Origin of the sequence: Mitsuaria sp. CC2, from assembly GCF_048957715.1 — a bacterium.
GTDB lineage: Bacteria > Pseudomonadota > Gammaproteobacteria > Burkholderiales > Burkholderiaceae_C > Roseateles.
On sequence record NZ_JARVXN010000033.1, the window covers coordinates 56,708 to 282,115 of the forward strand.

Genomic DNA, 225,408 nt, shown 5'->3' on the forward strand with positions numbered 1-225,408 from the left:
GAAATCCGCGACCGCGAGACCATGACCGCCGCGATCTCGTATGCGCTGTCGGGCCACCTGGTCGTCGCCACGCTGCACGGCAACAACAGCTACCACGCGCTCAACCGGATCATGTCCTTCTACACGCCGGAATCGCGTCCGGCGATGCTGAACGACCTGGGCGCCGGCCTGAAGGCGGTGGTCTCGCAGCGCCTGGTGCGCGCCGCCGCGGGCGGCCGCGTGCCGGTCACCGAGATCCTGCTCAACACCAAGCTGGTCGCCGAACTGATCGAGCAAGGCGACTTCGCCGGCGTGAAGGAGGCGATGGAGAAGTCGATGGCCGAGGGCTCGCAGAGCTTCGAGGAACACTTCGCCCGCCTCATCACCGACGGCACGATCACCCGCGAGGAAGGCCTGGCCTTCGCCGACTCGCCGACCAACCTGCTCTGGCGTCTGCAGAACGACGGTCCCGGCGTCAAGCCCGGCGGCCCCGGCGCGCCCAAGAAGGAAGAGCCGGCCGAGGACACCGCCAACTTCACCTCCATCACGCTGGACGTGCAGCCCGGCTGAGGCCCGATGCCGACGAGCAACCACCGATGGACGACCTGACCCTCGCGCTGCTGGAGCAGCTGATCGCGCGCCCCTCGGTGACGCCGGCCGATGCCGGCTGCCTCGACCTCATCGGCTCGCGGCTGGCCGGCGCCGGGTTCACGCTCGAACGCATGGACAGCGGGCCGGACGACTTCCGCGTCAGCAACCTGTGGGCGGTGCGTCGCGGCCAGTCGGCGGACGGACCGCTGCTGGTCTTCGCCGGGCACACCGACGTGGTGCCCACCGGCGACCTCGCGAAGTGGACCAGCGATCCCTTCGTCCCCACCGTGCGCGGCGACCGCCTGTACGGACGCGGCGCGGCGGACATGAAAACCTCGCTGGCCGCCATGGTCGTCGCCGCCGAGGACTTCGCAGCCATGCACCCGGACCATCGCGGCAGCGTCGCCTTCCTGCTGACCAGCGACGAGGAGGGACCGGCGCGTGACGGCACCGTCGTCTGCGTCGAGCGATTGCGCGCCCGCGGCGAGCGGCTCGACTACTGCATCGTCGGCGAGCCGACCTCGGTCGAGCGCCTGGGTGACATCGTCAAGAACGGCCGTCGCGGCTCGCTCTCCGGCAAGCTGCGGGTGATCGGCGTGCAGGGCCACGTCGCCTATCCGCAGCTCGCCCGCAACCCGGTCCATCAGGCCGCGCCGGCCTTGGCCGAGCTGACCGTGGGCGAATGGGATAATGGCAATGCGTACTTCCGGCCGACGACCTTCCAGATCTCCAACATCGCCGCCGGCACCGGCGCCGGCAATGTGATCCCTGGTGAGATGGTGGTGGATTTCAACTTCCGTTTCTCGACCGAGTCGACGCCGGAGGGGCTGCGTCAACGGGTGCACGCGCTGCTGGACCGGCATGGCCTGGAATACACACTGGACTGGACGTTGTCCGGCGAACCCTTCCTGACACCGGTGGGCGAGCTGTCCGCCGCGATCGGCGCCGCTATCGAGGCCGAGACTGGCGTATCCGCCGAGTTGTCGACGACCGGCGGCACCTCGGACGGGCGCTTCATCGCCAGGCTCTGTCCGCAGGTGGTGGAATTCGGACCGCTCAACGCGAGCATCCACAAGATCGACGAATACGTGCCGCTGGACCAGATCGCGCCGCTGACGCGCATCTACCGGCGCACCCTGGAGAATCTGCTGCTGTGACGCTGTTGGAATTGATCGAGGCCCAGGCCGCCCGCCTCCGTGAGGCGGGCGTTTCGTTTGGGCACGGCACGACGAATGCCTTCGACGAGGCCGCCTGGCTGAGCCTGTGGGCGCTGGACCTGCCGTTGGACGCACTGGAAGCGCACGAGGCCGAGGCCGTCGACGAGGCGGGGCGCGCGAAGGTCGAGGCGCTGGTCGCCGAGCGCATCGCGACGCGCAAGCCCGCCGCCTACCTGACGCGCGAAGCGTGGCTGCAGGGCGTCCCCTTCTACGTCGACGAGCGCGCCATCGTGCCGCGCAGCTTCATCGCCGAACTGCTGGCCGACGCGACCATCGACGCCTGGCTGTCGGACCAGACCACCCGCGTGCTGGACCTGTGCACCGGCAACGGCAGCCTGGCCGTGCTGGCCGCGATGGCCTGGCCGGACGTGGCGGTCGACGCGATCGACCTCAGCGCCGAGGCGCTCGCGGTCGCGGCGATCAACGTCGCGCGTCACCAGCTCGGCGACCGCATCCGCCTGCTGCAGGGCGACGGCCTGGCGCCCGCGCAAGGGCCGTACGACCTGATCCTGTGCAACCCGCCGTACGTGAACAGCAGGTCGATGGCGGCACTGCCGCACGAGTACCGCGCCGAGCCCGAGCTGGCGCTGGCGGGCGGCGCCGACGGCATGGACTTCATCCGCCGGCTGCTGGCCGATGCCCCGGCGCAGATGAAGCCGCAAGCGGTGCTGGTCCTCGAGATCGGCAACGAGCGCGAGTTTTTCGAAGCCGCCTTCCCACGACTTGAATCCGCCTGGCTGGACACTTCCGCCGGCGAGGACCAGGTCTTGCTGCTGACCCGTGAGGCGCTGGTCGCCGCGGGCTTCGGCGAAGACGACCCACCGGGCGGCGAACCAGTCGCCCAACAAGGAGTTTCCCCATGATCACGCTGCGCAACATCGTGCTGCGCCGCGGCACCAAGGTCGTTCTCGATGACGCGAGCGTCGTGCTGCAACCCGGCGAGAAGGTCGGCCTGGTGGGCCGCAACGGCGCCGGCAAGTCCAGCCTGTTCTCGCTGCTGACCGACCGCCTGCACAGCGACAAGGGCGACGTGGAGATCCCGCGTCACTGGGCGCTGGCCGAGGTGGCGCAGCACATGCCCGAAACCGACATGCCGGCCACCGAGTTCGTGCTGGAAGGCGACGTCCGCCTGATGGCCGCGCGCAAGGCGCTGGCCGAGGCGGAAGCCGCCGACGACGGCCACGCCATCGCCGATGCCTACGCGCAGCTGATGGATGCCGGCAGCCTGGATGCCCCCGCCCGCGCGCAGGCGCTGATGATGGGTCTGGGTTTCAAGGGCGCGCAGGTCGACGCGCCGGTCAACAGCTTCTCCGGCGGCTGGCGCATGCGGCTGCAACTGGCGCGCGCGCTGATGTGTCCGTCCGACCTGATGCTGCTGGACGAACCCACCAACCACTTGGACCTGGACGCCCTGGTCTGGCTGGAAGCGTGGCTGCAGCGTTATGAAGGCACGATGATCATCATCAGCCACGACCGCGAGTTCCTGGATGCGATCACCAAGGTCACGCTGCACCTGGACGAGGCCAAGCTGCACCGCTACGGCGGCAATTACACCGCCTTCGAGTCCATGCGCGCGGAGCGCATGCTCCAGCAGCAGCAGGCCTTCAGCAAGCAGCAGGAGCGCATGGCGCATCTGCAGAAGTTCATCGACCGCTTCAAGGCCAAGGCCAGCAAGGCCAAGCAGGCGCAGAGCCGCGTGAAGGCGCTCGAACGCATGGAACGCCTGGCGCCGGTACTGACCGCCTCGGACTTCAGCTTCGAGTTCCGCGAGCCGCAGAACCTGCCCAATCCGATGCTGATGTTCGACACGGTGTCGGTCGGCTACGACACCGACGAAGGCGAGAAGGTCATCGTGCGCGGCATCGACCGCTCGGTGCTGGCCGGCCAGCGCTTCGGCATCCTGGGCGCGAACGGCCAGGGCAAGTCGACCTTCGTGAAGACGGTGGCCCGCATGCAGCGCGCGATGGGCGGCACGATCACCGAGGGCAAGGGACTGTCGATCGGCTACTTCGCGCAGCAGGAGATGGACGTGCTACGGCCGGACGAGGGCCCGCTGATGCACATGATCCGGCTGGCCAAGGAAGTCAGCCCGAACGCCCGCGAGCAGGAGCTGCGCGACTTCCTCGGCCAGTTCCGCTTCGTCGGCGACATGGTGAACCAGGAAGTGGGCAGCCTGTCCGGCGGCGAGAAGGCGCGGCTGGTGCTGGCGATGCTGGTCTGGCAGCGCCCCAACCTGCTGCTGCTGGACGAGCCGACCAACCACCTGGACCTGCAGACCCGCGAGGCGCTGTCGATGGCGCTCAACGAGTTCGAAGGCACCGTCATGCTGGTCAGCCATGACCGCGCGCTGCTGCGCGAGGTCTGCGACGAGTTCTGGCTGGTGGCCGACGGCAAGCTGGCGCCGTTCGACGGCGACCTGGACGATTACCAGCGCTGGCTGCTGGATCGCTCCAAGGAAGCGGCCAAGCTCGCGAAGGAAGAAGCCAAGCAGGCGCTGCGCAGCGCTCGCGCCAGCAGCGCGACATCCGCTCCCGCACCGGCTCCGGTGGCCGCGGCTCCCGTGGTCGCTGCTCCGGTGGCGGCACCGGCTGCTCCCGCCATCAAGCGCGAGGACCGCAAGCTCAGCGGCCAGGCCCGTCAGAAGCTGTCCGAGCAGACCCGCCCGCTGCGCAAGGAGATGGAGCAGATCGACGCCCGCATGAAGGCATGGACGGAAGAACGCGCCGCGCTCGAAGCGCAACTGTCGGCGGCCGGGCAGACGCCCGCGCAGATCGCGGACGCCGGAAAGCGCCTGAAGGCCATCGGCGACGAGGTCGAAGCGGCGGAACTGCGCTGGCTGGAACTCAGCGAGCAGGTCGACGCCATCCAGGCGACGGGCTGAGCCCGCCTTCACACCCCGCTCCACGAACGCCTCGGCGACCACGGTCCCCGAGGCGTTTTTCTTTCTGGAACTTCCGACGGTGGCCGCCGATAGTTCCCGTCAACCGCGCCCAAAGACCATTTCAATTGTGCGCAATTGAGTTGCTCGCTATAGTTGCTTCCATGCCGCACGTGACACCCTTCAACCCGCAGGACACCGCCTCCGCCGTGGCCGATGTCCGCGACCAGCCGATGCCTGCGGGCACGGACTGGTTGAAGCTGGACGTGCAGCTGTGCTTCGCGCTCTATTCGACCTCACTGGCGATGACGAAGCTGTACAAGCCGCTACTGACTCCGTTGGGCCTGACCTATCCGCAGTACCTGGTGATGCTGGTGCTGTGGGAGACCGACGGCCCGAGCGTGTCCGATCTGGGGCAACGTCTGAACCTGGACTCGGGCACGCTCACACCGCTGTTGAAGCGCCTGGAAGCGAGCGGCCTCATCCAACGCCGCCGCGCCCTCTCCGACGAGCGACGCGTCGAGATCCACCTGACGGCGTCTGGCCGCGTGCTGCGCGATCGGGCCATCGCCATCCCTGAACAACTGGCCTGCGCCAGTGCCTGCGGCCCCGCCGAACTGGAGTCGCTGACAAGACGCCTGCATGAACTGCGAGCCAACGTACTGACCCATCTGGCACGCGGTCCCGCCCCTCCCGTCACCGCGGACGAGGATGGCGAGACCTGACCCCGAGTTGTCCGCCCCTTCACTTACCCCTCACCACCAAGGAGCCTCATATGGCCATCGAAAAAGCCCTCTACACCGCCACCGCCACCGCCACCGGCGGCCGTCAAGGCACCGCGCAATCGTCGGATGACCGCCTGAAGGTCCAGCTGTCCACGCCCAAGGCGCTGGGCGGCGACGACGGCGCCGGCACCAACCCCGAGCAGCTGTTCGCCGCGGGTTACTCGGCCTGCTTCATCGGCGCGATGAAGGCCGTTTCCGGCCGCAACAAGGTCGCCCTGCCCGCGGAAGTCTCGATCACCAGCGAAGTCGGCATCGGCCCTCACGCCAACAAGCCCGGCGCTTTCGGCATCGCCGTCGCGATGAAGATCTCGGTGCCCGGCATGGACCGCGCCGCACTGGAGAAGCTGGTCGCCGAGGCGCACGAGGTCTGCCCGTACTCGAACGCCACCCGCGGCAACATCGACGTCACGCTGACGATCGTCTGATCCTCCGGGTCCGGTTCGTTCCGGATCCGCGATGAAAAAAGCGCCGGCATTGCCGGCGCTTTGTCGTTGATGAGAAGCGCGGCGCGCGACGTACTCAGCGGGATTGCAGCAGCGTGAGCATCAATTCGATGCGCGCCGCCCAGGGCGACAGCGCCGCCGTCGGCTCGTCGCTCGCGCCGACGATACGCCCCTGCGCGCAGCGCGTCGTCCGCCAGACGGGAACGCCCGCGTCCTTCAGCGCCTGCACCGGCGCCTCCAGCGCGCGGTTCAGCGTGCCGTTCCCCGTGCAGGCCAGCACCAGGCCTTGGAGTCCGGCCGCACGCCATGCTTCGAGCGAACGCGCCTCGGCGCCCGCATGGCTGGCGAGCACCGCGACCCACGGCCATTGCGACGCGTCTGCGGGCAACACCTTCGTGCCCAGGGCATCACCCTGCGGCCAATCGCGGAAGCGGCGCACGATCCCCTCCTCCACCACCGCCAGCGGACCGGCGTCGGGTCCGGCCTCGAAGGCATCGAGGCGGTAGGTGTGCGTCTTGCGCAGCTCCCCCCCCGACCATACCTTCCCTGCGACCACCGCGACGACACCGCGTACGCCGTCGGCCTCGGCCACAGCCACGGCGTCCAGCAGGTTCTGCGGTCCATCCGCCTGGATAGCCGTCGCCGGGCGCATCGCCGCCGTCAGGACCACCGGCTTCCCGGGCGCGAGCACGCGCTGCAGCAGGTAGGCGGTTTCCTCCAGCGTATCGGTGCCGTGCGTGATCACGATGCCGCGCACCTCGGGGCGATCCAGGTGCTCCTGCACGCGACGCGCGAGCCGCGCCCAGGTCGCGTGATCCATGTCCTTGCTGTCGAGCTGCGCCAGTTGCTCAGCCTCCAGCGCGCGGGCCGCCAGCGCCGGCACCGCGCCCACCAGCGACGCCACCGACAGCGAGCCGGCCTTGTAGCCGACGTTGTCCGTCGCACTGCCGGAGGCCCCGGCGATGGTCCCCCCGGTGCCGATGATCACAAGGGTCTGGGCCGCACTTTGCAATTTCTCGTCTCCTGTATAAAAATCCAGATGCTGGATGAATTCTCAGGCGGCTTTCGAACCTTCCAAGGCCTGCGCCGTCTTCGACATCCGCCCCTCAATCGAACAAAGGCCAACTCGTGGACACTCCGCCCAAACTCACTGCCCGGCAACAGCAGATCTTCGATCTGGTCCGCGACAGCATCGAGAGCACCGGATCCCCACCCACCCGCGCGGAGATCGCGCAGCAGCTGGGCTTCAAGTCCGCGAACGCGGCCGAGGAACACCTGCAGGCCTTGGCGCGCAAGGGCGTCATCGAGCTGGTCGGCGGTACGGCGCGCGGGATCCGGCTGCCGTCGACCGCGCTGCGGCAAGTCAACCGCGCCCGGGAGCACAGCCAGTTCGCACTGCCGCTGGCGAGCCTCGCACAGCTGACCTTGCCGCTGGTGGGCCGTGTCGCCGCCGGTGCGCCCATCCTGGCCGAAGAACACGTCGAGCAGCACTATAGCGTCGACGCTTCGATGTTCTCGAAGGCGCCGGACTACCTCCTGCGCGTGAAAGGCATGAGCATGAAGGACATCGGCATCATGGACGGCGACCTGCTCGCGGTGCAGAAGATCAGCGAGGCTCGCAACGGCCAGGTGGTCGTCGCGCGCATCGGCGACGAGGTCACGGTGAAGCGCTTCCAGCGCCACGCCGACGGCATCCGCCTGCTGCCCGAAAACCCCGATTTCCAGCCGATCGAGGTGCCCCCCGACGAGCAGTTCGCGATCGAAGGTTTGGCCGTCGGCCTGATCCGCTCCGGCGGCTTCCACTGAGCGCCGGGATCCGCCCATGAGCGCGCGAAAGACGCACACCAAAGCAGCCTCGGCCGCCGACTGTGCATCACTTCGGCAGATTCCCAACATCGGGCCGGCGATGGTGCGGGATTTCGAGGCGATGGGGATTCATCAACCAGCGGATCTCGTCGGCGCGGACGCCTTTGCGCTATATCAGCGGATCTGCAAACTGACCGGTCAGCGTCATGATCCCTGCGTGCTGGATACCTATATGGCCGCTGTCGATTTCATGAACGGCGGCCCTCCCCGGGATTGGTGGAGTTATACGGCGCAGCGAAAGCGCGAGTATCCAGACCTCTGATCCTTGGCCAAAACAATCGGCCAAAGAAAAAACCCTGACGATTTGCATCGACAGGGTTTCAATGTTGGCGGAGTGGACGGGGCTCGAACCCGCGACCCCCGGCGTGACAGGCCGGTATTCTAACCAACTGAACTACCACTCCAGATAAGACGCTATTGAGTGCATCTATATCATTTGCGAACAAGTTTCGCTGCAAACCATCGATTCCTCTCGGAACCTCGCTGCAGCCAAGCCTTGTCGTACTTGGCGTCCCCTAGGGGATTCGAACCCCTGTAGCCACCGTGAAAGGGTGGTGTCCTAGGCCTCTAGACGAAGGGGACTGGACTTGCTGTCTTGACTCGAACCGTGCGTACTGAGCAACCATCACACCCGAAGGTATTCTGGTGGAGGTAAGCGGGATCGAACCGCTGACCTCTTGCATGCCATGCAAGCGCTCTCCCAGCTGAGCTATACCCCCGAATGCTTTCGCATCGAATCGGTACGCTGCCCGAGTCTCAACTGTGTTGGCGGAGTGGACGGGGCTCGAACCCGCGACCCCCGGCGTGACAGGCCGGTATTCTAACCAACTGAACTACCACTCCAGATACTCAAGACCTTTCGATCTATCGCATCAAACTCTTCCCGCGTTGATTTCATCAATTGCTTGATGTCATCACTGCGTCGATTTCGTTACTGTACCTGATTTTGACAACGATCAAATCGATTTCCGAAGAATTTTTCGATTTTCTCATTCAATCTCTGGTCAGCAACCAAGTTCGAAACTTGGCGTCCCCTAGGGGATTCGAACCCCTGTAGCCACCGTGAAAGGGTGGTGTCCTAGGCCTCTAGACGAAGGGGACAAAACCTTCTTCCTTGAACCGCGCGCCACGCAAACTGAAGTTTGGTGGAGGTAAGCGGGATCGAACCGCTGACCTCTTGCATGCCATGCAAGCGCTCTCCCAGCTGAGCTATACCCCCTTCGGGGAATTCGATCCAGCTTCTTTTCGGCTTTCTGAATTTCATCGGGGAGCTCGCGCTCCCCGTTTAAATTCATCGTCTGCCGCTTCGAAGTTCGTTTCGAACAACGCGCTGTTCAAGCGAGAACGAGAGTATAGATCGAGTTTTAAACGGAACGCAAGCGGTTCAACAAAATTTCTTTGTCGAAAAGTTCCAGCACCGCATCCACCGAGGGGGTCTGTGAACGGCCGCAGCTCAACACCCGAACGGGAATCGCCAGTTGCGGCATCTTCAGGCCGTGTGCCGTGATCGTTTCCTTGATCGTGGCGCTGATCGAGGCCTTGTCCCAGACCGCAAGGGCCTCAAGTTTGTCCGCCAACGCCAGCACGGCCGGCTTCACCGCATCAGTCAGGTGCTGAGCACGGTCGGCGTCGCTGATCGTCACCGGCGACACGTACATCGCCAGCCAGTCCGCCAGCGCGACCGTCGTGCTGCAGCGGTCCTTGAACAACCCGCACATCGCTTCGAGACGCTCCGGCGCGGCTAGGCTGCGCTTGGCCAGTTGCGCCGCGACCAACGCCGCCAGCCGCGCGTCGTCCGCCTGCTTGATGTAGTGCGAATTGACCCATTCCAGCTTGGCCGGATCCCATTGCGCGGGGCTCTTCGAGATGTGGCTGCCGTCGAACCACGAGACCATTTGCGTCACGCTGTAGAGCTCGTCGTCACCGTGGCTCCAGCCCAGGCGCGACAGGTAGTTCAGCATCGCCTCGGGCAGGTAGCCGTCCTCCTCGTACGCGGTGACGCTGACCGCGCCGCGACGCTTGGACAGCTTCTGGCCGTCATCGCCCAGGATCACGGGAATGTGGCCGAACGCGGGCAGTGCCGCGCCCAGCGCGTTGAAGAGATTGATCTGCCAGGGTGTGTTGTTGATGTGCTCGTCGCCGCGGAAGACGTGGGTGATCTTCATGTCCCAGTCGTCGATCACCACCGCGAAGTTGTAGGTCGGCACGCCGTCCGGACGCAGCAGGATGAGGTCGTCGATCTCGCGGTTGTTGATCGTGATCGGCCCCTTGACAAGGTCGTCCCAGGTCACATCGCCGTCGACGGGATTCTTGAAACGCACCACCGGCTCGATGCCAGCAGGAATCGCCGGCAGCGTCTTGCCCGGCTCCGGACGCCAGGTGCCGTCGTAGCGGCGCTTCTCGCCGCGCGCCTCCTGGCCCGCCTTCATCGCGGCGAGTTCCTCGGGCGAGCAGTAGCAGCGGTAGGCGGTGCCGGCCGCGATCATCTGCTCGATGACCGCGTGATAGCGCTCCAGGCGCTGCATCTGATAGATCGGGCCCTCGTCGTAGTCGAGGCCCAGCCACTTCATCGACGCGAGGATCTGCTCGACCGAATCCTGCGTCGATCGCGCGACGTCGGTGTCCTCGATGCGCAGCACGAATTCGCCGCCGTGGTGGCGCGCGTAGGCCCACGAGAACAAGGCCGTACGCGCCGTGCCGAGGTGCAGGAAACCCGTCGGCGACGGAGCAATGCGGGTGCGGACCGGCGTGGCCGGCGTGGAGGGAGTCGTCATAGGGAATTCAAACCGCGGGCCAGATCGGCCTTGATGTCTTCGATGTCTTCCAGGCCGACCGCGACGCGGATCAGGCCCTGCGTGATGCCGGCGGCCTGGCGCTGCGGCTCGGTGAGCCGGCCGTGCGAGGTGCTGGCCGGATGCGTGATGGTGGTCTTGGTGTCGCCGAGGTTGGCGGTGATCGAGCAGATCTTCGTCCGGTCGATGACGTGGAAGGCGGCGGCGCGACCGTTGTCGTCGCCAGCGTTCTTCACGATGAACGACACGACCGCCCCGCCCTGGCCGCCTTGCTGGCGCATCGCAAGCTCATGCTGCGGATGCGACTTCAGGCCCGGGTAATAGACGCGTTCGACGCCGGGATGCACTTCCAGCCATTCGGCCAGCACGGCGGCGCTGGCGGTCTGCGCCTTCATGCGCACCGACAGCGTCTCCATGCCCTTGAGCACGACCCAGGCGTTGAAAGGCGACAGCGACATGCCCACCGAGCGCATCACCGGCGTGAACACCTCGTCGACATGTTTCGCGGAGGCGCAGATCGCGCCCGCGATCACGCGGCCCTGGCCGTCCAAATACTTGGTGCCGGAATGGATGATGAAGTCCGCGCCCATCTTCGCCGGCTGCTGAAGCGCGGGCGAGGCGAAGCAGTTGTCCACCGCTAGCAGCGCGCCGTGCGCATGCGCGATCTCGGCCAGCGCGGCGACGTCGCAGACCTCGGTCAGTGGATTGGTCGGCGTCTCCGCGAACAGCAGTTTCGTGTTGGGTTGCAGCGCATGCCTCCACTCGGCCAGATCGGTCTGGGACACGAAGGTCGTCTGGACACCGAACTTGCCGAACTCGCCCTGCAGCAGCTTGATGGTCGAGCCGAACACCGAGCGCGAGCAGACCACGTGATCGCCCGACTTCAGCAGGCCCATGACCAGCAGCATGATCGCGGACATGCCGGACGAGGTGGCGATGCACGCCTCGGTGCCTTCGAGCGCGGCAAGCCGGCGCTCCATCATCATGACCGTCGGATTCGAGAAGCGGCTGTAGACGAAGGCCTCCTCCTCGTTGGCGAAGCGGCGCGCGGCGGTGGCCGCGTCCGGATGCACGAAGGAGCTGGTCAGGTAGAGCGCTTCCGAGTTCTCGCCCCAGAGCGACGGCGGCAGGCCTTCCCGGACGGCGAGCGTGTCCAGCCGGACGTCGGCCGGCAGGTCCACGCGCGGGATGCCGCCCTTCTTCTCATGGCTCATCATTGGTCTCCGCCGCTCTGCAGCGCCAGGCGGCTGCGTGCCGGCAGGTCCTCTTCCTCGGGCTGCGACTTGCGCTGCGCCTGCATGGTCGCGAAGTCCTCGACCGAGACGTCGCCGGTGATGTAGGTGCCGTCGAAGCAGGAGGCCTCGAAGCCGTTCAGCCCCGGGCGCAGTTGGCCCACCACGCGCTTCATCGCGTCGACGTCCTGGTAGATCAGCGCGTCGGCGCCGATGAACTGGCGGATCTCCTCGATCGAGCGGCCATGGGCGATCAGCTCTTCCTTGGTCGGCATGTCGATGCCGTACACATTGGGGAAGCGCACCGGCGGCGCCGCCGAGGCCAGGTAGACCTTGTTCGCGCCGGCCTCGCGGGCCATCTGCACGATCTCCTTGGAGGTGGTGCCGCGCACGATGGAGTCGTCGACCAGCAGCACGTTGCGGCCCTTGAATTCCAGGCCGATCGCGTTGAGCTTCTGGCGCACCGACTTCTTGCGCGTGGACTGGCCCGGCATGATGAAGGTCCGACCCACGTAGCGGTTCTTGACGAAGCCTTCGCGGTACGGCTTGCCGATGCGGTGCGCGAGCTGCATCGCCGACGGCCGGCTCGATTCCGGAATCGGGATGACCACGTCGATCTCGCTCGGGGGGATCGTCGAGATCAGGCGCTGGGCCAGCGTCTCGCCCATGTTCAGGCGCGCCTGGTAGACCGAGATGCCGTCCATCACCGAATCCGGGCGCGCCAGGTAGACGAACTCGAACATGCAGGGGTTCAGCGTCGGGTGCTCGGCGCACTGCTGCGTGTGGATCGTGCCCTGGGTGTCGATGAACAGCGCCTCGCCAGGTGCGAGGTCGCGCGTCAGCGTGTGCGCGGTGCCTTCAAGCGCCACGCTTTCGCTGGCGACCATGACCTCGCCGTCGGCCGCCTGGCCGAAGCACAGCGGCCGGATGCCGTAGGGGTCGCGGAAGGCCAGCAGCCCGTGGCCGGCGATCAGCGCGATCACGGCGTACGAGCCCTTGATCCGCTTGTGCACGGTGCCCACGGCCTTGAAGATCTGCGCCGGCGTCAGCGGCAGGTCGCGGCCGGCCATCTCCAGCTCGTGCGCGAGCACGTTGATCAGGACTTCGGTGTCACTCTCGGTGTTGATGTGACGGCGGTCGACGTCGAACAGCTCCGCCTTCAGCGCATGCGCGTTGGTCAGGTTGCCGTTGTGGACCAGCACGATGCCGTAAGGCGCATTGACGTAGAACGGCTGCGCCTCTTCCTCGGAATAGGCGTTGCCGGCCGTCGGATAACGGACCTGGCCGAGGCCGACGTTGCCGGGCAGCCCGCGCATGTTGCGGGTGCGGAAGACGTCGCGCACCATGCCGCGCGCCTTGTGCATGAAGCACTTCTGACCTTGCATCGTGACGATGCCGGCCGCGTCCTGGCCGCGATGCTGCAGCAGCAGCAGCGCGTCATAGATCAGCTGGTTGACCGGCGCCTTGGAAATCACACCGACGATGCCGCACATGGGGAGGTCCTTAATGCTTCTGGAAAAGGAAGGGAACGACGGCCGGGGCGCTCATGACGCTCAGGCCGGAATGTAGTCCTGCAGGGCCGCGGGCAACAGCGGCTTCACCTGCGTGAGGGTCGCCTGCAGCCACGGCGCGAGCTGCGATTCGATCCACGGCCGCGACCGGACGGCCGGCGTCATGTCGACGATGACGGTGGCCAGCAGCGCCAGCAGCACCGCGCGCAGCACGCCGAAGGCCGCGCCGCCGAGCCGGTCCAGCACGCCCAGCGGCGTCGCGTGGATCAGCGCCCGGATCAGCTTGGCGCCCAGGCCCCAGATCAGCAGCACCAGGATGAAGGCCAGCACCAGCCCGAGGGCGCGGATCAGCGACGGGCCGATCTTCTCCGCCGGCAGCAGGCCCTCGATGAATGGCGCCACGAAGGGCGCAGCCGCATACGCGACCAGCCAGCCGGCGATGGTCATCAACTCGAAGACCAGGCCGCGCCAGGCCCCCAGCAGCACCGAGACGACCAGCAGGCCCAGCAGCGCGAGGTCGACCCAGTTCATCGCGGCGATCGTGCGTGCGCGGGGAGACGGTCATGGTCGTGCATCGTGGCGAGCTCCGTGCCGACCCGTCAGAGCGTCAGCACGGCCGACGAGAGGCCGCCGCCGCGGACCTTGGCCGCGACCTTGTCCGCCTCGTCCCGCGAGTTGAAGGGACCGACCCGGACGCGGATGCGCTTGCCGTCCGCGGTGTCGACCGCCTGTGTGTAGGTCTTGAGGCCCATGCGCTCGACCTTCGCGCGCACATCCTGCGCGGCCTTGCCGTCGGCGTAGGCGCCGACCTGCACGATAAACCGCGTGCCGGAAGCGGCCGCGTCGGCCTTCTTCTCGGACGATGAACGCCCCTCCAGCAGCGCCTGCGCGCGAGCAGCATCGGCCGTGCGAGTGTCCGGCTTCGGATCGGGCTTGCGCTCCGGCCTTGTCTCGACCTTGGGCTCGGGCTTGCGCTCCGGCTTGGCCTCGGCTCTGGTCTCGGGCTTGTGTTCGGGCTTGGGCTCGACACGGGCCGGACGGGCCGGTTCTGCGATCGTCGCACGCTCGTCGGGCCTGGTGTCCATGCGAGTCGGCGGCATGGCCTGGGCCACCTGGTCGGCGACCGGATCACGTGGCACCTCACGTGGCACGTCCGGAGGCGGGACCGCGCGGTCGGCCGCGGCCTGCTCGGCGGACTCGGTGATGATGCCGCGCCCCGCATCGCCGCCGGTGGCCTGGGCGCGCGAGGTCTGAGCGGTCGGCGCGGGGATGGTCAGCGGCGTCGCGCCGTCCTTGCGCGGAATGTCGATCGGCAGGTCGACCGCGATCGGTCGGGGCTGGGTCTCGAACAGCAGCGGGAACACGATCACCGCGATCCCCACCAGCACCGCCGCGCCGACCAGGCGCCGGCGCGCGCGCAGGCGCAGTTGCTGCACGTCGTCGACCGTCTCGGCGCCGCCGCGGGAACGCCCTCGCCCGGCGTCGCCGCCGGAACGGCCCCGCTCACTGCGATCGCCGCGATCACCGCTCCGGTCGCCGGAGTCTTTCGCTTCGCCGCGCTTCAGGAAGGACAGAAAACCCATGTACTCGGAGAACCTGGTTGATGCCGCGCCGTCGCCGCGGGAGTGCCTTCGGGACCCAGGGCCCCGGAGCGGAAAGCGGCCCCTCCGCAGATACGGACGAGGCCGCCGACTTTCAACTGCGAGCGATTCGAATGCAGCGTTGCGAAGCGCTCAATGCCGCCCGCTTCAAGACGTGGCTTCCGGCTGGACGCCGCCGCCCAGTCTCGGGATGCCATTCTTGAGCACGCCGCCCACGGTGAAGAACGAACCGAAGACCAAAATTCTATCAGCGGGGTCCGCCTCGGCCGCCGCTGCGGCCAGGGCCGCCGCAGGGTCCGGATGCAGGGAGGAGCCCACCTCCTTCGGCGTCTGCAGCGTGCCGGCCGCCCTCGCCTCGTCGAAACGCGTCCGCAGCGCCTGGGCGGTCGCCGCACGCGCGATCGGCAGGTCGCAGAAATGCCAGTGGTCGATCAGCGGCGAGATGCGCGCGAGGATGTTGGCGAGGTCCTTGTCCGCCATTGCACCGAAGACGGCGCGCGTGCGCGGGTAGAAGCCCATCTGGTCGAGGTTCTGCGCCAGCGCGGCCACCGCGTGCGGGTTGTGCGCGACGTCCATCACCAGCATCGGCGAACCCGGGATCACCTGGAAGCGCCCCGGCAGTTCGACCAGCGCCAGCCCCGCGCGCACGGCCTGCGCGGAGATCGGGAGCCGCTCGTAGAGCGCCTCGAACACCGCCAGCACGCCGGACGCGTTCAGCAGCTGGTTGACGCCGCGCAGCGCGGGGTAGGACATGCCGCTGTAGCGCTTGGCACGCCCGACCCACTGCCACTGCTGGCGGTCGCCCGAGTAGCTGAAATCGCGCCCGAGCTGGCGCAGGTCGGCGCCGATGGACTCGGCATACGCCGCGATCGAGGCCGGCGGCATCGGATCGGACACGATCGCCGGCTTGCCCGGCCGCATGATGTGCGCCTTCTCCCGGCCCACGGACTCGCGGTCCGGGCCGAGGTACTCGGTGTGATCGAGGTCGATGCTGGTGATGACGCTGCAATCGGCGTCGATGACGTTCACCGCGTCCAGGCGCCCGCCGAGGCCGACTTCCAGGATCACCAGGTCGAGCGGCTCCGAGGCCAGCCTGTGCAGGATCGCGAGCGTCGTGAACTCGAAATAGGTCAGCGCCAGGTCGCCGCGGGCCTGCTCGACCGCCTCGAAGTGCGGCAGCAGCGCCGCGGCGTCGACCGGGCGGCCACCGACGCGGCAGCGCTCCTGGAAGTGCACCAGGTGCGGCTTGATGTAGAGGCCGACGCGGTAGCCCGCCTGCAGTGCGACGCTTTCCAGCATGGCGCAGGTCGAGCCCTTGCCGTTCGTGCCGGCCACCATCACGACCGGCGTGTCCGGACCGAAGTCGAGCTTCAGGCGCTGGCGCATCTCGGCGACGCGCGCCAGCGTCATGTCGATCTCCTTCGGATGCAGGCGCTCGCAGCGCGCCAGCCAGGCATCGAGCACCTGTTGCGCGTCGCCGCCGGGGGTCAGCACGGGAATGGACAGATCGTTCGGAGTGGCAGACATCGAGGATTCCAAGGCTCAAAAGAAGACGGCCAGACCGGGCGTGGTCTGGCCGTGCTGAGTACCGTCACCGCCCCAGGGGCGGTTCGCTGTCGCGGGGTCAGGCGACCGCGTCGGAACTCTGCCGCTGCAGGATGGCCAGGTTGCGGGCGATGACCTCGCGCAGCTTGCGGCGGTCGACGATCATGTCGATCGCGCCCTTCTCCATCAGGAACTCGGCGCGCTGGAAGCCGGGGGGCAGCTTCTCGCGCACGGTGTTCTCGATCACGCGCGGTCCGGCGAAGCCGATCAGCGCCTTCGGTTCGGCGATGACGATGTCACCCACGAACGCGAAACTCGCCGAGACGCCGCCCATCGTCGGGTCGGTCAGCACGCTGATGTAAGGCAGCTTCGCCTTGGCCAGACGCGTGAGCGCGGCGTTGGACTTGGCCATCTGCATCAGCGAGAGCAGGCCTTCCTGCATCCGCGCGCCGCCGGTGGCGGTGAAGCAGATGAACGGGGTCTTCTGCTCCAGCGCGGTCTCGACGCCGCGCGCGAAGCGCTCGCCGACCACGGAGCCCATCGAACCGCCCATGAAGTCGAACTCGAAGCAGGCCGCCACCACCGGAATGCTCATCACCGCGCCGCCCATGACGACCAGCGCATCGGTCTCGCCGGTCGATTCCAGCGCTTCCTTGAGCCGGTCCGGATACTTCTTGCTGTCCTTGAACTTCAGCGCGTCCACGGGCAGCACCTCCTGGCCGACCTCATAACGGCCTTCGCCGTCCAGGAAGGCGTCCAGGCGGGCGCGGGCCCCGATGCGATGATGGTGACCGCACTTCGGGCAGACGTTGACGTTCTGCTCGAGGTCGGTCTTGTACAGCACCGTTTCGCAGGACGGGCACTTGATCCACAGGCCTTCCGGCACCGTGCGGCGCTGGTCGGGGTCGGTCTGCTGGATCTTCGGGGGAAGCAGTTTCTCAAGCCAACTCATGGCGGGCTCCTATAGCTAAGGCCGGACGATCGAACGGAAAGTCGCCGCAGGTGGCCCCGTTCAGGCGTCCAACGCGGCGCGGATGTCTCGGATGAAGGCCGCCGCCTGGATCGCGACATTATCCCTTGTCTGGGACTCCATCAGCTGGACGAGGGCCGAACCGATCACCACCGCGTCCGCATGGCGCGCCACGGCGGCCGCCGTGGCCCCGTCCCGGATGCCGAAACCCACCCCCAGCGGGATGTTCACGTGCCGGCGCAGCCGGGGCATCGCCTCCGCGACGGCACCGGTGTCCAGGTGACCGGCGCCGGTCACGCCCTTGAGGGAAACGTAGTAGACGTAGCCGCTGGCGAGCTGCCCGATGCGGGCGACCCGCTCGTCGGTCGAGGTCGGCGCCAGCAGGAAGATCGGATCCAGCCCCTGCGCCTTCAGCGCGGCGGCGAAGGCCTCGGACTCCTCCGGCGGGTAGTCGACGATCAGCACGCCATCGACGCCCGCGGCCTTGGCCTCGGTGACGAAGCGCTCCAGGCCGAAACGCTCGACCGGGTTCGCGTAGCCCATCAGCACGACCGGCGTCGCGTCGTCCTGGCGGCGGAACTCGCGGACGATCGCCAGCACGTGCGTCAGCGTGATGCCCTTGGCCAGGGCGCGTTCGCTGGCCTTCTGGATGACCGGGCCGTCGGCCATCGGATCGGAAAACGGCACGCCGAGCTCGATCACGTCGGCGCCGGCCTTGGCCATCGCCAGCATCAGCTCGACGGTCACGTCCGCGTACGGATCGCCGGCGGTGACGTAGGGGATCAGCGCCTTGCGGCCGTCGGCGCCCAGGCGGGCGAAGGTGGCCTGGATGCGGGTCATTGCGCACCTCCCTTCACGGCGTGGCCGGCCATCGACGGCCGGTCGAAGTACGCGGCGCCCGAGAGGTCGGCGACAGTGCCGATGTCCTTGTCGCCGCGGCCGGACAGGTTGACCAGCAGATGCTGGTCGGGACGCATCGTCGGCGCGAGCTTGAGCGCATGCGCCAGCGCGTGGCTCGATTCAAGCGCAGGGATGATGCCCTCGCTGCGGCACAGGCGATGGAAGGCGGCAAGCGCCTCCGCGTCGGTGGCGCCCACGTATTCGGCGCGGCCGATGTCCTTCAGGTAGGCGTGCTCCGGGCCGACGCCGGGGTAGTCCAGGCCGGCGGAGATCGAATGCGTCTCGATGATCTGACCTCCGTCGTCCTGCAGCAGGTAGGTGCGGTTGCCGTGCAGCACCCCGGGGGAACCCGCGGTCAGCGTGGCCGCATGCTTGGGTGTGTCGACGCCCTGCCCTGCGGCCTCGACGCCGATCAAGCGCACATCGGCGTGCGGAATGTACGGATAGAAGATCCCGATCGCATTGCTGCCGCCGCCCACGCAGGCGATGACGGCGTCAGGCTGTCTGCCGGTCATCTCGGGCATCTGCACGAGGCACTCGTCGCCGATGACGCGCTGGAAGTCGCGGACCATCATCGGATACGGGTGCGGACCGGCCACGGTGCCGATGATGTAGAAGGTCGACTCGATGTGGGTGACCCAGTCGCGCATCGCCTCGTTGAGCGCGTCCTTCAGCGTCTTCGAACCGGACTCCACCGGCACGACGCGCGCGCCGAGCAGGTTCATCCGGTAAACGTTGGGCGACTGCCGCTTCACGTCCTCGGAGCCCATGTACACGACGCACTCCATGCCGTAGCGGGCGCAGATCGTGGCGGTGGCGACGCCGTGCTGGCCGGCGCCGGTCTCCGCGATGACGCGCTTCTTGCCCATGCGGCGGGCCAGCAGCGCCTGGCCGATGGTGTTGTTCACCTTGTGCGCGCCGGTGTGGTTCAGGTCCTCGCGCTTGAGAAAGATCTGCGCGCCGCCGAGCTCGCTGCTCAGTCTCTTCGCGTGATAGATCGGGCTGGGACGGCCGACGAAGTGCGCCAGCTCGTACTGGAACTCGCGGATGAACTCCGGGTCCTGGCTGTAGCGGGCGTAGGCCGCGTCGAGCTCATCCAGCGCGTGGATCAGCGTCTCGGCGACGAAGCGGCCGCCGTAGTAGCCGTGGGCGTTCTCCGTGGAGACGGGGCCGAAGCGGCCTCGCGCATCGGGCTGCGCATAACCCGCGAGCGGGCCGGTCACGAACGGGGTCGCGGAGGGATTCAGGGTCTTGGACATGTGGGGTCCTCGATGAGGATGCCCGTGCGCGAACCGCTGGGGTTCAAGCCGACTTCAAGCGGTCGGCCTCGCGCACGGCATCGCAGAACTGGCGGATCTTGCCGGCGTCCTTGAGGCCCTTCGAGGCCTCCACGCCGGAGCTGACGTCAACGGCCCAGGGCCGCACCTTCAGCACGCCATCGATCACGTTGGCTGCACTCAACCCACCAGACAAAACGACCGGAGAGGGAACGCTTGGAGGCAGCAGTGACCAATCGAAGACCTTTCCGCCACCACCATAGCCGTCGACGAACGCGTCGAGCAGCACGGCCTGGGCGTGGGAGAACCGAGACGCGAAGTCTAGCAAATCGAAGCCCGGCGCCATCCGCGCCGCGCGCAGATAGGGGCGTGACCAGCGATCGCAGTCCTCTGGGGGCTCATCGCCGTGGAACTGCAGCGTCAGGTTCGGCATCGCGGCCAGTGCGGCCTGGATCGCCTCGGGCGTCGCGTTGACGAACAGCCCCACCGGCGTCACGAACGGCGGCAGGCGTCGCGCCAGATCCGCGGCGCGTTCGACGGTCACGGCGCGCGGGCTCTTCTCGTAGAACACCAGGCCGATCGCGTCGGCCCCGGCCTCGACAGCGACGTCGACGTCGGCTTCGCGGGTCAGGCCGCAGATCTTGATGCGGGTTCGGCTCATGTCGGATCCAGTCGATGCCGCCTCAAGGCAGCCAGTCCATGGCCGCCGTGTGGCGCGGCAGGTTGAGATGATCGTCGTAGCTCGGGCCGACGAAGTACAGCCCGTCCGGCGGGAAGGTCGGCGCCGCCGCGTCGCGCGAGCGCGCCGCCAGCACCTCGTCCATCCAGGACGGCGGCTTCTGCCCGGCGCCCACGGCGACCAGGCAGCCCATGATGTTACGGATCATGTGGTGCAGGAAAGCGATGCCGTCGAACTCGAAGCGCCAGTATGGGCCGCGCTTGTGAATCTCGATGCCGCGCAGGATCTTCACCGGCGATGCCGCCTGGCACTCCGCGGAACGGAAGGAGCTGAAGTCGTGCTCGCCGACCAGCCGCGAGGCCGCGTCGCGCATCGCGTCGCCGTCCAGGGGCTTGAAGGTCCAGCCCACGCCGTCCGCCTGGATCGAGGGTCGCACGGCGGACTCCAGCAGCAGGTACCAGTAGCGCCGGCCACGCGCCAGGTTGCGCGCATGGAAGTCCTCGCCGGGGAAGGCGGCCCATTGGATCGCGATGTCCCGCGGCAGGTAGCGGTTGACGCCGCGGACCCAGGAGAACGCCTCGCGCGTCACCGGCGAATCGAAGTGGACGACCTGGTTCAGGCCGTGGACACCGGTATCGGTGCGTCCCGCACAGATCGTGCGGACCGGCTGAGCGATGAACTGGGCGAGCGCCGCCTCCAGCGCGTCCTGCACGGTGCCGCCGCCGGGCTGGCTCTGCCAGCCCTTGTAGGCCTCGCCGCGATAACTCACGCCCAGCGCCACGCGCATGCGGATCTCCGGATCTCAGGGAAAAGTGAAGGCCCACAAGTGGAGGCCAAAAAGAAAAGGCGCCCGGCCAGGCCGAGCGCCTTGTCGTGAACGGCCCGCAGTTTAACGAAGCCGGTCCACGCTGCAGGTCAGCGAAGCTGATCCAGCATCTGCTGCGCGCGGGCGCGCATCGGGCCGTCGGCCTTGCCGACCAGCTCCTGCAGCACGTCGCGCGCACCTTCGGTGTCGCCGATCTGTCGGAACTCCTCGGCCAGCTCCAGCTGACGCTGCAGCGCCTCGTCGTCGTTCGGGTCGATGCTGTCGAGGTCGACGCCCAGGTCGTCCAGGCTCATCGTGTCCCGTGCCGTCGGCTTGGCGTCGGCAGGCGCGCCCAGATCCGGCAGGTCGATCGAGGTGACGTCGTCATGCCCCTTGCCGCCGCGGCCGGCCGGCGCATCGCTGGGCAGGTCCAGATCGATGCTCGACAGGTCGAAGTCCAGCGAGGAAGAATCCTGCGCGGGCGCCGAGGCCGGCGTGCTGCCGCCCAGGTCGTCCAGGTCGCCGAGGTCGAACTCGAGTTCACGGGCGCTGGCGGCGGTCGGCGCGCTGAGGTCCAGGTCCATGTTCATCGGTGCCTGGCTGGCGGACGACGGCAGCGCCTGTGTGGCGGCCATCGCCGGCGCCGGTGCCGGCGTCGAGTCCAGGTCCAGATCGAGGTCCAGGTCCATCAGGCTGGAGGGACCGCTGTCGCGCGGCGAGGCGGCGACAGCGGCGCCAGCCGCGGCCGTCGCGGCGGCACGGGCCAGCGCGCCGCTGCCCGGATGGGCCAGGCCGGTGGCGGGCAGCGTGCTCGCATTCATCGGCTCGGGACGCTCATCGTCGCTCTCGAACATCGTCGGCGCGCCGCCGGGCTGGTACAGCGGATTCTCCGGATCGGCCTGGCGGCCGAGTTCCTGCACCTTGGCCCAATCCTCGCCCTGACCCTTGGTCTCGGCGTACAGCTGCACGGCCAGTTGCTCGAAGCCCTTGATGTCGCGGCGCTTGCCGTAGACCTCGAGCAGCTTCAGGCGGATGGCCAGGCGCTCCGGATTGGCGCGCAGCGCTTCCTTCAGGATTTCTTCGGCCTGCAGGTCGCGGCCGTAGGCCAGGTAGACGTCGGCTTCGGCGACCGGATCGACGTCACCGATCGCGTCCAGCTGGCTCAGCGAATAGCTCATCGACGACTGGCCGGTCGTCGACGCGTCACGCGTGTCGACGCGCTGGCCGCCGCTGTGACCGAAGAACGAGTCCGGTGCGAGGCGGCTTTCCGCGAAGGCGGTTTCGGAACGCGACGCCGCATCGCGGCGGGCGCGCCAGCGGTTGTAGCCGATGCCGCCGGCGATCACCGCCAGGGCGGCGACCAGCGCGGGCAGGTAGTCGCTCAGCGAGTCGAGGAAACCGGGTTCCTCGGGCTGGGGGTGCGGCGCCGGGACGGCGCGGGGAGCCGAGGCGACGACCGGCGCCGAGGCCGGCACTTCGGCCACGGCGGCCGAAGCCGGCTCGGAGGCGGCGGGCGCTTCAGACGCCGACGGCACGTTCGCGGCGACGGTCACCGGCGGCACGACCGCCGGAGCGGGTGCGGGAGCGGGTGTCGGCGCCGGAGCGGGTGCCGGAGTCGGTGCGGCGGCGGTCGTCGGCGCGGCCGGCTTCGAGGCGGCGCTCGACAGCTTCTTCAGCTCTTCGACGTTGCGCGTCAGCTCGGCGACTCTGGCGGCCGAATCCTTCTTCTCGGTGTCCTTGGACACCTTGGACTCGGCGCCGGCGATGCCGCTGGGCTTGCTCAGCGTCAGCTTGTCCGGCGCGGCCGAGACCGCAGGCTTGCGGTCCTCGACGGCCGCCTGCACGGAGCCCTTGGCCTGGCGGCTGTTCTCGTCGGCCTTCAGGGTCGGGGCGCTTTCGGCCAGGCGCTGGCGGTAGCTGCCGAAATCGCTGCTCTGCGCCTGGATGACGCGGCGCGCTTCCTGCGGCGTGATCGACTGGACCGACTCGCTGCCCGGCACCGACAGGACGGCGCCCGACTTCAACCGGTTCATGTTCTGGTTGATGAACGCGTCCGGATTGCTGCGGTACAGGCCGACCAGCATCTGGTCCAGCGACACGCCGGTCGGCTGGGTGCGATTCGCGATGCGGGACAGCGTGTCCCCGGGCTGGACGGTGTATTCCGAGCCGGGCGTGGCCGGTGCCGCCGGAGCGGCGGACGGCGCGGGACGCGGCGCGCGGGCCGTGGCCGGCGCGGGCGGCTGGCTCACCGGGGCGGCGGGGGCGGACGACGGGGCCTGCGTGCGGGCCACCGGCGGCGGCGCGACCACGGACGGCGTCGACGCGGGCGCCGAGATCACCGGCGAGGTGGTCGGCTCGCTCGAACGGGCGACGCCGGTATTGCTCGGAGGATCGAACAGCAGCGTGAACTCGCGGGTCAGGCGGCCGCTCGACCAGTTCACCTCGAGGATGACGTCGACGAAGGGTTCCTGGACCGAGCGGTCGCTTGTCAGGCGCAGATACGGCCGGCCGTCGGCGCGACGGGCCAGTTGCACCTGCGTGCTGGCCAGCACCGCGTTGTAGTCCAGACCGGAAGCCCGGTAGGACTCAGGCGGCGCGACGCGCAGCTTGAGCGAGCTGGCTTCCTCCGGGCTGAGGCTGCTGACGTCGATTTCCGCGCGCAGCGTTTCGCCGAGCGCGGATTGCACCGTCAGTTTTCCAAGCCCGAGACCGTAGGCGGAACCCGCCGCGAGTCCCAACACGGTGACCGCGGCCACCTGGCTCAGCGCAAATCGCGCATATGCGCTCGCATGTTTTTTCAAGGCGTCCCCCAAAGCAACAAGGCGGCCCTCCAACGGGACCGCCTGTCATGACGTATTGTTGTTGTGCGACTGATGCGCCCGGGCAGGCTCCCAGCCATTCCCGCGTAGAAAATCACAACGGTGGCAAGCATATACGCATCGTTGCTGAGGTAGCTCATGAATAACATCGATGAGCTAGTCCTGATTCACAGGTCGTTACGGGCGTGTCGCCAGAAGGCAACGCACCCCTCCCTTGGCATTCCCTAATCGCCATGAAAAAAGCGGTGACAAGCGCCACCGCTTTCATTGCGCCGCTCGCCAGCCGGCATCTTGCCGACGACGGCCGGCGGCGATCGGATCAGCGATCCAGCAGGATGCGCAGCATCCGGCGCAGCGGTTCCGCCGCGCCCCACAGCAACTGGTCACCGACGGTGAACGCGCCGACGTATTCCGGCCCCATGGCCAGCTTGCGGATGCGACCCACCGGGATGGTCATCGTGCCGGTGACGGCGACGGGGGTCAGGTCCTTGATCGTGGCTTCACGGGTGTTGGGCACGACCTTCACCCATTCGTTGTCCGCGGCGATCATGGCTTCGATCTCGTCCAGCGGCACGTCCTTGCGCAGCTTGAGGGTCAGCGCCTGCGAGTGGCAACGCATCGCGCCCACGCGCACGCAGAAGCCGTCGACCGGGATGGCGGCGGTGCCGAAGCCTTCGCCCTGGCCGAGGATCTTGTTGGTCTCGGCCATGCCCTTCCACTCTTCCTTGGAGGTGCCGTTGCCCAGGTCCTTGTCGATCCAGGGGATCAGCGAGCCGCCCAGCGGCACGCCGAAGTTGGCGATCTCGTCGGCGGACAGCGCGCGCTGCTTGGAGATGACCTTGCGATCGATCTCGAGGATGGCGCTCTTGGGGTCGTCCAGCAGCGCCTTCACTTCCGCGTTGAGCGTGCCGTACTGGGTCAGCAGTTCGCGCATGTGCTGCGCGCCGCCGCCGGACGCGGCCTGGTAGGTCTGCGTGGACATCCACTCGACCAGACCGGCCTTGTAGAGCGCGCCCACGCCCATCAGCATGCAGCTGACGGTGCAGTTCCCGCCGACCCAGTCGCGGCCGCCCTTGGACAGCGCGTTCTTGATCACCGGCATGTTGACGGGATCCAGCACGATCACGGCGTTGTCGGCCATGCGCAGCGTGGAAGCGGCGTCGATCCAGTGGCCGTTCCAGCCCGCGGCGCGCAGCTTGGGATAGACCTCGGCGGTGTAGTCGCCACCCTGGCAGGTGATGATGATCTCGCAGCGCTTGAGCTGCTCGAGGTCGAAGGCGTTCTGCAGCGCCGTCTCGTTCTTCGCGAACGACGGGGCGGTGCCGCCGGCGTTCGAGGTGCTGAAGAACAGCGGCTCGATCAGATCGAAATCGCGCTCCTGCGCCATGCGGTCCATCAGCACCGAGCCGACCATGCCGCGCCATCCCACCAAACCAACCAATGTCGTCATTTGCGTACCTTCGTTCATTGAAAGGCCCGGCGCTGCTGGCCGGGCATCGCCCAAACACCGTCACACACCCTGGGAGCCTGCCCGGCTCGCTTCGCCGGGTGTGTGAGGTGGGGCGAGACGAACCGGAGCGGACTAGCTCTTGATGGTTTTGGTCGTGGTCATGGTGGTCGCGCCCATGCCTTTGCCCGAAGCAACGGCAGAAATGGCGGCGACGACGGCATCACCCATCTCGCGGGTGCTCACCTTCTGGGTGCCCTCGCTCCAGATGTCCGCGGTACGCAGACCCTGGGCCAGCACGGCTTGCACCGCCGACTCGATGCGAGCGGCGGCTTCGGGCTGGTTGAGGGAGAACTTGAGCATCATGGCAGCGGAAAGGATTGTAGCCAGCGGATTGGCGATTCCCTTGCCGGCGATGTCCGGCGCGCTGCCGTGGCTGGGTTCGTAGAGGCCCTTGTTGTTCTTGTCCAACGAGGCGCTGGGCAGCATGCCGATGGAGCCGGTCAGCATCGCGGCCTCGTCCGACAGGATGTCGCCGAACATGTTGCCGGTGACGACGACGTCGAACTTCTTGGGCGCCTTGACCAGCTGCATCGCGGCGTTGTCGACGTACATGTGGTCGAGCTCGACGTCCGGATAGTCCTTGTGGACCTCGGTCACGACGTCCTTCCAGAACTGGAAGGTCTCCAGCACGTTGGCCTTGTCGACCGAGGTCACCTTCTTGTTGCGCTTGCGCGCGGCCTGGAAGGCGACGTGGGCGATGCGCTCGATCTCGGGGCGCGAGTAGCGCATCGTGTCGAAGGCTTCCTCGCTGCCGGGAAAGTGGCCGTCGACGGCGGTGCGGCGGCCGCGCGGCTGGCCGAAGTAGATGTCGCCGGTGAGCTCGCGGATGATCAGGATGTCCAGGCCGGCGACGAGCTCGGGCTTGAGGCTCGACGCATGGGTGAGCTGCTCGTAGCAGATCGCCGGGCGGAAGTTGGCGAACAGGCCGAGCGCCTTGCGCAGGCCGAGGATGGCCTGCTCCGGGCGCAGCGCGCGCTCGAGCTTGTCGTACTTCCAGTCGCCGACGGCGCCGAACAGCACCGCGTCCGCGTCCTGCGCGAGCTTGAGCGTGGCCTCGGGCAGCGGATGGCCGGAGGCCTCGTAGGCGGCGCCGCCGACGGGCGCGCTCTCGAGCTCGAACGGCAGGTCAAGCACCTTCAGGACCTTGACGGCTTCCGCGACGATTTCGGTGCCGATGCCGTCACCCGGCAGGACTGCGATCTTCATGGACTTCCTTCAGCGCGGGATCAGCGCGTAATTCGATTGTTGAGCCACGGCTTGGTGGCGATGCGTTCGGCTTCGAAGGCCTTGATCTTGTCGGCGTGACGCAGCGTCAGCGCGATGTCGTCGAAGCCGTTGAGCAGGCAGTATTTGCGGAAGGGCTGGACGTCGAAAGGCAGCTCTTCGCCGTCGGCCTTGACGACGACCTGGCGCTCCAGGTCCACGGTCAGCTGATAACCGGGGAAGGCGAAGACCTCGTCGAACAGGCGGGCGACCTGATGCTCCGGGAGCACGATCGGCAGCACGCCGTTCTTGAAGGTGTTGTTGAAGAAGATGTCGGCGAAGCTGGGCGCGATCAGCGCGCGGAAGCCGTACTGCTGCAGCGCCCAGGGCGCGTGCTCGCGACTGGAGCCGCAGCCGAAGTTGCCGCGCGCGATCAGCACCGACGCGCCTTGATAACGCGGCTGGTTCAGCACGAAGTCCGGGTTGGGCTTGCGGCTGGCAGGGTCCTGGCCCGGCTCGCCGTGGTCGAGGTAGCGCCACTCGTCGAAGAGATTCGGGCCGAAGCCGCTGCGCTTGATCGACTTCAGGAACTGCTTGGGAATGATCGCGTCGGTGTCGACGTTCTCGCGATCCATCGGGGCCACGAGGCCCTTGTGCACGGTGAACTTGTCCATGTCGTTTCCTCGATCCTCAGGCGATGCGGCGCACGTCGACGAAGTGGCCTTCCATCGCGGCCGCCGCGGCCATCGCGGGGCTCACCAGGTGAGTGCGGCCGCCGGCGCCCTGCCGGCCTTCGAAGTTGCGGTTGCTGGTGGAGGCGCAACGCTCGCCCGGCTCCAGCCGGTCGGCGTTCATCGCCAGGCACATGGAGCAGCCCGGCTCGCGCCATTCGAAGCCGGCGGCCTTGAAGATCTGGTCCAGGCCTTCGGCCTCGGCCTGCGCCTTCACCAGGCCGGAGCCCGGCACCACCATCGCCAGCTTGACGTTGCCGGCGACGCGTCCGCCCAGGCGCTTCACCACGGCCGCGGCCTCGCGCATGTCCTCGATGCGGCTGTTGGTGCAGCTGCCGATGAAGACCTTGTCGATGCGGATGTCGTTGATCGCCTTGTTGGGCTCCAGCGCCATGTACTGCAGCGCGCGCTCGATGGCGCCGCGCTTGACGGTGTCCTTCTCCTTGTCGGGATCGGGCACGCGATCGTCGATGGACAGGACCATCTCCGGCGAGGTGCCCCAGGTGACCTGCGGGCGGATCTGCGCCGCGTCGAGCTCGACGACGGCGTCGAACGTCGCGCCGGCGTCGGTGTGCAGCGTGCGCCAGTACTGGACGGCCTGGTCCCACTCGACGCCGGTCGGCGTGAACGGACGGCCCTTGACGTATTGGATGGTCGTGTCGTCGACGGCGATCAGGCCGGCGCGCGCGCCCGCCTCGATCGCCATGTTGCAGACCGTCATGCGGCCTTCCATCGACAGCGCGCGGATGGCGCTGCCGGCGAATTCGATCGTGTAGCCGGTACCGCCGGCGGTGCCGATGCGGCCGATGATCGCCAGCACGATATCCTTGGCGCCGACGCCCGGCATGACCTGACCCTCGACCTTGATCAGCAGGTTCTTCGCCTTCTTCGCCAGCAGCGTCTGCGTGGCGAGCACGTGCTCCACCTCGGAGGTGCCGATGCCGTGCGCCAGCGCGCCGAAGGCACCGTGCGTGGAGGTGTGGCTGTCGCCGCAGACCACGGTCATGCCGGGCAGCGTGGCGCCCTGCTCCGGTCCGATCACGTGGACGATGCCCTGACGCTTGTCGTTCATCTTGAACTGCGTGATGCCGAAGCGGTCGCAGTTCTTGTCCAGGGTATCGACCTGCAGGCGAGACACCGGATCGGCGATGCCCTGGCTGCGGTCGGTGGTGGGCACGTTGTGGTCGCTGACGGCGAGGTTGGCCGACAGGCGCCAGACCTTGCGGCCGGCCAGGTCCAGGCCTTCGAAGGCCTGCGGGCTGGTGACCTCGTGGACGAGGTGGCGGTCGATGTAGAGGACGGACGTGCCGTCTTCCTCGGTGTGCACCACGTGCTCGTCCCAGAGCTTGTCGTAGAGGGTGCGCGCGGCACCGGCGTTGGCGATGTTGGCGGTCATGGGATGGCTCTCCATCACTTCAGGGAAAGATGGCTATCGGTGCGGCTCACTTCGAGCCGGCCTTGGAAACGGGAGTCGCAGGATTCGCAGAATTGGCGGGCGTGGCGGCGGCCTCCTTCGCGGCCGGGCACAGCGCGTCGACGAAACGCTGGACGACGGTCGGCAGGCGCTCCTGGCGGGCCACACCCAGAACATAGTCGCGTTGGGCCCAGGCTTCATCCAGGGTCAGCCGCTTGACGTCGAAGACCTGCGCGAAGCGGCGCGACGGCGCGTCGGGCAGCACCGCGACGCCCAGGCCGGCCTCGACCAGCTGGGCGATCGCGTCGAAGCCGCGCACCTGCAGCCGCGCCTTGAGCGTGCGGCCACGGGTCATGGCTTCCTGCATCATGAGTTCCTGCGCCGCGGCGCCGCCGTGCAGGCCGACGAGGTCGTGATCGAGCAGGTCGTCGAAGCTGACCGACTCGCGCCCGGCAAGCTCATGCGCCGCCGGCACCAGCACGGCAAGTCGGCCGGTTCGGTAGGACCAGGTCTGCAGCCGGTTGTCCAGCAGCGGGGTGGTGAAGACGCCGACATCGGCGCGGCCTTCGGCGACGGCGGCCTGCACCTCGGCGCTGGTCTGGTCTTCGAGGCTGATGCGGATCTGCGGATGGGCCTGCGAGAACGCGGCCAGATCGGGCGGCAGCGCTTCGGCGATCGCGCCGGCGTTGGCGGCGATGCGCAGATGGCCCTTGATGCCGCGGGCGAACTCGACGACCTCGCTCTCCAGCGCGTGCAGCGAGGCGTGCAGCGAACGGATATGGCGGACCAGGGCGCGACAGGCCTCGGTGGGCTCGACCCCGCGGGCGCGGCGTTCGAACAGTTGCACCCCGAGGCGCGTCTCCAGGTCGGAGATCCGTTTGCTGGCTGCGGCCAGGGCCAGATGCTCGCGCTCGGCTCCGCGGGTGATGGATCGAGTCTGTTCGATCGCCAGCACGAGATTCAAGGTGGTGAGGTCGAGGCGCATGGGGTGGCGGCAGCTGGGTTGAACTGTAGCCTTCGCTCAGAGAGCAAGACTGCGGTCGTTCATGATAATCCCTTCGTCTGAAACGAAAGCTGGAAAATTTTCAGCGACGGTGGTTACCGTTGTTTGGCTTGTTTTGGTATTTCGCAGGTCCTATGGTGGTACTGCTTTGGTGTGATGTCGGGCCCATCCCATTGAAAGCACCTACACCACCACTTCGAGGAGACCTGCATGAATGACCGAGCCCGATCCTCTGCTGCCGCCGCGCTGGCGACGCTGTCGACCGCCGTCATTGCCACCCTCGGCGCCGCACTCACGCCCGGCGCCGCATTCGCCCACGGCGCACCGGAGTTCCCGATCTCGCGCCAGTACAACTGCTACAAGAACCCGTCGCTGCCGGCCTGCCAGGGCGCGATCGCCTTCGGCGGAGAGCAGGCGATCTACGACTGGAACGGCGTCAACCAGGCGGCCGCCAACGGCAACCACAAGGCGGTGGTGCCCGACCTCAGGATCTGCGCCGGCGGGCAGGAGAAGTTCAAGGGCTTCGACCTGGCGCGTGGGGACTGGCCGAGCACGGCCTACTCGCCGGGTGCCGACGGCAAGTACGAGTACCGCTACAACGCGACCGCGCCGCACCGCTCGCTGAACTGGACCTTCTTCCTGACGCGCGACGGCTGGAATCCGACGACCTCGCCGCTGCGCTGGGCGGACCTGGAGCAGGTGCAGCAGCTCGGCCCGGACCAGATCGTCACAGTGGGCAAGACCTACACGATGAAGCTGAGCCTGCCGCGTCGCACCGGCAAGCATGTGCTGTTCTCGGCCTGGCAGCGGGCGGACAGCACCGAGGCCTTCTACGCCTGCTCGGACGTGGACTTCGGCGGCGGCACGACGCCTCCGGGCACGCCTTCGGGGCTGAAGCAGATCGGTCAGGTCTCGGCGGCGCAGGACCTGCCGTCGGGCAGCCAGGTGAAGCTGCGGGTGTTCAACAGCGCGGGGAATGACCTGGAGACGATCCCGGTGGCCCTGACCGCCGCGACGACCAGGGCGGCGTGGCTGGGCCAACTCGCGACCAAGGTCAACCAGACCTCGGGCTACGTGAAGGTCGGCACCCTGCAAGGCGGCAGCGTCGTCGTGCCGGGCGGCGCGACGGTGATGGACGTCTACCTGCAGAACGCCAACTCCGGCGCGAGCTACGCGCTGGATGTGATCCTGCCGACGCCGCCGACGACACCTCCGACCACGCCGCCGGGGGCGACCACGTGGAGCGAAGGCTCAAGCTACACCGCAGGACAGGTCGTCAGCTACCAGGGCAAGCAGTACCGCTGCCTGCAGGCGCACACAGCCTGGGCCGGCGCCGGCTGGAATCCGGCGGTGTCCCCAACGCTCTGGCAGGCGATCTGAGCGGGTCGCGCTCGTGCATGTCAGGAGCCCGCGGGAGCGGGCTCCTGATTCGTCGGACAGACGATGTCCAGCCATCCACCCGCCAGACGCTTGATGTGCGGGTGGACACTGGAACCCGCAGCCCGGACGTCGAACAGCACCTCCTCGCCGCGCTGCACGCGTGCCAGGGAGAACCCGAGTCGGCCGTCCAGGCTGTTGTCGAACATCAAGGTCGCATCGGCCAGCGGGGCCGCGTGACCGATCGCCGCACGCGTGCGTGGGAATCGCGTCTGCAGCTTGCGAAGCGGCACGTTGTGCCCACCCTGTTCGACACGTTGAGCCACCCGCGTCACGGACAGATTCACGTGTGCGAGCCCGACGAAGACCAGCACCACGAAGTAGCCCTCGTTCTGCATCTCCGCGATGTCGTCGGCCTTCGACTCGATCCGACCATCAGGATGCTCGACGTAATGCGAGAACACGGTCTCGAACGCAAAGGGCAAGCCTTCGCGCATGACGAGCGTCTTGAAGGCGCGAACGCCTTCCTGCGACATGCGGGCCCAGCGGTCGTCGTCGTTGCGCAGCTTCTGCGCCCACGCCGGCAGCGGAGACTCGCTGGGAAGAATGGAAGAGGTCAGGTTGTCCGCGTTCAGCAGCGGCATCTGCAAGGTCGGACCCAGCTTGTCGCGCCACAGCGTGGACTTGCCCGACCCGTTGTGTCCGGCCAGCACGATCGCCATGGGCTTTGTCTGCCCTTTTCCCAGGCCTTTGAGCAGTCCGGACAAGGACGGCGGGACTTGCCCGGTCACTTGTTCGTCAGCGCCTGGAAACGGCCATGGACAAGGCGGCCTCGCTCGCGCTTGCCATCGGCGGACTTGCGCACCAGGATCGACGGATCGCTGGGATCGGCGGAGTAGACGAAGCTGATGTTGGCGCCCGGCGGGAACACCGTCTTGCGCGACACCCCCGGCTTTTCCAGCGCCTCGCCGACCTTCTTCATCAAGCTGCTCGTCTGCTCATCGCGTTTGGTGCGCTTGACGGGGATGAACCGTCCGCTGGAGGTATCGACAAGCGCCATGCCGCCCGAGAACACAGCTACGGCCGTGCCCTTGACCGTCAATGGCTTGACGGGCTTCTGCGGATCGGACTTCTTGAGGGAGGTGGTAGCCATGACGTGCGGCGTGAGTGCCAGGAATTGTGCCACTGCGGCCTGTGTGTCGGACCCGGAAGTACCGATCGCCCCGCTCCGCGGTCGACTCAGAGACCCAGCAGCGACTTCCCCAACGCTTCGGCCACCTCGATGCCGTCGACGCCGGCGGACATGATGCCGCCAGCGTAGCCGGCGCCCTCGCCGGCCGGATACAGGCCGCGGACGTTCAGGCTCTGGTAGTCCTTGCCGCGCGTGATGCGAAGCGGCGAGGAGGTCCGCGTCTCGACACCGGTCAGCACCGCGTCGCTCATCGCGAAGCCGCGGATCTGGCGCTCGAAGGCCGGAAGCGCTTCGCGGATCGCGTCGAGCGCGTACTTCGGCAGGCTGCCATTGCCCTTCTGCTGCAGGTCGGTCATGGTGACGCCGGGCTTGTAGCTCGGCTCGACGCTGCCCAGCGCCGTGCTGCGCTGACGCTTGACGAAGTCGCCCACCAGCGCGGCCGGCGCCCGGTAGTTGCCTTCGCCGAGTTCGTAGGCGCGCGACTCCCAGAAGCGCTGGAACGCGAAGCCGTCCAGCGGATTGACGGTGCTGCCGTCCTGCTTGCCGTCCTGGCGGTAGTCCTCGGGCGTGATGCCGACGACGATGCCCGCATTCGCGTTGCGCTCGTTGCGGGAGTACTGGCTCATGCCGTTGGTGACGACGCGGTTCGGCTCCGACGTCGCAGCGACCACGGTGCCGCCCGGGCACATGCAGAAGCTGTAGACCGAGCGGCCGTTGCCCGCATGGTGGACCAGCTTGTAATCCGCCGCGCCGAGGATGGGATGACCCGCGTTCGGGCCGAAGCGGGCCTTGTCGATGATCGACTGCGGATGTTCGATGCGGTAGCCGATGGAGAACGGCTTGGCCTCCATGTGAACGCCGCGCTCGTGGAGCATCGTGAAGGTGTCGCGCGCGCTGTGGCCGAGTGCGATGACCACATGATCCGCGCGCAGTTGCTCGCCCGACGCGAGCGTCACGCCGCGCACATGCTGCTGGCCGTCGGCGCCGGGCTCGATGAGCAGGTCGGTGACCTTCTGCTGGAAGCGGATCTCGCCGCCGAGGCCCTCGATCTCGGCGCGCATCTTGATGATCATGCTCACCAGGCGGAAGGTGCCGATGTGGGGCTTGCTGACGAAGAGGATCTCCTCGGGCGCGCCGGCCTTGACGAACTCGGTCAGCACCTTGCGCGTGAGGAAGCGCGGATCGGAGATCTGGCTGTAGAGCTTGCCGTCGGAGAAGGTGCCCGCGCCGCCTTCGCCGAACTGGACGTTCGATTCGGGGTCGAGCACGCTTTCACGCCACAGGCCCCAGGTGTCCTTGGTGCGCTCGCGGACCTGCTTGCCGCGTTCGAGCACGATGGGCCGAAGGCCCATCTGCGCCAGGATCAGCGCGGCGAAGAGGCCGCAGGGGCCGAAGCCGATGACGACGGGACGCGGGCGTTCGCCGGCGTCGGTGCCACTGGCAGCATAGAAGTCCGCCGGCGCATGACCGGCGAACCTGTAGTCGGTATCGGGCGAGGGCTTGATGTGCGTGTCGCCGGCATGGCGCTGCAGCAGCGCGGCTTCGGCGGCGGTGTCGCCCCCACCGTTGATTTCGCAATCGATGGAATAGATCAGCACCATCGCGGACTTCTTGCGCGCGTCGTAGCTGCGCTTGAAGACGGTGAAGGCGGTGAGTTGCGCGTCGGGGATGCCGAGCCGTTGGACGACGGCGAGGCGCAGCGCCTCCTCGGGGTGGTTGAGGGGCAGGCGGAGTTCGTTGATGCGGATCATGGCGATTGATCGGGCAGCGGCGCGAGGGTCAGGTCATGAGCCTCGCTGAAAACAAAACAGGCCCCGCCGGAGGGCATGGGCCTGTTGTCGGATCGATGGGGAGGAACTCCCCGCGACCTCAACCCGAGTGCGGACGCTTGCCCGGGTTCTTCTTCGAGCGGGTGTGCGAACCGCGCTCGAGGCTGCTCTTCTGACCGCGATGCGAGGTCACGGTCACGCCCTTCGGCGCGACGGGACGGGGGGCGGCCTTGCGGTCGGCTTCCGTGATGATCTTGTTGCCCATGTTGGCTCCGGTAAATGAACTGAAAAACACCTGCCCGAAGTCACAGACTCGCCGGCCTCGGACCCAATCGGGCGACCGGTTGCCTGGAGCAGCGTCGGAAATACGGTGAAGGGCGGGAGTTTACACGCGCCGGAGGGGTTCCCGCTCTCCCCCTCCACGGGGACGGTGACCTGTCAACCATCCCCCCTCGCGCCCGTTGACCGTCGAGCGGGTCGTCGCGAGGATGATCCGCATTCGGCCAGGACGACGTCCGAGGCGCCGGCCGGCCGCACCACAGAGGGAGAAACCATGTCATTGCCGTCCCGATCCACGATCGCCCAGGCCGTCCTGCTGACGGCCGCGGTCGCCACGCTCCTCGGTTGCTCCACCCTGCAGCGGCAGGGCGACACGAGGCCGCCGGAGCCGGCCCCTGTCGCCACCCTGCCGCCGGCGCCAGCCCCGGCTCCCGTTATGGCCGACAGGGCGCCGCCGGCGCCAGGGGCCCCCGCCATGGCGAGGGAGCAGCGCGCGGCGATCACCGCTTCGTCCTACGCGCCCCGACCGATGCCGATGCCGCCGCCGGCATCGACAGCCAAGTACACGGCTTTCTCCGACAACCCCTGGCAGCGCGCCGCCGAACAGCCTGTCTCCACCTTCAGCGCCAGTGTCGACACCGGCAGCTACGCCAACGTCCGCCGCTTCATCAACCGCGGCCAACTACCGCCGCAGGACGCGGTGCGGGTGGAGGAACTGGTCAACTACTTCGGCTTCGAGGCCCCCGGCCCCGAGGTCGGCGAGCGCGATCCGTTCAAGGTTCGCGCGCAGGTGCTGGCCTCGCCCTGGAACGCCGACCGCGGCCTGATCCGCATCGCCATCAAGGGCAAGGACATCGCCAAGGCGAGCCTGCCGCCGGCGAACCTGGTGTTTCTCGTCGACGTGTCGGGGTCGATGGGGCCTGAAGACCGGCTGCCGCTGGTGAAGTCGGCGCTGAAGCTGCTGACCGCGCAACTGCGCCCGGTGGACCGGGTGAGCGTGGTCACCTACGCCAGCGGCACGCGCGTCGCGCTGCCGCCGACGTCCGGCGACCGGAAGACGGCCATCAACGACGCCATCGACCAGTTGGGCGCCGGCGGCGGCACCTACGGGGAAGGCGGTCTGAAGCTCGCCTACGCGCAGGCCCGCGAGTCCTTCATCCCGGAAGGCATCAACCGCGTGCTGCTGGCCACCGACGGCGACCTGAACATCGGCGAGACCAACCAGGAGACGCTCAAGAAGATGATCGAGGGCGAACGCAAGAGCGGCATCACCTTGACGACGCTGGGCGTGGGCCAGTCCAACTTCAACGAAGCGCTGATGAAGAAGCTGGCCGACACCGGCAACGGCAGCTACCACTACCTGGACTCGCTGCAGGAAGCGCACAAGGTGCTGGTCAACGAGATGACCTCGACGCTGGCGACGATCGCGCAGGACCTGAAGCTGCAGGTCGAGTTCAACCCGGCGACGGTGCAGGAGTACCGCCTGATCGGCTACGAACTGCACGCGCTCAAGCGCGAGGACTTCAACAACGACAAGGTGGACGCGGGCGACATCGGCGCCGGCCACCAGGTCACGGCGCTGTACGAGTTCGTGCCGGCCGGCGCGAAGGGCAGCGTCGATCCGCTGCGCTACGGCAACGAGGACAAGACGGTGAAGGACGCGCCGCGCGTCGGCAGGAACGGTGAACTAGCCTGGCTCAAGCTGCGCTACAAGCCGCCGGGCCAGGAGACGAGTCAGCTGGTGGAACTGCCGGTGATGAAGCCGCGGACGATGCCCGCGCTGGCCGCGCAGGACGCCGACACGCGATTCGCGGTGGCGGTGGCCGCCTGGGGTCAGTGGTTGCGGGGCAGCCCGCTGATCGGTGACTACGGTCCCGAGCAGTTCGTGCCGCTCGCCCGCGAGGCGCGCGGCGAGGACCGGTACGGCCACCGCGCGGAGTTCGCCAGACTGGCCGAGCTGTCGGCCAGCCTGAAGCGATGAGGCTTATTCGACCACGTGACCGCCGGCGTCCAGCGCCGGCGGGCGCATCAGGTCGACATCGACACCCATCGCTTCGCTGGCGCGCTCGACGGCCTGCCAGAGGTCGGCCGGCATCTGCAGGATTTCCTCCGGCGAGCTGGCTCTCGCGATCCACGCATCAATCTCCTGGTGCTGCGCCACCGTGATCAGGTCCAAGTTCAACATCTCGTCGATCGTCTTCACTGCGCACTTCCTTCTTGTGGGAGCCGGCGACAGGCCTCGACACCTGCACCCCTTTCGGGGACTGCTGTAGCAGTGCGTCTACCGTTCCGCCACGCCGACCGGTGACTAGTATGCGGGAGGATTCGCCTTCGAATCCTCCTTGCCTCGCCACTCATCCCCACTCGTCGCTCCTCCGATCCCCCATGCCGTCGCCGCTCGTCCGTCAGCGGCACGGCGGCCCTTCCTACAGACTTCGCCGCGCGCATCGACTACTGTGAGGGGATGAAGCCAGCCGCCCCTTCCACCGACCGCGAGCCCACACCCGCCGACGAGGACACCGTCCCCGTGCTGCTGCGGGGCTTCTCCGTGGTGCATGCCGCGTTGGCGCTGCTCTTCACGGCCATGGCGCTGCTGCTGCTCGCGATCGCGGCGAAGGAAGCCTGGATGGCGCTCCACCTCGACTGGGACGACAAGGCCGCGCAACTGGTCATCGAGGCGATGGGCGTGCTGGCCGCCGCGGTCGTGGCGCTGCAGATCGCCCAGACGATCACCGAAGAGGAAGTCATCCGCACCGCCCACATCAGCGCCCCGACGCGCGTGCGGCGTTTCCTGTCGCGATTCATGGTCGTCATCGTGGTCGCGCTCGCGATCGAGGCGCTGGTCGCGACCTTCCGTGCCGCGCATTCCGATTCGACCCTGCTGCTGCACGCGGCGGCCATGGTCTTCGCGGTCGGCGCGCTGCTCACCGGCTGGGGGCTGTTCATCCATCTGAACCGCTCCGCCGAGGAACTGGAGCCCGAAGCCATGCAGGAGGCCAAGCGGGAGGATCACAAGCTGAAGTGAGCGGTCTTGCCAATTACGGCGGGGCGGACTTCGCCGGTGATCGCCGTTCTGGCCCGAGACTCCTGATCCAAGTCTCCCTCCCCACTGATCCCAGGCATCGGACCTTCGACTTGCACTGAAGTCGGTCATGGCGCGAATGGACGTCATTCGCGACGATAGGTCCCAGGTGTTCGAAGCACCTTCATACATCGGCAGGCCGCCCCGATAGAGCGGCCACTTTCGCCCTCCCACTCCGCGTGTTCATCGGGCGAGATGGGCCTCTCCGCAAGGACGGCCACACGGATCTGTATGACGTGTTTCGACATCTCGCCCACCCGATCGCGCGGATCAACCCGTCCTTCCCGTGGGCCATTGCGCCAACTCTTGGGAAAGACACCATGACCCGCCTGATCGATGCCGAACTTCCGCCCGCCTCAGACCCCGTCGTTGATGCTCACGTCGATGTCGATGTCGACGCCGCCATCAACGACCATCCGCTGCGCTACATCGCGGCCCTCGCCCGCCGGATCCGCGACGACGCCACCCTCATCGCGGATCCTGCGTCGCCCTGCCCGTCAAACCGCGAATCGAGGTGCTTCGTGCTGAACCGCAAGATCACGACCCGCGCCGCCTTCGACGGCATCTGCGACCGTGTCCAACTGCTGCAGCATCACATGGAGGTGATGCGGGTCGACGACTCCGCCGAAAGGCTGGCGCACGACCACGCGGTGATGGGCCAGGTGCTCGAGGAACTCGACGTGTTGCTGCGCGTCGTCGCGCTCGCGGCATTCGAGGAGCAGCTCTATCGCTGGGCCGTCCCGCGTCCGGACTTCAAGTCCTGACCCTCAGCCAACGCTGTCAATCGTTATCGAACGGCAGCGTGTCCAGGAAGTCCTGGGCCTCGACCTTGCGCGCGACGAGGCGCGCGCAGCCCTTCAGGCGCGAGAGGTCCTCGGACCGGAGACCCGGGTTCGGTTGGACGCTGAAGCAGCACACCGTGCCGAAGACGCGGCCGTCCGACAGCACCACCGGCGCGCTCAGATGGGCGCCGATGGGGACCGGTGTCGGCGGGAGTTTCAACTCGGCAGCCATGGCGGCGGCGTTCGTCATCAACTCCGGCGCACGACCTTCGACGATGCGCTGGCAGTAGCTCTGTTCCAGCGGCGCGGAATCGCCAACCTGCACCGCGATCTCCGACTGGCCGTCGACGAAACGGAACACACGTTCCCCGTCCTGGAATTCCGAGACAAACACGACGTCCATGTGAAGCTGCTCGCGCAGGCCTTTCAGGACACCGGTGATCCGCGCGTCGAGATCGGGGTCGAAACCATCCGCCGTGGCGGCGAGCAATTCAGAGATGGCGACGTCGAGGGAATGGGCGGTGAACGGGCGTTCGTACATCGGCGCGGTCTACTGCTGGCATGGATTCAGAAGGACATGCTACCGCGACGGATGCGACGAATGCGTGAGCCTGTAGAGACCGACATCCACCCGGCCGGAGCGGAAACCGGCTTCGCAATAGCTGAGGTAGTACTCCCACAGCCGCTTGAACGGCAGGTCGAATCCCTGGGCCTCGATGGCCGGCCATTCGGCCAGGAAACGCCGGCGCCATTCGACCAGCGTGGCCGCGTAGCCGAGCCCGAAACGCGCCTGCGTCGAGAAGCTCAAACGCGCTTGCCGGGCCTCTTCGGCCATGCGCGTCGGCGTCGGAAGCATGCCGCCGGGGAAGATGCAGCGCTGGATGAAATCCGGGTTCGCGCGATAACGCTCGAAGTGCGGTTCGTCGATGGTGATGGCTTGCAGGACCGCCACGCCGTCAGGCTTGAGCCGGTCGCGCAAGGTCGAGAAATAGACCGGCCAGTACGCCTCGCCCACGGCCTCGATCATCTCGATCGAGACGATGCGGTCGAAGCGGCCTTCGACGTCCCGGTAGTCCTGCAGGCGCAGGTCGACCTGACCGGACACGCCCCACTGCTCGGCGCGCGCCTGTGCGAAGCGCAGCTGCTCGGTCGACAGCGTCAGACCGACCACTTCCACGCCGCAGCGCTTGGCCAGCGTCGCCGCGAGCGTGCCCCAGCCGCAGCCGATCTCCAGCACCCGCTGGCCCGCGCGCAGATCCATCAGCTCGACGATGCGATCCAGCCGTCTCGCCTGCGCTTCCTCCAGTGAACCGGCATCGACATCGATGTCCGTTCCGGGAGCGCCAGCGCCCATGCCCTCCTGCGGCTCGCCGTATATCGCGCTCGAATACAGCATGCTGTCGTCCAGCCACCGCTCGTAGAAGCGGTTGCCGAGGTCGTAGTGCGCGGCGATGTTGTGCCGGCTGCCGCTGCGCGTGTTGGCGTTCGCGCGGTGCAGCAGCCGCGAGATCCAGCGCGCCGGGCCGCGCGTCTCGGCGACGGTGCCCAGCGCCGTCTCGTTCGCGATCCCGAACGACAGCAGTGCCGTCAGGTCGGGCGTGCTCCAGTCGCCGTCCCGATACGAGAACGCGAGGCCCAGGTCGCCCTGCAACAGCAACCGCAATGCCGGTCTCCAACGATGCAGGTGCAGCGCGGCGGATGGGCCGGGGTACGGGCCAATGGCCTCGACGCGGCGCCCATCGGGCAGCGTGAGCGCCAGCCGCCCTTGCTGGATGCGAGCGAGCACGCGTCGCAACGGCTCATGGCGAGCGCCGAGGCGGTCGCCGCCCAGGGTCGCGGGGGTGATCTCGAGGACCGCGGGTGCGGTCATGAACGAGCTCTCTTCATGCATGTCGCGTCGTTTCAATGGGGGTGGAGGCATCGGCGCGGACGATCGTCATGGGCCGGTCCGGCGCGGCGGGCCGCTCGTGCAGCCGAGCGCCTTTCAGCCATAAGCGCAGCGCTTCCCAGTGGATGCCGACGACGACCTTCAGCGTGAGCAACGGATGCGTCACGAGCAGGCGCAGCAGCGCACCATCGGTCAGCGGCGCGCGGGCAGCGTCCAGCCGTGCGTTCAGGACCGCCGCACCATCGCCGCCGTCATGCACGCTCACGCCGATCGACAGCCGCTCGCGCGGCGGTTCGATCCGGAAACGGTACTCCAGCGCCATGCCGAGGAAGGGCGACACATACAGCTGCTTGCCGCTGCGCTGCTCGACCACGGGCGCCGCGCGCTGCGCCTCGTCGACTTCGATCAGATAGCTGTGGCGCTCGCCGAAGGTGTTGTTGACTTCGTAGACGATGGCGCGCAGCGGGCCTTCCGGCGCGTGACAGAACCAGACGCTCAGCGGATTGAAGGCGTAGCCCAGGAGGCGCGGCATCGCCAGCAACCGGATCGCGCCACCGGTCGGCAGCCCCGCCAGGGCGAGTCGGGTGTCGACATGGGCGCGCAGGGCCGGCACATCCCCGGCCGTCCCGTCGCCATGGTCGGACGGCCGGAAGCTGAAGAGATTGAAGCGCCCCACCGAGAACCACCGCAGCCGGGCATCCAGCGCGGGAAGCTCGTCGAGGTCCAGCAGCAGCGTGAACATCCGGTACTGCAGCCGGTGCCGCAGCGGCCGCAGCCGCTGGTGCATGACCTGCCCGCGATAGATCGCCGAGTGCAGGTCCGCATCCGGCCGCGTGCTCATGCGGTCACCGCCCGCGGCAGGTGGATGCGATCGGATTCGCCGGCGACGGTCCACGGCCGTCGCACGCCGCCAAGGGCCTCGGCGACGGCCAGCCCGGCCTGAAGCCCGTCCTCATGGAATCCGGAGCCGAAGTACGCGCCGCAGAACCAGGTGCGCTGCCGCCCCTGCAGCGACCAGAGCTCGCGCTGGGCCGCGATCGCGCCGGCATCGAAGCGTGGATGCTCGTAGACGTCGGTGCGGATCAGGTGCTCGGGACGCGGCGCCACCGACGGATTCAGCGACACGAACAAGGGCGACGCGTAGCGACCTTGCGGCAGATGCGGCTGCAGACGGTTCATCCAGTAGGTCACCGTCGGCGGCAGCTGCAAGGCTTCCCGCGCAACGTCCGGCGCGACGTCCGGCATGGCGCCGGCGAACGCGGCGTCACCCTGCCCCGCCAGGTAGTTCCAGCTCGACCACACGGCCCGGCGGCGCGGCATCAGCGCGGGATCGCGATGCAGCACCGCGAGGTTGCGCGTGTAGGGGAAAGCGCCCAGCAGGCGCTGCTCCTCGGCTGTCGGTACCGTCAGCATGCGCAGCGACTGGTCCGCGTGCGTGGCCAGCACCACGTGGTCGAAGCTCGGCGTCCACGCGCCGCGCCGGGTGCGCAGCCGCACGCCGTCGGGCTCGCGGGCGACGGCGATGACCGCCTCGTCGCGGTGCAGGCGATCCTCGATCCCCCGCGTCAGGCGCTTCACGTACTCGCGGCTGCCGCCGTCCACGGTGCGCCAGACCGGGCGGTCGGTCAGTTTCAGCAGCCCGTGGTTCTCGCAGAAGCGCACGAAGGCGGCCACGGGATAACGTCCGATGTCCGCCGCCGCCGAGGACCAGATCGCCGCGCCCATCGGGTACAGGTGATCGTCGCGGAAGGCGCGGCCGTAGCCGCGTGCATCCAGGTAGTCGTCCAGCGACAGGTCCCCGCAGGCGGCGGCGTCGCGGGGCGCCTCGCGGTAGAAACGCATCAGGTCGCGCAGCATCCCCCAGAAGCGCGGGCGGATCAGGTTGCCGCGCTGGGCGAACAGTCCGTTGAGGTCGGTGCCCGCGTACTCCAGCCCGCCGTCGTTCAGGCTCACGGCGAAGGACATGTCCGAGGCGTTCGTCGGCACGTCCAGATGGCGGAACAGCGCGCTCAGGTTGGGATAGGCGGGTTCGTTGTAGACGATGAAGCCGGTGTCGACGGGCACCTGCCGCAGCCCGCAAAGGGCGTCGACCGTGTGGCTGTGACCACCGATGCGGCCCTCGGTCTCGAAGACCTGGACATCGTGCCGCTTCGACAGCAGCCACGCGCAGGACAGGCCGGAAATGCCGGCGCCGACGACGGCCACCCGCAAGCGGCGACCCTCTTCGAGGAGCGGCATCGGCAGGCTGTGTCGGTCGGTGGGGCGGTCCATGGGCGCGTCCTGGTTCTTTGCTGTTTGCGCTTCTACGCGGTCGGCCGCGTTTTGGATTCCTCGCCCGTGAAGGATCCCCCATTTGAACGGGCGAACGTCGCCCGCATGGTGGCAAATCCTCGATCGAGCGATGATCCGGGACGTCGTCCGCCGCGTAAGAGTGTCCATGGGCCCCTTGCGACACGACGAACCGACCTCGGCACCGGCCACCCCGCCGGGCGCCAGACCCTTGTCTCCGGGCGCCAGGCCGGTGGCTGTTTCCGTCGTATCCTCGAACGCCGCGTCGACGCCAGCGCATCGACGCCCGTCCTCGCCGAAAGCCCGCCACTTGAAGATCGTCCCGATCGATCCCGACCGCAGCGCGCCGCCCTCCCCGCCCGGGGAGGACTGGCCGGCGCTGATGCTGCGCGTGGCCGAGCTGAAGGACCGCGAGGCCTTCGGCCGGCTGTTTTCGTACTTCGCGCCGCGGGTGAAGAGCTATCTGATCCGCACCGGCAGCACCGACGGCGCCGCCGAGGACCTGGCGCAGGATGCGCTGGTGATGGTGTGGCGCAAGGCGGCGCTGTTCGATGCCAAGCAGGCAGCGGTGTCGACCTGGATCTTCACGATCGCGCGCCGGCTGCGCATCGACGCCGCGCGGCGCCATCTGCTGGACGGCGCCGGCGATGAATGTTTCGAATTCGACCGGCTGGAGGCTGACCAGCCCGGCGTCGGCGAACAGGCCGACGCGACGCGACTGTCGCGCCGGGTGTGCGAGGCGCTGAACCAGCTCCCGCCCGAGCAGGCCCAGGTGCTGCGCCTGTCCTTCTACGACGACGAACCGCATGCCCGCATTGCGGCGGAGCTCGGCCTGCCGCTGGGCACCGTCAAGTCGCGGATCCGGCTGGCCGTGGCGCACCTGCGCCGGCTGATCGATCTGTGATGTCCCGACTCCTGATGCCCTCTCCGACCATGTTGCCGCCCCTCGAGATCCGCCATCACCCCGCCGACGAGCTGCTGCTGTCGCTCGCCAGCGGCGCGCTGCCGATCGGCATGCGGCTGGTGACGGAGACCCATCTGGAGCTCTGCCCGGCCTGCCGGGAGCGCGTGGCGATGCTGCGCGCGCTGGGCGGCGTGGTGCTCGAGGAGCAGCCCGAGGCGACGATGCGCGAGGACGCGCTCACACGCGCTTTCGACCGCATCGATCAACTCGACCGGACCAGACGGACAGTTGTCGCCCACGGCGCTGAGGACGTCCACAGCGGCCTCAGCTTCCACAGCGGCCACAGCGCCGACGGCACGGCGACACCGCGCAAGGTGTCCGCCCCGCCACCGTTGCCAGCCGGCGCGGTTTGGCCGAAGGCGCTGGCGGGTTGCAACGCGACACGCTGGCGCTGGCTGGGCCCTGGCATGCGCTGGAGTCGCGTGAGCGTGCCGGACGCGCCGGAGGCCAACGTCTTCCTGCTGCGCATCGGCGCTGGCAAGTACCTGCCCCAGCACACGCACCGCGGGACGGAACTGACGCAGATCCTCTACGGCCGTTTCCACGACGGCCGGTCATTGTTCGGACCGGGGGACTTTGACCTCGCCGACGACGAGGTCCACCATCAACCGGTGGTGCAGGACGGCAGCGAATGCATCTGCGTGGCGGCCGTCGAAGGCCGCCTGCACTTCGACGGGGTCATCGCCCGCTGGTTCGGATCGCTCGTCGGCATGTGAGCGCGGTGAGCGCCGAGCCGACCGCGGCGGAGACGCCGCTGACGGTCGCGCCCCAGACGAGGTCGATGACCGTCACGTGCCAGGGCCAGTCGCGCAGCGTGGCCTGATTGGTGAAATCGTAGGTCGCGTAGGCAAGGAAACCGAACAGCGCGCCGCGGCCGAGCGCACCTGCGAAGGGTCGACCCGACAGGGCCGGCGCGATTGCGAAGAACACCAGTCCGCCGACGTACAGCGGATAGAACACCGCCACGGCGCGCCAGTCGACGGTGGCGGCCATCAGATGCCCGATGGCCGGTTGGTAAAGCGCAGCTGAACTGAGGCTCAGCCAGACCGCATCCAGCCCCAGGAAGACGACGAGCGTCAGCACATAGGCGAGCGGCCAGCGCCAGGTCGGCGCTCGGGTGGGGATAGGTTCGTCGTGGTGTCTCATCGTGGTCTCCGGATTGAGGGTTCCGAGTTCAGGTGTCCGCATTCAGGGGCCGCATTCAGGGGTGACGCGTCGGTCGCCTGACTCGCGCGGTATCGGATGCTTCTGCTTCAGGGCAAACGGTAGGTCAGCACGCGATCGCCCTTCACCTGCGCGTCGAGGCCGATCCATCGACCGTCCGCGCGGTCGCGCCACAGCGTGAGCACCTGGCGGGCCGGCGCCGACTTGCCGGTCGATGGCGCCGTCGATGTGATCCGCCACCGAGAGGCGTCGACGTCGCGGCCACCCGCGGGAAGGGACGCATCGGGCAGGCGCTCGATGCGGACCTCGTCCACTTCGCCGGTCTGCGGATTCAGCAGGCGCTGCTGACGAACCAGCGCCGGGTTCCAGTAGGCGTAGCTCATGAGGCAGTCGGACTCGCCGGGATTACCAGGCTCGCCGGGCGCGGCGGATTCCAGGCGTCGGTCCACCTTGACCGGCTTCCCATCGTCGTCGGTGCTGCTGCGGATTTGCTGCAGGCAGTCCCCGCGCCATCGCTCGCGCGCCTCGTGGCGGTAACGGAAGACGGTGATGCCGAGCAGCTTCACGTCGAAGGCGGCGATGCTCGTGACGTCGCGCGCATCGACCGGGCCATCGACGGTGAACCGATGCGTGCCGATCGGCTTGCCGTCCAGGCGAACATCGAAGTTCCAGGTTTCGGCACAGGCCGCCGCTGCAAACCCGAAGGCGCCGACCGTCACAACGGCGACGCTTGCCGCGACGCGTTTGAATGCGGCGAAGCGCGCCACGCGGGTGGCGATCACGACGGCTCGTGGCAACGGGGCCGCAATCATCTCGCGCCCTCGCGCTTCGGCGGCCACGGGATGAAGGCGCTCGTGCGAGCGATGTAGTCGCGATAGGCGGGGCGACGCTCGCCGATGTCCTGTTCCAGCAGCGTCACACCGGAGACCTTCAGCAGCAGGAGGGTCATCAGCATCGGCGAGACCAGTGCCCAGGCGCCGGTCCATCCACCGGCGGCCAGGCTCATCACGCCGAGCCCCCACCAGAGGCAGGTTTCGCCGAAGTAGTTGGGATGACGCGAATAGCGCCAGAGGCCGCCGTCCATCACCTGGCCACGGTTGGCCGGATCGCGGCGGAAGCGCGCGAGCTGCGCATCGGAGATCGTCTCGACCAGCAGTCCGCCGATCGCCAGCACGGCGCCGACGGTGTCCCACGCGCCCCAAGGCGCGGCGCCCGGCGCGCTGGCCACGAGCATCGGCCAGCCGACGATCCAGGCCAACACCGCCTGCAGCAGGAACACGAGCCACAGGCTCTTGAGCGCGAAGTTCGGTTGGTTGCGCGCGCGGATGGCTTGATAGCGGCGGTCCTCGCCGTGCCCCCAGTTGCGGACGGTGACGTAGACGCCGAGGCGCAGCGCCCAGGCGACCGTGATCGCCGCCATCACGGTCGAGCGCGCGTCGCCGCCACTCTGCCAGACATAGAACACGACGGGCACCGCGATGAACGCCGACCAGACGCGATCCGCCAGGCTGGCATCACGCAGCGGGATGCTCGCCAGCCAGGTCGGCACGGCGATGACGAGGGTGATCAGCAGGCCGGCGAGGCCCAGCGCGGGCATGAGCGGCAGCGATTCGAGGAATGCCATGTCGATGGCCTCAGCGCCTGGGCGCGAAGAGGTAGTGGCTGACCCACCACTGCTGGCCCTTGTCGTACCCGAACAGTTCTTCGACAGAGAGCAGGAAGAGCCGCCAGCGCTGCCACCACATCGGCGCGTCCTTGGCGCCGTAGACCGATTCGAAGACCGGCCACAGCGCGGCTCGGTGGGCGTCGAAACGCTCCAGCCAGGCCGCGGCGGTGCGCGCGTAATGGCGCCCGTCCCAGCGCCAGCGCTCCTGCAGGGCGAGGTCGTCCTGGCACATCAGCGCGAGGTCGTCGCTGGGCATCATCCCGCCGGAGAAGAAATACTGGCTCATCCAGTCGGTGGCGTCGCGGACCTCGAAGGCGTAAGGCGCCTCGCGGTGGGCAAAGACATGCATGAAGAAGCGGCCGTCGTCGCGCAGCCAGCCGGCGACCTTGCGGAAGGCGCGAGGCCAGTTGCGCAGGTGTTCGAACATCTCGACGGACACGACGCGGTCGAAGCGGCCGTCGAGGCTCCCGTCCTCGCCGAAGGCGTTGAAGTCGCAGGTCACCACGCGCAGGTTGCGCAGTCCGCGGGCTTGGGCCTGTCCCTCGATGAAGGTGCGCTGCGAGGCCGAGTTCGACACGGCGAGGATCTCCGCCGCCGGAAACCGGGCGGCCATCCACAGGCTCAACGAGCCCCAGCCGCAACCGAGCTCGAGGATCCTCTGCCCGTCGACGAGCCCGGCGCGCGCGACGGTGGCTTCGAGCGCCGCCTCCTCGGCGGCGTCGAGCGTGTCGACGCCTTCGGGCCACCAGCAGCAGCTGTACTTGCGGTGGGGACCGAGCATCGCCTCGAACAGCGCGGCGGGCAGTTCGTAGTGCTGCTCGTTGGCTTTCTCGGTCTGCACGGCCAGCGGCGCGGCGCGCAGCGAGGCGAGGAAAGACTGCGTCAGCGCGGCGGCCGTCTCATAGTCGTGGTGATGCGACTCGTCGAGACGCTGGCGCAGCAGGCGCCGGATGCCGAGCCGCACGGCGGCCTCCGGCAACAGGCCGCGCTCGGCGAGGCGGACGGCGATCGAGGAGATGTCGAGATCCATGGGAGCGGCCGGAAGCGGTGGACGCGCTCTATACGCAGGGGGGAGTGATCTGGATCTCAAGACAGCAACACGAGCCCTACCGCCACTGTTTGGCATCCCCAAACAATGATTGTGCGAACTGCCTGTTTATCCGTGGCCGGCGAATTCCTACAGTGACTGCATCCGCAATCACCTGCAAGGAAAGCCCTTCATGACCACCCGCGACGTCGTTTCCCCGCCCGACCGCCACGCCCTGTACGAGCTGCACCGCTATTCCCCCGCCATCCGTTCCAACGGCCTGCTGTTCGTGTCGGGCCAGGTCGGCAGCCGGTCCGATGGTTCTCCCGAACCGGAACTCGATGCCCAGGTGCGCCTCGCGTTCAAGAACCTCAACGCGATCCTGGCCGAGGCCGGCTGCAGCTTCGCCGACGTCATCGACGTCACCGTCTTCATGGTGGATCCGCACACCCACTTCGAGCGCGCCTGGGAAGTCGCCGCCGAGTTCTGGGGCGATGCGCCCTACCCGACCGCCACCGCGATCGGCGTCACCTGGCTGTCCGGCTTCCAGTTCGAGATCAAGGTCATCGCGAAGCTGCCGGAAGCTGCTTGACACTCCGTGAACCTGACTGAGCCTCCCTGGCGCGGCTTGAGCGATTTGAAGCTGAGGGACACTGGGGGCAACGACTGCCCCCGGTGACTCCCCCGATGACCAGCCCCGCACGACGCCTCGCCCGCGCTGAAGACCTGGAACCGGTCTTCGCGATCTATTCGCATCCCAAGGTCGTTCCCTACCTGACCTACGAGCCGATGGACCTCACGTCCTTCGTGCCGATCTTCGAGGAGTTGGTGCGCAGCAGCGCCTTCTGGATCTGGGAAATCGACGGCGAGATCGCCGGCTTCTACCGGGCGACGCGTTATCCGGGCCGCGTGAGCCATGTGCTCCTGCTGGGCACGCTGGCCGTCGATCCCCGGCGCCACGGCCGAGGCGTCGGCCGCGCCATGATCGACGACGCCCTGCGCCACTTCCGCGACGCCGGCATCCGCCGCGTGGAGCTTTCCGCCGAGACCGACAACGACCAGGCGCTGGCCTTCTACCAGCGGCTCGGGTTCGTCGTGGAAGGCACGCTCAGGGACTTCTACAAGCGCGCCGATCAGGCGCACTACGTCGACGAACACGTGCTGGGGCTGCTGCTGGTCTGAGGCCTCAGACGACGTAGCCGCCGGACACCTCGATGTCCTGCGCGTTGATCCAGACACCCTCTTCGCGCAGCAACGAGACGATCACGCGCGCGACCTCTTCCGGCTCCCCCACCCGGCCCAGCGCCGTCTGGGACGAGAGCAGCGCCTCGAACGCGTCGTTCAGGCCGCCGCCCAGCTCGGTCCGGATCGCGCCGGGCGACACCGAGTTGGCGCGGATGCCCGACTCGCCGAACTCCTTGGCCATGTAGCGGGTGAGCACCTGCAAGCCGCCCTTGAACGCCGCGTAGGGCGCGACACCCGCCGTCGCCACGCGCGTCGTGGCGCTGGTCAGGTTGACGATGCCGGCCCCCTGGCGCAGCAGCGGCAGCAGCGCCTGCGTCAGGAAGAACGGACCTTTGAGGTGCACGTTGAAGAGACCGTCGAACTGCGCCTCGGTGACGTCGGCGATCGGCTGGAAAAGGCCGTAGCCGGCGTTGTTCACCAGGCCCGCGAGCCGCGTCGTCCGCCAGACGTCCGCGAGCGCCCGTTCCACCTCGGCGCGGAAGGCGGCGAAGGTGTCCACGGCGGCGACGTCCAGGCGAAGCGCGGCGGCCTTCCCTCCTAGGCTTTCGATGTCGCGCACCACGGCATGCGCGGCATCTGGACTCGCGTTGTAGGTGAGGATCACGCCGAGTCCGCGGCGCGCCGCCGCCATGGCCGTGCTCGCGCCGATGCCACGACTGCCGCCGGTGATGACGACGACGTCGGCGCTGGTTGGGGTGCTCGTGTTGTGGCTGGCGTTGTTGCTGTTCATTTCAGGCTCCGAAGCGAAGGGTTGGGATGGCTGAACGATAGAAAAGCGGTGGGCAGCTGTCGCAACCGTTCCTGCCTCATTCCTGCCCAATCCTGCTTTCCGACTTGCACCGTCGGGAGGACACGGGTTCCAATGCCGCCATGCGACAGCAACTCGACGAACTCCGGTCCTTGGCCGCCCGCGCGCAGAACCGTCCGACGGAGACGGGCATCCCGCGTGTCTTCATGGTCCAGGGCAGCATTCCCGAGCATGAGCTGGCGGCCGTCTACGATCCGATGGTCAACCTCATCCTCCGTGGAGGAAAGACCCTCGCGGTGGGCGACCAGACGCTGGACTACGACCCGGCCACCTATTTCGTCATGTCGGTCGATCTGCCCGCGGCCGGCACCGTGAGGCCGGCCGCCGACGGCTCGCCCTACCTGGCCGTCGCCCTGACGCTGGACGCGGGCGTGCTGGCGGACCTGCTGTCCAGCCTGCCCAATCCTGCCGACGCGCCGAACGGTCCTCGAGCGTTCTCGGTGGCCGCGGTGACGTCCGAGCTGCTCGATGCCTGGGTGCGCATGCTCCGGCTGATGGACCATCCCGGCGACATTCCCGCGCTCGCGCCCGCCTTCGAACGCGAGATCCTGTACCGCGTGCTGCAAGGGCCCATGGGCTGGATGCTGCGCGACGTCGCCACGCCGGAGACGGCGCTGGCCCGAATCCACAAGGTCATCCAGCGCATCCGCCGCGATGTCTCCCTGTCGCTTGCGGTGGAGGACCTGGCCGACGAGGCCGCGATGAGCGTGTCCGCGTTCCACCGTCACTTCAAGGCCGTCACCGCGCTGAGTCCCCTGCAGTATCAGAAGCAGCTGCGGCTGCTCCAGGCCCGCAAGCTGCTGGTGGCCTCGGGCGGGAACGTCACCTCCGTCGCGCACGAGGTCGGCTATGAAAGCCCCACGCAGTTCAGCCGCGAGTACGGGCGCGCGTTCGGCCTGCCGCCGGCCAAGGATGCGATGCGGATCATGGCCGGGTTCCAGCAGCGCGGGTCTTGAAATCGACTTTCCGTATCCCTAGATGGCGATTCGAGCCCCACATGCTGATGGACGCGGGAGCCCATCCGCCCGACCACCTGCTCGACGAGTTCGAGTGCGCCATCGGAGACGCTCATGCGTCGTCGAGCGGTTATCCGGCCCGCCTCCGGGAGGTCGTGCGACACGTCGACTAGCGCTACTGCGGGAGAAGTCGGCTGGGGCGGCCTCGCAGGCACGCTGTGGTGGATCAATCCGAGACCGAACGTCGCCGCGGTGCTGCTGACCCAGCGCTACTTCGGATACGCGCATCCGTATGGATTGCGGTTCAAGCGGCAGGCATATCAGGCGTTGATGGCTCGCTAGGACGGCTGCATCGACTCACCCCGCGATGACCGCCTTCGCGTAGGTCTCGCGCTGGAGCTCCACGACATCGACAGACACCTGGATGTGAAGGCCCGGCGTGGCGGGGACGCAGGACACCAGCGCGCGCAGTGCGATCTCGCCCATTTCCCGCTTCGTGTCGTTGCTTCGCCCGGTCAGCACGGCCAGCGTGCCGGCCACGAACGCGCGGCCGCCCGCTTCCACGCCGACGAGGAACTGCTCCGCCCGGAACGCCCGGCTCTTGATGTCGATCTCTTCGAAGTGGCCCGATGCGGCGAGCGCAGCGTTCACCGCGGTGAGGCAGCGATTCGCGTCGAGGTCAGAGAGATTGGCGCTGTGATGCAGGGTGAAGTGAGGCAAGGCGGGCTCCAGGTTTTTCCCATGATAGGAGTCAGGCGCCGGAAGGCGTGCGGGTAGCGCCGCACGCCGACGCATGCCCCGTCAGGGTCCCCCGACCGAATAACTCGCCCCGTCATACCCGCTCTGGAACAGCGAGATGGGCCGTCCGGCCCAGCGCGCGACCTCGCGCTGCAGCGCGGAGAACTCCGGCCCTTCCTGCTTGTAGGCGTAGACCCGCCCGATCTTGAGCACGCGCGCGTCGCCGGCACCCTTCACGGTGGAATCGTAGTACCCGCCGACCAGCACCGCCCCGAGCCGGGCGCCGGATTCGAGCTTGAGGTTCCACTGCACCGCCTCGTAGGAGCACAGCACCAGCACCACCGGACGCGCAGAGCGTCGCACCACCACGTCGACGCGACCGATGCTGCGCGACTGCCCGGGCTGGGCGATCTTCTCGCGTGCCTCGTAGATGCCGATGCCTTCGACCTGCGCCTCCCGCACCGCGGGCAGCAGGGGCGAACCGGCCTGCAGCGCGGGACTCTGGTCGATGCGCTGCTCTTCCGCCGCGGCCAGGGCCAGCTTGCGCTGGTTGACCTCGTCGAGCATGGCCGCCACGACCTCCCGGGCGGGGACCGGCGGCGAGGTCTCCAATTGCTCGGACAGCCACATCGTCGGATGCATGATGTGCGACAGCCGCTGGATGGCGGGGAAGTACCGGACGTGGCGCTGCGCCGCCGCCCCTTCCACGCGGGCCAGCGTCCCGTTGGCCGCATCGAAGAGGTAGTTGCCGTTGCGCGAGATCACGCCGCCCACGCCGCCCGGCATGGTCAGGTTGAGCACGAACTGGTCGCGGTTGGCCGTCGGGGCGGCGTTCTGCACCAGCACGGGCTCGAAGCTGGTCTCGCTGACGGCCAGGGTGTTCAGGTCCAGCCGGACCAGCTTGTGACTGCCCGCCAGCACCCACTCGTTACCGTCCGCCGAGAACTGTCCGGCGCCCGACGTCATCGACATCAGGCGCGCGTCGACACCGGGCTTTTCGGTCGCCAGGGTCAGCGTGAGACTGCCGTCCCGCTCGGACACGCCGTACTGGTACAGCCCCAAGAACGTCAGGACGTTGAAGCGGTCGGGATGTGCCGGCACCGGCAGCAGCATCTCGGACGAGGACTGACCGCTGTTCACGATGGGCGCCTGCTCCGCGCTGCGCAGGCTGATGAGGGAGGCCGGCTTGTTACTGGCGCTGCGCACGCCGAGGTAGTCCGCGCTCAGCCAATGGACGGATCGCGCATCGGCGATCTCCAGCAACGTGTCGCCGCCGTCGGTCGCGCGGATGCGCATCATGCCGCCCACGGCTTGCGCAAACAGCTGGCCGTTCGGCGACACGCTCACCTCGCTGCGCGCGCCGGCCTCCTTGAACGGGCTGCGGCTTCCGTCCAGGGCGACCAGCTCGATGCCTTCGGACGACGTCACCGCAACGACCGGCGCCCGGCCGGCGTCGCGGGACAGCGACGAGAGATCGCCCCGCAGCGTGATCGAGGGCGGAATGCCGCCGACCGCCACAGGCGCCTGCTGGAGCTTGAACCGCACGCGCTGCACACCGACCCAGCGCGACAGCGTCCGGTCGAATTCCGCAAAGCAGTTCCTGTTGCCGACGCCGGCTTTCACCTGCTCGTTGGAATGGCGCCAGCTCGGCATGAAGTCCGGACTGCAGGACAGCGCGCGGGCGCGCAAACGGGCGGTCCAGGCCTGGTTGAACGCAGCCAGGTCCGCGGACTTCGGTCCGAGCTGTTCGGCAAAGCGCTCACGGGCCTGACGGATGTCGATGCCGACGGGGATTGCCGCATTGATGCGGTCCTCCGCGCTGTCCAGGCGCTGCCTGACATCACAGCCGGAGAGCAGCAGGACCGGAAGGATCAGGGCCAGGGCCAGGGCCCCGCGGCGAAGGACAGTCATGGGGCGGCCTTGTAGGTCAGCTGCGCGCGGGCGGTCGCCGTCTCGTAGGTCCAGATGTGCGTCACGCTGGCCTTGCGGACATTGACGATCGCGATCACGCCGCCGCGTGCCGCCAGGGTGATCCCCGACGCATGGGGCACGCGGTCGAAGGTGCCCCGCAGGCCCGGCAGCACATCCACGAGCGGTCGCACCTGCCGGATGTCACCCTGGTCGTTGAAGGTGACGAGCTGTGCATCCTTGGAGAAGCCGACGTAGGTCCCGGTCATTTCGTCGAAGGCCAGGCCGATCAAGTCCAGGTTCTTCAGCGAGCGGGCATCCAACCACGTGTGATTGCGTGTGTCGTAGCGATGGAAGTAGCCCTCGCCGCCGTGAGAGGCAATGCCCAGCACGCCTTTGCGCGTGTCCCAGGCCAGACCGGAGGCCCAGGACAGTGCGGGCAGCCGGCTGGGCGGCGTGAGTTCCTGCACCGGACCGCCGAAGCCCTTGGGCATCCAGGCCAGCGTTCCGCCGTTGCCCTTCAGGGTGTAGGCCTCCGAACCGTTCTCGCTGACCACGGCGGGCAGCGCCGCGTCCTCGACGATGGAGCCGCCGCGCACGGTGCCGTCGAATCGCCGACCACCTTCGGGGCCGCTGTTCGTCCATCGCTGGCGACTGCCGGTGACGCTCAGCAGCTCGAACTTGAGGCTGACGCGGGGCACTTCGGCAAACACCGGCCGTGCGGGTGCCCGGTTTGAAGCCGCGCCGGGCGCCGGCTTTCTGCCGTCGCCAAGGACGAAGGCCGGATCGTCCGCGTCCCAATCGTCGACTTGGCCGTCCTCCTGCCTGCTGCCCCGCTGCTGGCTCGCGGAGCCCGCCCTTCCCTTGGACGCGCCCGCTTCGGGCAAGGTTCGGGCAGCGCTGGCATCGGGACACGGACTCTCCTGGTACGAGACCTTGCCCGATGGATCGGTGCATCGATGGACGGCCGCCTCGGCCGGAATGCAGGCGAGCGCGAGCATCAGCGGCAAAGCGGCCGCCGTAAAGATGTGTTGTTTCATTCCTCCCCTTCCGTGCGCTCTTCAAGGCTCTGCCTGACTGCAGAGGGACACCGGGTGTCCATCGGAACGCCGCTACTTGATCGGTTCTTGTGATTTCATTCTATGTGCGAGAAGCGCTCAGCAAATCGCTGGCATGCTCCGGCTGTCAGACCCTACGACCTGCTCCATGACGCACCGTCCCCTCCTCGTCGACCGCCCGCAGACCCTGGGCGAAGAGATCGCCAACGCCATCAGCCACGGGCTGGGCGCGCTGCTGGCCATCGCCGCCCTGCCCATCCTCGTGATCCGCGCGATGAACCACGGCGAGCCCGCGGACGTCGCGGCGGCGGCCGTTTTCGCCTGCTCCGGCATCCTGCTCTACGGCATCTCCACGCTGTACCACGCCCTGCCCGCCAGGCTGGCCAACGGCCGCCTGAAGGCCTGGCTGATGCGGCTGGACCACGCCGCCATCTACGTCTTCATCGCCGGCAGCTACACGCCCTTCACCCTGGGCGTGCTGCACTCGGGTCCGGGCGTGACGCTGCTGATCGCGGTCTGGGCCGCGGCCGCCTTCGGCGTGACCATCAAGCTCCTCAACCGGCTGCGGCATCCGCTGGTGTCGACGGGGCTCTACCTTGCCATGGGCTGGGTGGTGGTCTTCGCCATCGGGCCGCTGATCGAGCGCACCCCGGCGCCGGGCCTTGCGCTGCTGGTCGCCGGCGGCCTCAGCTACACGCTGGGCGCGGTCGTCTTCCTGCTCGACAACAAGCTGCGCTACGCCCACTTCGTCTGGCACCTGTTCGTGCTGGGCGGCAGCGTCTGCCATTTCTTTGCGGCGCTGCTCTACGCGTATGCGTGAGGACGAGGCCCGGTGATCAGCACCGCGGGTCGCTCACGCGGCCGCTGTTGCAGCCCCCAGCTCGAATCGCAGTGAAGTTCCCAGCGCCACGCTCGCACGCGCCAGGGTGGCAAGCGTCACGCCGGTGTCTCTTTCATCCAGCAGGCGGTTCACGACCATACGGCTCGTGTGCATGCGCGCCGCCATCTCGGTGGTTGGTCGCGTCCTCGGAGCCACAGCGGCTTGCGTGCCTGATCACGGCAGCGTCACCCGGATCAACTGCCGCCCCGACATCATCACCAGCTGCTTCACGCCGACGGCGTTGAAGGCCCAGCTCGCATCCAGGCCGATGCGCGGATCGCTGCCCATGTCCACCTGGTCGGCCGCCGGGATCAGCGTCGAGAGTGCGCCGGTGGCCGGATCGACGATCGCCAGGTCGCCGCCCGCCGTCAGGACATAGACGTTGCCCGCGGGGTCCACGGTCAGCCGCCGGCCCTTCGCGGGCAAGGTGCTGACCGTGCCGTCCGGCGCGATGCGGCGTACCGACGGCGTGTCGCCGCGTCCGCTGTCGAGCAGCCAGATCGTGCCATCCGGGCCCATGCCCAGATCCATCGGCATCGTGAAGCGCGCCGTCGCGCGGTCCCCATCCGCCGTGCCGCGCTCGCCCATGACGCCGGCGAAGGTGCTCACGGTGCCGGACACATCGATGCGACGGATCGCGTTGTTCAGCGAATCGGAGGCATAGAGATCACCGCTCGCCGCGCGCGCCAGGCCCGTGATGCTCCTGAACTTCGCCGTCGCGCCGGGACCGTCCGCCGCGCCCTGCCCCACGCCGGACGTGTCGCCGTAGAACGTTGGCGAGCCCGCGATCGTGCGCGCCGTGTTCGTCGCATCAATGCTCCGGATCGTCGAGACGTCGGAGAAGAAGATGCGCCCCGTCGGATCCACGACCATCGTCTTGGTCACGTCTACCCCGTCGGCCTCGCTGCCGGTGCCGTCGATGGTCGCCTCGCCGCTCAGGCCGATCACGGGCGTCACGGCGCCGCTGGGTGAAATGCGCCGCACGCCGACACGGGTGCCGACGACGAGACTGCCGTCCGGTGCCTGCGCCACGGACACGTCGCTGGTGAAGTGGCCCTGCTCGCCCTCGGTGGAGCCGTCGGGGAACCAGCCGAACGGCAGCTGGCTGAGCACGCCGGTGCCTTGCGTGTGGTTGCTGAAACCGTAGATGTAGCTCTTGGCCAAGGTGGTGACCCAGCCGTCCGGGGCCACCCGTCGCACCGCGCCGAGCATGAAGTTGGTCTCGGTGATCAGCAGGCCGCCGTCGGGCATCGCCACCAGCCCGCCACCGTTGAAGCCCGTCTCGATGCCGGCCTTCCCGCGCGGACCGTCCCGCGGCTGGATCGTGCCGAGCGAGCCGAAGGTGCCCGCCGTGCCCGCCATCGTCGTGACGGCGCCCGTGGCGGTATCGATGCGGCGCACCAGCCCGGCGCCGTCGCGCAGGTAGAGCGTGCCGTCGGACAGCGCCAGGTGCTCGGGCGTGATGATGGTGGCGGCCATGCCCGTGCCGTCCATCGCCGACGACTGGGTCGAGCTCCCGTTCCCCGCCAGCGTGCTCACCATGCCCGCCGCGTTGCCGTTGCGCGCGATGCGGCGGATGTGGCCGTCGAAGTCGGCCACATAGACCGTGCCGTCGGTGTCGACCGCGATTCCGGACGGATGGTTGAATTTCGCCAGATTGGGGGCGTCGTCCTTGTAGCCCGGCGACCCGGGAATGCCGGCATAGGTGGTGACGACCCCGGCGGTCGTGACGCGGCGGATCACCTGGTTGCTACGGTCCGCCACGTAGAGATCGCCGTCGGGACCCATCGCGATGCCGCTCGGCAGGTAGAACCGCGCCGCGCTGCCCGTGCCCTCGGCACTGCCGTACTGGCCGGGAGATCCCGCGAGCGTCGTCACCGTGCCGTCCGGCGCGATGCGGCGGATGACATAGCTGTAGCGCTCGGTGACATAGAGCGTGCCGTCGGGAGCGGCCGTGATGCCGTACGGGTTGTTGAATCGCGCGGCGTCGCCCTTGCCGTCGACCGTGGTGCCGGACTGGTCGCGGACCTGGCCGGCGACCGGTGTGATCGACTGGAGATCCGCCGACATCCGCAGGATGGCGTTGCCCGAGGCGAAGGCGTAGCTGCCCGAGGCCTCCCGCACGATGCCGCGCGAGAACGACAGCGGCGCCGGTTGCCGCAGCCCCATGACGGCGACAGGCGACAGCACGCTGATCGCCGGGTTGGGCGGTGTCACCGCCGGCGGCGTCACAACGGGTGGCGTCACGACCGGTGGTGTCACAACCGGCGGTGTCGCGACGGGCGGTGTCACGACCGGCGGGTTCCCGACGGGCGGCACCGTCGGCGCGGGGTCTGCGGGAAACGCCGGCTCGCCGCCTCCGCCGCAGCCGGAGAGGAAGGCGGCGACCAGGGCGCCGACACCGGCGATCACGACGGCGCGGACGCGTCGTTCCATCGGGAACCAGGAAGCACGGGACATGGCGACTCCATGAAGAGGAGAAAGGAGCGCTGCGCGGTCGCAGCGCCTGCTACCCCACTGAACGAAGTCCCGGACATGCGCCGGACAGGGGAAGGACCTCAGCGGGCGTTTTCCGTGTCCCCTGCTTGAGGTTCCCGGCCGCTGTCCAGGCCGGACCGCCCATCTCGTTCAACTGGGCAGGACGACGTGATTCCTCCCGTCGTCCCCAAGGGGAGCGCGATGGACGAGTTGTTCAAGGGCCTGCTGACCGCGGGCACCGTGTTGCTGGTGATGACGGCGGCGCGTCACGGCGGCCGGCGGGTGGCAGGTCTTGTCGCCGCGCTGCCGACCATCACGGCGCCGACGCTGGCCTGGCTGGCGCACGACGAGGGCATGCCCTTCGCGATCAGCGCCGCGATCGGCAGCGTGGCCGCCTGCGCGATGCTGGCGGTCTTCGCGCTGGGGTACGCGCGCGCCGCGCGTCATGGCGGCGCCGCCGTCGCACTGCTCTGCGGACTGGGCGGCGCGCTGGTCATGGCCGTCCCCGCCAAGGCGGCCAGCAGCCACCTGCCCGGGGCCCTGGTGCTGGCGCTCGTCAGTTGCGCCCTCACCTTCGTCGCGATGCCCAGACTCGGTGCGGCGGGCCCGGGGAGGATTCGCCACCGTCCGGTCTTCTGTTCGATGTGGCTGATCGCGGCCATGGCCGGACTGCTCACCGCCGTCGCGACGCTCATCGGCCCGACCCTGGGCGGCTTCGCCGCCGGGCTGCTCTCCTCGCTGCCGCTGATCACCGGCCCGGTCGCCATGGCCGAACACGCCCAGGGCGGCCACCGCGCCGCCGCGCACTTCCTGCGCGGCTACGTCGGCGGGCTTTTCGGCAAGGCCGCTTTCGGCACCGTGTTCGTGCTGCTGGCGCCCCGCGCGGGGGCCGTGGCAGCCTTGTCCCTCGCCTGCGCCTGCGCGTGCCTGCTGTCGACCGTACGGCTACGCCTGCCGCCGCTGCCGGGCGTCGGCCTGCCGCCCCTGCGCACCTCACGGTCGACGGAGTGACACCAGATGACACAAGCCTGTCGGGACTTGGGGACGCGCGGGAGTCCGGACCGCCTTGAACGCGCGCTACCATCGCCGCCACCAACCTCGTTTTGGACGGAAGCACGGCATGGGGGAAGTGACGCAGTTGATCGGACGGGCGCGCGACGGCGACCGCGAGGCCTTCGACAGGATCTTCGAGCTGCTCTATCCCGAGCTGCGGCAGGTGGCCCACCGGCGACTCTCGCGCGGCACCGGCGACGACCTGATGGCGACGACGGCCCTCGTCAACGAGTGCTACCTCAAGTTCCTGCAGCGCGAGACGCTGACGCCCTCGGACCGGGCCCACTTCCTGGCCTACGCGGCCACGGTGATGCGATCGATCATCGTCGACGCCGCACGCCACGCGAAGACCGACCGCCGCGGCGGCGATGCCGAGCAGGTGACGCTGAACTCCGAACTGATCGGCGCCCTGCCCGCGGCCTCCGACGAGATCCTGGCCGTGCACGCCGCGCTGGAGGATCTCGGCCGCGTCGACGAGCGGCTGGGCCGCGTGGTCGAGATGCGCTACTTCGGCGGCCTGGAAGACGAGGAGATCGCCGAGGCGCTGGGCCTGTCCGCGCGCACCGTGCGCCGGGACTGGGACAAGGCCCGGCTGCTGCTCGCGCACGCGCTGCGCGACTGACGATGACGGACGGGACGTCGGCATGACCGCCCTCTCCCGATTCGAAGGCGACTGGCCCGCGATCAGCGCGCTGCTGGACGAGGCGCTCAACCTCTCGCCCACCGCGCGCAAGGCCTGGCTCGAAGGCCTGATCGGCGAACACGCCGTGCATCGCGAAACACTGCGCACCCTGCTCGCGCATCAGGCCGAGGTCGAGACCGACGCCTTCCTCGACACGCTGCCGCGGCTCTTCGCGCCGGGCGGTCCTGGAGGGTCCGATGGGCTCGGTGGGCGGGGTGGGCCGGGCGACCTGGCCTTGCCGTTCGACGGCATCCTGCCGGGCAGCAAGGTCGGCGCCTACCGGCTGATCGAGGAGATCGGCCGCGGCGGCATGGGCACCGTGTGGCTGGCGGAACGGGCGGACGGACTGATGACGCGCCGCGTCGCGCTGAAGCTGCCGCGCATCGTCTGGGGCGACAGCCTCGCGGAGCGGATGGACAGGGAACGGGAGATCCTGGAGACCCTGGCGCACGAACACATCGCGCGCCTGTACGACGCCGGCATCGACGCGCTCGGCCGGCCGTTTCTCGCGATGGAATTCGTCGACGGCGTGCCGATCGACGCGTACTGCCGCAGCCACGGGCTGTCGCTGCGCGAGCGCGTCGCGCTGCTGCTGCAGGTGATGGCGGCGGTGGGGCATGCGCACGGACGGCTCGTCGTCCATCGCGACCTGAAGCCGAGCAACATCCTCGTGACGCGGGATGCGCAGGTGAAGCTGCTGGACTTCGGCATCGCCAAGCTGCTCGAAGGCGACAGCACGATGCGCACCGCGTTGACCGAGTTCTCGGGCCGCGCGCTGACGCTGGACTATGCGAGCCCCGAGCAGATCCGCGGCGATCCGCTGGGCACGGCCAGCGACGTCTACAGCATGAGCGTGGTGGCCTATGAGGTGCTCGCGGGCGTGGGCCCGTACCGCCTCAAGCGGGGCAGCGCGGCCGAGCTCGAAGAAGTGATCGCCGCGGCGGAGATTCCCTTGGCGAGCAGCATCGGCAGCGCCGCGGGCAGCGTGGCCACGGACACCGCTGACATCGCGAGTGCCAGCGCAGATCGCGCGCTGCGCCGGCAACTGCGTGGCGACCTCGACGCGATCCTGAATCACGCGCTGAAGAAATCCCCCGGCGATCGCTATCCGACGATGGAGGCCTTCGCGCAGGACCTGCGCCGCTGGCTGGACGGCGAGCCGGTGCAGGCAAGGCCCGACGGCTGGGCGTATCGCATGGCCAAGCTCGTGCGGCGACACCGCCTGCCGGTGGCAGCGGGCGCCGTCGCCACGCTGGCGCTGATAGGCGGCGCTTCGGTCGCGTTGTGGCAGGCACACCAGGCGGGGCTGCAGACGCAACGCGCGCAGGCCGAAGCCGCCACCGCGCGCGCCGTGCAGGGCTTCCTGGAAGGGGTGTTCCGCGCGAACTCGGCGGACCAGGCCGACCCGGCCAAGGCGCGCGACACGACCGCGCGCGAACTGCTGGACCGCGGCGCCGAGCGCATCGATGCGGAACTCAAGGACGCGCCTGCGGCGCGGCTGCGACTGCTCACCGTGCTGGCCTCGATGTACCAGGACCTGGGCTTGAACGCGCGAGAGGTCGACCTTCAGCGCGAGCGCCTCACCGTGGCGCGCGGGTTGCACGGTCCGACCAGCGACGAGGCGGTACTCGCGATGGCGGCGCTGGCCAACGCGCTGGCGCTCGACACCAAGCGCGAGGAAGCCGCCGCGCAGTTGAAGGAGGCCACGGCCATCCTGGACGCGCGGCAGGACGCGAACTCGCCGACGCGGCTGCAGGTGGAGATCGGACAGGCCTCGCTGAACCGGCGCGCCAAGCCGGAAGTGGCGATGGCATTCGCCGAACGCGCTTTGACGATCGCGCGGAGCGGCAACAACAACGCCGACCTGTTGCTCGTGCTGCGCATCCTCGGCGACGCCGCCCTGTTCAACAAGTCCTTCGAGCGCGCGGAGCGCGCGTATGCGGAGGCCGTCCAACTCTGCGAGGCGAACCCGCCGCTGGGCGCGGGCGATCTGTCGCTGATCTACGGATTCCTCGGTCATGCGCAGCGCGCGCTGGGTCGATACGCCCAGGCCGAAACCAGCCTGCGCAAAGGCATGGAAGCGGAAGTCGCGCGCAACGCCAACGCCGTCCGCGTGGCGGAGACGCAGACGCATTACGCGATCTTCCTCAACCAGGCCGGGCGTTTCCGGGACAGCCTGACGACGCTCGCGCCGGCATGGCGCTGGAGCGAGACCGCCGCAGTCGATCTTCCGCAAAGGCGCTGGGTGCGGGCGTGGCAGGCACGTGCGCTCGCAAGCTACGGTCACACGCAGGCCGCACTGGCCGTCAGCGCCGACGACGTCTCGGTGCTCGGGACGCCCCACCCGCCCGACGGCATGGACGAGCAGGCCCTGACGGACCGCGCGCTGGCGCTGACGAGCTTGGGGCGGCTGTCTGAAGCGCACACCTTGCTCGAACGCCAGCGACAGGCGATCCCCGCCGGCAAGCCACCAGGCCGGCTCTACAGCCTCGCGCTGCGCCGCTGGCAGGTGCGGAGCGGTCAGGCGCGGGAAGCGCTCGCGGGTCTCCAGGCTCAGCGCGCGACGAGGAAACTGCCGCCCGCTCCTGCGGCGGGCGAGCCCGTGGTGGAGCAGGCCGAATCCGCCTGGCTCGAACTCAACGCCGGCCATGCGGAAGTCGCGGAGGCGCAGGCGCGACAAACGCTCGGCGCGATCCGGAACGGCGGCAACGCCGACTACCAGCGCGACCATGAGGCCACCGCCATGCTGGTGCTGGGTCAGGCCTTGCTTCAACAGCAGAAGGCGTCCGAGGCGGAACCGGTGCTGCAGGAGGCCGTGCGACTGCACCAGCGGATCTACGACCCGGCGATGAGCCCCGCGGTGGCGGAAGCGCTCAGCGCATTGGCGCAGGTGCAGCGTCAACAGGTGCAGCGCCAGCAGGCGCAGGGCCAGCAGGTGCAGGGCCAGCAGGAACAAACGCCGCGATGAAGCGCGGCGATGTCCGCTTCCGCATCGGGATCTCGTAATCAGGGATAGGCGGGCGACGGCGCTCGCGGCGGAGATCCCGATGCGCGTTGCGATCCCTTGGCCCGAAGCCTGGCGGCCGTTGCCCTGCGCCGTGGCCACCTCGGCGGCGTATGCCGCGTTGTACACCTTGTCCAACCACGTCACCAGTTGGCGGAGCGATATCGGCGCGGGCGTGTTCGCGTGGGAACGCGGCATTCCCTTCGTCGGCTGGACGGTGGTGCCTTATCTCTCGATCTGCGTCTTCTTCGCGCTGTCGTTCTTCATCGACGCGGACGCCGGGCGCCTTCGACGTCACGTGCTGCGGCTGCTCCTCGTGCTGTTCGTGTCGGTGCTCTGCTACGCCGCGTTCCCGCTGCGCTTCACTTTCGAGCGGCCGCCGACCGAGGGCGCGATCGGTCTGATGTTCGATCTGCTCGGCCATTGCGACATGCCCTACAACCGCGCCCCGTCGCTGCACATCGGCGTGCTGGTGCTGCTGTGGGCGCGCTTCGCGCCGCTGCTGCGCGGCGCGTGGGCAGTGGGGCTTCACGGGTGGTTCGCGCTGATCGGGGTCTCGGTGCTGACGACGTATCAGCACCATGTGCTGGATGTGCCGGCGGGCGCGGCGCTCGGCATCGCGGCAATCGTGCTCACGATGCGGCCGCGGCGTGCGACGCATTCGACGCGAGCATCCTCCACTGCACAGCGTGCAGCAGGCCGGGCTGCCGGCGAGACCGCCCGCGCCTAACTCTTGAGAGGTAGCGCGTCTCGTCGCGCTTACCGTTGTTTGCAGCTCTTGCCTCTACTCGTCGGAGGCGCGGTCATCGAGCGGAAAAAAATGAAATCAATCCAGACAAACTTCCGCGAGAGACGAACATGCAGGATCCCTTCAGTCCGAGCTTGGGCAAGCGCCAGGCTGCGTCGACGACGATCGCGCTGGCCTTCACCGTGCTGCTGAGCGCCTGCGGCGGTGGGGACACCCCAAGCCCGTCCAAGGATCCGACCGATACGCACGGGGCCGCGCCAGCGCCCTCGCCTGCGCCATCCCCAGTACCTGCGCCGGGACCAGCGCCCGCCCCCAGCCCCGCACCGGAACCCTCGCCGGCTCCGTCGCCAGCGCCGAGCCCCGCGCCAGCACCTGGACCTGCGCCAGCACCTGGACCTGCGCCCGCTCCGGGCCCTGCGCCGGCACCCTCTCCTGCTCCGGCCCCGACACTCACCTTCCCCATCGAAGTCCTTGGCGCCGGCGCACCCGATGCACCGACCGTCGTCGGCGCCGAGCTGTCGCTCGATGCCGCTTCACTCGCGACCGCGACGCAGCTGGTGGTGCGCTGCCACCGCTGCGGCTTCTACAACTCGCCGGAGTTCGAGGCGCTCATCAAGCCGCTGACCGGCATCGCCGGCAGCCTGCGCGTGGTCGGCGCCGCCAACGCCGACAACACCAGCGCGGCGGCCTGGATCCCCATCAGCGACACCGGCGTGCAGCTCGACGACATCGAGCGCGCGCACGGCGGCGTCAACGGCGGGCTGCTGACGATCCGCTTCCGCATGCCGCTCGACAGCACCGCGCGGGCGCGTCTGGTCGCGAGTCCCGCCACCAACCGCATCGAGTTCCGCTTCAACGGCACCGACGGCAACTCCAACGGCTTCCGCATCCTCGACCTGCAGCTCCAGGACGCGAGCGGCCGCAACCTCGCGACCAACCCGCGCCGCTGGGCCGACATCGCGGCCGAGAAGACCGCGGGCCGCACCTGGACCGCCGATGCCGACGCGGGCAAGACGCTCTGGAACGCCTCCGGCGTGCTGCTGAAGTCGCCGGTGGTCAACACCAGGATGCGCGCGGCCTGCGCGTCGTGCCATGCGGCCACGGGGCGCGATCTGCAGTACTTCAATTATTCCGACCACTCGATCGTCCAACGCTCGCGCTTCCACGGCCTGAGCGAGACGCAAGGCAAGCAGATCGCCGCCTACCTGCGCGCCGCGCTGACGCAGGTCCCGCATGTGCCGCAGGCGGCGCCGTGGAATCCGCCGTACCAGCCGGGACCGGGACTCGACAGCAAGCCGATCGTCGAATGGGCAGCCGGCGCCGGCATCGACGCGGTACTACCGGACGCGAAGTCCTTCGTCAACGTCTTCGCCGGCAAGGCGGCCAACACGACCACCGCGGTGACGCAGGCCGAACTCGACGCCGCGATGGACCCGAGCCCGGGCAAGGTGCTGAACACGCGCGAGATGCCGATCCCGCTGCAGTTGCCCGACTGGAACGCCTGGTTGCCGATCACGCATCCGCTGGACATCTGGACGCCGGACGCGGGCCAGAGCCAGGGCCTGTTCGAAACCCAGGGCGACACCGGCTCCAACCCGATCAAGGTGGTCAAGCGCATCGCCGACTGGCTCGCGGCCAACAGGAATCCGAACGGCGTGTACGGCGACTGGAGCCACCTCACGGCCGACCAGCGCGAACGTGCGCAGTACTGGCTGACCGACCCGGGCATGCGCATCCTCGACTTCGTCGGCGGCGGTCGCGGCAGCCGCGTGTCGTCCAACCCGTCGCAGCCCTTCGGCGCGGAGATCGGCGGACGCAAGCTGCAGGCCTTGCTGTCGTCGTCGACGCAGTCCTCGGCGACGGCGCTGTATCCGAACGCGAAGGCCGGCTACAGCAAGGAGGCCTTCATCGAGCGCGCCATGTTCGGGATGATCCATTGGATGGGCGTCAAGCAGTGGGAGCTGGCGCACGAATTCGGACTGGAGAATTCGACAGCCTCGTTCCGCGGCAAGAAGGACGCGAGCGGCAAGTGGGTCGGCGAAGGCGAGAAACGCGGCTGGCCCTTCAGCTGGCCGAGCGTCTTCTACATGGCGCCGCACATGCTCTACGTCGACGAGCAGACGGCGCAGGGCAAGCGCGAGTTCTACTTCTCCTGGGAGCCGCGGCTGACTTCGTACTACCGGACCAATCAGTGGTACCAGTTGCAGATGACGATGAACCCGGGCTGGACCGGCGCGTCGGAGGGTCCGATGGACTGGCCGTACCACATGGGTTTCACGACGGCGGTGGTGGACGACCTGATGACCGCGAAGGCGCCTTCGCAGGTCTCGGCGTCGCATCTGGCGCGCTACTTCCAGGTACGGACCAAGCTGGCGCAGCTCGCCAACACCAGCCTGTCCTTCAACAAGCCTGATCCGGCCGCACCGACGGATCTGTTCCGCAACGAGGGGCATCGCAGCCGCGCCTCGCTGGCGATCCACAAGCTGGGCGTCGGCGAGGTGGTCGACCGCGGCCCTGAGAGCTGGGAGAAGTCGCGCTTCAGGCTGCTGGACGACGTGACACCGGGGCTGCATCTGATGTTCATCAACAGCTCGATGTCGCTCTACAACACGATGTACGCGACCACGACCTACGAGCAATGGCGTCGATGCGATCCGAACGCGCTCTTCGGCAGCGAGCCCGAGATCAAGTCAGGCTTCCGGTTCTGCCTCGACGCGAAGCGCACGCCGCTGCCGTTGAACGGCAAAGGCCAGCCGCATCTCGTCGGCGGATGGGTGGACTGGACCAGTGAGCAGTACATCACCTGGAGCGTGATCTCGGCGCGCAATCACGGCGCCGAAGCCCAACGCCTGAAGACCTTCTCCGACTGGTCCGGACGGATGTGGAAGGAGTGAGCAAGGCCCGCGTTTCTCCACGCGGATCACTCCAGCCTGGCGTCGATGCGGACGATCTTCCCGTCCGCGTTGATGTCCAGTTCAAGGATCCCGATCTCGTGGCCGAAGTCCCCTGTGAAATCGACGCGGGCTCGGCCTCTCCGAGGACCCAGGGGATCGCGCTAGGCGAGGCACCCACAGTGACGGTCGTCCCGCTGTCTTCGGGAGGCCTACGGCAAGTGTCGACCCCTCGATGGACGGCGGCCTGCGGATTGAAGCGCCCGCGCTCTCGGCGACAAATTCGGCGTGGCATTGCGTCGTGGGATGATCGAGCAACGCTGCCTCAAAGCCTCGCTGATGGCACTCCCCGAGTCAATCCCTTCCGCCCATGCCGACCTCTCCCGACCTCCTCGCCCGACTCAGCAACAACGACGACCCCGATGCCAAGGTGCTGTCGAAAATGGTGGCCTTGGGCGCTGATCTGTCGCAGCCGCACTTCCCCCATTTCGCATTCGATGCGAAGGAAGAAGCGTCCGCGATGGCGGTCGCCGAGTCGCTGGCCCAACTCGATTTCGACGTCCAGATCTTCGGCCCGCAGGACGACGCGCCCACCTGGCAGGTGGTCGCGACGCGTCGGATGGTCCCCGACCTCGATGAGCTGATGGCACTGACCGTGCAATTCGAGATGCTCGCGAAGACGCACGGCGTGGTCTACGACGGTTGGGGGGCGGAGATCGTCGAGTGATGCGAGGGGTGAGCCAGACCGGCATCGTCCATAAAAAAGGGAGGAGCCGAAGCTCCTCTTTGTCCAGGGCGGCCTGTTGGAGGCCGGACCAGCAGAAGTGGTCTGCCTGCCGTGGCAACGCGACGCCTCACTGGGCGTCGTCGAGAAGCAGTTCCAAGCCGATCCGCTCGCCGCTGCGCACGCGGCTGATCGCGTGCTTCAGGCTCACCCGGTAGTAGCCCTTGGCGCCCTTGTGCGGGCGATGCGCCACAGCGATGACGCCCAGGTCGCCGCGCCGGAGCGGCAGCACGATGGGCCGCGATTGCATGCGCGGTCGCTGCTCGGTCAGGACGAATTCGCCGCCGTTGAAGTCCGTTCCCGGCTCGTTGAGCACGGCCACAAGCTGCAGGGGAAATGCGTGCGCGCGCTCGCCGTACTGGTGGAGCGCTTCATGCTCATCGACACGCAGTCGCGTGAAGATCGGAGGGATGCGATCGTCGGACACGCCGCGGACATGCGCCGTCCACTGGTCGAGCGTGGCCGGGTACCTGTCCGCGACATCGCGCACCGCGTGCCAATGGTTGGCAGTCGGAACGAGGCGCTCGTAGAGGTGCTTCCGCAGATCCTCGATCACGCCGAGACGCGTCGTCTCCCACGCGCTGCTCAACGACAGCAGCTCAGCGATCAGGCCGTCGTCCAACACGCCGGGAAGGACGGCGCAGCCCTCCTCGTTCAGTTGCGCTTCAATGCTCGGCCAGTCCAAACGATCGATGGCGCGTTCCACGCTCGTCACTGCACGCCCTGCCCGGCTTCACGCAACAGCAGTTCGCGCTTGCGATCGACGCCCCAGCGGTAGCCGGACAACTCCCCATTGCGACGCACCACGCGATGGCAGGGAATGGCGACCGCCAGCGGATTCGCACCGCAGGCTTGGGCGACGGCACGCACCGCCTTCGGCTGGCCGATGCGCGCCGCGACCTGCGCGTAGCTGACGGTCGCGCCGGGAGGGATCTCCCGCAGCGCCTGCCAGACCCGTTCCTGGAAGGCCGTGCCCTGCACGTCCAGCGGCAGGTTCAGACCGAGCGACGGCGCCTCGATGAAACTGATCCTGGAGATCCTCAACCAGTGGCTCGGGATCGTCGTCCATCAGGATGGCGCAGATGCCGACCTGGCTCTGCGCCACCAGGATCGCGCCCAGCGAGCACTGCGCCACCGCGAACCGGATCTGCATGTTGGGCCCGCCGGCGCGGTACGCCCGCGCCTGCATGCCGAGCATGTTGTCCGCCTCGGCGTAGAAGCGGCTATTGGAGTTGAAACCGGCGTCGTAGATGGCAGTCGTCACCTTCGCGCCCTTCTGGCCCAGTTCCTGCCGCAGCTTGTTGGCTCGGAACGCGGACGCATAGCCCTTCGGGGTCAGCCCCGTCTCTGCCTTGAAGATGCGATGGAAGTGGAACGGGCTCATGCCCGCTTCATCGGCCAGTTCATCGAGGCTGGGTGGTGTTTCCGCGCGCTCGATCATCCGGCAGGCCTTCGCGATCGCCGCCGCGTGCTGTCTGGCCATCGCGGTCCGATCGCCGGACGGGCGCTGACTGGCGCGGTAGCCGGCGGCCTCCGCAGCCTGCTCGTTGGCGAAGAACTCGACGTTCTCGCGCTTGGGCAACCGGGCAGACGCACTCGGTCTGCAATAGATGCCGGTCGTGCGGACACCGTAGACGAAGTGCCCATCGGCGCGGGCATCGCGCGCCTGGACGGCCGCCCAACGCTGAGCGTCGTCCGCATAGTTCCCGTCGACCGAGGCACTTTCGCTGTCTTCCGGGAGACGGTTCTGGGTGGTGTTCATGGTGTTCACGGTGTTCAATGCTGTGGACGCAGTGTCGGAAAGCGCCTGATCGCAGGCACCTCGTTTCTTGCGATCGAATTCGTTGGCAGGCGGTCGGCTGCTCACCCCGCCTTGCGGAACGTCAGGTTGATCCGCTGGCTGCCGAGCTCGGCATGTGGGCTGTCCTTCAACGCCATGACGCCGTGATAGCGCAGCCGATCCTCGGCTCCCCACACGACCACGTCGCCGTGGAACAGGGGCACCTTTGCGGTCGCGTCGTCGCGTCGCAGGCCGCCGAACAGGAACACCGCCGGCATGCCCAGCGACACGGACACGATGGGTGCGCCGAGGTCCCGCTCGTCCTTGTCCTGATGCAGACTCAGCTTCGCGCCGGGCGCATAGCGGTTGATCAGGCAGGCATCGGGCTCGAAGGCGTCGAAGTCCGCCGCCGCTGCGGCATCGTGCGCGAGGCGCCTGAATATCTCCGGCATGGCCGGCCACGGCAAACCCGTCTCGGGATCGATCGCCGCGTATCGATAACCGCGCCGGTCCGAGGTCCAGCCCAGCGCGCCGCAGTTGGTCATCGCGACAGACATGGTGTAGCCGCCAGGGGTCACGAGATGCCGGAACGCTGCGTTCCGCGCCACCTCGTCGACCGCCCTCAGCAGCTCGCCGGCGACAGGTCTTGCGAATCCCCGCAGCAGGCACGCACGTGGCCCCAGCTGATGGACGCCGTCCATCTCCGTGTCGTCGAACAGTGCCCGTGTGCTCACGCTGTCACCTCTTCACCTTGCATCGTGGAAGATCAAACCCACCGTATGACGTCGGCCGCTTCGAAGCCGACTGACGCCGTGACGCAGGGCCACGGTGCGAGTGTCTCCGCGCCGGCCCGGGACGGGGCGCTGGTTCACGGCGAACACGAGCGCGTCGCCCTGCGTGAGCGGAACAACCTCCGCGGTCTGATGCGCCGAACGTGTCTCGGTCATCACGAATTCTCCGCCGTCGAAATCTTCGCCCGGTCGCGACAGCAGGATCGCGACCTGCAGCGGGAACACGTGCTCGCCGTAGAGATCCTGATGAAGACAGTTGTAGTCGCCTTCACCGTACTGGAGGATCAGCGGCGTCGGACGCGTCTGCCCGGCGCGATGGCATCGCTCCAGGAATTCCGGCAGCGCTTCCGGATAACGCACGTCGATCCCGAGCCGCTGGTTCCAGCGATTGGCGATGGGCACCAGCTTCGGATACAGCGCGTGGCGCAGATCGTTCAACAGCGGCGGCAGCGGATAGGCGAAGTACTTGTACTCGCCGCGACCGAATCCGTGGCGGGCCATCACGACCTTGGACCGGAAGCCAGCGTCCTGCGAATACAGCGCGGCCAGTTGCCGGCATTGCGTGGCCGACAGCAGGCCCGGAAGAACGGCATTGCCCCTCGCGTCGAGCGATCGCTCGACGTCGGCCCACGCTCGCGGATCGGAGCAGAAGTCCGGATTGGGATTCGGATCGGGGCTCTCGCGAGCGCTGGCGACAGCGACATCGGTCATCTCAGTTCCTTCAGATCGAATGGGATGAACCCAGTCTAGGAACGCCAGGGAATCCAGAAACTCTGATCCTTGCGATCGAATTCGGATCGCATCGGCATGGCGAAGTCGGACGTGGGTCGCCGAGGCGCCGTTCTGCACCGCGTGGGAACACAGCGACATGCAGGTCCGCGCCTCCGCGGACCTCGCCGTCATCCGCTACCGCGCGCGACTGAGCTTCCCGTCGGGGAAGGTCGTCGACTGCTGGCACATGGACGTCTACGAGCGCCGTGCGACCGGCTGGATGGCCGTGTGGTCGAAGGCAACGGCCGTGCCGTCGCCGTCGGCCTGACGCCGCCTCACGGCAGGCTGCTCACCACGATCTCATCCGACTTCGACTCGTCGAACGCCATGCGTTCCTTCAGGCCTTCGTGCTCGTCGTAGGGCGTCTCGTAGGACCACACGGCGTCGTTGGCGCTGTGGTCGCCGACCTCGACATCGAAGTAACTCGCCTTGCCCTTGAACGGGCATTCGGTCGAGGTCTCCGTCCGTTTCAGCCGATCCTGTCGCACATCCCCGCGCGGGAAGTAGAAGCGCGGCGGGTGGCCGTCCTCGTCGACGCGCACCACGTCGCGCGAGTCCGCGATCGTCTGACCGGCGAACACGGCGATCATGCGTTCGCCGACCTGGCTCTCCCTCACGTGGTGCTCGGGATGTAAACGATGGCCGGGGGACTTGCTCATGACGAACCTCGATGAAAGTGGCGGAGGAAACCGTCACCGAGCAATCGGCATGCCGCATCCCGTCACACCGTCATCAGACCGGGCGGACGACATTGATGACTGCGACGGCGGCTCCGTCTGCTGCACGACCTGCGGCGGCTGCACCGGCTCGGTCCCGAACGAACCGACTTTCGCTCCCGAGGCGCACGCCGACGCGGAAAGCGAAGCGCGATTCGCCGCCGGAGGGCGTTTTCCCAGGGCGATCGACTCGCTACGTCGTGGCACGGTGCTTGCGAAAGAGGAGGCAAGGAGCACCGCCCCATGTCGCATCCCCTGGTCGACTACAGCCCCGAGACCGAGGCTCAGGAAAGCATCCCGCCGGGACCGCTGGCTGCCGTCGCGCAGCGCACGCCCGCCTCGGCCGGCGTGTTCAACGAAGGCCAGGTGCTGGAGCTCGCCGCGCAGCTGCTGGAGGCGCGCACCGCGCCCGCGCTGACCGCAGGCATCCATCGCCTGATCGAGCGCAGCGCCCGCCAGCTCGGCACGTCCGTCGATCCGGCCGCGGCGCAGGCGCTGCTGGGCGCGCTCGGCCGGGCCGCCCTCCGCGTCCTGCCCTGCGCCGCCTGCCCCCGCGGCAACCAGCCCGTCGCCGCCGCGACGCGCGCCGCCGGCCTCGAGCTCGAAGGCCTCAGCCCCGAGGACAAGGAGTTCGAGCTCGCCCGCAATTTCGTACGCCTGTCCGCCGATGCCGTTCGCCGTCTCGCCGCCTCCGCGGCCCGTCCGTCATCGACCGCCCCGCGCCCGGCCGCGCAAGCCGCATTCGTCCTGGCCGCGCGCCATCACGCGCCCGGCCTGCTGTCCTCACCCCCTCTCAATCAGGAGCCCACCATGCACGACCTCGATCGCACCCAGATGGAATACGAGAACGAGCAGTTCGAATACGGAGAGAACGAATGGTCGACGGAATCCGGCGCCTTCAGCGAAGCTGAAGAAATGGAGCTCGCCAACGAGCTGCTGTCCGTGACCAACGAAGGCGAGCTCGACCGCTTCCTGGGCAATCTGCTCAGCCGTGCGACCCAGGCGATCGGCAACTTCGCGCGATCCCCCGCCGGTCAGGCCGTCGGCGGCGTGCTCAAGGGCGTCGCGAAGAAGGCGCTGCCCATGGCCGGCACCGCCCTCGGCTCCTACTTCGGCGGACCGCTGGGCGCCAGGATCGGCAGCGGCCTGGCCAACGCAGCCAGCAATGCGCTCGGGCTCGAAGCCGAGATGGCCGGCGAGGACCGCGAGTTTGAAGGCGCCAAGCAGTTCGTGCGCCTGGCCGCACAGACCGCCGCGCAGGCAGCCTCCGCGCCACCGAATGCGGACCCGCGCGCGGTCGCCCAGCAGGCCGCCGTGGCCGCCGCCAGGCAACTGGCGCCGGGTCTGCTCACCGGCGGTGCTTCGGCCGGTGGCGTCGGCGCGAACACCCCGTCGACCGCCTCACGTCCGGGCGCCGCCGCCAGCGGCCGCTGGGTGCGCCGCGGCCATCGCATCGTCATCTACGGCGCGTGAACCACCATGGCCATCGGCACCTACCCCGCGTGGTTCCTGATGCAGGAATCGCGTGCGCTGCTGACGCGGCTGGCGCGGGTCAAGCCCTTCGCGCTGGTCGAGCCGATGCTGCCCGCGGCCAACCTGCTGCCGGCCGCGCAGAGCGCCATCGAAGGCCATCTGACCGCCGGCCGGCGCGAACTGCGTCGACTCGTCCACGGCTTCATGGCCTGGCTCGCCAGCAGCGCCGCCCAACGCGCCAGCGCCGCCGAGGCGCAACGCCGCTTCGCCTACCTGCGGCTCAAGTTCAACGCGGTGTTGACGCAGTTCGACCTCTTCAGCGACGTCGTCACGCAACGCAGCGAGAACGAGAGCGGCGTCTGGCTCTCCGGCCTCGACGTGCTGTCGGCCGACGCGCTCGCGCTGCGCGGCCGCTACTACGACTCGCCGCCGGTGATCTGCTACCTCGACCGCGGCCCCGGCGCGGCCATCCGCCGCGCGCGCACGCGCCTGCCCGGCGGCGGCACCAGCCCGGTCGCCGTGATCCGCGTGCCCCGCGAACGCATGATCGGCAGCGGCATCGCCTCGTCGCTGGTGCACGAGGTCGGCCACCAGGCGGCCGCATTGCTCGGTCTCGTCGACTCGCTTCGCCCGGTGCTGCGCGGGCTTCAGCAAGGCGCCGGCGACGGTGCCGTCGCCTGGGGCCTCTACGAGCGATGGATCAGCGAGATCGTCGCCGACTTCTGGTCCGTGGCCCGCATCGGCGTCGCCGCGCCGACCGGCCTGATGGCCGTGGTCAGCCTGCCGCGCGCCTTCGTCTTCCGCATCAACGTCGACGACCCGCATCCGGTGCCGTGGCTGCGCGTGAAGCTCAGCTGCGCGATGGGCGACGCGCTCTACCCGCATCCGCAGTGGGCGCGGCTCGCCGCGATGTGGGAGTCCTTCTATCCCACCCACGGGCTGGACGCCGCGTCGCTGCATCTGCTGCGACGGCTGCAGGCGCTGATGCCGGCCTTCGTCAGCGTGCTCGTGCAGCACCGTCCCGCGGCGCTGCGCGGCCGCACGCTGGCTCAAGTCCTCGATCTCGCCGAACGCCGACCGGCGCGGCTCGCGGCGCTGTTCCGGCTCTGGTCCCGGCTGCCGGCGCTGATGTACCGCGCGCCGCCGTCGCTCGTCTTCGCGGTCATCGGCCAGGCGCGCTGCGACGGCCGGCTCAGCCCCGAAGACGAATCGCTGCTGCTGGGCAAGCTGCTCACGCACTGGGCGCTGACCAGCACGCTGGACACCTCGTTGACCTGCGCCTCGGCGCGGGGCCGCCGCTTCACTTCCACCGAAGGAGAACCCTGATGAGCAAGCACCATCACGACCACGACACCGATCGCCGGTCCTCGATCGAGGTCCGGGTGCGCGACAACAGCGGCGCGCAACGTCCGATCGCTCGGGCCCAGGTCGGCCTGTTCCCCGCCGTCGCCCTGGCCGCCGGCAAGGCGGCCGCGGGCCGGAGCGCCGCCGGCAAGCCGCCCGCCGACGACAACGTGCTCTTCGTCAAGTGCAGCGACGACGACGGCTGCCTGCGCTTCGACGACGTCGAGCCCGGCGACTACGTGCTCGGCTTCCTGCACCACCCGCGGACGTATTCGGAGAGCTTCACCGTCGGGGAGGACCACGCCTGCGCGCAACTCCTGACCCCGGACTTCGGCGCCGATCTCGTCGCGCGCTGGATGACCCGCGACTGCGAGGAGCTGGACTGCCGTCCGCCCCAGGCCGGCGACTACGTGAAGGCCACGGTCGTCCACGTCCGCAACGAGCAGTTCCGCGTCGTGCCGCCGCAGGGCTCGACCGAGCTGTCGCACGACAACACCTCCACCGTGTTCTCCACGGCCCTGCCGCGGGCCGGCCGCTTCGAGCTCGGCTACGAGGTCCGCTCCCCGGCGCTGGGCGCCGCGGCGGGACAGGCGCCGGCCGTGCTGATGCTGGCCCACTCGGGCCATGTCACGCCGCTGCCGGCCCAACCCGTCACCGGACAGCTCGGTATCGCGCTCAGCCGCACCGAGACCGAGCCGACCGAGGACGTCACGCTGTGGCTGGCCATCCGCAACGGCACCGACGCGCTGGGCTTCAACCACTACCTGCGCTTCATGGACGTGCTGTTCGGCGGGAAGCGGCATGGGCCGCGCCACGGCGGCCGCCACGGCGATCGTGACGATGGCGGCGGCGAGCTGGGTCGCATCAACCGCGCGGGCCGCGGCGGACGCGGCGGCGACTTCGACGCGGAGACCGAAGCCTTCGAGCAGCTCAAGCTCAAGCGCTTCCTGCCCTTCAACGACAGCGACTCCTACCGCGTGCTCAAGGCCGCGACCGAGGCCTTCGTGATGGTCAACTGCGGCGTGCTGCAGGGCGGCGACCACGACCTCGCCTTCCGCCCGCGCCACGACAACGCCTACCTGGACCGCCGCGACCTGCCCGCCTTCGACGACTCGCGCGGCAGCTTCAACGACTACCTCGAACGGCCGGGCGGCCTGCTGCCCTACCTGGCGCTGGTCGCGCGCAAGCTGCCCGACATCCCCATCATCGAAGGCAACCCCGACGGCGCCCACCTGGCGGTCGGCTTCGTGCACGACAAGCTGGCCAATCCCTGCCTGGTCGAGCTGATCTGGTGTTACTGGCACGAGGAGGCGATGCTGGTCCAGACCATGAACGCGGTGACGCGCCGCTTCCAGAACCGCGCCGCGCCGGGCACGCCCGATCCGCTGGCCAACCTGGAGATCGATCCGCTGCGGCCGCTCAACAGCCTGCTGTGGGGCTACACGCAGGACGAGCAGCACCGGCTCACCGTCAACCGCCGCAACGCCGAGTACGCCCATCAATACGGGCTGACGCTGCGCGGCAAGGCGGTGCGGGAGTACCGGCTCGCGGACTCGCGCTCGCAGTTCCTGGAAGGCTTCCACCACCTGCTGCGTCTGCTGACGACCTTCTACAGGCAGGACGACGACACCACCGTCAAGGCCGACGCCTTCCCCGTGCTGAACGCGTTGAAGGAAGTCCACCTGGTGATGTCGCAGGGCGCGCACAACAACTTCGGCGAGCTGGCGACCACCGCGCGCATCGAGATGCTGATGCAGCAATGGCTGCTCGGCCGGCCCGAGTTCCGCGAATTCCTGCCCAGCCGCATCATGGTGGCCTACCCCGAGCCGTGGATGGACCGCGTCGACGCGATGAAGAAGCTGCAGGGCTGGACCGACACGAGCGTCGTGCACTTCCGCAACCTGGCGATCTTCGGCGAGCAGATGATGCTGTCGATCCGCTTCGGCGCCTGGAGCGAGGTCTACGAGCCCACGCAGGCCTTCAACTGGGCGCGCTTCTGGCGGCCGCAGGTGCAGGGCTACATCCACGCCTACCGCGCCGCGACCGGCATCGACCTCGCCAGCGAGACCTTCGATCCCGCCGCCGACGCCACCCTGCCCTCGCTGCTGATGCAGCGCCGGCTGGCCCAGCAGCAGCGCAACGCCTGATCTCCTCAAGCCCAGCGGAGGTTCCATGAATCCCCCCACATCCTTCGAGTTGCTGGCCACCGGCAACGAATTCGAGACCGCGTCCGAGGAGTTCGAACGCGGTCATCGAGGCGGCTATGGCGGCGGCCGCTCCGGCGGGTCCCGCCACGGGTCGCAGCGCCGATATCCGCCGTCCCAAAGACGATCGCCGCAACGGTCACCGCAGCGGTCGTCCCAGCGTTCGCCGCAGCGACCGCCGCCGCGTTCGTCTTGGCCTTCGCGCGGCTCGCCGTGGGGCCGCTACGGCGCGGCCTGGGAGCCCGCGACGTGGCCCGCCTGGGGCGGTCCCGGCTCGCGCTACACGCAGTGCATGCAGCAATGCCTGGCGGCGCCGTATGCAGCGCCGTACGCGCCGCCTGAGTCCGCCCCTGCCCCCGCCGCCGACGCGGGTCCCGCGCCGGCCCCCGATGCCCCCAGCGAGGAGATGACCATGCACCCGATCCGTTGCAACTGCCCCCGATGCGGTAACGCCCAGGAGACCTTCGAATTCGCCGACGAAGGTGAAGGCGAATACGAGGGGGAATTCGAGGGCGAGTACGAAGGCGAAGGCGAGTACGAAGGGGCGTACGAGGGCGAGTACGAGGGCGAGTACGAGGGCGAGTACGCAGGCGAAGGCGAATCCGGCTCGCCCTTCAGCGAAGCCGAGGAAATCGCGCTCGCCGCGGAGCTGCTCTCGGTGTCCAACGAAGCCGAGCTCGAGCAGTTCCTCGGCAAGTTGTGGAAGGGGGTGAACAAGGTCGCCGGCACGGTCGGCAAGATCGCCAAGCCCTTCTCGGGTGTGCTGAAGGCGGTGGCCAAGAAGGCGCTGCCCTTCGTCGGCGGCGCGCTCGGCTCGATGATCCCGATCCCCGGCGTCGGCACGGCGCTGGGCACGGCCTTGGGCAGCGCGGTGAGCTCCGCGCTGGAGATGGAGTTCGAAGGCCTGGAGCTGGAGGACCGCGAGTTCGAGATGGCACGCCGCTTCGTGCGCATCGCCGGCACCGCCGCGCAGCAGACCGACGACGGCACCGCGCCCGCTGAATTCGAGGCCACCGTCGCCGCCGCCGCGCAGCAGCATCTGCCGCACTTCAGCGGCCGTGCGTTGCCCGGCGGTCCGACTGGCGCGCGTCGCGCGGGTCCGCGCAACGGCGGTCGCTGGACGCGCCGCGGCTCCACGCTGGTGCTGCACGGCGTCTGATCAGCCACCTACCGGGAGACGCACATGGACACGCGCGAATTCGAGATCGTCGGCGAGTGGGGCCTGGGCGACGTGATCGGCGGCATCGGGAGCCGGATAGGCCAGGTCGCGGGCCAGGTCGCCGGACAGATCGCCGGCACGCTGGCCGGCGCCGGCATCATCGACCTGACCGACAAGGCCGACAAGCGCAACCGCCACGGCATGCGCCCGGCCGCGCAGGTGAAGGCGCTGGTGCTCCACCAGATGGCCTGCTGCCGCAACCGCAAGAACGCGATGACGGACTACCTGAAGATCGGCTCGCACTTCGCGATCCTGCCCGACGGCCGCATCCTGCAGCTGCATCCGGAGCTCGCGATGGTCTGGGCCAGCAACGGCTTCAACCACGGCAGCGTGGCGGTGGAGTTCGCCGGCAACTTCCCCAACACCAAGGGCAAGTGGTGGCAGGGCGACAAGTTCGGCCGCGACCAGGTCACGCCGGCGCAGCTGGAAGCCGGGCGGCGGCTGGTGCGCCACCTCGTCGCCAAGATCGGGCTGAAGACCATCCTCGCGCACCGCCAGAGCAGCGCCTCGCGCGAGAACGACCCCGGTCCCGACATCTGGTACCACGTCGGGCAATGGGCCGTCGACACGCTGAAGCTCAGCGACGGCGGCGCGGGCTTCAAGGTCGGCGACGGCAACGCGATCCCGGACTTGTGGCGCACCTGGGGCCGCAGCCCGCCGGTGAAGGAGGCCGAGTTCGGCGAGACCGGAGCCCATGAGATCGGGGAGCTTGGCGAGTCCAGCGGATACGGGGAGCCCGAAGGCGAACAGGAGAGCGCCCTCGGTCCGCTGACCGCGACGCTGAACTGGATGAAGAAGACCTACACGCGCGCCGAGATCCGTCGGGCCGGCGGGATGTTCAGCGACTTCGGCGGCGTGTACATCGCGGTGGTGCCCGCGGCAGCGGCCGGCGCGAAGCCGAAGGTCCTGAAGGTGGGCATGAGCGACACCTTCGCGCGGCGCATGGGCGACGCGGAGCACGTCGCCCTGGAGCGATCCAACCCCCGCCTGCGCTACTACCTGGCCAAGGTGCACGGCCATCGCGGCCCGCACGGCGTGGCCGGCGTCGTGCGCATGGTCGAGCTGGCGCTGGCGCGGCTGCTGCGACGATCCGGCGACCTGACCGGCGCGCAGCTGCCTTTCACGCCGTCGCTCACGCGGGGGCCGGTGAAGATCGTCAACGCCCTGCCCTCCGATCTGAAGGATCAGTTGGCGGCCGCGCTGAAGGCCGCGCCGCTTCCGCCCACCGGATTCGGCGCCATGCCGCCGGGTCAGCTCGTGCTGCCGCGCGGCGTGCGCTGGGAGTTCGAGCAGATCGCGCCGGCTTGAGCACGAGCACGAGCACGAGCATGATCATCGACTGCCACTGCCATGCCGGTCCCGGCGACGGCTTCACCGGCCCGTGGGACAGCGGCGCGCCACTGCGCGACTACGCGCGGCGCGCCGCGCGGGCCGGCATTGCGCGCACGGTGATCTTCGCGGCCTTCCACTCCGACTACGGGCGGGCGAACGCGGCGGTCGCGCGCATCGTCGCGGCTCAGCCGCGGCGGTGGATCGGGTTCGTCTTCGTGCACGCGGCCCGTGACCGCGGGCGCATCCGCGAACTGGTCCGGACCGGCGTCGAGGACTACGGCTTCGTCGGCATCAAGCTGCATCGCCATGACGCCAACATCTCGCGCGAGGTCTGCGAAGCGGCGCGCGAACACGCGCTGCCGGTGCTCTACGACGTGGTCGGCGAAGTGGCGCAGGCGGAACTGCTCGCGCAGGAATTCCCCGATGTGAACTTCATCGTGCCGCACCTGGGCAGCTTCGCGGACGACTGGCGAGCTCAGCATGCGCTGATCAACACGCTGGTCCGTCGCGACAACATCCACGCCGACACGTCGGGCGTGCGGCGCTTCGATGTGCTGCTCGAAGCGGTCCGGCGCGCCGGCGCGCACAAGGTGCTGTTCGGCAGCGACGGGCCTTGGCTGCATCCGGGTGTAGAGCTGCAGAAGGTGCGGGCGCTCGGACTCTCCGCGTCGGACGAAGCGCTCGTCACCGGCGGCAACCTGCTGCGCCTGACGGCGCGCGTTCGACTCCCTCTCCCGCGGTGCGCGGGAGGGGAACAACGCAGCGGCGAAGATTGTCACGCCGGGGCTCGTTGACTGGCGCGCCGGATCTGCAGCGCGCGGTCGGTGACGCCCAGCCGCGCGGCGGCGCGCTGCAGGTTGCCGCCTTCGCATTCCAGCGCCATCTCCACCGCCAGCTCGGTGGCGCGCTGGCTGATGTCCTTCATGCCGATGCCCAGCTGCACCGCCGCGCGTATCGCCGCGCGGAAGCTGTTGTCCGGCCACAGCGGCGACGCGCCGGGGACCGCGCGGTCTTCCGGCGCGATGTCGCCGACCGTGATGACGCCCCGGCCGCAATGGCGATGGCAGATGCGCGTGACCAGCTGGCGCAGGTCGCGCACGTTACCGGGGTAGTCGCGCGCCACCAGGAACTCGCACACCGCCGGATCGATCGTCGGCTCAACGGCCGGCCCTCCGGTCGGCGACAGCAACTCGCGCATGAAGTGCCGCGCCAGCGGCAGCACGTCATCCTTGCGCTCGCGCAGCGGCAGCGTGCGGCATTGCCAGCCGGCGATGCGGTAGTAGAAGTCCGCGCGGAAGCTGCCATCCGCGATGCCCCGCTCCAGATCGCGGTGCGTGGCCGAGACCAGGCGCAGGTCGCTGCGCTGCCAGGTGTTGCTGCCCACGCGCTTGTACTGGCGTTCCTGCACCGCGCGCAGCAGCCGCGCCTGCAGTTCGGGCGGCAACTCGCCGACTTCGTCGAGGAACAACGTGCCCTTGTGCGCGAGCGCGAAGGCCCCTTCGCGCGCGCCCACCGCGCCGGTGAAGGCGCCCCGCTCATGCCCGAAGAACTCGCTGCCGCTCAGTTCGGGCGACAGCGTCGTGCAGTCGACGACGACGAACTCGCCCTTGTCGGGCCGCGGGTCGAGGTCGTGGATCAGGCGCGCGATCAGTTCCTTTCCGGTGCCGCTTTCGCCGGTGATCAGCACGGACGACGAGGTGGAGACCGTCGCCTCGATCACGCTGCGCATCGAGCGCCGCCACGCGGGGCTGGTGCCGACCAGGCAGGACGCCACCGCGGGCGAATCGACCAGCGCGTCGACCCTGAACCAGTGCTGCAGGCGCGCGCTGATCTCATCGGCCGTCGCGGGCAGCGCCGGCCACTGCAGCACGTCGCGCGCACCGGACTCGATCAGCGTCCATTGGGCCGCGCTCGACAGGGTGTCGGCGCCGACGCAGATCGCCAGCAGCATCGCGCTGTCGCCATGACGTCGCAGCAGCGCGAGCAGCTCCTCGTCGCAGGCGCCGAACACGACCAGTCCCAGCGTTCCCGGCTCGTCGGACGGCGCGGCGCTCACGGAGACGCCGGCGCATTTCAGCAGCGCGAGGCAGCGCTCAGGCAGACCGGCGTCGCACGACCCGGTGAAGACGATCCAGGCCGATGGCACCGATGGCTCCCCCGTAAGCATCCCAGCAGCGATGGCTGCTCCATGGCGCGACTGGCTCCCGGCTTTCTGTCGTTCTTCAAGGGCAACCCTGCATCACTGCCCGCGGCCTGAACTGCGATCACGTCCGAGTCAGTCTAGGTGGCGCGCTCCCACGCAACATCCCTAATCCCGCCATGCAACCAGATGCTTCCTGCCCGGACGCGCAAGCGCTGGTGTCCCTCGTCCCCACATTCGGGGATGACCATCGTCGCGAGACGGCCTAGCCTTGGCGTTTCGACAAGAAGAAGCACTGAGGGAGGATGGCCATGGCAACAGGCACGGACGCGAGCGACGTCGGGAGCACGCACACGCACAAGGACACGGGCACGCACGAGAGCACGGACCTCGTGCTGAGACGTCGCAACCTGGTGCTGTTCTGTGACGGCACCAACAACACGCTGACCGGCGGCATCGAGGACACCAACGTCCTGAAGCTGTTCGGCTACCTGCGCAGCCAGAAGCCGACGATCCCGTCGCTGCTGTACTACGACCCCGGCGTCGGCTCGCCGGACTCGGCGCCGCCCACCGGCCTGTTCGACCTGATCAAGCGCCGCTGGGCGCGCATCGCCGGGCTGGCCTCGGGCCAGGGCGTCTACGACAACATCGGCGAGGGCTACCGCTTCCTGATGCGCCACTACGACGAGGCCGCCGACGACCGCATCTTCTGCTTCGGCTTCTCGCGCGGCGCGTTCACGGCGCGGGCGATCGTCGGCATGGTCAACCTCTTCGGCATCCTGCGGCCCGAACACGAGGAACTGATCCCGACGCTGGTCCGCATCTATTTCTCCCAGCCGCCGGTCGAGGACCAGGCGGAGGGCCGCAAGAGCTGGCGGCGCGCGATGGCGCGGGCGATGCACCGGGGACTCGCCCGACCGGGCCAGGAAGGCGCGCGCGGCGCCCAGGGCGGCGAGGAGGCGACCGCCGCCGACCGCAACCAGCTCGCGCAGCAGGTGCGGCGCAACTTCGCGCGCGACGCGGACGTGTTCTGGGTCGGCGTCTGGGACACGGTGGAATCGGTCGGCCTGCCGCCCTTCGGCTCGCGGGACAACCCCGCCACCGCCACCTTCAAGGACAAGAAGCACATGCTCAACGTCCGCCACGCGCTGGCCTTCGACGAGCACCGCTGGCCCTTCCTGCCGCGGGTCTACGACTCGCCGCACCGGGTCGACGTGAAGGGCAAGGACCGTCGCGGCCGGGACGTCATGCGCACCCTGCGCCAGTTCTGGTTCCCGGGCGTGCATTGCGACGTCGGCGGCAGCTATCCGTCCGAATCGCCGCAGAGCGAGGCCTATCCGCATGAACGCACCGGCCTGCCGGACGCCTCCATGGTCTGGATGGTCAACGAGGTGGCTGCGGAACTCGGCGTGCCGCCGCTGACCGCCCGCCCCGCGGGACCCCTGCCCCTGCCCACCGGCAGTCTGGCCTTCGGCGCGCCCCTGCGCGGGCCCTTCGTCGGCAAGCTGCCGCTGCGCCATGACGCGCTGCACGACACGCCGTTCTGGGCGCTCGCCGGCATGACGGTGCGGCGCATGACGACCGAGGCGGTGCACATCCCCAGCCTCGGCGAAGAGATCGAGGTCGACGTGGTGGCCCACACGCCGCCCGCGCCGTTCCAGGGCCCCAGCGTCTGGGATGAACGGCGCTCGCCGGGCTGGCTGTTCATCGCGGCCGCCGTCGCGGTCGTGGCGCTGTGGCTGTCGGCATGGAACCTGGCGCGCGTACCCGCCGTCGCGTTCGCGCTGCCGCTCGAGGGCTGGCTGGCGCGGATGCCGACCGCCCTCCAGCCGGCGGTGGAATTCGCGCGCCAGCAGCTGCAGCTGTTGACCTGCTGCGGCGGCTGGCCCGCGCCGGACTGGCTCCGCCATGACCGTGCCGCAGTCATCGTGGGCATGGCCTTCGACTTCGTGTTCCTGCTCGCGGCGGCCTATCTGCTCTCGCGCCTGGCCTCGCGGGTGTTCACGTGGATGGCGGGCTGGCGCAGGCCCGGCGAGTCCCGGTCGCGGTGGCTGCTGGCCGTCGGCTGGCTGCCGGCGGTCGCCGTCGGCGCCGATGCGCTCGAGAACCTCACGACGCTCGCCGCCATCGCGATCCAGCTGATCGGCCTGCCCGGCGTCGCCGGACTCACGCTCTACCTGATGAGCCTGTTCTCGCTCGTGAAGGTGATCGCCTGGCCGCTGGCCATCGTCCTCTTCGGCGGCGGACGCCTGCTGCTCGCGGTGCTGCCGATCAGGACGGTCGGCAAGGTCGGGCGCCAGGCCTGACTCTCAGGGACCCTCAGAGCCCATCGATGATCTTGTCCTGGGCCTGCTGCTGCAGCGAGGGTCCCTTGGGCCCGAGCAGCTCGCGCGCATTGGGAATGCCGGAGCTGGCCGCCGCCGCGGGGGCCGCCGGCGCCTTGTAGACGGTGATCGTGCCGCCCTTGACCTGGTGCTCGGTGCTGCCTTCCGGGCAGGCCTCGTTGGTGTAGAGCACGCTGCCGTTGACCACGCAGCGGCGCGGCGCGCCCGTCGGCACCTTGGACTTCGGACCGCCCGAGGTCACGGGCGGCGGCGGCTCCGTGTCGAACGGGTTCTTCGGCACCTCGACCTTGTCGGCGTGGCGCTGCACCTCGCGGGCGGCATCGCGCAGGAACGGGATCTCGTCGCGCTTCTTCCAGCCGACGACGCCCAGGACGGCGATGACGATGAGCAGCAATACAACTCGCATGACTTCTTCTCCCTGATCCGCCGGCCCGATGTGTTTCGAAATGATGCGGCGCGGCGGGTGGGCATGATAGCGACGGCCTGTCACCTGGGCGCAACCTTGCGCTACGAACATGACACGCATCACGACCTCGATCGCTGTCATGTCCCTTCTTTCCACGCCCTGCTTCCGTTATTCCACGGCCTTCTTCCGCCTGACGCCCGTGCTGCTCGCGACCGTTGCCCTGACCGCCTGCGGCGGCGGCAGCGACGATGACGCCGGCGACCCGCTCAACGGCAATGTCACCGTCTCCAGCCTGCGCCTGATCGGGCAGCAGGTGCTGCCGCGCCGGATGGACTACGCGGGCACCGTCGTCGGCGGACTGTCGGGCGTCGACTACGACCCCAAGACCGACACCTACGTGTTCATCAGCGACGACCGCACGGCGACCGACTCCGCCGGCGCGCCGCGCCTCTACACGGCCAGGCTGAGCTTCGACGCCGCCGCGTTCAGCGCCGTGACCTTCACCGGCACGGTGACGATGAAGCAGCCCGACGGCAGCGTCTATCCGAAGGTGCCGGACGCGAAGGTCGCGGACCCGGAGTCGGTCCGCATCGATCCGGTGACCGGCCACTGGGTCTGGCTCAGCGAGGGCGACCGCACGCTGACCAGCGCCCCGCCGCGCGTGATCAATCCCTTCCTCCGCGAGATCACGCCGCAGGGCAACCACGTGCGCGAGTACACCCTGCCCGCGATGTTCCAGATGAGCGCACAGGAGACCGGCCCGCGCGGCAACCTGGTCTTCGAAGGCCTGACCTTCTCGCCGAGCGGCGAGTCGGCCTGGGTGCTGATGGAAGGCGCGCTGATCCAGGACGGCGCCGCGCCGACGCCGACGACGGGCAGCGCCTCGCGACTGACGCGCTTCGACCGGGTCAGCGGCGTGGCCAACGCGCAGTACGTCTATCCGATCGAGAGGGTGCAGGCGACGCCGCAGCCGGTGGACCAATTCACCGTCAACGGCCCGACCGAGATCCTGGCCCTGTCCGCGACGCGTTTCCTGGTGCTGGAGCGCAGCTTCTCGGTCGGCGTGGTGGGCAATCAGGTCCGGCTCTACGAGATCGACACCGCCGCCGCGACCAACGTGCTGACGGCCTCCTCACTGACCGGCGCGACGCCCGTGACGAAGAAGCTGGTGCTGGACTTCGAGACGCTGAAGACGCCGCTCGGGGGCATCGCCAACCTCGAAGGCATGACCTTCGGGCCGAAGCTGGCCAACGGCAAGCGCAGCCTGGTCGTCGTGGCGGACGACAATTTCCCGGCGGCGGACTCGGCGACGGACCGCAACCAGATGATCGTTTTCGAGATCCAGCCTTGAGAGGCGCTGCGCGTTACGGCGGACGCCCGTAACGCGCCTTTCGCCGTCGTTGTCGGGCATCTGCCTCTATGGTCCGGGATGAACGCCGCGCAGCTCGCGCGGACCGATTCCAACGACTTCAACGAGGCTACATCGATGCAGGGCATTCCACGCGCCGCGGCGCAACGGGCAACGCGAACGGCCATCCGACTGGCGGCGCTCGCCGCCTCCGGACTCACTGTCATCTGCGCACACGCCGCCCCCGAGGCGGCGCCTGACGTCGCCGCCATCCGCGCCGCTGTCGACGCCGCGGTGCGCCCGATGATGGCGAAGAACGACATCCCCGGCATGGCCGTGGGCGTGACAGTCGGCGGGAAGTCCTACGTCTTCAACTACGGCGTCGCATCGAAGCAGTCCGGCAAGCCGGTCGACGACAGGACGCTGTTCGAGGTCGGCTCCGTCAGCAAGACCTTCAACGCGACCTTCGGCGCGAAAGCGCTGGTGGAAGGCAAGCTGAAGCTGTCGGACCACCCCAGCCGCCATCTCCCCGCATTGAAGGGCCATCCGATCGATCATGCGACGCTGTTGAACCTCGTCACGTACACGGCCGGCGGACTGACGCTGCAGGTGCCGGACGCGGTGACCGACGAGGCCTCGCTGATGCGCTACCTGCAGCAGTGGAAGCCCGAATTCGCGCCGGGTGAGAAGCGTCGGTATTCGAATCCGAGCATCGGCCTCTTCGGCCGCGCCGCCGCCGCGGCGATGGGGCGTGATTACGCGGACGCGGTCGAATCGGACCTGCTGCCCCAGCTCGGCCTGCGCGAGGCCTACCTGCGCGTGCCGGCCTCGGCCATGGCCGACTACGCCACGGGCTACGACAAGGACGACCGTCAGGCCGGCGCGCCGGACGTGGCCGTACGAGTCACGCCGGGCGCATTCGATGCGGAGTCCTACGGCATCAAGACGACGGCGGCGGATCTGGTGCGCTTCATGCAGGTCAACATCGACCCCGGCGCCCTGGAGGCGACGACCCGCCAGGCCGTGGAGGCGACGCACATCGGCCACTTCCAGGTCGACGGCATGACGCAGGGACTGGGCTGGGAGCAGTACCCGTGGCCGGTGCCGCTGGCGCAGCTCCAGGCGGGGAACACCTTGGGGAACGCCACGTCGAAGGTGGTGCCGCTGGATCGCACGCCGGCGGGGCCGCGACTGTTCAACAAGACCGGCTCCACGCGCGGCTTCGGCGCGTACGTGGTCTTCGTGCCGACGCAGCGCATCGGCGTCGTGCTGCTGGGCAACCGGCGCTGGCCGATCCCGGAACGCGTGGACGCGGCCTACGCGATCCTCGGCCGGCTGCAGGCGGCCAACGCCCGCTGAAGCGGGGCCGACGCGCGGTCGACGTCTACTTCAATGCCTACTTCGACGGCGATGTCGTCGGGGATGTCGATGCCGACAGGGAAGGCGCCGAGGCGCCCTTCCCCGCGGCGCGCACGATCGCGAGTTCACGCGTGAGCCAGGTCTTGCTCTCGACCGGCGCCGCGCCGCCGCAGCGCACCAGATAGGGCTTGCCGCTCATGCTGCTCTTGGAGGCGCCGAGGTCGATGAACTGCTCGGCGGTCTTCACGAGGTTCCTGTCCTCGAGGTAGCTCAGCTTGCGCGCCAGATGCGTCTTCGCCTCGGCGGCGGAATGCCAGTCGCCGTTGCGGTTGAATTCGCACGACGAGTCCGTCAGCTTGCCGAGCAGCGCGGTGACCTCGGCCTTCGCGGCCGGAGGCAGCGGACCGGCCCAGGCGCGCATCGGCACGGACAGGCTCGCGGAGACAGCGACGGCGAGGAAGATCGGGGACAGTGATGGGCGCATGAGCAGGGGCTGTCGGGAAGTCGATGCGGGATCCGCCATGTTGCCATGGGGTCGCGCGCGCCGCAGGACGCGACAATGCCCGCTTTGCTTCCGGGCGGCACCGTGCCGCGTCGCATGCCAGCCTCGTCCATGTCCTCGCTCCACGGCTCGTTGCCGGCACTGCCGCCGATGCTCGACGACGTGCTTGGGCGGACGGTCCGCCGGTTCCGGGCGCCCGCGATGCCGGCTTCCCTGGAGGACGCGCGCGCCACCGGCGCGGCGACCGCGCTCGCCGTGGCCATCGAACGTGCGCGGGAAGCGCTCGCCGCAGGCGATACGCCGCAGGAGGAAGTCCAGTCGGTCTTCCTGGCCGCCCTCGCCCAGCTCCTGCGTGAGGCGATGCGCGGCGATCCCGCCTTCCAGGCCATGGCGCTCCGCCATCGCTCCGCCGTCGTGCGCGAGCACGCTTCGCTGAGCGCGCATGCCGAGCGCGACCGACGCGCGGTCCGCGCCGCCGTCAACGCACTCGCCCATCCCGCAAAGACGCAGCGACGCCGGCCGGGACCGATGCGCGACGCGCTTCTGGCGCTCCACGCCGCGGCGACAGCCGGCGACTGGGTGCGCGTATCCGGGCTCCTCGGCGCCCTGCGCGATGACGCCGACGGGCGTCATGGCGTCGACATGCGTGATGGCGTCGACGGGAGCGACGACCCGGCATGCCATCGCGGCATCGAGCGCCTGATCGATGAGCCCGCGCTGACGCGCCTGCGTCGACTGGACGACCTGGCCTCGGACGCGCAGGTGGCCCGATATCGCGAGCTGTCGGAGCGGCGAGGTCCGCTCGCGGGCAGCGAGCAGGCCGCCGCGCGCGGCGCCGGCGCGCAGCAGCGGGGCGATGCCGTGGAGGCTCTGGCCGTCGACGCGCTGGACGTGCTGGTCGAGCGCATGAACGCGCAAGCCGGCGAGGCGCGCTACCGGATCGCGGCATCGCTGCGCGTACCGCCGTCCTTCCCGGGCGATGCGGCACGCGCCAAGAGCGAATGGGACGTGGCGCTGCTGCGACGCCACAGCGTCGGCGAGGACTGGGATCTCTGCCTGCTCGTGGAGGCCAAGGCCTCGCCTGACGCCGCGACGACCGACCTTCCGCGTCTGCTGCGCGGGCTGCGCCTGCTGGCGCAGGCCGACGTCGACACGACTTATGTCTTCAATTCGGCCGACGGCGAGGTCCGCCTGCGCGGCATGTCGCTGAACGCGTTGCCCACCGAGGAAGGTGATCTCGCGCGCGCCGTACTCTATTGCTGCGACGGTGCCGACGATCGCGTGCCGCGCCTGCTGAACGCCGCGAGCCGCATGCAGCTGTTGTCCGCCGAGGCCAGCCTCGATGTCGCCGCGCTGCTGGAAGACGGCGCGCCGGTCGATCCGTCGCTGCTGCGCCCGGTCTGGCGACAGCTGCTGGAAGCACCGCCCTTCACCTCGGTGCTGCGCCAGTACGTGACGCTGCGCGCCGTGCGGGAGCTGATGGTTCATCCCGAGGACCTGGCCGCCGCAGTTCAAGGCGACGGAGACCACTGAACGACGCTGAATGACGTCGACTACGCGGGCGCGCCTGACCCCGAAGACATCGCCCGCACCTCCGACGCCTCGCTGCCCCGCACCCCGCCGGCGACGCTCATGCCGAGTTCTTCGGACTCCCCGGGCATGCGGATGCCGTCGAGCAGACGGGCGAAGGTCTCCATCTCCTCGAGACTGGGAGGCCAGTCCGTGGAGAACAAGGCCATGTGCTCCTCGATCAGCTGGTTGGCGAACACCTGATCGGCCGCCGGAGGCAGATAGCGCCCCCTGTCGGACTTGGATGAGGCGAGCTGATGGACCAGCCACTCCGATCCGAACGCCTCGTACAGCGCGCCCAGCGCAACAAGCTGCGGCGCCGCGATGCGTCGATTCGGCTCCGCGCGCCGTACGGACCCACGCGACGCAGCGTCGTCGCCCCTTGTCGCGAAACGACGCAGCCGCGCCTTGAGGTCGTCGAGCAGCGAGCGATCGCGCTCCTCGCCTTGCCGCAGCATCTCGAAATAGCGCAGCTTGTTGCCGAAGCGCTTGACCGCGCGCGGGGTGTGGGCGGACTCGCGCACCAGCTCGGTCCAGACCTTGAGCGCGTCGCGGAAGTCCTTCGAATCCGTCGCTTCACGGTGCCGCCGGCTCGCCGCGCGCAGGAGCAGCAGCCCCGCCGTCGCCGCGCCGGCGACCAGCACGCCGGCCACGATCCAGGCGTCGGCGTGGCTGCTCGCGCCGGGCTGCACGAGGACCCTCGCCTCCGATTGCGCGGGCGATCGCCCCCACGCGCGCGTGGGATCGGAGGCCGTCAGGCCGGGCGGCGCCACCCAGCCGGAAGCACTCGACGCGCTCGACGCGCTCGACGTGTTCGATACGCTCGAAGCGCCGGATGCGGATGCGCGTGCCAGGCCCTGCGTGTCGACGTCTAGCGGCGTTTCCGGTCTCAGCAGCACGCCCACACTTGCGCCGCCCGTGATCGCGCCGGCGAGCGCCAGCCACATCGCGTAGCGATGAAGTCCCTGCATCGCACCTCGCCGCCAAGACGACGGGGCGGTCGCCGCCGGATCGTCGGCCAGCAGCCGCCACGCTTCGTACGACTGCGCGCTGGGCACCTTGATCTCCAGGTTGATCAGCTTCTGCAGGTAGTTGGCCGCGTAGGCGCGGCGCTGCTCGCGCGCGGCCTGCTCCGGATGGACATCCGCGGCCGAGGCGCTCGCCAGCTCCTTGGCGATGCGCTCGAACGCGATCGCCAGCGCCGCCTGCACCTTGTCGGTCGCCATGCCGAAGAGCACGAAGCACTGCCCCGACGAGGTCAGGAAGTTCACCGCCTCCATGATCTCCAGCACGGCCTCGGGCCGGCAGCGGTCGAGATCGTCGATCACGACGACCACGCGCTCGGCCAGGGCGCGCGAGACCTCGCCGAACTGCTCGGCGAAGCGCGTGCGGAAGCTGTTCTGCTCGGCGGCGAGCCTGGGCTTCATGCCCTGGATCCCGCCCGCCAGCAGCGCCGCGGGGTCCGCGCCGAAGGCCGTCAGCGCCTTGCGCAAGGCGGCCAGCGTGGTGCCCGCGACCGTCAGCAGCGCCAGCCATTCCGCCCAGGGCCATGGCGCAGCGTCCTGCGCGGTGAGCGACACGGCACTCGAGGGGGCACCCGACGCAGCGCTCTTCGCCGGTTCCTGTCCCGCGAGCGAGGCCAGTGTCTGACCGACCCGCCGCAGCCTCTGCGCCTCCGCCGAGGGATCGTTGATCCCCGCATGGAGGGTCGCAAGCAGCGCGACCGCCGCGGACAGCAACACCGTCAGCACCCAATGCTTGCGCGAGCGCAGCCACAGGAGGCGCAGCCGGAAGCCGATGCCGTCGAGGCTGAGCCACGGCGGCAGCGCTTGCTTGCTCAGCGCGCCCAGCAACGCGGCGAAGAGGTGATCTTCCTTCTGGTGGTGCCAGGCGTTGAACCAGATCGGGCGCGACCCATGCTTGCGCAGGTCTGCGCAGACGAGGCCCATCAGCGAGCTCTTTCCCGAGCCCCAGTCGCCAGTGATGGCGAGCGTCAACGGCGGCTCGGTCGCGGGGTTGCGCAGGAAACGGGAGATGCCCGCGGCAAGTGGCCCGAAGTTGAGTCGGTCCTGCTTCGGATCGGTCAAGGCCGCATCGGTGGCGGGCGTGTCGGCCATGCCGGTCACCACCCGCCGCGCCCGGGTGAAGAGCCGCCACGCCCGCAGGAACATCGGCACCGACAGCAGCAGGGCGAGCCAGTACCAGGGCGCCGGATAGCGGGCGTAGACGCGCGGATCGTTCCAGGTCTTGCCGCCGTCGGTCGTGCTCAGCAAGAGCGCGGCGTCGCCGACGGCCCAGCCGCGTCGGCGGTCGGCGCCGATGTAACCCGCACGCAGGCCCCAGGGCAACGGCATCGGCGGCTGCAGCGATTGGCGCGCACGCGCCATCGCCGTTTGCGCATCTGGCGAGGTGAGCGTTCCGGGTCCCCATGACAGGCCGCCATCGGCGGTCTGGATCACACGCCCGCCATCACGTTCCTCCGCCCAGGCCTTCATGCCGTCGGCGCTGGCGTGCAGCAGCGCCAGAGGCACGGCGTAGCCCGTCGACTGCTGCCTCCAGGTACGGCCGCGGTCTTCGCTCCTCAGTACCGCACCGCTGGCGCCGACGATCCAGCCGAGTCGGCCGTCTTCGGAGAAATCGATGCTCGTCAGCGCCTCCAGCGCGCGCCTCGTCTCGATCGGCTGAGGATGCGGTTGCTGCTGCTGCTGCTGCTGCTGCGATGGTCCCTCCGCTGCGGAGATCGGATCGTCGGTGACATCGGGCAGACGAAGGAACGCGTGGCGCTCTACAGGCCAACGCCACCAGTCCCAGAGACCTCGATCGGCCCGGGTGACCGCCAGCGGCGAATCGACTGGCCCCGGCGGCTGCCACAGCGCCGCGGCGGAACTGAGCGCACACCAGGCCAGTCCGCTCCATAGCCATCCCCACCGCCGGACGCGCTCGCCGTGGCGATCCGTGTCAGTCGAGCCGGCGGGAGGAGCTTGCATGGTGGGGAGCGAGTGGGCGACATCGCCCGTATATCCCGCGCGACGGGCCTGCGCATCATCCGTTCGGATGACGCCGGGCGCTCGGCCATGCACGCCTGCCACCCCTTGACGATTTCATTTACAGCTGTAATCATTCATCCGATTACACGCGTAAACGACATCGCATGCCCGACGACCTCCCCGCCATCACCGCCGCCGAAGCCGAGGTCATGGAAGTGCTCTGGCGCTCCTCGCCGCTGTCGGCCGAGGACATCGCCGCCGCGCTCGCCGACCGGCAGGACTGGCAGCTCGCCACGGTGAAGACCTTGTTGAACCGGCTGCTGAAGAAAGAGGCCCTCGTCGCCGAGCGCGACGGCCGGCGCTTCCTCTACGCGCCGCGTTTCCCGCGCACCGACTGGGCGCACAGCGAGAGCCTTTCGCTGCTCGACCGCCTCTTCGGCGGCAGCCTCGCGCCGCTGGTGTCGCATTTCTCCACCCGCCGCCAGCTCAAGGCCAGCGACGTCAAGGCGCTCAGGCAGCTGATCGACGACCACGAGCAGCGGGCCGCGAAGCCGCGCAAGTCCCGCAAGGGGGACGCCGCCGATGAGTGACGCCCTGCTCCATGCGCTGCTCCGGCAGAGCGTGCTCATTGCCGTGGTCGCGATCGCCTTGCTGACCCTGCGCCGTCCGCTGGCGCGCTACTTCAGCCCTGGGCTGGCCTATGCGGCCTGGACTGTGCTGCCGGCACTGCTGCTGGTCGACCTTCTGCCCGCGAGCCGCGCGGTGCCGACCTTCGCGCCGGGCCAGATCCGCATGATCGACGGACCGCCGGCGGAACCGGTGACCGCGACGACCGGTTCGCCGCTCGCCTCCTCGACGCTCTGGCTATCGCTCTGGGCGGTGGGCGCCTTGGTCATCGTCGCGCGCATGGTCTGGCTGCAGCGCCGATTCGGCGCGACGCTGACGCACGCTCCACACGCCCGTCACTGGATCGGCGAACAAGGCCCGGCGCTGGTCGGACTCTGGCCGGCCCGGCTGGTCCTGCCACCGGATTTCGAGCAACGTTTCGACGCCCGCCAACGCCCGCTGGTGCTGGCCCACGAGGACGTCCATCGCCGCCGCTTCGACAACCACTGGAACGCCCTCGCCGCCGCGCTCTGCGCGCTGCACTGGTTCAACCCGCTGGCGTGGCTGGCGCTGCGCGCGATGCGCGCGGACCAGGAGGTGTCCTGCGACCAGGCCGTGATGCGTCGCTTCCCGGGCCGCGAGGCCGATTACGGCCGCGCGCTGCTGCGGGCCCAGCAATCCCCCTCGCCGCTCCAGCCGTGGTCCGCCTGGCGTTCGTCCCACCCACTGATCGACAGGGTCGCCATGTTGCGTCACCCGCCGCGATCCCTCTTCCGCCGCATGCTGGGCGCCGCTCTTCTGGCCACCCTGGCGCTGGGCGCGGCGAGCGCCGTGCATGCGACCAAGCCCAGGCCCGCGGACATCCCGCCGGGTGAAGCCCGCATCAGCCTGGACATCGCCGTGGAAGTCACTACAGGCACGAAGGCCGCGAGCGACAAGCGCAAGTCGAGCATGCGGCTCATCGTCCGTGAAGGCGAGCAGGCGATGGTGTTGATGGGCGGCACGCCCGACAAGCCCGCACCGGATCAGGTCAAGCTCGTCCTCACCGCGCGCCGGCAGCCGCCGGGCAGCCTGCTGGGCGATCTCTTCGTGACCGTCGTGGCCAGCCAGGGCGGACGCCCGCTGTATGAGAACGAGGCGGTGATGGCCAACGCACAGCCTTCCCATCTGAATGTCGCGCCTGCGGACGGGTCCATGCCGATCATCGACCTGCGGATCACGCCGACGTTGCAGGACTGAACGGCGGCCTCCGGCCGCGCGCCTCAATATCCCACCAACCCCTTGAAGCCCTACGACATGCACCTCGTTGCGACCCGCCCTCACCTCGCGCAGCCCGTGCCTGCCGTGCTCGTTGCCCTGCTCATGGCAGTGACCGCCATCAGCGCCAAGGCGTCGACAGAAGCGGCCTCATCAGCCTCATCAGCTTCATCAGCCTCATCAGCCTCATCAGCCTCATCAGCCTCATCAGCCTCATCAGCCTCATCAGCCTCATCAGCCTCATCAGCTTCGGCTGCATCGACCGCCTCCTCGTCAGGCGCCGACGCTCTGCCGATCGTCGGTCGAGAAGGCGTGACGGCGACGTTGTGGTTCCAGTCTGCGGTCGAGCGTCGGGCTGCCACGCTCGCGGTATACCGCGCCGCGACCGAACGCCTTCCCGCCGCTCGCCGGGCCACGCGCGAGACCGCATCGCTCGAGCAGGACTCGCAAGGCGGCTTCATGCGCAAGCCGCCGGCGATCGTGCTGGACGTCGACGAGACGGTAGTCGACAACTCACCCTACGAGGCATGGCGGATCCGTGCCGGCAAGCCCTACGACAGCGCGTCCTGGGCCGCCTGGGTGGCATCCGCGCAGGCCACCGCCATTCCAGGTGCGCCTGAGTTCATCGCCCGGGCCAGGACGCTGGGATTCCGCATCGTCTTCATCACCAACCGGACCTGCCCCGCCGACGGCCCCTTCGGCCCCGACGGCCTTCACACCGCCTGCCCGCAGAAGGCGCAGACGCTCGCGAATCTGGAGCGGGTGCTGGGCCGCGTCGTCGCGCCCGGCGACCTCATGCTGCGCGGCGACCGCGCCGACTGGGCCGAGTCCGACAAGAGCGCCAGGCGCCTCGCGGTCGCGCGCACGCACCGCATCGCAATGCTCGTCGGCGACGACCTCAACGACTTCGTGCCGCGCGCGAAGTACGACGAGGAGTCTCAAGCGAAGCGCTGGGGTCTGTCGTGGGTGCCGATTCCCAATCCGACCTATGGGTCATGGGGAGACTCGCTCACGCTGCCGCAGCGCTACGACGCGCTGAAGCCGTGGAGCGGCCCGACGGCCGCCGAGCCCGCCACCCGTTGATCGAAAGAGTCGTCATGCGCCACGCCCTCCCCCATTCCCGCACGCGCCGCCTGTTCGGCGCCTCCGGCCTCGCCCTGCTGGCGCTTGGCGCCGCAGGCGCGGTGCAGGCGATGAACGCGGTCATGCCCGATCTCGCCATCGATCCGGTCGCGCTGGAGTTGACGATCCAGCTCAACCGCCGCAGCAACGGCGTGGTCCAGGAGCAGAAGCTGTCGACGATGCGCCTCGTCACCGACAGCGGCAAGAAGTCCCTCGTCGTCATCGGCGGCAAGCCCGATCTGCTCACGCCGGACCAGGTCCGCGTCGAGATCGGCGCCAGGCGTCGCGACGGGACGCGCGTCTACCTCGACTTCGATGTGCGCGAGGGCGGGCAGCCGGTGCTGAAGAGCACGCTGCTGCTCGAAGACGGCGTCGAAGGCGGCGCGCAGTCGACGCCGGAGGACCCGGACAAGACCGGCGTCGTGGTCCGGGTGCGGACGCTCCCGCTCGGGGACGTGCCGGGCTACAAGCCCAGGCAGTGAAGCGCGCCGCGACGAGCGCCGTCCCCCGGGGAACGACGCCCGTCACGAGCGCTGAAGCGAGGATTGAGGCGACTCAATACCCCGCCGCCAAGCCCGAGTTCCGCCGCGGATCGTTGGCGCCGTAAAACCGGTTGTTCCCCACCGGCTTCCCGTTCAACGACGGCGCGCCGATGATGATCGCCGCCAGGTGGTTCGCAGGATGCGGCGCACCCAGCTTGTGGCCCATGCCCTCCAGCAGCTTGCGCGTGTCGGGCGAGAAGGCATACGGCTCGACGTTGGTCACGTCCGGCAACCACTGCTGGTGGAAGCGCGGCGCGTCCACCGCCTCCTGCACGTTCATGTCGAAGTCGATCGCGTTGAGCATGGTCTGCAGCACCGCCGTGATGATGCGGCTGCCACCCGGCGTGCCCACCACCATCACCGGCTTGCCGTCCTTGGTCACGATGGTCGGGCTCATCGACGACAGCGGCCGCTTCCCGGGCGCGATGGCATTCGCCTCGCCCTGCACCAGGCCGTACATGTTGGGTACGCCGACCTTGGAGGTGAAGTCGTCCATCTCGTTGTTGAGCAGCACGCCGGTCTTCGCCGCCGTGACCTTGGCGCCGAACCAGTCGTTCAGCGTGTAGGTCACCGACACCGCGTTGCCCCACTTGTCCGCGATCGAGTAGTGCGTCGTGTTGCTGCCCTCATGCGGCGCGACGCCGGGCTTGATGTCCATGGACACGCCCGCCTTCGCCGGATCGATCGCCGCGCGGACCTTCGCCGCGTAGTTCTTGTCGAGCAGCCGCTGCAGCGGGTTCTTCACGAAGTCCGGATCCCCCAGCGTGCTGTTGCGATCGACGTAGGCATGGCGCATCGCCTCGATCTGGTAATGCGCGCCCTGCGCCGATCCCCAGCCGAGCTGGCGCAGCGGATAGCCCTCGAGGATGTTCAGCATCTCGCAGATGATCACGCCACCCGAGCTCGGCGGCGGCGCGGAGACGACGTGATAGCCGCGGTAGTCGCATTCCACCGGCGGCAGCTCGCGCGTCCGGTACTGGTCCAGGTCGGCCTGCGTCAGGATGCCCTTGCCCGCCTGGCTGGACTCGACCAGCGCCTTCGCCACCCAGCCCTTGTAGAAGCCGTCCGTGCCCTTGGCGCCGATCTCGCGCAAGGTCTTCGCGAGGTCCTTCTGCACCAGCTTGTCGCCGGCCTGGAAGGGCTTGCCCTTGTTCAGGAAGATCGCGCCCGAAGCCGCGTCGGCCTCGAAGTCCTTGGTGGCCGTCTGGAACATGTCCACATCGCCCTGGTCCAGCGCGAAGCCGCGGTCCGCCAGCGCGATCGCCGGCGCGATCAGCGCGGGACGCTTCATCGTGCCGTACTTCTCCCGCGCGTACTCCATGCCCGAGACCGTGCCCGGCACGCCCACCGCGAGGTGTCCGTGCGTGCTCAGGCCCTTGACGACGTTGCCGTCCTTGTCGAGGTACATGTTGGCCGTCGCGGCCAGCGGCGCCTTCTCGCGGAAGTCGAGGAAGGTCTTGCGGCCATCGGCCAGCTGGATGGTCATGAACCCGCCGCCGCCGAGGTTGCCCGCGGCCGGGTACACGACCGCGAGCGCGTAGCCCACTGCCACCGCGGCGTCGACGGCATTGCCGCCGTCCTTCAGCACATCGACGCCGACCCGCGTCGCGAGGTGCTGCGCGGTCACCACCATGCCGTTCTGCGCGGCCACCGGCGCGGCCGAGGCGGCCAGCGACGGCGCCATCGGCGCAAAGGACAGGAACGCGGTCACCGCCGCGGCACCGTAGAGCAAACGGAAAGTCTTCATGAACCTGATTCCTCAAGAGATGCGACGGGGCATTCGACACCCGGGAGGTGTCGCCCGCAATCCCAAGCGGCGTCAGGTCGTCAATGGAGAGGGTCTTTCAGGGCGTCGGGCACCGGCAGTGCGACGATGTCGATGCCCTCGTCCGCCAGCTCGCGCGCCTCGTCCGGCGTGGCGCGGCCGCGGATGCCGCGCTCCTCGGCTTCGCCGTAATGGATGCGGCGCGCCTCGGTGGCGAAACGGTCGCCGACGTCCTCGGTCTTGGCCATCAGCGTGCGCACCGCCTGCAGCACCTGCTTCTGCAATTCGATCGCGATCGGAGGGACGCCGTCCGATGGGGTCAGGCCTGAGGGCAACTTCGCCGCGACATCCATCGCGCGCGCCTTTGCAGTTTCAGCCGCTTCGGCCGCCTCCGCCGCTTTCGCGGCCTTTGCCGCCCTCGGCTCCAAGAGATTCAGACGTGGCGCGCTCGGCATCCGTCGCACCGCCGTGTTGTCGCACAGCGGGCAGCTCAGCAGTCCCCGCTCCTGTTGCGATTCGAAATCGGTGGCGGAGGCGAACCAGCCCTCGAAGGCATGGCCGGCCTCGCACGCCAGGTTCAGTACCAGCATGATGGACCGATGCTAGCGGCTGGAGGCCTCTTCCGCCGCCATCCATGCCAATGGCCATGCGCCGGCCCGCCAGCGCTGCAGCCACTGCAGCCCGATCAAGGTCTTGGCGTCGGTGATGCGGCCGTCGAAGGCCATGCGGTCGAGTTCGTCCTCGGCCACGGGCAGCAGGTCGAGGAACTCCTCGTCGTCCAGCTGCCGCTCGCCGGCGATCAGGCCGCGGGCGAAGAAGATCTCGATGCGCTCGTCCGAGTAGGCGATCGCGTTGTGCAGCACGCCGGCATAGGCCCATTCGCGCGCCTGGTAGCCGGTCTCCTCGACCAGCTCGCGCATCGCGCAGCGCAGCGGGGTCTCGTCCGGATCCAGCTTGCCGGCGGGAAACTCCAGCACCACGCGACCGATCGGATAGCGGTACTGCCGTTCCAGCAGCACGCGGCCGTCGTCGAACAGCGGCACGATCACCGCGGCGCCGGGGTGGCGGATGTATTCGCGCGTGGCCTCCCGGCCGTTGGGCAGCGCGATCCGATCGCGCTTCACCTGAAGGAAATTGCCCCGCAGGATCCAGTCGGATGACAGCGGGACTTCGCGCAGGTGCTCGTCAGCATCGGACGCCGGCGGGATGCCGATCACGCCGTCGCCGTCGGGCTGGTTGGCCTCAGGCAGCTTCTTCGTCATCGAACTCTCTCACCTTGGCCCGGGAGCGACGCAGGTAGCGCCACACGAAACCCGGGAAACCCAAGGTGACGAACATCGCCAGCGCGGCGGCGTAGAACTCCCAGCCCTGCGGGAAACGCTGGCCCTGCGTGGACTCCAGGCCGAAGCCCACGGCCAGCGTGGCCAGCCCGAGCAGGAAAAGCTCCAGCAGGCGCCAGCCGCCGGCCTTGGGATCGCGGCGCGGCCCCACCAGCAGGATGCGTGAACTCACATACGGCAGGTTGGCCGCGATGAGCGCGACCACCAGCACCATCCAGACCGAAGCGCCTTGATCCATGGTCGAGTACTCTGTTGGTGTCCGTGGTCGCCGGCGATCAGTGCGCCAGCGCGCGCGTGACCGCCTGGCTGCACAGCGCCAGCAGGCCGCTCGGGAACACGCCGAGCACCAGCACCGCGGCGCCGTTCAGCGACATCACCACGCGGGCGTCGACAGGCGCGCTCACGGGGCTGTGGTCGGCCGGCTCGTCGAAGAACATGACCTTCACGACCCGCAGGTAGTAGAAGGCGCCGACCAGCGACAGCAGCACCGCGATCACGGCCATCCAGAGGTAGAGCGACTGGCCCGTCGTGACCATCGCCTGCAGCACGGCCAGCTTGCCGTAGAAGCCCACCATCGGCGGGATGCCGGCCAGCGAGAACATGTAGATCGCCATCACCAGCGCGTACCACGGGCTGCGCTTGAACAGGCCGGCCAGGTCGCTGATCTGCTCGGACTCGAAGCCCTGGCGCGCCAGCAGCATGATCAGGCCGAAGCTGCCCAGCGTCGTCAGCACGTAGGTGATCGCGTAGAAGATCGACGAGCTGTAGGCGTTGAGCGCGTGCACGTCGGGCGTCTTGTTCACCACGCCGGAGGCCAGGCCCAGCACCACGAAGCCCATCTGCGAGATCGTCGAGTACGCCAGCATCCGCTTGAGGTTGCTCTGCGCGATCGCGGCCAGGTTGCCCACGACCAGGGAGGCCACGGCCATCACCAGCATCATCTGCTGCCAGTCGTTGGCCAGCGTGAGCATGCCTTCCACCAGCAGACGCAGCGTCATGCCCAGCGCGGCCAGCTTGGGCGCGCCGCCGATCAGCAGGGTCGCGGCCGTCGGCGCGCCTTGATAGACGTCCGGCACCCACATGTGGAACGGCGCGGCGCCCAGCTTGAATCCCAGGCCGGCGACGACGAAGACCACGCCCAGCACCAGCACGCCCTGGTTGACCGTGCCGCTCGAGATGACCTCGTACACGCGCGGGATCGACAGCGAGCCGGTCGCGCCGTACATCATCGACAGGCCGTACAGCAGGAAGCCCGAGGCCAGCGCACCCAGCACGAAGTACTTCATGGCGGCTTCGGTCGAGATCGTGTGATCGCGACGCAGCGCCGTCAGCGCGTACAGCGACAGGCTCATCAGCTCCAGACCCAGATAGGTCGTCAGGAAGTTGTTGGCCGCCACCATCACGTTGACGCCCAGCAGCACCAGCAGGCTCAGCGTGAACAGCTCGCCCTTGAGGATGTCGCGCGACTCCGCGTACGGACGCGCGTAGACCAGCGTGATGATCAGCGCGAAGGCACTGACGCCGCTCAGCAGGTGGCTCAACGGGTCGATGACCAGCATGCCTTGCATCGCTTCGATGCGGGCGTCGCCCATCGCGGCGAAGTGCATCACGCCGACGACCGCCAGGCTGAGCTGCGTCAGCCAGTAGGTCGTCGCGCGGCGCGGATCGGTGACGAACAGGTCCACCAGCGCGACCACGCAGGCCAGCACCAGCAACAGGATTTCGGGATAGACCGCGACCCAGTTCATGTCGTTCATTGTGTTGGGCCCTTATTGGATCTTGGACACCGCGACGTGCTTGAGCAGCGCGTCGACGGATTGATGCATCACGTCGGTGAACGGCTTCGGGTACACGCCCATGTAGAGCGTCGCGATCGCCAGCACGCCCAGCATCAGGAACTCACGGCCGTTGATGTCGGTCAGGTTGCGCACGTTGTCGTTGGTCACCGCGCCGAAGTAGACGCGCTTGATCATCCACAGCGTGTAGGCCGCGCCGAAGATCAGCGCCGTGGCCGCCAGCAGGCCGATCCAGAAGTTGTGGCCGACGGCGCCCAGGATCACCATCCATTCGCCCACGAAACCGGCCGTCGCCGGCAGGCCGCAGTTGGCCATGCCGAAGAACACCGCCAGCGCCGCGAACTTGGGCATGGTATTGACGACGCCGCCGTAGTCGGCGATCTCACGCGAATGCACGCGGTCGTACAGGACGCCGATGCACAGGAACATCGCGCCCGACACGAAGCCGTGCGAGATCATCTGCACCAGACCGCCGGCGATGCCCAGCTCATTGAAAATGAAGAAGCCCAGGGTCACGAAGCCCATGTGGGCGACCGACGAGTAGGCCACCAGCTTCTTCATGTCGCGCTGGACCATGGCCACCAGGCCGATGTAGATCACGCCGATCAGCGACAGTCCGATGATGAACCAGTCGTAGTGATGCGCGGCGTCAGGTGCGATCGGCAGCGAGAAGCGCAGGAAACCGTAGGCGCCCAGCTTCAGCATGATGGCCGCCAGGACCACCGAGCCGCCCGTCGGGGCTTCCACGTGGGCATCCGGCAGCCACGTGTGCACCGGCCACATCGGCACCTTGACCGCGAAGGCCGCGAAGAAGGCGAAGAACAGCAGTGTCTGCGCCGACATCGGCAGCGGCAGCTTGTGCCACTGCAGGATCTCGAAGCTGCCCGACTGGCTGTACAGGTACAGCAGCGCGATCAGCATCAGCAGCGAGCCGGCCAGCGTGTACAGGAAGAACTTGAAGGCCGCGTACACGCGACGAGGTCCGCCCCAGACGCCGATGATGATGTACATCGGGATCAGCGTGGCCTCGAAGAACACGTAGAACAGCATGCCGTCGAGCGCGCAGAACACGCCGATCATCAGGCCCGACAGGATCAGGAAGGCGCCCATGTACTGGTGCACCCGCGTGTCGATGACCTCCCAGGCTGCGATCACCACGATGATCGAGATGAAGGCCGTCAGCGGCACGAACCACATCGAGATGCCGTCCACACCGAGGTGGTAGTGGATGTTGAAGCGCGGGATCCAGGACGCCACTTCGACGAACTGCATCTGCGCCGTCGAGGTGTCGAAACCGCTGATCAGCGGCAGCGTCACCAGGAAGGACAGCACCGCGCCGACCAGCGCCATCCAGCGCACCGCGCCGGCGTTGTTGTCGCGACCGAGCGCGAGCAGCAGGCCACCGCAGACGATGGGCAGCCAAATGGAGAGACTTAGCAACATTCTTATTCTCCGCCCGCGTCAGAGGCCGAACAGGGCCTTGAATTGGGGCCCCATGTAAGGCCACAGCTGCCAGGTCATCAGACCGACGACACCCAGGATCATCACCAGCGCGTACCAGTAGAGGTGGCCGGTCTGGACCAGCCGCACCAGCCCGGCGAAACCGCCCACCGTGCGCGCCGAGCCGTTGATGAGCACGCCGTCGATGACGGTCTGGTCCCCGGCCTTCCACAGCCCGGATCCGAGCGCGCGCGCGCCGCGGGCCAGGACGTTCTCGTTGAACCAGTCCATGTAGTACTTGTTCTCGAGGATGGTCACGATCGGGCGGAAGATCCGGGCGATCGTGGCCGGGATCTGCGGCGCCAGCATGTAGAACACGTAGGCCGTCACGACACCGGCGAACGCCAGCCACAGCGGCAGCGTCTTCAGGCTGTGCACCGCCATCTCGGCCGCGCCGTGGAACTCCTCGCCCAGCTCGGCCATCGCGTGATGGACCTCGTGGTTCACGAAGATCGAGTCCTTGAAGAAGTCGCCGTGCAGCATCGGCGTGATCGTGAAGTAGCCGATCAGCACCGACGGGATCGCCAGCAGCGCCAGCGGCACCTTCACGACCCAGGGCTGGTCGATCGGCAGCGCGTGGTGGTCGTCGTGGTGGTCGTCGCCATGCGCGTCATGGTGATCGTCCGGTCCCGGGAACGGCTTGTGATGGAAGTTCTCCTTGCCGTGGAAGACCAGGAAGTACATCCGGAAGCTGTAGAACGCGGTCACGAAGACGCCGGCCACCACCGCGAAGTAGGCGAAGCTCGCGCCTGGCAGGTGCGAGGCGTGCACGGCCTCGATGATGGAATCCTTCGAGTAGAAGCCCGAGAAGAACGGCGTGCCGATCAGCGCCAGCGACCCCAGCAGCGACGTGATCCAGGTAATGCGCATGTTCTTGTGACGCGCCAGACCGCCCATGTTGCGGATGTCCTGGTCATGGTGCATCGCGATGATGACCGCGCCCGCGCCCAGGAACAGCAGCGCCTTGAAGAACGCGTGCGTCATCAGGTGGAACACCGCGACCGAATAGGCCGAGGCGCCCAGCGCCACCGTCATGTAGCCCAGCTGCGAGAGCGTGGAGTACGCGACGACGCGCTTGATGTCGTTCTGGATGATGCCCAGGAAGCCCATGAACAGCGCCGTGATCGCGCCGATCACCAGCACGAAGTTCAGCGCGGTGTCGGACAGCTCGAACAGCGGGCTGAAGCGCGACACCATGAAGATGCCGGCCGTCACCATGGTCGCCGCGTGGATCAGCGCCGAGATCGGGGTCGGGCCTTCCATCGAGTCCGGCAGCCACACGTGCAGCGGGAACTGCGCCGACTTGCCCATCGCGCCGATGAACAGGCAGATGCAGGCCACGCTCAGCATCATCCAGGGTTCAGCGCCGAAGGGATTGGCGAAGCCGATCTTCGCGAGTTCCGCCGACTTGGCGAAGGTCTCGGTGTAGTTCAGCGAGCCGCCGTAGGCGACCAGCAGGCCGATGCCCAGGATGAAGCCGAAGTCACCCACCCGGTTGACCAGGAAGGCCTTCATGTTGGCGAAGATCGCCGTCGGCTTGGTGTACCAGAAGCCGATCAGCAGGTAGGAGACCAGGCCCACCGCTTCCCAGCCGAAGAACAGCTGCAGCATGTTGTTGGACATCACCAGCATCAGCATGCTGAAGGTGAACAACGAGATGAAGCTGAAGAAGCGCTGGTAGCCGGGGTCTTCCTCCATGTAGCCGATGGTGTAGATGTGCACCATCAGCGAGACGAAGGTCACCACGCACATCATCATCGCGGACAGGCCGTCGATCATGAAGCCGACTTCCATCTTCAGGCCGCCCAGCACCATCCATTCGTAGACGGTCTGGTTGAAGCGCGCGCCGTCGAGCACGGCGTTGAGCGTCATCACGGAGATGACCAGCGCCACCAGCACGCCGAGGATGGTCACCGTGTGGGCGCCGCGGCGGCCCACCTGCTTGCCGAACAGGCCCGCCACGATGGCGCCGGCGAGCGGGGCCAGGGGCACCGCCAGCAGCATGTTCTGAGAGAGTGTTGCAGACATTGTTTTTCTCGCTTCCCTCGTCAGCCCTTGAGGGCGTCCAGCTCTTCCACGTCGATGCTGCTGCGGTTGCGGAACAGCACGACCAGGATCGCCAGGCCGATCGCCGATTCAGCGGCCGCCACGGTGAGGATGAAGAACACGAACACCTGGCCGGCCATGTCGCCCAGGTAGTGCGAGAAGGCCACGAAGTTCATGTTGACCGCCAGCAGCATCAGCTCGATGGCCATCAGCAGCACGATCAGGTTCTTGCGGTTCAGGAAGATGCCGATCACCGACAGCGCGAACAGGAACGCGCCCAGGATCAGGAAGTGGTTCAGGCTCAGCGCACCCATCACGCGGCTCCTTCGTTCTTGTCAGCCGCCGGCAGCGACGGCGCTTCGACGGTCGCGGCGACCTTGACGATCTTCAGGCGGTCAGCCTTCTTCACGCGCACCTGCTGGGACGGGTCCTGATGGCGCGAGTCCTTGCGGCCGCGCAGCGTCAGCGCGATCGCCGCGATGATCCCCACCAGCAGCAGCACCGCGGCGATCTGCACCGGGAACAGGTAGTTGGTGTAGATCTCGATGCCCAGCAGCTTGGTGTTGCCCAGCTGCGCCATGTTGGGGATCTCCGGGGCGTTCTCGACGCCGCGGAAGCCGCCCATCAGCACGGCCGCGATCTCCAGCGCGATGACCGCGCCGACGAGGCTGGCCACCGGCAGGTGCTTCCAGATGCTCTCGCGCACGGCGGTGGACTCGAAGTCCAGCATCATGACGACGAACAGGAACAGCACCATCACGGCGCCGATGTAGACCAGCACCAGGGTGATGGCCAGGAACTCGGCCTTCAGCAGCATCCACAGACAGGAGGCGCTGAAGAAGGACAGGATCAGGAACAGGGCCGAGTGCACGGTGCTCTTGGCCGTGATGACACGGATCGCGGAGCCCAGCAGCACGGCCGAGAAAACGTAGAAGAGCGCGGTAGTGATATCCATGCGATGTCCTGCAAGCAGGCCGCCGGTCGCAGTCCTCTCCCCTCCCCTGGCGGCGAGGTGGAGACGACCGCGCGACCGGTCAGCGGTACTTGGCGTCGGCCTCCTTGCTGGCTGCGATCTGCGGCTCGTACCGGTCCCCCACCGCCAGGAGCATCTCCTTGGTGAAGTACAGGTCGCCGCGCTTCTCGCCGTGGTATTCGAAGATGTCGGTCTCGACGATCGAGTCGACCGGGCAGCTCTCTTCGCAGAAGCCGCAGAAGATGCACTTGGTCAGGTCGATGTCGTAGCGCGTCGTGCGGCGCGAGCCGTCCGCGCGCACGTCGGATTCGATCGTGATCGCCATGGCGGGGCACACGGCCTCGCACAGCTTGCAGGCGATGCAGCGCTCTTCACCGTTCTCGTAGCGGCGCAGCGCGTGCAGACCGCGGAAGCGAGGAGACAGCGGGGTCTTCTCTTCCGGGAACTGCACCGTGATGTTCTTCGAGAGGAAATGCCGGCCGGTCAGGGCCATGCCCTTCAGCAGCTCGGTGAGCATGAAGCTCTTGACTAGGTCCTTGATCACAGCGGATACCTCGGATTACTTCCAGATGTTGAACGGCGACTGGATCCACAGACCCACCACGACGAGCCACACCAGGGTGACCGGGATGAAGATCTTCCAGCCCAGACGCATGATCTGGTCATAGCGATAGCGCGGGAACGTCGCGCGCACCCACAGGAAGCAGGTCACGACGAAGAAGGTCTTCAGGAACAGCCAGACCCAGTTCCACAGACCCATGGTCTGCTGGATGAAGGCCGGCGTCTCCATGCCGAACAGGCTCCAGGACACCGGGGCCGACCAGCCGCCCAGGAACATCAGCACCGCCAGCGCCGACACCAGGATCATGTTGGCGTACTCGGCCAGGAAGAACATCGCGAACGACATGCCCGAGTACTCGATCATGTGACCGGCCACGATTTCCGATTCGCCTTCGACGACGTCGAAGGGGTGGCGGTTCGTCTCGGCCAGGCCGGAGATGAAGTACACCAGGAAGATCGGCAGCAGCGGCAGCCAGTTCCACGACAGGATGTTCACGCCGTGCGACGCGAACCAGCCCTGCTCCTGGCTCATCACGATGGCGCTGACGTTCATCGAGCCCGTCACCATCAGCACGACGACCAGGCAGAAGCCCATCGCGATCTCGTACGAGACCATCTGCGCGGAAGCGCGCAGCGCGCCCAGGAAGGCGTACTTCGAGTTCGAGGCCCAGCCCGCGATGATCACGCCGTAGACCTCGAGCGAGGTGATGGCCATCAGGAACAGCAGGCCGGCGTTGACGTCGGCGATCGCCACGCCCGGGCCGAAGGGCACCACCGCCCAGGCCGCCAGCGCCGGCATGATCGTCATGATCGGGCCGAGGAAGAACAGGTTCTTGTTGGCCGCGCTCGGGATGATGATCTCCTTGAAGATCAGCTTCACCGCATCGGCGATCGGGGTCAGCAGGCCCATCGGACCCACGCGGTTCGGACCCGGACGGATCTGCGACCAGCCGATGGCCTTGCGTTCCCACAGCGTCAGGTAGGCGACGCAGCCCAGCAGCGGCAGCAGCACGGCGACGATCTTGAGCACGCTCCAGACCACCGGCCAGACCACACCTCCCAGCAGCGAGGCGCCGGCGTTATAGAAGTTTTCCATGGTCGTCTCGTCCTCAGGCCTGGGTCACGGCGATGGCGCCGGTGAACGCGCCCAGCGCGGCGGTCTCGGGGATGCCGGCGGGGATGCGCACCACGGTCGCGGGCAGCGATGCGTCCAGCTGCGCGGCCAGCACGGCCTCGCCACCGTTCTGCGTCACGCGCACGTGAGCGCCTTTCTCGGACAGGCCGAGTTCGGTCCACAGCGCCTGCGGCAGCGACGCGACCGCCGCGTCACGGCCGTCGCGCGTCAATTGCAACGAGGTCGCGCGGCGCACCAGGGCGTCGGTCGCATAGATCGGCACCGTCGTCAGGCGTTCCAGGCCTTGCACCGGAGCGACCGCGGCGGACTGCGCCGACACGGTATTGCCCAGGCGGTTCGCCAGGTCCAGCGACGAGCCCAGCGCCGCGGTGCGGACCTGCTCGGAGCTGTCGAAGTCGAAGCCCTGCAGGCTCAGCAGGTTGCCCAGCACGCGCAGGATCTTCCAGCCCGGACGGGTCTCGCCGCGGGCCTTGGCCACGCCGACGAAGCTTTGCAGGCGGCCTTCCGCGTTGACGAAGCTGCCCGAGGTCTCGGTGAACGGCGCCGTCGGCAGCAGCACGTCGGCGAACTCGACCACCGGGCCAGTCTTGAACGGGGTCAGCACGACGACCATCTCGGCCGCGTTGATCGCCTTCCTGGCGGCGGCGGCGTTGGCGCCGTCCAGCACCGGGTCGGTGTTGAGCAGCAGCAGCGCCTTGGCCGGCTGGTCGTTCAGCAGCTGGGCCGCCGTGCGACCGCCCTGCCCCGGACGCGCGTTGACGAGCTGAGCACCGACGCTGTTCGCGGCGGCCGACAGCACGCCGACGGTGGCGCCGGTCTGCTCGCCGATCCAGTTCGCCAGCGACAGCAGCGTCGCGGCCTGCGGGTGCTGGATCGCGGCGTTGCCGATCAGCACGGCCTTGCGCTCGCCCGACAGCAGCGTGTCGGCGATCGCCTTGGCGGCGTCGGTGGCGTTGCCTTGCACCGGGGCGCTGACGCCCTTGGCGGCGCCGATGGCGGCGGCGACGTTGGCCAGTTCAGCGACCCAGGCCGACGGGGCGGCGGTGATCGCGGCGGCGACCGGCATCTTCCAGTCTTCGACCGAGCCGGCCAGCGACACGACCTGCGCGCCGCGGCGGGCGGCCTGGCGCAGGCGTTGCGCGAACAGCGGGTGGTCCTTGCGCAGCGACGAGCCGACGACGAAGGCGCGGTCCAGCTGCGACAGCGATGCGATCGAGGTGCCCAGCCACAGCGCCTTGCCGTCCGCGGCACGCAGCGCCGGGTCGACGACGCGCAGCTGCGTGTCGATGTTCTCGCTGCCCAGGCCGCGCACCAGTTGCGCCAGCAGATGCAGTTCCTCGACGGTGCTGTGCTCGGAGCCCAGCGCGGCGATGGAGGCGCCGCCCTTTTCCGTCTTGACCTGCTTCAGGCCGTTGGCGACGTATTCGAGCGCGGTGGTCCAGTCGACGGACTTCCATTCGCCGCCCTGCTTGAGCATCGGCGTGGTCAGGCGTTCGTCGCCGTTCAGCGCTTCGTAGGAGAAGCGGTCGCGGTCGGCGATCCAGCACTCGTTGACGGCTTCGTTCTCCAGCGGGACGACGCGCATCACTTCGTTGTTCTTGACCTGGACGATCAGGTTGGCGCCGGTCGAATCATGCGGGCTGACGCTCTTGCGACGCGACAGTTCCCAGGTGCGGGCGCTGTAGCGGAAGGGCTTGCTGGTGAGCGCGCCGACCGGGCAGATGTCGATCATGTTGCCCGACAGCTCCGAGTCCACGGTGCGGCCGACGAAGGTCTGGATCTCGCTGTGCTCGCCGCGGTGCGCCATGCCCAGCTCCATCACGCCGGAGATCTCCTGGCCGAAGCGGACGCAGCGGGTGCAGTGGATGCAGCGGCTCATCTCTTCCATCGAGATCAGCGGGCCGACGTTCTTGTGGAACACCACGCGCTTCTCTTCCGAGTAGCGCGAGGCGCTGGCGCCGTAACCGACGGCCAGGTCCTGCAGCTGGCATTCGCCGCCCTGGTCGCAGATGGGGCAGTCGAGCGGGTGATTGATCAGCAGGAACTCCATCACGCCCTGCTGGGCCTTGATGGCTTTCTCGCTCTTGGTGCGCACGATCATGCCCTGCGTCACCGGCGTGGCGCAGGCGGGCAGCGGCTTGGGCGCCTTCTCCACGTCCACCAGGCACATGCGGCAGTTGGCCGCGATGCTCAGCTTCTTGTGATAGCAGAAGTGCGGGATGTAGGTGCCGGCCTTCTCGGCAGCATGCATCACCATGCTGCCTTCGGGCACTTCGACCTTCTGGCCGTCGAGTTCGATTTCAACCATAGTTCTTCTCAGCGGCTCCGATCAGGCGTGCGCCGGCGACTTCGCCGTGGCGGACGGGGACGACGCGGCGGGCGCCTTGTTCTGCTGGGCCTGTTCGATCATCGCGATGAACTCGCCCTTGAAGTGCTTGAGCATCGCGCGCACCGGCATCGCCGCGGCGTCGCCCAGCGCGCAGATGGTGCGGCCCTGGATGTTGTCGGCCACGGAGTTCAGCAGGTCGATGTCCTCGACGCGGCCCTTGCCGTGGGCGATGCGCTCGATCACGCGGTGCATCCAGCCCGTGCCTTCGCGGCAGGGCGTGCACTGGCCGCACGACTCGTGCGCGTAGAAGTAGGACAGGCGCAGCAGGCTGGTGACCATGCAGCGGGTCTCGTCCATCACGATGACCGCGCCCGAACCCAGCATGGAGCCGGCCTTGGCGATGGAGTCATAGTCCATCGTGCACTGCATCATCACGTCGGCCGGCAGCACCGGGGCGGACGAACCGCCGGGGATGACCGCCTTGAGCTTGCGGCCGCCGCGCACGCCGCCGGCGAGCTCCAGCAGCTTCTCGAACGAGGTGCCCAGGGGGATCTCGTAGTTGCCCGGACGCTCGACGTCGCCGGAGATCGAGAAGATCTTGGTGCCGCCGTTGTTGGGCTTGCCGACTTCGAGGTAGGCCTGGCCGCCGTTGCGGATGATCCAGGGCACCGCCGCGAAGGTCTCGGTGTTGTTGATGGTGGTCGGCTTGCCGTACAGGCCGAACGAGGCCGGGAACGGCGGCTTGAAGCGCGGCTGGCCCTTCTTGCCTTCGAGCGATTCCAGCAGCGCGGTTTCCTCGCCGCAGATGTACGCGCCGAAGCCGTGGTGACCGTGCAGCTGGAAGCTGAAGTTGCTGCCCAGGATGTTGTCGCCGAGGTAGCCGGCCGAGCGGGCCTCTTCCAGCGCGGCTTCGAAGCGTTCGTACACCTCGAAGATCTCGCCGTGGATGTAGTTGTAGCCGACCTTGATGCCCATCGCGAACGCCGCGATCGCCATGCCTTCGATGACGATGTGCGGGTTGAACATCAGGATGTCGCGGTCCTTGCAGGTCCCGGGCTCGCCCTCGTCGCTGTTGCAGACCAGGTACTTCGCACCCGGGAACTGGCGCGGCATGAAGCTCCACTTCAGGCCGGTCGGGAAGCCGGCGCCGCCGCGGCCGCGCAGGCCGGAGGCCTTCACTTCGGCGATGACCTGGTCGGAGGTCATGCCCTGACCCTCGCCCTGGGCGAGGATCTTGCGCAGGGCCTGGTAGCCGCCGCGCGCTTCGTAGTCCTTCAGCGACCAGTTCTTGCCATCGAGGCCCGCGTAGATCTGCGGGGTGACGTTGCGGTCGTGGAAGCAGGTTTCCTTGCCGGTGGCCTGCCACTTCGAGAGGTCGATGTTCGCGATGTTGGTCATCGTCCAGGTCCCTCAGTTCTTGTTGGCGGCGTGGTGGGCTCTCAGAGCCTCCACCAGCTCGTCCAGACGTTCGGTGCTCATGAAGCTGAGCATCTGGCGGTCGTTGACCAGCATCACCGGCGAGTCGGCGCAAGCCCCCAGGCACTCGCTCTGCTGCACGGTGAAGACGCCGTCGGCGGTCGTGCCGCCGGCCTCGACGCCCAGCTTTGAGCACAGGTGGTCCAGCGCCTTCTGGCCGTCGCGCAGCTGGCACGGCAGGTTGGTGCAGACGTTCAGCTTGAACAGGCCCAGCTTGCGCTGGTTGTACATGTTGTAGAAGGTCGTGACCTCGTAGACGGCGATCGCCGGCATGCCGAGGTACTGCGCGATCGCGTCCTCGGCCTCGCGGGACACGAAGCCCTGCTCCTGCTGGACGATGGACAGGCAGGCCATCACGGCCGACTGCGCCTGCTCGGCCGGGTACTTCGCGACTTCGCGCGCGAAGCGGGCCGCGGTGGCCTCGCTCAACACGAACCCGGTGCTTGCAATTTCAGTGCTGCTCATGCGGTCACCACTCAACGGTCAATTTCACCGAACACGATGTCCATCGTGCCGATCACGGCCACCGCGTCGGCGATCATGTGTCCGCGGGCCATCTCGTCCAGTGCGGCCAGGTGCGAATAGCCCGGCGCACGAATCTTCAGCCGGTACGGCTTGTTGGCGCCGTCGCTGATCATGTAGATGCCGAACTCGCCCTTCGGATGCTCGACCGACGCGTAGGCCTCGCCCTCGGGGACGCGGAAACCTTCGGTGAACAGCTTGAAGTGGTGGATCAGCTCTTCCATGCTGGTCTTCATCGCCACGCGGCTCGGGGGAGCGACCTTGTGGTTGTCGGTGATGACCGGGCCCGGGTTGGCCTTGAGCCACTTCACGCACTGCTGCACGATGCGGTTGGACTGGCGCATCTCCTCGACGCGCACGCAGTACCGGTCGTAGGTATCGCCGTTGGTGCCGACCGGAATGTCGAAGTCCATCTTGCCGTACACGTCGTAGGGCTGGGTCTTGCGCGTGTCCCACGCGATGCCGGAGCCGCGCAGCATCGGGCCGGTCAGGCCCAGGTTCAGCGCGCGCTCGGGCGTGACGACGCCGATGCCGACCGTGCGCTGCTTCCAGATGCGGTTGTCGGTCAGCAGCGTCTCGTAGTCGTCGACGTTGGCCGGGAAACGGTTGCAGAAGTCCTCGATGAAGTCCAGCAGCGAGCCCTGGCGGTTCTCGTTGAGCTTGTCGATGGCCTTCTGGTTCTTGATCTTGCTGACCTTGTACTGCGGCATCGAATCCGGCAGGTCGCGGTAGACGCCGCCCGGACGGAAGTAGGCCGCGTGCATGCGCGCGCCCGACACCGCCTCGTACATGTCGAAGATGTCCTCACGCTCGCGGAAGCAGTAGATGAGGATGTTCATCGCGCCGCAGTCGATGCCGTGCGCGCCCAGCCAGAGCAGGTGGTTCAGGATGCGGGTCAGCTCGCCGAACATCACGCGGATGTACTGCGCGCGCTCCGGCACTTCCAGGCCGAGCATCTTCTCGATGGCCAGGCAGTACGCGTGCTCGTTGGACATCATCGACACGTAGTCGAGACGGTCCATGTAGGGCAGCGACTGGATGAAGGTCTTGGTCTCGGCCAGCTTCTCGGTGGCGCGGTGCAGCAGGCCGATGTGCGGATCGGCGCGCTGGATGACTTCCCCGTCCAGCTCCAGCACCAGGCGCAGCACGCCGTGCGCGGCCGGATGCTGCGGGCCGAAGTTCAGGGTGTAGTTCTTGATTTCGGCTGGCATGCTCACAGGCCCCCGTAGTTGTCTTCGCGGATCACGCGCGGCGTGATCTCGCGCGGCTCGATGGTCACCGGCTGGTAGATCACGCGCTTCTGCTCGGGGTCGTAGCGCATCTCGACATGGCCCGTCACCGGGAAGTCCTTGCGCATCGGGTGGCCGATGAAACCGTAGTCGGTCAGGATGCGACGAAGGTCTTCATGGCCTTCGAAGATGATCCCGTACAGGTCGAACGCTTCGCGCTCGAACCAGTTGGCGGCGTTCCAGATCGGCGTCACGGCGGCGACCGACGGGAAGTCGTCTTCCGGCGCGAAGACCTTCAGGCGCAGGCGCCAGTTCTTGTTGATCGACAGCAGGTGGGTGACGACGGCGAAGCGCGCGCCTTCGTAGGCGCCGTCCTTGTAGGCGGAGTAGTCCACGCCGCACAGGTCGATCAGCTGCTCGAAGCGCAGCTCCGAGTGGTCGCGCAGCAGCTTGGCGACGTTGAAGTAGTCCTTGGCCGCGACGGTGATCGTGATTTCACCCAGCTCGCGCTTGAACGCGACGATCTGGTCGCCCAGCACGCTGTGCAGCGCCGCCTGCAGGGTATCGAGTTTGAGGGTCATGGGAGTCAGCCTGCTTCTGCTCAGCGAGCGATGGTGTTCTCGCGACGGATCTTGGCCTGCAGCTGCAGGATGCCGTAGAGCAGCGCCTCGGCGGTCGGCGGACAGCCCGGGACATAGACGTCGACCGGGACGATGCGGTCGCAGCCGCGGACCACCGAATAGCTGTAGTGGTAGTAGCCGCCGCCGTTGGCGCAGCTGCCCATGGACAGCACCCAGCGCGGCTCGGCCATCTGGTCGTAGACCTTGCGCAGCGCCGGCGCCATCTTGTTGCACAGCGTGCCGGCCACGATCATCAGGTCGGACTGGCGCGGGCTGGGACGGAACAGCATGCCGAAACGGTCGATGTCGTAGCGGGCGGCGCCCGCGTGCATCATCTCGACCGCGCAGCAGGCGAGACCGAAGGTCATCGGCCACAACGAACCGGTCTTGGACCAGTTCACCAGCTTGTCCAGCTGGGTGGTCATGAAGCCTTCCTTCAATACGCCTTCGTTACCCATATCGAATTCCCATCTTTCGAGATCAGCGGAGAAGGCACGTCGGACTGCGGTCGCTTCATTAACGCCGCGCTGACGCGTTGCCCTTCCCTAACGGACACGCGCCCTGAACGGGCGCCGTGTCCTGATGCGTTCACGGATCCGGCGCGTCATCGCGGATCCGCCGTCGGTCGTCACTCCCAGTCGAGCGCGCCCTTCTTCCATTCGTAGGCGAAGCCCACGACCAGGATGCCCAGGAAGATCATCATCGCCCAGAAGCCCGTCGGACCGATCTCGCGCAGCGAGACCGCCCACGGGAACAGGAAGGCGATTTCCAGATCGAAGAGGATGAAGAGGATGGCGACGAGGTAGTAGCGCACGTCGAACTTCATGCGCGCGTCCTCGAAGGCCTCGAAGCCGCATTCGTAGGGGCTGTTCTTTGCCGCGTCAGGGCGACGCGGGCCCGCCAGGAAGCCCAGCACTTGCGGAGCGATACCCACTCCGCAACCGACCAGGATGAAAAGGATGACGGGCAGGTATTGTTCCAGGCTCACGACTTGCTCTCGTTGTATGGCCGGGATTAGATACTGCCGACCTTGAACGGCAACACCATTTCCCGGCGTGTCACCGAAGATTGGCGGGCCAGGGCCGACCAACGATTCGGCAAAAGCAACGGGCGCGCCGCCAGCGATTATCCAATCGCTCACGGACCGCGCCCGCCTTGTCCTCCAGAAATTCGCACACCTGTTGTGCGCTGGAATTTCCCGAGTCCTCAACCTGCTTGATCGCTTTCGATCCGGCTTTCCGGCTAGATCGCGAAGACCATGGCAGGCCGATTTATTCTGGTGCCGACGGCGAGACTCGAACTCGCACAGCTTTCGCCACTACCCCCTCAAGATAGCGTGTCTACCAATTTCACCACGTCGGCTTGTCGTCACCTTTCAGTGACCTTGTCTTGACGGTTTGCGCTTCAGACAGCCTCGAATTCTATAGTGCTTTTCAAGCTCCAAAAGGAAACCAAAGCAATTTTGTCGAGGTGCTTGCGCTTGCCGCCCAGCCCTGTCAGTTCGACGCGCCGGAAGCAGCGGCCGAAGGCGCGGCTTGAGGAGCGATCGAGGCGCCCGGCAGCACCGCGGCCGAGGCCGGTGCCGACGGCACGGCGGCGCGTTCGAGCAGTTGCTCGCCCGCCGACGGACCCGAACCGATGCCGCCTTCGCGGTGGCTGCCCATGTAGGCCAGCGCCAGCGTCGACACGAAGAAGATCGTCGCCGCGACGGCCGTCGAGCGCGACAGGAAGTTCGCGCTGCCGGTCGCGCCGAACAGCGAGCCCGAGGCACCGCTGCCGAACGACGCACCCATGTCGGCGCCCTTGCCGTGCTGCACCAGCACCAGGCCGATCATCGCCAGGGCTGCAATCAGTTGCAGCACCAGCACCAGATTCATCATCACTTGCATTGCTATTTCTCCAGGAACCTTGAACGCCGGGCTTCAGCCGGCGGCGCGGCAGATCGCCGCGAAATCAACCGCCTTCAGCGCGGCGCCTCCGATGAGGCCGCCGTCGATGTCCGGCTGCGCAAACAGTTGGGAAGCGTTGTCGGGCTTGACGCTGCCGCCGTACAGGATCTGCATCTGATCGGCCTTCTGCGTGGCCGCGCGCAGCTGCTGACGCAGCAGCGCATGGACCTGCTGGGCCTGCTCCGGCGTGGCCGTCAGGCCCGTGCCGATCGCCCACACCGGCTCGTAGGCCACCACGATCTCGCCGATGCAGTGCGTCAGCGTGTGGATGACCGCCGCGAGCTGGCGCTTGACGACTTCCTCGGTGCGACCCGCTTCGCGCTCGGCCAGCGTCTCGCCGACGCAGACGATCGGCGTGACGCCGTGCGCCAGCGCGGCCTTGGCCTTGTCGGCGACCAACTGATCGCTTTCGGCGTGGTACGCGCGGCGCTCCGAATGGCCGACGATGGCGTAGCGGCAACCCAGATCCGCCAGCATGGCCGACGACACCTCGCCGGTGTAGGCGCCCTGCTCGTGCGTGGACACGTCCTGCGAGCCGTACACGACCTGCGTGCCGGTCAGCGCGAGCGCCGTGTCCGTGATGTACGGGAACGGCACGCACACGGCGACCTGGGCGTTCCACGGGCCCGCTTCCTTGAGGCCCGCCAGCAGCACGGCGTTCGACGCACGGGTGCCGTGCATCTTCCAGTTGCCGACCACCAGTTTCTTGCGCATCAGATCAACTCCCTTGAATCCGAAAAATCCTGCGGATGAGCGGAACCGCTCACCAGCTCAGCACGATCTTGCCGACGTGCTCGCCCGATTCCATCAGTGCATGCGCCGCGGCGGCTTCCGACGCGGGCATCTGCCTGAAGATCACCGGCGAGATCGCCCGCGATTCGAGCAACGGCCACACGCGCTCACGCAGCGCGCGCGCAATGCCGGCCTTGAACACGATCGGGCGCGGACGCAGCGTGGAGCCGGTGATCGTCAGCCGGCGGCGCAAGACCTGACCCGCATCGAACTCCGCCTTCACGCCACCCTGCACCGCGATGATCACGGCGCGGCCGTCGTCGGCCAGGCACTGCACGTTGCGCGCGACATAACTGCCGGCGACCATGTCCAGGATCACGTCGACGCCACGACCGTCCGTGGCTGTCTTCACTTCCTCGACGAAGTCCTGGTCGCGATAGTTGATCGCGACGTCGGCGCCGAGCGCCAGGCAGGCCGTCGCCTTGTCCGCGTTGCCGACCGTGACCAGCACCGTCGAGCCCAGCGCCTTCGCCAGCTGGATCGCCGTCACGCCGATGCCGCTGCTGCCACCATGGACCAGGAGGCTTTCGCCAGGCTGCAGGCGCGCGCGTTCGAAGACGTTGCTCCAGACGGTGAAGAAGGTCTCCGGCAGGCTCGCCGCCTCGACCATGCTCCAGCCCGCGGGCACCGGCAGGCACTGGGCCACCGGCGCGACGCACAGCTCGGCGTAACCGCCGCCAGCGACCAGCGCGCAGACCGCGTCGCCAACCCGGAGGCCGGCGGCGGCCAACGCCTGGGCGTCACCCGACTCGACCGTGCCCGCGACTTCCAGGCCTGGAAGATCGCTGGCACCGGCCGGCGCCGGGTACGCGCCCTTGCGCTGCAGCACGTCCGGGCGGTTGATGCCGTAGGCCGACACGCGGATCAAGCACTCCCCGACCCCGGCGACAGGGTCGGCGCGTTCGATCAGCTGCAGGACCTCCGGTCCGCCGGGCTGGGTGATGGCAATCGCCTTCATGACGTGCAGCGAGGTGCGTGCCGGACGACGGGGCCGATTACTCGGCCGAGCCTTCGCCGTGGTGCGGCGCCGGAGCGTCGCGGTCCAGCAGCGCCTTCATCGACAGCTTGATGCGGCCCTTCTCGTCGGTCTCGAGCACCTTGACCTTGACGATCTGACCTTCGCTCAGGAAGTCGGTGACCTTCTCGACGCGCTGGTGCGCGATCTGGCTGATGTGCAGCAGGCCGTCCTTGCCGGGAAGGATGTTGACCAGGGCACCGAAGTCCAGGATCTTGGTGATCGCGCCTTCGTAGACCTTGCCGATCTCGGCTTCGGCGGTGATCTCGGCGATGCGCTTCTTGGCGATCTCGGCCTTGGCGCCGTCGGTCGACGCGATCGTGATCGTGCCGTCTTCACCGATATCGATCTGCGTGCCGGTCTCTTCGGTCAGCGCGCGGATGGTCGCGCCGCCCTTGCCGATCACGTCACGGATCTTCTCCGGATTGATCTTCATCGTGTACAGACGCGGCGCGAACTGCGAGATCTCGGTGTTGGCCGCGCCTTGCGCGCCGACCATGGCTTCCAGGATGTGCAGGCGGGCTTCCTTGGCCTGCGCCAGGGCCACCTGCATGATTTCCTTGGTGATGCCCTGGATCTTGATGTCCATCTGCAGCGCGGTGATACCCGAGGTCGTGCCGGCCACCTTGAAGTCCATGTCGCCCAGGTGATCTTCATCGCCCAGGATGTCGGTCAGCACGGCGAAGCGGTTGGCGTCCTTGATCAGGCCCATGGCGATGCCGGCGACGTGCGCCTTCAGCGGCACGCCGGCATCCAGCAGCGACAGGCAGCCGCCGCAGACCGACGCCATCGACGAGGAGCCGTTGGACTCGGTGATTTCCGAGACCACGCGGATCGAGTACGGGAAGTCTTCCTTGGTCGGCAGCACGGCGACGAGCGCGCGCTTGGCCAGACGGCCGTGGCCGATTTCGCGGCGCTTGGGGCTGCCCACGCGACCGGTTTCGCCGGTGGCAAACGGAGGCATGTTGTAGTGCAGCATGAAGCGTTCGGAGTACTCGCCGGCCAGCGCATCGATGGTCTGCGCGTCGCGGTCGGTGCCCAGCGTCGCGGCGACCAGCGCCTGCGTTTCACCGCGGGTGAACAGCGACGAGCCGTGCGCGCGCGGCAGCACGCCGTTGCGGATCTCGATGGCGCGGACGGTGCGCGTGTCGCGACCGTCGATGCGCGGCTCGCCGGCCAGGATCTGGCTGCGGACGATGCGGGCTTCGATCTCGAACAGCAGGCCGTCGACTTCGACGCCGTCGAACTCGGTGCCTTCCGCCGTCAGGGCGGCCTTGACCTTCGAGTAGGCCGAGCGGCAGGCTTCGGTGCGGGCCTGCTTCGAGCGGATCTGGTAGGCGGCGCGCAGCTCTTCTTCGGCCAGGGCGTTGATCTTGGCGATGAAGGCCTCGTCCTTGGCCGGGGCGACCCAGTTCCAGGACGGCTTGCCGGCGTCGCGGACCAGGTCGTTGATCGCGGCGATCGCGACCTTGCCCTGATCATGACCGTAGGTCACGGCGCCCAGCATGATGTCTTCGCTCAGCTGGTCGGCTTCGGACTCGACCATCAGCACGGCGGCTTCGGTGCCGGCGACGACCAGGTCCAGCTTGGAGTCGATCAGCTGGGTCTTGCCCGGGTTCAGCACGTACTCGCCGTTGACGTAGCCCACGCGGGCGGCGCCGATGGGACCGTTGAACGGGATGCCGGAGATGGCCAGCGCGGCGCTGGTGGCGATCAGGGCGGCGATGTCGGCCTGGACCTCAGGGTTCAGCGACACCGTGTGGACCACGACCTGGACTTCGTTGAAGAAGCCTTCCGGGAACAGCGGGCGGATCGGGCGGTCGATCAGGCGCGAAGTCAGGGTCTCGAGCTCGCTCGGACGGCCTTCACGCTTGAAGAAGCTGCCGGGGATCTTGCCGGCGGCGTAGGTCTTCTCGATGTAGTCGACGGTCAGCGGGAAGAAGTCCTGGCCGGCCTTGGGCGAGGACTTGGCGACAACGGTCGCCAGCACCACGGTGTCCTCGATGTTCACCAGCACGGCGCCGGAGGACTGGCGGGCGATCTCGCCCGTCTCCATCACGACTTGATGCTGACCCCATTGGAAGGTCTTCACGACCTTGTTGAACATGCTCATTCGAGTTCTCCTCAGTTCAGGGATGCGCCGCTCGCGGTGCGGCGCAGGACCGGGAGTGGGACTGGGTTTGGCGGGATGCCATTCCAGAGCGCCTGCGGGGACTTCCCTCCGGCAAGCGCTCTGGAATGACACATCGGCGCCACGTCAGTTCAACTCCGTTGTCTGACCGGTCCCGGGACCGGTCGGGCCGCCTGCCGGAACACTCCGGCCAACGGCAAAAGCATGCATGCAGAAGCACGCAGAAACGACAAAGAGCCTGTTGGAGTCAGACCAATCAGGCTCTTTGCTTTCATGCGCCGATTACTTGCGCAGGCCCAGCTTCTGGATCAGGGCGGTGTAACGGTCGGCGTCCTTCTTCTTCAGGTAGGACAGCAGGCTCTTGCGCGCATTGACCATCTTCAGCAGACCGCGACGGCCGTGGTGGTCCTTGGCGTGCAGCTTGAAGTGGGGGGTCAGTTCGTTGATGCGGGCGGTCAACAGGGCCACCTGGACTTCCGGCGAGCCGGTGTCGTTGGCGCTGCGCGCGTTGGCCTTGACGATTTCGGCCTTGTTTTGGTCGAAGCTGGACATGATGCGTTCCTTGTTCCGGAATGATTCGGAAGGTCCGCCGGCATGCCAGTGAAGGCGTCAAATGCGCAGACGGTTTCCGAGGTTTGACTTGCGATCACAGGTGAAACCGACCCGTGTCGTGCTGATTGCATCCCGCCGCGCTTGGAGATCGACTGGGTGTTCGATCCATTGAGCTGGCGAAAAACCCACGGAGTATAGCTGATTCACCATCAACCGGCGAACCGTGCCCCGGAACCGACCCACGCGGCCCGGCGTCAGCCAGGACGCACCATCCGGCAGACGGACGGCCGCTCCGCCTGCGCGGCCGCCAGGAAACGCTGGGTGCGGAAGCCGTACCCGGATCCTTCGTTGTCGTGCGGGGTCCCGGCATCGCCGGCGCGACGCATGACACTGACGTACAGCGGTTGCTGGAGTTGATGGTCGGACGGCCTCATCCAGCCCTGGTGCGCCACGCCGAGCGGTCGACCATCGAGCCGCAACCCCTCCAGCGCGAGCGCGACCATCTTCGGATCCGTACTGCCGGCCTTTTCCATCGCGGTGACCAGCATCTCGATCATCAGCTGCATCCGCGCATGAAGGTAGTCGTGCTCCGGTTTGGCAAAACGCTGCCGGAAGGCCGCATAGAAGCGCTCCGAGTCCGCGGTTCCGACGTTCGGATGCCATTCGGCCACCGCCAGCACGCGGTCGACGCCCGCCTCGCCCAGGACGCCGGGAACGCCCAGCGCATTGCCGTAGAAGGTGTAGAAGCGCGCGTCGAGTCCGATGTCCTTGGCTGCCTTGATGAGCAGCGTCAGGTCGTTGCCCCAGTTCCCGGTGAGCACCGCCTGGGCGCCGCTGGTGCGGATCTTGGTCGCGTAAGGCAGAAAGTCCTTCACGCGGCCGAGCGGGTGGAGCTCGTCGCCGACGATCTGCAGGTCGGGGCGTCGCCGGGCGAGCATCGCCCTCGCCTGCTCGCGCAGATGCTGCCCGAAGCTGTAGTCCTGGCCGATCAGGTAGAGACGTTTGAGACTCTTGTCCTGGGCGATCACCTCGACCAGCGCCGCCAGGCGCATGTCGGTGTGGGCATCGAAACGGAAGTGCCAGAAGCTGCACTGCGCGCCGGTCAGCGCTGGATCGACGGCCGCGTAATTGAGGAACAGCGCGCGACGGTCGGGCTCGCGGGCGTTGTGGCGCTCGAGCGCGCCGATCAACGCGCCCGCGACGGCGGAACTATTGCCCTGGAGGATCACCGGGATGCGCTGGTCCGTCGCCGAGCGCAGCATGGACAGCGACTCTTCGACGGAGCCCTTGCTGTCGAAGCGGACGATCTCCAGCCGGCGAGCACCGCCCGGCAGCTTCACACCGCCACGCGCGTTGACGCGTTCGGTCGCCCAGATGAGGTTGCGGAACACGGCCTCGCCGCCATTGCCGAGCGGGCCGGAGAGGCCCTCGATCAAGCCGAGTCGAATCGGATCGGCAGGAGCGGCTGCCATCGCGCCAGCCAGACCGACTAGCGCAAGCGCCGCGGCGGCCAATGCGACCACCGCCCGCCTCGTCCAACGCGTCACAGCTGGGCCGGGCTGGCGAGTTGCGACAGATCCCAGCGCGGCTTGACCTCGAAGCCGCCGCCGCGCGTCAGGTTCGCCATGTCGCGCTGAAGGCGCAGGCCGGCCGCGAGCGCGATCATGGCGCCGTTGTCGGTACACAGGTGCAGCTCGGGATAGTGGACGCGCACGCGGCGCTTCTCGCAGGCCGCATCCAGCTGCTCGCGCAGGCGCTTGTTGGCGCCGACGCCGCCCGCCACGACCAGGCGCTTCAGTCCGGTCTCCTTCAGCGCCAGCAGCGACTTCTTGACCAGCACCTCGACGATCGCCGCCTGCGTCGATGCGGCGAGATGGGCGCGTTGCACTTCGGTGATGCCGCCGGGCTGCGCTTCGAGCTTGCGGACCTGCGTCAGCACCGCTGTCTTCAGACCGGCAAAGCTGAAATCCGGCTTGCCGCTGTGCATGAGCGGGCGAGGCAGCGCGAAAGCCTCCGGATTCCCCGACTCCGCCAGCTTCGACAGATGCGGACCGCCGGGATACGGGAGGCCGAGCAGCTTGGCCGATTTGTCGAAGGCTTCGCCGGCGGCGTCGTCGATGGTCTCGCCGAGCAGCTCGTAGCTGCCGACGTCGTCGACACGCATCAGCTGCGTATGACCGCCGGACACGAGCAGCGCGACGAACGGAAACTCCGGCGGGTCCGCCGAGAGGAACGGCGACAGCAGGTGGCCTTCGAGGTGATGGATGCCCATCACCGGCCGATCGAGCGCCGCGCCCAGGGACGCGGCAACGCCCGCGCCCACGAGCAACGCCCCCGCCAGACCGGGCCCCTGCGTGTAGGCGACGACGTCCACGTCCGCCAGCGACAGTCCGGCGCCCGCGAGCACCTCGCGGGTCAGCGGCAGCACGCGGCGGATGTGGTCGCGCGAGGCCAGTTCGGGCACGACGCCACCGTAAGCCTGGTGCATCGTGATCTGGCTGTGCAGCGCATGGGCGAGCAGCGTCGGCACGCCTTCGCCGGACGCGTCGACCAGCGCCACGCCAGTTTCGTCGCAGGAGGATTCGATGCCGAGGACGCGCATGGGATCAGCCGTTCCGGTTCGCCGAGCGGAGACTCAATGATTCTCTTTGGCGTGGTTGATCGAGTACTTGGGAATCTCGACCGTCACGTCCTTGTTGGACAGGATGGCCTGGCAGGACAGGCGCGAGTTGGGTTCCAACCCCCAGGCGCGGTCCAGCATGTCTTCCTCGTTCTCTTCCATCTCGGACAGCGACGCGAAGCCCTCGCGCACGATCACGTGGCAGGTCGTGCAGGCGCAGACCTGGTCGCAGGCATGCTCGATGTCGATGTGGTTGTCGAGCATCGCCTCGCAGATCGTCGTGCCGGAGGGGGCCTCGATCGACTTGCCTTCGGGCGCGTATTCGGGATGGGGAAGGATCTTGATGACGGGCATGGGGAGGTGTCCTTGAGGCTGGCGAGCGGAGCTTTTCCTGCTGGGCGTCGGCTTGCGGTCAGACCTGATCGATGCTGAGGCCGGTGAGGGCCTGCTGGATGCCGCGGTTCATGCGCGCGGCGGCGAAGGCCTCGGTGCCCTTGGCCAGCGTCTCGACCGCGGCGGTGATTGCGTCGGCATCCGCGACCGCGTCGTCGGCCTGCGCCTTGGCGAGCAGGTCCGTCTGCAGCGCGGCGATCTCGGCGCGTTCGGCGTCGCTGAGCAGGTCGCCGTCGGCGCGCAGCGCGGACTGGGTCGCGAGGATCATCCGCTCGGCGTCGACGCGCGCTTCGCGCAGCTTGCGGGCGACCATGTCGCCCTCGGCGCTGGCGAAGCCTTCGCGCAGCATCGTCGCGATCTGATCGTCGGAGAGGCCGTAGCTCGGCTTGACCTGCACCGCCGCTTCGACACCCGAGCCCAGCTCGCGCGCGGAAACGCTCAGCAGGCCGTCGGCGTCGACCTGGAAGGTCACGCGGATGCGCGCTGCGCCGGCCACCATCGGCGGAATGCCGCGCAGCTCGAAGCGCGCCAGCGAGCGACATTCGCTCACCAGCTCGCGCTCGCCCTGCAGCACGTGCACCGCCAGCGCGGTCTGACCATCCTTGAAGGTGGTGAAGTCCTGCGCCTTCGCCACGGGGATGGTGGCGTTGCGCTCGATGATGCGCTCGACCAAGCCACCCATGGTCTCCAGACCCAGCGACAGCGGGATCACGTCCAGCAGCAGGATCTCGCCGTCCGAGCTGTTGCCGGCCAGCTGATTGGCCTGCACGGAGGCGCCCAGCGCGACGACTTCATCGGGGTTCAGATCGGTCAGGACTTCGCGGCCGAACAGTTCGCCGACGACGCGGCGCACGATCGGCATGCGCGTGGAACCGCCGACCATCACCGTGCCCTGCACCTCGTCCGCGCCGACCTTCGCATCGCGCAGCACGCGGCGCACGGCCAGCAGCGTCTTGTTGACCAGCGGCTGGGCCAACTCGTCGAACTGGCCTCGCGAGACCTCGACGTTCAGCGCGCCGGCGTCCAGCGCGGCGCTCAGCGTCACGCGCTCGTGGTCGGTCAGCGATTCCTTGGCTTCGCGCGCAGCGACCAGCACACGGCGCTTGTCCGCTGCGCTGCTCACGCTCAGACCCGCGTGCGCCAGCGCCCAGTCGGCCAGCAGGCGATCGAAATCGTCGCCGCCAAGCTGCGCATCGCCGCCGGTCGCGACGACTTCAAACACGCCCTTCGTCAGGCGCAGCAGCGAGATGTCGAAGGTGCCGCCGCCCAGGTCGTAGACGGCATAGAGGCCCTCGTTGCCGGTGTCGAGCCCGTAGGCGATCGCGGCGGCGGTGGGCTCGTTGATCAGGCGCAGCACGTTCAGGCCCGCGAGCTGCGCCGCGTCCTTGGTCGCCTGGCGCTGCGCGTCGTCGAAGTACGCGGGCACCGTGATGACGGCGCCGAACAGGTCGTCGTTGAACGTGTCTTCAGCGCGCTGGCGCAGCGTGGCCAGGATCTCCGCGCTGATCTCGACCGGCGACTTCAGGCCCTCGCGGGTGGCCACGCTCAGCATGCCGGGCGTGTCCTCGAAGCGGTACGGGAGCTTGTCGCGGTTGGCGATGTCGTCGAGGCGGCGGCCCATGAAGCGCTTCACCGAGACGATGGTGTTCTCCGGGTCATCTGCCTGCGCGGCGAGCGCGTCGTAGCCGAACTGGCGGCGGCCTTCCGGCATCACGCGCACGGCCGACGGCAGGATCACGCGGCCCTGGTCGTCCGGCAGGCACTCGGCCACGCCGTGGCGCACCGACGCCACCAGCGAATGCGTCGTGCCGAGGTCGATGCCCACCGCGATGCGGCGCTGATGGGGATCGGGCGACGCGCCGGGTTCGGAGATTTGCAGCAGGGCCATGGTGTGTTGTCTTGTTCTTCGAATGTCGGTGAGGCGATCCGGGGAGGTGTTGGCCGATCCGGCCTCAGGAGTGCGCCAGCGTGTCGAGCCGATGATCGATGTCCGAGCGGAAACGCGTCAGGAACATGAGCGCGCGCACCGACTCGGCGGCGCCGGCCGCGTTGCCCTCGTCGTCGAGCTGACGGCCAGCCTGCGCCAGCAGCGCGCGTTCACGGTCGGCGACCTGCTTGTCGATGGCCAGGATCGCGTCGGGCGTCTTCGCTTCGTCGAGCGACTCACGCCATTCCATCTGCTCCATCAGGAACGCCGCGGGCATCCGGGTGTTCTCGTTGGCCTGGATGGGCGCGCCGCGCAGCTCGCAGAGGTAGGACGCGCGCTTGAGCGGATCGCGCAGGCGCTGGTGCGCCTCGTTGACGCGCAGCGCCCACTGCATCGCCAGGCGCTGCGAGGCCGCGCCGTCGGCGGCGAAGCGGTCGGGATGCACCTTGGCCGCGAGCGCTTTCCAGCGCTCGGCGATCTCGGTGCCGTCCTGCGCGAAACGCTGCGGCAGGCCGAACAGGGTGAAGTCGTCGTCGTCGAGTTTCATGAACAAAAAAGCGCGGCACCGCGGCCGCGCCCTTTTTCGCGTGCGGAACTCAGATCCGGAAAGACTCGCCGCAGCCGCAGCGGTCCTTCTCACGCGGATTGCGGAACTTGAAGCCCTCGTTCAGGCCCTCGCGGACGAAGTCCAACTCGGTGCCGTCCAGATACGGCAGGCTCTTCGGGTCGATCAGCACCTTCACGCCATGGCCTTCGAAGATCACATCCTCGGGGGCCACCTCGTCGGCGTACTCCAGCTTGTAGGCCAGACCCGAGCAGCCGGTGGTCTTCACGCCCAGGCGCACGCCCACGCCACGACCGCGCTTGGCGATGTAGCGCGTGACGTGCCGCGCGGCGGCTTCGGTCAGGGTGACGGACATCGCGGACCTCAGGCGGCGGCGGTCGCGTCGGCGTTCTGACCGTGCTTGGCGCGGTAGTCGTCCACCGCGGCCTTGATCGCGTCTTCCGCCAGGATCGAGCAGTGGATCTTCACCGGCGGCAGGGCCAGTTCTTCCGCGATCTGGTTGTTCTTGATGGACAGCGCCTGGTCCAGCGTCTTGCCCTTGACCCACTCGGTGACCAGCGAACTCGACGCGATCGCCGAGCCGCAGCCGTAGGTCTTGAACTTGGCGTCCTCGATCAGGCCGGTCGCGGGATTGACCTTGATCTGGAGCTTCATCACGTCGCCGCAGGCCGGCGCGCCGACCATGCCGGTGCCGACGGACTCGTCGCCCTTGTCGAAGCCGCCCACGTTGCGGGGATTCTCGTAGTGGTCGATGACCTTGTCGCTGTATGCCATGTCGTGTTCTCCAACAACTCTGTCTTGATGAACTGCGTCGTTCGCTCTGCCGTCAGCGGACGCTCAATGCGCCGCCCACTGGATGGTGCTGATGTCGACGCCTTCCTTGTACATGTCCCACAGCGGGGACAGTTCGCGCAGCTTGGCGACGCGGTCCTTCAGCAGCGAGACGGCGTAGTCGATTTCCTCTTCGGTCGTGAAACGGCCGATCGTCATGCGCAGCGAGGAATGCGCCAGCTCGTCGCTGCGCCCCAGGGCGCGCAGCACGTAGCTCGGTTCCAGGCTCGCGGACGTGCAGGCCGAGCCCGACGACACGGCGATGCCCTTGATGCCCATGATCAGCGACTCGCCCTCGACGTAGTTGAACGAGGCGTTGACGTTGTGGGGCACGCGGCGGGTCAGGTCGCCGTTGATGAACACCTGCTCGATGTCCTTCAGGCCGTCCAGGAGGCGCTGCTGCAGCGCCTTGATGCGGGGCAGCTCGGTGGCCATCTCCTCGCGGGCGATGCGGAAAGCCTCGCCCATGCCGACGATCTGATGCGTGGGGAGCGTGCCCGAACGCAGGCCGCGCTCGTGACCGCCACCGTGCATCTGCGCTTCCAGGCGCACGCGCGGCTTGCGACGCACGTACAGCGCGCCGATGCCCTTCGGGCCGTAGGACTTGTGCGAGGCCAGGCTCATCAGGTCAACCGGCAGCGTGGTCAGGTCGATCTCGACCTTGCCGGTGGCCTGCGCGGCGTCGACATGGAAGACGATGCCCTTCTCGCGGCACAGGGCGCCGATGGTCGGGATGTCCTGGATCACGCCGATCTCGTTGTTCACGAACATCACCGAGATCAGGATCGTGTCGGGGCGGATGGCCGCCTTCAACACGTCCAGGTCGATCAGGCCGTCTTCCTGGACGTCGAGGTAGGTGACCTCGAAGCCCTGGCGCTCCAGCTCACGCGTCGTGTCGAGCACGGCCTTGTGCTCGGTCTTGATCGTGATCAGGTGCTTGCCGCGCGACTGGTAGAAGTTGGCCGCGCCCTTGATGGCGAGGTTGTTCGACTCGGTCGCGCCGGAGGTCCAGACGATCTCGCGCGGATCCGCGCCGATCAGCTTGGCGACTTCGACGCGTGCCTTCTCCACGGCCTCTTCCGCCTCCCAACCCCACGCGTGACTGCGCGACGCCGGATTGCCGAAGTGCTCGCGCAGCCACGGAATCATCGCGTCGACGACGCGCGGGTCCACCGGCGTGGTGGCGCCGTAGTCCATGTAGATGGGGAAGTGCGGGGTCATGTCCATGGGAACGTTCTTCTTGTCGACTACTGAATGGTTGACGTGGACCGGAGGGCCGGAATCACTTGCTCATCGCATTGCCGAGCGCGAACACGGAATTCGGCGCGGTGATGCGGATGGGCTTGACGACGGGGGTGCTCGAGATGGCGCGCTTGATCGGCGCTTCCTCGACGGTGACGCCCTTGGCGAGCTGGTCGTCGACGAGCTTGCGCAGCGTGACCGAATCGAGGTACTCGATCATCTTGTTGTTGAGCGCCGTCCACAGGTCGTGCGTGATGCAGCGGCCGGTGTCGTCGCCCATGCAGTTTTCCTTGCCGCCGCAGCCGGTGGCGTCGATGGGTTCGTCGACGGCGACGATGATGTCGGCCACGGTGATCTCATCGGAGCGGCGGCCCAGGGAATAACCGCCGCCGGGACCGCGGGTGGACTCCACCAGTTGATGGCGGCGCAGCTTGCCGAACAGCTGCTCCAGATAGGACAGCGAGATCTGCTGGCGCTGGCTGATCGCCGCCAGCGCGACGGGCCCGCCGTTTTCGCGCAGGGCCAGATCGATCATCGCGGTGACGGCAAAACGACCTTTGGTGGTGAGACGCATCGAACTTCTCCTTGGCGCCCGTGTCGGGCTACAGGACATGGAGGCGGCGGCTCGGCTGACGCCGGGTCGACTCACGGAGCAGGGTTAACCCCGCTAAGTCCGACCATTTTACTCAATTAAGAAGAAGCGTGCTCGGGTTACCCCGGACAGGGGTCGAGGGGGCCTTTTCAGGCCAGGCGGCTGGCCGCCATCTGGGCCAGGCGACCGCATCCGGACTCCAACAGATCGAGCACCTGCTCGAACCCGTCCGCACCGCCGTAATACGGATCTGGTACTTCGATCTCCCCCGGAAGCAGGGAAATCCGGTGCTGCAGCGCAGCAGGACAGCGTCGACGGAGTTCGCGCAGGTGGCCGCCGTCCATGGCGATCAAGAGATCGAAGCGCTCGAAATCATCGGTGCGAAGCGCGCGCGCCCGTTGGTCGCCGAGCTCATAACCCCTCATCAGGGCGTGGTCTTGGGAGCGTTCGTCGGGGGGCTCGCCAGCATGCCAGCCCTGGACGCCGGCAGAGTCGACGTGGACGCGATCCGCCAGTCCCATGGCCGTCAGTTGATGGCGGAGCACCCCTTCCGCCGTCGGCGAGCGACAGATGTTGCCTGTGCACACAAAGAGGATGGAGAGTTCTGCAGCCATGACGCTGTATTGTGGCTTGGCCCGGGATTTGCCCTTCCACCGTTCCCAACCCTTGGAAAGCTGCCATGAGCCTCACGCAAATCGAAACCATCCGTCTCGCCCGCCTGCAACTGATCGACCTCGGCGACGAGAAGACCGCGGCGTTGCTGGAATGGGCCCTGGAGGACAAGGCCGCCTCCTCGCCGACTTCCGGAACTCCGCCCCAGCGCGACACGCCGCGGGCCGGCTGAAGTCGTCAGCACGACGGTCAAGACCTGGATAAAGGCGCAGGCGGCGCCTGCCTGACGCCGACGACGTTTATCGATCCTCGCTTTGCTTCGTTCCAGGTCGTGACGAGGATCCCTAGGCTGCAGTGACCTCCCGTTTCCTCGTGATTGCGAGTTCACCGCGCCATGCCCTCCTCTGCCCTTCCGACTTCCCGCCGCCAATGGCTGGCCCAGGCAGCTGCCCTCGCGGCCGCCGCCGCCCTGCCAGCGCCTCCGGTGCTCGCCGCCGACGCCAGGACCCTGCGCATCGGCTACCAGAAGTCCAGCACGCTGACGCTGTTCCTGAAGTCGCGCGGCGTCCTGGAGAAGGCGCTCGCGCCGCAGCAGGTCAGCGTCAGTTGGCATGAGTTCACCTCCGGACTGCCGCTGCTGGAAGCGCTCAACATCGGCGCGCTCGACCTCAGCGCGGACGTGGCCGACGCGGTCCCGCCGTTCGCGCTCGCCGCCGGCGCCAAGCTCACCTACTACGCGATCGAGACACCCTCGCCCACCGCGCAGGCCATCGTGGTCCGCAAGGATTCGCCGATCACCAGCGTCGCCCAGTTGAAGGGAAAGAAGGTCGGCTTCGCCAAGGGCGCCGGTGCGCATTACCTGCTCCTGGAAGCGCTGAACCAGGCCGGCCTGTCCATCAAGGACATCGAGCCCGCCTACCTCAATCCCGCCGACGGACGTTCGGCCTTCGAGAACGGCGCCATCGCCGCCTGGGTCGTCTGGGATCCGTTCCTGGCCGCCGTGCAGCGCCAGTCCGGCGCCCGCATCCTGGTCGACGGCACCCGCATCGCCGCCTACCGGCGCTTCTATCTCGCGGCCACCTCGTTCGCGCAACAGCATCCCGAGGTGCTCCAGCGCGTCTACGACGAACTCCAGCGCGCCGGCGAGTGGGTGAAGAAGAACCCCGCCGCCGCGGCCGAGTGGCATGCCCCGGTGCTGGGTCTGGACGCCTCCATCGTCGCCGCCGCGAACGAGCGGCGCACGTACGCGGTCCGCCCCGTCGATGCGGAATCGCTCGCCGAGCAGCAGCGCATCGCCGACGCCTTCAGCGGCGCGCAGATCCTGCCGCGCCGCATCGCCATCCAGGAATCGCCCGTCTGGCGCCCTGCTTGAACAGCGCCTCATCCCCGAACCCACGCCCGAACCGATGCCCGACCCACACCGTCCCGGTCCGATCGCCAGGAGTCACCCCATGTCCGTCCTGAACTCCGACACCGGAGCCGCCCCAGGGCTGTCCCGCCCGCCGACCCCGAAGCATCCCGCGCCGCTGCCAACCCGCACGCCCGCCGACGTCCGCGCCGCGCTGCTGGCGCGCGTGGAGATCGCGCTGCTCGATGTCCGCGAGGAAGCCGCCTATGCCGAAGCCCATCCGCTGTGGGCCGCCAATCTAGCGGCCTCCCGGCTGGAACTCGACGCCTGGGGGCGACTGCCCCGGCGCAACGTGCCCATCGTGGTCTATGACGACGGTGAAGGCGTCGCGGTGCCGTCGGCGCGGAAGCTGCAGTCGCTCGGCTACACCGATGTCGCCCTGCTCGCCGGCGGTCTGGGTGCCTGGCGCGACGACGGCCTGGAGCTCTTCCGCGATGTCAATGTCCCGAGCAAGGCCTTCGGCGAGCTCGTCGAGGCGCGCCGCCACACGCCCTCATTGCCGGCGGAAGAAGTCCAGGAGCGTCTCGCGCGCCGGGACGATCTCGTCCTGCTCGACGCCCGGCGCTTCGACGAGTACCGCACGATGAGCCTGCCCGGCTCGATCAGCACGCCGGGCGGCGAGCTCGTCCGCCGCGCGCGCGACCTCGCGCCGGATCCGTCGACGACCATCGTCGTCCACTGCGCCGGCCGCACCCGCAGCCTGATCGGCGCTCAATCGCTGATCGACGCCGGCCTCCCGAATCCCGTCGCGGCACTGCGCAACGGGACGATCGGATGGACGCTCGCCGGACTCACGCTGGCCCAGGGTCAGGGCCGCTCCCATGAGGACGTCGCGGTAGGCGACCTGACCGCTGCGCGGGAGGGCGCGGCCGCCCTCGCCCGCCGTGCGCACGTCCAGGCCATCGATGCTTCGGTCCTCGCGGAATGGCTGGCCGATACGCGGCGGTCGACCTATCGTTTCGACGTCCGCAGCGCCGCTGAATACGGTCGCGGCCATCGACCCGGATTCCGCAATGCGCCGGGCGGACAGCTCGTCCAGGAAACCGACCACCACGTCCCGGTGCGCGGCGCGCGCGTCGTGCTGGCCGACGACGACGGCATTCGCGCGCCGATGGCGGCGGCCTGGCTCGCGCAGATGGGCTGGGAAGTCGCCGTGCTGCCCCCCGACGACGCCACCCACACCGAAACGGGTCCCGATCTGCCGCCACAACCGCTCTCGCCGGCAGTCGCGACCATCACGCCCGCCGAGCTTGCCGGCTGGCGTACCGAAGAGGCGGACCGCGAGCATCCCGACACTGTCGTCGTCGACGTGGCGCCGAGCATCACCTACATCGTCCGGCACATCCCCGGTGCCTGGTGGAGCCCGCGGGCCCGACTCACCGACGCGTTGAGGAACGTGATCCCCCACGCGCGTCGCGTCGTGCTCACCGGCAACCTGGGCGTGCTGCCTCGTTTCGTCGCGGCGGACCTGGCGGCCGAACTGGCTTCAGAAGGACGTGAGCTGCTGGTACTCGAAGGCGGCACGACCGCCTGGTACGACGCGGGCCTGCCGATCGAATCCGCCAATCCGCGTCTGGCTTTCCCGCGCGACGACCGTTATCGCCGCCCTTACGAGGGCACGAACCACGCGCGCGACGCCATGCAGGCCTACCTCGACTGGGAGTTCGGACTGGTGGCCCAGCTCGACCGAGACGGGACGCACTTCTTCCGCGTGGTCGAGGACTAGCCTTACTTCCCCTTGCCGGCCGTGATCGGCACGACGTTGTCGTGCACGGACGCGCCGAAGGCCTGCTCCTTGAGCTGGGACAGCTGGTCGCGCAGCCGCGCGGCCTTCTCGAACTCGAGGTTGCGCGCGTGTTCCAGCATCTGCTTCTCCAGCTGGGTGATGCGCTTGCTCAGGTCCTTCTCGCTGAGCGCCTCCACCTCGGCCGCGTCGTGGATCACCTTGGCGTCGTCGCGCCCCGGCTTGTCGCTGTAGACGCCGTCGATCAGGTCGCGGATGCGCTTGACCACGCCGCGCGGCGTGATGCCGTTGGCCTCGTTGAACTCGATCTGCTTGGCACGCCTCCGCTCGGTTTCGCCGATGGCCTTCTTCATGGACTCGGTCATGCGGTCCGCATACAGGATCGCCTTGCCGTTCACGTTCCGCGCGGCCCGTCCGATGGTCTGGATCAGGCTGCGTTCCGCGCGGAGGAACCCTTCCTTGTCCGCATCCAGGATCGCCACCAGCGACACCTCGGGAATGTCCAGGCCCTCGCGCAGCAGGTTGATGCCCACCAGCACGTCGAAGGTCCCCAGCCGCAGGTCGCGCAGGATTTCCACACGCTCGACGGTGTCGATGTCCGAGTGCAGGTAACGCACCTTCACGCCGTTGTCGCTGAGGTACTCGGTCAGCTGTTCGGCCATGCGCTTCGTCAGCGTGGTGATCAGCACGCGCTCGTGGATCTCGACGCGGTCGCGGATCTCCTGCAGCACGTCGTCGACCTGATGCACCGCCGGTCTCACCTCGACAATCGGATCCACCAGTCCCGTCGGTCTCACCAGCTGCTCGACCACGTTGCCGGCCTGGCGCTTCTCATAGTCGCCCGGCGTCGCGCTGACGAAGATGGCCTGGCGCATCTTGCGCTCGTACTCCTCGAACTTCAGCGGCCGGTTGTCCATCGCCGACGGCAATCTGAAGCCGTACTCGACCAGCGTGCTCTTGCGCGCCCGGTCGCCGTTGTACATGCCGCCGAACTGGCCGATCAGCACGTGGCTCTCGTCCAGGAACATCAGCGCGTCGGGTGGCAGGTAGTCCACCAGCGTCGGCGGCGGATCGCCCGGCGCGGCCTGCGACAGGTGGCGCGTGTAGTTCTCGATGCCTTTGCAGTGGCCGACCTCCTGGAGCATCTCCAGGTCGAAGCGCGTGCGCTGCTCCAGCCGCTGGGCCTCGACGAGCTTGCCCTCCTTGATGAAGAAGGCGACGCGCTCGCGCAGCTCCTCCTTGATCGTCTCGATCGCCGCGACCACGCGGTCGCGCGGGGTCACGTAATGGCTCGACGGATAGACGGTGAAGCGCGGGATCTTCTGCCGGATCTGGCCGGTCAGCGGATCGAAGAGCACCAGGCCGTCGACCTCGTCGTCGAAGAGCTCGATCCGCAGCGCCAGCTCCGAGTGCTCGGCCGGGAACACGTCGATCGTGTCGCCGCGCACGCGGAAGTGGCCGCGGGTGAATTCCATCTCGTTGCGCGTGTACTGCATGCGCGCCAGCTGCTGGATCACGTCGCGCTGGCCGACCTTGTCGCCCACCCGCAGCGTCATCACCATCTGGTGGTAGTCGCTGGGGTTGCCGATGCCGTAGATCGCCGACACCGATGCCACGATCACCACGTCGCGCCGCTCCAGCAGGCTCTTCGTGCAGGACAGTCTCAGCTGCTCGATCTGCTCGTTGATCGCGCTGTCCTTCTCGATGAACAGGTCGCGCTGCGGCACGTAGGCCTCGGGCTGGTAGTAGTCGTAGTAGCTGACGAAGTACTCGACGGCGTTCTTCGGGAAGAACTCGCGGAACTCGCTGTACAGCTGCGCCGCCAGCGTCTTGTTGGGCGCGAAGACGATCGCCGGGCGTCCCAGGCGGGCGATCGTGTTGGCCATCGTGAAGGTCTTGCCCGAGCCCGTCACGCCCAGCAGCGTCTGGAAGCTCTCGCCGTCGTTGACACCGTCCACCAGCCCCTGGATCGCGGTCGGCTGGTCGCCTGCGGGCGGGTACGGCTGGAAGAGCTGGAAAGGAGAGCCTTCGAAAGAGACGAATTCGCCCTTCGGCGGTTCGCGCGCGCCGGCGTTGTCCACCTGTGGCGGGGCAGGTTTCTCCCCCTTGGCGACGGAGGTTTCAGGCTTGGCGGCGGTGGATCGGCTCATCAGGGTTTCCCAGGGGCAACGCATGTTCCCTGCCTACAATCGGCGGGCTTCGCTGGACGCTCAGGAGGCGCCTCGGGCGTCAGGACGCGACAGCGTAGCGCAGTCCTCACCACCGTTTGTCAGGAAAGCCTCCATGTCCTTGTTCGCCGCCGTCGCCATGGCCCCTCGCGACCCCATCCTGGGTCTGAACGAGCAATTCAACGCCGACCCGAATCCCGATAAGGTCAACCTGGGCGTCGGCGTCTATTACGACGACAACGGCAAGCTGCCGCTGCTGGCCTGCGTGGCCGCCGCGGAAGCGCAGATGCAGGCGGCCCCCAAGCCGCGCGGTTATCTGCCCATCGACGGCATCGCCGCCTACGACCTCGCGGTCCAGGGCCTGGTCTTCGGCGCCGACAGCGACGTGCTCAAGAGCAAGCGCGTGGCGACCGTGCAGGCCATCGGCGGCACCGGCGGCCTGAAGATCGGCGCGGACTTCCTCAAGCGCCTGAACCCGGGCGCCACGGTGCTGATCTCCGACCCGTCCTGGGAAAACCACCGCGCGCTGTTCACCAACGCCGGCTTCCCGGTCGAGACCTACCCCTACTACGACGCCGCCAACCGGGGCATCAACTTCGACGGCATGCTGTCGGCGCTCGACGCCGCGCCGGCCGGCACGGTCGTCGTGCTGCACGCCTGCTGCCACAACCCGACCGGCTACGACCTGACGCCCGCGCAATGGGCGCAGGTGGTCGAGACGGTCAAGGCCAAGCACCTCGTCGCCTTCCTCGACATGGCCTACCAGGGCTTCGGCGAAGGCATCGCCGAGGACGGCGCCGTGATCCAGCAGTTCCTGAACGCCGGCCTGGACTTCTTCGTGTCGACCAGCTTCTCCAAGAGCTTCTCGCTCTACGGCGAGCGCGTCGGCGCGCTGAGCGTGGTCTGCGCCTCCGCGGAAGAAACGGTCAAGGTCCTGAGCCAGCTCAAGATCGTCATCCGGACCAACTACTCCAACCCGCCGACGCACGGCGCCCAGGTCGTGGCCACGGTGCTGTCGACCCCGGCGCTGCGCGCCCAGTGGGAAGAGGAACTGGCCGGCATGCGCGTGCGCATCAAGCAGATGCGTGAAGCGCTGGTCACCGAACTCAAGGCCGCCGGCATCACCGACGACCTGAGCTACGTGACCCGCCAGAAGGGCATGTTCAGCTACAGCGGCCTGTCCGCGGAACAGATGCAGCGCCTGCGCTCGGAGTTCGGCGTCTATGGCGTCGACTCGGGCCGGATCTGTGTCGCCGCCCTGAACAGCAAGAACCTGAAACCCGTCGCCGCCGCGATCGCCGCCGTGAAGAAGGGCTGAGAGGGCTGAGAGGGCTGAGCGCCGATCCCCCTCAGATCCGCGCTTCCAGCACCACACTTCGATGCGCTGATCGCACGATCGGCCATCGAACACAGGGCCGGACCCGCCGAAAGCGGGCCGGCCCTGCGCATTTATGGCGAAATGCCTTCGTTCCAAGCCCCTCTTTCTGCCTTGCAAGGAACGCTGGCGACACACACTGCAAATGGCCGGGCACTAGAATTGCTGCATTGCACAACGGGTGCCAGCCTTCGCCTCACTCCCCCTCGAGAGGTTCGCCAGATGCTCTACCAGCTTTATGAAACCCAACGCGCGCTGCTGAGCCCGTTCTCCGAATTCGCCAGCGCCACGGCCAAGCTGTACAGCCACCCGCTGTCGCCCTTCGCCCATACGCCGCTGTCGCACCGGCTGTCCGCCGGCATGGACCTGATGCACCGGCTGGCGAAGGAATACGAGAAGCCGCAGTTCGAGATCAACAGCGTCGAGGTCGACGGCGTCGACGTCGCAGTGCAGGAACTGGTCGCGCTGGAGCAGCCGTTCTGCCGCCTGCTGCGCTTCAAGCGCTACACCGACGACCCCGCGGTGCTCGCCAAGATGAAGGCGCAGCCGACCGTGCTGGTCGTGGCGCCGCTGTCGGGCCACCACAGCACGCTGCTGCGCGACACCGTCAAGCAGCTGCTGAAGGACCACAAGGTCTTCATCACCGACTGGACCGACGCCCGCATGGTGCCGATGGAAGCCGGCGCCTTCCACCTCGACGACTACATCTACTCCGTCCAGGACTTCATCCGGCACGTCGGCGAGGACTGCCATGTGATCTCGGTCTGCCAGCCCACGGTGCCGGTGCTGGCCGCGATCTCGCTGATGGCCACCAAGGGCGAGACCACGCCGCGCTCGATGACGATGATGGGCGGGCCCATCGACGCGCGTCGCAGTCCCACGGCGGTCAACAACCTGGCGATGAACAAGAGCTACGCCTGGTTCGAGAACAACGTGATCCACCGCGTGCCCACCCACTTCCCGGGCGCGGGCCGGGCGGTCTATCCGGGGTTCCTGCAGCACACCGGCTTCGTGGCGATGAACCCGGACCGCCACCTGAGCTCGCACTACGACTACTTCCTCGATCTGGTCCGCGGCGACGACGACAGCGCCGAATCGCACCGCCGCTTCTATGACGAGTACAACGCCGTGCTGGACATGCCGGCGGAGTACTACCTGGACACCATCAAGACGGTGTTCCAGGACTTCGCGCTGGTGAACGGGACCTGGGAAGTCGGCGGCGACCTGGTGCGCCCGCAGGACATCAGCCAGACGGCGCTGCTGACGGTCGAGGGCGAGCTGGACGACATCTCCGGCGCCGGCCAGACCAAGGCCGCGCACGAGCTGTGCAGCGGCATCGCCTCGAAGGATCAGGCTCACTACGACGCGGTCGGCGCCGGTCACTACGGCATCTTCTCGGGCCGCCGCTGGCGCGAGAAAGTCTATCCGGTGATCCGCGACTTCATTGCGAAGTACGATGCGGCCCCGTTGCACAAGCCCGCCGCGGCCAAACGTGCCGCCGCCCGACCGGCTGCGGCCCGCCGGTCGCGCAAGCCGACCGAGTGAACCCCGCCGCTTCCGCCGCCGCTGAACCGACCTCCGCTCCGTTCGACGATCTCGTCGAACGCCTGAACCTGGCCCTGCCGCAGACGCAATGCACGCGCTGCGGCTATCCGGACTGCCACTCGTACGCCCATGCGATCGCGCGCGGAGAAGCGGCGATCAACCAGTGCCCGCCCGGCGGTTCGGAGGGCATCGCCCGCCTGGCCGCGCTGACCGCCCGCGAAGCCCTGCCGCTCAATCCGGAGCACGGCATCGAGGGCCCCCGCCGGCTTGCCGTCATCGACGAAGGCTGGTGCATCGGTTGCACGCTGTGCATCAAGGCCTGCCCCGTCGACGCGATAGTCGGCACCAACAAGCAGATGCACGTCGTCATCGACGCCGACTGCACCGGTTGCGAACTCTGCATCCCGGCGTGCCCGGTCGACTGCATTTCGCTGGCCGACGTCACGCCTGGGAAGAGCGGCTGGGCCGCGTGGAGCGCACCGCAGGCCGAACGCGCCCGTGAGCGCTACCGCTGGCATGAGATCCGCGTCGCGCGCGACCTGCGCGAACATGACACGCGCCTGGAGGCCAAGGCGCAGCACAAGCTCGACCACCTCGAAGAGGAAACACGGCTCACCGACGCCGCGCAGATCGACCGCAAGCGCGCCGTCATCGAGGCCGCACTCGCGCGGGCCCGCGCCAAGCGGGGCGCCTGAGCACCGGTCGCCTGTCACCTTCGATCGCCTCCCGATCGCCTCCCGATCGCCAGCCATTGCCAGCCCCTGCCGCTCGCCATGAATCAGACCCAAGTCCGCGAATTCTTCGAGATCCTCCGCCGCGCCAATCCATCGCCGCAGACCGAGCTGGAATACGCCAGCGTCTTCGAACTGCTCGCCGCGGTGCTGCTGTCCGCGCAGGCCACCGACGTCGGCGTCAACAAGGCGACGAGGCGGCTGTTCGTCGTGGCCAACACGCCGCAGAAGATCCTCGACCTCGGCGAGGAGCGGCTCGCCGACTACATCAAGACGATCGGGCTCTACAAGACCAAGGCGAAGAACCTGTACGCGACCTGCCGGATCCTGGTCGAGCAGTACGGCGGCGCCGTGCCGCAGAGCCGCGAGGCGCTCGAATCCCTGCCCGGCGTCGGCCGCAAGACGGCGAACGTGGTACTCAACGTCGCCTTCGGCGAAGCGACGATGGCCGTTGACACGCACATCTTCCGCGTCGGCAACCGCACGGGCCTGGCGCCAGGAAAGAACGTCCTGGAGGTCGAACAGCAACTGCTTGAACGCGTGCCGGAGGAATTCCTGGTGGACGCGCACCATTGGCTGATCCTCCACGGGCGCTACGTCTGCCAGGCGCGCCGACCGCTGTGCGAGCGTTGCGCCGTCGTCGCGCAATGTGACAGCGCGCCCCTGGCCGCGGCGCGTTGAGCGAACCCCCGCCCCTACAATCTGCGCGTTCATCCGTCAGGGAAGCCATGTCCAGCATCAACGACCTAGTCGACCGCGTCGAGCGCCTGCTGGTGCGTCACGAGGAACTCAAACGCACGAACGACCTGCTCGAGCAACAGGTCCAGGCGCTTTCGCTGGAACGCGACAGCCTGCGCTCCAGACTGGCCGCAGCACGCGCGCGTGTCGACGCCCTGCTGGACCGCCTGCCGCTGGAAGCGGTCGATCTCCTGGAGAGCGGCGACGGCACTGACACCTCTGATTCTCGAAAGACGGGCGCATGAAGCAAATGGAAGTCACGATCATGGGCCAGAGCTACCTGCTCGGCTGCCCCGAAGGCGGCGAAGCCGCGCTGCAGAAGGCGGTGGGCCGCGTCGACAAGGAAATGTGCGCCATCCGCGACGCCGGCCGCGTCAAGGCGCGTGAGCGCATCGCCGTGCTGGCGGCCTTGAACCTCGCTTATTCGCTCACCGAATCGACGGCGAACGCCGCGACCGCAAGCGATGCAACCGATGCAACGACCGGTGACGTTCGCGGCGTCAGCGCCGATGGCGCCATACCCGATCTTGAAACGCTGATGAAGCGGCTCGATGAAGCCCTTGTCCAAGACGGGCAACTGCTGTGAACGCGGGATCGCGGCGCGTAGAATCCACCCTGTCCACTGCGTTCGCGTGAGTTTTATATTTCCTTGAACCGATGCTTTCGCGAGCAAGGGCTTGGAACATTGCAGAGCTGGTGTGAGCGTCTCGCGTCAGATGAACCCGAAGCCCTGCTGACCTCGCCCACCTGTACCCCTAGGGTTCAGGAATGCGGCTCACGGTTCGCCGTGGACACCTCTTCCCGAAACCGCGCCTGATCCACGTCACGCGCGGTTTTTTCATGGCCGATCATGGTCCGCCGTCTTCCGCCATCGTCCTGAGGATCCCGCCTTGAACACCGCAGCGAACGTGTCCCCGCAGTACTGGCTGATGAAGTCCGAACCGGACGAGGCCTCGATCGATCATCTGCAGGCCGCCGGCGAACTGCCGTGGACGGGCGTGCGCAACTACCAGGCCCGCAATTTCATGCGCGACCAGATGCGCGTCGGCGACGGCGTGCTGTTCTATCACTCGTCCTGCCCGGAGCCGGGCATTGCCGGTTTCGCCGAAGTCAGCAGCACGGCATATCCGGACGAGACCCAGTTCGATCCGGCCAGCCACTACTTCGATCCGAAGTCCAAGCGCGAAGAGCCGCGTTGGCAGCACGTCGATGTGCGCTTCGTGCGCAAGACGCGCCTGCTGAGCCTGGCAGAAATGAAGCGAGATCCGGCGCTCGCGGACATGCGAACGCTGCAGCCGGGCAACCGGCTGTCGATCACGCCCGTGACGCCGGCGGAGTGGCGTCATCTTCAGAAGGTGCTCGCCTGACCGGCGAGCGCGACGCGGCGTTCCGCAGCGGCCTCAGCCGCCCATCCCGAACGGGATCGACGCCAGCACGACCTGGTTGCCGCCGCGGCGCTGCGCTTCCTTGACCGCCATCTCGGCGGCGCCCAGCAGTTCTTCCTGGCGGGAAGCGGTGTGCGGGAAGCTCGCCACGCCCATCGACAGCGACAGGCCGATGTCCTGCCCGTGCAGCACGACGATCTGCGAGTGGCATTGGCGGCGCAGTTGCTCCATCCGCGCATGCGCGGTCGCCAGTCCGACGCCCGACAGCAGCACGGCGAAGAGGTCGTCGCCGATGCGGCAGGCCGCGTCCATCGCGCGGGTGTTGGCGCGCAGCATGCGCCCCAGGCCTTCCAGCAGCCGCTGACGGGCCTCCTCGCCCAGGCCGGCCTCCGGCGACACCGGATCCAGCGCGATCAGCACCAGCGTGAACTCGCGGTGCTCGCGGGTCGAGAGATCGATCTCCCGCAGCAGCTGATCGTCGAACTGCGCCCGCATGTAGAGGCCGGAGACCTCGTCGCGGCCGCTGCCCTGCTGCAGCTCGCGGCGCATCTGCTCCAGCGACTTCTGCTGCTGCTCGAGCTGCTGCAGCGCGCGCTGCAGGTGCGTCTCGCGATGGCGCGCCTCGGTCTTGTCGCTCCACAGCGCCATCACGTGTTCCGCGCCGAGCGGCACACGCATGACCATGAACTCGCGACGGCGGCCGCCGATCTCCAGGCGGTGTTCGGAACTCACCACGCCGCGCTGCGCCAGCGTGGCCTGTTCGGAACGGCGCATCGCCTGCACTTCGTCGCCGCGCATCAGCTCGGCGTCGGCGGCGCCGACGATGCCGGCCTCCACGCGACCGAAGAGTTCGCTCATGCCGGGGCTGGCGAAGACATAACGTCCGGTGGCCATCGACTTCACGGTCAGGCAGGCGCCGGTCGGCTCCAGCAGGCTGAGCAAGCCGGCCGCAACGGGCGTCTGGGGCGTTCCCGACGATTCCAGCCAGGCATCGAAACTGGCAGGCGCGGGTGTCGCGGCGGCTTGTAATTCCATGGGTCGGGCCGGGCCAGGGGGGCGGCCCCTCGCGGTCGAATGGTGGTGGATCGAATGTAGATGGGCGTCCGGCGCCGGGGCAAGTGCCGTCGGCAGCACAGAGGTGCCACTCCCCCTAAACTTGGGGTGCGGCATCCTAGCTTGCCCCGGCTCGGACGCAGAGCGATGCGCTTCGCGCAGAGAGGCGGGCTTGCGCTCCCACAGGGACAAGGCGTGAAAATGTCACATCCCCTTTCAAGGTGGGCGTGGGGCCTTCACAGGGGACAAGGGGATCGACATCAGGCGTCGTGTCACGCGCGACGCGCTTGCATCGCGGTGGATGGCGAACGGTCAAAAATAAGGCTAGAATCCGCGTTTTGCTGGCAAACCCTGCGCGTCGATTCGGAAGTGGAATCCGGATACTCCGCTTCGAAGGCAAGTCCTTCCTCGCGAACACCGAGCGCTATTTGAAGGAATTTCATGACCACCATTCGCGTCAAAGAAAACGAGCCGTTCGACGTGGCCCTGCGCCGCTTCAAGCGCACGATTGAAAAGCTGGGCCTGCTCACCGAGCTGCGCGCCCGCGAGTTCTACGAGAAGCCGACTGCCGAGCGCAAGCGCAAGAAGGCTGCGGCCGTCAAGCGTCACTACAAGCGCGTGCGCAGCATGCAGCTGCCCAAGAAGCTGTACTGATCGTCTGATCGGACCGCTTCGGCACCGGGGACCCGTCCACTGACGATCCCCACCGCCGGAACAGCACAGAAAGCCCGCGCAGGACGCTGCCGCGGGCTTTTCTGTTTCTGCGCGACATTACGACATCTCTCACCTCTCCCCCCTCTCCCTCGAGACCACGAATCAAGGAGCCCTCATGAGCCTGAAGGAACAGATCACCGAAGACATGAAGACGGCGATGCGCGCCAAGGACAGCGAACGTCTGGGCACGATCCGCCTGTTGCTGGCCGCGGTGAAGCAGAAGGAAGTGGACGAGCGCGTCGAGGTGGACGACGTGATGCTGGTGGGCATCGTCGACAAGCTGATCAAGCAGCGCAAGGACTCGATCAGCCAGTTCACGGCGGCCGGCCGCATGGATCTGGCCGACAAGGAAAGCGCCGAGCTGAAGGTGCTGGAGGTCTATCTGCCGCAGCGCCTGAGCGAGGCTGAGATCAAGGCCGAAGTCGCCGCCATCGTGGCCGAGCTGGGCGCCAAGGGTCCGGCCGACATGGGCAAGGTGATGGGCGCCGTGAAGGGCAAGCTGGCGGGCAAGGCGGACATGGGTCTGGTCTCGGCGGCGGTCAAGGCCGCGCTGGCGGGCTGAGGGCCCGCCTCGCCCCGTTCAACGACAGGAGTTAGCGATGGAACTGACCGTCCAACAATTGACGCCCGATTTCTGCGTCGCGCCACAACTCATGCCGGAAGCGATGGCCGCACTGGCGGAAGCCGGCTTCAAGTCGGTGATCAACAACCGGCCCGATTTCGAGCACGGCCCTGACCAGCCAACCAGCGAGCAAATCCGCGCCGCGGCCGAAGTTGCGGGACTGGTGTATCACCACTTGCCGGTGCAGGGCGGCTACCAGTCGCCGGAAGAGATCGCCGCGATGCGTGCGTTGCTCGACGAAGTGCCCAAGCCGGTGCTGGCGTTCTGCCGTTCGGGCGCGCGCTCCACGCGCCTCTTCGCTGCCGCCACCCAACTCTGATCTGACGACGAGCCGCTCGGTGCCTCAGATCGAGGCGACCGGGGGCCCTTTTCGGAGGTCAAGGAGGGAATTCGACTGCCGGGAGGCAGTCGAAGGAGGGACATGGAGAAAAGGGCCCCCGGTCGCCTCGATCAACGCGCCATTCCTCGCATGTCGGGGCTTTCCCGCAGCCCCTCCCGAATTCAGGTTCCCGACAGCCCCCGCTGGCTACAGTCCACGTCTACACACAAGAACCGAGCCCTCCCGTCGGGGTTCGAGATGGAGACCTGGACTCGTCGATGAAAGCCCTGCTTGCATTTGCCAAGGGCATCGACTGGCTGACGGACCGGTTCGGCACGCTTGCCGCCTGGGCTGTCCTGCTGTCGTGCTTTATCAGCGCCGCGAACGCGGTGATCCGCTACGGGCTGGACATCAGCTCCAACGCCTTCCTTGAGATCCAGTGGTACCTGTTTGCCGCCTGCGTGATGGGTGGCGCGGCGCAGGTCTTGCGGCTCAACGAGCACGTGCGCGTCGACATCCTCTACACGCGGTTGCGCGGCCACGGCAAGGTCTACGTCGATCTGTTCGGGCTCATCGTCTTCCTGATCCCCGTGATGGCGTATGCAGGCTGGCTGTCGTGGGACTTCTTCCTGGTGAAGCTCACCACCGGCATGCGCGCCGATGACACCGTCGCCGCGCTCGGTTACGGCGGTTATGCGTGGAAGCTGTTCACCAGCGGCGAGGTGTCGGGCAACGCTGGCGGCCTGATCCGCTGGCCGGCTGCGTTGACGCTGCCGGTGGGCTTCGCGCTGGTGTTCCTGCAGGGGATCTCGGAGGTGATCAAGCGCATCGGCTACCTCGCCCATCTTGTCGAGATGGACACCCACTACGAGAGGCCGCTGCAATGATCACGATGGAGCAGTTTCCCCCGCTGATGTTCGCGGGGCTGATCATCATCATGCTGATCGGCTTCCCTGTGGCGTTCTCGCTGGCCGCGCTGGGCCTGGCCTGCGGCTTCTTCGCGGTGAGCCAGGGCTGGTTCCCGCCCTCGTTCATGGCGGCGCTGCCGCAGAACGTCTTCGGCATCCTGTCGAACGACCTGCTGCTGGCGATCCCCTTCTTCACGCTGATGGGCGCGTTGCTGGAGAAATGCGGCCTTGCCGAGGACATGCTCGATTCGATGGGCCAGCTCTTCGGGCCGGTGCGCGGGGGGTTGGGCTACTCGGTGATCATCGTGGGCTTCATCCTCGGCGCGATCACCGGCACGGTGGCGGGTCAGGTGATCGCGATGGCGATGATCTCGCTGCCGGTCATGATGCGCTACGGCTACAACATGCGCTACGCCACCGGGGTGCTGGCGGCCTCGGGCACGATCACGCAACTGGTGCCGCCGTCGCTGGTGCTGGTGGTGCTGGCGGACCAGCTCGGCAAGCCTGTCGGCGACATGTACAAGGGGGCGTGGGGACCGTCGATCCTGCAGGTGCTGATCTTCGCCCTGTACACCTTCATGGTGTCGCGCATCCGGCCGGAGCACGTCCCCGGCGTGCCCAAGGAGGCACGTACCCTCGACGGCTGGGCGTTGTGGGCGAAGTGCCTGCGCGGGATCATCCCGTCGGCGATCCTGATCTTCGCGGTGCTGGGCTCGATGGGCGGCCTGCCCGGCATCGACACGGCGATCTGCACCCCGACCGAGGCCGGCGCGATGGGCGCCGTCGGCGCGTTCATCCTGGCGGCGTCGCATCGACGGCTGAACTGGCCGGTGGTCAAGGACGCCATGATCGGCACCATGCGCATCACCGCGATGGTGGTGTTCATCCTGATCGGGTCGCGGACCTTCTCGCTGGTGTTCCAGGGCGTCGAAGGCGGCAAGTGGATCGAGCACCTGCTCTCGAACCTGCCCGGCGGTCAGATCGGCTTCCTGATCGTCGTCAACCTGTTCATCTTCTTCCTGGCGTTCTTCCTCGACTTCTTCGAGATCGCCTTCATCATCCTGCCGCTCCTCGGCCCGGTCGCCGACAAGATGGGCATCGACCTGGTGTGGTTCGGCGTGATGCTCTGCGTGAACATGCAGACCAGCTTCATGCATCCGCCGTTCGGGTTCGCGCTGTTCTACCTGCGAGGGATCTCGGACACGCTCTTCAAGAACGGCGCGCTGCCTCGGAAAGTGCTGTCGAGCGACATCTACCTCGGCTCCATCCCCTGGGTGGTGATGCAGCTGATCCTCGTGGCCATCGTCATCTTCTTCCCGGTCACGGTGACCGCGTTCCTCGACAAGGCGGAAGCGGTCGACATGGACAAGGCGACGGAGATGCTCCAAGGCATCGACGCCGGTCAGGCGGAGCGGACCGATCCGAACGCAGATACGAACGCGCTGTTCGGGCTGCCGGCGGAGGCGGCGTCGGAGGCCGCCTCTTCGCCGGCCTCCGCGGCCTCTGAAGGAGTTCCTTAGCGCGTCGAAGGCGGCATGTTCGACGCCTCCTTGATGCGATCCCAGGCGTCCTTCACGGCGGGTTTCGCCCTCGCCCATTCCAACGAAGAACCCTGACGCTGGTTGCCCCAGTCGCGGTGCAGTTCGGCCTCGAAGTCCTCGAACTCGCGGTCGGGGTAACGGGCGAACGCATCGACGCCGTACGCATACGCGGGACCGAAGTCGTCGTGCGTGTCGCCTTGCTGGATGTAAGGCCGCTTGGCGTAGTTGTCGCGCCAGTAGGTGGCCTCCTGCTCGTGGTCGTAAGACTTGTCGCGGGGCTTGTCGAAGTCAGGCATGGCAATCTCCAGAATGTCTCGATGACCTTCGTCGGCAAGCGCCATGCCCTGCGCTCGCTACAGTCGTCGACATGCGCGCATGTCCTTCTCCCCTCCTCCGCCACCTCCCAGCCATCCGCCTTCACGCGTTGATCACGTTGACGTTGGCGGCGATGCTCAGCCCGCTGGCAGCGCACGCCGCCGCGTCCTGCGACAAGGGCACGTGGCGCGGCACGCTGGGCACCACGCCGGTATCGATGGAACTCAATTCCGCCGAGGGCGAGCGCCCCGCGGTCGGCCGCTACTACTACCGCAGTGCGCTCGGCGATCTCACGCTGGTCCGCGATGCCAAGAGCGGCGAGTGGCAGGAACTCGACGCCAAGGAGAAGCCGACCGGCCGGCTGACGCTCAGTTGCGACACCGACACGCTGAGCGGTGAATGGCGCTCCGTCGACGGCTCGAAGACGCTGCCGATCACCGCCGCGGCGATCAAGGAGCGCGACTACAACGCGAGCCGCAAGGCCGCGCTCAAGCCCACCTCTGCAAAGGTCGCCCAGATCGGAGGTCGCCGCTACGAGGCGCTGACTTTCCCCGTGCCTGGAGGCGGCACCGGAGGCGCAACACCTGACACCACGCAGGTCGGCGTCCGCCTGATAGGCACGACGCCAGCCATCTCGACACTGAACGCCACGTTGTGGGACAAGTCCACGGACGCGGTCCTCGATCATGTCGACTGCATGGCGCAAGGCCGGCGCGAGCGAGGCCCCGAAGCCGGCTACGAGTCCTCGCAGACGCAGAAGGTCGTCGCCTGGAACGCCGCCTTCGTCGTCATCGACACCTGGAACGAGGGCTACTGTGGCGGCGCGCACCCGTGGCACGGCAACAGCGTCACCACCTATCGCCTGGACACCGGGGCGGAGGCCGACGTCGCCTCATGGCTGAAGTCCGAGTGGCGCAAAAAGATTCCGAAGGACTCCCGGCTCGGCAAGCTGCTCGTGAAGGCCTATGCCGACAGCGGCGGCAACGGCGAGGAAGCCGAATGCCGCGATGAGGTCTCCTGGATGGGCAGCTCGATCCATCCGGAATCGAAGCAGCTCGTCTTCCATACGCAGGCCTCGTACGCGATGACGCCGTGCGCCGAAGACGTCGCGCTGCCGATCGACGCCGTCTGGCCCTATCTGACGCCGGCGGGCCAGCAGGCGCTCAAGACCTTCCGCTGAGTACTGGTCGCGCGGCCGCGCAAGCGCAGAGTCTCCATGGGCGGCTTGTTCACTGCGAGGAGAACATCTTCAAGCCGACAATGCCTGCGGCGATCAGGCCGATGCAGGCCAGTCGCGCCAGTGACGCCGACTCGCCCAGCAGCACGATGCCCGCGATCGCGGTGCCGACCGCGCCGATACCCGTCCAGACCGCATAGGCCGTACCCACCGGCAGCTGCTTCAGCGCCCAGCCCAGCAGCACGACGCTCGTGACCATCGCCGCCACGGTGCCCACCGTCGGCCACAGTCGGGTGAAGCCGTCCGTGTACTTCAGCCCGACGGCCCAGCCGATCTCGAACAACCCGGCCAGAAACAACACGCCCCACACCATCACCATCTCCTTGGAAATGTCCACGAAGAGCGGACAGGTGAGACTCTATGTTCGACAGACTGACAATTAAAGTAAAAATCCATCAGCGTCACTGACAGATCTAGGACCGCGCCATGGCGTTCGACCTCGACAACCTCCGCGTCTTCCTGGCCGCGATCGATCACGGCTCGTTCTCTGCCGCCGCTCGCGCGCTAGGGCGCGTGCCCTCGGCCGTCAGCATGACGGTCGCGAACCTCGAGGCCCAGCTCGACCTCGTCCTCTTCGATCGAGCGGGCCGGGAGCCCGTGCCTACCGTGCAGGCGCTCGCCCTGGTGCCACAGGCGCGGCGGCTGGCCGAGCAGCTCGGCCAGCTCAACCGCCACGCGCTGTCGATGACGCAGGGACTGGAGCCCTCGCTGACGATCACCGTGGTGCCTGAACTCGTCGCCGCGACGCCCTGGAGCGACGCGCTGACGGCGCTGTCCGCCGAGTTCCCGCTGCTGAACGTCGAAGTGCTGAGCGCACCGCAGGCGGATGCCCTCGCGATGCTGAAGTCGGGCCGCGCTCAGCTGGCCCTGGTCTTCGAACGCCACGGGCTCGACCCGTCGGAGCAGTTCCAGGAAGTGGCCCGGGAAACGCTGATCGCCGTCGCCGCCCCCTCGCACCCGATGCTCGCGCGCGAGCCGTCGGCGCTTCGTGACGAGCACCTCATCGCCGAGCGCCAGATCCTCGTCGCCGGCCGGGACGCCTGCGATGTCGACAAGCGCATCGCCGTCTCCCGCGTGCAGTGGCGCACCGACAGTCCGGTGGCAGCGCTGCGGATGGTGTCCGCGGGGCTCGGTTGGGCGTGGCTGCCCTCGGGCTTCGTGCGCGCCGCGCTGGCCTCGGGCGAACTGGTGCAGATCCCCGCGGGCAACTTCACGACGGCGCTGCAGCTCTACGTCGACGTGGTGTGGACGCAGACGCGTCCGCTGGGGCTGGCCGCACGACGTTTCGTGGACCTGCTGCTCAGCGGTAGCGCTCCGGATCCGGCGAGTCCGTCGGCTGCTCGACGACGCGCCGGAAAGCGGCGTTCATCGGCAGCTTCAGATTGATGCCCGACGGCGGCAGCGGCGACTCGAACCAACGCTTGTAGATCGCGTGGATCTCGCCGCTGCGGTACAGACCGATCAGCACGTCGTCGACCATCGTCTTGAACATGGGATCGTCGCGGTTGAGCCCGATCGCATAGGGCTCCACGGTCAGCGCGCGCTCCGAAATCACGTAGTCGTCCGCCGAGACCGCGGCGCCCTGCTGCGCCAGCAGCGCGCGGATGATGACGTCGTCCATCATGAACGCGTCGGCGCGGCCGCTGCGCAGCAGCTGGAAGGCATCCGGATCATCCAGCCCGGCGACGATGCGGATGTTCAGTCCCTGCTGCTCGTTGACCTTGGCCAGGTGCTGGATGCTGGTCGTGCCGATGGTGCTCACCACCGGCCGGCCGCGCAGGTCGAGCAGGCTCTGCACCCGCTCGCCGTGACGCGTCATCAGCTTGGTCTCGGCCACGAAGATGGTCACCGAAAACGTCTGGCTGCGCGCTCGCTCTGCGGTGTTCGTCGTGATGCCGCACTCCATGTCCAGCGTGCCGTTGCTGACCATCGGCATGCGGGTCGCGGAACCGACCGCGACGCGGCGCACTTCCAGGTCGGGCAGCTTGAGCTTCACGCGCAGCGAGGCGATCACGCGCTCGCAGAGGTCGACCGAATAACCCGTCGGCCGCAGCTGCGCATCGAGGTAGCTGAACGGCGCCGACGCCGGCCGGTAGCCGATGACGACGACGCCGGTCTCGCGGATGCGCGTGAGCGTCGGACCTTCGGGCGGCTGCGCAGGTCTCGATGCCGGGACCGATGGCGCGGCAAGCCTGGGCTTGGCGCTTGCGGCGTGCGCCAACGACGCGCCGGCCGTCGATGCCAGCGCCAGGAGCCACGCGGTCACGATGCCGACGATCCGCGTCTTCATCGATCAGGCCTCGCCGTCGTCGCCGATGCCCGCACCGCCGCCGGCGTCATCCTGTCCGAGCGCGCCGGCATCCAGCCGCCGCAATTCCTCGAGGCGTGCGCCGATCTTGATCTCCAGGCCGCGCGGCACGGGCTCGTAGAAACGCTGGTCCTCGAGGCCGTCCGGCAGGTACTGTTCGCCGGCCACGTAAGCGCCCGGGAAGTCATGCGCGTAGCGGTAGGCCTTGCCGTAGCCGAGCTCCTTCATGAGCCGCGTGGGCGCATTGCGCAGGTGCACCGGCACCGGTCGCGAGCTGTCCTGCTTGATCAGCGCGCGCACCTGGTTGTACGCGTTGTAGACCGCGTTCGACTTGGGCGCGATCGCCAGGTAGACCACCGCCTGCGCCAGCGTGAGCTCGCCCTCCGGCGAACCGAGTCGTTCGTAGGTCTCGGCCGCGTCCAGGCAGATGCGCAGCGCGCGAGGATCGGCGTTGCCGATGTCCTCGCTCGCCATGCGGATCAGCCGTCGCGTGATGTAGCGCGCGTCGACGCCGCCGTCGAGCATCCGCACCAGCCAGTACAGCGCGCCGTCCGGGTTGGAGCCGCGCACCGACTTGTGCAGCGCGGAGATGACGTCGTAGAACTGGTCGCCGCCCTTGTCGTAGCGCCGCAACTGCTCGCCGAGCGTGCGCTCCAGGAGCGCCTCGTCGATCTCCGTCGTGCCCGGCGGCGTCAGTTGCGCCACGGTCTCCAGCGTGTTCAGCAGACGCCGCGCGTCGCCGTCGGCATAACCGATCAACCGCAGCGTGGCGGCCTCGTTCACCGGCGGCGCGGCGAGCACCTCGCGCCCGCGGGCCAGCAGCTCGCGCATGTCCTGCTCGTCGAGCGACTTCAGCACATGCACGGTGGCCCGCGACAGCAGCGCCGAGTTCACCTCGAACGACGGATTCTCCGTCGTCGCCCCGATGAAACTGAACAGGCCCGACTCGACATGCGGGAGGAAGGCGTCCTGCTGCGCCTTGTTGAAGCGGTGCACCTCGTCCACGAACACGATGGTGCGCCGGCCCTGTGCCGCCGCGACCTGCGCGCGATCGACCGCCTCGCGAATGTCCTTGACGCCGCCCAGCACCGCGGAGATCGCGATGAACTGCGCGTCGAAATGCTGCGTCATCAAGCGCGCCAGCGTCGTCTTGCCGACGCCCGGCGGGCCCCACAGGATCATCGAGTGCGGCCGACCGCTTTCGAGCGCCACGCGCAGCGGCATGCCCTCGCCCAGCAGATGCCGCTGACCGACGACCTCATCGAGCTTGCGCGGCCGCAGCCGCTCGGGCAGCGGTGCGTGCGCACTCGGCGTGGCCGCCTGAGACCGGATGGCGGGAACGGGTTGGAATTCGTCCGGGAAGAGCGACGCGTTGCTCATCGATGCAGGCTCACCAGCGTTCAGCGTTCAAGCGTCAAGGCTGGCGGGCGATGTCGGTGCCCGGCGGCGGCGTGAAGCGGAAGCGGTCCGCCGACAGCTTGGCATTGGGCTCGATCGCGCTGAACTGCATCATCGATTGCTGGCCGAAGCCGTCCACGATCTCCAGCGCGCCCAGCTCTCGCCCCTTGAAGCCGAGCTTCATGCTCTGCAGACCGCTGTCGTTGCGCTTGGGCGTGGCCTGCACCCAGTCCAGGCCGTTGGCCGCCGGTAGCGCCTTCAGCGTGAAGTCCTTCGCCAGGTCGCCGCCCGCCAGCAGCGACACCGGTGTCGCGCCCAGCGCCTGGTCCATGTTGCGGACGCTGGCCTGCTGCAGGTCGGGATCGTAGATCCACACCTCCTTGCCGTCGGCCACGATCAGTTGCTCCGCCGGCTTGGCATAACTGAAGCGGAACTGGTTGGGACGCTGGAACTCGAAGGTGCCGGTCGTCGTCTTCTTGCGCTTGCCGTCGGGCGCGGTCACGGTCTGCGTGAAGGTCGCGCGGCCGCTCTTCACTTCGCTGACGAACTGCTGCAGCGCGCTCACGCCGTCGGCGTGGGCCAGGGTCGTGAAGCAGACGGCGATCGCCGCGATGCCTCGGGTCAAGGGTCGGAACATGGAAGGAGCCTTCATCTGCATCGTCATCAATCGTCCCGCTTGGGCACGATGATGTCGCGGTTGCCGTTGGTGGCCATCGACGAGACCACACCGGATTTCTCCATCTGCTCCAGCAAACGGGCGGCCCGGTTGTAGCCGATGCGCAGATGTCTCTGCACCAGCGAGATCGACGCCCGCTTGTGCTGAAGCACGATGGCCACGGCCTGGTCGTACATGGGGTCGGACTCGCCGTCCCCGCCCGCCGTCAGGCCGGGCAGTCCGTCGCCGCCGCCATCGCCGTCGAGCACGCCCCCCTCCAGGATGCCCTCGATGTAGTTGGGCTCGCCCTGCTCCTTCAGGTATTCGACGACGCGGTGCACCTCGTCGTCGCTGACGAACGCGCCGTGCACGCGCACCGGCAGGCCGGTGCCCGAGGCCATGTAGAGCATGTCGCCCATCCCCAGCAGCGCCTCGGCGCCCATCTGGTCGAGGATGGTCCGCGAGTCGATCTTGCTCGACACCTGGAAGGACAGCCGCGTCGGGATGTTGGCCTTGATCAGGCCGGTGATCACGTCGACCGACGGGCGCTGCGTGGCCAGGATGAGGTGGATGCCGGCCGCGCGCGCCTTCTGCGCCAGGCGGGCGATCAGCTCTTCGATCTTCTTGCCGACGACCATCATCAGGTCGGCCAGTTCGTCGATGACGACGACGATGTGCGGCAGACGCTCCAGCGGTTCCGGCTCTTCCGGCGTCAGGCTGAACGGATTGGGGATCTTCTCTTCGCGCTCGGCCGCGTCGGCGATCTTCTTGTTGAAGCCCGCGAGGTTGCGCACGCCCATCTTCGACATGAGCTTGTAGCGGCGCTCCATCTCGTTGACGCACCAGTTCAACGCGTTGCTGGCCTGCTTCATGTCGGTCACGACCGGCGCCAGCAGATGCGGGATGCCCTCGTAGACGCTCATTTCCAGCATCTTCGGGTCGATCAGGATCAGGCGGACGTCGCGGGCCTCAGCCTTGTAGAGCACCGACAGGATCATCGCGTTGATGCCCACCGACTTGCCCGAACCGGTCGTGCCGGCCACCAGGCAGTGCGGCATCTTGGCCAGGTCGGCTACCACCGGCAGGCCCACGATGTCCTTGCCCAGGCCCATGGTCAGCGGCGACGCGGCGTCGGCGTAGACCTGCGAGCCGAGGATCTCGGACAGCCGGATGGTCTGGCGGCGCGCGTTCGGCAGCTCCAGCGCCATGTAGTTCTTGCCCGGGATCGTCTCGACCACGCGGATGGAAGTCAGGCTCAGCGAGCGTGCCAGATCCTTGGCCAGGCCCAGGATCTGCGACCCCTTCACGCCGGTCGCCGGCTCGATCTCGTAACGCGTGATCACCGGTCCCGGCGACGCCGCCACCACCCGCACGTCGACACCGAAGTCCTTCAACTTCTTCTCGATCATGCGGCTGGTCATCTCCAGCGATTCCGGCGTCACCGTCTCGACGCGCGGCGGCGGCGCGTCCAGCAGGTCGACCTGCGGCAGCTTGGCGTCGGTCGGATCGGTGAACAGTGTCTGCTGACGCTCCTTGATGACGCGCGTGGACTTCGGCACCTCCGCCACCGGCGGCTCGATGACGATGGGGATGTGGTGCTCTTCCTCGACCAGGCGCTCGACCTCGACGACGGCTTCGCGCTCCCGCTTGGCCTCCTTGCCGACGCGCTTGTCCTCGGCGATCTCGCGGCGCGCGGTGCGTTTCTCGATCAGGGCTTCGATCCGGGTGCCGATCTGTTCGGCCAGGCGCAGCCAGGAGAACTTCAGCGCGAGCGACACGCCGGCCACCAGCGCCGCGATCCACACGACGCCGGAACCGGCGAAGCCCAGCAGCTTCATGCTCAAGGGCCCCAGCCAGTAGCCAAGCACGCCGCCGGCATGCCCGCCGGGCAGGTACTCGTCCCATCGCCACAGTCGCGTCCACTCGAGCGAGCAACTGGCGGCGATCAGGAGCACGGCGCCGGCCAAGGCAGGCAGGCGATCCTTGATCGTGGGCACGGGCGAACCGTCGGCGCGCAGCATGCCCGCCAGGCCGCTCAGCCACGCCCGCAACGAGAGCAGCATCAGCCACCAGCACGAGTAGCCGAAGCCGAACAGCATCAGGTCGGAGATCCAGGCGCCGAGCGCGCCGACGCGATTGTGCGCCGGGGCCGCGGTGCCGGCGGTGCTGAAGGCCGCGTCCGCGCGGTCATGGCTGATCATCGCGAGCAAGACCAGGCACCACACCAGCGCGCCGAGCAGCAGCCACAGCGGCGTGCGCAGCGGACTGGGGGACGTCGGCGGGGCGACGGGCGGCGCCGCCTTCTTGGACTTGCGTGCCGGCGCGGGGCGCTCGGGGGCGCTGGCGGGGGTGGCGGCGTCGTCACCGCCGCCCAGCAGGGAACCGGGAAAACTCATTCCTCGATTGTGACGCACAAGCCCCGCGTCCCGGACGCGGGGCTCCCCACGAAGGTGAAGAAACGTTGAAGCGCCGATCGAGGCGCGTCAGTCGTGCTGCAGACGCTCCTTGATGACCACGGAGCCGTTCTCGAGCGTCTCGATGACGCCCTTGTCCTCCAGGTCCTTCATGACGCGGCTGACCATCTCGCGCGACGCACCGACGACCTTGGCCATGTCCTGCCGCGATACCTTGCCGCGGATGATCTTCACACCCTTCTCTTCCTCGGCCATGTCCAGCAGCGTGCGTGCGACACGGCCGTAGACGTCGAGGAGCGCGAGCGATTCGATCTGGCGGTCCGCGTTTCTGAGGCGCGCGACGAGCCCTCGCAGGATGCCGTAAGCCAGGCTCGACGACTCCGGCAGTCCGCGACCGAAATCGGCGCGGCCCAGCACCAGCATGTCGGTCTGCACCTCGGCGCGCACCGTGGCCGAGTGCGGCTCGTTGTCGATGAGGCTCATCTCGCCGACGTAGTCGCCGGGTTGCAGCACCGCGAGGATCACTTCGCGGCCGCGGCTGTCCGCGGTCAGGACACGGGCGCGGCCGTTGAGCAGGATGAAGAGCGCGTTGGACTTGGTGCCCTGCTCGACGATCAACTCGCCGCGTTTGAAGCGCCGTTTGACGACGCTGTCCGCGATGGACTGGGCCTGGTCGGCGGTCAGCAGGGAGAACAAGGGAACCCTGCGGATCAGATCCAAGTTGGACAACATGGCCATGAAGGGATGCCTCCTGTCGGTGGTTAGGGTCAATCGTGGATCTCAGGATGGCAGACGGACCCGCCACCTAGAATGGATGCATTGTGCCAATTTGTTCACGCCTGTTCATAGGGTCAACGCCATAGGCCGCCCGCGCGTCCCCTTAGGCTCTCCTCCCTGCCCGGTCCCTTGCGACCGATGAACGCACCCCCATCTCCCCCGTCATGAGCCAAAACACCCGCCACGCCCAACTGCTGATCCTCGGTTCCGGCCCCGCCGGCTACACCGCCGCCATCTACGCGGCGCGTGCCAACTTGAAGCCGCTTCTGGTGACGGGCATGGCGCAAGGGGGTCAGTTGATGACCACGACCGAAGTGGACAACTGGCCCGCGGACGTGATGGGCGTGCAGGGTCCCGAACTCATGCAGCGCTTCCAGGAACATGCCGAGCGCTTCCAGACCGAGATCGTCTTCGACCACATCAACAGCGTCGATTTCTCCAAGCGTCCGTTCACGCTCACCGGCGACAGCGCGGTCTACACGGCCGATGCGGTCGTGCTGGCCACCGGCGCCTCGGCGCAATACCTGGGACTGCCGTCGGAAGAATCGTTCATGGGCCGCGGCGTCAGCGCCTGCGCCACCTGCGACGGCTTCTTCTATCGCGAGCAGGAAGTCTGCGTGGTCGGCGGCGGCAACACCGCCGTCGAAGAGGCGCTGTACCTGTCCAACATCGCCAGCAAGGTGCACCTGATCCATCGCCGCGACAAGTTCCGCGCCGAGCCCATCCTGGTCGACAAGCTGATGGACAAGGTCAAGGCCGGCAAGATCGAGCTGCACGTGTTCCACACGCTGGACGAGGTGCTGGGCGACGCCAGCGGCGTGACCGGCGTGCGCATCAAGAGCACGCAGGACGGCACGACGACGGACGTCAAGCTGCAAGGCTGCTTCATCGCGATCGGCCACAAGCCCAACACCGACATCTTCGAAGGCCAGATCGAGATGAAGGACGGCTACATCCGCACGAAGAGCGGCCTGGAAGGTTTCGCCACGATGACGAGCGTGCCGGGCGTGTTCGCCGCCGGCGACGTGCAGGACCATGTCTATCGCCAGGCCATCACCAGCGCCGGCACGGGCTGCATGGCCGCACTGGACGCGCAACGTTTCCTGGAACAGGAATCGGCCTGATCCTCGCGTTTTCCGCGACCGCGGCGCCCAGGGAGGGGCAGCCGCCCGAAGCCACCGACCGGCCCGCCTTTGCGCGGGCCGGCCTGTTTCTGCTACACTCTTCGTTTCCCCGCGCCATCAACCTGTGAAGGATCTTGACGCGAGGAAGATGGGATACCGCCACCCTATGGCGAGGTGAGGCCGCCGCCCGCGACTCGACAGCAAGGTCGGGACGATTGGGACGGTCGCCGGATGACCAGTATCGGAGTGTCCACATGGCACGCGTCTGCGAAGTCACGGGCAAGAAGCCCATGGTCGGGAACAACGTTTCCCACGCCAACAACAAAACCAAGCGCCGGTTCCTCCCGAACCTGCAATACCGCCGTTTCTGGGTCGAAAGCGAAAACCGCTGGGTCCGTCTTCGCATCAGCAACGCAGGTCTGCGTCTGATCGACAAGAAGGGCATCGACGCCGTGCTGGCCGACCTGCGCTCGCGCGGTCAAGCCTAATCACTGAACCAGGAGCGACACCATGGCATCCAAAGGCGGACGCGAGAAGATCAAGCTGGAATCCACTGCCGGCACCGGTCATTTCTACACCACCAACAAGAACAAGAAGACCACGCCCCAAAAGCTGGAATTCATGAAGTTCGACCCGAAGGCACGCAAGCACGTGCTGTACAAGGAAACCAAGCTGAAGTGATTCAGCCCGGTCCTTGAAGAAGAAAACCCGCCTCTTGGCGGGTTTTTTCATGGGCAATCGACACGGTCTGCGGCAGCGCAGCCATGGCCACAATGCCACCCCCTCCCGGTCAGCGAACCGGCGCCAGGCGCGTCTTCCCCAGCAACTCACGCGCCATCCAGTCGTCGATCATCTTCTTCTCGTAGCGCATCGGCTCGGTGTCGAAGTAGCGGTTGCCGCCGCTGTTCTGGTAGTCCATGTCCTTCAGGTCGGCCTTGCCGGATTTCAGCACCTGGCCGTTCTCGCTGAGCGTGTAGGAGAAGCTCATGCGCGGGATCGTCACCGACCGGAGGATACGGAGGCGGTCCGTGCGCACGCGCGGCTCGACCTCGCCCGCCAGGTCGACATCGGTGACATCGATCTTGAGCTGCTTGCCGGGGAGCTCGCGCGTCGCCAGCGCCTTGAAGTGCTCCTCCAGTTGCTTCATGGCGTTGTCGCGATCCACGCCGGCCCAGCCGATGTCGGAGAAGTTCTCCGGCTTGATGAAGTTGACTTCCGCCTGCGCCTGCGCGGCTGCGGCGATCGCGCCCAGGCTCACGCTCGTCAGGCCGAGCAGCAGGGTGCGCTTGAAGAGGGTCGAAGCCATCATGTCAATCTCCTTGTCTGAGAGTCCGAACAAATTATGGGCGCCGCCAAGAAAAAAGGCGCCCTGTAGGGGCGCCCTTTGCATTGCTTCATCTGCGGCTCGGTGATGGCCATCACCCTGGATGGCCAACCCGGCGAGACGACGAGGGAAATTGTCAGGCGCGCACAGCGCGCAGACCGGTCGCGAAGGCCTTGAGTTCAGCGATGCCGCTTTCCTCGGCCTTGCGGCACCAGGTTTGCAGGTCATGCACCAACTGCTCGGCCGACACGTTCGTGCGAGTCCACAGCTGACGCAGCTCTTCGCGCATCGTCACCAATTTGTCGAGCACCGGGCTCGCCGCACGGGCGCCGTCGAGCTGCGCCTGATACGCCGCTGGAATCTTCTCGGCGTCGCGATGCAGCCAACGGGTCGCCAGCTTGAACTGATGGAACTTGACGCTGTGCTGCTCGCCCGCCGCCTTGAGCTGGATCAGCTCGGCCTTGCAGGCGCCGCGCAGGCCGCGCGCATATCGCGCCATCACTTCATAGCGGTTGGCGATGATGGCTTCCAGCGTGTCCTTGTCGGCCACGGCCTTCAGCTCGCCGGTCTTGATCTGCGGCGCCGTCTTGCGGACCTTCGCCCAGCCGATCATCTCCATCGCGCGGATGTAACCCCAGCCGATGTCGAACTCGAACGGCTTGACCGAGAACTTGGCCGACGTCGGGTAGGTGTGGTGATTGTTGTGCAGCTCTTCGCCGCCGATGATCACACCCCACGGTGAAACGTTCGTCGACGCGTCCTGCGCCTCGAAGTTGCGATAGCCCCAATAGTGGCCGACGCCATTGATCACGCCCGCCGCCCAGATGGGAATCCAGGCCATCTGCACCGCCCAGACCGCCATGCCGGCCACACCGAACAGCGCCAGGTCGATGATCATCATCAGGGACACGCCCCACACCGAGCGGCCGCTGTAGAGCTTGCGCTCGATCCAGTCGTCCGGCACGCCGTGGCTGAACTTCTTGATCGTTTCCTCGTTCTTGGCCTCTGCGCGATACAGCTCGGCACCACGCGTCAGCACCGTCTTGATGCCGCGGGTGACGGGGCTGTGGGGATCGTCATGCGTCTCGCACTTGGCGTGGTGCTTGCGGTGGATGGCGACCCACTCGCGGGTGACCATGCCGGTCGTCAACCACATCCAGAAGCGGAAGAAATGCGACGGGATCGGACCCAGGTCGAGGGCCCGGTGCGCCTGCGCGCGGTGCAGGAAGATCGTCACGCCAGCAATGGTGATATGCGTCACCACCAAGGTGAAGACGACGATCTGCCACCAGTTGGCGCCGGTGAGGCCATCGATCATCCACGCCAGGACGGCGTCATGCACAGACATCAATACGTTCATTCGGTCCTAACCCTGCTCGCAAGGAGCCAGTTGTCCACAGGAAGCCCCCATTGTAGGCGACGCTCTCTAGAAATCGCCCGGATGTAAGCCGCTTTACCGCCGGTCTTTTGACGCTTCACGACCGGAAGGGCCTGAAGACGTGATCGAACGAACGGCGCCACCCGTTCGCATCAAAAACAACTCATCGTTCGGGCACTGAAATCCAGCGGCGGCGGCCAGCAGGCTTACTTCTTCCGTTCCCAGACGGCCGCGAAGAAGCCGTCGCTCTGGTGCCGATGCGGCCACAGGCGCAGATAACCGTTGTCGGTCAATTGCGCGGCCTGGTCGGCATCCACCTGCGCATGCGTGAGCACATCCTGCGCGGGCATCAGCGTGAAGTCCGCCTGAGCCTCCGTGAAGGCTTGCGCCACCCACTCGTTCTCCGCATCCAGCAAGGAGCACGTCGCGTACACGAGGCGGCCGCCCGGCTTCAGCAGGCGGGCCGCGCTGGTCAGAATCGCGAATTGCTTGTCCTGGAGTTCCCGGATGCTCTGCGGCGACTGGCGCCATTTCAGATCGGGGTTCCGGCGTAGCGTGCCCAGCCCCGAGCACGGCGCGTCGACCAGCACGCGGTCGATCTTGCCGGCCAGGCGCTTGACGCGCTCATCGCGCTCGCTGCTGATCTGCACCGGATAGACATTGGACAGTCCGCTGCGCGCCAGACGCGGCTTGAGCCGGTCCAGGCGGTGCCCGGAGACGTCGAAAGCGTACAGTCGGCCCGTATTGCGCATCGCGGCCCCCAGCGCCAGGGTCTTGCCGCCGGCGCCAGCGCAGAAATCGACCACCATCTCGCCGCGCTTGGCTTCGGTGAGGAGGGCCAGCAGTTGGCTACCCTCGTCCTGGACCTCCACCTGGCCGCTGGTGAAGACGTCGAGCTTCTGCAGCGCCGGCTTGCCTTCGAGCCGCAATCCCCACGGAGAGAAAGGTGTCGGCGCGGACGCGAAACCCTTGTCCTTCAGCGCGGCCTGGACGTCCTCGCGCTTGGCCTTCAGCAGATTGACGCGCAGGTCCAGCGGCGCGGACGAGTTGACCGCGTCGGCCAGCCGCCAGAATTCCTCATCGCCCAGACGCTGCTTGAGCGGCTCCACCATCCAGTCGGGCAGGTTGTGCCGCAGCTTCTCCGGCAACCTGTTGCGGTCGACCTTCGCCACCTGCTTGAGCCATTGCTGCTCCTCGTCGACGATGGCGGCGCGCAGGAAGGCTTCACTGCCCTCCCAGGCGAGGATCGCCAGGCGCCGCGACATCGGACCGCGTCCCGACTGGGCCAGATGCTGCAGCACCGCGCGCTTGCGCAGTACCGCATAGGCCGTCTCGGCGACGGTGTGGCGCTCGCGCTGGCCGAGGGCCTTGTGCGCGCGGAAGAAGTCGGAAACGAGGGCGTCGGCGGGCTTGTCGAACAGCAGCAGGCTGTCCACCAGTTCGGCGCAGAGTTCAAGAAGGGCATTAGGATGCATCGCCCGATTATCCCAGGCTCCGGGGCGGGACCGCGCCCTGCCCTGCTTCCGCCGCCACGCAATCTCCGCCATGAGCGATTCCCACACGACCCAGGCCCCCTCGACACACGGCGCCGGCGACCCGCTGCCGCCCTTGCCGCAGGCCCCCGCCGGCCGCTACCGCCACTACAAGGGCGGCGAGTACGAGGTCCGTGGCGTCGTCCGCCACAGCGAGACGCTGGAGGCGCTGGTGCTGTATGCGCCGCTCTACAACGACAGCGGCCTGTGGGTGCGCCCTTACGACATGTTCTTCGGCAGCGTCGAGATCGACGGCGTCACCCGGCCGCGCTTCGCCCTCATTCAGGCATGAGTCCGGACTGACCCGTGGCCGGAGGTCCCATGCCCTTGCTGCACCAGATCAAGCGCCGCCCCCGCCTGTTGATCGGCGCGGCCACCGGCGCCCTGCTGGCCGCCGCCTGGCCGGTCGATCTGGCCTGGCACACGCGCGCGCTGCTGGGATGGAGCGCGGGGGTCTGGACCTATCTCGTGCTGATCGGCTGGATGATGTTCCGCACCGACGCGGAGGACGTCGAGGAGCAGGCCAGCGCCGTCGCGGACGGCGCACCGACCGTGCTGGTCCTGGCCATCCTCGGCGGCGCCGCGAGCATGGCGGCGATCGCGCTCGAACTGGCGCAGGTGAAGGAGTCCGGCCTGCTGCAGGCCTGGCCGCACCTGCTGGTGGCGTCGGCGACGCTGACGGGCTCCTGGCTGCTGCTGCCGGTGGAGTTCGGGCTGGCCTACGCGTCGCTGTTCCACAGCGGACCGAAGGCGCCGCACGGGCTGGAGTTCCCCGGCGACGAAGACGCGCCCGACTACCTGGACTTCTTCTACTTCGCGGCGACGGTCGCGGCGACGTCGCAGACCTCGGATGTCGTCGTCAGCGCGCGTCCGATCCGGCGGCTGGTGCTGGTGCAGGCCATCCAGGCCTTCGTGTTCAACACCGTCGTGCTGGCGCTGACGATCAACTTCCTTGCCGGCATGCTCGGTTGAGCGTCAGCTGAACATCTGCGACTCACCACCGCGATGGAGGACACGGGCGCCGGCGATCTCCAGCTGCCCCTCGACGAACCAGCGCACGGCGCTCGGATACATGCGGTGCTCGAGCTTGAGCACCCGTGCGGCCAACGCCGCCTCGTCGTCGCCGTCGAGCACCGGCACCACCGCCTGCGCGACGATCGGCCCATGGTCGAGTTCCGCCGTCACGAAGTGCACTGTCGCGCCGGCCACGCGACAACCGGTCTCGATGGCGCGCTGATGTGTGTGCAGCCCCGTGAAGGCCGGCAGCAGCGACGGATGGATGTTAAGCATCCGGCCCGCGTAGTGGCCGGTGAACCCGGGCGTCAGGATGCGCATGAAGCCGGCCAGGACCACCAGATCCGGCGCGAAGCCGTCGATGACGCGCCGCAGTTCCGCGTCGAAGGCCGCACGGGCCGCGTCGCCCTTGCCGAAGGCCTTGTGGTCGACGACCGCGGTGGCGACGCCCTGCGCCCGCGCGAATTCGAGGCCGCCGGCATCCGGCCGGTTGCTGATCACCGCGGCGATGCGGGCCGGCCATCCCCCGGCTGCGCAGGCCTGGACGATGGCCTCCATGTTGGAGCCTCGCCCGGAGATCAGGATCACGATGTTCTTCATGGGCCGGCAGTGTAGCCAAGGGCATCGGCATGACCGGTGTCGACCGGTCCGCCGCTCCCTACAATCGCCCTCCCGCCGTTGCCGTTCCGTCGTCGACCGACCGGCCTCCTTCCGAGACCGCCCGCCCCGGCACGGCCACCGCCCCAGCCCTCCGCCAATGACCGACCACCCCACCCTCACCCCGCGCCAGCGCGTGTTGTCCGGCATGCGCCCGACCGGCGCGCTGCACCTCGGCCACTACCACGGCGCGCTGAAGAACTGGGTGCGGTTGCAGGAGGCTTACGACTGCTTCTTCTTCGTCGCCGACTGGCACGCGCTGACGACACACTTCCAGCACCGCGAGGGCCTGGAGCAGAGCGTCTACGACATGGTCGTCGACTGGCTGGCCGCCGGCGTCGATCCGGAGCAGGCGACGCTGTTCATCCAGAGCCGCATGCCGGAGCACGCCGAGCTGTTCACGCTGCTGGCGATGAGCACGCCGTCGAGCTGGTTGGAGCGCATGCCGAGCTACAAGGACCTCGTGGCCGAGAACCGCGAACTGGCGACCTACGGCTTCCTCGGCTATCCGCTGCTGCAGGCGGCCGACATCCTGATCTACAAGGCCGCCTTCGTGCCGGTGGGCGAGGACCAGGCGCCGCACGTCGAGGTGACGCGGGAGGTCGCGCGCCGCTTCAACCACCTCTACCGGCCGCCGTCGGCGCCGCTGTTCCCGGAACCGCAGGCGCTGATGACGGAGACGTCGCGGCTGCCCGGTCTGGACGGCCGCAAGATGAGCAAGACCTACGGCAACGCGATCGCGATGCGCGACGCGCCGGAGGTCGTGGCCGACAAGGTGCGCAAGATGCAGACGGACCCGCAGCGCGTGCGCCGCGGCGACCCGGGCGAGCCCGAGCGCTGCCCGGTCTGGGCGCTGCACAAGGTCTACGCCGACAGCGACACCCGCGCCTGGGTCGAGGCCGGCTGCCGCAGCGCCGGCATCGGCTGCCTGGACTGCAAGGAACCGCTGATCGAGGCGATCCACGACGAGCAGGCGCCCTGGCGCGCCCGCGCCGACGAACTGCTCGCCGATCCGAAGAAGGTCCACTGGATCGTCGAGGTCGGCACCGAACGTGCCCGTGCGGTGGCACGCAAGACGCTGCGCGAAGTGCGCGCCGCGATGGGCATCGACTACTGAGACGACACCGAAGACAGAAACGACAGAGATGGCCGGCATCCACATCACCGACCTCGAATCCGCCATCAACTGGTGGCGTCAGCGCTCGCCCGGCGACGGCGTGACGCTGGGGCCCGAGCTGCGCGCGCTGGCCGAGGTCTATGCGCTGATGGTCTTCCGCCATGAGACCGAGTGCGACGAGGACTCGATGCCGACGCCCGCGCTTGCGGCCTGGATGCGCTGGTATGACACGACGCCGGACGCGCCCTGCATCGCGATCTGCTCGACCAGCCAGGGCGACGAGCTCTGCAAGGGCTGCGGCCGCAGCTTCGACGAAGTCCAGAACTGGCCGGTGCTCACGCCGGGCGAGAAGCGCGCGACCTGGCGACGGATCACGATCGAAGGCACGGCGTGGCGCTTCAACCGGTATTCGGAGCGTGCCATCGAACTGCGCGGCGCCGGCGGGACGGTCAATGCGGTCAATGCGGTCAATGCGGTCAATGCGGTCAATGCGGCCGGTGCGGCCGAAGCCGGCGGAGCCGACACGGCCGGCAAGGACTCCGCTTGAGCGCAGCGCTCCACGGCCGGCTTGAGAGCCTGCGCCAGATCCTGCCGCTCGCGTGGCCCGTGTTCATCGGGCAACTCGCGGTGCTGGCGTACTCGACGATCGACACGCTGCTCGTCGCGCGCCATTCGGCGATCGACCTGGCGGCGCTGGCGGTGGGTTCAGCCGTCTACACCTCGGTCTTCGTCGGGTTGATGGGCGTGGTGCTGGCGATCTCGCCGGTCGCGGGTCAGCTCTTCGGGGCGAAGCGCATGGGCGAGGCCGGCGACAGCCTGCATCAGGCCGCATGGCTCGCGCTGGCGCTCACGGTCGTCGGCGAATTGATCCTGTGGTTCCCTCAACCCTTCCTGGCGATCTCGCAGGTGGGTCCCGAGATCGCCGCCAAGATCCGCGACTACCTGCGCATGCTGGGCATCGCGCTGCCCGCCGCCCTGCTGTTCACGGCCTATCGCGGCTTCAACACGGCCGTGTCGCGCCCCAAGGCCGTGATGGCGCTGCAGATCGGCGGGCTGTTGCTGAAGTTCCCGGCCAGCGCGCTGCTGATCGGCGGATTCACGCTCGGACCGCTGCATGTGCCGGCGCTGGGCGCGGTTGGCTGCGCGATCGCCACCGCGATCGTGATGTGGAGCCAGTTGCTCATCGCGCTGACCGTGCTGCGCCGCGACCCGTTCTATGCCGATTTCGGCTTCGCCCGCGGCGGGTTGCATCGGCCGCGCAGGGCCACGTTGATGCGACTGCTGAAGCTTGGCGTGCCGATGGGCGCCTCGGTGTTGATCGAGGTCACCGGTTTCACCTTCATGGCGATCTTCATCGCGCGGCTGGGCACGACGCCGGTGGCGGGCCATCAGCTCTGCGCCAACCTCGTCGCGATGATGTTCATGCTGCCGCTCTCGCAGGCGAACGCCTGCAGCACGCTGGTGGCGCAGGCGATGGGCGCGCGCGACTACGCGGCGGCGCGCCGGCTCGGCTGGCACGGGCTGGAGATCGCACTGGCGATCGCGTTCGTGCTCGGCGGCGTGGTCTTCTCGATGCGCGAACAGGTGTTGGGTCTGTACACGAGCAACGCCGCCGTGATCGCCGCCGCCCTGCCCCTGCTGGGCTGGCTGTGGCTCTTCCACGTGTCCGATGCCGGCCAGACCGTGGCCGCCTTCGTGCTGCGCGCCCATCACATCGCGACCGCGCCGATGCTCATCTATGCGTTCGCGATCTGGGGACTTGGCCTGGGTGGCGGCTACTGGCTGGTCTTCGGCGATCACGCCGTCGCGCTGCCCGCGATCATGCAAGGCGCCATGGGCTTCTGGAGCGCCGCCTCGGTCGGACTCGCGGCCGCCGCGATCGGCCTCGGCATCCTGTTGGCCCTGGTGCATCGCCGAGAGATCGGGCCCTGAGTCTCCGCAGAGTGTTCAGGGGGCACCGGGCGACTCGTCAGGCCTGGCTCAGCGGCAGCGTCATGACGAAGCAGCTCCCGCCGCCCTCACGGGCGTCGCAGCGCACGGCGCCCTGATGCGCCGTCGCGATCTGTTTCACGAGGCTCAGCCCCAGGCCCACGCCGCCCGACACCTCGGCATGGCCGGGCAGGCGGAAGAAGGCTTCGAAGATTCGCTCGCGCATCGGCTCGGGCACGCCCGGCCCGCGGTCGCAGACCTGCAACTCGACGCGGTCCTGTCCGGCGCGGCGGACCTTGAGCTCGACGACCGGTCCGCCGTAGCGGCGAGCGTTCTCGAGCAGGTTGCGCAGCGCCCGGCGCAGCAGGCGATCGTCGCCGTTCAGCGGCAGGCGTGCGATGCCGTCCTCGATCTCCAGCTCGGCATCGCCCAGCGCGGCGGACTCGGCGGCGATGGCCAGCAGATCGACCGGCTCCAGTCTCAGCGACTGAGCACCGCCTTCGAGGCGACTGGCCAGCAGCACCTCCTCGACCAGCGCGTCCAGTTCGACGATGTTGGTGTTGATCTCCTGGCCCAGCCGCGCACGTTGCGCGGGCGACGCATCGTCCAGCATCGAGAAGGCCATCTTCAGCCGTGCCAGCGGCGAGCGCAGCTCGTGGCTCGCGTTGGCGAGCAGGCTCTTCTGCGATCTGAGCAAGGCCTCGATCCGTTCGGCGGCGAGGTTGAAGCTGGTGGCCAGCGCGGCGACCTCATCCTTGCCGTTGTCCTGCACGCGGAAGCTCAGGTCACCGGCGCCGAACTGCTCGACGCCGGACTTCAGCGATTCGAGGCGGCGCGTGAGTCGGCGCACGACCGGATAGGCGCCCACCGCCACGGCCATGAAGAGCGCCGCGAGCAGCACGGCCAGCGCTTCACCGCTGGGGCGTGGCACCCAGGCGGGCAGCCAGGATCCATTGGCCGCGTCCTCGCGACGTTGCTGCTCCAGGCGCTCGAGCATGCGCAGACGCATCTGTTCCGCTTCCGGGCGAGGCTCGCGGCGGACGGGATCGCGCGCGTCGTTGGGCGGCGGACCGTCGACGAACGGATCGCGGCGTTCGCGCGGCAGGCGGTGCGGACCGCTCGCCGCACGCGCGTCGGCTTCGAGCTTGTCCTGGCCGGTCGGGCCGGACGCGCCCGGCGGACGCGCCAGGCGCAGGAACAGCAGGTGGCGGCCGTCGTCCAGCGGGACACGCTGCACGCGCGAACCGGGCAGATCCTCACGCCGCTCGAACAGCGGCGAGGCGCCGATGCGGCGCCCTCGCGAATCTTCCAATGCCAGCGCCATGCGCAGGCGCTGACCCCAGTCCTCGACGGCGTCGGCCTGCTCGTCCGTGGACGCCGTCACCGGCGGCAGGGCGCGCTGCACCAGCACCGCGAGCGCCACCAGCCGCTCCGAGGCGGCCTGCTCGAAGGTCCCGCGCTCCTGCTCGATGCGGCCCTGGAAGAGCCACGCCGAGCCCAGCGCAAATGCCAGCAACACCACCACGACGGTGATGTAGATGCGCAGGTACAGCGCCTTCACTGCGTCGCAGCCTTCATTCCAGGCCTTCGGCGTCCTGCTTGCGTGCGAACACGTAACCGGCACCGCGCACCGTCAGCACGCGGCGCGGGTTCTTGGCGTCGTCCTCGATGACTGAGCGGATGCGCGAGATGTGCACGTCGATCGAGCGGTCGAAGGCTTCCAGCGGATGACCCTTGAGCGCATCCATGATCTGGTCGCGCGACAGCACCCGGCCCGGACTCTGCGCCAACACGACCAGCAGGTCGAACTGATGGCTCGTCAGGTCGCAGGCATTGCCGTCCAGGCGCACCTGGCGCGCCGCCAGATCGATCTCCAGACGGCCGAAACGCAGCACCTCGTCGCCCATGGCCTGGGGTTCGGTGCGGCGCAGCAGCGCCTTCACGCGGGCCTGCAGTTCCCGGGGTTCGAAGGGCTTGGGCAGATAGTCGTCGGCGCCGAGTTCGAGGCCGAGGATGCGATCCATCGGCTCGCCGCGCGCCGACAGCATCAGCACCGGCAGACGGCGCCACCGCTTGTCGCCGCGCAGCTGGCGGCAGAACTCCAGGCCATCGCCGTCGGGCAGCATCAGATCCAAGACCAGCAGCTCGAACTGGCCGGACTCGAGCTCGGTGCGGCCTTGCGCCAGCGAACCGGCGAAGCTGACGTCGAAGCCGGCGCTGCTGAGGTAGTCGCCCAGCATCGCGGTGAGCCGGGCGTCGTCGTCGATCAGGAGCAGTCGTGGGTTCATCGGGCGTTGCGGTGCAGCCACCGACCGGGCCGGATCGGCCAGGCCGCGCGCCGCGGACTCATCGAAAGACTGAAGCATAGCCGGCCTCGTGCGTTCAGCGGTCGGTGAAAGGCTGGGGAACCGGGTTGGCCTCGTTGGCGCCGCGGCGTTCCTTGGCGCGCTCGGCGCGGTCCTTCATGCGCTCCTTCATCTTCTCGCGCTGCTGGGTCTTCAGCTGGGCGATCTTGGCGCGCTGCTCGGGGGTCAGGACGCGAGACGCATCGATCATCGCCAGCGTGATGCGCTTGGACTCGACGTCATGTGCGGCGTGCATCTGCTGGCGCACCTGCTCGACGGCGTTGGCGTCCACGGTCGGCGCGGTGAACAGGGCCTGCATACGGTCGTGCAGCTGGCGCTCGGTGTCGCGCTGCGACTTCAGATCGTTGCGCGCGGCTTCGAAGATCTGCTTGATCTGCGTCTGCTGCGCGTCGGTGACGCCGGCGTCCTTCAACAGCTTGCCGTGCAGGCCGCCCATGGGACCCATGGGGCCGAAGCCGGGACCGCCGAAGTCTGGACCGCCGCGGTGCATGCCGTGCGGCGGCGGGGGCGGCGGCGCGTCGGCGGGGGCTGGCTGGGCGTGGGCGGCCAGGGCGGCGACGCTCATCGTCGCGGCCAGGGCCAGCATCTTCAGGGGGCGGGAGAAGCTCTTGACCATCTCGGAATCTCCAAATCGTTCTGGGGTGAGGAAATGGTCGGCGGCGCGCGTCAATTGGCCGTGGGCGTCCCGTAAAGATTCGTGAAATGAATCGACCCCAATGAAAAACGCCCGCGGCGCCTCTTGAAATCGAGACATCGCGGGCGCTTGAGTGCGCACAGGATCCTGTGGCTGATGCGGCTCCGATTCGGGATGCAGCGCTAGGCGCAAACCGGAGCCATAGCCCAGCTATGGCGAGGATTTGCAACGACGCGGTGCGCCCGAATCGGGGCTGCAGCGGCCGCAGGATCAGGTGATGGGCTTGAAGCGGACGCGCTTGGGACGTGCGCCTTCTTCGCCGAGGCGCTTCTTCTTGTCGGCTTCGTACTCGTGGAAGTTGCCGTCGAAGAAGAACCACTGCGAATCGCCTTCGCAGGCCAGGATGTGGGTGCAGATGCGGTCCAGGAACCAGCGATCGTGGGAGATCACCATGGCGGAGCCGGCGAACTCCAGCAGCGCCTCTTCCAGCGCGCGCAGGGTTTCAACGTCCAGGTCGTTCGACGGTTCGTCGAGCATCAGCACGTTGCCGCCCTGTGCCAGGGTCTTGGCCAGGTGCAGACGGCCGCGTTCACCGCCGGACAGCTGACCGACCATCTTCTGCTGGTCGTTGCCCTTGAAGTTGAAGCGGCCGATGTAGGCGCGCGACGGCATCACGAACTTGCCGACGATGATGTTGTCCAGACCGCCGGAGACGTCTTCCCACACCGTCTTGTTGGCGTCCAGGCTCTGGCGGCTCTGGTCGACGAAGGCCAGCTTGGCCGTCTTGCCGATCTTCACCGTGCCGCTGTCCGGCGTCTCGACGCCCTGGATCATGCGGAACAGCGTCGACTTGCCGGCGCCGTTCGGGCCGATGATGCCGACGATCGCGCCGGCAGGGACCTTGAACGACAGGTTGTCGATCAGCACGCGGTCGCCGAAGGACTTGGTCACGCCTTCGAACTCGATCACTTCATTGCCCAGTCGTTCGGCCACGGGGATGAAGATCTCGTTGGTCTCGTTGCGCTTCTGGTAGTCGACGTCGCTCAGTTCCTCGAAGCGGGCCAGACGCGCCTTGCTCTTGGCCTGGCGGCCCTTCGCGTTCGAGCGCACCCACTTCAATTCTTCCTTCATCGCCTTGGCGCGGGCGTCCTCGGTCTTCTGTTCCTGCTCCAGGCGGCGTTCCTTCTGGTCCAGCCAGTCGGAATAGTTGCCCTTCCAGGGAATGCCGTGGCCGCGGTCCAGTTCCAGGATCCACTCGGCGGCGTTGTCCAGGAAGTAGCGATCGTGGGTGATGGCCACCACGGTGCCGGGGAACCGCTGCAGGAACTGCTCCAGCCACTCCACCGATTCGGCGTCCAAGTGGTTGGTCGGTTCATCAAGCAGCAGCATGTCGGGCTTGGACAGCAGCAGGCGGCACAGCGCGACGCGGCGCTTCTCGCCGCCGGACAGCACACCGATGTTGGCGTCCCACGGCGGCAGGTTCAGCGCGTCGGCGGCCAGCTCCAGCTGCAGGTCGGTGTTCTCGGAACCGGCGGCGGCGATGATCGCTTCCAGCTCGCCCTGCTCGGCGGCCAGCGCGTCGAAGTCGGCGCCCTCTTCCGCATAGGCGGCATAGACCTCGTCCAGGCGCTTCTTGGCGGCCAGCACGCCGCCGATGCCTTCCTCGACCGCCTCACGCACGGTCTGGTCCGGGTTCAGCTGCGGCTCCTGCTCCAGGTAGCCGATCTTGATGCCGGGCATCGGGATCGCCTCGCCCTCGATCTCCTTGTCGACGCCGGCCATGATCTTCAGCAGCGTGGACTTGCCCGAGCCGTTCAGGCCCAGCACGCCGATCTTGGCGCCGGGGAAGAAGGACAGCGAGACGTTCTTGAGGATGTGGCGCTTCGGAGGAACCGTCTTGTTGACGCGGTTCATCGAAAAGACGTATTGAGCCATGGCGATGGTTCTTCAGCGTTTCGTGGGTTGACCTGGGGGCCGTTCGGCGTGCGCCGGGCCCTGCGTGGGCGGCGGGGCGTCCGGGCAATAGTCGTGCATTGTCGCAGCTTCCGCCGGTGCCCATAAACTCGACGGCCCTTCCCCGTTCCCTCAGAGCTCAGAGATGACCACCATGCTGTTCCGTTCCATCTCGCGCACCGCCTCCGTTCGTTCGCGCACAGTCGGCGCCCTGGCCGCACTCCCGCTCACGATGGCCCTCATCGTGGGCAGTGCGCACGCGCAGACGCTGCGCTGGGCCAGCCAGGGCGACATGCAGACGGCCGACCCGCATTCGCAGAACGAGATCGTCACCAACGCGATGAACGGCCAGGTCTACGAGCGCCTGGTCTCCCGCGATCGCAACCTGAACCTGGTGCCGGGTCTTGCCACGGAGTGGACGCAGCTCAAGCCGACGCTGTGGCGGCTGAAGCTGCGTCAGGGCGTGAAGTTCCATGACGGCACGCCGTTCACGGCGGACGACGTGGTCTTCTCGATCAACCGGGCGAAGGATCCGTATTCGCAGATCAGCGTCTACGCGCAGGCCGTGGGCACGCCGAAGAAGATCGACGACTTCACGGTCGAGTTCCAGCTCGACAAGGTCAATCCGATCTTCCTGCAGCACCTGGACACGCTGTTCATCATGAGCCGCAAGTGGTGCGAGCAGCACAACGTGGTCAAGCCGCAGAACTTCAAGGACAAGCAGGAGACCTACGCCGCCACGCATTCGAACGGCACCGGGCCGTACGCGATGGTGGCCCGCGAGCCCGGCATCCGCACGACGTTCAAGCGCAATCCCGCCTGGTGGGGCCAGTTCGACGGCAACGTGCAGGACGCCGTGTACACGCCGATCGCCAACGACGCCACGCGCCTGGCGGCGCTGGTGTCGGGCGAGATCGACTTCGTGCTCGACCCGTCGCCGCGCGACATCCCCAGGCTGAAGCAGACGCCGCAGGTGAAGGTCCAGGAGGGCCCGGAGAACCGCCTCGTGTTCATCGGCATGGACCAGTCGCGCGACAAGCTGCTGTACGGCAAGGTGCCCGGCGACAAGAACCCGTTCAAGGACCTGCGCGTGCGCCAGGCGCTGTACCAGGCGATCGACATCAACACGATGCGCACCAAGCTGATGAACGGCCTGAGCACGCCCACCGGCGGGCTGACGCCCTCGCCGCTGGGCGCATTCAACGATCCGCAGCTGGAGACGCGCCTGCCCTTCGACCTGGCCGCGGCGCGCAAACTGATGGCCGACGCCGGGTATGCCAACGGCTTCGAGGTGACGCTGGACTGCACCAACAACCGCTACATCAACGACGAACGCATCTGCCTGGCGCTGGCGTCCATGTGGGCGCAGCTGAAGGTGAAGGTCAGCGTCAACGCGCAGCCGCGCGTGCTGATGTTCCCCAAGCTGGAGAAGCTGGACACCAGCCTCTACCTCTACGGCTGGGGCGGCAGCATCACCGACGCGGAAGTCGCGATGACGCCGCTGATGCGCAACCGCGGCGAGAAATCGGTCGGACAGTACAACTTCGGCAACTGGCGCGATGACAAGTTCGATCAGCTCGCCGCGGCCTCCAGCGAAGAAGCCGATCCGAAGAAGCGCGAAGCACTGATCAAGTCCGCGTTGCGCGAGTTCCGTGCGCAGACGCATGTGATCCCCCTGCACCGCCAGATGATCCCGTGGGCGACCCGCACCAACGTGACGGTGATCCACCGCCCCGACAACTGGTTCGAACTGCGCTGGGCGTCCGTCGCGGCAAAGTGATTCAGCGCAACGGCGGATCGAACAGATAACCGATGCCGCGCACGGTGCGGATCAACGGCGAACTCGGATCGTCGTTGAGCTTCTGTCTCAGCCTCGAAACCATCAGGTCGACCGACCGCTCCAAGGCCGTGACGCCGTCGCCGCGCGCCAGGTGCAGCAGCTCCTGACGCTGCAGCACGCTGTGAGGACGCTCCAGGAATGCACGCAGGAGCTTGTATTCGCTCTGCGAGAGCACCACGCAGAACCCGCCCGGCCCCGACAGCCGGCGCGTCATCGGTTCCAGCTTGAACCGACCGAACATCAGCACCTCCGCCGCATCGCCCTCCCGGGGCCGCAACAGCGCCTTGATGCGGGCCTGCAGTTCCCGCGGTTCCCCGTCTTTCGCGAGCACTGCATCCGCCCCGCGCTCCAGCGCCAGCACGCGTTCCAGCGTGCTGTCGTGCTGCAGCAGCACGATCACCGGCATGCGCGAGCGCTGCCTGAGCCGCGTCAACGCGCCCCAACCGGCCTCGCGGGCGTCGCTCGGATCGATGAGGGCGAGGTCCACGGGCAGCAGCGGGACGCGGTCCAGCAGGGCCGCCTCGCTGCTGTCGGTGACGCGGAAGCCCCAGGCCCGCATCAGGCCGGCGAATCGCAGGCGCGCATGCGGGTCGGGGTCCAGCAGCAGCAGATGGGTGCCGGCGGCGGGATCGGGAAACAGGGCGCTCATGACGATGGGACAAGTGGACACATTGGCGCAAGACTATGCCGCCGCAATCCCGTTTGAATGCCGATCAGGACGGGCCTCACCGCCCTTTTTACCCGCGGTTTACCGCACTGAAACACGGCTGCGGACACCGACACGATTGCCTGAGTGAGGGATGTCACCACCGAACCGACCGCTCCCCGGTGGCGCAGACCCCGTCAGCTACAATGCTTCATCGCCGCGGCTCAGTCTTGCCGCGGCTTTATCTTTTGAGCTCACGCTCTCCCACGGCAGCCGAAGACTGGCGCCAGGCCCTCACCGGGTCGGCGTGCTGCACACAAAGCCCGTTCGGGCACCAACAAAGCAGCTTATGAGTTTTGACGCATTGGGGCTCTCCCAGCCCCTGCTCCGCGCGATCGCCGATGCCGGCTACTCGACCCCCACCCCCATCCAGAGCCAGGCGATCCCCGCCGTGCTCACCGGCGGCGACCTGCTGGCCGGCGCCCAGACCGGCACCGGCAAGACCGCCGGCTTCACCCTCCCCCTGCTGGAGCGTCTGTCCGCCGGCAAGCCCGTGCGTGACGCCAAGGGCCGTCCCGCCATCCGCGCGCTGGTGCTGACGCCGACCCGCGAGCTCGCCGCCCAGGTCGAGGAAAGCGTGCGCACCTACGGCAAGTACCTGCCGCTGACCAGCATGGTGATGTTCGGCGGCGTCGGCATGAACCCGCAGATCAGCCAGCTGCGCAAGGGCGTGGACATCCTGGTGGCGACGCCGGGCCGTCTGCTGGACCACGCGCAGCAAGGCACGCTGGACCTGTCCAAGGTCGAGATCCTGGTGCTGGACGAAGCGGACCGCATGCTCGACATGGGCTTCATCCACGACATCAAGAAGGTGCTGGCGATGCTGCCGGCCAAGAAGCAGAGCCTGCTGTTCTCGGCGACCTTCAGCGACGAGATCAAGGCGCTGGCCGACCGCCTGCTGGACAAGCCGGGCCTGATCGAGGTCGCCCGCCGCAATGCGACGGCCGACACGATCGCGCAGCGCATCCATCCGGTCGACCGCGACAAGAAGAAGGAACTGCTGGCCCATCTGATCACGAAGAACGACTGGCACCAGGTGCTGGTGTTCACGCGGATGAAACATGGCGCGAACCGCCTGGCCGAGTACCTGGACAAGTCGGGCATCACCGCAATGGCGATCCACGGCAACAAGAGCCAGGGCGCCCGCACGAAGGCGCTGTCCGAGTTCAAGAGCGGCGACCTGAAGGTGCTGGTCGCGACCGATATCGCCGCGCGCGGCATCGACATCGACCAGCTGCCGCACGTCATCAACTACGAGCTGCCCAACGTCGCCGAAGACTACGTGCACCGCATCGGCCGCACCGGCCGCGCGGGTGCGCAGGGCGAGGCACTGTCGCTGGTCTGCGTCGACGAGGAAGGTTTCCTGCGCGAGATCCAGAAGCTGATCAAGCGCGAGATCCCGCGCGAAGTCGTGCCGGGCTTCGAGCCGGATCCGAACGCCAAGGCCGAGCCGATCGTGCTGGGCCGCATGGTGTTGAACGGCGGCCTGGGCAAGTCGTCGGGCTCGCCGCGTCCGGCCGGCGGCGGTGGCGGCGGTGGCCGTCGCGGTGGTGGTGGTGGTGGTGGCCGCTCGCAAGGTCAAGGCGGTCGTCCGCAAGGCGGCGGCCAGGGCCAGGGTCGTCCGGCGCAGGGCGCCCAAGGCGGCGGTCAGAGATCTGGCGGTCAATCGCAAGGTCAATCGCAAGGGCAAGGCGGTCAGCGCCAGGGCCAAGGCCAAGGCGGCCAGGGTCAGGGACAAGGTCAGCGTCAGGCGCAAGGCCAGGGCCCAGGCGGTCAACGCCAGGGTCAAGGTCAAGGCCAGGGTCAGGGCAGCCGTCACGGCAGCCAGGGCAACCGTCCGGCCGGCGCGGCGCTGACGCGTCCGAAGTCGAACTCCTGATCCCGCACTCCTGATCACGGGCTCTCCGTGATGCAACGGCGCCTTCCCAGGCGCCGTTGTCGTTTCTGCACCCGGATGCGCCGACGTTGCACAGCTCACGTTGGGCATACTCCCGGCCATTCCTCCGCTCCCATGAAGACTGCGCCTATCCTTCCGGCCCACGTCGACTTCTCCGGTGCCATCCCGAGCGCGCCGGACTTCGGCGACACGTACCACGCCCCGTCCGGGGCGTTCGCACAGGCGCGGCAGGTCTTCCTCGGCGGCAATGGCCTGCCGGACCGGTGGGCGGGGCGACGGCGCTTCGTCGTCCTCGAAACGGGATTCGGGCTGGGCAACAACTTCCTCGCCACCTGGGCCGCTTGGCGCGACGATCCGGCACGCTGCGGACGGCTGGTCTTCCTCAGCATCGAGAAGCATCCGCTGACGCGACCCGATCTCGAACGCGCGCACGCGGCCACGTCGGAGCCGGCGCTTGCGCGGCAACTGCTCGACGCTTGGCCGGCGCTCACGCCCAACCTGCACACGCTGGAATTCGAGGGCGGCCGCGTCCGATTGATGCTGGCATTCGGCGACGCGCATGAATGGATGCCGGAGCTGGTGGCCTCGGTGGACGCGTTCTTCCTCGACGGCTTTGCGCCGGCGAAGAACCCCGAACTGTGGGACGAGGCCGTTCTCAAGCAGGTGGGGCGGCTGGCCGCGCCGGGCGCCACCGCAGCAACCTGGAGCGTCGCCCGGAGCGTGCGGGACGGCTTGGCCGCGGCAGGTTTCGAGGTCGAGAAACGGCCCGGGATCGGCGGCAAATGGCAGAACACGGTGGCGCGTTTTGCGCCTCGCCATCGGCCGCCCGTGCCGCCGGGCCGCTCCGCCATCGCGCCGGACGCCGAGGACGTGCTGATCATCGGCGCCGGCCTGGCCGGCGCGGCCTGCGCGCGCGTGCTGGCAAGGGAAGGCCTGAGGATCACGGTCCTCGAAGGCGGCGCGACGACCGCGCACCAAGCCTCGGGTAACCCGGGCGGGCTGTTCCACGGCACGCTGCACGCGGAAGACGGCCCGCATGCCCGCTTCAGCCGCGCCGCGGCGCAGGCGACCGAGCGCGAACTGCGTCGCATCGCGCCTGCCCTGCCCTGGCTGCAATGGGGATTGCTGCGTGTCGAGCGGGATGCCGGAGCGTTGACGCAGATGCAGGCGCTGCTGGCCCGGAGCGGCCTGCCCGCCGACTATGTCGAGGCCCTGAGCGCCGAAGCGGCAAGCGCGAAGGCGGGTCTCGCATTGTGCCAACCCGCGTGGTTCTTCCCGGGTGGCGGAGCGGTCTCGCCGCCGGCACTCGTGAACGCATGGCTCGCCGAAGCGGCCAAAGGGGCCGGAGTGGGCGGCTTCCAGCTGCACTTGAACACGCCCGTCGCACGCCTGCATCGTGACGATGCGAGCGGTCGCTGGTCGGCGCTGAATGCCGCCGGCGACACCATGGCGACGGCGGACGCCGTCGTGCTCTGCGGCGGCATCGGAAGCGGGTCGCTGGCATCGGACTGGATGGCCGGCGCGCCATGGCCGACGGCGGCACAACGCGGGCAGTTGAGCGTCGCGCCGCAAGACCTGGCCCCGGCGCCGTTGGCGATGCCTGTGGCGGGTCTTGGCTATGCGCTCAGCCTCCCCGACGGAGAGATGTGCTTCGGCGCGAGCACCCACAGCGGCGACATGGATCCCGCACTTCGTGCATCGGACCACTCGGAGAACATCGGTCGGCTCCGCGCCCTGCTGCCGTCGGCCGCGATCCCTGAGGACCTGCCGCTTGCGGGTCGTGTGGGCTGGCGCAGTCTCGTGCCGGACCGGCTGCCGATCGTGGGCGCCCTGCCCGCCAGCGTGCCGGAACGGCGCGCCGAGCAGGCCCGCTTCTGGCCGCGTCAGCCCGGACTGATGGTGGTGGGTGCCCTCGCCTCGCGCGGGATCACATGGGCGACCTTGTGCGCCGAGCTCGCCGCCGCGCAATTGACCGGTGCACCGTGGCCGATGGAAGCAAGCCTCGCGGAGGTTCTCGATCCGGCCCGTTTCGCAGCCAAGGCGCACCGGGCCACGATGTAGATCGCCTAATCGCGCTGCACGTCCTCCGCCGTGTCGGCCACCGGCGCCAATGCCAGGGCATCCCGACCGCGCGGAGAAAGCTGGAGCATCGGCGCCATGGCCGTCACGACGGTCGCCGCCGCCACGATCGTCGTCAACGCGATGCCGACGCCCCACTTCAGCAAGTTGGTGAACGCCTGATGCATTTCCGACCGCAGGCTGCCGATCTCAGCCCGCACCGCGCCGATCTCGTGCTTGAGTTCGCCGCGGATGGCGCCCGCCTCCTGCTGCACCTGCTCTCGCGTGGCCAGGGTCGGCAGCACCACATCCAGCCGCGTCTTCAGCATCTGCACCTGCAAAGCCAGTTCAGCGTTGCTGCCCATCGCACTGGCGCGCTGCCCTTCTTCATTGACTTGCATGAACTTCTCCATCGCAATGACCGGCGCCTTCGCCCGTCCAAGGCAATCACTCTGCCACTGCGCGAGAGATCCGCAATTCCACTTCCGGGGGAAACGATGGGGGATTCGATCCCCCTTTTCGCGGCGTCAAACCCGCTCGTCATTTCGTGGGGTCAGGCCTTGACGGCATCCACCGGTTTGCCGTCGGCCGCGATGCGCAAGACGTAGCTCGTCACTTCCCGTGACACCAGCATCGGGATGATGGTGCCGAAGCCCAGACGCTGGAAGTGCTCGGAGGCTCGGTGCTCGTCCAGCCCGCTGGCATCGGTGTACTGCTCAAGGATCACGTAGCGGTCCGGATCCTGCGGCGAGCGGTAGAACGCGTAGGCGAGGTTCTTCGGCTCGCGACGGGTCGCTTCGGTCAACTCGATCAGCAGCGCGCCGACCTGGTCGCCCAGGCCCGGCTTCACATGGTAATGCGCGATCACTTGCAGGAAGCTGCCGCCGACGAGGGTCGGAGCGGTCGGGGACGTCGAATCGGACTTGGCGGACATGGCGTACACCGGCAATGGCCGGCAGTCGTGACGGATGGCGCATTGTCTGGCGCCCATCCGTCGAACCGTTTAAGTTTCTTCACGTACCCGTCGATATGGTGCGAAGGCGGCATCAAGGTCGCTGAGCGTCCGCCTGGGCGCAGGCCAACCGATTCAAGCGGATTCAATATTCCGGGGGACATTTTCATGATTCATCTCGTGGCAGGCCGATCGATCGGCCAGCGGCTCGGCGTGGTGCTGGGTCTGGTGCTGCTGATCGCCTTCGTGGGTTCGGGCCTGAGCTACCTGGCCCTGGGCCGCGTGGCCGCCGAGACCGACGTGATGCTCAACCAGGACCTGGCCGCCGAGCGTGTCGCCTCCGACTGGTACCGCAACATCACCAACGGCGTGAACCGCACCAGCGCGATCGCCGTCAGCGCGGATCCCAGCCTGGCGCAGTTCTTCGCGGCCACCTCGGCCGAATCGACCAAGCAGTCGGGCGAGTTGCAGAAGCAGCTCGACGGCTACATGGTCACGCCGGAGGAACGCAAGATGTTCGAGACGCTCAGCGAAGCCCGCAAAGGTTACCTGAGCACGCGCGACGCGGTCGCCGCGGCCAAGAAGGCCGGTGACGCCGAGAAGTCGCGCGAGGTCTTCGACCGCGAGTTCCAGCCGGCCGCGGCCAAGTTCCAGGAAGCGATCCAGGCCATCGTGCAGCACAAGCGTTCGCTGCTGGACGAGGCGGCCAAGCAGGTCGACGCCACGAACGGCCGGGCGCGGACCGCGCTGCTGGTGTTCTCGCTGGTCGCGCTGGGACTCGGCGCATGGTTCGCGGTGTCGCTGACGCGCTCGATCACCGGCCCGCTGCGCGACGCCGCCGAGGTGGCCGACGCCATCGCCCATTTCGACCTGACGCAACGCGTGCCGCAGGGCGGTCGCGACGAGACCGGCCAGCTGCTCGGTTCGCTGGGCGGCATGCAGTCGCAACTGTTGAAGCTGATCGTCGACGTGCGCGGCTCGGCCGAGAGCATCGGCACCGCCAGCGCGGAGATCGCCACCGGCAACCACGACCTGAGCGCGCGTACCGAGCAGACCGCCTCGAACCTGCAGGAAGTCGCCGCGTCGATGACGCAGCTGACCGGCACCGTGCGACAGACGGCGGATTCGGCGATGACGGCCAACCAGCTGTCGAGCTCCGCCGCCGAGACCGCGCAGCGCGGCGGCTCCGTGATGGGCCAGGTGGTCAGCACGATGGGTGACATCAGCGCCAGCTCGCGCCGCATCTCCGACATCATCGGCACCATCGACGGTATCGCGTTCCAGACCAACATCCTGGCGCTGAACGCGGCCGTGGAAGCGGCACGCGCCGGTGAGCAGGGTCGCGGTTTCGCGGTGGTCGCGAGCGAGGTGCGCTCGCTGGCGCAACGCAGCGCCGAGGCGGCCAAGGAGATCAAGACGCTGATCGGCGCCAGCGTCGAGCGCGTCGAATCGGGCTCGCGTCTGGTGGAAGATGCCGGCGGCGCGATGACCGAGATCGTGGCCAGCGTGCAGCGCGTGGCCGACATCATCGGCGAGATCAGTGCCGCGTCGCGCGAGCAGAGCGACGGCATCAATCAGGTCAACGCGGCCATCGGCCAACTGGACCAGATGACGCAGCAGAACGCGGCCCTGGTCGAGGAATCGGCCGCCGCGGCCGAAAGCCTCAAGGAACAATCGCAGCGACTGGCCAGCGCGATTTCGGTGTTCCGACTGCGCTGAGCGCTCGCGAAGCAGAGAGTGAATCGGGGCCCCGCGGGGCCCCGATGTCATTCTTGCGGCGATCGGGCGTCCAGACCTGAATCCACAGGTCGTGGCGAAGAACCCATGATCTGGGGATTCACCGACCCGACCGTCAGAACGTCATCGTCTTCACGCCCTGCGTCGTGCCCAGCAGGCACACGCCGGCCTTGTTGCGGGCGAAGACGCCCACGGTGACCACGCCGGGCCACTGGGTGACCTCGGCCTCGAACGCGGCGGGATCGGTGATCTTCAGGCGCTTGACGTCGAGGATCTGGCAGCTGTTGTCCGTCACGCAGTCCTTGCGCAGCACCGGATCCCCGCCCATCGCGCGGAAACGGCGCGCGATCTGCGCGGCGGCCATCGGGATCACCTCGACCGGCAGCGGGAATCCGCCCAGCACGTCGACCAGCTTGCTCTCGTCGGCGATGCAGACGAAAGTCTTCGCCAGGTCGGCGACGATCTTCTCGCGCGTCAGCGCGGCGCCGCCGCCCTTGATCATGTGGCCCTGACGGTCGATCTCGTCGGCGCCGTCGATGTAGACCTGCAGCGACTCGACCTCCGACGCGTCCAGCACCGGGATGCCCAGCGCCTTCATGCGCTCCGTGCTGCGCACCGAGCTCGACACCGCACCCGAGATGCGGATCGCGCTCGCGGCCAGGGCGTCGATGAACTTGTCCACCGTCGATCCGGTGCCCACGCCCACCACCGTGTCCGGCGTCACGTACTGCAATGCGGCCTGGCCGACCAGGGTCTTCAATTCGTCTTGGGTCATGGGAGGAGCGAGCGACGGCTCGTCGTAGATGGCGAGGGAGGAAAGGCGGGATTATCTCCGCCGCTCAAGGACGCTCATGCCGGCGACGACCGCAGCCCGTACACCTTGCCGCCGACGAACAGGTACTCCGCCCGCAGCACGGCCGCGCCCTGCTCGCCCGGCGCGGCGAAGCCGATCACCGACACCTCGGTGCCAGGTCTGATCTCCTCGACTTTCCAGGCCTCCAGCCGCGTCAGCGGCGCGAGTTCCACCTCCCAGCGCCGGTCGCGCCGAGTGGGCAACTGCGTCTTCGCGAGCAGCGCGTCGCCGTCGACGGCGGTCGTCTGCTTCGGCAGCGGCCGCTGCTTCAGATCGGCCGGCAGCACGAGCCGCTCCGGCACCTCCAGATCCAGCTCCGCATGCGGATTGCGCCAGGTGACCTTGGCCGCGCGGCCCTCGAGGTACAGCGGGCGGTCCTGGTCGAAGCCGCTCCACCCGTGGTGGGCGCGGACAGTGGCGGGCATGAGGGGCGCGGCCGCGAGCGCGGCCAGCAACAGACGACGTTCCATCGGAGCCTCCTGGAAGGAAGAGAAGGAAGAGAAGGAAGTGAAGGACGCGCCGGCGGGCGGGATGTCAGACGAGCGCGTCAGACGAACGCGATCCAGCGCCCGCAGATGATGACAGCGACCCAAATCCCCAACGACAGCAGGCATTGCCAGCGCCCGAGACGGTCCTGCGCACGGACGCCGCCGCGCCAGTGGAACCACGCCGCGTTCAGGCCCGCCAGCGCGATCAGCGCGACCTTGATCCGCAGCGCCGGATTGACCCAGAGCTCCTGCGGCTGGATCGCGAACATCGCCGCGCCCGACACCGCGCACAACGCGAAGCCCGCGAGCGCCGTGGGAATCGCCAGCCGCGCCAGCGACGTTGGATCGAGCTCGCGCCGCACGCCCAGCGTCCTCAGTTCAAAGACGAGCAGTCCGCCGAACAGAGCGCCGAGTCCGATCAGGTGCACGACCGAGAACGCCGGGTAAGCCCACGGATGGGCCACCAGCGTTGTCATCGTGCTCCACATGCGGTCAGGTCTCGCGACGCTCGCGTCGTTGACGCACCGCGGCGGCCAGCGAGCGCATCAGCGGCTCGGTCTGGCTCCAGCCCAGGCAGGCGTCGGTGATCGACACGCCGGGCAGCAGGTCCGCCTTCGTCTGGCCCGTCTGCAGGTCCTGACGCCCCGGCTGCAGATGCGACTCGACCATCACGCCGGTGATGCGCTCGTCGCCGCCGGCGATCTGCGCGCCGACGGCGTGGCCGACATCGATCTGGCGCTCGTACTTCTTCGACGAATTTGCATGCGAGAAGTCGATCATCAGCTGCTCGCGCAGCCCCGCCCCCTTCAGCACCTCGGCCGCCGCCTGCACCGAGGCCGCGTCGTAGTTCGGTGCCTTGCCGCCGCGCAGGATCAGGTGGCAGTCGTCGTTGCCGCGGGTCTCGAAGATCGCGGCCAGGCCCATCTTCGTCATGCCCATGAAGGCGTGGCTCGCGCGCGCCGCCAGCACCGCGTCGGCGGCGATCTTCACCGAGCCGTCCGTGCCGTTCTTGAAGCCCACCGGGCAGGACAGGCCCGACGCCAGCTGGCGGTGGCTCTGGCTTTCCGTGGTGCGCGCGCCGATGGCGCCCCAGGCGATCAGGTCGGAGATGTACTGCGGCGACAGCAGGTCCAGGAACTCGGTGCCCGCGGGCAGGCCCAGCGCCGTCACGTCCAGCAGCAGCTGGCGCGCAAGCCGCAGGCCTTCGTTCATGTGGAAGCTGCCGTCCAGGTGCGGGTCGTTGATGTAGCCCTTCCAGCCCACCGTCGTGCGCGGCTTCTCGAAGTACACGCGCATGACGATCAGCAGGTCCTGCTGGAGCTCGCCGCGCAGGTCCTTGAGCAGCCGGGCGTAGTCCATCGCCTGGCCGTGGTCGTGGATGGAGCACGGGCCGACGATGCACAGCAGCCGGTCGTCGCGGCCGTGCAGCACGTCGCTGATCTCGCGGCGCGCGGTCTCGACGACCTTCAGCGAGGCCTCCGGCAGCGGCAGCTCGTCGAGCAGCAGCGCCGGCGAGATCAGCGGGCGGACCGCGTCGATGCGGGTGTCGTCGGTGCGGGTGTCGTCGCGGGTGGAATCGGCGGAACCGATCTCGCGATCGTGCTGCGGGTGGTCGAGGTGCTTCATGGCGGCGGCGGTGCGCCCTTTCGGGCGCCGAAACGCGGAATGGAACCGTCGATTATCCGCTCGCCCGGGACATCGAGGCGAGCCCCACCGAGGCGGCCGACACGACGAAGCCCGCCAGCGCCAGCGCGCCGAAGTGCTCGCCGAGCAGGCCCATGCCCATCAGCGCCGACACGCCGGGGATCAGGTAGAAAAGCTTGGCCACCGCGCCCGCCTGGCCGCGCCGGATCATCACGAACATCAGGCTGAACGCGCCGATCGAATTCACCAGGCCCAGCCAGAGCGTCGCGCCGAGGAGCTCCACGCTCCAGTCCGGCGCGCCGGGCTCGCGCCAGAGCGCCAGAGCCAGCACGGCGAGGGCGGAGACCGTCATCTGGATGCCGCTGCCGGTGCGCAGGTCCATGCCGGCGCAGAAGCGCTTCTGGTACAGCGTGCCGGCGACCAGACCGGTCAGGCCGAGCAGACCCGCGCCGTAGGCCATCCAGGCGCCGCCGCCCAGGGGTCGGTCGACGATCACCAGCGCCACGCCGGCCGCGCCGCCGAGCATGCCCAGCCACTGCGCGACGCTCATGCGCTCGGCCAGCCACAGGTGGGCGCCCATGGCGGTGGCCAGCGGCATCATCCCGATCAGCAGCGCGGCCACGCCGGTCGGCAGGCCCCAGGCGATCGCGCAGTAGACGCCGGAGAAGTGCAGCACCTGCATCAGCAGGCCGACGACGCCGAGGTGCATCCAGGCCCGTGCGGTCTTGGGCCACGGCGCGCCGGTCGCCGCCGACACCGCGAGCAGCACGACCGCCGCGAGCCCGAAGCGCAGCGCCAGCAGCGTGAACGGGCCCGCGTGCGGCAGGGCGATCTTGCCGGCGACGTAGCCGGTGCTCCACAGGAGGATGAAGAGCGCCGGCAGGCTCAGCGCGACGAACGCACCGAGACGGTCCGCCCGCGCGGCCGCTGGCGGCGCAGGCGGCAGGGTTGATGCGGACGATGCCGGCGGCCGATGCAGGGAAGCAGTCGTCAGAGTCGAGGTCGTCATGGCGAACTCCCAGTGAACAGCGATGGATGAACTCTAGAAATTGAATGCCTTGGACACAATCCACTGTCGAATCGTTTTAGAGTTTCCAGATCGAGAACAATCGGAGAATCCCCATGGGACGCCTGGAAGACTTGCAAGCTTTCGCCCGCGTCGTGGACGCACGCAGCTTCTCGGGCGCGGCCAAACTGCTGGGCGCGACCAAGTCGGCGGTCAGCAAGCAGGTTGCGCGACTGGAACAGCAGCTCGGCACGCGGCTGCTGCACCGGACCACGCGCAGCATCAGCCCCACTGCAGAAGGCCGCAGCGTGTACGAGCGCGCCCAGCGGCTGATCGAGGAGGCGCAGGCGCTCGACGCGGAGCTCGCCGGCCAGCGCGAACAGCCGCGCGGCGTGTTGCGGCTCAGCACCTCCACCGCCTTCGGCAACCTGCAGTTCACCGCGCTGATGGCGGAGTTCTGCGCGACGCATCCGCAGCTGCAGGTGGTGCTCGGGCTCAACGATCGCTACGTCGACCTGGCCGAGGAAGGCTTCGACGTCGTGATGCGGCTGACGGGACGCCCCAGTCCCGGGCTCGTCGCGCGCAAGCTGGCCGACATCCGCTTCGTGCTGTGCGCCTCGCCGGCCTACCTCGCGGCCCATGGCACGCCGACGGCGGTCGCGGACCTGGCCGACCACCGCTGCCTGCGCTTCGGCTACCTGCACGCGCCGGAGCGCTGGCGCTTCCGGCATCCCGCCGAGGGGGACACGGACGTCGAGATCTCCGGCGCCCTGCGCTTCGAGAGCGGGCTCACCGCCAACAGCAGCGAGTCGCTGCGCGTGGCGGCGCTGGCGGGCATGGGGCTGGCGGTCCTGCCGACCTACGCGATCGGCCGCGACCTGCGCGAAGGCCGCCTGACCGCCCTGCTCCCGCACTGGACGCCGCTGGGCGGACCGGCCGAGGCCAACGTGCTCTACGCGGTCTACCTGCCGAGCCGCTTCCCCAGCCCGAAGGTGCGGGCGCTGATCGATTTCTGTGTCGAACGGTTCGGTGAGGTGCCGCCGTGGGATCGCCCGGAACCGGCCTGACACGCGCGACGGCCGCGTTGGCGGCGCATCTGCCGCGGCACTCCTCTGGGCCCCGGCCCGTTCGGGCCACGGAGAGTCCCCCATCACCGTTCGCACGCCAGGCGTATGGGCGGCAGGGACGGTTCCGGGCGCGATGAGACAATCCGCCCCCATCATGGCTCTCATCCCCTACGGCTTCGCCCGTCCCTTCCTGTTCGGTCTGGATCCCGAACACGCGCACGAACTGACCCTGGGCAGCATCGCCCGTCTGCAGAACACCCCCGCCCAGTGCGCCTGGGCGCAGACCCGGGTGTCGGATCCGGTGACCGTTGCCGGACTGCGCTTCCCCAACCGCATCGGCCTGGCCGCCGGCCTCGACAAGAACGGCCGCTGCATCGACGGCCTCGGCGCGATGGGCTTCGGCTTCATCGAGGTCGGCACCGTCACGCCGAAGGCGCAACCCGGCAACGACAAGCCGCGCATGTTCCGCCTGCCCGCGAAACAGGCCCTGATCAACCGCCTGGGCTTCAACAACGAGGGGCTGGACGCGTTCATCGCCAACGTCAAGCGCTCGCACAGCTTCCGCCACCACGGCGGGCTGCTCGGCCTGAACATCGGCAAGAACGCCGCGACGCCGATCGAGCGCGCCGTCGACGACTACCTGATCGGCCTGGAAGGCGTGTTCCCGCACGCCGACTACATCACCGTCAACATCTCCAGCCCCAACACCAAGAACCTGCGCCAGCTGCAGAGCGACGAGGCGCTGGATGCGCTGCTCGGTCCGCTGCAGGCGCGCCGCCTGTCGCTGCAGGACGAGAGCGGACGCCAGGTGCCGCTGTTCGTGAAGATCGCGCCCGACCTCGAAGAGGATCAGGTCGCCGTCATCGCGGCCAGCCTCAAGCGTCACGGCATCGACGGCGTCATCGCGACCAACACGACGATCTCCCGAGACGCTGTGCAGGGCCTGCCGCACGCGGCAGAAGCCGGCGGTCTGTCGGGCGCGCCCGTGTTCGAGGCCAGCAACCGCGTGATCCGCCTGCTGCGCTCGGCGCTGGGCAGCGGCTATCCGATCGTCGGCGTGGGCGGCGTGCTCAGCGGCGAGGACGCGCGCGCCAAGCTGCAGGCCGGCGCGGACCTGGTCCAGCTCTACACCGGCCTCATTTACAAGGGTCCGGCGCTGGTGCCCGAGTGCGCGAAAGCGATGGCGCGGCTCTGACCGCCCGGCGGACGGGCTTCTTCCCTCCCTCGTCGGAAAGCGCTCCTCCTGGAGCGCTTTTTCGTTGGTGCGCTCAGCAAAGACCTGTTGGACGGACGTGGAACTTCATTCGGTCGTGCAGTTGACAAGACGATAATGCCTCGCATTCACATTGCCCGGTCCCTGCCCGCCCATGATTGATACCGCTCCCAGCCCCGCTCACAGGTTGAGCCGATCGCTGCCGCTGGCACTCCTGTCGCGCATCGCCGCGGCGATCCTCGGCGGTTATGCGTTCTGCTGGGGCTTCATCGCGATCGCGCACAGCGGGATGTACGCGCTGGGCATGCCTTTCCACGATGCCGAACACCTCAGCGCCATCCTGGGTCTGCTGCTCTTCCTCGTGCTGTTCCTGTGGACCTTCGCCACGCGCCGGCTGGGGGTGATGTGGGCGGTGCTGCTGGTCGGCGGCGGCGTCATGACCGGAGCCGCCGCGCTGATCCAGCGCGCGCTGCTCGCCTGACGCTAAAGGAGCGGACCGTGTTCCAGAATTTCCGGCTCTCGATGGCCTGGCTGCACACCTGGTTCGGCCTGGTGCTGGGCTTCGTGCTGGTGGTCGTGTTCTTCTTCGGTTCGCTGTCGGTCTTCGACCGCGAGATCGACCGCTGGGCGATCCCGTCCTCGCGCTTCGACCCGCAGCCGATGCCCTCCTTCGACCAGATCCTCAAACCCGCGTTCGAGAAGATGCAGCCGGCCAAGGAAGCCGTCGCACTGCTCGAGGGTCGCGTCAACGGTCCGCTCCCGGCGCGCTTCGACGACGTCAGCAGCTGGGGCGCGTACACGACGCACCGCGACCCGGTGGTGTCGGTGTTCGCCGGCTTCAAGGTCCCGAACGCGAAGGATCCGGATGAAACGGTGTTCGCGGTCCATGCGCTCGATCCGCGCAACGGCGCGGTGCTGCCGCAGGGGCAATTGCGCATCGGCAGCGAGTTCTTCTATCCGCTGCATTACAGCCTGCATCTCACCTGGAAGGACCTGGGCTACTGGATCGTCGGTTTCTCGGCACTCATGATGCTCGCGGCGCTGGTCAGCGGGGTGGTGATGCACCGCAAGATCTTCCGCGAGTTCTTCACCTTCCGCCGCAACAAGACCGTGCAGCGCAGCGCGCTGGACCTGCACAACCTGACCGGCGTCGTGGCGCTGCCCTTCCACTTCTTCTTCGCCTTCACGGGGCTGGTGATCTTCGCCGGCATCTACTTCCCGGTCGCGCACACGCAGTTGCATGACCTGCACGACCTGCACGAGCGGGTGGAGGCGCAGGAGACCGGCCTGCCGCACGAACGTGCCGGCGTTGCCGCGCCGCTGGCGTCGGTGGACGCGATGGTGGCCGAGGCGCAGCGGCGCTGGGCCGTCAAGGGCATGGCCGGCGACGTGGGCTTCGTCAACCTGCAGCACGTCGGCGACGCCAACGCCTATGTGAGCGTGTATCGCGCCGGCACCGACCGCGTCGCGCTGACCGGCGAAGGCATCCACTTCAAGGCGACCACCGGCGAACTGCTGCGCGAGGATCCGCCGCGCACCGCCGTCGACAGCGTCAACGAGTTCCTCACCGGGCTGCACCTGCAGCACTTCCGGCACTGGCTGCTCCGCTGGCTCTACGTGCTGGGCGGGCTGCTGGGCTGCGTCTGCATCGCGACCGGCTTCCTGTTCTTCGTCGAGAAGCGCAAGCAGCAGCACGCCAAGGCGGGCGGCCAGGGCAGCCGCGTCGTCGACGCGCTGGCGGTGACGACGGTCACCGGCATGCTGGTCGCGACGATGGCGATGCTGATCGCCAACCGGCTGCTGCCGGAGTCGCTCGCCGACAAGGGCCAGTGGGAACGCAACGTCTTCTGGGGAGCCTGGGCGCTGGCGATGGTGCACGCCTTCGTCCGTGGCGGCGCGGTCGCGCAGGCGAAGATGAATCCGGCCTGGCGCGAACAATGCTGGGTGATCGCCGGCGGCGCGGCCTCCGCGGTGGTCGCGAACGCGCTCACGACGGGCGACCACCTCGTCAAGACGCTGTCGACCGGGTATTGGCCGGTGGCCGGGGTGGACTTGAGCCTGATCGCGACAGCGGCCGTCGCGCTTTTCGCCGCCGGGAAGCTGACTCAACGGGCCAGGCGAACGGTGTCGGCGGAGCCTGCTTCGCCGTCCGCGCTCAAGACCGCAGGCGTCCGTCATGGCTGAGCCCGTCGTACTGCTGAGCGCCGCCGCCGTGAACGCCGTGCTGGGCTTCGGCTGGCTGGCCCTGGCCATGGACACCCACTGGGAGCAGGTCTACGGCGAAGCGGCGCCCAAGGCGTCGACGGCCCGGAATCTGCGCGTGGCCGGCGCGCTGGCGCTGGCACTGTCGCTCGGACTGTGCCTGCGGGCAGATCACCCGTCGATGGCGGCGCTGGTCTGGCTGATGCTGCTCGCGGGCGCGGCGGCGACCATCGCGGCGACGCTGTCGTGGCGACCGCGCTGGCTGAGGCCGCTGTGGCCGGGATCCCCGGGCGCCGCAGGCTGACATCCGCCTGAGATCCGCCTGAGATCCGCCTGAGATCCACCGTCATCCGGCGGACGAGCCACGACGAACCGTGTCCGCCAAGGCCGGACAACGGGGCCCTTCACCGGAGAGGCCTCATGTACACGTTCGCTTCCGACCTGCTCCATCGTGCGAGCGCGACGTCCGGATTCATGGGCTCGACCGTGCCGGATCTCGCCCGGCAACTGGCGGAGGCGGCCGACTCGCTGCTCTTCCTGATGGCCGTCATCTCGCGCGTGGATGGCGCATGGGAGGATGGCCCCAGGTCGCGGATCCACGGGCTGGTCGACCGCTTGTCCGGCAGCTCGAGCCTGCGCCTGCGCATTCCCCCGGATGCCTCCGACGAGGGGCCGCCGCCATGACGAGCACCCCGGCCAGGCCAGGGTAGGCGTCGAGGCGACGATGCAGACGGGCCACCTTGCGGCGAGCCCGTGCCGGTGCCCGTTCCCGGCTCAGCTCAGGCGACGGCGCGCCAGGAAGCCGATCCCGGCGATGCCGGCCAGCATCAGCGCATAGGTGGCGGGTTCCGGCACGACGGCCGCGGCGGTGACGTTGAGCGTCGTCGACAGCACCGCGATGCCGCCGAAGCCGGGGCCGCTCAGCGTGCCGCTGGCCAGCAGCTGGTACGTGCCCGCGGCCAGGTTGGCGTAGTGGAAGCCGGAGGCGCTCGCATCCAGGTCGGTCAGGCCGTTCAGGCCCGCGAAGCTGAAGCTCACCGACTGCAGCGGCAAGGTCTGCCCGTTGCCGAAGCCCACGGTGGTCGCGGCCAGCACCGAGCCGGTCACATCCGACGCCTGCGTCAACGTGAACGAACCGAGCACGATGTCGGCGAAGCTGCTGCCTGCCGGCGTCGAGGTGGTGGTCACCGCCACCGCGTCCAGGGTCGTGGCGCCCGCGGCGCCGGCGATCAGTGCGGCGCCCAGCGCCAGCACGAGAGATTTCAGTTTCATGCCCATCCCGTCCATCGAGTTGATTCGTGACGGAGTTTGCACCGCAGCATTCGTATCAGTCCTGTGCGAACTGGCGACTTTTGTTGCGGTGCGTCACCGGCTTGTCGCTGCCGCAGGGGACGGGGGCCAGGTTTTGTCCCCTCCCTTGTCCCTCTCGGTCAAGCACCGGGCACGCCGCTTGGAGCGGCACGCTGAACACCGGACGCGTCCGGTGGCACACACGAGCATCCTTCTCCTGCGCGCCTCCCATGCCCTTCGACCAGATCCTTGATCAATGCGCCGCGCTTCGTCGCGTGCTGACGTCGCATCCATCAGAAACCGTTCGCCGTCTGCCCGAGGGCGCCGCGACCTGCATTGAAGAACTGCCCGGCGGCCAGCGGCTGTTCTTTGTCCGCGACCAGGGCGCCATGCAACGACTTGCCAGGAATCCGGCGCTCGATCGCGGCAACGGCGTCCATCTCCTGCGCTCGATCTTCGGACCCGGCACCTTGTTCCTGATGCCTCATGGCAAGCCGCATTCACGCCGTGGCGGGGAGGCCACGCGGCTTTTGAGGCAAGTGCAGATCGATGCCCTGACTCCCGAGATCGCAGCCCGGGCCTGCAAGGCGGTGGAGGAAGTGGGCCGGGTCGTCGCCGGCGCCCCGGAGGCGCCCGTGGACATGCACGATGTCATCCTGCGCTACCTCTTCGATGTCGGCGCGCGCGCCATCACGGGTGTCGACGTGGATCTCCGCTCGGAAGTGGCGGTGTTCCGACGCGGCGTGGACGCGCTGCATCGGGAAGCCACTTCAATGGCCAAGACCGCGCTGGCCGCCAACCTTCCCTGGACCGCTGCCTGGATGGGGAAGGAGGCCCGACGGGCGGCCCTGGAGTTCCATGAGGCCGGCAGAAGGATGCTGGTGGCCGGAGCCGCCCGCCACGGACTGGAGGACACCCTCGCGCTGCGCGCGCTCAAACGGCATGGGATCGACCCCGCCGGTGTCGGGGAATCGACCGTTTTCCCGAAGGAGGCCTTGATCGACGCGGCGATGAACCTCGCCGCCTCGCTGTTCACCACGGCCAACCTCATTGAGCGGACGCTCGATCATTTCCAGCGACATCCGGACGAGCTGCGCGCCCTGCGCCAGATGATCGATGCAGACTTTCCAACCGGGGCAGCGGGCGTGTCCCAACTGCTCCTGTGTCCGACCCTGGCGACGTTGATCCCGGTCATGCTCGCCCATAGCCCGGTGGGCATCGTGTCCCGGGACGTCGTCGATGCGACGACCTTCACCGAGGGCGACGAAGACGGCGCGGGTACGCGCCACCAGCTGCGTCGTGGGGACGCCGTGATCTTCGACGTCGAAGGCATGCAGGCGCAGCAGGTCGACGGCCTGCGCCGACAGCTCGGCGAGGACGGGCGTCCGGCACTGGAAGTGCTCAACCAGCGCCACGACGACGTCATGAAAGTCTTTTTCCTTGGCCGGAACCGGTGTCCCGGGCGCTTCCTCGCCGTCGCCGATTCGGCGCTGTTCCTGATCGACCTGTTGTCGAAGTTCGACTGCCAATCCGTCGAACGGTCTCGTCCTCTGGAGCGTGGCATCGTCAACCGTCTGGGCGGCAGCCCGCTGATGAGGCTGACGCCGGTGCCGCCGGGGGAGGCACCGGCGGCGGTCAGCCCGCCGTGACGCGCATCGGCTTGGTCATCACGTCGCAGGCCTTGCCCTTCTTGGCGCGCTTGCCGGCGTAGGCAGCCAGGGCCGCGTTGCGCAGCGGTTCCTCCTTGGCCTTGCCGCCGCGGACAGTGCCGCTGACCATCAGCAGGTTCGTGAACGCCGCGATGCTCACCAGCGCGTCCTTCGCGTCCAGGTCGATCAGGGTCAGGCCGCGACCGCCCTTGGGCTGGTGCTTGAGCTCGTCGATCGCGAAGGTCAGCAGGCGGCCGGCCATCGTCAGGCAGGCGACCTGCACGGCGCCCGCCTCTCCCTTCGCCGCAGCCGCTCCGGCCGGCACCACCGACGGCGGCAGCGGACGTTCCTCGCCTTCCAGGCTCAGGAAGCTCTTGCCCGCCTTCTGGCGGCCGACCAGGTCGCCGACCTCGGCCACCAGGCCGAAGCCGCCGGTGCCGGCCAGCAGCAGCTTCTGCGTCGCCGCGGCGGCGTAGTAATGCGCGATCTGGGTGCCGGACTCCAGCTCGATCAGCGTGGTGATCGGCTGGCCGTCGCCGCGGCCGCCCGGCAGCGCCGAGACCGGCACCGAGTACGCCCGGCCATTGGTGCCCAGCACCACCAGCGGATCGACGCTGCGGCACGGGAACACGCCGTACAGCGAATCGCCCGACTTGAAGGCCAGCGCCGCCGGATCCACCTCATGGCCCTTGAGTGCGCGCACCCAGCCCTTCAGGCTGACGACCACCGTCACCGGCTCGTCGACGATGCGCACCTCGGCCACCGCCCGCTTGTCTTCCTTGATCTCGGTGCGGCGGTCGTCGCCGTACTGCTTGGCGTCGGCCTCGATCTCCTTGACCACCGTGCGGCGCAGCACCGACGGGCTGGACAGGATCTCCTCGAGCTTGCCGGCTTCCTCGCGCAGGGTCTTGAGCTCCTGCTCGATCTTGATGAACTCCAGCCGCGCCAGCTGACGCAGCCGGATCTCGAGGATGTCCTCGGCCTGGCGCTCGCTCAGCTTGAAGCGCTCGATCAGCGCGGGCTTCGGTTCATCCGAATGGCGGATGAGCGCGATGACCTCGTCGATGTGGAGCAGGATCTCGTGGCGGCCTTCCAGGATGTGGATGCGGTCGCGGACCTTGTCCAGTCGATGCTGCGTGCGCCGCGTCACCGTGTTCAGCCGGAAGCCGATCCACTCGGTCAGGATCTTGCGCAGGTTCTTCTGCGTCGGCCGGCCGTCGTCGCCGACCATGGTCATGTTCAGCGGCGCCGTCGTCTCCAGGCTCGTCTGCGCCAGCAGCGTGTTGATGAAGTCCTGCTGGTCGACCGTGCGGCTCTTGGGCTCGAAGACCAGGCGCACCGGCGCGTCCTTGTTGGACTCGTCGCGGGCCTTGTCCAGCACCGCCAGCATCGCGCCCTTGAGCTGCAGCTGCTCCGGCGTCACCGTCTTCTTGCCGGTCTTGACCTTGGGGTTGGTCAGTTCCTCGATCTCTTCCAGCACCTTGGCCGTGCTGACGCCCTGCGGCAGCTCGGTCACCACCAGCTGCCACTGGCCGCGGGCCAGGTCCTCGATCTTCCAGCGCGCGCGCACCTTCAGGCTGCCCCGACCGCTGCTGTAGGCCGCGCGGATCTCGTCCGCCGAGCTGATCAGCTGGCCGCCGCCCGGATAGTCCGGACCCTTGATCACGCCGAAGAGCTCGTCGTCGCTCGCATCCGGGCGCTTGAGCAGCAGCACGGCCGCCTCGGCGACCTCGCGCAGGTTGTGGCTGGGGATCTCGGTGGCCATGCCCACCGCGATGCCGGAGGCACCGTTCAGCAGCACGAAGGGCAGCCGCGCGGGCAGCTCGCGCGGCTCGTTCTCGGAGCCGTCGTAGTTGGGCTGGAAGTCGACCGTGCCCATGTCGAGCTCGTCCAGCAGCAGACGCGAATACAGCGACAGCCGCGCTTCCGTGTACCGCATCGCGGCGGCGTTGTCGCCGTCGCGGCTGCCGAAGTTGCCCTGGCCGTCGACCAGCGGGTAACGCTGGCTGAAGTCCTGCGCCATGCGCACCATCGCGTCGTACGCGGCCTGGTCGCCGTGCGGGTGGTACTTGCCGAGCACCTCGCCGACCACGCGGGCGCTCTTGACCGCCTTGGCGCCCGTCGCGCCGGTGAAGCCCAGGCCGAGCCGCTCCATCGTGAACAGGATGCGCCGCTGCACCGGCTTCTGGCCGTCGCTGTAGGAGGGCAGCGCCCGGCCCTTCACGACCGACAGCGCGTACTCCAGGTAGGCCTGCTGCGCGTACTGCGCCAGCGTCAGTGCGTCGCCCGACGGGGCCTGCCCGCCCGGGCCGCCAGGTCCGTTCGGCGGTCCGTTCGGGTTCTCGAAATCAAAGGTCTCTTGGGTCATCTCTCTCATGCCGGCCTGCGCCGGTCGTACGAATCTTCTTGCGAATGTCTTGGGGAACGTTCCTGGGAACGCTCCGGGGACGCTGCTGCCCCGGAATCCGTCGGTCGCCGATCGCTATTCGAGCGGCGCGGCGACCATCGTCAATTGCCTGGCCCGACTGCCGAGGCTGCGCTGCAGCAGCGCCCAGTAGAGCTCCATCACCAGGTGGACGTGCGCCTGCGTCTCGTCGATGTCGGGCATGTGGCCGCCCGCGCGACGCACCGCGCCCTCGCCGGCGTTCCAGGCCGCCAGCGCCGCGTCCAGACGCCCGAAACGACGCGTCAGGTCTGCCAGCATGCGCGCGCCGATCAGCACGTTGGTGCGCGGATCCTGGAGATAGCCGACGCGCCTCAGTTCGTCCGGCGTCGCGTAGCGCTGCGCCGTCGCCGCGGTGATCTGCATCAGGCCGGTCGCGCCCCGCGGCGACACCGCATCCGGCTTGAAGCCCGACTCCACCGCGATGATCGCCTTCAGCAGGTCCGCATCGATGCCGGTCGCGGCCGCAGCCTCGCGCAGATACGGCTGCACGGCCTTGACCTCGGGCGCGATGTCCAGCCAGGTCAGCATGCGCTGGCCGTGGTCGGTCTTCCCCGGCACGCGACGGATGCCGCTCAGCGGCGACATCACCGGCTGAAACCGGCTGTCCATCTGCACCGGCGCGAAATGCGCGATGCCGTCGGCGTCCACATAGCCCCACAGCTCGGCATGCGCCGGCGACATCTTCGCGGCGAAGGCCACGGCGATGCTCAGCGCCAGCCGCTTGCGCAGAACGCGTCCGCCGGAAGGGGGGCGACCGTGGCTCATGCCGCCTCCAGCCCCTGCGCGACGCGCGCTTCGTACTCGCGCTTGAGCAGCGACATCACGATCAGGTCGTCGAAGCCGGCGCTCTCGTCACGATCCCCGTCCTTGCCTGACTGGGCGCCGTCCGCCCCGGGCAACACCTCGGCCCGCACGCACTCGCGCAGCCGGCCTTCCTCGACGAAGCCCTCGCTGCGGTACAGCGACTGGGCCCGGGTGTTGCGGCCCTTCACGTCCAGCCAGAAGCGATGCGCGCCCAGCTGCGTGAACGCCATCTTCTTGAGCAGCCGCACGCACAGCCGACCGACGCCCTGCCCTTTCGGGCCGAGCACGATGCGCTTGAGCTCCACCGAACGGTTGGGATTGCGGCAGCCCTGCAGGATCACGAAACCGGCGCGTCCGGCGTCCAGTTCCACGATGAAATGCCGCGCGTCCGGAAACCGGACGGCGCCTTCGTGCTGCGTGCGTTCCCACGGGGTGATGAAGGGCCGGTTGCCCGCGTCCTGCTCCACGCCGACGACGAAGTCCAGGTCGGACAGCATCGTGGGGCGAAGCGTGACGCGATGTTCCAGCATGGCGCGGTCCGGGGTTTAGACGTCGACCTCGATGGCGTCGCCGTGGAGCTCCATCAGCTCGCGACGCGCCGCGGCCTCGCCCTTGCCCATCAGCTTGTTGATGGCGCCCTCGGTGTCGCCGAAGTCGAGCTCGCCGTACTGCACCTGCAGCAGGCGGCGCGTCTCCGGGTTCAGCGTCGTGTCCCAGAGCTGCTCGGCGTTCATCTCGCCCAGGCCCTTGAAGCGGCTGATGCTCCAACTGCCTTCGCGCGCGCCCTCCTTGCGCAGCTTGTCCAGGATGGCGGTCTGCTCGCCCTCGTCCAGCGCGTAGAGCTTGGCCGCCGGCTTCTTGCCGCGCGCCGGCGCGTCCACGCGGAACAGCGGCGGGCGCGCCACGTACACGTGGCCGGTGGCGATCAGCTTGGGGAAGTGGCGGAAGAACAGCGTCAGCAACAGCACCTGGATGTGGGCGCCGTCGACGTCCGCGTCCGAGAGGATGCAGATCTTCCCGTAGCGCAGGCCGGACAGGTCCGGCTCGTCGTTCTTGCCGTGCGGGTCGACGCCGATGGCCACGGAGATGTCGTGGATCTCGTTGTTGGCGAACAGACGGTCGCGCTCGACCTCCCAGGCGTTGAGCACCTTGCCGCGCAGCGGCAGGATGGCCTGCGTCTCCTTGTCGCGGCCCAGCTTCGCGGAGCCGCCGGCGGAGTCGCCCTCGACCAGGAAGAGCTCGTTGTGCAGCAGGTCGGTGCTTTCGCAGTCGGTCAGCTTGCCGGGCAGCACCGCCACGCCGGAGCTCTTGCGCTTCTCGACCTTCTGCGCCGCGCGCTGGCGCGTCTGCGCCTGCTTGATGACGAGTTCGGCCAGTTTCTTGCCGTGCTCGACGTGCTGGTTGAGCCACAACTCCAGCGCCGGCTTCACGAAGGCGGACACCAGCCGCAGCGCGTCGCGCGAGTTCAACCGCTCCTTGGTCTGCCCCTGGAACTGCGGATCCAGCACCTTGGCCGACAGCACGAAGCTGGCGCGCGAGAACACATCCTCCGCCATCAGCTTGACGCCCTTGGGCGCCAGCGCGTGCATCTCGATGAAGCCCTTGATCGCGCCGAACAGGCCGTCCTTCAGGCCGGACTCGTGCGTGCCGCCGGCCACCGTCGGGATCAGGTTCACGTAGCTCTCGCGCATGACCTGGCCCTCCTCGGTGAAGGCCACGCACCAGCTGGCGCCCTCGCCCTCGGCGAAGTTCTCGCTCTCGGAGGCGGTCGCGAACTGCTCGCCCTCGAACAGCGGGATCAGCGGATCGGCCGGCAGCGCCTGCATCAGGTAGTCGCGCAGGCCGCCCTTGTAGGTCCAGGTCTGCGTCTCGCCGGTCTTCTCCTGCGTCAGCGTGACCGTGACGCCGGGCATCAGCACGGCCTTGGAACGCAGCAGGTGCACCAGTTCGCCCTTGGGCAGGTCGGCGCTCTCGAAATACTTGCCGTCGGGCCAGACGCGCACCGTCGTGCCCTGCTTGCGGTCGCCCGTCTTGGGCTCGGCCTTGCGCGTGGCGACGGGTTCGATGACGTCGCCGCCCGAGAAGGCCAAGGTCGCGACCTGCCCCTCACGGTAGACGGTCACCTGCAGCCGCTTGGCCAGGGCGTTGGTCACCGACACGCCGACGCCGTGCAGGCCGCCCGAGAAGCTGTAGGCGCCGCCCGAGCCCTTGTCGAACTTGCCGCCGGCATGCAGCCGGGTGAAGACGATCTCGACGACCGACACGCCCTCTTCGGGATGCAGGCCGTAGGGGATGCCGCGTCCGTCGTCCTCGACGGTGATCGAGCCATCGGTGTGCTGGGTGACGGCGATGCGCTTGCCGTGACCGGCCAGCGCCTCGTCGGCCGCGTTGTCGATCACCTCCTGGATGACGTGCAGGGGGTTGTCGGTGCGGGTGTACATGCCCGGGCGCTGCTTGACGGGCTCCAATCCCTTGAGGACGCGGATCGAGCCTTCGCCATAACCGCCCGGTTCGTTGCCCGGCGCCTTGCCGGTGGAAGTGACTGCTTTGGTTGCCATGGGGCGGGATTCTATGCAGCGTCGGCGACGCTTCCGGACGCCTGCCGGCAGGGGTCGTTCCCATGGGGGTTTCCCCCTGGTCGAAAGCCCCCCCCGTACCCGTCCCCCACCTCCCGCGCGCGCAGGCCGCACGGCGCATACCGTCCCGCACTTCCGGTTACCGATCGAGCCCCGCCGGCATGGGAGCGCTGTCGTAGCATCCGCCGCTTGTCTGCACGCCCCCGACCGACCGGCCCGATGTCGCTCCTGCACCGCCCACTCCGCCCGCTGCTGGCTCGCCTGGCTGCCCTGGGCCCCCTCTCGCTGGCGCTCTCCTCCCTCCTCGGAGCGGGCCAGGCCCTGGCCGACGACTTCAAGGCCAGTCCGGAGATGGCCATGGAACTGCGCCACGCCCGTTGGTTCGATGGCGAGAAGCTGCAGAGCGGCACGCTTTACGTCGAGGATGGCCGCTTTGTCCAGAAGCGCCCCCGCAAGGTCAACCGGCTGATGGAACTGCGGGGCCAGACGCTGGTGGCGCCGCTCGCCGACGCGCACAACCACAACCTGCAGAGCGCCTGGGGGCTGGACAAGTTCGGTCAGGATTACCTGCGCGACGGCGTGTTCTACGCGGCGATGCTGTGCGCCGATCCGGCGGCGGTCGAGCCCATCCGCGCCAGGATTTCGCAGATGGAGACGCCGGACGTGCTGTTCGCCACCGCCTGCATCACCTCGTCCGACGGCCAGCCGCTGGCGATGCTGCAGTCCGGCACGCCGCCGATGGCGATGGACCAGATCGTCGACAAGGCGGTGCTGATCATGGACACGGCCGAGCAGGTCGGACAGAAGTGGCCGCTGATCTCCGGCCGCCACAGCGACCTGATCAAGGTCATCATGAGCTACCACGACCGCCCGGAGCTGCGCCACGTGCCCGACCAGCGCGGCCGGCTGGGCGTGACGCCCGAGGTCGTGGCCGAGGTGGTCCGCCGCGCGCACGCGGAAGAGCGCCGCGTCGTCGTCCACATCGAGAGCGCCGCCGACTTCGCCGCCGCCGTGCGCGCCGGCGCCGACTTCATCGCCGAGCTGCCGGGCTACTTCCCGCAGCACGGCGAGGAGCCTGAAACCCATCTGATTCCCCCGGACGTGGCCGCGCTGGCCGCCGAGAAGAAGATCGGCATCGTCACCGCGACGGTCGCGACGCGGCTGTTCCAGCCCGCGCCGGAACTGCTGGCTCGCATCGAGGCCGTGCAGAAGCAGAACCTGGAGCGGCTCAAGACCGCCGGCGCGCGGCTGCTGGTCGGCTCCGACCTGTTCACCGGCAACGCGCTGAGCGAGGTGCATCACCTCGACCAGCTGGGCGTGCTCGACAAGACCGCGCTGCTGCGCCTGGCCACGGTCGAGACGCCCAAGGCCCTGTTCCCGCAGCGCAAGCTCGGCTGCTTCCAGCCCGGCTGCGAGGCCAGCTTCCTGGTGCTGATCGGCAATCCGCTGGAGGACCTCGATGCCCTGGACAAGCCGATCCTGCGCATCAAGCAGGGCCGCGTGCTGACGCAGCTGGACGACGTCGCCGCCACCGCCGGCGAAGAGAACAACGCGCTGAACTCCGCCGCCGGCGCCGACAAGAAGGCCTCCGGCAGGAAGTCGAGCGCCAAGTCCACGGCCAAGTCGACCAGCAAGGCGTCCGCCAAGAAGAAGTCATCGGGGAAACCCGCATCCAAGAGCGGCACGCGCTGAGACCCGCCACCAGCCGGTACATTGACCGGATGAGCGCGCTCCCCGTTCCCCCTTCTTCTTCCCGCACGCTGTCGATGCGGCAGGTGCTGATCTGCGGCGCCGCGATCGTCACGCTGTCGATGGGCATCCGCCACGGCTTCGGCCTGTGGCTCACCCCGGTGACCATGGACCGCGGCTGGACCCGCGAAGCCTTCTCCCTGGCCCTGGCCGTCCAGAACATCGCCTGGGGCGCGGCCGGCCCGTTCGCCGGCATGCTGGCCGACCGCTTCGGCGCGCTGCGGGTGCTGATCGCCGGCGCCCTGCTCTATGCCGCGGGGCTGGCGCTGATGGCGGTGTCGACCTCGACCGCCGGCTTCCTCGGCAGCGCCGGGGTACTGATCGGGCTGGCCCAGTCGGGCACCACCTACGCGGTCATCTATGGCGTCATCAGCCGCAACGTCTCCGCGGAGAAACGGTCCTGGGCCATGGGCGTCGCGGCGGCGGCGGGCTCCTTCGGACAGTTCCTGATGGTGCCGGTCGAGAACTGGCTGATCGGCTACAACGGCTGGCAGAACGCGCTGTTCGTGCTGGCGATCGCCGCCTGCCTGATCGTGCCGCTGGCCTTCGGCCTGCGCGAGCCGGCGCGCGACGCCGCCCACGGCGCCCATCACCAGAGCATCGGCCAGGCGCTGCGCGAGGCCTTCGGCTACCGCAGCTTCCAGCTGCTGATGCTGGGCTACTTCGTCTGCGGCTTCCAGGTCGTCTTCATCGGCGTGCACATGCCGAGCTACCTGAAGGATCACGGCCTGACGCCCCAGGTCGCGACCAATGCGCTGGCGCTGATCGGCCTGTTCAACGTCTTCGGCACCTACGCCGCGGGCACGCTGGGTCAGAAGGTCCCCAAGCGCTACCTGCTGTCGGGCATCTACCTGCTGCGCTCGATCGCGATCATCATCTTCCTGAACGTGCCGCTGACGCCGACGAGCGTCTACGTCTTCGCCGCGGTGATGGGCGTGCTGTGGCTGTCCACCGTGCCGCCGACCAACGCCATCGTGGCGCAGATCTTCGGCGTACAGCACATGTCGATGCTGGGCGGCTTCGTGTTCTTCAGCCACCAGATCGGCAGCTTCCTGGGCGTGTGGCTGGGCGGCAAGCTGTATGACGCGACGGGCTCCTACGACGTCGTCTGGTACCTGGCGATCGCGCTGGGCGTCATGGCGATGGTGGCCAACCTGCCGGTGCGCGAGACCGCGATCCCGCGGCGTGCGGTGCCGGCCACGGCGTGATCCAGCATGATGCGGCACGGGCTCTGGCGGATCCTGGCGTGGCTCGTCGCCTGCGCTGTCCTGGCGCTCGTCTTCCTGGCCTACACACAGCCTTCGCTGATGCAGCAACTGGGTGACGCGATCTGGGCCTGCTTCTGATCCTGGTCCTGGTCCGGACCCTGCCCCGACTTTCATTCTGACCACGGATACGACAGCGACAACCAGCGCCACGAGCGCATCGACAACGGAGACAACATGGTCGTGATCATCACCGGCGCCTCCGACGGCATCGGCGCCGAACTGGCGCGTCAATGGGCGCGGCGCGAAGGCGCCAAGCTCTCGCTCGTGCTGGCGGCGCGCAGCGTCGACAAGCTCGAGAAGGTGGCGGCGGAATGCGAAACGCTCGGCGCCCACACCCGCGTGCAGCGCTGCGACGTCGAGTCGCAGGAGGACTGCCAGGAACTGGTGCGCACGACGCTGGGCGCCTTCGGCGCGATCGACGTGCTGGTCAACAACGCCGGCATGTCGGCGCATGCGCTGTTCGACCAGGTCAAGGACCTGGCCTGGTACCAGCGCCTGATGCAGATCAACCTGTGGGGCTCAGCCTGGTGCACGCAGGCCGCGCTGCCGGCGCTCAAGGCCAGCCGGGGCCGCATCGTCGCGGTCTCCAGCCTGGCCGGGCTGCTGGGCATCCCGGGCCGAACCGCCTACAGCGCCAGCAAGTTCGCCATGACCGGCTTCTTCGAGGCGCTGCGCACCGAGGTCGCCGCCAGCGGCGTCAGCGTGACCATCGCCTACCCGGGCGTCGTGGACACGCAGATCCGCTATCGCGGCTTCAATGCGCAGGGGACGGCGTCGGGGCTGAGCAGCCTCGACGAACGCGGCGCGATGCCGGTCCAGGAATGCGCCAGACTGATCCTCGACGGCACGCTGGCGCGCGAGCGCGACATCGTCATGACCGCCAAGGGCAAGCTGGGCCGCTGGCTCAAGCTGCTGGCGCCGGCCATGGTCGACCGCATGGCGATGAAGGCCCTCAAGAAGGAACAACGACCCGCATGAGCATGTCCTCCCTCCCCGGCAGCGCCCTCCACGGCGCCTCCTACCCCAGCGACTGGGTGCTGCGCTGGGCGCAGGCCTGGCGCGACCGCGACGGCGTCACCGCCCTGGACCTGGCCTGCGGCTCGGGCCGCCATCTGCGGCTGCTGGCGGGCGAAGGCGTGGCCGTCACCGGCGTCGACCGCGACGCGGCGGCGTTGGCGACGTTGACGACGCTCGCCGGGCTCTCCGACCGCCTCGAGCTCATCGAGGCCGACATCGAGCAAGGCCCCTGGCCGCTGGCGGACCGCGTGTTCGACGTGGTGCTCGTCACCAACTACCTGTGGCGGCCGCTGCTGCCACGCGTCGTCGAGGCCGTCGCGCCCGGCGGCTGGCTGATTTACGAGACCTTTACCGATGGACAACAGACGGTGGGCCGGCCCGCCAATCCGGATTTCCTGCTGACGCCCGGCGAGCTGCTGACCGCCGCCGCCGGCCTGCGCGTGATCGCCTATGAGGACGGCTTCATCGAGGCGGAGCCCTCCAACGCCGGGGGCGGCGCCGTCAACGGCCGGTATGTGCAGCGCGTTGCTGCGGTTCGCGGGAACCGGCCCGCCGACGCCACGCCGCCTGGGGTCTACCCCAGATACCGGCTGCGCTGAGCGCGCAGGCCCGGAAGCGCTCCGGCGCTTCAGTAGAATCCGCCGATCCAGAGGAATCCTCAATGAACGCAATTGTTGGCAGCATCGTCGCGCTGGTCACGCCGATGCATGAAGACGGCCGCATCGACTTCGATGGGCTGCGCAGCCTGATCGACTGGCACATCGACCAGGGCACGGACGTCATCGGCGTCGTCGGCACGACCGGCGAGTCCCCGACCGTCACGATGGAAGAGAACCGCGAAGTGATCCGCGTCGCGGTCGAGCACGTCAAGGGTCGCAAGCCGGTCCTGGCCGGCACCGGCGCCAACGCCACCGCCGAAGCCGTCGAGCTGAGCCGCTTCGCCAAGCAGGTCGGCGCCGATGCCACGCTGTCGGTCGTCCCCTACTACAACAAGCCTTCGCAGGAAGGCATCTACCAGCACTTCAAGGCGATCGCCGAGGCGGTCGACATCCCGATGATGCTGTACAACGTGCCCGGCCGCACGGTGGCGGACATGTCGGTGGAGACCACGCTGCGCTGCGCCTCGCTGCCCGGCGTGTTCGGCATCAAGGACGCGACCGGCAACGTCGAGCGCGCCGCCTGGCTGATCAAGCACGCCCCGCAGGGGTTCAGCATCTACTCCGGCGACGACGCGACCGCCATCGCGATGATGCTCATGGGCGGCCGCGGCTCCGTCAGCGTCACCGCCAACATCGCGCCCAAGGCGATGCACGAGATGTGCATGGCCGCGATCGAGGGCCGCGTGCGCGAGGCCACCGTGCTCCACTTCCAGCTGCTGCCGCTGCACAAGCAGCTGTTCTGCGAACCCAGTCCCGCCCCGAGCAAGTGGGCCCTGAACAAGCTGGGCCGCTGCCCCAACAACCTGCGCCTGCCGCTGACGCCGCTGACCCCCGCCGGCCAGGATCTGGTCGAAGGCGCCATGCGCGACGCCGGCCTGCTCTAATCACTGCCGGCCGGCGCGCGCCGGCCGCCCCCTTTTCCTTCAGCGGCCGCGGGCCGCACCGACCTACCTCGGAGATCTCCAGCGTGACTCGTTCCCTTTCTGAATCCGGCGCGCCCACTCCAGTGCGCGTGGCCTGCCTGATGGCGCTGGCCTCGCTGACGGCGTGCAGCACGTTCGAGAGCATCACCAGCAGCGACAAGGTCGACTACCGCACCCAGGCCAAGCAGACCACCGGTCTGGACGTGCCGCCGGACCTGACGCAGCTGCCCAAGGAGAACCGTCCCACCGGCCCGATCAGCGCCGCGCAGATGGCCGCGCAGCCGAACGCGCAGCGCCAGGCCGTCGCAACCGCGGGCGCGCCCGTCGCGCTGGACAAGGCCGGCACGATCGAATTCCACCGCCTGGGCAACGCCCGCTGGCTGCACAGCGCCCTGCCGCCCGAGCAGGTCTGGCCGCAGGTCAAGAGCTTCTGGCAGGACCGCGGCTTCACCATCGAGACCGAGGACCAGAACGTCGGCCTGATGGAAACCAACTGGGCCGAGAACAAGGCCAAGCTGCCGCAGGACTTCATCCGCAAGACGCTGGGTTCGCTGCTGGATTCGCTGTACTCCACCGGCGAGCGCGACAAGTACCGCACCCGGTTGGAGCGCAACGACCAGGGCGGCACCGACATCTACGTCACGCACCGCGGCCTGGTCGAGGTCTACACGAACTCGCAGCGCGACGAGACCGGCTGGCAGCCGCGCCCGTCCGACCCGGAGCTGGAAGCCGAGATGACCTCGCGCCTGATGCTCAAGCTCGGCGGCAAGGAAGAAGACGCCAAGACCCTGGTCGCCACCGCGCAGCAGCCAGCGCCGTCCTTCGCCGAGGCGCCGCGTGGCAACGCGCCGCGTTCGCTGGCGGACGTGCCGGATCAGCTGAAGATCAACGAGGACTTCGACCGCGCCTGGCGCCGTGTCGGCCAGTCGCTGGACCGCCACGGTTTCACGATCGAGGACCGGGACCGCAAGCAGGGCCTGTTCTTCCTGCGCTACGCCGACCCCAACCAGGCCGGCAAGGAAGAACCCAACTTCTTCCAGCGCCTGTTCGGCGCGACCAGTGCGTCCACGGCGGTGCGTTACCGCGTGTCGGTCAAGACCGAGGGCACGAGCTCGACCGTCATGATCCTGGACGACAAGGGCCAGCAGCAGACCAACGAAATGGCCAAGCGCATCCTTCAACTGCTGATGGAAGACGTGCGCTGATCTCTCTCGATGGCGGACCACCGTACGCCATCAGTTTGCGCAAAACAAAACGCCACCGTCGAGGTGGCGTTTTTCATTGACGGGCATTCAGTGCGAGAGAGGTCCTCATTCGCCTGGTCAAGGCTGGAGAAACTCCACTCTAATACCAGCGGACGTGCGGAGGCCCAGCCTGCCGCAGGCAAAGAAAAAGCCGCAAGGGCGAACCCTTGCGGCTTTCTCTGGACGAGTGAATCGTCTTAGTTGCTGGCGGCCGAAGCGGGCGCAGCAGCGTCGGAAGCGGCAGCCGAAGCTTCCACGGCCGGGGCCGAGGCTTCCATGGCGGGAGCCGAAGCTTCCGGAGCCGGGGTCGCCACGGGGGCGACGACTTCTTCCTTCTTGCCGCAAGCGGTCAGGGCAACAACGGCCAGCAGGGAGGCCAACAGGATCGACTTTTTCATACTTGTCCTCAAGTAACTTTTAGACGAACAATCAATTACCGGTAATTAATGAAGTCGTACCAGATGACAAGTACAACTTCAGCAGACCAAGACGCGAGAAACCTCGAGCGCTTCCCTCGCCTAGCCAATGATTATAGCCACCAGTTTGTAATCTCCTTACAAGCCTAGGGTGCTGCTGGCGAACGAGTCGGCAGACCGTTGCTCAATAGCGTCAAACCACTCGCGAGCCATGGCTTCTTCCCGGGCGTCATGCAGCGAAAGTGAGGCCCGGGCCGGTGTCCACAACTTCAATGTCAGCAATCCGGGTGCCAGCAGAAGCCCCATGGGCGCGGGAGTGCTGCGCTCAGCGAGGTCGGCCGGATCGAACGCGCGCGCCTGCACCACGTGATCGTGCGTCTGGCGCCACTGGACGAAACGAGGATGGACGCGGCGCAGCGTCTCGTAGTCGGTGTTCGCCAGCAGCCGCAAGCGGCGGTGCGGAAGCGCCCAGCGATGGAGCGCGTCCAGCAGTCCGGCCTCGGAGAGTGGCCACTCAGCGAAATCCGGGTCCATCCAGCACAACTCCCGCCCGCCCTGCTCCGCCGCCCGCTGCAGCGCTTGCCGCAGCATTTGCCGGACTTCCTCGGGCGATTCCACAAGTCGAGGCTGGAGATCTTCAGCAGGCGTGGTTTCCGGGCGTGTGGTTTCCGGGGGCATGACGAGCTCCTTGTCGATGGGGGAGCCGGATCCGGCGAGGAACGCGGCGAGAAGTCCGGCGAAGGCTCCGATGAGGATGCGGATGAGCGGTGCCAGGCGGGGGCGATCAGCCGGGCAGCACCCAACCGTCCTCGGTCCATTGGTCCAGCAAGTCGCGTGCGCCGTCGCTCAGCTTCGCGACATCGGCCGCTGACAGCGCGCGGCGGTCCGCCATCCGGCGCATCAGCGTCGCATCGCGCCCGCCGGCCCGGAACGATTGTCCGTTGATGAAGACATGCGCGGCGTCGTACAGCATGCGGGTGCGGGCGCTCAAGCGCGCGGCCTGCCCTGCCGGCAACGCGCCCCCGGGCTCGAAGAAGACCTTCGGCTTGGGCTCGGTGAGCGCCTCGCCGAGCGCGCGTTCCAACGCCAGCGGTTGTGCGACCGCCTTCAACACCGCTTCGCGCGCGAAGGTCGTGAGCGCCTCAGGAATGCGTCCCGGCTCGCCGGTGGCCGCCTGGCGCGGGTCCATGTACATCCGGTCGCCGCGCGGCGCTTCCTCGTCGTCGGTCAGGCGGACCAGCAGTTCATTGGCCAGCTCGCTGCGCCACGGCGAACGGAAGCCCACCGAGGCCGTCATGCAGGCGCCGCCGACCGCCACGCCGTCGTGCGCCCAGCCGGGCGGCAGGTAGAGCATGTCGCCGGGTTCGAGCACGAACTCCTGTTCGGGCTCGAAGTCGGACAGCACCTTCAGCGGCAGGTCCTCGCGCAGCGCGCCGGAGGTCGACACGCCCAGGCGTCCGATGCGCCAGTGGCGGCGCCCGCTCACCTGGATCAGGAAGACGTCGTAGGAATCGAAATGCGGACCGACCCCGCCGCCCTCGCTGGCGTAGGACAGCATCAGGTCGTCCAGGCGCGCCTCCGGGATGAAGCGGAAGCGGCTCAGCAGCGCCTGCGCCGCCTCGACGTGCAGGTCCAGCCCCTGCACCAGCAAGGTCCATTGCGGCTTGCTCCAGGCGGGCAGCTTGGCGATCGGCCCCTGGCGCATGGACCAGCGGCCGCCGTCCTGCTGGGCGACGAGGCGGGACTCCACCTCGTCGCTGGCCGCCAGGCGGGCCAGGCCGGCGCGATCAATCGGCGGCACCACACCCGGCAGCGCCTGGCGCACGAGCAGCGGCTGCTTCTGCCAATGGCCCTTCATGAACTGCGCCGGGCTGAGGCCGCCGAGCAAGGGCAGCGTTGCGGCGATGTCGATGCCGGAAGTGCCGGCGGCATCGGCAACGGACCCTGCATTGCTGGAACGTCTGGCGCGGACCGAAGGGGCTGGGGCCGTCTGGGGGGACTTGGACTTGGAGCTCATGGGCGCGCATTGTCTGAGAGAATTGCGCGATGCAAATCACTGCCCCCTGCGTCGTCTCCCTGACCTGGAGACTCGAGGACGCCCAAGGCCAATCCGTCGAGGTGCTGGACCCGCCGATGGAGTTCTTCTACGGCGGCCAGGACCTGTTCACGAAGGTCGAGGAAGCGCTGGTCGACAAGCTCGCCGGCGACGAGGTCAGCGTGGCGCTCGAGCCCGAGGATGCGTTCGGCGACTACGACAGCGACCTGGTCTGTTTCGAGCCGCGCGACGTCTTCCCGGAGGGCGTCGACGTCGGCATGCAGTTCGAAGGACTGCCTGAAGGCGCGTCGACGCCGGACATGCCGGCCGACCGCATCTACACGGTGACCGAGGTCTATCCGGAACACATCGTCCTGGACGGCAACCATCCGCTGGCGGGCGTGGGCCTGCGCATCCACGTGACGGTGCACGACGTGCGCGAAGCCACCGAGGAAGAGCTGGAAGCCGGCTCGCTGGGCGACTCGGGATTCACCGTCGCCACCGGCCTTGCCGCCGGGCCGGGACCGGACGAACCGATCCACTGACCGTTCCGGTTGGCACCCATTCCTGGAAGCCATGCGATGCGGGGCTTCTTCGTTTCGGCCCCATCGCCGACGCCTCGCGCGCTCAGCCCTTCCCGGACGGATCGCCCAGAGGCCAGTGCGTCGGCGCGGCAGGCTCGCGCGTGCAGAGCCGCCGATAGAGATCGAAGACCTTCGCCTCCAGTTCGGCGGGGCTGCAGCACACGCGCGCGCCGATCAGCCGGGCACGGTAGTTGTGGATCTGTTCCCGCACCGCGTGGGACCAGCTCTGGGTGCTGGGCGTCAGGTCGAAGGTGCTGCTGCGCAGCACGTGCAGCCAGCCGGTCAGCACCGGCTCCGGCAGTCCGGCCAGCGTCTCGGTCAGGGTCGCCGGGGGACGGTCGCGTCCGGCATGCAGGCGGTACAGCATCAACAGGCGGATCACCAGTGCCGGGTCCGAGGACGCGGTCATGGCCAACCCCTCAGGCGGCACGCCATGGCGCATCAGCCGGAACAGCCGTCCCAGCACGTCGAGGTCGCAGCTCGGCAACGCCCGGGGCGATTCCTCCTGGGGCGGCATCAGCAGATCGCCCTGAAAGTAGCGCACCCCCAGCGCCTTGAGGCGCAGATAGTCCCCCGACTCGGTCATGCGGTCGGCGATCAGCATCGCGCCGGCCTGGCGTGCGAGTTCCTGGACCGGGGCCCAGGCGTTCACCGGCGCGAGCGACACATCCAGCTTCACGAACGACACCATCGGCAGCCAGACGGTCCGCGGATCGTCCGGGGTCACCACGCCCGCCAGCGCGAAGCGGTAGCCGCGCGCATGCAGTTGCGCGATGCGCCGGGTCAGCGTCTCCTGGACCGGCACCCCGACAGGGATCTGGATCGCGCCCAGCGGGCCGCACAGCACATCCCCGATCGGACTGAGCAGGGTCGCAGCGTCCATCTCGACGAACAGGCAGCCGGGGCGGCGATGCGCGATGCCACCGTCCAGCAAGGCCTGGCTGAGTAGCAGGCTGGTCGCGTAGGCGCTGGGCGGCGGCGCGCGGCGCCAGCCGGCATTCCAGCGGAAGCACAGCTCCTGTCCCATCGGCTCGACGGAGCCGTCGATGATGGGTTGGCGTGCGAAACGGGCGCAGGTGGGTTCGGGTTGGATCAGCAGCCGGGCTGCCGTGACGCCGCTGCGGGAGGGTCGGGAAGATTGCGTGGCCATGGGAATCGTCGACAGACCCGGAAGCCCGGGCGGGACGTCAGTATTTCCAGTAACGGCCAAACGTTCGATGGCTCAGCTCAGTGGCATTGCAACGATTTCCGACTGGGAACAGTCGTTGACCGACTCGTTTGCTGGATCGCGCGTGGCCGAAACGGTCAAGCCGAGGCTCAGCGAGGTCCTCGCGCCGTTCGGCGTGCGTTCGAAATGGAAGACCGCGCCTATCCGTTCGGCGCGGCGACGCAAGCCGGCCAGGCCGGTGCCGCCGCCCAGCGGCGAGTCCTCGCCGCTCCCCTGTTCCGCGCTTGTTTCCCGCGCGGCCTCGTCGCCGGCCAACTCGCGCTGCGCGCCCCCCGACTGGCCGTTGTCCTCGATCAGCACCTCCAGCCGCTCGCCGTGCAGCACCGTCATGCGGATCGACAGCCGGCTCGCATTCGCATACTTGATGGTGTTGGCGACGGATTCTTCGACGATGCGCATCACCTGCTTGGAAAGGTCGGCCAGCAGCACGATTTCGGGTCCTTCGGGAATGTCGTATTCGATCTGGAAGTCACCCCGGCTGAGCGACTCGTCCAGGTTGCTGCAGTAGGTGAACAGGATGTCGTGGATCGTGCGCTGCTCGTGGACCTCCGTCACCGAGATGATCTCGCGCAGGTCCTTCAGGGCGGCCATCAGGCCGCGTTCCAGGCGCTCATGGTCGATGTCGCGGTCGCGCACGCTGAAGAGCGTCGTGACCAGCTTGGAGCCGATGCCGTCGTGCAGGTCCCGATAGATCCGGTCGCGCTCGGCCTGCGCGGCGGATTCGGTTTCCATCTCGCGCTGGCGGTTGTAGCTGATCAGCAGTTCCCGTTCGCGCTGCTGCAGGGTCTCGGAGAGGATGCGGTTGTTGTCGCGGACGCGCTTCACGTTCGCCTGGAACTTCGTCAGCAGGATCTGCGCGACGACGAACAGCAGCAGCGGCACGCTGAGGTGGCTCAGGTAGATCGGCGTGACCAGCAAATGCGACAAGGACCAGCCGGCATCCGGCATCGGGAAGGACACGAGCGCCCGTACCGCGTTGTGGTCCCGCAGCGCAAAGACCTGGGCCAGCACCGACTGGAAGAGCAGCGACATGGCCGTGCGTGAACGCGTCCGCGCGACGTGGAGCGCCAGGCGCGAGCAGGCGTAGAGGTGGAACACGAGCAACAGGGGCAGCCAGTAGGCGTCCAGCCATTCGCGCCCGCGCGCGCCCAGCAGCGGATAGGTGAGCGCGGCGAAGGCCGCCGCGCCGAACAGCGCCAGGGTCCCGCCGCGTCCCAGGGGCTCCTCGACGAAGGCGAAGATGAACAGCGTGAGCACCACCACGACGCCGCCGATGCAGGCGTACTGGGCCCAGAGCCACAGGGGCACCAGCGCGGCCGGGACGTAGGGCAGCAGCACCAGCGAGAACAGCACCGACCACAGCACCGTCGTGGCGCCCGCATGCAGGAAGACCGCCCCCTCCCGCCGGTTCGCCAGCCAGGCCCCCAGCATGAACATGCCCGCCAGCAGACAGAACACATTGGAGGCATTGGCCAGCGAGGTGCCGACGAACAGCGTCAGCTCGCCGATGTAGGAGATGGTGTCGAGGTCGCCGATGTACACCGGCGCGATGTGGACCTGCCGATCCCAGGTGGTGAGTTCGACGGTCAGCACATTCCCTTCGGGCCGCACGAGACTGCGGGCCAGCGGGACCTGCAGCGGGCGGTACCACTTGTAGCGCGCGTCGACCGTGGACTTCGGCAGGCCGGCGACCCAGACACCGTTCAGGTAGACGTCCATCCCGTCCAGGGCCTGGCTGATGAGGAGACTGGTGCCGGGGATCCGCGAATCTCCCCGGTAGCCCGCGCGGGCGTCGCAACACGGTGCCGGGTGCGCGAGGTACCGGTCCAGGTCGATGCGGAATCTCGCCCGCTTCAACCCGTCCACCTGGCTGAGGTCGTGGAGATACGGCAACGCGAACATCCCCTCGCGGGCGAGGACCGGGCCCTCCAGCCGCGGCACCTCCGGGCCGGCGTCGCGCGAGATCGTCCCGGCCTCGACGATCTCCAGGTCCTGGGCGCCCTCGACGCGGTAGACCCGCGTCGCGAGACTGCTGGTGGCCACGACCAGCAGGGCCAGGACGAAGAAGGTCAGCCAGAAGAACACCGTCTTCAGCGAGCTTCGCCTCGGACTACTCATCGATGAGCCCGTGCAGGCGCGCGGCGTTGGCCGCCATCGCGCGCGACTTCACACCCAGCTTGCGGTAGACGCTGCGCAGATGCTGGTTGACGGTGTGATGCGAGATGCTCAGCCGACGCCCGATCTCGACAATGGGCAGGCCGTCGACGAGGTGGCGCAGCACCTCCCACTCGCGCTCGCCCAGCCCGAGGTCGCGCAGGACCTTCTGCCGATCGACATGCGGACGCACGTTGTTCTCGAGCATGTTGATCCGCTCGACCACCAGTTGCGCGACCGCCGGACTCAAGGGCGACTGTCCGTTGTGGGCGCTGACGAGCTTGTCCACCATCCCCGGCTGGATCTCGTCCTTGAGCAGATAGCCGCTCGCGCCGGCCCGCAGGCTGCGCATCACATGCTTGCTGTCGCCGAAGGTGCTGACGACGACGCTGCGCGATTCCGGGCACTTGTCCTGGATCAGGCGGATCAGTTCGACGCCGTCGACATCCGGCAGGCCCAGGTCGACGATATAGAGATCCGCGCGGTTGGCGAGGATGGCCGCCACCGCTTCGCCGCGATTCTTGGCGATGCCCACCACTTCGCAGAAACTACTGTTCGAAATCACGTCCACCAACCTTTTCATGACGGTGGGGTCGTCTTCGATGATCACGACGGCAATACTCATTCGTTGGCTCCTTCTCACTCGTTGTCCCATTGCCCAGAGGCGGGCACAGTTTCGCGAGCGAGCAGAAACCAGCAATCACCGAAGCAAGTAAACCCGAAATCACCAGACTACTGAATTCAGTGGTGGTCCAGGACGCGCGGCCGCGGGGGATCCCATTCCCCGTCGTCGGACCCGGACACCCGTCGCCATCGGCTTTTGATCCAGTCTTCCGCGCTGGCGGCCAGGCAGGCGATCAGCAGTACCAGGCCCCCGATCGCGAGCAGGTAACCAATGACAGTAAGTTCAAACAAGGGATGACCAGGGACCGAAGCTTCCGCCTTCTCGGCCAGCAGGCAACCGGCGCCCGCGAGCGTCAGGCCGACAGCGACGGCATACATGTTTCTCATGACATCAATCCATTTGCAAACTATTAGTGGCAGTGTCACCGACTGCGATCAGTTTGCTAATCACTCATGAATGCATTTATCGACTTAAATCTGCTAGCTTTCAGCGATTCGAATGGCGAATTTCTTGAGTCATCCGGCGAATCCACCGCATGGGCGATGCCATTGAATATGCCGAAGCCCCCTCCTTGTTTCAGGCGTGGGCGCCGGCAATATCGGATCGAAGGCTGGACTGGCGACTCAGTCGCGCAAGATCCCCTGGCGGCGCCTCGTTCGGCCGGCCCTGGCGTCAGGAAAAACAGAACGGGCGCCCGAAGGCGCCCGTCGCAAAGGGAATGTCCGGCGGCGAGGATCAGCGCAGGAAACGCCCTCTCGGGTCGATGATCGCGATGTCGGCGTAATTGGTGCCCGTGTGATCGGTCGGCGAGTAACCGACCTCCATGCCGCCCAGGTCGAAGCGCGTCATGCTGTTGAGCACTTTCTGAACGGCGGCGCGGCTGGGATCCTTGCCGGCGCGCTTGAGCGCCTCCACCAGCACCTTGGCGGAAGCGAACCCCTCCATCATGGCCGGCGTGACCTGGCCGTTGGATTCGGCGGGATGGGCCTTCACCAGATCGCCCAGCTCGCGGACCATCGGCACGTTGGTCGAGCGCTCGCTCGGGAAGACCTGCGACACGATGATGCCGGCGGCGTTCTGGCCCAGCAGCTGGACGAACCCGTTCGAGGCGTTGTTGGACAGGGTCGCGCCCAGGATGCGCGAGCCGGCCGCGCGCAGCGCGTTGATCGTGTCGGCGGTGATCTGCTGCGACGCGACCATCAGCACGACCTGCGGGTCGGCGGCGATGAGTTGCTTGACCACGCCGGCGATGTCCGGCTTCTCACGCTCATAGGTGAAATGGGCGACCGGCTTCATCTTGCGGTCGTTGAAACCCGCCATGGCGCCGGTGATGCCGTCCGCGCCGAAGGTGTCGTTCACCTGCAGCAGGGCGATGCGGGTGTTGCCCATCTCCAGGAGCAGCTGGATGGCCCGCTCGGCTTCGCGCTGGTAGGTCGAGCGCACGTTGAAAATGAAGGGATGGACCGGCTTGTGCAGCAGCATCGCGCCGGTCGACGGCGCGATCAGCGGCACCTGGGCCTTGTCGAGCAGCGGCATCACGGCCTGCGTGTGCGGCGTGCCGCGCGTCAGGAACAGGGCGACGGCGCCCTTGTCGATCAGCGTCTGCGCATTGGCGGCGGCACGTTTGGGATCGAAGGCGTCGTCCAGCGACTGCAGGTCGATCTTCTGGCCGTTGACGCCGCCGGTGGCGTTGACCTTGTCGATGTACAGCCTGGCGCCCAGCGTCAGTTCCTTGACGCTGGCGGAGACCTGGCCGGAGAAGCCGGCGGTCTGGCCGATCAGGATGTCCGCGTGCGCGGCGGCGCTGAGGCTGAAAGCCACCAGTGCGGTGGCGATGGAAGCGGCGAACCGGCTCAGGGGCCGGCTCCGTGTAGGCTTGCTCATGGTGGTCTGTCCCGCCGGCACGCGGTGGCGGCCGGCTGTGTCTCCAGCTCGCCGGCGATCAGATCGACGCCGGCCCCTCGGCGACTGGACCCCCCATGTTCAGGGGGGATCAGCGCCCCGCGCGCATCTTAGCCACGATGTCCGCTACCCGCCCAAGCAAAGCCTGCGTGTCGAAGGTCAGAACGTTGCGATTCGACAGCACCTGCCGGCCGCCCACCCAGACATCCGTGACATGTTCACGCCCGGCCACGTAAACGAGCTGCGCATCGGCGTGATACACGGGCTGGCACTCGATCGAGTCCAGCGCCACCGCGACCACGTCGGCCAGCTTGCCGGCCTCCAGCGTGCCCAGGTCGTTCGCACGGCCCATGGCCTTGGCGGCGCGCACGGTGGCCATCTCCAGCGCGGTGCGCGCGGTCACCGTCAGCGGGTCGCCGGTGACGCCCTTGGCGAGCAGCGCCGCGGCGCGGATCTCGTTGAACATGTCCTGGCGGTTGTTGGAGGCCGCGCCGTCGGTGCCCAGCACTGTGTTGACGCCGGCGGCTTCCAGCGCCTTCAGCGGCGCGACGCCCGACGCCAGCTTCAGGTTGGAATTCGGGTTGTGGACCAGGTGCACGCCCTGCTTCGCGACGAGGTCGATCTCGTCCGGGGTCAGGTGGACCATGTGCACCGCGATCATCTTCGCGTTCAGCAGGCCCAGCTTGTTGAGGCGTGCCAGCGGACGCTCGCCGTACTGCTTCACGCTGCCGTCGATCTCGTCCTGCGTCTCATGGATGTGGCAGTGCATCTGCAGGTCGTACTTTTCGGCCAGTTGACGCAGCTGGATGAAGGTCTCGTCCGAGACCGTGTACGGCGCGTGCGGCGCGCTGGTCCAGTCCAGCAGCTTCTCGCCCTTGAACTGCTCGTAGGCGGCCAGGCCCTTGTCGATGTAGTCCTGGGCGTTGGCGGCGTAGCCGGTCGGGAAGTCGATGACGTTGATCGACACGCCGGCGCGGATCCCGCTGTCCACCGCCGCGCGGGCCATCGCGGTCGGGAAGAAGTACATGTCGTTCAGGTAGGTCACGCCGCCGCGCAGCGCTTCGGCCGCCGACAGCAGCGAGCCCTGGTAGGTCCAGTCCTCGCTGACCCACTGGCGCTCCAGCGGCCAGATGTGGTTGTTGAGCCAGTCCATCAGCGCGAGGTCGTCCGCGACGCCGCGCAGCAGCGACATCGCCGAATGCGTGTGGGCGTTGATCAGGCCGGGGATCAGCACATGGTTCGGCAGCTCGACGCGTTCGGCGTCGGCGTAACGCTTGAGGGCTTCCTCGCGCGGCAGGACGGCGGCGATGCGCTCGCCTTCGATGGCCAGCGCGTGCTGCTCGAGCACGGGGCTGTCCGGGGTCATGGTGATCAGCCAGCGGGGCAACAGCAGCTTCACGGCTTGGGTCGTCATTCAGGTTCTCCTTGCTCACGCCGCTCGGCGCGAGGTGCATTGTCTTGATTCTTGGCGGCGCCGTCGCGGCGCCGCGGATTCAGAAGATCTCGTCGAACAGCGCCAGCACGCGCGTCGCGTCGACCTCGACGCAGACCTGCTGCGCCGGATGGCCGCTCCACGGCGTGGCGGTGCCGTGCTCGCCGCGCCAGTCCTGGATGGTCTGGCCGGTGGCGATGCCTTCCAGCGCCACACGCACCGGGCCCGCGCGCAGCGTGAACGCGTCCGGCACCAGCAGGATCGCCGCGGCGCTCGCGTCGTGCGCGTAGATGCCGCCGATGCCGTCTCGCGCGTCGTAGAACTGCTGGTAGTGGCGCGTCGCCGCCCAGAGCACATCGCCCGCGCCGTCGCCGCGGCCGCGCAGCCTGGCCAGGTCGGCCTCGCGCATGATCGCTTCCTGCGTCACGTCCAGGCCGACGATGGTCACCGGCCAGGCGGCGGTGAAGACCTGATCCGCGGCTTCCGGGTCGGCCATGATGTTGGCCTCGGCCACGGGCGTCACGTTGCCGCCGTGGCCCTTCAGTCCGAAGGCGCCGCCCATCACGACGACGCGCTTGACCTTGCCGGCGATCCCGGGATCGTGCTTCAGCGCGAGCGCCAGGTTGGTGAACGGTCCCACGGCCACCAGCGTGATCTCGCCGGGCCGTCCGTTGACCAGCTCGCAGATCAGCTGATGCGCGGGACGCGGATCGAGCGGCCGCGTCGGCGCCGGCAGCCGGTCGGCGACGCCGCCCAGGCCGTCGTCGCCGTGCACATGCGCGGCGTCCTTGCGGCGGCGTTCATCGCGCAACGGGCCTGCGGCGCCCGCGGCGACCGGCACGTCGCGGCGGAAGAGCGCGGTCAGCCCGCACGCGTTGCGCGTGGTCGTGGCGACCGGGCCGTTGCCGAAGACCGTCGTGACGGCCACCAGTTCAAAACGGGGATGGCAGGCCAGCAGCGCGAGCGCGAGCGCGTCGTCGATGCCGGGATCGGTGTCGAAGAGGACCGGGATGGGCTTCGGGCCCAGGTCCGAAGCGGAATGTTTGCTGTCCATGGGGTACTGCGCTCCAGGGTCAGGGGTTGCCGTCGGCGGAGTGTGCCCCGTTCGCGATCAGCTCGGCGAGCTCGGGCAATTCCGGCAGTTCAGAACGGTGCGGCATCGCCTGCTGCACGCCGGTCCGGCTGACCGCGAGCGCCGCCGCCAGCTGTCCCAGCGCGGCCGCGCGGGCCGGCACCAGACCTTCGGCCAGGCCCACGGCGAGTCCGCCCACGAGCGTGTCGCCGGCGCCGACCGTGTCCACCGCCGCCACGCGCGACGCGTGCAGATGCAGACCGTCGGGATGCTCGTCGCTGAGCAGCCAGGCCCCGGCGCCGCCGAGCGTCACGAGCACATGGCGCGGTCCCAGCGTCCGCAGATGCGGGGCGGTCGCGCGCGCGATGGCGATGCCGTCGGCGTCGCCGGGCAGCGCCACATCGCGCGCCAGCTGCAGGGCTTCGGTTTCGTTGACGATCAGCCAGTCGCTCAGGCCCAGCAGCGCGGCTGGCAGGTCCTGGGCCGGCGCGGCATTCAGCACCGTGGTCACGCCGGCGTCGCGGGCGATCTCGAAGGCGCGCTGGATGGCCGGGACCGGCACTTCCAGTTGCGCCACGACCACCCTGGCCTGGCGCAGCAGCGCCCCGCCCTGCTCCACGTCGGCGGCGTCCAGGTCCGCATTGCTGCCGGGCACGACGACGATCGCGTTCTCGCCGCCCTCGCTCGCGACCATGATCACGGCCAGGCCGGGCCAGGTCGCCTCGTCGCGGCGGATCGCCTGCACATGCACGCGTTCGGCTTCCAGCGCCTTCAGCAGGTCCTGCCCGTGCTGGCGCATGCCGACACGGCCGATCAGCGCCACCTCGGCGCCCAGCCGCGACGCGGCCACCGCCTGGTTGCCGCCCTTGCCGCCCGGCGTGCCGGCGAAGGCCTCCCCGATCAGGGTCTCGCCCGGCGCGGGCAGACGCGCGGCGTGGGCCACGAGGTCCATGTTGACGCTGCCCACCACCACCACGGTGGCGGCAGCCTTTGCTGAAGTCATGAATGCTCCGGAGACGACGGCGCCGCGGTGCTCTCGCGCAGCACGACCTGCGGCACGAGTTGCAGGTCCTTGAAGGGCGCCTGGGGATTCTCGATGCGCTCGATCAGCGCGCGGCCGGCCTCCCGGCCCAGGTCGCGGATCGAGCAGCCCACGCTGGTGAGCGCGGGATAGACATAACTGCCGAGTTCGATGGCATCGAAGCCCACGACCGACAGCTGACGCGGCACGTTCAGGCCGAGCTCGGCGGCGGCGCGCAGCGCGCCCATGCCCATCAGGTCGTTGCAGGCGAAGACGGCAGTCAGCTCGGGCTGACGCGTCAGCAGCGCCTTGACGGCGTCGTAGCCGCCGGCGGTGCTGAAGTCGCTTTCGGCCAGCCACTCGGCACGTGCCTCCAGGCCGCGCTGCTCCATCGCATTGCGCCAGCCGGCGACACGTTCGGTGGTGACCTCGAATTCGGCGGGGCCGCTGACGCAGCCGATGCGGCGATGGCCCAGTTCCAGCAGATGACGGACCACCTCGAAGGCGCCGAGCTGGTTGTTCACGCTGACGCGGTCCGCGCGCGCGCCGGGCACCAGACGGTCCACGGTCACCACCGGCACGCTCGCGTGGCGGAAGGTGCTGGCCAGCGTCTCGGCGTCACCGGCCGAGCTCAGCAGCAGGCCGTCGATGCGCTTCTCGAGCAGCGTGCGCAGGTAGGCCTGCTGATGCTTGGGATCGTTGTCCGAGTTGCAGAGGAAGACCGAATAGCCCGCCTGCCGGCACCACTCCTCGGCGCCGACGACCAGCTCCGCGAAGAACGGGTTGCGCACGTTGGGCACCAGCACGCCGACGATCTTGGTCTCGCTGCGACGCAGCGAGCGGGCCACCGCGCTGGGCAGATAACCGATCTCGTCGACCGCCGCCAGCACGCGCGCGCGGGCCTCGGCGCTCACCGGCCGCGTGTTGTTCAGCACATGCGACACCGTGGTGAAGGACACCCCCGCCAGCGCGGCTACATCCTTGATGGTGCTCATCGATCGATCCGGTCCTCTGCTCGTGCCAAACTGGCTGGTTCAGTCAATTGCAAACGTTTGCAGAGCATAACCCACCGGCGATGCGCTCCTGGCCGGGGCGGAGCGCGCGCATCAAATATTCAAATGCAAAAAAGCCCCTGGCCGAAGCTCAGGGGCTTGGTGCGGAGAGCCGGTGGTCCGGCTCGGCGCCGGTCGATCAGCGTTGGGCGATCGGCGTGACGTCGCGCTTGGTGGCGCCGACGAACAGCTGACGGGGGCGGCCGATCTTGTACTCGGGGTCGCCGATCATCTCGTTCAGCTGGGCGATCCAGCCGACCGTGCGGGCCAGCGCGAAGATCGCGGTGAACAGCGGCACCGGGATGCCGATGGCGCGCTGCACGATGCCGGAGTAGAAGTCGACGTTCGGGTACAGCTTGCGGGCGACGAAGTATTCGTCTTCCAGCGCGATCTTCTCCAGCTCCATCGCCAGCTTGAACAGCGGGTCGTCGTGCAGGCCCAGCTCGTTCAGGACTTCGTGGCAGGTCTCGCGCATCAGCTTGGCGCGCGGGTCGTAGTTCTTGTAGACCCGGTGGCCGAAGCCCATCAGCTTGACGTTGCTGTTCTTGTCCTTGACCTGCTTGATGAACTCGCCGATCTTGGCGACGCCACCCATCTGCTGGATGTCGTTGAGCATGTTCAGGCAGGCCTCGTTGGCGCCGCCGTGCGCCGGACCCCACAGGCAGGCCACGCCCGCGGCGATGGCCGCGAACGGGTTGGTGCCCGACGAGCCGCACAGACGCACCGTCGAGGTCGACGCGTTCTGCTCGTGGTCCGCATGCAGCGTGAAGATGCGGTCCATGGCGCGGACCAGCACGTCGTTGGGCTTGTACTCCTCGCACGGCGTGGCGAACATCATGCGCATGAAGTTGCCGGCGTACGAGAGGTCGTTCTTCGGATAGATGTAGGGCTGGCCGATCGTGTACTTGTAGGCCATCGCCACCAGCGTCGGCATCTTCGCGATCAGGCGGATCGCGGCGATCTCGCGGTGCTCGGGATTATTGATGTCGGTGCTGTCGTGATAGAAGGCCGACAGCGCGCCCACCAGGCCGGTCATGACCGCCATCGGATGCGCGTCGCGACGGAAGCCGCGCAGGAAGAACTGCATCTGCTCGTTGACCATCGTATGGTTGGTCACGCGATTGACGAACTCTTCCTTCTGCGACGGGCTGGGCAGCTCGCCGTACAGCAACAGGTAGCAGGTCTCGAGGTAGTCGCAGTTGGTCGCGAGCTGCTCGATGGGGTAGCCGCGGTACAGCAGCTCGCCCTTGTCGCCGTCGATGTAGGTGATCGTGGAGTTGCACGACGCCGTCGACAGGAAGCCCGGGTCGTAGGTGAACTTGCCGGTCTGCGCGTAAAGCTTGCGGATGTCGATCACATCCGGACCGATGGTGCCCTTGTACAGGGGCAGATCCATTTGCGGGCTGCCATCGGAGAACGACAGGGTGGCTTTGACGTCAGACGGGGTCATGGGCATTCCTTATGACTTCAGGGGTTCTGGTTACTGAGGGGTCCGCAGCATCGCAAGCACGGCATGAACGTCGGGCCGGTCCAGTTCGCCGGCCGGCTCCTTGCGGGCCAGCATCAGATCGAGCAGGTCGTTGTCCGACAGGTCCATCAGCTGACGCAGGCCTTCCGCGTGGAACTCGGTCAACGCGCCTTCATGCCGCTTGAAGAACCGCTCGATGAAAAGATCATTCTCCAACAGCCCGCGACGGCAACGCCACTTGAGCTTGGAGAGACCTCTCTCATCGATGAGGGTGTTCGTGTCGGCGGCGTTCATGCGTGTGCGTGCGTTCTCGCGGGCTCAGACGGTGCGACGCACCATCAATTCCTTGATCTTGCCGATCGCCTTCGTCGGGTTGAGACCCTTGGGGCAGACGTCGACGCAGTTCATGATGGTGTGGCAGCGGAACAGGCGGTACGGGTCCTCGAGGTTGTCGAGGCGCTCCGCGGTGGCCTGGTCGCGGCTGTCGGCGATGAAGCGGTAGGCCTGCAGCAGGCCGGCGGGACCGACGAACTTGTCGGGGTTCCACCAGAAGCTGGGGCAGCTGGTGGAGCAGCTCGCGCACAGGATGCACTCGTACAGGCCGTTGAGCTCGTCGCGCTCTTCCGGGGACTGCAGGCGCTCCTTCTCGGGCGGCGCTTCCTCGTTCACCAGGAACGGACGGATCGAGTTGTACTGCTTGAAGAACTGCGTCATGTCCACGATCAGGTCGCGGACGACGGGCAGGCCCGGCAGCGGCTTGAGGATGATGACGTCCGGCAGCGAGCGCAGGTTGGTCAGGCAGGCCAGACCATTCTTGCCGTTGATGTTCATCGCGTCGGAACCGCAGACGCCTTCGCGGCACGAGCGGCGGAACGACAGCGAGGGATCCACGGCCTTGAGCTTGAGCAGGGCGTCCAGCAGCATGCGTTCGTTGCCCGCGAGCTCCAGCTCGATGGTCTGCATGTACGGCTTGGCGTCCTTGTCCGGGTCGTAGCGGTAGATCTTGAAGGTGCGCTTGATCATTTGAATGCTCCTGCGGCGCTCAGAAGGTACGGACCTTCGGCGGGACGCTCTCGACGGTCAACGGTTGCAGATTGACCGGCTTGTAGGTCAGGCTGTTCGACTTGGAATGCCACAGCGTGTGCTTCATCCACTCCTTGTCGTTGCGGCCCAGCGGGAATTCCGCATCGTCCGCGCCGCGCTCGAAGTCGTTCACCGTGTGGGCGCCGCGGCACTCCTTGCGCGCGGCCGCGGACACGATCGTCGCCTGCGCGGCCTCGATCAGGTTGTCCACTTCCAGGGCCTCGACACGCGCGGTGTTGAAGACCTTGGACTTGTCCTGCAGCGTGATGTTCTTGACCCGCTCGCGGATCGCCGCGATGGCGGTGACGCCTTCGTCGAGCAGCTTGCTGGTGCGGAACACGCCGGCATGCGACTGCATCGCGGCGCGCATGTCGTCGGCCACCTGCTGGGCGTATTCCCCGCCGGTGTTGGACTCCAGGCGGTTCAGGCGCGACAGCGTCTGGTCGGCGGCGTCCTTGGGCAGCGGCTTGTGCGACTTGCCGGCGCTCTTGTGGGCGTCGACGATGTGGTTGCCCGCGGCGCGGCCGAAGACCAGCAGGTCCAGCAGCGAGTTGGTGCCCAGGCGATTGGCGCCGTGCACCGACACGCACGAGCATTCGCCCACCGCGTACAGGCCGTTGACGACGCTGCGGTGTTCCTCGCCCTTCTGGACCACGACCTGGCCGTGGACGTTGGTCGGGATGCCGCCCATCTGGTAGTGGATGGTCGGCACGACGGGGATGGGTTCCTTCGTGATGTCGACGTTGGCGAAGTTGTGACCGATCTCCAGCACCGACGGCAGGCGCTTGGCGATGGTGTCGCCGCCCAGGTGGGTCATGTCCAGCACGACGTAGTCCTTGTTGGGACCGCAGCCGCGACCTTCCTTGATTTCCTGGTCCATGCAGCGCGAGACGAAGTCGCGCGGCGCCAGGTCCTTCAGCGTCGGGGCGTCACGCTCCATGAAGCGCTCGCCGTTGGCGTTGCGCAGGATCGCGCCCTCGCCGCGGCAGCCTTCGGTCAGCAGCACGCCCGCGCCGGCCACGCCGGTCGGGTGGAACTGCCAGAACTCCATGTCCTGCAGCGGGATGTCGGCGCGCGCCGCCATGCCCAGGCCGTCGCCGGTGTTGATGAAGGCGTTGGTCGAGGCCGCGAAGATGCGACCCGCGCCGCCGGTGGCCAGCAGGACGGTCTTGGCCTCGAGGATGTGGACTTCGCCCGTCTCCATCTCCAGCGCGGTCACGCCGACGCAGTCGCCGTCGGCGTCGCGGATCAGGTCCAGCGCCATCCACTCGACGAAGAAGTTGGTGCGGGCCTTGACGTTCTGCTGGTACAGCGTGTGCAGCAGCGCGTGGCCGGTGCGGTCGGCCGCGGCGCAGGCGCGCTGGACCGGCTTCTCACCGTAGTTGGCGGTGTGGCCGCCGAAGGGACGCTGGTAGATCGTGCCGTCCGGGTTGCGGTCGAACGGCATGCCGAAGTGTTCGAGCTCGTAGACGACCTTGGGCGCCTCACGGCACATGAACTCGATGGCGTCCTGGTCGCCCAGCCAGTCCGAGCCCTTCACGGTGTCGTAGAAGTGGTAATGCCAGTTGTCCTCGGACATGTTCCCCAGGCTGGCACCGATGCCGCCCTGGGCGGCCACGGTGTGCGAGCGGGTGGGAAAAACCTTGGACAGCACGGCCACGTTCAGGCCGGCGAGCGACAGCTGCAGCGACGCGCGCATGCCGGAGCCGCCGGCTCCCACGATCACGACGTCGAATTTGCGCTTGGGCAGCGAGGTTCCGATTTGCATTTCTTACAGCCTCCAGAGCACTTGGATCGCCCAACCCGCGCAACCCGTCAACCACACCAGCGTGAACGTGTGCAGGAACAGCCGCACGCCCACCGGTTTCACGTAATCCATCCAGATGTCGCGCACGCCGACCCAGGCGTGGTACGCCAGGGACACGATCAGCGCGAAGGTGAGGAACTTCATCCATTGCTTGCTGAAGATGCCGGCCCACAGGTCGTAGCCGATCGGCTGGCTGGTGAACAGCACTTGCGCGAGCAGCACGAGGGTGAACAGCGCCATGAGCAGCGCGGTGGCGCGCTGCGCCATCCAGTCGCGCAGGCCGTAATGCGCACCGGTGACGATGCGCTTGCTTCCGTAGGTTGTCATTGTTGATTTGCCTCTTGGGTCAATCGTCGGAATTCATCCCGATCGCCCGGCCCGCGGCCGCGCGATCGCGGCGGGATCAGTACAGGGCGAACAGCTTGGCGCCGAGGGCCAGCGTCAGCACGACGCTCAGCACCAGGGTGGCGATCGCGCTGCTCTTGCCGAACTCCTTGCTCACGCTGTGCGTCGCATCCATCCACAGGTGGCGCACGCCGGCGATGAAGTGGTGCAGGTAGCCCCAGATCAGGCCCAGCGCGACCAGCTTGATGAACCAGCCCGGCAGGAAGCCGATGCCGGACACGAAGGCCGCGGTGAAGGACTCGTACGAGATCTCGGACGTGAGGCTGGTGTCGAACATCCAGATCACGAACGGGAGCAGGAAGAACATCAGCAGGCCGCTGATGCGATGCAGGATCGAGACGATGCCGGCCGGCGGCAAGCGGTACGACACGATCTGCGTGACATGGATGTTGGTGTAGACCGGTCGATTCTTCTTGGTGGCTTGGGTGGCGTCCGTCATGTCCGACCTTGTAATCAATGTGAAACCCGAAGATTTTATGGCAACGCAACACCTCTCAAGGGTGTCCTGGGCGCATCTCGTCTTCTGGCGTTGCCATGAAAACGTCAGCGCCGCAACGCGAAAGCATCAGTTCAGGCTGTTGCGATAAAAGTGGTGGGAAGTGTTGTAGAGACCGCGGCGCAACTCCACCGGCTTGTCGCCGTAGGTGAAGGAGAGCCGCTCCACGCTCAGCAGCGGACTGCCGGGCGCTACCTGCAGCAGCGCGGCGGCGTCTTCCTCCGCCGCGACCGCACGGATCTTTTCCTGCGCCCGGATCATGGGCACGTTGAATTCGGTTTCGAGCAGGCTGTAGAACGGGCCGCGATGCTCGAGCAGCCGCTCGGTCGTGAGCCCCTTGAACAGCGCGCCCGGCAGCCAGATGTCGTCGAGCACGACCGGATGGCCGCCGCTGTGCAGCAGGCGGCGGATCTCGATCACGGGATCGCCGGCGCGCAGCTGCATGAGCTTCGCGATGAAGGCCGGCGCGCGCTGGCGCCTGCAGTCCAGCAGCTGGCGGCCGAGCGACGAGGCCTCCTCGGCATCGGGCGTCAGCCGCAGGAAGCGGTATTGCTGCTGCTGTTCGGCATGGGTGGCGACGAAGGTCCCCTTCCCTTGCTTGCGGACCAGCAGGTTGTCGGCGGCGAGCTCGTCGACGGCCTTGCGCACGGTGCCCTGGCTCACCCCGAAGCGCGCCGCCAGATCCATCTCGCTGGGGATGGCCTCCCCGGCCTTCCACTCGCCGGCCTGCAGGCCCTTCAGGATCAGCCCCTTGATCTGGCGATACAGCGGGCTGAACGACGGCGCGGCTTCCGCGCGCGCCAGCTCATTGAGCGGCGTCACGGGGTGGACCGGGGCGGCGGGGGGCGACATGGGGCGCGATTCGAGCACAAACCCGGAGACAGCGTCCACCCTCCGGAGGGAGTCCGACCGGATTAGTCTTATATAAGACAGAAGAGTGTCAGTTTCGCGCAAAGCCGATGCGCTATTTTTGGGGTCACCTCCCCACACCGGTGGGCGAAGAAGACCCTATCGCGATCCGTGCCGGGGCCGTGCTGTCCTACACTTGCCGCCGCTGGCGCGGACTGCGCCTCACGCATCATTCACTCGCACTTCCCGGAGACTTCTGATGAGCAAGAAACCCGTTCGCGTCGCCGTCACCGGCGCCGCCGGCCAGATCGGCTACGCCCTGCTGTTCCGCATCGCTTCCGGCGAGATGCTGGGCAAGGACCAGCCCGTCATCCTGCAACTGCTGGAGATCCCCGACGAGAAGGCCCAGAACGCGCTCAAGGGCGTGATCATGGAGCTGGAAGACTGCGCCTTCCCGCTGCTGACCGGCATCGAGGCCCACAGCGACCCGATGACCGCCTTCAAGGACACCGACTACGCGCTGCTGGTCGGCTCGCGTCCGCGCGGCCCGGGCATGGAGCGTTCGGAACTGCTGTCCATCAACGGCGCCATCTTCACCGCGCAGGGCAAGGCCCTGAACGCCGTCGCCTCGCGCAACGTCAAGGTGCTGGTGGTCGGCAACCCGGCCAACACCAACGCCTACATCGCGATGAAGTCGGCCCCGGACCTGCCGGCCAAGAACTTCACCGCCATGCTGCGCCTGGACCACAACCGCGCCGCCTCGCAGATCGCCGCCAAGACCGGCAAGCCGGTCGCCGGCATCGAGAAGCTGGCCGTGTGGGGCAACCACTCGCCGACGATGTACGCGGACTACCGCTTCGCCACCATCGACGGCCAGTCGGTCAAGGCCATGATCAACGATGAAGAGTGGAACCGCACCACCTTCCTGCCGACCGTCGGCAAGCGCGGCGCCGCCATCATCGCCGCCCGCGGCCTGTCGTCGGCCGCCTCGGCCGCCAACGCCGCCATCGATCACATGCGCGACTGGGCCCTGGGCACCAACGGCAAGTGGGTCACGATGGGCATCCCGTCGAACGGCGAATACGGCATCCCGAAGGACGTCATGTTCGGCTTCCCGGTGACCACGGAGAACGGCGAATACAAGATCGTCGAAGGCCTCGAGATCGACGAGTTCTCGCAAGGCGCGATCAAGAAGACGCTCGACGAGCTGCTCGAAGAGCAAGCCGGCGTCAAGCACCTCCTGTGATGCTCGCGGATGCCGTCTGAGGCATCCCGCTGAGCGACACTCGACGGGCCGACCTTCGCAAGAGGGTCGGCCCTTCTTCTTTCCAGACCTCCTCATCACCCCTTCGCATGAGCACCCTCCCCACTCCCGCCCAGGCCCTGTTCGAAGAAGGCCAGGCGCCCGTCGTGCTGCCGGTGGTCGACCACTACTGCGGCGTCGAGGCGCGCATGCGCAAGAGCCTGGAGCTGCAGGTGCGGATGGGGCCGGTCTTCGACATCACGCTCGACTGCGAGGACGGCGCCCCCGTCGGCGGCGAGGCCGAGCACATGCTGCTGGTGCTGCACCTGCTGAACGGCCCGCTGAACGCGCACGGCCGCGTCGGCGTGCGGGTGCATCCGTTCAGGCATCCCGCCTTCGAGGCCGATGTCGAGGCGGTGATCGCCGGCGGCGGCGAGAAGCTCGCCTTCCTGATGATCCCCAAGCCCGAAGGCATCGAGGATCTGGGCCGCGCGATCGCGTTCATCGACGAGAGCCTGCAGCGTCACGGCATCCGCAAGCCGCTGCCGCTGCACACGTTGATCGAGACCCACGGCGCCCTGCGCGACGTGACGGCGATCGCCGCGCATCCGCGCATCGAGTCGCTGTCCTTCGGCCTGATGGATTTCGTGTCAGCGCATCGCGGCGCGATCCCGCGCTCGGCGTTGACCGTCGACGGCCAGTTCACGCACCCGCTGGTGCAGCGCGCGAAGCTGGCGATCTCCGCCGCCGCGCACGGCTACGGCAAGACGCCGTCGCACTGCGTCGTGACCGAGTTCAAGAGCGAACGCGCGATCCAGCATGCCGCCGAGCGCGCCGCGCGTGAGTTCGGCTACACGCGGATGTGGAGCATCCACCCGAACCAGATCCAGCCGATCATCGATGCCTTCGCGCCCAGCGTCGCGGAGATCGACGAGGCGATCGACATCCTGCAGGCCGCGCAGGCCGCGCAGTGGGCGCCGATCCAACACCGCGACATGCTCCACGACCGCGCGAGTTACCGCCTGTTCTGGCATCTGCTGCAGCGCGCCCACGGGACCGGCCAGAACCTGCCGTCAGAGGTGGCGCAGGCCTGGTTTGCACCGCATCCATCGCCCCTCTGACCCCGTCGGCACCCCGGTCGGACCCCGTGAAGACCCTAGTCGCGATCAACCGTTTGACACATTAAATCCCCGCTTCAGGGGACGCGGGCGCGGTCACAATCTCGCATCGCCGAGTTCCGGCGTTTCGTTTTTCCGGCCGTTGCTTCGGCTGGTGATTCAAGGTCCTCCGGGTCCTTCAGGTCCAACTTCCACGCCCTCCCCATGCGACTGACCGCCCTCCTCCTCTCCGGCGCCGCTGCCGCCGCGCTGACGCTGACCACCGGCATCGCCGCCGCCCAACCTGCGACTGGCGCCGCCAGCACCGGCACCGCCAAGCCCGCGCCGACCAAGCCTGCGCCGGCCAAGACGGCCAAGCCCGCCGCGAAGACGACCACGGCCAAGAAGGCGCCGGTGAAGGCGCCGCCGCCCCCGCTGCCGGAAGCGAGCGAGGAACAGCTGACCGCCGCCAAGCGCGCCTATCTCGGCCTGTACGAGTGCGAGTTCAAGCAGACGGTCACGATCGAGCCGAACGCCAAGGACCTGGGCTACATCAACGTGGCCTTCAAGAAGGACACCTTCGTGATGAAGCCCGTGCTGTCGACCACCGGCGCCCTGCGCCTGGAAGACGTCACTGGCCGCACGCTGATGGTCCAGATCGCCAACAAGTCGATGCTGCTGGACGTGAAGGCCGGCCAGCGCCTGGTCGACGAATGCATCCACCCGGAACAGCGCGCCGCGATCGAAGCCGCCCGCTCCGCCTCGGCACCGGCCGGCGGGGGCCTGGGCATCACCCCGAGCGCGCAGTAAATCGCCTCGGCACCTGACGAAGCCGCCCTCGAGGCGGCTTTTTGTTATCCATAGCGCGTCAGTCGGGCTTCCAGGTCGGCACTGGCGTTCACGAGCCCGAAGTACGTACAATTCATGCATACTTTCTGATTCATACCGTTGGTGCGGCGCCGCACCGTGCGGTCATGAATTCGCCCGAGCCGTCGTCTCATCTCCCAGCACCGCCAGGAGCCCGCATGGAAGCCACCGTCGCCGAACGAGGTCAGATCACCCTGCCCAAGGCCGTCCGCGACGCGCTGGGGCTGACCAAGGGCACGACGCTCAAGGTCGAGCTCGACGGCGCCCGCATCATCCTGCGCAAGAACGTCGACGACGCCATCTCCCGCGCCCGCGGCCGCTTCAAGCTGCCCGAAGGCACCGCCACCGACGACGTGATGCGCGACCTGCGCGGCCGCGCCCCCGGCGAACCTGTCGACCCCGCCGACGAACCGCAGGACGCCTGATCCGATGATCGCCGTCGACAGCTCCGTTCTCATCGACCTGCTGGGCGACGCGCCCGGCGCCGACGCGGCCGAAGCCGCGCTGCGCCTGGCGCTGTCCAGCGGTCCGGTGGTGCTGTGCGACGTGGTGCTGTCCGAGGTGACCGCCGGCCTGGGCCACGGCTCCGAGGTGATGGACGCGCTGGAGGAGATGGGCCTGAGCTTCCTGGCCATCGACCAGCGCGCTGCGATCCGCGCCGGCGAGATGCAACGCAAGTTCAAGCAACGGCTGGCCGACCAGGGCGGCGCGGCGAAGGCCGATGCCACGGCGATTGCGGTGGCCGCGACGCGCGCCATGCCCGACTTCCTGGTGGGCGCGCACGCGATGCTGCAGTGCGACGGCCTGATCACCCGCGACCAGGGATTCTTCCGAGACTATTTCAAGGGCCTGAAGGTCATCGTGCCGAGCGCGCCATGACCGTCCGACCCCGTTTTCAGGCCTGATTTTCAGACCCGCTTTTGGGTCCGTTTTTCAGACCGACTTTTGACCCAAGCAGAGACAACGACTGGAGTTCGCATGCTGCAAGCCTACCGCCAACACGAAGCCGAACGCGCCGCGCTCGGCATTCCGCCGCTGCCGCTCGACGCCAAGCAGGTGGCCGAGCTGATCGAACTGATCAAGACCCCGCCTGCCGGTGAAGACGCCTTCCTGCTGGACCTGCTGACCCACCGCGTGCCGCCGGGCGTGGACGACGCCGCCAAGGTCAAGGCCAGCTTCCTGGCCGCCGTCGCGCACGGCGACCTCAAGGTCGGACTGATCTCCAAGGCCAAGGCCACCGAGCTGCTGGGCACCATGGTCGGCGGCTACAACGTGCATCCGCTGATCGAGCTGCTGGACGACGCCGAAGTCGCCGGCGTGGCCGCCACGGGTCTGAAGAAGACCCTGCTGATGTTCGACTACTTCAACGACGTCGCGACCAAGGCCAAGGCGGGCAACGCCAAGGCCCAGGAAGTGATGCAGAGCTGGGCCGACGCGGAGTGGTTCACCTCGCGTCCTGAAGTCGAAAAGAAGATCACCGTCACCGTCTTCAAGGTCCCCGGCGAAACCAACACCGACGACCTGTCGCCGGCGCCGGACGCCTGGAGCCGCCCGGACATCCCGCTGCACTATCTGGCGATGCTGAAGAACACGCGCCCCGACGCGGCCTTCAAGCCCGAGGAAGACGGCAAGCGCGGCCCGATGCAGTTCCTGGAAGAACTGAAGAAGAAGGGCCACATCGTGGCCTACGTCGGCGACGTCGTCGGCACGGGTTCGTCGCGCAAGTCCGCGACCAACTCGGTGATCTGGGCCACGGGCCAGGACATCCCCTTCGTCCCGAACAAGCGCTTCGGCGGCGTGACGCTGGGCGGCAAGATCGCGCCGATCTTCTTCAACACGCAGGAAGATTCGGGCTCGCTGCCGATCGAAGTGGACGTCGGCGGCCTGGAGATGGGCGACGTCATCGACGTGCTGCCCTACGACGGCAAGCTGGTGAAGAACGGCCAGACCGTCGCCGAGTTCAAGCTCAAGAGCGACGTGCTGTTCGACGAAGTGCGCGCCGGCGGCCGGATCAACCTGATCATCGGCCGCTCGCTGACCGCCAAGGCGCGTGAGTTCCTGGGCCTGCCCGCCTCCACGCTGTTCCGTCTGCCGCAGGCGCCGGCCGAGACC

The 225,408-nt window shown here is 68.0% G+C and carries 218 protein-coding genes, 8 tRNA genes, 1 other RNA gene and 1 pseudogene (2 of these 228 only partly in view); 90 read left to right on the plus strand and 138 right to left on the minus strand.

What is annotated here, in order from left to right; genetic code table 11:
* From PV762_RS21675 to PV762_RS21700, 6 genes are all read left to right on the plus strand, one after another.
* A protein-coding gene (locus PV762_RS21675) for a PilT/PilU family type 4a pilus ATPase (protein WP_421037071.1) crosses the window boundary here: on the plus strand, positions 1-549 show its end. 618 nt of this gene lie to the left of the window's left edge; only the last 549 of its 1,167 coding nucleotides appear in the window; its start codon lies off the left edge, out of view; its stop codon occupies positions 547-549.
* Between the two features lie 26 nt (positions 550-575).
* Positions 576-1,727 carry a succinyl-diaminopimelate desuccinylase gene (gene dapE / locus PV762_RS21680; protein WP_421037072.1) on the plus strand — a complete coding sequence of 384 codons (1,152 nt, stop codon included), beginning with the start codon at positions 576-578 and terminating at the stop codon, positions 1,725-1,727.
* Positions 1,724-2,650, plus strand: a complete 927-nt coding sequence (gene prmB / locus PV762_RS21685; protein WP_421037073.1) for a 50S ribosomal protein L3 N(5)-glutamine methyltransferase — start codon at positions 1,724-1,726, stop codon at positions 2,648-2,650. Before dapE ends, prmB begins: the two co-directional genes overlap by 4 nt.
* Positions 2,647-4,668 (plus strand): ATP-binding cassette domain-containing protein, encoded by a 2,022-nt coding sequence (locus tag PV762_RS21690; protein ID WP_421037074.1) that lies wholly within the window; start codon positions 2,647-2,649, stop codon positions 4,666-4,668. The genes prmB and PV762_RS21690 overlap by 4 nt, the downstream gene beginning before the upstream one ends.
* A gap of 230 nt (positions 4,669-4,898) precedes the next feature.
* On the plus strand, positions 4,899-5,390 hold the full coding sequence (locus PV762_RS21695; RefSeq protein WP_421037282.1) for a MarR family winged helix-turn-helix transcriptional regulator: 492 nt from the start codon (positions 4,899-4,901) through the stop codon (positions 5,388-5,390).
* A gap of 50 nt (positions 5,391-5,440) precedes the next feature.
* The gene (locus PV762_RS21700) at positions 5,441-5,875 is read left to right on the plus strand and encodes an organic hydroperoxide resistance protein (RefSeq protein ID WP_297531396.1); all 435 of its coding nucleotides are present in this window, start codon (positions 5,441-5,443) and stop codon (positions 5,873-5,875) included.
* Positions 5,876-5,969: 94 nt separating this feature from the next.
* Here PV762_RS21700 and PV762_RS21705 read toward each other — a convergent pair whose 3' ends face one another.
* Positions 5,970-6,905 carry an asparaginase gene (locus PV762_RS21705; protein ID WP_421037075.1) on the minus strand — a complete coding sequence of 312 codons (936 nt, stop codon included), beginning with the start codon at positions 6,903-6,905 and terminating at the stop codon, positions 5,970-5,972.
* 116 nt (positions 6,906-7,021) lie between these two features.
* Here PV762_RS21705 and lexA point away from each other — a divergent pair, with 116 nt between their 5' ends.
* The gene (gene lexA, locus PV762_RS21710; protein WP_421037076.1) at positions 7,022-7,699 is read left to right on the plus strand and encodes a transcriptional repressor LexA; all 678 of its coding nucleotides are present in this window, start codon (positions 7,022-7,024) and stop codon (positions 7,697-7,699) included.
* A gap of 16 nt (positions 7,700-7,715) precedes the next feature.
* Entirely contained in the window at positions 7,716-8,021 is a 306-nt protein-coding gene (locus tag PV762_RS21715) for a helix-hairpin-helix domain-containing protein (protein ID WP_421037077.1), read from the plus strand.
* A 65-nt stretch (positions 8,022-8,086) separates the two neighbouring features.
* Here PV762_RS21715 and PV762_RS21720 read toward each other — a convergent pair.
* From PV762_RS21720 to PV762_RS21830, 23 genes are all read right to left on the minus strand, one after another.
* Positions 8,087-8,163: transfer RNA gene (locus PV762_RS21720), tRNA-Asp, on the minus strand.
* Positions 8,164-8,265: 102 nt separating this feature from the next.
* Positions 8,266-8,341 (minus strand) — tRNA-Glu (locus tag PV762_RS21725).
* A 61-nt stretch (positions 8,342-8,402) separates the two neighbouring features.
* Positions 8,403-8,478 (minus strand) — tRNA-Ala (locus PV762_RS21730).
* A gap of 47 nt (positions 8,479-8,525) precedes the next feature.
* Positions 8,526-8,602, minus strand: a tRNA-Asp gene (locus PV762_RS21735).
* 182 nt (positions 8,603-8,784) lie between these two features.
* Positions 8,785-8,860: transfer RNA gene (locus tag PV762_RS21740), tRNA-Glu, on the minus strand.
* A gap of 42 nt (positions 8,861-8,902) precedes the next feature.
* A tRNA-Ala gene (locus PV762_RS21745) sits at positions 8,903-8,978 on the minus strand.
* A gap of 145 nt (positions 8,979-9,123) precedes the next feature.
* Complete coding sequence (gltX, locus tag PV762_RS21750) at positions 9,124-10,533, minus strand: glutamate--tRNA ligase (protein WP_421037078.1); 1,410 nt, start codon at positions 10,531-10,533, stop codon at positions 9,124-9,126.
* The gene (locus PV762_RS21755) at positions 10,530-11,765 is read right to left on the minus strand and encodes an O-succinylhomoserine sulfhydrylase (protein ID WP_421037079.1); all 1,236 of its coding nucleotides are present in this window, start codon (positions 11,763-11,765) and stop codon (positions 10,530-10,532) included. Before PV762_RS21755 ends, gltX begins: the two co-directional genes overlap by 4 nt.
* Entirely contained in the window at positions 11,765-13,276 is a 1,512-nt protein-coding gene (purF, locus tag PV762_RS21760) for an amidophosphoribosyltransferase (RefSeq protein WP_421037080.1), read from the minus strand. Before purF ends, PV762_RS21755 begins: the two co-directional genes overlap by 1 nt.
* A 60-nt stretch (positions 13,277-13,336) precedes the next feature.
* Positions 13,337-13,825 (minus strand): CvpA family protein, encoded by a 489-nt coding sequence (locus PV762_RS21765; protein ID WP_421037081.1) that lies wholly within the window; start codon positions 13,823-13,825, stop codon positions 13,337-13,339.
* A gap of 68 nt (positions 13,826-13,893) precedes the next feature.
* The gene (locus PV762_RS21770) at positions 13,894-14,877 is read right to left on the minus strand and encodes an SPOR domain-containing protein (RefSeq protein WP_421037082.1); all 984 of its coding nucleotides are present in this window, start codon (positions 14,875-14,877) and stop codon (positions 13,894-13,896) included.
* A 165-nt stretch (positions 14,878-15,042) separates the two neighbouring features.
* Positions 15,043-16,422 (minus strand): bifunctional tetrahydrofolate synthase/dihydrofolate synthase, encoded by a 1,380-nt coding sequence (folC, locus tag PV762_RS21775; RefSeq protein WP_421037083.1) that lies wholly within the window; start codon positions 16,420-16,422, stop codon positions 15,043-15,045.
* 97 nt (positions 16,423-16,519) lie between these two features.
* Positions 16,520-17,392 (minus strand): acetyl-CoA carboxylase, carboxyltransferase subunit beta, encoded by an 873-nt coding sequence (gene accD / locus PV762_RS21780; protein WP_088407350.1) that lies wholly within the window; start codon positions 17,390-17,392, stop codon positions 16,520-16,522.
* A 60-nt stretch (positions 17,393-17,452) separates the two neighbouring features.
* Positions 17,453-18,250 (minus strand): tryptophan synthase subunit alpha, encoded by a 798-nt coding sequence (trpA, locus tag PV762_RS21785; RefSeq protein WP_421037084.1) that lies wholly within the window; start codon positions 18,248-18,250, stop codon positions 17,453-17,455.
* Positions 18,247-19,569, minus strand: coding sequence for a tryptophan synthase subunit beta (gene trpB / locus PV762_RS21790; RefSeq protein WP_421037085.1), 1,323 nt, complete (start codon positions 19,567-19,569; stop codon positions 18,247-18,249). The genes trpA and trpB overlap by 4 nt, the downstream gene beginning before the upstream one ends.
* A gap of 43 nt (positions 19,570-19,612) precedes the next feature.
* Positions 19,613-20,317, minus strand: coding sequence for a phosphoribosylanthranilate isomerase (locus PV762_RS21795; protein ID WP_421037283.1), 705 nt, complete (start codon positions 20,315-20,317; stop codon positions 19,613-19,615).
* A complete protein-coding gene (truA, locus tag PV762_RS21800; protein ID WP_421037086.1) occupies positions 20,271-21,053 on the minus strand; it encodes a tRNA pseudouridine(38-40) synthase TruA in 783 nt (260 codons plus the stop codon). Before truA ends, PV762_RS21795 begins: the two co-directional genes overlap by 47 nt.
* A 128-nt stretch (positions 21,054-21,181) precedes the next feature.
* Positions 21,182-23,872: a FimV/HubP family polar landmark protein gene (locus PV762_RS21805; protein ID WP_421037087.1), complete on the minus strand. Its 2,691-nt coding sequence runs from the start codon at positions 23,870-23,872 to the stop codon at positions 21,182-21,184.
* A gap of 337 nt (positions 23,873-24,209) precedes the next feature.
* Positions 24,210-25,340, minus strand: a complete 1,131-nt coding sequence (gene asd / locus PV762_RS21810; protein WP_421037088.1) for an aspartate-semialdehyde dehydrogenase — start codon at positions 25,338-25,340, stop codon at positions 24,210-24,212.
* 132 nt (positions 25,341-25,472) lie between these two features.
* Positions 25,473-26,606, minus strand: a complete 1,134-nt coding sequence (gene leuB / locus PV762_RS21815; protein WP_421037089.1) for a 3-isopropylmalate dehydrogenase — start codon at positions 26,604-26,606, stop codon at positions 25,473-25,475.
* Positions 26,607-26,626: 20 nt separating this feature from the next.
* A complete protein-coding gene (gene leuD / locus PV762_RS21820) occupies positions 26,627-27,277 on the minus strand; it encodes a 3-isopropylmalate dehydratase small subunit (protein ID WP_421037090.1) in 651 nt (216 codons plus the stop codon).
* Positions 27,278-27,293: 16 nt separating this feature from the next.
* A complete protein-coding gene (leuC, locus tag PV762_RS21825) occupies positions 27,294-28,730 on the minus strand; it encodes a 3-isopropylmalate dehydratase large subunit (protein ID WP_421037091.1) in 1,437 nt (478 codons plus the stop codon).
* 46 nt (positions 28,731-28,776) lie between these two features.
* Entirely contained in the window at positions 28,777-29,733 is a 957-nt protein-coding gene (locus PV762_RS21830) for a LysR family transcriptional regulator (protein WP_421037092.1), read from the minus strand.
* 228 nt (positions 29,734-29,961) lie between these two features.
* Between PV762_RS21830 and PV762_RS21835 the strand changes: the two genes are divergently transcribed.
* Positions 29,962-31,131 (plus strand): lytic polysaccharide monooxygenase, encoded by a 1,170-nt coding sequence (locus PV762_RS21835; RefSeq protein ID WP_421037093.1) that lies wholly within the window; start codon positions 29,962-29,964, stop codon positions 31,129-31,131.
* Positions 31,132-31,151: 20 nt separating this feature from the next.
* Here PV762_RS21835 and PV762_RS21840 read toward each other — a convergent pair whose 3' ends face one another.
* From PV762_RS21840 to PV762_RS21855, 4 genes are all read right to left on the minus strand, one after another.
* Positions 31,152-31,850 (minus strand): zeta toxin family protein, encoded by a 699-nt coding sequence (locus PV762_RS21840; protein WP_421037094.1) that lies wholly within the window; start codon positions 31,848-31,850, stop codon positions 31,152-31,154.
* 65 nt (positions 31,851-31,915) lie between these two features.
* Complete coding sequence (locus PV762_RS21845; RefSeq protein WP_421037095.1) at positions 31,916-32,314, minus strand: hypothetical protein; 399 nt, start codon at positions 32,312-32,314, stop codon at positions 31,916-31,918.
* A gap of 53 nt (positions 32,315-32,367) precedes the next feature.
* A complete protein-coding gene (locus tag PV762_RS21850) occupies positions 32,368-34,071 on the minus strand; it encodes an NAD(P)/FAD-dependent oxidoreductase (RefSeq protein WP_421037096.1) in 1,704 nt (567 codons plus the stop codon).
* A gap of 118 nt (positions 34,072-34,189) precedes the next feature.
* Positions 34,190-34,354, minus strand: a complete 165-nt coding sequence (locus tag PV762_RS21855; RefSeq protein ID WP_297530647.1) for a hypothetical protein — start codon at positions 34,352-34,354, stop codon at positions 34,190-34,192.
* A 288-nt stretch (positions 34,355-34,642) separates the two neighbouring features.
* Between PV762_RS21855 and PV762_RS21860 the strand changes: the two genes are divergently transcribed.
* A complete protein-coding gene (locus PV762_RS21860) occupies positions 34,643-36,349 on the plus strand; it encodes a vWA domain-containing protein (RefSeq protein ID WP_421037097.1) in 1,707 nt (568 codons plus the stop codon).
* A 3-nt stretch (positions 36,350-36,352) separates the two neighbouring features.
* Here PV762_RS21860 and PV762_RS21865 read toward each other — a convergent pair whose 3' ends face one another.
* Both PV762_RS21865 and PV762_RS21870 read right to left on the minus strand, forming a co-directional pair.
* A complete protein-coding gene (locus PV762_RS21865) occupies positions 36,353-36,571 on the minus strand; it encodes a hypothetical protein (RefSeq protein WP_421037098.1) in 219 nt (72 codons plus the stop codon).
* Positions 36,572-36,592: 21 nt separating this feature from the next.
* Positions 36,593-36,670 (minus strand) — tRNA-OTHER (locus PV762_RS21870).
* A 282-nt stretch (positions 36,671-36,952) separates the two neighbouring features.
* Between PV762_RS21870 and PV762_RS21875 the strand changes: the two genes are divergently transcribed.
* Both PV762_RS21875 and PV762_RS21880 read left to right on the plus strand, forming a co-directional pair.
* Entirely contained in the window at positions 36,953-37,393 is a 441-nt protein-coding gene (locus PV762_RS21875) for a hypothetical protein (protein WP_421037284.1), read from the plus strand.
* 377 nt (positions 37,394-37,770) lie between these two features.
* Complete coding sequence (locus PV762_RS21880; RefSeq protein WP_421037099.1) at positions 37,771-38,214, plus strand: hypothetical protein; 444 nt, start codon at positions 37,771-37,773, stop codon at positions 38,212-38,214.
* Positions 38,215-38,230: 16 nt separating this feature from the next.
* Here the strand turns inward: PV762_RS21880 and PV762_RS21885 are convergent, their stop codons facing one another.
* From PV762_RS21885 to PV762_RS21900, 4 genes are read right to left on the minus strand one after another with little or no spacing between them, the layout of a single operon-like run.
* Positions 38,231-38,773: a GAF domain-containing protein gene (locus tag PV762_RS21885; protein WP_421037100.1), complete on the minus strand. Its 543-nt coding sequence runs from the start codon at positions 38,771-38,773 to the stop codon at positions 38,231-38,233.
* Between the two features lie 39 nt (positions 38,774-38,812).
* Positions 38,813-40,102 carry a class I SAM-dependent methyltransferase gene (locus PV762_RS21890; RefSeq protein ID WP_421037101.1) on the minus strand — a complete coding sequence of 430 codons (1,290 nt, stop codon included), beginning with the start codon at positions 40,100-40,102 and terminating at the stop codon, positions 38,813-38,815.
* Between the two features lie 13 nt (positions 40,103-40,115).
* Complete coding sequence (locus PV762_RS21895; protein WP_421037102.1) at positions 40,116-40,961, minus strand: DUF1365 domain-containing protein; 846 nt, start codon at positions 40,959-40,961, stop codon at positions 40,116-40,118.
* Positions 40,958-42,391 (minus strand): NAD(P)/FAD-dependent oxidoreductase, encoded by a 1,434-nt coding sequence (locus PV762_RS21900; protein WP_421037103.1) that lies wholly within the window; start codon positions 42,389-42,391, stop codon positions 40,958-40,960. The genes PV762_RS21895 and PV762_RS21900 overlap by 4 nt, the downstream gene beginning before the upstream one ends.
* A gap of 328 nt (positions 42,392-42,719) precedes the next feature.
* Here PV762_RS21900 and PV762_RS21905 point away from each other — a divergent pair, with 328 nt between their 5' ends.
* Together PV762_RS21905 and PV762_RS21910 are read left to right on the plus strand one after the other, a co-directional pair.
* On the plus strand, positions 42,720-43,313 hold the full coding sequence (locus tag PV762_RS21905; RefSeq protein WP_421037104.1) for a sigma-70 family RNA polymerase sigma factor: 594 nt from the start codon (positions 42,720-42,722) through the stop codon (positions 43,311-43,313).
* Positions 43,313-44,089, plus strand: coding sequence for a ChrR family anti-sigma-E factor (locus PV762_RS21910; protein ID WP_421037105.1), 777 nt, complete (start codon positions 43,313-43,315; stop codon positions 44,087-44,089). Before PV762_RS21905 ends, PV762_RS21910 begins: the two co-directional genes overlap by 1 nt.
* Here the strand turns inward: PV762_RS21910 and PV762_RS21915 are convergent.
* The 4 genes from PV762_RS21915 to PV762_RS21930 all read right to left on the minus strand — a co-directional run bounded on the left by PV762_RS21915 (position 44,052) and on the right by PV762_RS21930 (position 47,233).
* Positions 44,052-44,519, minus strand: a complete 468-nt coding sequence (locus PV762_RS21915; RefSeq protein ID WP_421037106.1) for a DUF2177 family protein — start codon at positions 44,517-44,519, stop codon at positions 44,052-44,054. The genes PV762_RS21910 and PV762_RS21915 overlap by 38 nt on opposite strands.
* A 107-nt stretch (positions 44,520-44,626) precedes the next feature.
* Complete coding sequence (locus PV762_RS21920; protein WP_421037107.1) at positions 44,627-45,319, minus strand: DUF6134 family protein; 693 nt, start codon at positions 45,317-45,319, stop codon at positions 44,627-44,629.
* A 26-nt stretch (positions 45,320-45,345) separates the two neighbouring features.
* Positions 45,346-46,161, minus strand: a complete 816-nt coding sequence (locus PV762_RS21925) for a DUF1295 domain-containing protein (protein WP_421037108.1) — start codon at positions 46,159-46,161, stop codon at positions 45,346-45,348.
* Positions 46,162-46,171: 10 nt separating this feature from the next.
* Positions 46,172-47,233 carry an SAM-dependent methyltransferase gene (locus PV762_RS21930; RefSeq protein ID WP_421037109.1) on the minus strand — a complete coding sequence of 354 codons (1,062 nt, stop codon included), beginning with the start codon at positions 47,231-47,233 and terminating at the stop codon, positions 46,172-46,174.
* A gap of 190 nt (positions 47,234-47,423) precedes the next feature.
* On the opposite strand from PV762_RS21930, the gene PV762_RS21935 reads away from it, so the two are divergent.
* A complete protein-coding gene (locus PV762_RS21935; protein ID WP_421037110.1) occupies positions 47,424-47,822 on the plus strand; it encodes a RidA family protein in 399 nt (132 codons plus the stop codon).
* Positions 47,823-47,917: 95 nt separating this feature from the next.
* Complete coding sequence (locus PV762_RS21940) at positions 47,918-48,412, plus strand: GNAT family N-acetyltransferase (protein ID WP_421037111.1); 495 nt, start codon at positions 47,918-47,920, stop codon at positions 48,410-48,412.
* A 4-nt stretch (positions 48,413-48,416) separates the two neighbouring features.
* Here the strand turns inward: PV762_RS21940 and PV762_RS21945 are convergent, their stop codons facing one another.
* Positions 48,417-49,205 (minus strand): SDR family NAD(P)-dependent oxidoreductase, encoded by a 789-nt coding sequence (locus PV762_RS21945; protein ID WP_421037112.1) that lies wholly within the window; start codon positions 49,203-49,205, stop codon positions 48,417-48,419.
* Positions 49,206-49,345: 140 nt separating this feature from the next.
* Between PV762_RS21945 and PV762_RS21950 the strand changes: the two genes are divergently transcribed.
* Positions 49,346-50,239: an AraC family transcriptional regulator gene (locus tag PV762_RS21950; protein ID WP_421037113.1), complete on the plus strand. Its 894-nt coding sequence runs from the start codon at positions 49,346-49,348 to the stop codon at positions 50,237-50,239.
* A gap of 357 nt (positions 50,240-50,596) precedes the next feature.
* On the opposite strand, the gene PV762_RS21955 is transcribed toward PV762_RS21950, so the two are convergent.
* The 3 genes from PV762_RS21955 to PV762_RS21965 all read right to left on the minus strand — a co-directional run bounded on the left by PV762_RS21955 (position 50,597) and on the right by PV762_RS21965 (position 53,886).
* Positions 50,597-50,959: a 5-carboxymethyl-2-hydroxymuconate Delta-isomerase gene (locus PV762_RS21955; RefSeq protein ID WP_421037114.1), complete on the minus strand. Its 363-nt coding sequence runs from the start codon at positions 50,957-50,959 to the stop codon at positions 50,597-50,599.
* Positions 50,960-51,040: 81 nt separating this feature from the next.
* Positions 51,041-52,888, minus strand: coding sequence for a hypothetical protein (locus PV762_RS21960; RefSeq protein WP_421037115.1), 1,848 nt, complete (start codon positions 52,886-52,888; stop codon positions 51,041-51,043).
* Entirely contained in the window at positions 52,885-53,886 is a 1,002-nt protein-coding gene (locus PV762_RS21965) for a DUF4124 domain-containing protein (protein ID WP_421037116.1), read from the minus strand. The genes PV762_RS21960 and PV762_RS21965 overlap by 4 nt, the downstream gene beginning before the upstream one ends.
* Positions 53,887-54,091: 205 nt before the next feature.
* On the opposite strand from PV762_RS21965, the gene trhA reads away from it, so the two are divergent.
* On the plus strand, positions 54,092-54,763 hold the full coding sequence (gene trhA, locus PV762_RS21970; RefSeq protein WP_421037117.1) for a PAQR family membrane homeostasis protein TrhA: 672 nt from the start codon (positions 54,092-54,094) through the stop codon (positions 54,761-54,763).
* A gap of 33 nt (positions 54,764-54,796) precedes the next feature.
* Here the strand turns inward: trhA and PV762_RS21975 are convergent, their stop codons facing one another.
* Both PV762_RS21975 and PV762_RS21980 read right to left on the minus strand, forming a co-directional pair.
* On the minus strand, positions 54,797-54,937 hold the full coding sequence (locus PV762_RS21975; RefSeq protein ID WP_421037118.1) for a hypothetical protein: 141 nt from the start codon (positions 54,935-54,937) through the stop codon (positions 54,797-54,799).
* Positions 54,938-54,997: 60 nt separating this feature from the next.
* Positions 54,998-57,283 (minus strand): hypothetical protein, encoded by a 2,286-nt coding sequence (locus PV762_RS21980; RefSeq protein WP_421037119.1) that lies wholly within the window; start codon positions 57,281-57,283, stop codon positions 54,998-55,000.
* Between the two features lie 219 nt (positions 57,284-57,502).
* Between PV762_RS21980 and PV762_RS21985 the strand changes: the two genes are divergently transcribed.
* From PV762_RS21985 to PV762_RS22010, 6 genes are all read left to right on the plus strand, one after another.
* Positions 57,503-58,312, plus strand: a complete 810-nt coding sequence (locus PV762_RS21985; RefSeq protein WP_421037120.1) for a hypothetical protein — start codon at positions 57,503-57,505, stop codon at positions 58,310-58,312.
* Positions 58,313-58,421: 109 nt separating this feature from the next.
* Positions 58,422-58,976, plus strand: coding sequence for an ECF-type sigma factor (locus tag PV762_RS21990; protein WP_421037121.1), 555 nt, complete (start codon positions 58,422-58,424; stop codon positions 58,974-58,976).
* Between the two features lie 22 nt (positions 58,977-58,998).
* Positions 58,999-62,004, plus strand: coding sequence for a protein kinase domain-containing protein (locus PV762_RS21995; RefSeq protein WP_421037122.1), 3,006 nt, complete (start codon positions 58,999-59,001; stop codon positions 62,002-62,004).
* Between the two features lie 79 nt (positions 62,005-62,083).
* Entirely contained in the window at positions 62,084-62,770 is a 687-nt protein-coding gene (locus tag PV762_RS22000) for a hypothetical protein (RefSeq protein WP_421037123.1), read from the plus strand.
* A gap of 578 nt (positions 62,771-63,348) precedes the next feature.
* Positions 63,349-65,682 (plus strand): hypothetical protein, encoded by a 2,334-nt coding sequence (locus tag PV762_RS22005; protein ID WP_421037124.1) that lies wholly within the window; start codon positions 63,349-63,351, stop codon positions 65,680-65,682.
* Positions 65,683-66,049: 367 nt separating this feature from the next.
* Positions 66,050-66,406, plus strand: a complete 357-nt coding sequence (locus tag PV762_RS22010; RefSeq protein ID WP_421037125.1) for a ribonuclease E inhibitor RraB — start codon at positions 66,050-66,052, stop codon at positions 66,404-66,406.
* Between the two features lie 127 nt (positions 66,407-66,533).
* On the opposite strand, the gene PV762_RS22015 is transcribed toward PV762_RS22010, so the two are convergent.
* The 4 genes and pseudogenes from PV762_RS22015 to PV762_RS22030 form a co-directional block, all read right to left on the minus strand.
* Positions 66,534-67,169 (minus strand): 2OG-Fe(II) oxygenase, encoded by a 636-nt coding sequence (locus PV762_RS22015; RefSeq protein ID WP_421037126.1) that lies wholly within the window; start codon positions 67,167-67,169, stop codon positions 66,534-66,536.
* Positions 67,170-67,174: 5 nt separating this feature from the next.
* Positions 67,175-68,225: pseudogene (locus PV762_RS22020) on the minus strand (bifunctional transcriptional activator/DNA repair enzyme AdaA).
* Positions 68,226-68,326: 101 nt separating this feature from the next.
* The gene (gene alkB / locus PV762_RS22025) at positions 68,327-68,977 is read right to left on the minus strand and encodes a DNA oxidative demethylase AlkB (protein ID WP_421037127.1); all 651 of its coding nucleotides are present in this window, start codon (positions 68,975-68,977) and stop codon (positions 68,327-68,329) included.
* A 12-nt stretch (positions 68,978-68,989) separates the two neighbouring features.
* Positions 68,990-69,745 carry a 2OG-Fe(II) oxygenase gene (locus tag PV762_RS22030; protein ID WP_421037285.1) on the minus strand — a complete coding sequence of 252 codons (756 nt, stop codon included), beginning with the start codon at positions 69,743-69,745 and terminating at the stop codon, positions 68,990-68,992.
* Between the two features lie 157 nt (positions 69,746-69,902).
* On the opposite strand from PV762_RS22030, the gene PV762_RS22035 reads away from it, so the two are divergent.
* On the plus strand, positions 69,903-70,073 hold the full coding sequence (locus PV762_RS22035; RefSeq protein WP_421037128.1) for a hypothetical protein: 171 nt from the start codon (positions 69,903-69,905) through the stop codon (positions 70,071-70,073).
* A gap of 7 nt (positions 70,074-70,080) precedes the next feature.
* On the opposite strand, the gene PV762_RS22040 is transcribed toward PV762_RS22035, so the two are convergent.
* Positions 70,081-70,464 (minus strand): DUF427 domain-containing protein, encoded by a 384-nt coding sequence (locus PV762_RS22040; RefSeq protein ID WP_421037129.1) that lies wholly within the window; start codon positions 70,462-70,464, stop codon positions 70,081-70,083.
* Between the two features lie 300 nt (positions 70,465-70,764).
* Here PV762_RS22040 and PV762_RS22045 point away from each other — a divergent pair, with 300 nt between their 5' ends.
* From PV762_RS22045 to PV762_RS22070, 6 genes are read left to right on the plus strand one after another with little or no spacing between them, the layout of a single operon-like run.
* Positions 70,765-71,994 (plus strand): hypothetical protein, encoded by a 1,230-nt coding sequence (locus tag PV762_RS22045; RefSeq protein ID WP_421037130.1) that lies wholly within the window; start codon positions 70,765-70,767, stop codon positions 71,992-71,994.
* 6 nt (positions 71,995-72,000) lie between these two features.
* A complete protein-coding gene (locus PV762_RS22050; RefSeq protein ID WP_421037131.1) occupies positions 72,001-73,320 on the plus strand; it encodes a hypothetical protein in 1,320 nt (439 codons plus the stop codon).
* Positions 73,320-75,485 (plus strand): 8-amino-7-oxononanoate synthase, encoded by a 2,166-nt coding sequence (locus PV762_RS22055; protein WP_421037132.1) that lies wholly within the window; start codon positions 73,320-73,322, stop codon positions 75,483-75,485. The genes PV762_RS22050 and PV762_RS22055 overlap by 1 nt, the downstream gene beginning before the upstream one ends.
* 25 nt (positions 75,486-75,510) lie before the next feature.
* Positions 75,511-76,701: a hypothetical protein gene (locus PV762_RS22060; protein ID WP_421037133.1), complete on the plus strand. Its 1,191-nt coding sequence runs from the start codon at positions 75,511-75,513 to the stop codon at positions 76,699-76,701.
* Between the two features lie 24 nt (positions 76,702-76,725).
* Entirely contained in the window at positions 76,726-78,069 is a 1,344-nt protein-coding gene (locus PV762_RS22065; RefSeq protein ID WP_421037134.1) for a peptidoglycan recognition family protein, read from the plus strand.
* A gap of 20 nt (positions 78,070-78,089) precedes the next feature.
* A complete protein-coding gene (locus tag PV762_RS22070; protein ID WP_421037135.1) occupies positions 78,090-78,887 on the plus strand; it encodes an amidohydrolase family protein in 798 nt (265 codons plus the stop codon).
* Here PV762_RS22070 and PV762_RS22075 read toward each other — a convergent pair.
* On the minus strand, positions 78,869-80,239 hold the full coding sequence (locus PV762_RS22075) for a sigma 54-interacting transcriptional regulator (protein ID WP_421037136.1): 1,371 nt from the start codon (positions 80,237-80,239) through the stop codon (positions 78,869-78,871). The two genes, PV762_RS22070 and PV762_RS22075, sit on opposite strands and share 19 nt — an antisense overlap.
* Positions 80,240-80,544: 305 nt before the next feature.
* On the opposite strand from PV762_RS22075, the gene PV762_RS22080 reads away from it, so the two are divergent.
* Complete coding sequence (locus PV762_RS22080; RefSeq protein WP_421037137.1) at positions 80,545-82,539, plus strand: phospholipase effector Tle1 domain-containing protein; 1,995 nt, start codon at positions 80,545-80,547, stop codon at positions 82,537-82,539.
* 13 nt (positions 82,540-82,552) lie between these two features.
* On the opposite strand, the gene PV762_RS22085 is transcribed toward PV762_RS22080, so the two are convergent.
* Complete coding sequence (locus PV762_RS22085; RefSeq protein ID WP_421037138.1) at positions 82,553-82,984, minus strand: hypothetical protein; 432 nt, start codon at positions 82,982-82,984, stop codon at positions 82,553-82,555.
* A 139-nt stretch (positions 82,985-83,123) separates the two neighbouring features.
* Here PV762_RS22085 and PV762_RS22090 point away from each other — a divergent pair, with 139 nt between their 5' ends.
* Together PV762_RS22090 and ampC are read left to right on the plus strand one after the other, a co-directional pair.
* Positions 83,124-84,335, plus strand: a complete 1,212-nt coding sequence (locus PV762_RS22090) for an esterase-like activity of phytase family protein (RefSeq protein ID WP_421037139.1) — start codon at positions 83,124-83,126, stop codon at positions 84,333-84,335.
* Positions 84,336-84,470: 135 nt separating this feature from the next.
* On the plus strand, positions 84,471-85,691 hold the full coding sequence (ampC, locus tag PV762_RS22095; protein ID WP_421037286.1) for a class C beta-lactamase: 1,221 nt from the start codon (positions 84,471-84,473) through the stop codon (positions 85,689-85,691).
* A 37-nt stretch (positions 85,692-85,728) separates the two neighbouring features.
* Here ampC and PV762_RS22100 read toward each other — a convergent pair whose 3' ends face one another.
* Positions 85,729-86,175, minus strand: coding sequence for a DUF5329 domain-containing protein (locus tag PV762_RS22100; protein WP_421037140.1), 447 nt, complete (start codon positions 86,173-86,175; stop codon positions 85,729-85,731).
* 75 nt (positions 86,176-86,250) lie between these two features.
* Between PV762_RS22100 and PV762_RS22105 the strand changes: the two genes are divergently transcribed.
* Complete coding sequence (locus tag PV762_RS22105) at positions 86,251-87,726, plus strand: 3-deoxy-D-arabino-heptulosonate 7-phosphate synthase (RefSeq protein WP_421037141.1); 1,476 nt, start codon at positions 86,251-86,253, stop codon at positions 87,724-87,726.
* 20 nt (positions 87,727-87,746) lie between these two features.
* On the opposite strand, the gene PV762_RS22110 is transcribed toward PV762_RS22105, so the two are convergent.
* On the minus strand, positions 87,747-90,749 hold the full coding sequence (locus PV762_RS22110) for a P-loop NTPase fold protein (RefSeq protein WP_421037142.1): 3,003 nt from the start codon (positions 90,747-90,749) through the stop codon (positions 87,747-87,749).
* A 164-nt stretch (positions 90,750-90,913) separates the two neighbouring features.
* Here PV762_RS22110 and PV762_RS22115 point away from each other — a divergent pair, with 164 nt between their 5' ends.
* Both PV762_RS22115 and PV762_RS22120 read left to right on the plus strand, forming a co-directional pair.
* A complete protein-coding gene (locus PV762_RS22115; RefSeq protein WP_421037143.1) occupies positions 90,914-91,339 on the plus strand; it encodes a BlaI/MecI/CopY family transcriptional regulator in 426 nt (141 codons plus the stop codon).
* Positions 91,332-92,594 (plus strand): M56 family metallopeptidase, encoded by a 1,263-nt coding sequence (locus PV762_RS22120; RefSeq protein ID WP_421037144.1) that lies wholly within the window; start codon positions 91,332-91,334, stop codon positions 92,592-92,594. Before PV762_RS22115 ends, PV762_RS22120 begins: the two co-directional genes overlap by 8 nt.
* A gap of 139 nt (positions 92,595-92,733) precedes the next feature.
* On the opposite strand, the gene PV762_RS22125 is transcribed toward PV762_RS22120, so the two are convergent.
* Entirely contained in the window at positions 92,734-92,871 is a 138-nt protein-coding gene (locus PV762_RS22125; protein WP_421037296.1) for a hypothetical protein, read from the minus strand.
* A 29-nt stretch (positions 92,872-92,900) separates the two neighbouring features.
* Here PV762_RS22125 and PV762_RS22130 point away from each other — a divergent pair, with 29 nt between their 5' ends.
* Positions 92,901-93,695, plus strand: coding sequence for a 5'-nucleotidase, lipoprotein e(P4) family (locus tag PV762_RS22130; RefSeq protein WP_421037287.1), 795 nt, complete (start codon positions 92,901-92,903; stop codon positions 93,693-93,695).
* Between the two features lie 14 nt (positions 93,696-93,709).
* On the plus strand, positions 93,710-94,216 hold the full coding sequence (locus PV762_RS22135) for a hypothetical protein (protein WP_421037145.1): 507 nt from the start codon (positions 93,710-93,712) through the stop codon (positions 94,214-94,216).
* Between the two features lie 73 nt (positions 94,217-94,289).
* Here PV762_RS22135 and ggt read toward each other — a convergent pair whose 3' ends face one another.
* From ggt to PV762_RS22305, 34 genes are all read right to left on the minus strand, one after another.
* Complete coding sequence (ggt, locus tag PV762_RS22140) at positions 94,290-95,960, minus strand: gamma-glutamyltransferase (RefSeq protein WP_421037288.1); 1,671 nt, start codon at positions 95,958-95,960, stop codon at positions 94,290-94,292.
* A gap of 143 nt (positions 95,961-96,103) precedes the next feature.
* Positions 96,104-96,631, minus strand: coding sequence for a DUF1178 family protein (locus PV762_RS22145; RefSeq protein ID WP_421037146.1), 528 nt, complete (start codon positions 96,629-96,631; stop codon positions 96,104-96,106).
* 12 nt (positions 96,632-96,643) lie between these two features.
* Positions 96,644-97,303, minus strand: a complete 660-nt coding sequence (locus PV762_RS22150) for an NUDIX domain-containing protein (protein WP_421037147.1) — start codon at positions 97,301-97,303, stop codon at positions 96,644-96,646.
* Positions 97,284-97,619, minus strand: coding sequence for a DUF2818 family protein (locus PV762_RS22155; protein ID WP_421037148.1), 336 nt, complete (start codon positions 97,617-97,619; stop codon positions 97,284-97,286). Before PV762_RS22155 ends, PV762_RS22150 begins: the two co-directional genes overlap by 20 nt.
* 37 nt (positions 97,620-97,656) lie before the next feature.
* Positions 97,657-99,138, minus strand: a complete 1,482-nt coding sequence (gene nuoN / locus PV762_RS22160) for an NADH-quinone oxidoreductase subunit NuoN (RefSeq protein ID WP_421037149.1) — start codon at positions 99,136-99,138, stop codon at positions 97,657-97,659.
* Between the two features lie 12 nt (positions 99,139-99,150).
* Positions 99,151-100,620, minus strand: coding sequence for an NADH-quinone oxidoreductase subunit M (locus PV762_RS22165; protein ID WP_421037150.1), 1,470 nt, complete (start codon positions 100,618-100,620; stop codon positions 99,151-99,153).
* A gap of 18 nt (positions 100,621-100,638) precedes the next feature.
* Positions 100,639-102,705 (minus strand): NADH-quinone oxidoreductase subunit L, encoded by a 2,067-nt coding sequence (gene nuoL, locus PV762_RS22170; RefSeq protein WP_421037151.1) that lies wholly within the window; start codon positions 102,703-102,705, stop codon positions 100,639-100,641.
* A gap of 20 nt (positions 102,706-102,725) precedes the next feature.
* The gene (gene nuoK / locus PV762_RS22175; protein WP_067273420.1) at positions 102,726-103,037 is read right to left on the minus strand and encodes an NADH-quinone oxidoreductase subunit NuoK; all 312 of its coding nucleotides are present in this window, start codon (positions 103,035-103,037) and stop codon (positions 102,726-102,728) included.
* Positions 103,037-103,678: an NADH-quinone oxidoreductase subunit J gene (locus PV762_RS22180; RefSeq protein WP_421037152.1), complete on the minus strand. Its 642-nt coding sequence runs from the start codon at positions 103,676-103,678 to the stop codon at positions 103,037-103,039. Before PV762_RS22180 ends, nuoK begins: the two co-directional genes overlap by 1 nt.
* 79 nt (positions 103,679-103,757) lie before the next feature.
* Entirely contained in the window at positions 103,758-104,240 is a 483-nt protein-coding gene (gene nuoI, locus PV762_RS22185) for an NADH-quinone oxidoreductase subunit NuoI (RefSeq protein WP_088407447.1), read from the minus strand.
* Between the two features lie 15 nt (positions 104,241-104,255).
* On the minus strand, positions 104,256-105,353 hold the full coding sequence (nuoH, locus tag PV762_RS22190; protein ID WP_421037153.1) for an NADH-quinone oxidoreductase subunit NuoH: 1,098 nt from the start codon (positions 105,351-105,353) through the stop codon (positions 104,256-104,258).
* Between the two features lie 13 nt (positions 105,354-105,366).
* Positions 105,367-107,700, minus strand: coding sequence for an NADH-quinone oxidoreductase subunit NuoG (gene nuoG, locus PV762_RS22195; protein ID WP_421037154.1), 2,334 nt, complete (start codon positions 107,698-107,700; stop codon positions 105,367-105,369).
* 21 nt (positions 107,701-107,721) lie between these two features.
* A complete protein-coding gene (gene nuoF, locus PV762_RS22200) occupies positions 107,722-109,119 on the minus strand; it encodes an NADH-quinone oxidoreductase subunit NuoF (protein ID WP_421037155.1) in 1,398 nt (465 codons plus the stop codon).
* A gap of 12 nt (positions 109,120-109,131) precedes the next feature.
* Positions 109,132-109,662 (minus strand): NADH-quinone oxidoreductase subunit NuoE, encoded by a 531-nt coding sequence (gene nuoE, locus PV762_RS22205; protein ID WP_421037156.1) that lies wholly within the window; start codon positions 109,660-109,662, stop codon positions 109,132-109,134.
* An 11-nt stretch (positions 109,663-109,673) separates the two neighbouring features.
* Entirely contained in the window at positions 109,674-110,930 is a 1,257-nt protein-coding gene (locus PV762_RS22210) for an NADH-quinone oxidoreductase subunit D (protein ID WP_421037157.1), read from the minus strand.
* 2 nt (positions 110,931-110,932) lie between these two features.
* Positions 110,933-111,529 (minus strand): NADH-quinone oxidoreductase subunit C, encoded by a 597-nt coding sequence (locus PV762_RS22215; RefSeq protein ID WP_421037158.1) that lies wholly within the window; start codon positions 111,527-111,529, stop codon positions 110,933-110,935.
* 20 nt (positions 111,530-111,549) lie between these two features.
* Positions 111,550-112,026, minus strand: coding sequence for a NuoB/complex I 20 kDa subunit family protein (locus PV762_RS22220; protein WP_067067101.1), 477 nt, complete (start codon positions 112,024-112,026; stop codon positions 111,550-111,552).
* A gap of 170 nt (positions 112,027-112,196) precedes the next feature.
* Complete coding sequence (locus tag PV762_RS22225; protein ID WP_088407453.1) at positions 112,197-112,556, minus strand: NADH-quinone oxidoreductase subunit A; 360 nt, start codon at positions 112,554-112,556, stop codon at positions 112,197-112,199.
* 289 nt (positions 112,557-112,845) lie between these two features.
* A tRNA-Leu gene (locus PV762_RS22230) sits at positions 112,846-112,930 on the minus strand.
* A gap of 134 nt (positions 112,931-113,064) precedes the next feature.
* Positions 113,065-113,457, minus strand: a complete 393-nt coding sequence (gene secG, locus PV762_RS22235; protein WP_088407454.1) for a preprotein translocase subunit SecG — start codon at positions 113,455-113,457, stop codon at positions 113,065-113,067.
* Between the two features lie 33 nt (positions 113,458-113,490).
* Positions 113,491-114,231, minus strand: a complete 741-nt coding sequence (gene tpiA / locus PV762_RS22240) for a triose-phosphate isomerase (RefSeq protein ID WP_421037159.1) — start codon at positions 114,229-114,231, stop codon at positions 113,491-113,493.
* A gap of 49 nt (positions 114,232-114,280) precedes the next feature.
* Positions 114,281-115,267: an NAD(P)H-quinone oxidoreductase gene (locus PV762_RS22245; protein WP_421037160.1), complete on the minus strand. Its 987-nt coding sequence runs from the start codon at positions 115,265-115,267 to the stop codon at positions 114,281-114,283.
* 37 nt (positions 115,268-115,304) lie between these two features.
* Positions 115,305-117,437 carry a polyribonucleotide nucleotidyltransferase gene (pnp, locus tag PV762_RS22250; protein WP_421037161.1) on the minus strand — a complete coding sequence of 711 codons (2,133 nt, stop codon included), beginning with the start codon at positions 117,435-117,437 and terminating at the stop codon, positions 115,305-115,307.
* 300 nt (positions 117,438-117,737) lie between these two features.
* The gene (gene rpsO / locus PV762_RS22255; RefSeq protein WP_067273461.1) at positions 117,738-118,007 is read right to left on the minus strand and encodes a 30S ribosomal protein S15; all 270 of its coding nucleotides are present in this window, start codon (positions 118,005-118,007) and stop codon (positions 117,738-117,740) included.
* Positions 118,008-118,261: 254 nt separating this feature from the next.
* Positions 118,262-119,479: a branched-chain amino acid ABC transporter substrate-binding protein gene (locus PV762_RS22260; protein WP_421037162.1), complete on the minus strand. Its 1,218-nt coding sequence runs from the start codon at positions 119,477-119,479 to the stop codon at positions 118,262-118,264.
* Positions 119,480-119,550: 71 nt separating this feature from the next.
* Entirely contained in the window at positions 119,551-120,609 is a 1,059-nt protein-coding gene (tsaD, locus tag PV762_RS22265) for a tRNA (adenosine(37)-N6)-threonylcarbamoyltransferase complex transferase subunit TsaD (RefSeq protein WP_421037163.1), read from the minus strand.
* 33 nt (positions 120,610-120,642) lie between these two features.
* Positions 120,643-120,981: an ISC system 2Fe-2S type ferredoxin gene (fdx, locus tag PV762_RS22270; RefSeq protein WP_067273474.1), complete on the minus strand. Its 339-nt coding sequence runs from the start codon at positions 120,979-120,981 to the stop codon at positions 120,643-120,645.
* 58 nt (positions 120,982-121,039) lie between these two features.
* On the minus strand, positions 121,040-122,908 hold the full coding sequence (gene hscA, locus PV762_RS22275) for a Fe-S protein assembly chaperone HscA (RefSeq protein WP_421037164.1): 1,869 nt from the start codon (positions 122,906-122,908) through the stop codon (positions 121,040-121,042).
* Between the two features lie 64 nt (positions 122,909-122,972).
* Positions 122,973-123,494: a Fe-S protein assembly co-chaperone HscB gene (hscB, locus tag PV762_RS22280; protein WP_421037165.1), complete on the minus strand. Its 522-nt coding sequence runs from the start codon at positions 123,492-123,494 to the stop codon at positions 122,973-122,975.
* Positions 123,495-123,543: 49 nt separating this feature from the next.
* Positions 123,544-123,867 carry an iron-sulfur cluster assembly protein IscA gene (gene iscA, locus PV762_RS22285; RefSeq protein WP_067067084.1) on the minus strand — a complete coding sequence of 108 codons (324 nt, stop codon included), beginning with the start codon at positions 123,865-123,867 and terminating at the stop codon, positions 123,544-123,546.
* An 8-nt stretch (positions 123,868-123,875) separates the two neighbouring features.
* Positions 123,876-124,286 (minus strand): Fe-S cluster assembly scaffold IscU, encoded by a 411-nt coding sequence (iscU, locus tag PV762_RS22290; RefSeq protein ID WP_421037166.1) that lies wholly within the window; start codon positions 124,284-124,286, stop codon positions 123,876-123,878.
* 63 nt (positions 124,287-124,349) lie between these two features.
* Entirely contained in the window at positions 124,350-125,570 is a 1,221-nt protein-coding gene (locus PV762_RS22295) for an IscS subfamily cysteine desulfurase (protein WP_421037167.1), read from the minus strand.
* A gap of 55 nt (positions 125,571-125,625) precedes the next feature.
* Complete coding sequence (locus tag PV762_RS22300; protein ID WP_067273486.1) at positions 125,626-126,159, minus strand: Fe-S cluster assembly transcription factor; 534 nt, start codon at positions 126,157-126,159, stop codon at positions 125,626-125,628.
* 167 nt (positions 126,160-126,326) lie between these two features.
* Positions 126,327-126,791, minus strand: a complete 465-nt coding sequence (locus tag PV762_RS22305; RefSeq protein WP_421037168.1) for a low molecular weight protein-tyrosine-phosphatase — start codon at positions 126,789-126,791, stop codon at positions 126,327-126,329.
* 65 nt (positions 126,792-126,856) lie between these two features.
* Here PV762_RS22305 and PV762_RS22310 point away from each other — a divergent pair, with 65 nt between their 5' ends.
* From PV762_RS22310 to PV762_RS22320, 3 genes are all read left to right on the plus strand, one after another.
* On the plus strand, positions 126,857-127,021 hold the full coding sequence (locus tag PV762_RS22310; protein WP_421037169.1) for a hypothetical protein: 165 nt from the start codon (positions 126,857-126,859) through the stop codon (positions 127,019-127,021).
* A gap of 162 nt (positions 127,022-127,183) precedes the next feature.
* Positions 127,184-128,161, plus strand: a complete 978-nt coding sequence (locus PV762_RS22315) for an aliphatic sulfonate ABC transporter substrate-binding protein (protein WP_421037170.1) — start codon at positions 127,184-127,186, stop codon at positions 128,159-128,161.
* A 79-nt stretch (positions 128,162-128,240) separates the two neighbouring features.
* Complete coding sequence (locus tag PV762_RS22320; protein WP_421037171.1) at positions 128,241-129,923, plus strand: rhodanese-like domain-containing protein; 1,683 nt, start codon at positions 128,241-128,243, stop codon at positions 129,921-129,923.
* Between the two features lie 2 nt (positions 129,924-129,925).
* Here PV762_RS22320 and uvrB read toward each other — a convergent pair whose 3' ends face one another.
* Complete coding sequence (gene uvrB / locus PV762_RS22325) at positions 129,926-132,091, minus strand: excinuclease ABC subunit UvrB (RefSeq protein WP_421037172.1); 2,166 nt, start codon at positions 132,089-132,091, stop codon at positions 129,926-129,928.
* Between the two features lie 133 nt (positions 132,092-132,224).
* Between uvrB and PV762_RS22330 the strand changes: the two genes are divergently transcribed.
* The 8 genes from PV762_RS22330 (at position 132,225) to PV762_RS22365 (ending at position 137,865) form a co-directional block, all read left to right on the plus strand.
* Entirely contained in the window at positions 132,225-133,427 is a 1,203-nt protein-coding gene (locus PV762_RS22330) for an amino acid aminotransferase (protein WP_421037173.1), read from the plus strand.
* Between the two features lie 279 nt (positions 133,428-133,706).
* Entirely contained in the window at positions 133,707-135,029 is a 1,323-nt protein-coding gene (locus PV762_RS22335; protein ID WP_421037174.1) for a polyhydroxyalkanoate depolymerase, read from the plus strand.
* Positions 135,026-135,724, plus strand: coding sequence for an electron transport complex subunit RsxB (gene rsxB, locus PV762_RS22340; RefSeq protein ID WP_421037175.1), 699 nt, complete (start codon positions 135,026-135,028; stop codon positions 135,722-135,724). The genes PV762_RS22335 and rsxB overlap by 4 nt, the downstream gene beginning before the upstream one ends.
* 78 nt (positions 135,725-135,802) lie before the next feature.
* On the plus strand, positions 135,803-136,441 hold the full coding sequence (gene nth / locus PV762_RS22345) for an endonuclease III (RefSeq protein WP_421037176.1): 639 nt from the start codon (positions 135,803-135,805) through the stop codon (positions 136,439-136,441).
* A 47-nt stretch (positions 136,442-136,488) separates the two neighbouring features.
* Entirely contained in the window at positions 136,489-136,743 is a 255-nt protein-coding gene (gene zapB, locus PV762_RS22350; protein WP_088407473.1) for a cell division protein ZapB, read from the plus strand.
* Entirely contained in the window at positions 136,740-137,084 is a 345-nt protein-coding gene (locus PV762_RS22355) for a cell division protein ZapA (protein ID WP_421037177.1), read from the plus strand. The genes zapB and PV762_RS22355 overlap by 4 nt, the downstream gene beginning before the upstream one ends.
* A gap of 30 nt (positions 137,085-137,114) precedes the next feature.
* Positions 137,115-137,293: non-coding RNA, 6S RNA (gene ssrS, locus PV762_RS22360), on the plus strand.
* Positions 137,294-137,427: 134 nt separating this feature from the next.
* Entirely contained in the window at positions 137,428-137,865 is a 438-nt protein-coding gene (locus tag PV762_RS22365) for an EVE domain-containing protein (protein WP_421037289.1), read from the plus strand.
* A 33-nt stretch (positions 137,866-137,898) separates the two neighbouring features.
* Here PV762_RS22365 and PV762_RS22370 read toward each other — a convergent pair whose 3' ends face one another.
* The gene (locus tag PV762_RS22370; RefSeq protein ID WP_421037178.1) at positions 137,899-138,918 is read right to left on the minus strand and encodes a GGDEF domain-containing protein; all 1,020 of its coding nucleotides are present in this window, start codon (positions 138,916-138,918) and stop codon (positions 137,899-137,901) included.
* 290 nt (positions 138,919-139,208) lie between these two features.
* Positions 139,209-139,379 carry a hypothetical protein gene (locus PV762_RS22375; RefSeq protein WP_421037179.1) on the minus strand — a complete coding sequence of 57 codons (171 nt, stop codon included), beginning with the start codon at positions 139,377-139,379 and terminating at the stop codon, positions 139,209-139,211.
* On the opposite strand from PV762_RS22375, the gene rpsU reads away from it, so the two are divergent.
* The 5 genes from rpsU (at position 139,378) to PV762_RS22400 (ending at position 143,019) form a co-directional block, all read left to right on the plus strand.
* Entirely contained in the window at positions 139,378-139,590 is a 213-nt protein-coding gene (rpsU, locus tag PV762_RS22380) for a 30S ribosomal protein S21 (protein WP_012346814.1), read from the plus strand. The two genes, PV762_RS22375 and rpsU, sit on opposite strands and share 2 nt — an antisense overlap.
* A gap of 175 nt (positions 139,591-139,765) precedes the next feature.
* The gene (locus PV762_RS22385; RefSeq protein WP_421037180.1) at positions 139,766-140,212 is read left to right on the plus strand and encodes a GatB/YqeY domain-containing protein; all 447 of its coding nucleotides are present in this window, start codon (positions 139,766-139,768) and stop codon (positions 140,210-140,212) included.
* A gap of 37 nt (positions 140,213-140,249) precedes the next feature.
* Complete coding sequence (locus PV762_RS22390) at positions 140,250-140,591, plus strand: TIGR01244 family sulfur transferase (protein WP_421037181.1); 342 nt, start codon at positions 140,250-140,252, stop codon at positions 140,589-140,591.
* A 278-nt stretch (positions 140,592-140,869) separates the two neighbouring features.
* Entirely contained in the window at positions 140,870-141,478 is a 609-nt protein-coding gene (locus tag PV762_RS22395) for a TRAP transporter small permease subunit (RefSeq protein WP_421037182.1), read from the plus strand.
* Positions 141,478-143,019: a TRAP transporter large permease gene (locus PV762_RS22400; protein WP_421037290.1), complete on the plus strand. Its 1,542-nt coding sequence runs from the start codon at positions 141,478-141,480 to the stop codon at positions 143,017-143,019. Before PV762_RS22395 ends, PV762_RS22400 begins: the two co-directional genes overlap by 1 nt.
* On the opposite strand, the gene PV762_RS22405 is transcribed toward PV762_RS22400, so the two are convergent.
* A complete protein-coding gene (locus PV762_RS22405) occupies positions 143,016-143,336 on the minus strand; it encodes a hypothetical protein (RefSeq protein WP_421037183.1) in 321 nt (106 codons plus the stop codon). The two genes, PV762_RS22400 and PV762_RS22405, sit on opposite strands and share 4 nt — an antisense overlap.
* Before the next feature lie 152 nt (positions 143,337-143,488).
* Between PV762_RS22405 and PV762_RS22410 the strand changes: the two genes are divergently transcribed.
* Complete coding sequence (locus PV762_RS22410) at positions 143,489-144,535, plus strand: hypothetical protein (protein ID WP_421037184.1); 1,047 nt, start codon at positions 143,489-143,491, stop codon at positions 144,533-144,535.
* Between the two features lie 49 nt (positions 144,536-144,584).
* Here the strand turns inward: PV762_RS22410 and sugE are convergent, their stop codons facing one another.
* A complete protein-coding gene (sugE, locus tag PV762_RS22415) occupies positions 144,585-144,905 on the minus strand; it encodes a quaternary ammonium compound efflux SMR transporter SugE (protein WP_421037291.1) in 321 nt (106 codons plus the stop codon).
* 113 nt (positions 144,906-145,018) lie between these two features.
* On the opposite strand from sugE, the gene PV762_RS22420 reads away from it, so the two are divergent.
* A complete protein-coding gene (locus PV762_RS22420) occupies positions 145,019-145,978 on the plus strand; it encodes a LysR family transcriptional regulator (RefSeq protein ID WP_421037185.1) in 960 nt (319 codons plus the stop codon).
* Here PV762_RS22420 and PV762_RS22425 read toward each other — a convergent pair.
* The 5 genes from PV762_RS22425 to PV762_RS22445 all read right to left on the minus strand — a co-directional run bounded on the left by PV762_RS22425 (position 145,893) and on the right by PV762_RS22445 (position 152,105).
* Positions 145,893-146,882, minus strand: coding sequence for an amino acid ABC transporter substrate-binding protein (locus PV762_RS22425; protein ID WP_421037186.1), 990 nt, complete (start codon positions 146,880-146,882; stop codon positions 145,893-145,895). The two genes, PV762_RS22420 and PV762_RS22425, sit on opposite strands and share 86 nt — an antisense overlap.
* A 3-nt stretch (positions 146,883-146,885) precedes the next feature.
* Positions 146,886-148,280: a replication-associated recombination protein A gene (locus PV762_RS22430; RefSeq protein ID WP_421037187.1), complete on the minus strand. Its 1,395-nt coding sequence runs from the start codon at positions 148,278-148,280 to the stop codon at positions 146,886-146,888.
* Positions 148,281-148,314: 34 nt separating this feature from the next.
* The gene (gene lolA / locus PV762_RS22435; RefSeq protein WP_421037188.1) at positions 148,315-148,935 is read right to left on the minus strand and encodes an outer membrane lipoprotein chaperone LolA; all 621 of its coding nucleotides are present in this window, start codon (positions 148,933-148,935) and stop codon (positions 148,315-148,317) included.
* A 26-nt stretch (positions 148,936-148,961) separates the two neighbouring features.
* Positions 148,962-151,349, minus strand: coding sequence for a DNA translocase FtsK (locus PV762_RS22440; RefSeq protein WP_421037189.1), 2,388 nt, complete (start codon positions 151,347-151,349; stop codon positions 148,962-148,964).
* An 87-nt stretch (positions 151,350-151,436) separates the two neighbouring features.
* Positions 151,437-152,105 (minus strand): Crp/Fnr family transcriptional regulator, encoded by a 669-nt coding sequence (locus PV762_RS22445; protein WP_088383470.1) that lies wholly within the window; start codon positions 152,103-152,105, stop codon positions 151,437-151,439.
* A gap of 203 nt (positions 152,106-152,308) precedes the next feature.
* Here PV762_RS22445 and trxB point away from each other — a divergent pair, with 203 nt between their 5' ends.
* The 3 genes from trxB (at position 152,309) to rpmG (ending at position 153,949) form a co-directional block, all read left to right on the plus strand.
* The gene (trxB, locus tag PV762_RS22450) at positions 152,309-153,268 is read left to right on the plus strand and encodes a thioredoxin-disulfide reductase (protein WP_297530090.1); all 960 of its coding nucleotides are present in this window, start codon (positions 152,309-152,311) and stop codon (positions 153,266-153,268) included.
* Positions 153,269-153,522: 254 nt separating this feature from the next.
* Positions 153,523-153,756: a 50S ribosomal protein L28 gene (gene rpmB, locus PV762_RS22455; RefSeq protein ID WP_088407487.1), complete on the plus strand. Its 234-nt coding sequence runs from the start codon at positions 153,523-153,525 to the stop codon at positions 153,754-153,756.
* Between the two features lie 22 nt (positions 153,757-153,778).
* Positions 153,779-153,949: a 50S ribosomal protein L33 gene (gene rpmG / locus PV762_RS22460; protein WP_067273562.1), complete on the plus strand. Its 171-nt coding sequence runs from the start codon at positions 153,779-153,781 to the stop codon at positions 153,947-153,949.
* 109 nt (positions 153,950-154,058) lie between these two features.
* Here rpmG and PV762_RS22465 read toward each other — a convergent pair whose 3' ends face one another.
* From PV762_RS22465 to PV762_RS22475, 3 genes are all read right to left on the minus strand, one after another.
* Entirely contained in the window at positions 154,059-154,577 is a 519-nt protein-coding gene (locus PV762_RS22465; protein WP_421037192.1) for a DUF3016 domain-containing protein, read from the minus strand.
* A gap of 151 nt (positions 154,578-154,728) precedes the next feature.
* Positions 154,729-155,940 (minus strand): DesA family fatty acid desaturase, encoded by a 1,212-nt coding sequence (locus tag PV762_RS22470; protein ID WP_421037193.1) that lies wholly within the window; start codon positions 155,938-155,940, stop codon positions 154,729-154,731.
* Positions 155,941-156,176: 236 nt separating this feature from the next.
* The gene (locus PV762_RS22475) at positions 156,177-157,445 is read right to left on the minus strand and encodes an RsmB/NOP family class I SAM-dependent RNA methyltransferase (RefSeq protein WP_421037194.1); all 1,269 of its coding nucleotides are present in this window, start codon (positions 157,443-157,445) and stop codon (positions 156,177-156,179) included.
* Between the two features lie 70 nt (positions 157,446-157,515).
* Between PV762_RS22475 and PV762_RS22480 the strand changes: the two genes are divergently transcribed.
* Together PV762_RS22480 and PV762_RS22485 are read left to right on the plus strand one after the other, a co-directional pair.
* Positions 157,516-157,794, plus strand: coding sequence for a DUF1653 domain-containing protein (locus tag PV762_RS22480; protein ID WP_421037195.1), 279 nt, complete (start codon positions 157,516-157,518; stop codon positions 157,792-157,794).
* Between the two features lie 29 nt (positions 157,795-157,823).
* Positions 157,824-158,474: a DUF1345 domain-containing protein gene (locus tag PV762_RS22485; protein WP_421037196.1), complete on the plus strand. Its 651-nt coding sequence runs from the start codon at positions 157,824-157,826 to the stop codon at positions 158,472-158,474.
* A gap of 3 nt (positions 158,475-158,477) precedes the next feature.
* Here the strand turns inward: PV762_RS22485 and purN are convergent, their stop codons facing one another.
* Positions 158,478-159,116 carry a phosphoribosylglycinamide formyltransferase gene (purN, locus tag PV762_RS22490; RefSeq protein ID WP_421037197.1) on the minus strand — a complete coding sequence of 213 codons (639 nt, stop codon included), beginning with the start codon at positions 159,114-159,116 and terminating at the stop codon, positions 158,478-158,480.
* Between the two features lie 157 nt (positions 159,117-159,273).
* Here purN and trpS point away from each other — a divergent pair, with 157 nt between their 5' ends.
* The 3 genes from trpS to PV762_RS22505 are packed head-to-tail and all read left to right on the plus strand — an operon-like array spanning position 159,274 to position 162,222.
* Entirely contained in the window at positions 159,274-160,290 is a 1,017-nt protein-coding gene (gene trpS / locus PV762_RS22495; protein WP_421037198.1) for a tryptophan--tRNA ligase, read from the plus strand.
* 28 nt (positions 160,291-160,318) lie between these two features.
* Entirely contained in the window at positions 160,319-160,837 is a 519-nt protein-coding gene (locus PV762_RS22500; protein WP_421037199.1) for a DUF3717 domain-containing protein, read from the plus strand.
* Complete coding sequence (locus tag PV762_RS22505; protein ID WP_421037200.1) at positions 160,834-162,222, plus strand: MATE family efflux transporter; 1,389 nt, start codon at positions 160,834-160,836, stop codon at positions 162,220-162,222. Before PV762_RS22500 ends, PV762_RS22505 begins: the two co-directional genes overlap by 4 nt.
* 37 nt (positions 162,223-162,259) lie before the next feature.
* On the opposite strand, the gene PV762_RS22510 is transcribed toward PV762_RS22505, so the two are convergent.
* The 4 genes from PV762_RS22510 to ettA form a co-directional block, all read right to left on the minus strand.
* Positions 162,260-163,780, minus strand: a complete 1,521-nt coding sequence (locus PV762_RS22510; RefSeq protein WP_421037201.1) for a HAMP domain-containing sensor histidine kinase — start codon at positions 163,778-163,780, stop codon at positions 162,260-162,262.
* A 13-nt stretch (positions 163,781-163,793) separates the two neighbouring features.
* Entirely contained in the window at positions 163,794-164,507 is a 714-nt protein-coding gene (locus tag PV762_RS22515; RefSeq protein WP_331612855.1) for a response regulator, read from the minus strand.
* Positions 164,508-164,601: 94 nt separating this feature from the next.
* Positions 164,602-165,201 carry a Spy/CpxP family protein refolding chaperone gene (locus PV762_RS22520; RefSeq protein ID WP_421037202.1) on the minus strand — a complete coding sequence of 200 codons (600 nt, stop codon included), beginning with the start codon at positions 165,199-165,201 and terminating at the stop codon, positions 164,602-164,604.
* Between the two features lie 288 nt (positions 165,202-165,489).
* Positions 165,490-167,154, minus strand: a complete 1,665-nt coding sequence (gene ettA, locus PV762_RS22525) for an energy-dependent translational throttle protein EttA (protein WP_421037203.1) — start codon at positions 167,152-167,154, stop codon at positions 165,490-165,492.
* Between the two features lie 172 nt (positions 167,155-167,326).
* Between ettA and PV762_RS22530 the strand changes: the two genes are divergently transcribed.
* The gene (locus PV762_RS22530) at positions 167,327-168,952 is read left to right on the plus strand and encodes an ABC transporter substrate-binding protein (protein WP_421037204.1); all 1,626 of its coding nucleotides are present in this window, start codon (positions 167,327-167,329) and stop codon (positions 168,950-168,952) included.
* A 1-nt stretch (position 168,953) separates the two neighbouring features.
* On the opposite strand, the gene PV762_RS22535 is transcribed toward PV762_RS22530, so the two are convergent.
* A complete protein-coding gene (locus tag PV762_RS22535) occupies positions 168,954-169,661 on the minus strand; it encodes a winged helix-turn-helix domain-containing protein (protein WP_088408908.1) in 708 nt (235 codons plus the stop codon).
* Between the two features lie 346 nt (positions 169,662-170,007).
* Here PV762_RS22535 and PV762_RS22540 point away from each other — a divergent pair, with 346 nt between their 5' ends.
* Entirely contained in the window at positions 170,008-171,597 is a 1,590-nt protein-coding gene (locus PV762_RS22540) for a DEAD/DEAH box helicase (RefSeq protein WP_421037206.1), read from the plus strand.
* A gap of 132 nt (positions 171,598-171,729) precedes the next feature.
* Positions 171,730-173,676, plus strand: coding sequence for an FAD-dependent 5-carboxymethylaminomethyl-2-thiouridine(34) oxidoreductase MnmC (gene mnmC, locus PV762_RS22545; protein WP_421037207.1), 1,947 nt, complete (start codon positions 171,730-171,732; stop codon positions 173,674-173,676).
* Between the two features lie 5 nt (positions 173,677-173,681).
* Here mnmC and PV762_RS22550 read toward each other — a convergent pair whose 3' ends face one another.
* Positions 173,682-174,086: a hypothetical protein gene (locus tag PV762_RS22550; RefSeq protein WP_421037208.1), complete on the minus strand. Its 405-nt coding sequence runs from the start codon at positions 174,084-174,086 to the stop codon at positions 173,682-173,684.
* 140 nt (positions 174,087-174,226) lie between these two features.
* The gene (locus tag PV762_RS22555; RefSeq protein ID WP_421037209.1) at positions 174,227-174,607 is read right to left on the minus strand and encodes a putative quinol monooxygenase; all 381 of its coding nucleotides are present in this window, start codon (positions 174,605-174,607) and stop codon (positions 174,227-174,229) included.
* A gap of 186 nt (positions 174,608-174,793) precedes the next feature.
* On the opposite strand from PV762_RS22555, the gene PV762_RS22560 reads away from it, so the two are divergent.
* A complete protein-coding gene (locus PV762_RS22560; RefSeq protein ID WP_421037210.1) occupies positions 174,794-176,344 on the plus strand; it encodes a methyl-accepting chemotaxis protein in 1,551 nt (516 codons plus the stop codon).
* 133 nt (positions 176,345-176,477) lie between these two features.
* Here PV762_RS22560 and rpiA read toward each other — a convergent pair whose 3' ends face one another.
* The 5 genes from rpiA to PV762_RS22585 all read right to left on the minus strand — a co-directional run bounded on the left by rpiA (position 176,478) and on the right by PV762_RS22585 (position 180,356).
* Complete coding sequence (gene rpiA, locus PV762_RS22565; RefSeq protein ID WP_421037211.1) at positions 176,478-177,137, minus strand: ribose-5-phosphate isomerase RpiA; 660 nt, start codon at positions 177,135-177,137, stop codon at positions 176,478-176,480.
* 74 nt (positions 177,138-177,211) lie between these two features.
* Entirely contained in the window at positions 177,212-177,685 is a 474-nt protein-coding gene (locus tag PV762_RS22570; protein WP_421037212.1) for a DUF6152 family protein, read from the minus strand.
* 77 nt (positions 177,686-177,762) lie between these two features.
* Positions 177,763-178,179, minus strand: coding sequence for a hypothetical protein (locus PV762_RS22575; protein ID WP_421037213.1), 417 nt, complete (start codon positions 178,177-178,179; stop codon positions 177,763-177,765).
* Between the two features lie 16 nt (positions 178,180-178,195).
* On the minus strand, positions 178,196-179,329 hold the full coding sequence (locus tag PV762_RS22580) for a 3-deoxy-7-phosphoheptulonate synthase (RefSeq protein WP_421037214.1): 1,134 nt from the start codon (positions 179,327-179,329) through the stop codon (positions 178,196-178,198).
* A 52-nt stretch (positions 179,330-179,381) separates the two neighbouring features.
* Positions 179,382-180,356, minus strand: a complete 975-nt coding sequence (locus PV762_RS22585) for a DMT family transporter (RefSeq protein ID WP_421037215.1) — start codon at positions 180,354-180,356, stop codon at positions 179,382-179,384.
* A 113-nt stretch (positions 180,357-180,469) separates the two neighbouring features.
* On the opposite strand from PV762_RS22585, the gene PV762_RS22590 reads away from it, so the two are divergent.
* The 6 genes from PV762_RS22590 to PV762_RS22615 all read left to right on the plus strand — a co-directional run bounded on the left by PV762_RS22590 (position 180,470) and on the right by PV762_RS22615 (position 185,519).
* Positions 180,470-181,420 (plus strand): LysR family transcriptional regulator, encoded by a 951-nt coding sequence (locus tag PV762_RS22590; protein ID WP_421037216.1) that lies wholly within the window; start codon positions 180,470-180,472, stop codon positions 181,418-181,420.
* A gap of 154 nt (positions 181,421-181,574) precedes the next feature.
* Positions 181,575-182,615: a quinone-dependent dihydroorotate dehydrogenase gene (locus PV762_RS22595; RefSeq protein WP_421037217.1), complete on the plus strand. Its 1,041-nt coding sequence runs from the start codon at positions 181,575-181,577 to the stop codon at positions 182,613-182,615.
* A 205-nt stretch (positions 182,616-182,820) separates the two neighbouring features.
* Positions 182,821-183,114: an iron uptake protein gene (locus PV762_RS22600; protein WP_421037218.1), complete on the plus strand. Its 294-nt coding sequence runs from the start codon at positions 182,821-182,823 to the stop codon at positions 183,112-183,114.
* Between the two features lie 17 nt (positions 183,115-183,131).
* The gene (locus PV762_RS22605) at positions 183,132-184,817 is read left to right on the plus strand and encodes a PepSY-associated TM helix domain-containing protein (RefSeq protein WP_421037219.1); all 1,686 of its coding nucleotides are present in this window, start codon (positions 183,132-183,134) and stop codon (positions 184,815-184,817) included.
* Positions 184,810-185,139 carry a DUF3325 domain-containing protein gene (locus PV762_RS22610; RefSeq protein WP_421037220.1) on the plus strand — a complete coding sequence of 110 codons (330 nt, stop codon included), beginning with the start codon at positions 184,810-184,812 and terminating at the stop codon, positions 185,137-185,139. Before PV762_RS22605 ends, PV762_RS22610 begins: the two co-directional genes overlap by 8 nt.
* 116 nt (positions 185,140-185,255) lie before the next feature.
* The gene (locus PV762_RS22615) at positions 185,256-185,519 is read left to right on the plus strand and encodes a hypothetical protein (protein ID WP_421037221.1); all 264 of its coding nucleotides are present in this window, start codon (positions 185,256-185,258) and stop codon (positions 185,517-185,519) included.
* A gap of 90 nt (positions 185,520-185,609) precedes the next feature.
* On the opposite strand, the gene PV762_RS22620 is transcribed toward PV762_RS22615, so the two are convergent.
* Entirely contained in the window at positions 185,610-186,107 is a 498-nt protein-coding gene (locus PV762_RS22620; protein WP_421037222.1) for an FxDxF family PEP-CTERM protein, read from the minus strand.
* Positions 186,108-186,355: 248 nt separating this feature from the next.
* Here PV762_RS22620 and PV762_RS22625 point away from each other — a divergent pair, with 248 nt between their 5' ends.
* Positions 186,356-187,774: a hypothetical protein gene (locus tag PV762_RS22625; RefSeq protein ID WP_421037223.1), complete on the plus strand. Its 1,419-nt coding sequence runs from the start codon at positions 186,356-186,358 to the stop codon at positions 187,772-187,774.
* Here the strand turns inward: PV762_RS22625 and parC are convergent.
* The 4 genes from parC to PV762_RS22645 form a co-directional block, all read right to left on the minus strand.
* A complete protein-coding gene (parC, locus tag PV762_RS22630) occupies positions 187,761-190,151 on the minus strand; it encodes a DNA topoisomerase IV subunit A (protein ID WP_421037224.1) in 2,391 nt (796 codons plus the stop codon). The genes PV762_RS22625 and parC overlap by 14 nt on opposite strands.
* A 105-nt stretch (positions 190,152-190,256) precedes the next feature.
* Positions 190,257-190,985: a lytic transglycosylase domain-containing protein gene (locus PV762_RS22635; RefSeq protein ID WP_421037225.1), complete on the minus strand. Its 729-nt coding sequence runs from the start codon at positions 190,983-190,985 to the stop codon at positions 190,257-190,259.
* Positions 190,982-191,554, minus strand: coding sequence for a GNAT family N-acetyltransferase (locus PV762_RS22640; RefSeq protein ID WP_421037226.1), 573 nt, complete (start codon positions 191,552-191,554; stop codon positions 190,982-190,984). Before PV762_RS22640 ends, PV762_RS22635 begins: the two co-directional genes overlap by 4 nt.
* Positions 191,555-191,569: 15 nt before the next feature.
* Positions 191,570-193,582 carry a DNA topoisomerase IV subunit B gene (locus PV762_RS22645; protein WP_421037227.1) on the minus strand — a complete coding sequence of 671 codons (2,013 nt, stop codon included), beginning with the start codon at positions 193,580-193,582 and terminating at the stop codon, positions 191,570-191,572.
* A 237-nt stretch (positions 193,583-193,819) separates the two neighbouring features.
* Here PV762_RS22645 and PV762_RS22650 point away from each other — a divergent pair, with 237 nt between their 5' ends.
* The 7 genes from PV762_RS22650 (at position 193,820) to bamC (ending at position 200,421) form a co-directional block, all read left to right on the plus strand.
* The gene (locus PV762_RS22650) at positions 193,820-195,292 is read left to right on the plus strand and encodes an amidohydrolase family protein (RefSeq protein ID WP_421037228.1); all 1,473 of its coding nucleotides are present in this window, start codon (positions 193,820-193,822) and stop codon (positions 195,290-195,292) included.
* A 29-nt stretch (positions 195,293-195,321) separates the two neighbouring features.
* Positions 195,322-196,557 (plus strand): MFS transporter, encoded by a 1,236-nt coding sequence (locus PV762_RS22655; RefSeq protein WP_421037229.1) that lies wholly within the window; start codon positions 195,322-195,324, stop codon positions 196,555-196,557.
* Between the two features lie 6 nt (positions 196,558-196,563).
* Positions 196,564-196,695, plus strand: a complete 132-nt coding sequence (locus PV762_RS22660; RefSeq protein WP_421037230.1) for a hypothetical protein — start codon at positions 196,564-196,566, stop codon at positions 196,693-196,695.
* Between the two features lie 96 nt (positions 196,696-196,791).
* Positions 196,792-197,595 (plus strand): SDR family oxidoreductase, encoded by an 804-nt coding sequence (locus PV762_RS22665; RefSeq protein ID WP_421037231.1) that lies wholly within the window; start codon positions 196,792-196,794, stop codon positions 197,593-197,595.
* A complete protein-coding gene (locus PV762_RS22670; RefSeq protein ID WP_421037232.1) occupies positions 197,592-198,233 on the plus strand; it encodes a class I SAM-dependent methyltransferase in 642 nt (213 codons plus the stop codon). The genes PV762_RS22665 and PV762_RS22670 overlap by 4 nt, the downstream gene beginning before the upstream one ends.
* A 62-nt stretch (positions 198,234-198,295) precedes the next feature.
* Entirely contained in the window at positions 198,296-199,177 is an 882-nt protein-coding gene (gene dapA / locus PV762_RS22675; RefSeq protein ID WP_421037233.1) for a 4-hydroxy-tetrahydrodipicolinate synthase, read from the plus strand.
* A gap of 83 nt (positions 199,178-199,260) precedes the next feature.
* Entirely contained in the window at positions 199,261-200,421 is a 1,161-nt protein-coding gene (gene bamC, locus PV762_RS22680) for an outer membrane protein assembly factor BamC (protein ID WP_421037234.1), read from the plus strand.
* A 236-nt stretch (positions 200,422-200,657) separates the two neighbouring features.
* Here bamC and PV762_RS22685 read toward each other — a convergent pair whose 3' ends face one another.
* The 3 genes from PV762_RS22685 to PV762_RS22695 all read right to left on the minus strand — a co-directional run bounded on the left by PV762_RS22685 (position 200,658) and on the right by PV762_RS22695 (position 202,788).
* Positions 200,658-200,858, minus strand: a complete 201-nt coding sequence (locus PV762_RS22685; protein ID WP_421037235.1) for a hypothetical protein — start codon at positions 200,856-200,858, stop codon at positions 200,658-200,660.
* Positions 200,859-201,014: 156 nt separating this feature from the next.
* Positions 201,015-201,554 (minus strand): hypothetical protein, encoded by a 540-nt coding sequence (locus PV762_RS22690; RefSeq protein ID WP_421037236.1) that lies wholly within the window; start codon positions 201,552-201,554, stop codon positions 201,015-201,017.
* Between the two features lie 106 nt (positions 201,555-201,660).
* Positions 201,661-202,788: a JmjC domain-containing protein gene (locus PV762_RS22695; RefSeq protein ID WP_421037292.1), complete on the minus strand. Its 1,128-nt coding sequence runs from the start codon at positions 202,786-202,788 to the stop codon at positions 201,661-201,663.
* 134 nt (positions 202,789-202,922) lie between these two features.
* Between PV762_RS22695 and PV762_RS22700 the strand changes: the two genes are divergently transcribed.
* Entirely contained in the window at positions 202,923-203,456 is a 534-nt protein-coding gene (locus tag PV762_RS22700) for an FKBP-type peptidyl-prolyl cis-trans isomerase (RefSeq protein ID WP_421037237.1), read from the plus strand.
* Between the two features lie 82 nt (positions 203,457-203,538).
* Here the strand turns inward: PV762_RS22700 and PV762_RS22705 are convergent, their stop codons facing one another.
* From PV762_RS22705 to PV762_RS22780, 16 genes are all read right to left on the minus strand, one after another.
* Positions 203,539-204,645 carry a hypothetical protein gene (locus tag PV762_RS22705; RefSeq protein ID WP_421037238.1) on the minus strand — a complete coding sequence of 369 codons (1,107 nt, stop codon included), beginning with the start codon at positions 204,643-204,645 and terminating at the stop codon, positions 203,539-203,541.
* A gap of 72 nt (positions 204,646-204,717) precedes the next feature.
* Complete coding sequence (locus PV762_RS22710; RefSeq protein WP_421037239.1) at positions 204,718-206,841, minus strand: ATP-binding protein; 2,124 nt, start codon at positions 206,839-206,841, stop codon at positions 204,718-204,720.
* A complete protein-coding gene (locus tag PV762_RS22715; protein ID WP_421037240.1) occupies positions 206,834-207,502 on the minus strand; it encodes a response regulator in 669 nt (222 codons plus the stop codon). Before PV762_RS22715 ends, PV762_RS22710 begins: the two co-directional genes overlap by 8 nt.
* A 116-nt stretch (positions 207,503-207,618) precedes the next feature.
* Positions 207,619-207,879, minus strand: coding sequence for a hypothetical protein (locus PV762_RS22720; RefSeq protein WP_421037241.1), 261 nt, complete (start codon positions 207,877-207,879; stop codon positions 207,619-207,621).
* Between the two features lie 358 nt (positions 207,880-208,237).
* Positions 208,238-209,386, minus strand: a complete 1,149-nt coding sequence (locus tag PV762_RS22725) for an ABC transporter substrate-binding protein (RefSeq protein ID WP_421037242.1) — start codon at positions 209,384-209,386, stop codon at positions 208,238-208,240.
* A gap of 109 nt (positions 209,387-209,495) precedes the next feature.
* The gene (locus tag PV762_RS22730) at positions 209,496-210,818 is read right to left on the minus strand and encodes a TRZ/ATZ family hydrolase (RefSeq protein ID WP_421037243.1); all 1,323 of its coding nucleotides are present in this window, start codon (positions 210,816-210,818) and stop codon (positions 209,496-209,498) included.
* Between the two features lie 79 nt (positions 210,819-210,897).
* On the minus strand, positions 210,898-211,890 hold the full coding sequence (locus PV762_RS22735) for a nucleoside hydrolase (RefSeq protein ID WP_421037244.1): 993 nt from the start codon (positions 211,888-211,890) through the stop codon (positions 210,898-210,900).
* 19 nt (positions 211,891-211,909) lie between these two features.
* The gene (locus PV762_RS22740; RefSeq protein WP_421037245.1) at positions 211,910-212,911 is read right to left on the minus strand and encodes a ribokinase; all 1,002 of its coding nucleotides are present in this window, start codon (positions 212,909-212,911) and stop codon (positions 211,910-211,912) included.
* Positions 212,908-213,924, minus strand: coding sequence for a LacI family DNA-binding transcriptional regulator (locus PV762_RS22745; protein WP_421037246.1), 1,017 nt, complete (start codon positions 213,922-213,924; stop codon positions 212,908-212,910). Before PV762_RS22745 ends, PV762_RS22740 begins: the two co-directional genes overlap by 4 nt.
* A 196-nt stretch (positions 213,925-214,120) precedes the next feature.
* Positions 214,121-215,431: a citrate synthase gene (gene gltA, locus PV762_RS22750; RefSeq protein WP_421037247.1), complete on the minus strand. Its 1,311-nt coding sequence runs from the start codon at positions 215,429-215,431 to the stop codon at positions 214,121-214,123.
* 30 nt (positions 215,432-215,461) lie between these two features.
* On the minus strand, positions 215,462-215,743 hold the full coding sequence (locus PV762_RS22755; protein ID WP_421037248.1) for a succinate dehydrogenase assembly factor 2: 282 nt from the start codon (positions 215,741-215,743) through the stop codon (positions 215,462-215,464).
* Between the two features lie 24 nt (positions 215,744-215,767).
* Positions 215,768-216,472 (minus strand): succinate dehydrogenase iron-sulfur subunit, encoded by a 705-nt coding sequence (locus PV762_RS22760; protein ID WP_067273709.1) that lies wholly within the window; start codon positions 216,470-216,472, stop codon positions 215,768-215,770.
* A 19-nt stretch (positions 216,473-216,491) separates the two neighbouring features.
* Positions 216,492-218,300 carry a succinate dehydrogenase flavoprotein subunit gene (gene sdhA / locus PV762_RS22765; protein ID WP_421037249.1) on the minus strand — a complete coding sequence of 603 codons (1,809 nt, stop codon included), beginning with the start codon at positions 218,298-218,300 and terminating at the stop codon, positions 216,492-216,494.
* Positions 218,301-218,303: 3 nt separating this feature from the next.
* Positions 218,304-218,666 carry a succinate dehydrogenase, hydrophobic membrane anchor protein gene (gene sdhD / locus PV762_RS22770; protein WP_421037250.1) on the minus strand — a complete coding sequence of 121 codons (363 nt, stop codon included), beginning with the start codon at positions 218,664-218,666 and terminating at the stop codon, positions 218,304-218,306.
* A gap of 76 nt (positions 218,667-218,742) precedes the next feature.
* Positions 218,743-219,183, minus strand: a complete 441-nt coding sequence (sdhC, locus tag PV762_RS22775; RefSeq protein WP_421037251.1) for a succinate dehydrogenase, cytochrome b556 subunit — start codon at positions 219,181-219,183, stop codon at positions 218,743-218,745.
* A 126-nt stretch (positions 219,184-219,309) separates the two neighbouring features.
* Complete coding sequence (locus PV762_RS22780; protein WP_421037252.1) at positions 219,310-220,092, minus strand: GntR family transcriptional regulator; 783 nt, start codon at positions 220,090-220,092, stop codon at positions 219,310-219,312.
* 256 nt (positions 220,093-220,348) lie between these two features.
* Between PV762_RS22780 and PV762_RS22785 the strand changes: the two genes are divergently transcribed.
* The 6 genes from PV762_RS22785 to acnB form a co-directional block, all read left to right on the plus strand.
* Positions 220,349-221,335, plus strand: coding sequence for a malate dehydrogenase (locus tag PV762_RS22785; RefSeq protein WP_421037253.1), 987 nt, complete (start codon positions 220,349-220,351; stop codon positions 221,333-221,335).
* A 107-nt stretch (positions 221,336-221,442) separates the two neighbouring features.
* The gene (locus tag PV762_RS22790) at positions 221,443-222,453 is read left to right on the plus strand and encodes an HpcH/HpaI aldolase/citrate lyase family protein (RefSeq protein ID WP_421037254.1); all 1,011 of its coding nucleotides are present in this window, start codon (positions 221,443-221,445) and stop codon (positions 222,451-222,453) included.
* A 201-nt stretch (positions 222,454-222,654) separates the two neighbouring features.
* Positions 222,655-223,239, plus strand: coding sequence for a hypothetical protein (locus tag PV762_RS22795; RefSeq protein WP_421037255.1), 585 nt, complete (start codon positions 222,655-222,657; stop codon positions 223,237-223,239).
* 215 nt (positions 223,240-223,454) lie between these two features.
* Entirely contained in the window at positions 223,455-223,721 is a 267-nt protein-coding gene (locus PV762_RS22800) for an AbrB/MazE/SpoVT family DNA-binding domain-containing protein (protein WP_421037256.1), read from the plus strand.
* Between the two features lie 4 nt (positions 223,722-223,725).
* Positions 223,726-224,175, plus strand: a complete 450-nt coding sequence (locus PV762_RS22805) for a type II toxin-antitoxin system VapC family toxin (RefSeq protein WP_421037257.1) — start codon at positions 223,726-223,728, stop codon at positions 224,173-224,175.
* A gap of 99 nt (positions 224,176-224,274) precedes the next feature.
* Positions 224,275-225,408: the 5' portion of a bifunctional aconitate hydratase 2/2-methylisocitrate dehydratase gene (gene acnB / locus PV762_RS22810; protein ID WP_421037258.1), read on the plus strand. The gene runs 1,455 nt beyond the window's last position; 1,134 of the gene's 2,589 nt are visible here — the first part of the coding sequence; the start codon lies at positions 224,275-224,277; its stop codon lies off the right edge, out of view.

Coding starts and splice junctions, on each gene's coding strand:
- PV762_RS22590 (WP_421037216.1), top strand. CDS start 180,470: ATGGGACGCCTGGAAGACTTGCAAGCTTTCGCCCGCGTCGTGGACGCA.
- folC (WP_421037083.1), bottom strand. CDS start 16,422: ATGTCTGCCACTCCGAACGATCTGTCCATTCCCGTGCTGACCCCCGGC.
- PV762_RS22440 (WP_421037189.1), bottom strand. CDS start 151,349: ATGAGTTTTCCCGGTTCCCTGCTGGGCGGCGGTGACGACGCCGCCACC.
- PV762_RS22635 (WP_421037225.1), bottom strand. CDS start 190,985: ATGAGCCACGGTCGCCCCCCTTCCGGCGGACGCGTTCTGCGCAAGCGG.
- PV762_RS22550 (WP_421037208.1), bottom strand. CDS start 174,086: ATGGAGAAGTTCATGCAAGTCAATGAAGAAGGGCAGCGCGCCAGTGCG.
- PV762_RS21950 (WP_421037113.1), top strand. CDS start 49,346: ATGCGACAGCAACTCGACGAACTCCGGTCCTTGGCCGCCCGCGCGCAG.
- PV762_RS21765 (WP_421037081.1), bottom strand. CDS start 13,825: ATGAACTGGGTCGACCTCGCGCTGCTGGGCCTGCTGGTCGTCTCGGTG.
- PV762_RS22215 (WP_421037158.1), bottom strand. CDS start 111,529: ATGACCCTCAAACTCGATACCCTGCAGGCGGCGCTGCACAGCGTGCTG.
- uvrB (WP_421037172.1), bottom strand. CDS start 132,091: ATGAGCCGATCCACCGCCGCCAAGCCTGAAACCTCCGTCGCCAAGGGG.
- PV762_RS22650 (WP_421037228.1), top strand. CDS start 193,820: ATGTCGCTCCTGCACCGCCCACTCCGCCCGCTGCTGGCTCGCCTGGCT.
- iscA (WP_067067084.1), bottom strand. CDS start 123,867: ATGTCCGTCACCCTGACCGAAGCCGCCGCGCGGCACGTCACGCGCTAC.
- PV762_RS22150 (WP_421037147.1), bottom strand. CDS start 97,303: ATGACGAAGAAGCTGCCTGAGGCCAACCAGCCCGACGGCGACGGCGTG.
- PV762_RS22355 (WP_421037177.1), top strand. CDS start 136,740: ATGAAGCAAATGGAAGTCACGATCATGGGCCAGAGCTACCTGCTCGGC.
- PV762_RS21755 (WP_421037079.1), bottom strand. CDS start 11,765: ATGAGCCATGAGAAGAAGGGCGGCATCCCGCGCGTGGACCTGCCGGCC.
- PV762_RS21935 (WP_421037110.1), top strand. CDS start 47,424: ATGACCACCCGCGACGTCGTTTCCCCGCCCGACCGCCACGCCCTGTAC.
- PV762_RS22595 (WP_421037217.1), top strand. CDS start 181,575: ATGGCTCTCATCCCCTACGGCTTCGCCCGTCCCTTCCTGTTCGGTCTG.
- PV762_RS22395 (WP_421037182.1), top strand. CDS start 140,870: ATGAAAGCCCTGCTTGCATTTGCCAAGGGCATCGACTGGCTGACGGAC.
- PV762_RS22540 (WP_421037206.1), top strand. CDS start 170,008: ATGAGTTTTGACGCATTGGGGCTCTCCCAGCCCCTGCTCCGCGCGATC.
- PV762_RS22530 (WP_421037204.1), top strand. CDS start 167,327: ATGCTGTTCCGTTCCATCTCGCGCACCGCCTCCGTTCGTTCGCGCACA.
- PV762_RS22245 (WP_421037160.1), bottom strand. CDS start 115,267: ATGAAGGCGATTGCCATCACCCAGCCCGGCGGACCGGAGGTCCTGCAG.
- PV762_RS22725 (WP_421037242.1), bottom strand. CDS start 209,386: ATGAGCAAGCCTACACGGAGCCGGCCCCTGAGCCGGTTCGCCGCTTCC.
- rpsO (WP_067273461.1), bottom strand. CDS start 118,007: ATGTCCAGCTTCGACCAAAACAAGGCCGAAATCGTCAAGGCCAACGCG.
- PV762_RS21770 (WP_421037082.1), bottom strand. CDS start 14,877: ATGGGTTTTCTGTCCTTCCTGAAGCGCGGCGAAGCGAAAGACTCCGGC.
- PV762_RS22045 (WP_421037130.1), top strand. CDS start 70,765: ATGTCGCATCCCCTGGTCGACTACAGCCCCGAGACCGAGGCTCAGGAA.
- PV762_RS22115 (WP_421037143.1), top strand. CDS start 90,914: ATGCCCGACGACCTCCCCGCCATCACCGCCGCCGAAGCCGAGGTCATG.
- PV762_RS22260 (WP_421037162.1), bottom strand. CDS start 119,479: ATGGCAGCCGCTCCTGCCGATCCGATTCGACTCGGCTTGATCGAGGGC.
- PV762_RS22220 (WP_067067101.1), bottom strand. CDS start 112,026: ATGGGTAACGAAGGCGTATTGAAGGAAGGCTTCATGACCACCCAGCTG.
- PV762_RS22430 (WP_421037187.1), bottom strand. CDS start 148,280: ATGAGCAACGCGTCGCTCTTCCCGGACGAATTCCAACCCGTTCCCGCC.
- PV762_RS22375 (WP_421037179.1), bottom strand. CDS start 139,379: ATGAAATTCCTTCAAATAGCGCTCGGTGTTCGCGAGGAAGGACTTGCC.
- PV762_RS21895 (WP_421037102.1), bottom strand. CDS start 40,961: ATGAGCACGCGGCCGGATGCGGACCTGCACTCGGCGATCTATCGCGGG.
- PV762_RS22330 (WP_421037173.1), top strand. CDS start 132,225: ATGTCCTTGTTCGCCGCCGTCGCCATGGCCCCTCGCGACCCCATCCTG.
- ggt (WP_421037288.1), bottom strand. CDS start 95,960: ATGGCGCCGTCGCTGGCCGCCTCGGCCGCGCCGGTGGCCGCGCAGAAC.
- PV762_RS22785 (WP_421037253.1), top strand. CDS start 220,349: ATGAGCAAGAAACCCGTTCGCGTCGCCGTCACCGGCGCCGCCGGCCAG.
- PV762_RS21840 (WP_421037094.1), bottom strand. CDS start 31,850: ATGGCGATCGTGCTGGCCGGACACAACGGGTCGGGCAAGTCCACGCTG.
- nuoH (WP_421037153.1), bottom strand. CDS start 105,353: ATGGAAAACTTCTATAACGCCGGCGCCTCGCTGCTGGGAGGTGTGGTC.
- PV762_RS22755 (WP_421037248.1), bottom strand. CDS start 215,743: ATGAACGCCGCCGACACGAACACCCTCATCGATGAGAGAGGTCTCTCC.
- rpmG (WP_067273562.1), top strand. CDS start 153,779: ATGGCATCCAAAGGCGGACGCGAGAAGATCAAGCTGGAATCCACTGCC.
- PV762_RS22620 (WP_421037222.1), bottom strand. CDS start 186,107: ATGAAACTGAAATCTCTCGTGCTGGCGCTGGGCGCCGCACTGATCGCC.
- trhA (WP_421037117.1), top strand. CDS start 54,092: ATGACGCACCGTCCCCTCCTCGTCGACCGCCCGCAGACCCTGGGCGAA.
- PV762_RS22055 (WP_421037132.1), top strand. CDS start 73,320: ATGAGCAAGCACCATCACGACCACGACACCGATCGCCGGTCCTCGATC.
- PV762_RS22165 (WP_421037150.1), bottom strand. CDS start 100,620: ATGTTGCTAAGTCTCTCCATTTGGCTGCCCATCGTCTGCGGTGGCCTG.
- truA (WP_421037086.1), bottom strand. CDS start 21,053: ATGCGCGTGGCGCTGGGCGTGAGTTATCGCGGCGAGGCCTACAAGGGC.
- PV762_RS22470 (WP_421037193.1), bottom strand. CDS start 155,940: ATGTCTGTGCATGACGCCGTCCTGGCGTGGATGATCGATGGCCTCACC.
- PV762_RS22110 (WP_421037142.1), bottom strand. CDS start 90,749: ATGCAAGCTCCTCCCGCCGGCTCGACTGACACGGATCGCCACGGCGAG.
- secG (WP_088407454.1), bottom strand. CDS start 113,457: ATGCAAGTGATGATGAATCTGGTGCTGGTGCTGCAACTGATTGCAGCC.
- trpB (WP_421037085.1), bottom strand. CDS start 19,569: ATGTCCAAGACCCTGAATCCCTCCGCGACCCCGTTCGTGACCGGCCCG.
- dapE (WP_421037072.1), top strand. CDS start 576: ATGGACGACCTGACCCTCGCGCTGCTGGAGCAGCTGATCGCGCGCCCC.
- PV762_RS21850 (WP_421037096.1), bottom strand. CDS start 34,071: ATGATCCGCATCAACGAACTCCGCCTGCCCCTCAACCACCCCGAGGAG.
- PV762_RS21995 (WP_421037122.1), top strand. CDS start 58,999: ATGACCGCCCTCTCCCGATTCGAAGGCGACTGGCCCGCGATCAGCGCG.
- PV762_RS22065 (WP_421037134.1), top strand. CDS start 76,726: ATGGACACGCGCGAATTCGAGATCGTCGGCGAGTGGGGCCTGGGCGAC.
- PV762_RS21980 (WP_421037119.1), bottom strand. CDS start 57,283: ATGTCCCGTGCTTCCTGGTTCCCGATGGAACGACGCGTCCGCGCCGTC.
- PV762_RS22715 (WP_421037240.1), bottom strand. CDS start 207,502: ATGAGTATTGCCGTCGTGATCATCGAAGACGACCCCACCGTCATGAAA.
- rpiA (WP_421037211.1), bottom strand. CDS start 177,137: ATGACCCAAGACGAATTGAAGACCCTGGTCGGCCAGGCCGCATTGCAG.
- PV762_RS21835 (WP_421037093.1), top strand. CDS start 29,962: ATGAATGACCGAGCCCGATCCTCTGCTGCCGCCGCGCTGGCGACGCTG.
- PV762_RS22480 (WP_421037195.1), top strand. CDS start 157,516: ATGAGCGATTCCCACACGACCCAGGCCCCCTCGACACACGGCGCCGGC.
- PV762_RS22070 (WP_421037135.1), top strand. CDS start 78,090: ATGATCATCGACTGCCACTGCCATGCCGGTCCCGGCGACGGCTTCACC.
- PV762_RS22710 (WP_421037239.1), bottom strand. CDS start 206,841: ATGAGTAGTCCGAGGCGAAGCTCGCTGAAGACGGTGTTCTTCTGGCTG.
- PV762_RS21880 (WP_421037099.1), top strand. CDS start 37,771: ATGACCCGCCTGATCGATGCCGAACTTCCGCCCGCCTCAGACCCCGTC.
- gltX (WP_421037078.1), bottom strand. CDS start 10,533: ATGACGACTCCCTCCACGCCGGCCACGCCGGTCCGCACCCGCATTGCT.
- PV762_RS22570 (WP_421037212.1), bottom strand. CDS start 177,685: ATGGAACGTCGTCTGTTGCTGGCCGCGCTCGCGGCCGCGCCCCTCATG.
- PV762_RS22515 (WP_331612855.1), bottom strand. CDS start 164,507: ATGAACCCACGACTGCTCCTGATCGACGACGACGCCCGGCTCACCGCG.
- PV762_RS22655 (WP_421037229.1), top strand. CDS start 195,322: ATGAGCGCGCTCCCCGTTCCCCCTTCTTCTTCCCGCACGCTGTCGATG.
- PV762_RS22035 (WP_421037128.1), top strand. CDS start 69,903: ATGCAGGTCCGCGCCTCCGCGGACCTCGCCGTCATCCGCTACCGCGCG.
- tpiA (WP_421037159.1), bottom strand. CDS start 114,231: ATGCGCAAGAAACTGGTGGTCGGCAACTGGAAGATGCACGGCACCCGT.
- PV762_RS22000 (WP_421037123.1), top strand. CDS start 62,084: ATGCGCGTTGCGATCCCTTGGCCCGAAGCCTGGCGGCCGTTGCCCTGC.
- parC (WP_421037224.1), bottom strand. CDS start 190,151: ATGAGAGAGATGACCCAAGAGACCTTTGATTTCGAGAACCCGAACGGA.
- iscU (WP_421037166.1), bottom strand. CDS start 124,286: ATGGCATACAGCGACAAGGTCATCGACCACTACGAGAATCCCCGCAAC.
- trpS (WP_421037198.1), top strand. CDS start 159,274: ATGACCGACCACCCCACCCTCACCCCGCGCCAGCGCGTGTTGTCCGGC.
- PV762_RS22390 (WP_421037181.1), top strand. CDS start 140,250: ATGGAACTGACCGTCCAACAATTGACGCCCGATTTCTGCGTCGCGCCA.
- PV762_RS22705 (WP_421037238.1), bottom strand. CDS start 204,645: ATGGCCACGCAATCTTCCCGACCCTCCCGCAGCGGCGTCACGGCAGCC.
- PV762_RS21965 (WP_421037116.1), bottom strand. CDS start 53,886: ATGCTCGCGCTCGCCTGCATTCCGGCCGAGGCGGCCGTCCATCGATGC.
- rpsU (WP_012346814.1), top strand. CDS start 139,378: ATGACCACCATTCGCGTCAAAGAAAACGAGCCGTTCGACGTGGCCCTG.
- PV762_RS22685 (WP_421037235.1), bottom strand. CDS start 200,858: ATGAAAAAGTCGATCCTGTTGGCCTCCCTGCTGGCCGTTGTTGCCCTG.
- sdhD (WP_421037250.1), bottom strand. CDS start 218,666: ATGACAACCTACGGAAGCAAGCGCATCGTCACCGGTGCGCATTACGGC.
- PV762_RS22475 (WP_421037194.1), bottom strand. CDS start 157,445: ATGCATCCTAATGCCCTTCTTGAACTCTGCGCCGAACTGGTGGACAGC.
- PV762_RS22145 (WP_421037146.1), bottom strand. CDS start 96,631: ATGCTGGTACTGAACCTGGCGTGCGAGGCCGGCCATGCCTTCGAGGGC.
- PV762_RS22520 (WP_421037202.1), bottom strand. CDS start 165,201: ATGGTCAAGAGCTTCTCCCGCCCCCTGAAGATGCTGGCCCTGGCCGCG.
- hscB (WP_421037165.1), bottom strand. CDS start 123,494: ATGAAACTCGACGACGACGACTTCACCCTGTTCGGCCTGCCGCAGCGT.
- PV762_RS22080 (WP_421037137.1), top strand. CDS start 80,545: ATGGCAACAGGCACGGACGCGAGCGACGTCGGGAGCACGCACACGCAC.
- PV762_RS22135 (WP_421037145.1), top strand. CDS start 93,710: ATGCGCCACGCCCTCCCCCATTCCCGCACGCGCCGCCTGTTCGGCGCC.
- tsaD (WP_421037163.1), bottom strand. CDS start 120,609: ATGCGCGTCCTCGGCATCGAATCCTCCTGCGACGAAACTGGCGTGGCG.
- nuoE (WP_421037156.1), bottom strand. CDS start 109,662: ATGAGCAGCACTGAAATTGCAAGCACCGGGTTCGTGTTGAGCGAGGCC.
- PV762_RS22410 (WP_421037184.1), top strand. CDS start 143,489: ATGCTCAGCCCGCTGGCAGCGCACGCCGCCGCGTCCTGCGACAAGGGC.
- PV762_RS22425 (WP_421037186.1), bottom strand. CDS start 146,882: ATGAAGACGCGGATCGTCGGCATCGTGACCGCGTGGCTCCTGGCGCTG.
- PV762_RS21990 (WP_421037121.1), top strand. CDS start 58,422: ATGGGGGAAGTGACGCAGTTGATCGGACGGGCGCGCGACGGCGACCGC.
- PV762_RS22585 (WP_421037215.1), bottom strand. CDS start 180,356: ATGACGACCTCGACTCTGACGACTGCTTCCCTGCATCGGCCGCCGGCA.
- PV762_RS21930 (WP_421037109.1), bottom strand. CDS start 47,233: ATGGATCTCGACATCTCCTCGATCGCCGTCCGCCTCGCCGAGCGCGGC.
- PV762_RS22690 (WP_421037236.1), bottom strand. CDS start 201,554: ATGCCCCCGGAAACCACACGCCCGGAAACCACGCCTGCTGAAGATCTC.
- PV762_RS21985 (WP_421037120.1), top strand. CDS start 57,503: ATGGACGAGTTGTTCAAGGGCCTGCTGACCGCGGGCACCGTGTTGCTG.
- PV762_RS21925 (WP_421037108.1), bottom strand. CDS start 46,161: ATGGCATTCCTCGAATCGCTGCCGCTCATGCCCGCGCTGGGCCTCGCC.
- PV762_RS21855 (WP_297530647.1), bottom strand. CDS start 34,354: ATGGGCAACAAGATCATCACGGAAGCCGACCGCAAGGCCGCCCCCCGT.
- PV762_RS21910 (WP_421037105.1), top strand. CDS start 43,313: ATGTCCCGACTCCTGATGCCCTCTCCGACCATGTTGCCGCCCCTCGAG.
- PV762_RS21975 (WP_421037118.1), bottom strand. CDS start 54,937: ATGCACACGAGCCGTATGGTCGTGAACCGCCTGCTGGATGAAAGAGAC.
- nuoL (WP_421037151.1), bottom strand. CDS start 102,705: ATGTCTGCAACACTCTCTCAGAACATGCTGCTGGCGGTGCCCCTGGCC.
- PV762_RS22465 (WP_421037192.1), bottom strand. CDS start 154,577: ATGATGGCTTCGACCCTCTTCAAGCGCACCCTGCTGCTCGGCCTGACG.
- PV762_RS22535 (WP_088408908.1), bottom strand. CDS start 169,661: ATGAGCGCCCTGTTTCCCGATCCCGCCGCCGGCACCCATCTGCTGCTG.
- nuoN (WP_421037149.1), bottom strand. CDS start 99,138: ATGAACGACATGAACTGGGTCGCGGTCTATCCCGAAATCCTGTTGCTG.
- PV762_RS22745 (WP_421037246.1), bottom strand. CDS start 213,924: ATGAGCACCATCAAGGATGTAGCCGCGCTGGCGGGGGTGTCCTTCACC.
- PV762_RS22805 (WP_421037257.1), top strand. CDS start 223,726: ATGATCGCCGTCGACAGCTCCGTTCTCATCGACCTGCTGGGCGACGCG.
- sdhA (WP_421037249.1), bottom strand. CDS start 218,300: ATGCAAATCGGAACCTCGCTGCCCAAGCGCAAATTCGACGTCGTGATC.
- PV762_RS21900 (WP_421037103.1), bottom strand. CDS start 42,391: ATGGACCGCCCCACCGACCGACACAGCCTGCCGATGCCGCTCCTCGAA.
- PV762_RS22370 (WP_421037178.1), bottom strand. CDS start 138,918: ATGGAATTACAAGCCGCCGCGACACCCGCGCCTGCCAGTTTCGATGCC.
- PV762_RS21695 (WP_421037282.1), top strand. CDS start 4,899: ATGCCTGCGGGCACGGACTGGTTGAAGCTGGACGTGCAGCTGTGCTTC.
- asd (WP_421037088.1), bottom strand. CDS start 25,340: ATGACGACATTGGTTGGTTTGGTGGGATGGCGCGGCATGGTCGGCTCG.
- PV762_RS21875 (WP_421037284.1), top strand. CDS start 36,953: ATGGCGCTGCTGCTGCTCGCGATCGCGGCGAAGGAAGCCTGGATGGCG.
- PV762_RS22790 (WP_421037254.1), top strand. CDS start 221,443: ATGAGCACCCTCCCCACTCCCGCCCAGGCCCTGTTCGAAGAAGGCCAG.
- PV762_RS22125 (WP_421037296.1), bottom strand. CDS start 92,871: ATGCAGCCGAAGCTGATGAGGCTGATGAGGCTGATGAGGCTGATGAGG.
- PV762_RS22315 (WP_421037170.1), top strand. CDS start 127,184: ATGCCCTCCTCTGCCCTTCCGACTTCCCGCCGCCAATGGCTGGCCCAG.
- mnmC (WP_421037207.1), top strand. CDS start 171,730: ATGAAGACTGCGCCTATCCTTCCGGCCCACGTCGACTTCTCCGGTGCC.
- PV762_RS22310 (WP_421037169.1), top strand. CDS start 126,857: ATGAGCCTCACGCAAATCGAAACCATCCGTCTCGCCCGCCTGCAACTG.
- PV762_RS22795 (WP_421037255.1), top strand. CDS start 222,655: ATGCGACTGACCGCCCTCCTCCTCTCCGGCGCCGCTGCCGCCGCGCTG.
- purF (WP_421037080.1), bottom strand. CDS start 13,276: ATGTGCGGCATCGTCGGTGTGATTTCCAAGGCGCCGGTCAACCAGCTG.
- PV762_RS22090 (WP_421037139.1), top strand. CDS start 83,124: ATGTCCCTTCTTTCCACGCCCTGCTTCCGTTATTCCACGGCCTTCTTC.
- sdhC (WP_421037251.1), bottom strand. CDS start 219,183: ATGACGGACGCCACCCAAGCCACCAAGAAGAATCGACCGGTCTACACC.
- accD (WP_088407350.1), bottom strand. CDS start 17,392: ATGAGTTGGCTTGAGAAACTGCTTCCCCCGAAGATCCAGCAGACCGAC.
- PV762_RS22615 (WP_421037221.1), top strand. CDS start 185,256: ATGTACACGTTCGCTTCCGACCTGCTCCATCGTGCGAGCGCGACGTCC.
- PV762_RS22720 (WP_421037241.1), bottom strand. CDS start 207,879: ATGTATGCCGTCGCTGTCGGCCTGACGCTCGCGGGCGCCGGTTGCCTG.
- PV762_RS22405 (WP_421037183.1), bottom strand. CDS start 143,336: ATGCCTGACTTCGACAAGCCCCGCGACAAGTCTTACGACCACGAGCAG.
- PV762_RS22120 (WP_421037144.1), top strand. CDS start 91,332: ATGAGTGACGCCCTGCTCCATGCGCTGCTCCGGCAGAGCGTGCTCATT.
- PV762_RS21945 (WP_421037112.1), bottom strand. CDS start 49,205: ATGAACAGCAACAACGCCAGCCACAACACGAGCACCCCAACCAGCGCC.
- ampC (WP_421037286.1), top strand. CDS start 84,471: ATGCAGGGCATTCCACGCGCCGCGGCGCAACGGGCAACGCGAACGGCC.
- lolA (WP_421037188.1), bottom strand. CDS start 148,935: ATGTTCCGACCCTTGACCCGAGGCATCGCGGCGATCGCCGTCTGCTTC.
- PV762_RS22420 (WP_421037185.1), top strand. CDS start 145,019: ATGGCGTTCGACCTCGACAACCTCCGCGTCTTCCTGGCCGCGATCGAT.
- PV762_RS22210 (WP_421037157.1), bottom strand. CDS start 110,930: ATGCCAGCCGAAATCAAGAACTACACCCTGAACTTCGGCCCGCAGCAT.
- trpA (WP_421037084.1), bottom strand. CDS start 18,250: ATGACCCGCATCCAGGCCACCTTCGCCCGCCTGGGCGCCGACGGCCGC.
- fdx (WP_067273474.1), bottom strand. CDS start 120,981: ATGCCCGTCATCAAGATCCTTCCCCATCCCGAATACGCGCCCGAAGGC.
- PV762_RS22735 (WP_421037244.1), bottom strand. CDS start 211,890: ATGGACAGCAAACATTCCGCTTCGGACCTGGGCCCGAAGCCCATCCCG.
- PV762_RS22365 (WP_421037289.1), top strand. CDS start 137,428: ATGAAGTCCGAACCGGACGAGGCCTCGATCGATCATCTGCAGGCCGCC.
- PV762_RS21700 (WP_297531396.1), top strand. CDS start 5,441: ATGGCCATCGAAAAAGCCCTCTACACCGCCACCGCCACCGCCACCGGC.
- PV762_RS22670 (WP_421037232.1), top strand. CDS start 197,592: ATGAGCATGTCCTCCCTCCCCGGCAGCGCCCTCCACGGCGCCTCCTAC.
- PV762_RS22100 (WP_421037140.1), bottom strand. CDS start 86,175: ATGCGCCCATCACTGTCCCCGATCTTCCTCGCCGTCGCTGTCTCCGCG.
- PV762_RS22030 (WP_421037285.1), bottom strand. CDS start 69,745: ATGACCGATGTCGCTGTCGCCAGCGCTCGCGAGAGCCCCGATCCGAAT.
- PV762_RS22555 (WP_421037209.1), bottom strand. CDS start 174,607: ATGTCCGCCAAGTCCGATTCGACGTCCCCGACCGCTCCGACCCTCGTC.
- PV762_RS21890 (WP_421037101.1), bottom strand. CDS start 40,102: ATGACCGCACCCGCGGTCCTCGAGATCACCCCCGCGACCCTGGGCGGC.
- PV762_RS22580 (WP_421037214.1), bottom strand. CDS start 179,329: ATGAAGCACCTCGACCACCCGCAGCACGATCGCGAGATCGGTTCCGCC.
- PV762_RS22295 (WP_421037167.1), bottom strand. CDS start 125,570: ATGGACATGACCCCGCACTTCCCCATCTACATGGACTACGGCGCCACC.
- PV762_RS22060 (WP_421037133.1), top strand. CDS start 75,511: ATGAATCCCCCCACATCCTTCGAGTTGCTGGCCACCGGCAACGAATTC.
- hscA (WP_421037164.1), bottom strand. CDS start 122,908: ATGGCCCTGCTGCAAATCTCCGAACCCGGCGCGTCGCCCGATCCCCAT.
- PV762_RS21690 (WP_421037074.1), top strand. CDS start 2,647: ATGATCACGCTGCGCAACATCGTGCTGCGCCGCGGCACCAAGGTCGTT.
- PV762_RS22320 (WP_421037171.1), top strand. CDS start 128,241: ATGTCCGTCCTGAACTCCGACACCGGAGCCGCCCCAGGGCTGTCCCGC.
- PV762_RS22625 (WP_421037223.1), top strand. CDS start 186,356: ATGCCCTTCGACCAGATCCTTGATCAATGCGCCGCGCTTCGTCGCGTG.
- PV762_RS22575 (WP_421037213.1), bottom strand. CDS start 178,179: ATGACAACGCTGGTGGCCCATCCGTGGGCTTACCCGGCGTTCTCGGTC.
- PV762_RS22645 (WP_421037227.1), bottom strand. CDS start 193,582: ATGGCAACCAAAGCAGTCACTTCCACCGGCAAGGCGCCGGGCAACGAA.
- PV762_RS22335 (WP_421037174.1), top strand. CDS start 133,707: ATGCTCTACCAGCTTTATGAAACCCAACGCGCGCTGCTGAGCCCGTTC.
- PV762_RS22445 (WP_088383470.1), bottom strand. CDS start 152,105: ATGGCCATGTTGTCCAACTTGGATCTGATCCGCAGGGTTCCCTTGTTC.
- zapB (WP_088407473.1), top strand. CDS start 136,489: ATGTCCAGCATCAACGACCTAGTCGACCGCGTCGAGCGCCTGCTGGTG.
- PV762_RS22610 (WP_421037220.1), top strand. CDS start 184,810: ATGGCTGAGCCCGTCGTACTGCTGAGCGCCGCCGCCGTGAACGCCGTG.
- PV762_RS22155 (WP_421037148.1), bottom strand. CDS start 97,619: ATGGATCAAGGCGCTTCGGTCTGGATGGTGCTGGTGGTCGCGCTCATC.
- dapA (WP_421037233.1), top strand. CDS start 198,296: ATGAACGCAATTGTTGGCAGCATCGTCGCGCTGGTCACGCCGATGCAT.
- PV762_RS21715 (WP_421037077.1), top strand. CDS start 7,716: ATGAGCGCGCGAAAGACGCACACCAAAGCAGCCTCGGCCGCCGACTGT.
- pnp (WP_421037161.1), bottom strand. CDS start 117,437: ATGAGCATGTTCAACAAGGTCGTGAAGACCTTCCAATGGGGTCAGCAT.
- gltA (WP_421037247.1), bottom strand. CDS start 215,431: ATGACCCCGTCTGACGTCAAAGCCACCCTGTCGTTCTCCGATGGCAGC.
- PV762_RS22180 (WP_421037152.1), bottom strand. CDS start 103,678: ATGGATATCACTACCGCGCTCTTCTACGTTTTCTCGGCCGTGCTGCTG.
- ettA (WP_421037203.1), bottom strand. CDS start 167,154: ATGGCTCAATACGTCTTTTCGATGAACCGCGTCAACAAGACGGTTCCT.
- leuB (WP_421037089.1), bottom strand. CDS start 26,606: ATGAAGATCGCAGTCCTGCCGGGTGACGGCATCGGCACCGAAATCGTC.
- PV762_RS22485 (WP_421037196.1), top strand. CDS start 157,824: ATGCCCTTGCTGCACCAGATCAAGCGCCGCCCCCGCCTGTTGATCGGC.
- PV762_RS22780 (WP_421037252.1), bottom strand. CDS start 220,092: ATGTCGCCCCCCGCCGCCCCGGTCCACCCCGTGACGCCGCTCAATGAG.
- PV762_RS22385 (WP_421037180.1), top strand. CDS start 139,766: ATGAGCCTGAAGGAACAGATCACCGAAGACATGAAGACGGCGATGCGC.
- PV762_RS22665 (WP_421037231.1), top strand. CDS start 196,792: ATGGTCGTGATCATCACCGGCGCCTCCGACGGCATCGGCGCCGAACTG.
- PV762_RS22040 (WP_421037129.1), bottom strand. CDS start 70,464: ATGAGCAAGTCCCCCGGCCATCGTTTACATCCCGAGCACCACGTGAGG.
- PV762_RS22800 (WP_421037256.1), top strand. CDS start 223,455: ATGGAAGCCACCGTCGCCGAACGAGGTCAGATCACCCTGCCCAAGGCC.
- PV762_RS22300 (WP_067273486.1), bottom strand. CDS start 126,159: ATGCGTCTCACCACCAAAGGTCGTTTTGCCGTCACCGCGATGATCGAT.
- PV762_RS22730 (WP_421037243.1), bottom strand. CDS start 210,818: ATGACGACCCAAGCCGTGAAGCTGCTGTTGCCCCGCTGGCTGATCACC.
- PV762_RS22305 (WP_421037168.1), bottom strand. CDS start 126,791: ATGGCTGCAGAACTCTCCATCCTCTTTGTGTGCACAGGCAACATCTGT.
- leuD (WP_421037090.1), bottom strand. CDS start 27,277: ATGGACAAGTTCACCGTGCACAAGGGCCTCGTGGCCCCGATGGATCGC.
- rpmB (WP_088407487.1), top strand. CDS start 153,523: ATGGCACGCGTCTGCGAAGTCACGGGCAAGAAGCCCATGGTCGGGAAC.
- purN (WP_421037197.1), bottom strand. CDS start 159,116: ATGAAGAACATCGTGATCCTGATCTCCGGGCGAGGCTCCAACATGGAG.
- trxB (WP_297530090.1), top strand. CDS start 152,309: ATGAGCCAAAACACCCGCCACGCCCAACTGCTGATCCTCGGTTCCGGC.
- PV762_RS21830 (WP_421037092.1), bottom strand. CDS start 29,733: ATGCGCCTCGACCTCACCACCTTGAATCTCGTGCTGGCGATCGAACAG.
- PV762_RS21885 (WP_421037100.1), bottom strand. CDS start 38,773: ATGTACGAACGCCCGTTCACCGCCCATTCCCTCGACGTCGCCATCTCT.
- PV762_RS22700 (WP_421037237.1), top strand. CDS start 202,923: ATGCAAATCACTGCCCCCTGCGTCGTCTCCCTGACCTGGAGACTCGAG.
- PV762_RS21915 (WP_421037106.1), bottom strand. CDS start 44,519: ATGAGACACCACGACGAACCTATCCCCACCCGAGCGCCGACCTGGCGC.
- PV762_RS21860 (WP_421037097.1), top strand. CDS start 34,643: ATGTCATTGCCGTCCCGATCCACGATCGCCCAGGCCGTCCTGCTGACG.
- PV762_RS21960 (WP_421037115.1), bottom strand. CDS start 52,888: ATGACTGTCCTTCGCCGCGGGGCCCTGGCCCTGGCCCTGATCCTTCCG.
- nuoG (WP_421037154.1), bottom strand. CDS start 107,700: ATGGTTGAAATCGAACTCGACGGCCAGAAGGTCGAAGTGCCCGAAGGC.
- PV762_RS22500 (WP_421037199.1), top strand. CDS start 160,319: ATGGCCGGCATCCACATCACCGACCTCGAATCCGCCATCAACTGGTGG.
- PV762_RS22105 (WP_421037141.1), top strand. CDS start 86,251: ATGCCCGCTTTGCTTCCGGGCGGCACCGTGCCGCGTCGCATGCCAGCC.
- PV762_RS21940 (WP_421037111.1), top strand. CDS start 47,918: ATGACCAGCCCCGCACGACGCCTCGCCCGCGCTGAAGACCTGGAACCG.
- sugE (WP_421037291.1), bottom strand. CDS start 144,905: ATGGTGTGGGGCGTGTTGTTTCTGGCCGGGTTGTTCGAGATCGGCTGG.
- PV762_RS22085 (WP_421037138.1), bottom strand. CDS start 82,984: ATGCGAGTTGTATTGCTGCTCATCGTCATCGCCGTCCTGGGCGTCGTC.
- PV762_RS22010 (WP_421037125.1), top strand. CDS start 66,050: ATGCCGACCTCTCCCGACCTCCTCGCCCGACTCAGCAACAACGACGAC.
- PV762_RS22640 (WP_421037226.1), bottom strand. CDS start 191,554: ATGCTGGAACATCGCGTCACGCTTCGCCCCACGATGCTGTCCGACCTG.
- PV762_RS22560 (WP_421037210.1), top strand. CDS start 174,794: ATGATTCATCTCGTGGCAGGCCGATCGATCGGCCAGCGGCTCGGCGTG.
- PV762_RS22660 (WP_421037230.1), top strand. CDS start 196,564: ATGATGCGGCACGGGCTCTGGCGGATCCTGGCGTGGCTCGTCGCCTGC.
- nuoF (WP_421037155.1), bottom strand. CDS start 109,119: ATGACCAACATCGCGAACATCGACCTCTCGAAGTGGCAGGCCACCGGC.
- nth (WP_421037176.1), top strand. CDS start 135,803: ATGAATCAGACCCAAGTCCGCGAATTCTTCGAGATCCTCCGCCGCGCC.
- PV762_RS22050 (WP_421037131.1), top strand. CDS start 72,001: ATGGCCATCGGCACCTACCCCGCGTGGTTCCTGATGCAGGAATCGCGT.
- leuC (WP_421037091.1), bottom strand. CDS start 28,730: ATGACCGCCAACATCGCCAACGCCGGTGCCGCGCGCACCCTCTACGAC.
- nuoK (WP_067273420.1), bottom strand. CDS start 103,037: ATGGGTGCGCTGAGCCTGAACCACTTCCTGATCCTGGGCGCGTTCCTG.
- PV762_RS22760 (WP_067273709.1), bottom strand. CDS start 216,472: ATGATCAAGCGCACCTTCAAGATCTACCGCTACGACCCGGACAAGGAC.
- PV762_RS22740 (WP_421037245.1), bottom strand. CDS start 212,911: ATGACTTCAGCAAAGGCTGCCGCCACCGTGGTGGTGGTGGGCAGCGTC.